Origin of the sequence: Flectobacillus major DSM 103, from assembly GCF_000427405.1 — a bacterium.
In the GTDB taxonomy this organism is placed as follows: Bacteria; Bacteroidota; Bacteroidia; order Cytophagales; family Spirosomataceae; genus Flectobacillus; species Flectobacillus major.
Window position 1 is genome coordinate 528015 of the sequence record NZ_KE386491.1, and the last position, 230686, is coordinate 758700.

Genomic DNA, 230686 nt, shown 5'->3' on the forward strand with positions numbered 1-230686 from the left:
GTGTAGCTATGTTTGCTCATTTTGTGAATAATGGTTTTACGTTATTAATGGCGTATCTTCACCAAATAGGCATTGTCGAAACCGATATTGTTGAAACCGAATCTGTACCTTGGAGCGGGATATTAATTTCGTTTGTATTAAGTTTGTTTTTGTTAAGATGGTTTTATTTGCGTCGAAATACTTGAGTTAATGATAGGATATGAATGATTGGAAAAAAATTTATGAGTCGGATAATCCTTTTAAAACGGATTTGGCCAAGGCTTATTTAGTAGACGAACACCAAATCGAGGCGATAGTAGTAAACAAAAGGGATAGCTCTTATTTGATGGGACTTTGCGAACTTTATGTACCCGCCACAATGGCAACACTGGCCAAGTTTCTGCTCGAAAACGAAGGAGGATTTAAACAATTATGAGGTACACAGGCTCTTTTGCATAGAAATATATGTGAAAGTATTTTGTTAATGTTTAGCGATTTGTGCTTGGTGGTATTGGGTTGTTTTTGCAAACCTCATAATCATAAATAGAACAATAGGTAATTAATAATTATAAACCAGAATGAAGGAAAAATTACAAGGGATGTCTAACCTGCAACAGCGGGTAATTGCGGCGGTGGTAGCTATACCATTTCTATTATTTTGTATTATTTATAGTGATTGGACATTTTATGGCCTCTTTGCACTTATTTCTGTGTTGGCACAATTAGAGTTTTATAAATTGTTGGGGCTAGATGGCAACGAGCCTTTAACCTATTATGGTACATTTTGTGGATTTGTGTTGGTAACAGTTACGTTTTTGATTGAAAAAGGAATTGTTCCTTACGAAGATTATTATGTGTTGTCGCCTTTAATGGCTTTGATATTTTTTATCAAACTTTATAAAGCCGACGACGAAAAACCTTTCAAAAATATTGCTTATACTTTTTTAGGGGTGATTTATGTGGCTTTGCCTTTTGCCTTGATTATTATTTTGGCATTTTTAACACCCGATTATCGTTTTAGCTGGCAACGTCCTTTGGGCTGTTTGTTTTTGTTGTGGGCTAGCGACACAGGGGCGTATTTTGCAGGAACAAAATTTGGGAAAACGAAGCTATTTGAACGAGTTTCTCCAAAAAAATCGTGGGAGGGTAGCGTTGGTGGCTTTTTGGCAGCTATGGGGGTAGCCTCTATTTTAGCTCATTATTTCAACGACCTACAGGATTGGCAGTGGTATATTTGTGGAGCTATTATTGTAGTAGCTGGTACGTATGGCGACTTGGTGGAGTCGTTGTTCAAGAGGAGTATCAAAATAAAAGACTCAGCGTCGACTATTCCTGGGCATGGGGGCTTTCTCGACCGTTTTGATGGCCTTTTGTTGTCTGTACCATTTATTATTACGTTTTTAAAACTTTTTTAAGATAGAATTGTATATATTAGAAAAGTTAAAAACTGTTAAACCTCACATATATTCGAGTGTCCAAATCATTAAAATGTATAAGTTTGCATATTCAATTCGTTGAATCAAAATAATAAATACTTAAAGATGCCGCTAACACTCAGATATTTTGCTTTATTTTTCACCCTTGCAGGTCTGTTTTCTTTTCAATCATTTGGACAAGGGCAGGACAAAAGCGTGATTTTTTCAGGAAGGGTAGTTGCCGAGCGTAACTCTGAGTTCCTTCCGAGTGCTTATGTCTTCAACCCTCATTCGGGAAGAGGTACTTTGACCGATAACTTCGGTAATTTCTCGATATATGTATATCCAGGCGATAGCATCATGTTTTCGTATGTGGGTTACAAAAAGAAATTTTACCTTATTCCTAGAGATGTAGAACAAACTCATCAGGCTTTTGTACGCATGGCCGAAGAGTCGAGGGTATTGGCAGAGGTGAAGGTTTTTCCTTATAATACTGAGGAGGCTTTTAAAAAGGCTTTTCTGGAAATGAAGCTAGATAATGAAGCGGGTAGAAATGCTTTGGCCAAAAACCTAGAGCAGTCCAAACTGAATATATTGTCGTTGCAGGCAGGCTTGAGTGGAGCTGGTAACTTCCGTAATTTCTCAGACCAAATGACCTACAATATGGCCAATAGAGGCTTCTATCAGAGTCCATTGATGGCCTTTACAAATCCTTTTGCATGGGCTCAGTTTATTCAGTCTATCAAAAGAGGAGATTTGAAAAGAGATGATTACAAAAAGGCATTTGAGGACGCTCCGAGCGAAGGCGTAAGCCGACAAAAAATATTGAAAGAAATAAAAAGTGGTGGTAGTAGCCAATAGATACAAGAGGTTGTCAAGAAAATGACAGCCTCTTTTTTTTGACTAGCCATAAAAAATACTAAGTAGTCTATGGGGAGTGATTTTTCAAACGATAAATAAACCAATAAATCAAAGGAATAAAAGAAAGTGAAATAAATAAGCCTAGGCACATACCACCAATAACAGAAAGAGCTAAGGGTTTTTGAAGTTCGGCTCCGAGTCCAGATGAGAATAGTACTGGCAATAACCCCAAAATAGTAGTTAAAAAGGTCATTAACTGTGATTTCAACCTACGTTTTCCCGATAGTTTGATCGCATCAATCAACGACATGCTGTCTTTTGAACGGTTCATGGTATCTATTTTCAGGATAGAATCATTATCCAAAATCCCAATTAGCACTATCATGCCAATAGCCGACATAATATTGATACTATTTCCTGCCAAAAACAATAAAACCATTGCTCCTGTGAGGCCAAAGGCTATGGTTAGCATTACGATTAAGGGCTGTACCAAAGACTCAAATTGAGCCGCAAGAATGAAATATAGTAATGCTATTGCTACCAAAATAATAATTCCCAATTCTTTTACAAAACCTATATTTCGGAAATATCCTCCCGTAAAACTTACACTTAAATGAGGGTTTTTTATAATCGTTTTTTGAATATCGTTTTGGGCTTTTGGTATTTGTGGGCTGGCCAAATAAAAATCAAAAGGGATAAAGTCTCCATTTTTTCCAGAAAAGAAAGACTTGTAATCTTGCTGTTTAGTAACATGGATGAGCTCTTTTAGCGGTAAGATTTGTCCTTTATTGCTGAGTACTGTAGCGTTTTGGAGTAGGGTATCGAACGGCTGAGCAGTACTGCCCAATAAAATGGGAATATACTTCTGTTCGGCTTGTAGATTGCCTAGGTTGTTTTCGTTGAAAATAGTTTTCAATACCTCTACAATTCGCTCGTAGTCAACATTATAATATAATATTTTTTCGCTTAAAATCTGAATATAAATCCTACTTTGTTGGGCTGGTAAAGACGTGGTAAACCCTTGCTGATGTAGCCGATGAGATACTTCTGTTATTGTTTGAATATCAGGTACTTCTGCTTTGTTGTTGCTTACAATACGGGCTTGAAGTGGAGCATCGGAGGTATTGAATAGGGCTTCAAAAACATTTTTTGCTGCCCCAAAAGAGGTAAGTGCATTGGGATATTGGGTTTTTAGAAGGTCTTTTATTTGTTGTTTGGTTTGTTCAAATTCTTGGTTGGTTTTTACCTTAATACTCAACAACGACTCGTTGAAGTTTTGTTGTAATTCTCGATTTAGTAAAAATTGCTGTTGCCCAACAAAGGCACTAATCATCAGATTGTTGTGGGGGTTGGGGGCAAGTTGACTAATAATTTGATTGACTCTACGGTTGTTCTCTTCTATGGTAATAGCCTCGTTCCAATCAATTTTAGCTTCTAATTCTGTTCTACTAATAATGGGCATTCCACGTTTTTCAAGGTTTTTGAAAACAGGAATAGCAATAATTATCAGGAAGATAAAAAATGCCAACATCAGTATCTTTTGCCTAAATACCAAACCTAATAGGCTATCATATACCCGTTCGGATTGACGCATAAGCCATGTGATTTTTTTGGGTACAAAACCTTTCAACCGCTCTTCTTTTAGATAAAACAACCGATACAAAACGGGAATCAGTGTATAAGAACATAATAAGGAAATACCTAGAGATAGTGAAACGGCAATGGCTTGGTCAAAAAATAATGCTCCAGCAATACCACTGATAAAAATGAGAGGTAGAAATACTGCAGAGTTGGTAAGGATAGAAGTAAACAAAGGTATGATTACTTCTTGTGTTCCGTCAATACAGGCTTTGTCGAGCGGATGTCCTTCTTCACGGTATTGTTCAATATTCTCGATAACAATAATGGCAGAATCTATGATTTCTCCGATACCTAATACCAAGCCCGCCAACGAAACGATATTGATAGAAATATGAAATAAGTAAAAACAAAGAAATGTAATAACCAATGAAACAGGAATAACAATACCAATAAGAATAGGTGTTTTGAGGTCGTTCATAAAGAAAAATATCATCACGAATGTACATAAACCCCCAAATAAGATATTGCCAATGAGGTTATTAATCGACAAATCCAGTAATTCTGTTTGGTCTTGGGTAATACTAAATTCTAATTGAGGGTAATCTTCTTTAAAATGGTTTATTTGTGTATTCAGCTCTTTTTTGAGCTTGAGTAGTTGGGTATCAGATTGTTTAATAATAGAAAGGCAGATTGCTCTTTTACCATTGAATGTGTAGAGTCCTCGGAGTTTTTGTTCTTGAATACTAACCTTGGCAAGGTCTTTCAACTGCAAAACCCTTTCACCTTCCTTTTGAATACCTCCAATTTTGAGGTAAATATTTTCTATATCGGTTTGTGTTTTGAGGGTTGAAGCAAAGCGAATATTATATTGATACTGACCATCTTTGACTAATAAATTTCCTAATTCAATATTGTTTTTTTGTAAAGCCTGTGTCAATATTTGTTCGGTAATACCAAGGCTTTGGAGTTTAGGGCGGTCGGGAATAATGATTACTTCGGGCTTTGAAAGCCCTGTCATATCTACCAACGCCACTTCTTTCATTTGTTCAATTCTTCTGCGAAGTACATTCTCACAAAATTCGGAAAGAGGTAGAGCCGAGCCATTTTGTTGCCCTTTTTCTGTAACATTGAGGTTGAAAACAGGAATATCACCAGCACCTGCTTTGATTACTTTGGGCCGTTCTATTTCACGGGGTAATTGCCCCATGATTCCATCTATTTTCTCATTCGTTTCAATATAGGCTAGGTTGATATTAGTACCAAAATCAAAGCGAAGTTTGATAACCGCCAAACCGTCTTGGGTTTCGGCTTCGAGATCTGAAAGATGATTTACTTGTTGTAATTGGTTTCTGAGGGGTTTTATGAGGTTTTTTTGTAGCTCACGTGCAGAAGCATTTGGATAACTTACTTGTACCGTAATTTCAGGAATAGCAATATCTGGCAGTAACGAAACTGGAATTTGATTAAAAGTAACTAACCCCAATGCCATCAATGCAATGGTAGTAATCAGTACAGCTATAGGGCGATGTAATAGGAAACGAACCATTTTTTGAATGAAGTAATGAAAAATGAAAGTAATGAAGTAATGAAAAATGAAAAGAATGAAGGAATGAAATAAGTGACAAAATGGTTTTCTGTTTTTCTTCTACTTCTTCATCTTTTTACCTCTTCTATTTTTTCTTTTCCTTCATTCCTTCCATTTCTTCTTTCTTTTCATTTCTAAGATTTTCTTTAGTTGTTTTCAAAATAGACTGAATAATTCTGATAATTTCTTGGCAATCATTGAGTAGAGAATTGGCTAAAGGTGGTTTAATGTATCCAGTTTCTTCCAAAAGTCGTATCCAGTATTTAGTTTCTTTAGCCTCCTTATAGCTTATTTGGCATTTAGCGATGAAGTCAGCTTTTGATTGGCCACCATCGGCTTCTTCGATATTTGCTCCTATGCTCATACCACTTTTTATTATCTGTCTTGACAAAATAAATTCTTTCTTTTCATTCGTCAAAAACTGTCCTAATTTCATGATCCTAACAGCAAATCGAAAACTCTTTTCAGCAATTACATTTTCCTTCATAAGATTACAATTTTACTACTCATTCTTTCATTCCCTCATTTCTTCACTTCTTCATTCCTTCATCTATAATAACCTTTGCATCATGTCCCAAATTCAAATTACCCTCAATAATCACTTTTTGTCCAGCCTTTAAACCCTCCGAAATAGACACTTCCTGACTATTTTCATGAGCAACTGTTACATAATTCCATTTGGCAAGACCATTTTCATAGACAAAAACCACTTTTTTCCCCGACCGTTCTACTACAGCTTCTTTGGGAATAACGATTTGCGGTGGCAGGTTTTTCTCAATAATCACTTGGGCATTCATACCGTCCAATAAATATTGGTCAGGATTTTGAATTCTAACTTTGATAAAAACCAAACCTTGCTCATTGACGACGGGGTTAATCTCAGCTACCTTACCCATGTAATTCCTTTCAGAATAGGCCAATGGCTTTACATTAGCCATTTGTCCTAAGCTAACAACACTCAATTCAGATTCTAGCACTGATACTTCTACAACCATACCTTCACGGCTGAGAATAGTACAAAAAGGCTCGTTGGTAGGTGAGGGGTTATGGGCTTTGGTTTTGAGATTGGCAATTACGCCAGTATATGGAGCTTTCAGATAGGTATTTTCTAGCTTCAATTGGGCATCTTTTACACTCGTAAGGGCTTTGGTAAAACCACTTTTGGCTTTGATGTTTTCCATAATACGATTAGATACCGATGTAGTATCACGGTCTTTACCACCAAACTCTAATAATAGTTTGTTCAATTCAACCTTTGTGTCCTGTAAATGGTCTTGGGCTTGTTGTAGGGCAATACGTTGTTGTTCGTTGTCCAAAATTGCCAAGATTTGCCCTTCTTTTACAGAAGCACTATTCGTGACCATGATTTTCGCAATAATCCCTGTTGTTTTAAAATTGATTTTTGCCTGAGTAAGAGCCGTCACCTTACCTGTAGCCATTATTTGTAAGGGAAAAGATTTACGTTGGCTTTCTGCCAATTTAACAGTTACAACATTTTCGGTAATAGGAGAAACGCTTGCTTTTGCTTCATCTTCCTTTTGTTGTTGGCTATGGCTGGGTTGGCATGCTGTTAGCGTAAATAGTAGATAAATTATGGGTATTATTTTATTCATAGGAGTAAAGATGGCAAAACTATTGGTTGGAGTAATAGAGATAAATATACAGATATTTTTTTATTGGCATTCTAAAATACCTTGATAAAGTAAAAACCGAATTTTGGCTAGGATATTGGTTTTGAGCTCGTTCAAAGTAATCGTTTGGTTGAATAGATAAATTTCCTGTGCTACATTTTCAAGAATTTCTTGAATCGTTAGTGTATAGCTCTCAATTTGTTGCAAAGTATCAATAATCATAATTGTAAAAGTGTCTGATAATTGCTCTTTTACGGTCATAGATACAGGATACCCAAATAAAACAACTTGAAAATAGGAAGGCTCTTGCCCTAAATTTAAGGTATAATCAATGTCACTATCTTGTCCTGTAAATTCATTAATTTCTGCCCATTTCCATTCACTTTCAATGAAGGTAACGTACTCTCCGAAAGTTACAGAACTCAATAAAATTTCTTTATCCGTTTTTGACAATCTCTCATTGACTTTCAAAGATTGGCGTTTTCTATACTGTACATAATCATCGACACAAGGTAAACCTTGAATAAAGTGGTATTTTTCTAATTCGTATTGGAAAGCATCTCTCAGAATGGTATTCTGAGGATTCTCTGGATATATGTTGATTTGTTCGGTTAAGGACTCAAGAGAATTTTGTAAATTGAGGTTTAGTCCTATTTGTTGACTTATCAAATTGGTTCTATAAAAGAATACCTCTAATGTTTGTGCTTTATTTTCAATAAACATCGAGACTTTTGTTGCCTCCAACTCATTGGAGACATTCACTACTCTTTCGTATAATTCAGGGCTTTCAATGTAGAGCCTTTGAGCCATTTTTTCGCAAATAGTTTGATTTTTCTTGTAATTCATTACATGGATATAATCACAAAAATTAGGTAAATCCCAAAAACGGTCTAATTGGTAGTTGTGTGGGTATCCTATTTGTTGGCTCATTTGATAACAAATCGAGATTTGTGATGTATCTGCTAATTTTTTAAACCAAAATTGTTCCAAAAAAATATTAAAACAAAACGGGTCTAAGTGATTCAAATAGTCTTTGTTTTTTTCTAAAAATAATGTTACATCTAGGTAAAGTCGTTTGAAAAAATCAGTATCAGAACCACCCATAATACCCGCATTAACGGCTGCTATCTTTTCTTGGTTATCTTGTTTGAGATAATTGGGAACTTGAATGCAAGTATTCATTACTTCCTTAACCCCCTGTAAATAATAAGGATGATTGTATTCATAATTTTGAGCAACGAGTTGAGCATTTAAAAACTCCTTATCAAAAGGCTTGAAAAGATAAGCATCACCGTCTATATGTATGAAAGGTTCATCTTGTATAGTATATGAGTACAATTTACGCAATACCCATAATGAAGGCAGTAAAGGGTTAAAGTTTTCTTGAGCCAAAGAAATAGAAGAATAAGGCAACTGTAACTTATCAATCAGAATCTCTTTTCCTAAGTTATTAGTAATCAATTCAATATTGGGATAATATTTTTGAATTGAAACGGCACTTAGTGCCCAACTCATAAAATGGAATTTAGAGGAAAACCAACCTGCATCTAATTTTGTGAGGTTGTTGACCCAGCAGGTTTGTAGTATTTTCATGAGATTATTTTTTAATAAAATTATCAACGTAATTGAAAACACTATCAGCATTTGAAAATGTAACCTCTTTAATATCAACTATTTTATTTTCTCGACATAAATAAATTTTAGGATGTCCAATACCGATTAATTTTTTGTGAACACCAATTCTTATTGAATCAAAAATAAGATTTGGACTTGTTAATATTTTTTTGGTAAAAAAGATATTAAGTTTCTTTTTAGACTCGCCACTTATGATAAAGGACATATTCGGATTTTCGCTATTTTTCTCAATAAATTTTATTGTGAAATCTAAACACGCTCCGCAGCCATCCAATTCTGTTATTAAATATAATTTCTTTTTTAACACAGGGGAATTAGTGTAATGGTAGTTTAAGGATTCCAACCCTGTTTGTATCACTTCAAAGTTATCAGTTTGCACACTACAATTTTCAGTACCACAAAAGAAAATTAATAATATAACATAATTATTAATTTTCTTGAATAGTGAATAGCGTAAAATATGAATGTTCGTCATCTTTTTTATAGTGTTTAATGTAAATACCTTTTTCGGTTACAAACAGATTGCTGGATTGGTAGTTTTCATCGAGCTTGGTTTCCCCTACTTTTTCAAAATTTTCGTTTAGAATAATAACAGAATAGATAAACCATACTTTATCATCATATTCACTTTTTTTGTTTTTGTTTGGTGTTCCTGCAAACCTTAAATACATTTTGCGGTATTTGTCATAGTAGATGCTTGAGTAATGAGGTTGAGATGTTACATAGTTAAACTCGTCGTTTACATCGTGCTGAACAGCCTTACTTTTTTTATACCATGGTATTTCGCCAAAAAAACAACTATTAGCCTGATATGATTTTGTGTTTTTTGTGTTCATATCTACTTCATAAATCGATTCATCTACATTGTATGATATTACACATTTGCCTTTTTCTGTATTATAAGTCTGGCTTAATTCGGTTTGGATGCCAGTCAAAGCATATCCTTCATCGTACGTTTTTAGCCACTTTTCGGGCAATGTTGTCAAAAAATCAGCTTTACCACTTAACATATTCAATACCAAAGACGCATTTGCTTTGTTATAATACCTTCTGAGGGTAGGGTCGTCGAATGGGCTTGCTCCTGCGTAAAGGAAGTTATCTTTAACCATCATCTGATTAGCATCATTTCCATAGCTTATCAAGCCATTACCGAGCCTCTCTTTTCCTGTATCATTGAACAGGTACGAGTACTTTCGTTGTAGTTTTCCATTGGCATTAATAAGAGATACTGAATATTGAAAAGTAGCAAGAACAAAAATAGAATCGGGCGATTTTACAAAAAAGTTGCTCGCGATACCGACACCATTGGGGCCTTCTTTTTCAAGTTTTATTCTTTTTATCAAATCTCCCTTGATAGAATATAGGTCAATAGAGTTGTTTAGTTTATTTAAAGCGTAAATGGATTCTTCTTTTTTGTCGGTGACAAAGTAGAATATTTTACAATCATTAGGAGAACTTAGAGAATCATGTTTAATCACTATAGAATTGTCATGAGCTACTAGAGAGTAGGTATCAATACAGGTTTTTTTTTCATTATTACAGCTACTTTCCCAAAGTAGGATAAGTACAAAAAGTAGATAGTAGGATTTCTTAAACATTTTATATACCGTTAATTTTATAAAAAGCGTGATAATTAGTATAGATATTATTTACATTAAGTTATGATTGAACAAAAAGATAGTTTCTAATTAATTTTCGATTTAAGAAAACTATGATTGAAGTTGAGGATTTAATAGCTGGTCTCAACTATTAAACCCTCAATTTCAATCATAGTTTCCCCAAAATAAGTAATAAGTAAACTACATTCAGTTTATAACAATACTATAGGACTTATTAATTTTTAATTTGTTGAGGGGAACAATATTTTTTGAATATTCGCTAACTACAACTACTTTTTTGTGAGCAATTACTTATAGATGAGGGCGTACATTGATAATTATTCCAACTACCATCTTTATAACATTTAGATAAAATATATCCGCCACCACCACCAGTTGCTTGCACCTCATTAAAAATGCTATCTATACCAACAGTCCCAGCTGTCAATGATGCCATTAATAGAGCCTTTTTGGCAAATTTTTTGTTAATTTTCATTTTCTTAAATAGTTTAAACAATAGAACATCGTTGCTACCCTCCAATACAATTATCTGCGTCCAGTGTATTAAATTCGGCGTTTTTGAATAACGTTTTTCATGATTCAAATTTTTGTATTAAAATCCACAAAATCAAGGCTGTTGATTGGACTTAATTGGACATTATTGGACTTAATAGGACACGATTTAGTCGCCATGATATTTTTGGATTATCAAAGATGCTAATTTGGGTTTTAGTAGTGAACGAGGAGTAATCGCAATGCCTTGAGTTTTGATAAATCGTGTAAGGGTTTTGGTACTAATACCAAGCGATGCAGCAACTTGCTGGCGAGTCATGGGTTTTAATTGTGTAGGAGTTGTCATGTTTAAAAAGGCTAAGAATGGGCAAATTGACAAGGCTAATATTTGAAAATTTAATGCAATTTTGGAAAAAAGAAATAGAGCTTTATCTCCCCAACTACTTTATTTATTGAACTAATAGACAAATCAATCCGCCAGCTAACAGCAGTTTGTTGTCTTAATTATATCAAATATAATTTATTTAATAAATTTTATCAAAAATATGCAAAATAAATCTTATGCTATTCTTATTATTTTTGTTGTTCTCACTATAGTTGGCATTGCACTTATTCCCAAATTATCTATTCAGCTCAATCCTTCTAAAAACTCGGGGAGTCTAACTGTATCTTATTTTTGGGGCAATGTTTCGCCAGAAGTACTTGAACACCAGGTTTCTGCAAAGCTGGAGGGAGCATTTAGTACATTACAAGGAATTAAAAAGTTGAGTTCAGTGTCGGGTTATGGCAATGGATACATTACTATCGAAATGGATAAATCGGCTAATCTTGACCAATTGCGTTTTGAAGTTGCAACACTCATAAGACAACTGTACCCTCAACTCCCCAAAGAGGTAAGCTATCCCGTTATTAGCCTCAATTCGCCCGACCAAGAAATGCAACAAAAACCCTTGATTTCTTTACAGCTTAATGGACAAGCACGTTTGAGTGATTTGAAGGTATATGCCGAAGAGCAGTTGAAACCTCAATTGGCCCAAATCGAAGGAATCTACACTGTAAATGTCTATGGTGGAAATCGTCAAGAATGGGTTTTGATGTATGATAGAAAGCAATTGGAGAGTTTGCAAATAACTGAAAATGAAATTGTTAAGGCTATATCTGTACAATATCAACAAAGTAGCATAGGCTTGGCTCGTGATGTTCAGGGCCAACAAATGAATGTTATATTAAGTCCAAAATCGCAGGATATTTTCACCAAAAAATCAGCCGAAGAAGTTAGGGAAGATTTAGGGAAAATAGCCTTGCCTTTAAGAGAAAAAGGCGATTTGCAGAGAATAATTCACCTTTCAGATATATTGAAAGTAAAGCGTAGCGAACAGCCTATCGAAGAGTTTTATAGAATAAATGGTAGAAATGCCGTTACACTGGTTATACAAGCCGACATAGGGGCCAACCAACTGGCTTTGTCCAAGGCTATTCGATTAAAATTAGCAGAAATTTCAAAAACACTTCCGCCAACCTACCAAACCAATATTGAATATGATGCAACTGAATATATCAAAGAAAACTTAGATAAAATCTGGGTACAGTCGGGCTTGGCTATCTTGATTTTATTGGCTTTTGTGTGGCTTTCTACCCGTAGCTGGCGATATACCATAGTGATTTTATGGAGTTTAGTGATTAATTTGGCTTTATCGTTTATTGTCTTTTATTTCCTCAAAATCGAAATACATCTGTATTCTCTGGCTGCTATTACAACGTCTTTGGGTATTTTGATTGATAATACAATTGTTATGATTGACCATTATCGCCGATACAGAAACCTAAGTGTTTTTATGGCCTTATTGGGTGCTACCTTAACTACTATTGCTGGGTTGACAATTATTTGGTTTTTGCCCGAAGAGGCTAAATTAGACTTGTTAGACTTTGCCATAGTGATGATGGTGGTATTGGGAATATCCTTGGTGATTGCCTTATTTTTTGTTCCAGCATTGATAGAAAGAATAGGTTTTTTTGCTGAAAATCAGCGGATTATGAATGGTGCTAGTCGGCGGAGAATTGTTGGGGGTAGTCGAGTGTATACAAGGGTGGTACTTTTTCTTATGCGTTTTCGCAGAACATCCTTTGTGTTGATATTGCTTGCCTTTGGCTTGCCTGTATTTATGTTGCCCAATAAGATAGACGACTCAAAGCCTTGGGCAAGGTATTATAATGCTAGCTTAGGAAATGAATATTACCAAGAGAATATCCAACCAACGATTAATAAGGTATTGGGAGGGAGTTTGCGGTTGTTTGTGAACTATGTTTACGAAAAATCTTATTATACAAAGAATGAACGTACATGTCTATATGTCAATGCTGGATTGCCCAATCAGGCTACTATCGAACAAATGAATGATTTGTATTTACGAATAGAAAGTTATTTAGGCCAATTTAAGGAAATAGACCGATTTATTACTCGGATTTATAATGGACAGAGTGGAAGTATGGCTATTTATTTTAAACCAGAATATGAAAGTAGTTCGTTTCCTTATGTCCTAAAAAATAAAATGATTGTACTTTCAACCGAAATGAGCGGTATCCATTGGGATATTTATGGCGTAGGGCAAGGGTTTAGTCAGCATTTGGACGAAAATAGTACGCCTACTTTTAATGTAATGATGCACGGGTATAATTATAATGAATTGGAACGCCAAGCCAATATATTGAAGAAGCACTTGGAAATACATCCTAGAATTCAGGAGGTAAATATCAATAGGAATATGGATTTTTGGAATAATAAAAGCCTATACGAATATGTATTAGAAACCGACCCCAAGTATTTAGCCCTGTACGGACGAACCAATGCCGAAGTGTACGATTACTTACAACGTCAAAATGTACGCTCACGCCCAGATATTTATCAATTTATGTATGGCGAATACGAACAGGTTAAAGTTGTGCCAGACGATAGTAAAAACTTTGACGTGTGGTCATTAATGAATCAGTCGGTAAAAATGGATAGTACTACTGTAAAACTGGCTAATTTTGCCAAGTCTACCAAGCAAAAAATCAGTTCTGAAATTCATAAAGAGAATCAGGAATATCTTAGAATGGTAAGTTTTGAGTATTTTGGGAGTCAAAATTTTGGAGATAAATTTTTAGATAAAACCTTAGCTGATTTCAAAACAGTACTTCCGTTGGGTTATACCGCCAAAAAAATAGGCTATGATTGGTACAGCTATGAGGCCAAAAAGCAATATTGGTTGATAGGCTTGGTCATAGTGCTAATTTATATCATTTGTGCCATTATTTTTGAGTCGTTGTTACAGCCTTTGGCATTAATCATGCTAATACCAATTTCGTTTATTGGTGTTTTTCTAACATTTTATTGGTTCGACTTTAACTTTGACCAAGGGGGCTATGCTTCTTTTATCTTACTGAGTGGCAATGTAGTGTGTGCCGCTATTTTTATTATTGCAGAGTTCAATAATTTACGAAAGTTATACCCTTCTACAAAGCCGTTTAAGTTGTATATCAAAGCCTATAATCACAAAATTATTCCTATTTTCCTTACGGTACTTTCAACGGTAGTAGGCTTAATTCCATTTTTGATTTATGGACAAAATGAAGTTTTTTGGTTTGCTCTTGGCATAGGCACAATAGGAGGGTTAATGATGTCATTAATAGGGATTATTTTGTATTTGCCTTTGTTCTTAAAAATAGATAAATAAGTGTTGAGCCTACTTCTAATATTTAGGAGTAAAGCTAGGTTGTTTCAACAACAATTTCGGAAATAGTATTTTTAGGATTCCAAATGTAACCCTGTACTATTCTCCAAACGTATTATTAATAAAACTTCACTTCAATGCGTCGGTTAAGTTTTCGATTTTCTTCCGATGTATTTTCTACAAACGGACGACTCTCTCCGTACCCTTCTGCTTTGATTTTGAGGGGATTAATTCCTTTACTAACAAGGTAATCCATGACCGATTTAGCTCTTTTTTGAGATAATATCAAATTGTCAGAATCCTTTCCTACGTCGTCGGTATGGCCTGATATTTCTAGCATCAATTGCGAATTGGCCTTGAGTAACGTTACCAGTTTATCGAGTTCTAGGGTCGATTCGGGTTTTAACTCCCATTTACCAACCTCAAAGAAAATATTGTTTAGAACCTCCTTGGCATTTTTTTGAATTGGTTCGAGGGCAATATCCAACACCTTGTCGAGGGCAGTGCGATTCATAAAGTCAAAATTAAGACTTTTAAAAAAATAACCATTTCTACTAACAAAAATGGCATATTGCCCTTCAGTATTGAGTACTGTGGTGTATTCGCCGGTTTGGTTGTCGGATGCAAACTTACCTACAATACTTTTTTGATTTAATGAAACTAGTTCAATATCAGCTTGTAGCTTTTGGTTGGTTTTGGCATCATAAACAATACCTTTCAAAAACGTAGATTTTTGGATTTTTTCTTGAAGTGCAGTAGGCAAAGTAAGCTCTACAATTTTGGCTTTTTTGTAACGTTCGCCCAAATCTTGTTCAAGTGAATAATATCCTTTTTGTCCATCGGCGGTAATATACAACGCCACTTGGTCGTCTTGTGTATTGATGGGGTATCCTAGATTTTCGGGTTGTTTCCAGTTATTTCCCTGGCGTTGAGCCATAAACAAGTCGAGGCCACCCATGCCCGTATGTCCTTCCGAAGCAAAAAACAGAGTAGTGCCATTGGCATGAATAAAGGGCGACAGTTCGTCGTCGGGGGTATTAATAACATTACCAAGGTTGGTTGCTTTTTGCCAATTACCTACCGAATCCTGTATGCTAACCCATATATCACGTTTGCCAATACTACCACGTCGGTCTGAAACAAAATAAAGGGTATGGCCATCGGCCGATAACGAAGGTTGCGATTCCCATTCGCTGCTATTGATAGCAGCCCCCATATTGATAGGTTTACCCCAATTATCGCCTTCTTTGTGGCTAATAAATAAGTCGCAACTGCCTAGCCCTCGTCGGCCATCGCATGAGGTAAATACCAAGGTTCGGCCATCGGCCGAGATACTAGCCGTACCTTCGTTTTGGGGTGAATTAATATTTTCAGAAATACTTTTAGGCGACGACCATTGGTTGTTTTTCCACTGAGAAACATAGAGATTTTCGTCGTGGTCGTTGTGGTCTTGTGCTGTAAAAACGAGCGTTTCACGGTCGGCTGTAAGTACAGGAAAATACTGTGAGTCGAAGCGGTTTACTTCGTTGGGTAATACAACAGGATTAAAATTAAGAGGATTTTGAACTGCATGAAGGGCAAACTGCGTATTGTTCAATGCCTTTAGTGCTTTTTGTTTGGCCAATAAATTATTGGCAGGAAGGCGAGCTATTAGCTTTTCGAGGTATACAAGGGCCTTTTCATAATCGCCTTTTCGTTGATACAACGAGCTAATACTTTGTAAGGTATTTACCGACACCGTGGTGGAGTCGTTAGCATTAAAGCTTTTTTCGTAATTGAGCAAAGCATTGCCAAATTGCCTGTTTTGTTCGTACAGGCGACCTAGTTGGTAATAGGCTTCGGCAAAAAGGCGGTCGCGTTCAATAGCCTCTTCAAATTGCCCAAAAGCCTCGTCGATATTGCGTTGTTGTAGGGCTGTAATACCCTTTTCATAAGCATTAATCGCCTTTTTGTTGGTGGTAGAAAGTGTAACCTGTCCAGATACAGTAAAAAAAACAAAGGACAATAAACTTGTTAAAGTACAATTTACTAGGTTTCTAATCAATGTGTTCATAGGACAGGCTCTTGAATATTTTTGGATACGGATTAAGGAATATCCATAAATTTATGAACTTGCAACGAAATTCGCCACTTTGGATTTTGCTTAATATAATCAATAATTTGTGGAAGCATGCTATTCATTTTACTCCATTCGGGTTGTAAATAAAGCATACACGTGGGCGACATTTTTTCTGCGAAGCTTTCGGCCCACTCAAAGTCGCTTTGGTTATAAATAATAACCTTTAATTCATGGGCTTTAGTATAAATATCAGGATTAGGAGCTTTAAATTTTTTGGGAGAAAAACAAATCCAATCCCAATGCCCCGTTACTTGCTCGCATACGCCCGAAGTTTCGATATTGGTTTGAATACCCGCGGCATGCAAGGCATCGGTTAGGGCATCCAAATGGTGCATCAGTGGCTCGCCTCCAGTTACTACGGCTAATTTGCCGGGGTGTTGGGCCGCCTGCTCTACAATTTCCTGAATACTGTATTTGGGATGGGCATTAATATCCCATGATTCTTTTACGTCGCACCAGTGGCAGCCAACGTCGCAGCCCCCAAGGCGAATAAAATAAGCTGATTTTCCCTGATAAAAACCTTCCCCTTGAAGCGTATAAAAAGCCTCCATCACAGGAAGTGAAACACTCGTTGGTATATCTTCTAAATGAGTAGTAAGCATGGTAAATGGTGAATTTTGGTAGTAGTTGTCAAGTAAATAAGCGTTCAAATCGTAAATTAGTTCGCTAGGTTTACTGCTAAAATCATAAGGGATAGCTAGTTGTTATTCTAGTAAATCGCCTAAAATAGCCAAATAAATACCGTATTTATTGGCTTCGATGTCTAAATAATGGTGGTAATTACCTTTCAAGTAATTTTTTACAACAGGAATAATCCTTTTAAGTCGATTGCTCGGAAGCTCGGCTCGTAAGTTATAATGGTTGTATGCCCTAATAAGAGGTGCCAGCTGCTCGGGAGTATAGCTGAAATGAGCATTGATATAATCCAAAATACTTTTATAATAGGCCGATTTTTCCCGAAACGGAGCTGTTTTTTCTGACTGAGGTCTAGTAAGTCTATCTTTCAACGTAATTTTTTTAGGAGGTAACTGTGCTCTTGTTCCTACCTGTTGTAAAGGATGCTGGCGATACCATACCAAATTTTCATTGATAAAATCAATAGAATTAGTAATAGAGGCAACAAGGGCTATCCATGCGTCATGAATAAATTTATTGCTAATATGTGCTGGAAAGGGCAAAACTTGAGAAACAAATACTTTTCTGATAGCCAAGGCACAACCTGTAACCCTATTGCCTTCCAAAAGAATATCGAACGATGCCCCAGCACGCCACTGTTCTTGCTGTTGTTGTCTAAAACGGACTTTTTCCCAAAGGTTATCATTGAGGCTATTGAGGTGTTCATCTACCAATAAAGCATTCGAGAAAAGTACCATTGTTTGGGGATTCTCTTGGAGGTAGTTTGTCATTACTTCGAGCTTGTTGCTGGGCCAAAAATCGTCTTGGTCGCACAAAAAAATCAGGTCGCCTTCACACAAAGTAATTGCTTTTTCAAAATTTTTGATAGTACCTAATGCAGGGCTATTCACATAAACTTTGATTGGAAATGGTGCCTCAAATGCGTTGATAATCTCAAGAGTACTATCGGGCGAGCTATCGTCGCAAATAATGATTTCAGAGGGTTGTAAGCTTTGATTTCGGATACTTTCAAGTTGCTCTTGTATATATTTAGAACCTTTATAGGTGCATAAGGCAATGGAAATGTGTGGAGTATTCATACTACAAAACAAATATGGGAAAAGTGTTTATTAAATGTGGTTCATTGTGGTTCATTGTGGAGAATTTAGGGGAAGCCTTTTCTGTTTGATATATGTAGGAAAAGGCTTCATCGTATTTTGTCTTGTTGAGATACTACTACTATATCTAAAGTGATAGTGACTTCATTATCACAAATTTATATATAACCAAGCATTTTATAACTACAACCTCTTATTTAACTTGATTGATTTCATTGAAAAGTCCAATAAATGTAGCTTTTTGTGATTTTTGAGGGTCTTGAATATTACTTGTATCATAATACTCTTTTATAAACGATTCAGCTCCCGACCAAATTGTTTGCATCATACCAAGATACCGTTCTTTCATTTCGGGGTTGGCGTATTGCCTAAATTTTCGCATATCCTGTGTTTGTAGAATAGCGTTTTGCGGTACTCGCCAAGGACAAGTAATTACACTAAAACCTTTGCTGGCAAAATACACCGCTGTTTGCTCAGGACGTTCGTAGTGCCAGTCGCATATAATAATGTCTTTATAGAGCATATCAATGGCTCTGTGAGTGTTGTTGTAGCTGGCTTCCCATTCGCCAATACCCGTAGTTTTTCCGTCGATAAGCCTGTCGCCCCAAATCCAGAGTTTCCGATTTTTGAGAGCTAAATGATTTCTAATCAAATTTACTTCCCCTGCAAAAAGCTCTGCTTTGTCTCGGCCACTACAGCGAGGGCATTTGCTATCGCCAAGATAAAACACCTCGTCCATACCTGCATGAAAAGCTTTGGCTTGAAAAACATCGCATATTTCATCCACCAAATCCCAAACAATAGCGTGGAGGTCGGGGTGTAAAGGGCAGTAGCTTTTGCAATACAAGCCGTCTGGGTTGGGCCAAACGTATTTTTCGGGCATTTGTACATGAGGTGTTTCATCAAACTGCGGATATACTTTTAGCAAGTTTTCGGTAGTGCTGGCCCATGACTGATGACCGAGTAGATTGATTTGAGGAATTAGTTCGATTTGGTTGTCTTGACAAACGGCTACCAATTTCTTGACTTCTTTTTTGGAAAGAGCTTGAGGGTTGCGTAGCTCGGGGTGGCTCTCAAATTGGTAATTGTAATCAACCCGAAGTATCAGGCGGTTGACATGCCGAGGGGCAAGCTCGGTTTTAATGAATTTGATAAAATTGTCTAATTGACTAGACTGCGGAGCCGCAATACAGAAACCACGTATGGGCAGAAGGCTGTCGGAAGTAGTTTGCGAAAAGATTGCCGAACTATTTTGAAGAAAGAACGCAACCCATAGAATCATTAGTTTTTTCATGATAGAAATTGGGATAAAGTCATCAGTCGATAGAATGACTCTACAAGTTGCTGAATTCTTTTTTGTAATTCAAGAGCTGATTAACAAAAATACGGGTAGATCAGGCTACAATTCAATACTATAATTACACTAAGACAATTTAGGTTTTGGCTTAGCTGTTTTTTTGAAATTGTTTTTTTTCGGCTTATTCGCTGGCGACATAGGCAAATGCTTTTGGGGCAATTTGGTATTTTTGATAGCCGTTATCATCGACGCTTTTTGGATTTCCAACTCTGAAAGCTGATAAGGATGCTTTTCGTCTACAGGAATTTTTAGGTCAATCAGCTTTTGAATATCTCTCAAAAACTCTTGTTCTTCGGCATCACAAAACGAAAATGCAATACCCGCTGCCCCAGCACGGCCAGTTCGTCCAATACGGTGAACGTAGGTTTCTGGAATATTCGGTAAATCGTAGTTGACCACATAAGCGAGATTATCGACATCGATACCCCTCGCTGCAATATCAGTAGCTACCAAAATCCGAGTACTACCATCCTTAAAGTTGTTTAAGGCTCTTTGACGAGCATTCTGTGACTTGTTGCCGTGAATAGCCTCGGTAGTAATTCCCACCTTGCTAAGGTCTTTTACGATACGGTCGGCACCGTGCTTGGTACGAGTAAAAACCAAAGCCGAACGGATATTTGTATCTTTTAAAATATGAATCAAAAGAGCTTTTTTGTCATTTTTGGCAACATAAAAAAGCGATTGATTGATAGTTTGGGCTGTCGAAGAAATAGGCGTTACTTCTACTTTTTCGGGGTTGTCGAGAATTCCCCCCGCCAAATTAAGAATCGAAGGAGGCATCGTAGCCGAGAAAAACAACGATTGCCTTTTGGTAGGTAATTTGGTAATAATTTTCTTGACATCGTTCACAAAACCCATGTCGAGCATACGGTCGGCTTCGTCGAGTACCAATATTTTGACATACTGTAAACTAACATATTGCTGGCTCATCAAATCCAGTAGTCGACCAGGCGTAGCCACCAAAATATCGACACCTCGTTGGAGGGCATCGGTTTGTGATTTTTGAGGAACACCTCCAAAAATCACAAGATGGCGAAGGTGAGTATATTTACCATAAGCGGCCAAGCTTTCATCAATTTGAATTGCTAATTCGCGGGTGGGCGTTAAGATAAGTGCTTTAATAGCATTATTTTTACGCTCTTTCTGAGCATCTTCAGTAAGTATTTGTAAGAGAGGTATTGAAAATGCGGCTGTTTTGCCTGTTCCTGTTTGAGCACATCCCAACAAATCTTTTCTTTGTAGAATAATAGGAATGGCTTGTTCTTGAATGGGGGTAGGTTGTGAATACCCCTCGTTTTTGAGTGCCTTTAAAATTGGCTCAATAATGCTTAATTCGTCAAATATCATTAGTTCATTTTTTGTGAAAAACCCAGACAGGGCTTTCTTCAGGCTACAAAGGTACGATTTAGTTTTAGTATCTTGACTAAATTATTGATACACAGCCCCGATATTCAATGATATATCAATTATTTAACAGAATTGAGCTTGCTAGGGATATAATTTTGTGTATTATTGGCTTTCTTACGATAGCCCCTAAATGCTTTTATAAACCCGTTGATAGATTCTCTAAAAACGATACAAATGCTCATGATTAATAAGGTTGTCTGAAGTAAGATTAGTATAATATCCATTTGTCTGTTTGTGATTTATAATTTATTTGACAAATGATAGGGGCAAAGTGTTGCTTGTTGGGCTAAAAAAAACACTTTATTCGCTATTTTGTGAAGATATGTTGTAAATTAGTGAAATCAACTTCCTAAGTAATCCTCTCAATTATATATGCTTTTCTTCGCTAAAAGTGAAACTACAGCTATGCCCTTTAGAGATTTTTTGAAAGGGATTTCTATATTCAAAATACTTTTGGAATATTAACAATATTTATATATTTTGTATAAGTAACTGTGTGATGAACAACGAAAATTGTTATAAAAACTGATAATATCCGTGATTTTTGTATTTGGCAAGATTTTTGTCAGAGTAGATTTGTAAAACGAAACATAGTGTATATGTTGAAAAAAGTATCTGTTATTTTGCTCCTCTTGCTGCTAGGAGGCTGCAACTTAGAAAATCGCCTTGAATACCCCGATTTGACAATACGTCCTAATTGGGTAGTAAAAGATTTTGAAGCAAGGATTACGTCGGAGTTTGTTAACATTGGAAATGCCTCTATCAATACTTACGGGCATTGTTGGAATACCAAAGGTGAGCCTACAACCCGCGATTCGCTTGTGAGCTATATGGGGCAGCCGCCTCTTGAAGTATATTCTTCTACGATGACAAACCTAATGCCTTCAACAACCTATTATGTGAGGGGATTTGCTAAAATAGGCTTAAAAACCTTCTACTCTAATCAAATTACATTTACTACACTAAAAAAACAATTAGCTGAAATTACAACGGGTACAATTGCCGAAGAAGGTATAGGTACACTCACTATTCAGGGAAATATCAATGCCGCAGGGGCATCGCCTATTATAGAGTATGGGCATTGTTGGGCTTTGAGTACCCCAACGATTGCAAGTCAGCGTACTATTAATACTGGAAATGGAAAATTGGGGAGTTTTTCGAGTTTGATGAAAAACTTAAACACCAATACTAAATATATTATTAGGGCTTATGCCAAAAATACCGAAGGTGTGGCCTATGGCGAAGAAGTAACTTATATTACATCGTGTAAGCTAGCCCCTTCGGTAGTATCGGGCTTAATAGAGAACATTGGTACAAACAATGCTATTGCCAATGGCCTAATCTCTACTTTGGGCTGCTCGGAGGTGACAGAATATGGGCACTGTTGGTCAAAATCGCCTAATCCGACGGTTCAGAATAGCCGAACGATTTTTAAACAAGGCTCGGTAGGCTCGTTTAGTAGTGCTGTTACAGGTTTAGAAACCAAAACAGCCTATTATATTAGGGCATACGCCATTAATAGCCAAGGCATAAGCTACGGCAATCAGGTATCTATTATTACACTTTAATGAGAATTCAAATTAGGCAAATATTCATTATTATCGGAATTATCTTGGTGGGTATGATTCTGGGAATATTTGTAGCCAAAGCTCAAATAGCAGGAGCTGCCACGCTTATTGTTTTGCCATTTGTAATAGCCTATTTGATTGCTATTTTCAAATTTCCTGCATTGGGCTTGTACTCTGTTTTGTTTTGCTGTTTTTTTCTCAATGGGCTAGGGCGGTATGTCAATGCGGGGCCATTGGGTTTGCTGATAGATATTTTTCTGATATTGACATTACTGGCTGAATTTTTTAAAAGCTTTGATAGTGGCCCTTGGCCCGACATGAAACGCAATCCTATTCTGATAGCTATTTATGTGTGGGGAGCGTATTGCTTAATGGAGTTTTTTAACCCCGAAGCCAAAAGTAAAGAAGCTTGGTTTTATGCCATGCGTGCCGTAATTCTGTACCTAGTACTGATTGTGATGCTGGGGATTATTTTGATGCGAACCGAAAAGCACCTCGACCGAGTATTACGAATTTGGACATTGTTTTCGGTAGTAGCTACGTTGTGGGGGGCAAGGCAACTTTTTGTAGGGCTCGACCGCTACGAACAGGCTTGGATGGACTCAGGTAATGCCATTACTCATATCCTTTTTGGCAAATTAAGGGTATTTTCATTCTACTCCGATGCAGGGCAATTTGGGGCTGCTATGGGGCATATAGGTCTTATTTGTATCCTTTTGGCTATTGCCAAATTGCCTACACCCAAACGCATTTTTTATATTGTCTGTGGCTTATTCTGCCTTTGGGGAATGGCCATTTCAGGTACACGAGGAGCATTGTTTGTGGTAATGGCGGGTTTTATGTGCTATTTGGGTATGTCCAAAAACTATAAAATGCTGGTAGTAGGAGGTATGATAGCCGTCTCGTTTTTTGTGATGCTGAAATATACCAAAATTGGGCAAAGCAATTATCAAATTAATAGAATGCGTACTGGGCTAGACCCCAACGATCCTTCGTTGCAGTTGCGCTTAATTAATCAGGCCAAATTAAGAGGATATTTGGCATCAAGACCCATCGGAGGAGGCATTGGATCGGCGGGTTTTTGGGGTATTCGTTTTTCGCCTGGAACATTTTTGGCTGTTACGGCTTTAGATAGTTGGTATGTCAAAATCTGGGCTGAATGTGGGGTTGTTGGGCTTTATGTGCATCTCGGAATGCTACTCACATTCATGATTTACTTTGGACTAAGGCTTTGGTATATTCCGCCTTGCTTGCTCCGCGACAAAATGGTGGCCTTGTATAGTGGTATGTTTGGCATTTTAGTAGCCTGTTATGGCAATCAGCTTTTAGGACAATTACCAACGAATGTTGTGGTTTATTTAAGTATATCATTTTTGTACGTCTTTACTAAAGAAGAATATTATGGAAAAAAAATTGACACTCCTCATTATTGATGATGAACCTAGTACAAGAATTGTTTTAGAACACTTTTTGAAAAAAGATTTTAGTGTAATTGTCAAAAACGATGGGATGGAAGGCTTATCATTGCTAGAAGAAGGTACTGATATTGACTTTATTATTGCCGATTTGAATATGCCTAATCTTAATGGAAAAGAGTTTTTGAAAATCTTGAGAGCCAGTAATTTATTTGGTGATATTCCAATTATTATTCTTTCAGGTACCGACGAAAGTAAAGAAAGAATCGATTGCCTAAATTCTGGGGCAGATGATTTTATGTTAAAACCTTTTAACCCCATGGAGGTACAGGCAAAAATCAGGGCAATATTACGTCGTATTAGTAAATAATACCCCGAAAAATCACCATACCAACTAAAATTATATTTTAAGATGACAAACTATGAATATGCCCCCCCACAAAAAAAAATATTCTTTGTCGAGAATGATACCAATATTGTTGTTAGTTTTCTCAAAAAATTTGGTCAAGAATTACAAGTAAAAGTTATTGATACAAGCGACGAAGCACTAGAGTTACTAAAAACGAGCTATGCTCCTGATGCTGTAATTATTAGCAAATATGCAGGTGGACTAAAGTTTTTAGAGCAGGTTCGAAGCAATGCCTGGACCAAAGCCCTCCCTGTTATTATTACGTCGCAAGAGGTAAGTTCGGGCTTAGTCAAAGAAGTGATTGCCAAAAAAGGGGACGACGTTTTTCCAAGTGATTTTAGTTCGGGTGATTTATTGATACGGCTCGACTATTTCATCAAACGTCGTCACTATGTAGCCATGCAACAAACCAAGTCTAATAGCCTCGACGTAAAAATCCCTTGGTGGAAGCGTACTTTCGATGTGCTTTCGACAGGAGCAGCCATTTTGTTGCTTTCGCCCTTGTTGATCATTGTTGCTATTCTGATAAAACTAGATTCTAAAGGCCCAATTGTTTATAAATCAAAACGGGTAGGGGCAGGCTACAAAATTTTTGACCTCTATAAGTTTAGAACAATGCGTACCGATGCCGACCAATTGATTAAAAACATGGAGTCGCTGAATATGTATGCCAAAGAAAATAAGGCTACTCAAAGTAACAAATCAGGGTATTGCGACGATTGTAAACTAGCTGGTACTGACTGCCAGCAGTCGATGTATCTGGACGGAAAAGTGGTTTGTGAAAAACAATACCTTGCCGAAAAAAATAGTAAGGTAGCTTTTATGAAATTTCAAAATGACCCAAGAATTACACGATTGGGCAAGTTTTTGAGAAATACCAGTATCGATGAACTCCCACAGCTTTTTAATATCTTCGCAGGCGATATTTCATTGGTTGGCAATAGACCCTTGCCTCTTTACGAAGCCGAAAAACTTACTACCGACGACTATATCTATCGTTTTGCTGGCCCGGGTGGCCTAACAGGTCTTTGGCAGGTAACAAAGCGTGGAAAAGGTAAAAAAGATATGACCGAAGAAGAAAGAATTCAATTGGACATTGAGTATGCCAAAAACTTTTCGTTTAAAATGGATTTAATGATAATCCTAAAAACATTTCCAGCATTGTTACAGTCTGAAAATGTTTGATTACTTTACCCATAATGAAAAAATTGATTAATATACGCCGCCTTAAAGCTAGTATTTTGATGCTAGTAGTAGGCCCTAAGTCTGACAAGCCTATCCCAAAATTAGCTCGTAATATACCTTTTTTAATACTGGTAGTAGGGGTATTTGGGCTCAATAATTCACTGGCTCAAAATACGACGGTGGCAGATACCGATTTTAAGTTGCCTCCTTTAGAAGCAATTATTTTGATGGCCGAGGAGCATTCGCCTTTGTTGAAACAGCAAGACGAACAAATCAAAAGGGCTGACCAACAATTGGCTGTTCAGAAAAAACAATGGATGACTGGCCTAAGCCTGAGTGGTAATTATTCGGCTGGTAATCAATCCTTGCTGGTACAGCAGGCCACAGGCGAACTAGAAGCGTTTAGTAATTTCAATAATGGTTATCGTTTGGCTGTTGGAGCGATCTTTTCTATTAATTCGCTACTAACACAAGGAAGTATTACTAAGATTGCCAAGCATGATAAAAAGGCCGCTATCGAAGCCCGAAATATATCGCTCGACGAACTAAAAGCTAATGTTATCGCAAAATATTATGCAGTAATTGCCTCGCAAGAGGTCTTGAAAATTAGTATTGACGTAAAAACTGCTAGCCAAGTCAATAAAAAAATGGCTGAAAAAGAATTTTCAGAAGGACAAATATCGGTTGCCGATATGGCAAAAGTAATTGAGGCTACGGCTGGTGCGGCACTTTCGTATGAAAATGCCAAACAAAACTTTTATATGAATGTCCGTTTGTTGGAAGTGTTGATTGGAAAAAGACTACTATAAGAATATGAGTTTAATTCGCTTTGTTAGGTTGATAATTGAGTTTAAGTGGTTGGTGATTTTATTACCAATGACCTTGGCTATTACGGTGTATCGACTAACTAAAAATGAACTTCGAGAGTACACTGGCAACTCGTTGTTATACACGGGGCTAGCCTCTGGGTATAATATTGAGTCGGGTGGCTCAACCAAAATAGACAACGTAACCGTTAATAATGCTTTCGACAATTTGTTCAATACAATGAAGTCGAAAAGTGCCATGGAAGAAGTGGGTCTACGACTTTTGGCAACGCATGTTATGCTCCAAAAGCCCGATTCGTTAGTAGCTAATTCCTATACTTTTGGCAAACTTCATGAGGTACTTTCCAATGAAGAAATAGCCCAACTGGCAAGCTCATCTTTCGATAGCACCCTCAAAAATATCTATAAAGATATAGAACGCCCTCAAAGCAAAATTGCCAATGTACTAATGGCTGCCGAAAAAGGTATTTATTCGAGTGCTGGTATTTTGGGCAAATTTGGGGTTAATCGCCAAAACAATAGCGATATGGTGGTGATTTCGTATGCTGCCAACGACCCTGCCGTTGTTAAAAATACCCTAGAGATTATTACCCAAGTTGTTATTCAAAAATATAAAGATATTAAGATTAATGAAACGGGTAGTGTTGTAGCTTATTTTGAAGACCAACTTCAGAAAGTGGCTGCTCGCCTGAAAGCTTCGGAAGATAACCTTACCAATTTTTCGAGTAGAAACAGAATTATTAACTATTACGAACAAACCAAAATCGTTGCCGTAAAAGAAGGAGACTTAGAAGAGCGTATACAGGCGTTGATTTCTGAAATAGAGTCGAATAGAGCTGTTTTGAGAGACCTCGACGTAAAATTGGGTATCAAAGAAGACTTGGTCATGAAAAGTAAAAAGTTTTCGGCTATTCGTGATTCTATCAATTTGTATACAACTCGCCTTACACTCATGGAGTTTGAGAGCAAACCTCGTGAGCAAGATATTAAGCATGTAAAAGACCGTTTGGCTGCCTTGGAGGATAAGCTCAAGACAAGTATGCTAGAATACTACGAATTGGCTAATTCTAAGAATGGTATTCCTGCCAAAATGTATTTTAGCGAATGGATAAATGCTATTGTTAGTATCGACAAAAGCCAGGCTCGTTTGCTCATTATGAAAGATGTAAAACGAGAATACGACATCAAATACGATAGATTTGCTCCACTGGGGTCTACTATTAGTAGGTTTGAACGTGAAATTGGCGTTATTGAAAAAGAATATTTGACTATTTTGGGAAGCTTGAATTTGAGTAAAATTAGGGAGCAAAACCTCATGATGTCTACCAATTTGAGGGTAATTGACCCTGCTAAATTTCCGTCTAAGCCTGAGCCGTCTAAGCGTGTTACGCTCATTATTGCGGCATTTATGGCAGGCTTGGTATTGGCATTAGGCTTTATTGTGGCCAAAGAATACTTGGACAATTCCTTGAAAAATCCTACTCGTGCCGAACAAGAAATTGGTGTTCCTTTTGTAGGAGCTTTGCCTCTTGTCGACCCTCAAAAGCATAATATTCTTTTTAATGTAATAGAAACATACACGCTCAACCAGTGTATTTCTCGTATCAAAAAACTGAGTAGCCTACAAGGCCCTACGCCACAGTTGGTAATATTATGCAGTACTCGAAAAGGCGAAGGGAAAAGCTATTTTATTAGTAAACTATGTGCTCGTATCAACGAAGGGGGGTCAAAGGCTGTTTGGTTAAACCCTCACAACTTTGAGGAAGAAGATTTTGCTTTTGCTTATGCTCTCAAAGCGAGTTTTGCTAGTATTACTTCATGGAAAGACCTCGACGTTCATCAAGATTTTGAAGATTGCGAATATATTTTCTTTGAATTACCACCACTTATTAGTCATCCTATTCCTGTGAATTTGGTTCGTAAAGCCGCATTTACATTGCTTCTGGCCGACTCTACAAGGGTATGGGATATTGCCGATAAGTATATGTTCCAAACGTATTTGGAAAGCACCGCCAATCCTGTAGGTATGCTTCTCAATAAGGTAAAACATGATTACTTGGAAGGTATTATAGGCGAAATCCCTAAAGTACGCTCGTGGTTTAGAAGAACCTTCAAAAACCTCCTCGTTAAGCGAAGCGAAAGCCGTAATACCAGCATTAAGCTCAAATACGAAATGCTGAAAAAAGAAGAGGAAAGTGCATGGTTCAATGAAAATGGATTAAGCGATTTTGTCGAAACTAAGGTTGAAACGCCTGTCGTAAGTCGTGCTAGCAACGAAAATACTGGCAAAGGATTAGGATATTATAGGGTTCGACAAAAGCAACGCCTCAAATTAGTCAAAGCTGTAGCTGGTGTAATCAGTGCCGTATTTATAGTGGTGTGTTCGTTATATCTTTTCTGGAAATCAACGCCCGAATCTCAATTTGAGAAGTTTACCGACTTCTTGGTAGGCAATCAGGCCGATTCTTTGGCAAAAATACAAAGCTCAAAACTTGTAGAGCCATTGACTCCAACAGAAATTATATCGCCAGAAAAACTGGATACTATTCCTGCCGAAATTTTGCACGACTCAGTAAAATCGTTGCGACAAAAGGTGGCTCCTGCTCAAACGCCTGCTAGTCCAGCTATTCAGCCAAAGCCTCAACCAAAAGCTACACAGCCCAAAGCTGTGGCTTCTCAAGTGGTTGTTAAGCTTGTAAACACGACTAAACCTGCCGAACCTCAGCAGGCTACAACTTATAGTAGTTTAGAAAATAAAAAATATCGACTCATTGGCGGGATGTTCAAAAGCCGAGATAATGCTAATACACAAGTACAAAAATTGAAAACATTAGGCTATAATGCCGAAATCAGTATTTTGAGCAAGCCGACAGGTATATTTTATAAGGTTGTTGTGGGTAGTTACGATGATAAAAACGAAGCCAATACCAAAGCCCAAGAAATAGAACAGAAGGCAAATCTGAGTGTTGTTGTACTTCAAAAATAAGCTCTGAGATATGGAATTTGATATTGTTTGTGTAGCATTTCCTGCTTGGGAAGGCAATTATGTAAAAAGTACAATCCAACTCATGTCGGAACTGGCCACCAAGCGACGGGTTTTGTATGTCGATTATCAATATACTTGGAAAGATGTATTACAAGCTGTGTTCAAAAACCCGTTTAATATTCCTATAAAACGGATTTTAGGCTTGCAAAAACGTATCAGAACAATCGAGCTTTACAATGGTGCTACCATCTATGTGTTGTCGACACCGCCAGTTGTTCCTATTAATTTTATCAAGAATACGTGGCTGTTCAGTAAAATGCTAAGATTTAATGCCTTGGGGCAACAAAAAAGTATTAAAAAGGCATTGAAAGCATTGCAGTTTAACCGATTCGTCGTGGTAAATGCCTTTAACCCAGCTTATGGATTAGGTCTTTTTGATTTTTTTGTACCACATCGGCAGGTGTATTATTGTTATGACGAAATAGGAGCGAGTGTCTGGGCCAAAGACCACGGAGTAAGGTTAGAAAACCAATATATGACCCAAGTAGATGCTATCGTAGTGTCGTCGGAAGGGCTAAAAAATGCTAAAAAGGTAGTTGGAAAGCCTATTTTTACAGTAAAAAACGGGGTTACTTTTGACTTATTTTATCGGGCATTTGTTCCTGTATCTCAGAAAAAAACACCTAAAATTATTGGGTATATTGGTACGCTCGACCAACGAATAGACTATAGTATTTTTGAAAAATTAGCACAACAATACTCCGAAGCTATTATCATGATTGTTGGGCGGGTTTTGGACGATATGCCCGAAGTAAAAGAAAAAACAGATCCATTGAGGCAATATCCTAATATCCAATTTGAAGGAACAAAGCCTCCTGAGTTATTGATGGAATACCTAAAAATCTTTCATATAGGAATCATTCCATTTCTAAAAACAGAGCAGACAGCAGCGATTTATCCTATGAAAATCAATGAATATTTGGCGGCTGGCCTTGGTGTTGTGGCAACAGATTTTGCTCCACTTACAGAATTTGAGTCGGTAATAGCCATAGCCCACAATACCGAAACATTTGTAGAAAAAGTAGGCTTACTACTAAATACCGATGCCGATACCAACCAACCAGCTCGGATTGCTATGGCAAAATCGAATGATTGGTCGCAAAGAGGAGTACAATTAGATACAATTTTGGATAAAGTTGTATCGACAAACCCAGAATCGTAGCTCAATGGATTTACAACCGCTCGTATCAATTATAGCTGTCAATTATAATCAGCCACAAGTAACACGTGAGTTTCTGGATTCGGTAAAAGACATTACCTATCCCAATTACGAAATCTTTGTGGTAGATAACGGCAGCCCTCAGCAAGGTATTCAGGCATTGATACCTGACTATCCTTGGGTCAAATTTATTATTAGCCCCCAAAACTTGGGTTTTGCAGGAGGCAATAATCTTGCTATTAAAGAGGCCAAAGGTGCGTATATTTTGTTGCTCAACAACGACACCGAAGTACCCGTAGGCTTTTTAGAACCCTTGGTAAATGCCATGCAGCAAAACCCTAAGATAGGAATGGCAAGTCCTAAAATTAAGTACTTTTTTGAGGATAATATGATTCAGTATGCTGGCTCGCCCGAAATCAACGTATTTACAGGTCGTGGTGAAGCTTTTGGCAAAAAACAAAAAGACCTTGGGCAGTTTGACAAAAGTACCCAAACAGCCTATATTCATGGAGCTGCAGTTTTGGTTTCGAGAAAAGTACTTGATAAAACAGGGCTGATGGACGATTCTTATTTTTTGTACTATGAAGAATTGGACTGGTGCAAAAGGTGTCGCAACGATGGCTTTGAGGTGTGGTATATTGCCGAATCGATGGTGTTGCACAAAGAGTCGGTTTCGACAGGCAAGAATAGCCCACTCAAAATGTACTATATGACTCGCAATAGACTAAAGTTTATGAAGCAAAATTTTACACTTTTACAATGGCTTATTAGTTTTAGCTTTTTTGTATTTGTGGCCATACCCAAGAACCTACTTGTTTTTGTGAAGAATAAACAATACGAATTTATCAAGCCATTTTTGAAGGGTTTTTGGTGGAATATTTACCACTAGTACTTGTACCAACTTTTAATTGAACATATACTTTAACACTATATAATGATGGGAATTATATTGAATATCGCTGTAATTGTGCTACTCTTGCTAGGCGTATTTACGATTTATTTGTTAGTTTTTGCCATTGCAGGAAGGCTGAAAAATACTAAAACAACTACCCGAAAGCCCGAAAAAATGCGTCGTTTTGCGGTATTTTTACCTTCTTACAAAGAAGATAAAGTAATTCTGGAATCGGCAAGAACGGCGTTGATTCAGGATTATCCAGCGGCATTATACGATGTTATTGTAATTGCCGACTCGCTCAAGCCCGAAACCGTTGCCAAACTTCGAGAACTTCCCATCAATACTATCGAGGTAACATTTGATGTATCTACCAAGGCTAAAGCCTTGAATTATGCTATTGGTCAGATTGCCAACAATTACGACGTTGCTCTTATCCTAGATGCCGATAACATTATGGCTTCTGATTTTATCACTAAAATAAATGCCACATTCGATCTTGGGTATCAGGTGGTACAAGGGCATCGTACAGCCAAAAATACCAATTCTCCTACAGCTATCTTAGATGCTATTAGCGAAGAAATAAATAATCATATTTTGAGGAAAGGGCATCGTGCCTTAGGGCTTTCATCGGCCTTGATTGGCTCAGGAATGGCCTTTGAGTATCAATTGTTTCGCAATGTGATGCTCGAAATCCATGCTATTGGTGGATTTGATAAAGAATTAGAAATGCGTTTGCTCAAACAGGGCGTAACGTTTGATTATATCGACGATGCCATTGTGTATGACGAAAAAGTACAAAATGCAGAGGTTTTTGAAAAGCAGCGTACTCGCTGGATTGCCGCACAGTTTAAGTATCTCAAGCAGAATTTTGCATCGGGGATTATCTATTTGTTCAAAGGCAATATTGACTATGCCAACAAGGTATTTCAGGCATTGTTGCCGCCACGCATTATTTTGTTGGGTATGCTGATGTTCTTTTCGTTTGTTTCGCTCTTTTCTGGCGACAAAGCCTTTATGCAATTGGCCATAGGACAGCTATTTTTGCTGATATTTACTTTCTATATATCAACGCCCGATTTTTTGAAAAAGCTTATTACATGGAAAGAAATTAGCCTTTTACCTTCGTTATTTTTCCGTTTTATCAGAGCTATCTTAAAAATGGGTGAAGCTAAGAAAAAGTTTTTGCATACCCCTCACGACTCGTAGCATGATGTGATAAACCTTTGGTAATATTAAAAGAGACTACCTATGTGTGTGGATTCATCAGGTAGCCAAGTGAATTTTGAAGAGGCTTATAATTTGCTCAAATGATAGAAAAGTAGGGGCTATTCATACAAAAGGCGTTCGGAAAACTAATTTCGAACGCCTTTTGTATGTTAAATGTCAGAATGACACATCTTTAGTTGCAAAGCATTGCGTCTCTACTCGTGAAAATTATATTCAAAAATAATCACTCATTCACTCAATTTGAGATGACCCATGTTATGGATTTACGAAAAGAGTATTACCCGTCGGCTCTTTTTACTTTTTCCCAAATACCTGAAGTAAGGCCATTTTTGTACCTAAAATACCCTTTGATAGCACACCAATTCATAAATGAAAAATAAAAAGGTACAAATAATAATTTTACCCTAATTTGCCTATCTTCAAGCTGAAAGCCCAACAATGCCATGATATAAAAAATGGTCTGGGCAATTAGCAAAGCTATATAAAAGTAATTGGGTAATAACGTAACCGAGCTGTCCCACGGAAGAACTATCAAAAAATTGAATAAGTAAATAAGAGGTAAACAAAACGGAGCTACAGCCCATCGCATAGCCCGATGCGATACGTACTGAAAAGATAGCCAACCATATTTAAAAACATTAAGAAGCATCTGTAAGCGATTAATAGCCTGAAAACCGCCCGCAGCAATCCTGATTTTGCGTTTCATTTCGTCTTTGATAGAGAAAGAAGGGCGTTCTATAGCATAAGCTTCTGGCTCATAAATTACACGGTATCCGTCGGCCGCAATTCGGAGCGAAATCACAAAGTCATCGAGTAGGGTATCCTTTTCTACTTGCTGAAACAGGGGTGTTCTTACCGCAAAAAGTTCGCCAGCAGCACCTACAACACTGTACAATTCGGTATCTAATTTTTTCAGAAAAGACTCATATTTCCAGTATAAACCTTCGCCAGCACCAGCGGCTGCCTCGCTATCATTTAGCTGAATACGTTTTTCGCCAGCTACAGCTCCTACCTTTTCATCCTTAAAGTGCCTTACAATATTCTTAATAGCTAATTTGTTTAGCGTAGTATTGGCATCGGTAAAAATCACGATAGGCGTTGTAATAGTAGGTACAGCCATATTCATGGCCTCAATTTTGCCTCGGCGTTCGGTGCCGCCAATAAGGTGAACGTTGGGATATTGCTTTTTTATAGATTCTATATATTCGGTAGTTCCATCGGTAGAGCCTTCTGTAACAAAAAGGAATTCTATTTTTTTGGCAGGATAATCAAGACTCAGCGAATTGAAAAGTTTACTTTCTACACACGAAATTTCGTTGTAGGCAGGTACTACCAAGGTTACGCTGGGCAGATACGAGGGGTCGTTCATGATAGGAAAAGTTTTTCCAAGAACTTTTCTGATTTTGACAAGTCCCCATGCTATTATACCATATCCTAGATAGGTATACAATACCAAGAAAATAGAAACACCAAGGAATAGTTCCAGTAAGTTTTTCATATTCAGATGTTTAGTGATGTGCTTTTGTGTGATTAAGTCAATTTTTTTATACAGGAAGGTTATTGTAAAACATATATCAAACACCAAGCCATAAATAGATATTATGGGCAAAAAAAAGTCAGATAAATAATTAGGCAAGTTGTATAATTAAGTAATAGTGCAAAATGAAGTTGAAATTTTAAAAATAATTAATGGTCTGGTAATGAGTTGTTTATTGTAAAAAAAAACACTATTCATGATGCCATATTCCTACTTAGAAGCTGCTTGGTATTTTGGGTATGGGTTAGTCCAAGTAGTAGTGTGTTAGCTATAATTGTAATCGTTTGTTTTAGCCAAGAAATGTTTCTATTTGGGGTAATATAAATTGTATTTCCGTATCAATCAATTCATAAAGCGAGGCTATTTTGGAAGGCTCAGGGGTTAATTTTAGGGTAGTTTCTAGCTCTTGAATAGGGTCATGAAAATCTTGTAGACCAACCATCGTAAACGAGGGTTTGATACGATGTACCAGCTCGCCTGCTTTTTTGTAGTTATTTTGCTGTAGAAGCTCAGCCACACTTCTCCAAGTAGGAATACTGTCGGTAAGAAAAATAGTCATCATCACCGTGATGATTTCTTGGTCGTCGGCATAAACCTCTGAGAGATATTGCTTATTGATTTGACGGTTGAATACAAACATATTGCGATGTGGTCAAGTTTTGAACTAATAATAGCTAGTTAGTATTATTGTCAAATATAGTAAAAAACTTAAAAGCTTAATAGTAAAAACAGTATTTACTTTCATGAATACGTTTATTTATTTTTATGTAAGTGTAGAAAAATAACCAATAAAAGCAATAGGTCTTCCATAAAAGAAAAAGCGGCTCAATACTGAGCCGCTTTGGTAATAATACTGAAAAAACTTATTTTGACTGAGCCTCTACCACAGCAATTGCTACCATGTTGACAATTTCTCGTACCGACGACCCCAACTGTAATACATGGACAGGCTTGCGAAGACCTAACAAAATTGGGCCGATATATTCGATATCGCCTGTTTCTTTAAGCAAGTTGTAAGAAATGTTAGCCGCCGAAAGATTCGGAAAAATCAACACGTTAGCTCCTTCTTCGGCAAGCTTCGAGAATGGATAGTTTTCACGTACCAAATCGGTATCAAAAGCTAAGTGAGCTTGCATTTCACCTTCTACAATCATTTCGGGGTGTTTCTTCTGCAAAATAGCCGTAGCTTCTCGCATTTTTACGGCATCGTCGCCATCGGCAGTACCAAAGTTTGAGTACGTTAGCATAGCAATCCTTGGCTTGAGGTTGAATTGCTCAACGGCTTTGGCTGTCAATTCGGTAATCTCAACAATATCCTCTACACTAGGGTTGAAGTTTACAGTGGTATCCGAGAAGAAAATAGGGCCTTTCTTTGAAAGCAATATATACATACCCGATACTTTCTTTACACCTTCGTCTCTACCAATTACTTGTAATGCTGGCCTAATAGCATCTGGGTAGTTACGTGTCAAACCCGAAATTACGCAGTCGGCATCGCCAGTTTCTACCATCATCGCCGCAAAGTAATTGCGAACTTGCATTTGCTTATGAGCTTCGTATTGGTTGTAGCCACGGCGTTTGCGTTTTTCAAAGAAAATATCTCCGTACTTCTTCAATTGTTCGGCATTTTGTGGGTCACGAGTATCAATGATTTTTACATCGCACAAATCCAAATTGTTTTCACCAATAATACGCTTGATTTTGTTGACATCTCCCAACAAAATTGGCTGACAAATACCTTCATCTCTTGATTGTTGAACAGCCTTTAATACTTTTAGATTTTCGGCATCGGCAAAAACCACTCGTTTAGGAGCTCGCTTGGCACGATTAATAATATATCGCATCAATTGGTTGTCGAGTCCAAGGCGTTTGGCTAGCTCTTGTTCGTAGGCTTCCCAGTTTTCGATAGGCTTTTGGGCAATTCCCGACTCCATAGCCGCACGAGCTACCGCCGGGGCAACCGTTGTAATAAGGCGAGGGTCTACAGGTTTTGGAATAATATAAGTACGGCCAAACGAAAGGTTTTTTTCGTTATAAGCCAAGTTTACAATATCAGGAACAGGCTTTTTGGCTAATTCGGCCAAGGCTTTGGCTGCTGCCATTTTCATGTTTTCGTCAATCTCGGTAGCACGTACGTCTAAGGCACCTCTAAAAATATAAGGGAAACCCAATACGTTATTGACCTGATTCGGGTAGTCTGAACGTCCTGTCGCCATAATAATATCTGGACGAGCCGCTACAGCATCTTCATACGAAATTTCGGGGGTAGGGTTGGCCATTGCAAATACAATGGCATCGCTGGCCATAGACTTAATCATGTCTTGCGAAACAATATTGCCTACCGAAAGCCCCAAAAATACATCTGCATTGTGCATGGCATCGGCCAAAGTAGCAATACCGTCACGGTCGGTAGCAAACGGAGCTACGTATTTGTTGAGGTCGGTACGTTTTTTATGAATAAGGCCATCTTTATCGAACATGAGCATATTTTCAATTTTTGCTCCTAACAAAAGATACAATTTGGCACAAGAAAGTGCGGCTGCACCTGCTCCCGAAATCACAAATTGACATTCGTCGATTTTTTTGTTGACCAATTCCAAGGCATTCAAAAGAGCTGCTCCCGAAATTATGGCCGTTCCGTGTTGGTCGTCGTGCATAATCGGAATATTGAGCTCTTTTCTCAAACGCTCTTCAATCTCAAAACACTCTGGCGATTTAATATCTTCAAGGTTGACACCACCAAAAGTTGGCTCTAATATCTTGACAGTCTTGATTAAATCTTCAGGGTCTTGTGTATTTAGTTCAATATCAAAAACATCAATATCTGCAAATATTTTGAATAGTACCCCTTTTCCTTCCATAACGGGCTTACTAGCTTCGGCACCAATATTGCCCAAGCCCAAAACTGCCGTACCATTTGAAATAACTGCTACCAAGTTGCCTTTGGCAGTGTATTTATACACGTTTTCGACATTGGCGGCAATTTCGAGACAAGGCTCGGCAACGCCTGGAGAATACGCCAACGATAAATCTCTTTGTGAAGCTGTTTCTTTGGTAGGTACTACAGCAATTTTGCCGGGTCTGCCTTTGGAGTGATAATCAAGGGCATCTTGTTTTCTAATTGATATTTGTTTCATGTTAATTGGGTGACTGTCCCACGGGGATTCTATGTTAAAGTTCTGTTCAGGCATGAAGGCACAACGCATAAAATCCTCGCGTCATACGCCGATTATGTTTGTTTTAGATGAATTGAGTAGGGCGAAGTTAGTAGATTGATTCTGAAAAGTCTATAAAAATATCCTAAGTAAGCAAATCTTGATAGGTGCGTATTGAACAGTGGAAATTTTATTTTTTCTAAAAAAATGCAATAAATCGTATAAAACAAGCCCGTAAATCAGTATAAAACTTTGTAAAATGCTTAAATAGCCTAATGAATGATGTTTTTTGACCCAAAAATAAATTTATACAAAAGGGATAAAATTCTGTAAAATATTACCTAAGATTACCCCTTTAAGGCAAAAAAAGCTCTTTGTCAATAACTATACTTATTAGCAAAGCCTTAGGCCTAAGCTTCGTTAAAGGCCCTAAGCATTTTCTGGTGGTCAAATTCTTGTTCATTATTGGCCAAAAATATAGTAGCCACTCCATTGCCAATACAGTTGGTAATAGCCCTAGCTTCTGACATGAACCTATCCACTCCCAAAAGTAAAGCTAGCCCTTCGACAGGTATTACCCTAATAGCCGTGAGGGTCGATGCCAGTACAATAAATCCACTTCCTGTAACGCCTGCAGCTCCTTTCGACGTAACCATCAAAATACCAATAATCGTAAAAATCTGCTCGATAGTAAGATGTATATTAAATACCTGTGCCAAAAATATAGTAGCCATCGACAAATAAATGGTAGTGCCATCGAGGTTGAACGAATAGCCTGCTGGCACAACCAAGCCCACTACCGACTGCGAGCAGCCCATGCGTTCGAGTTTTTGCATAAGCGAGGGCAAAGCTGCCTCCGACGACGACGTTCCTAAAACAATCAATAATTCTTCTTTGATATATTTCAGAAAGCCCCACAGGCTTATTTTGTAATACCTCAAGACTAGCGAAAGTATGCCAAAAATAAATATTGCCATTGTAATATATACAGTTCCCATAAGCTTGGCTAGGGGCAAAAGCGTTTTTAAACCATATTTGGCAATAGTAAAAGCCATGCCTCCGAAAGCTCCGATAGGGGCTAGTTTCATAACAAAATGTAGCCCAGTAAAAATAATCCCCGACGCTTTTTTGAAAAGACTAATAATTTGCTCTTTGCCACTGTACGAATTGAGCAAAGAGCCTAGCACAATTGCTAGTACCAAAATTTGTAAGGTAATATTGTCCAGAAAAAATTTAAGCCAACTAAATTCGGTTGCACCTTTGGTATATTTTGAAATATCGCCACCCTTGATGGCATCGGTAACTACGCCATGACCTGGTTGAATCACATTGGCAACCACAATTCCAATAATAAGTGCAACCGTTGTAATGATTTCAAAGTATAGCAAAGCCTTGCCACCAAGTTTTCCTACCTTTTTCAAGTCGCCCATACTAACAATCCCTAATGTAATAGTTAAAAAGATAATAGGGTTGATAAATTGTTTGACAACACTAATAAAAATACCACTCAAAAACTCACTAAGGGTGTTACCAATACTTACTTCGTTGCCCAGCAACTTGAATTTGATGGCTTCGGGCATAAACTGATATAAGGCCAACGTTGGGGCAAAATGCCCTAATAAAATACCAAGGGTAATAGCTGTTAGTACCCAGAAAGTAAGATTTGTAAATAGTTTTTTCATAAAATAGTGAAACTGAGTGTTTAGGTTTGTGGCAAGAGTAAAGCTTAGTCGTTGTCACCTGTTTTGTAAACTAGAAAAATATATGAGTTATTGGCAACAAAGCTCTTCAAAAATGCGTCTTTATCAGTAAGTAAACCATACAAAATTAAAGAAGGTTGTTTTTTATTATTTGAAAAAGTACTGAAATAAAGCGAAAAACCCAAAGAATAGACACAAAGCGTTTCTGAAAAAAGTGTAAATATTTTAAGAAGGAATAGGTACTATTATAAAAGAATTTGGCGTTTTGGTATTATTCTGCAATTTTTGTAAATATATTTTTGTTTACGATTTAGACCTATTTATTGAAGTGGGCTTTGCTGGATACCTCCACTTTGAGCAATAAGTCAACGACCCAACAAACAGGTCTAGCTATATCGAAATTTAGAATCCAGTCAATTTTTTAAAATTACAATGGCAGAACATATTAAGTGCCTTATTATAGGCTCAGGACCCGCAGGCTATACCGCTGCAATTTACGCTTCACGTGCTGGTTTAGCACCTGTAATGTATCAAGGAAGCCAGCCTGGCGGACAGTTAACAATCACTAATGATGTAGAAAATTTTCCGGGTTATCCAGAAGGAATTCAAGGCCCAGAAATGATGCAAGATTTGGAAAAACAAGCTCGTAGATTTGGTACAGATGTGCGTTATGGCTTGGCTACTTCAGTAGATTTTGCGACTTCACCTAAAAAAGTAACTATCGACGGAGCTACCGAAATTACAGCCGATTCTGTAATTATTGCTACTGGTGCTTCGGCAAAATGGTTGGGCTTGGAGTCTGAGCAAAAATACAATGGCTTGGGCGTATCGGCTTGTGCTGTATGTGATGGTTTCTTTTTCCGTAACCAAGAAGTGGCCATTGTAGGTGGTGGCGATACTGCCGCCGAAGAGGCTACATATTTGGCCAATCTTTGTGCAAAAGTACACATGATTGTTCGTCGCGATGAATTACGTGCATCGTTGATTATGCAAAAAAGGGTAAAAAATAACCCTAAAATCGAAATCCACTGGCTTTCAGAAACAGAAGAGATTTTGGGCGATGGCAATGGTGTAACGGGGGTTAGAATCAAAAATGTGAATACAGGCGAAAGCAAAGAGTTGCCAGTAACAGGTTTCTTTGTAGCGATTGGTCACAAGCCTAATACAGATATATTCAAAGGGTTTTTGGATATGGACGAAGCGGGCTATATTCAAACAGTGAAAGGGTCAACCAATACTAATATTGAAGGTGTGTTTGCTTGTGGCGATGCCCAAGACAATATTTATCGTCAGGCTGTAACCGCCGCAGGTACAGGCTGTATGGCAGCTTTAGATGCCGAACGTTGGTTGGCAGCCAATGAATTACACTAGTTATGATTATAAAGGACAATATATTGAACCAAAATAGATACTTTTGGTTGGGTATGTTGTCCTATATACTTCGGAATAACTATAAATACAATCCAATGAGCATACGAAGTAATTTTCTTACACTACTATTTACGTTTACCGCCTTATTGGCTTTGGCTCAAGAAAAAGGGAGTTTTAAAAATAATCCCAAAATCAAGGTCAAAGACAATACGGGTTTGTACAAGGAAAAAGAAAAAAAGCAGGATGAGTTGTTAGATGAACTGCCTAAGCTTCAATTTAGAAATGAATTTGAAGTTGTAGATAAGCAGGCTACAACATCGGCTGCTGCTGAAAAATTTGAGCCTGTTCGTGCTATCAACCCTTCCGTTAGTAGCTTCGACACTACCTCTGTCGATGAGCGTGAGCCTCTGGTAATAGAGATAGAGGAGGAAATGAAGCCTTCAGGAAGCGATGATTTTGTAACAGTAGCCTCTTATTTCTCTGTGTGGGACACCAACAATATCGACCCTTATGGTATTGATGCCAAAGGGTTTGACGATGTTGTGGATTTGGAGTTGTTCAACAAAGAACAAGGACGCTATTGGGGGGCTCCAACCAACGCACCTAAACTAACATCGCAGTTTGGCCCTCGATGGGGGCGTTTGCATGCTGGGGTAGATATTGATTTGGAAACGGGCGACCCTGTTTACGCAGCTTTTGATGGTATTGTACGTGTTTCGGGTTATGATGGCGGCGGCTATGGTAATTTCTTGGTGGTGCGTCATTACAATGGCTTAGAAACCCTTTATGGCCACCTTTCTCGTAAAGGATACGAATCTGGTATGTATGTAAAAGCAGGTGATGAAATTGGAAAAGGAGGGAATACTGGTAGAAGTACAGGTTCGCATTTGCACTTTGAAACTCGCTACGAGGGTAATCCATTCAATCCTACTTATGTGTTTAATTTTGCAGGTGAGGGTACACAGCCTGTTTCTGAACATTTATTAGTTTCGGCTAGAGTTTTCGATACTTATGGCTTGGCATTGGGTAATGAATATGGCGATGCTGGTAACAAAATTGCTACTCGCCGTACTGCATGGACGGTGGCTCGCTCGGGCGATACCCTGCACTCTATTGCCAATCGTGCAGGTATTTCGGTAGAGCGTCTTGCCAAAATGAACGGAATGAGGTTGTCGTCGAATTTGAGAGTAGGAAGACGTTTGAGAATACATTAAGAAAGGTTGTTTAGGCAAATATCTTGAGCATCCATAAAATAATAGTACATACAATAGGGTTATAGTTATAAGCTATAACCCTTTTTTTATGTTTTTGTGTTGAATGTTATAGCTCAAATTTCCGAGCGTATGAAGAATTTAGTGCTATTTTTAGTAGTTGTATTATCAGTAAAAAGTGTTGCTGCTCAAGAAAGTGGGCGGTACAACAAGAAGACACCTATTCCTAAAAGGACAATTAGTACCCCGCCGCAGTCAAAGAAAAATGATGATTTTTTGCCTCCTTTACGAATCAAGAACGATTTTGAGAATGTTCGGCAAGAAACGCTTCCCGAAACTACTCATGGCCACTTTGAGCCTCGCCGTGAACTAAACCCAACGATTAGTGCATTTGATACTACCTCGGTAGATGAGGGCGAGCTTCGCCCTGTTGAAGTAATAGAGTCGGTTAAAATTAATGGTGCCGACGATGTGGCTATGGTGGCTACGTACTATTCTATTTGGTCGTCAAAAAATATCGACCCTTATGGGATTAATATAAAAAATTTTGAAGGAGTCGTTGATATAGAACTTTATAACGAAAGCCTTGGCTATCGCTGGGCTTCGCCACTGAATGCTCCCAAAATTACATCTAATTTTGGCCCCAGATGGCGGAGGTTACATGCAGGGGTAGATTTGGATCTAGACACTGGCGACCCTGTTCATACAACCTTCGACGGAATTGTGCGAGTTTCGGGGTATGATGGGCGAGGGTATGGCAAATACTTGGTGGTTCGTCATTACAATGGTATCGAAACAGTATATGGTCACCTTTCTGCCAAAAACTACGAATCTGGAAATTTTGTCAAAGCTGGTGATGTTATCGGAAAAGGCGGAAGTACAGGGCATAGTACGGGCTCTCATTTGCATTACGAAACCCGATATGAAGGAAAAGCATTTAACCCAACCTACGTATTTAATTTTGCTGGAAAAGATACCAAGCCTGTTGACCAACATGTACTTATCTCGGCTAGGGTTTTTGATACTTACGGCGAAATTTTGCCCAACGAGTTTAATGAAAACGTAGAAAATGAAGAGGAAATAACTACAACTACATGGGTAACTATTCGGGCAGGGGATACCCTTGGCTCAATTGCCAATTTGGCTAATATTTCGATACAGCAACTTGCAAAAATGAATGGGATTAGTACATCTACTCGACTCAAAGTAGGAAGAAGACTAAGAATTAACTAATTTTGAAAACAAAATTGATTGAGACCATTAGTTTTCTGTAAATACGTAAAGTTAAGGAATGAAATTAGATATTTTGGTAATGGCTGCACATCCCGATGATGCAGAATTAAGCTGTTCAGGAACAATTTGTTCGCATATAGCACAAGGCAAAAAAGTCGGCATTGTAGATTTTACAAGAGGCGAATTAGGAACAAGAGGAACGCCTGAAATTCGGTTGGCGGAGTCGGAAGCGGCTACCAAAATATTGGGTATTCATGCTCGTGAAAACTTGGGCTTTAGAGATGGTTTTTTTGTAAACGACGAAGCTCATTTAATGAAGCTTATTGCGACGATTCGTCGCTATAAACCAGAAATTGTTCTGGCAAATGCTATTTTTGACCGTCATCCCGACCATATCAAGGGTGGAGAGTTGGCCGTAGATGCTTGCTTTAAGGCTGGCCTACGAATGATTGAAACTTTTGAGGAGGATGGCTCGCCTCAGCAAGCTTGGCGACCTAAAAATGTGTACCATTATATTCAAGACCGCTACGTTCAACCTGATTTTATTGTAGATATTACGCCTTATTGGGAGCAAAAAGAAGCTTCTATACGTGCGTTTAGAAGTCAGTTTTATGACCCTAAGTCTACAGAGCCTAATTCATACTTATCGTCGCCTGAGTTTCTGAAATTTATCGAAGCTCGTAATCGAGAAATGGGACATGCTATTGGTGTTACTTTTGGAGAAGGATATACCAGCTATAAGCGAATCGGAGTGACAGATTTACATAGCTTATTATAAATAACATGAGTCATCCTGAATTTAGTGAATTGTGATTCTGAAATTTAATATGAAAACAAAAGTTATCCCGAATATTTAGAACAAACAAGGCGTTCGAAATTAGTTTTTCGAACGCCTTGTTTGTTAAATATCAGGATGACACATCTTTAGCCGCAAAGCTAAATTCAGGACGATTCATATTTTGCTATTAGGGGCAAAACTACTGCAATCCAGCAATTTCTACAATTTCCTCAACACTCTCTTCGTAATTAATACCACCTACCTTGAAGCCAAACAGATTAAAGAAGTCTGTTTTATAACCTTCTAGGTCGCCAATCGCAGGTAATGATTCGGTTGTAGCTTCTTCCCAAAGTACTGCTACTTTTGCCTGAACATCTTCACGCATTTCCCAATCGTCTATTCTTACACGACCCTTATCGTCGGTAGGAATACCTGATGTGCTATAAAGTCTATCTTGGAACAAACGTTGGATTTGCTCAATACAACCTTCGTGAATTCCCTCTTCTTTCATAACTTTATAAAGCAATGAAATATACAAAGGAATTACAGGAATAGCCGAACTAGCCTGAGTAACCAGAGCCTTGTTGACCGAAACATAAGCTTTTCCACCAATATCTGCAAGCTTGTCAGAAATCGTAAAGGCAGTAGCCTCTAAGTGGTCTTTAGCACGCCCGATAGTTCCTTTTCTATATACCGCTTCGGTAAGAGCTGGGCCAATATACGAATAAGCAACAGTAAGAGCATTTGGTGCCAAAAGGTTAGCTTCTTTCAAGCCGTCCATCCACATAACCCAATCTTCGCCACCCATTACTTTTACTGTATTTTCAATATCCTGCTCGGTACAAGGGTCAATTGAAATTTCGGTTACGTTGCCTGTGTGGAAATCAACAGTTTTGTTTTTGAAAGGAGCTCCGATAGGTTTCAAAACCGAGCGGTGAGTAATACCAGTAGTAGGGTCGGTTCTTACTGGCGAAGCCAAGCTATATATTACCAAGTCGATTTGCCCTAGATCTTCTTTGATTAAAGCAAACGTTTTTTCTTTTACTTCGTTAGAAAAGGCATCGCCATTGATACTTTTTGCATACAAACCAGCTTCATGGGCTTGTTTTTCAAAAGCAGCGGTATTATACCAGCCTGGTGAAGCTGTTTTGCCTGGAGCTGCTGGTTTTTCAAAGAAAATACCAATCGTTGAGGCATCAGAACCAAATGCACTGGTAATTCTTGAAGCCAAGCCAAAACCTGTAGACGCACCAATTACCAATACTCTTTTAGGCCCGTCGATTTTGCCTTTAGCTTTGATATAGTTGATTTGATTAATTACATTTTGTTCACAACCTTTTGGATGTGCTGTAAGGCAGATAAATCCGCGCATTCTTGGTTCAATAATCATTACAAATATTGTTTTTGTGATTTATGCAAAGGGGTGAAATATTACAGCGGTAGCAATATTTCAGTATTTTCGTTCGATAAAAGTACAAAAGTTGCGTGTAGCACACAAGTTTTACTAAATTTTCGATAGGATTTACTACGATAAAATAGGTAGGTTTATCAAATAAAACGCTAGCCGATTAGCAATATCAACTAGCGTTAAAGTTTTTCATGAAGTTTTGGTATCGTGAGGAGGAAGAGGCTTTAAATAACTAAATAACCTTTTGAATTCTTTGACGATTCGGTTTTTGACCATGTCAAAAAAGCTTCCATCTTTGTCTAGGGTACGTGTGCCCGTCCATACTCGTATTTTACTGCTTTTTACCTGAACCACCTTCCCAAATTGCATGAGGTCGAAGGTTAAGCGGCCGTCTTCGCCACGTACATGACGCATTACATAGCCAACCTTTAGGGCATCGGCTGTTTTGTAGCCCATGGTCATGCCCAAGGTATTGAGATAGGGCCTTTTTAATTGCCTTAGCTCGGCAATAATATCCTTCATTTTTTCATAAATAGCCAATTTCCAACGAGGTGTTGTTTCATTGGCAATAAACGAATAACGGCCATATACGCAAGCTACGTCGTTGGGGCGTAGTGCTTCAATCATTTTATCAATCCATAGTGGTGGGTAAATACAGTCGGCATCGGCCGAAAGAATATATTTACCTTTGGCTTGTTCTAAGCCCATTTGGCGTGCAGGGCCACAACCTTGGATAGGTTGATTACAGCTTCTAATCAGGAGTTTGTCCAAAACCTCTTGCGTACGGTCGGTCGAATTGTTATTGACTACCAGTATTTCAAAAGGGATTTTGGTAACGGTATCGGCCAATGAGCCAATCGTAGGAAGCATATTTACTTCTTCGTTCCACGCTGCAATGACAATACTTACTTCTGGGTTGTCTGACTGGGTAAGTTTGGCTAATTTTTGATTAATTTGGGCATATACATGCTCAGGGATGTCATCGACCCGCTGGTAAGGATAATCATATTGACTAATCCATGCTGGATTCTTAAAAAAGCTCATGAGTCTTTTTGGTTAGTATAAGAGCAATTTAAGTACAAAATAGGATAAATACAAGTGAAGATTAGGCAGTATTTTGACAGAAAATTGGTGATAAAGGGTTTGGCTTGTTTTAGCTTTTGGGCTTGACAGCAAGCACATAAATCTTGAACTATCTTGTTGGTACTTTATACAACAGACACGGTATCGCTGAGGGAAAAATACATTGTGGTATATCGTGTCTGTTGATAATAGATTTGTATATCAGTGTTTTGGTAGCTGTATGTTAAGGAGATAGACGCTCAATTTTCCACTGATTATTTTCAGTAAGCGTATAAGCTATTCTATCATGAAGGCGAGATGGTCTCCCTTGCCAAAACTCGATGTAATGAGGTACGAGTCGATAACCTCCCCAATGCGGAGGACGAGGTACATCTTTGCCTTCAAATTTGGCCACAATACTTTTTTCTCGTTCCTCAAGTACCTCTCGGTTGTCGATAACCATACTTTGATTTGATACCCATGCCCCAATCTGGCTACCACGAGGCCGCACACTGAAATATTCGTCCGAATCTTGTTCGCTTACTTTTTCGATAAGCCCTTCTATTCTTACCTGACGCTCTAGCTCACCCCAAAAAAAGGTAATACAAGCGTGTGGGTTTTCGGCCAATTCTGTTCCTTTTCTACTTAAATAGTTGGTATAAAAAGTAAATCCTGTGCTATCTAATGATTTTAAAAGTACAATTCTTGAAGAAGGTTTACCTTCGTTAGACACCGTCGAAACGTGCATAGCATTAGGTTCAAGGATTTGACTATCAACAGCTTGTTCAAACCATTTTTGGAACTCTTGAATAGGAGATGGCAGTACGTCGCTAACGTCTAAGCTACCTTTTGTATAATTTTCTCGCAAGGCTGCAAGATCAACTTTATTCATAACGATAATTGTTTAGAAAAGCATTTATAATGTTATAATACCAATTTTAGCGATTTGTTCAGGAAAAATACTCCAAGAATATTTTATGAAACGTTAAGCAAAATTTGGCGTAATACGCTATAATAAAATACAGTAATCAGAAAACCGTCAGTCCTATAACTATTGAATTGGCTGTCAGGTTTTAATCAACTGTATCATTAAATCGTTGAAGAGGCTTTATAAGTTACCTTACGTTGCTAGCCGCAATATTACAGCCTTCTCTACTAAAACACAACCGATACAAGATGATTTTGGGTAGTTATAGAAATGATTTTGCACACCGAAATACAAAAGGCCCGATGTTCTGACTTGAACACCGAGCCTTGATTGTCATTAATTGTGGATAATAATATAAGCAGACATAGTTACACCAGCTATGGGGTATTCCTACTTATAACGCACCTGTTTTGATTTCTTCTACTACCGATGGGTCGAGTAGGGTAGAGGTATCGCCTAAGTTAGCAGTTTCGCCTTCGGCTACTTTTCTCAAAATACGACGCATAATTTTTCCTGAACGAGTTTTGGGTAATCCACTCACAAACTGAATTTTGTCAGGCTTGGCAATTGGCCCAATGATACGGGTAACAGTTGCCAATATATCTTTACGAGTTAGGTCTGCATCGTTGATATGCTTTTCGCAAATAACATACGCATAGATACCTTGGCCTTTGATGTCGTGAGGATACCCAACAACCGCCGATTCAACCACGCCAAGGTGCATATTGATAGCATTTTCTACTTCGGCAGTACCGATACGGTGTCCCGAAACATTGATTACATCATCTACACGCCCCGTGATTCTGTAATAGCCATCTTCGTCTCTTAAACAGCCATCGCCTGTAAAATAAAGATTTTTGTAAGTAGAGAAATAAGTTTGACGACAACGCTCGTGGTCGCCATAGGTAGTTCTGATAATAGAAGGCCAAGGGAATTTGATACATAAGTTACCCGAAACGCCATTTCCTTCGATTTCGTTGCCTTGCTCGTCGACCAACACTGGCTGAACCCCAGGAAGCGGAAGAGTTGCATAAGCTGGTTTGGTTTTGGTAACATTGGCAATAGGCGAAATCAAAATACCACCTGTTTCGGTTTGCCACCAAGTATCTACAATTGGGCATTTACCTTTCCCAATTTTTTCGTTGTACCAGTGCCAAGCTTCTTCGTTGATAGGTTCGCCTACCGAGCCTAAAACTTTCAACGAGCTTAAATCTTTACCTTCTAAATACTGATCGCCATAAGACATCAACGAGCGGATGGCCGTTGGGGCAGTATAAAGAATATCTACTTTATGTTTATCTACAATATCCCAGAAACGACCCGCATCAGGATACGTCGGAACGCCCTCAAACAACAAGGTAGTAGCTCCACAAGCCAATGGGCCATAAACAATATAAGAGTGCCCAGTAATCCAACCAATATCGGCCGTACAGAAATGTACTTGTCCTGGCTCGTACTGAAATACATTGGCAAACGAATAGGCCGAATACACCATATACCCTCCGCAGGTATGTACTACACCTTTGGGCTTGCCTGTCGAGCCTGAAGTATAAAGGATAAACAGCATGTCTTCAGAGTCCATTTCTTCGGCAGGGCAGTCGGCAGACACCAATTTTACTTCATCTTCCCACCAGCAGTCACGGCCTTTGAGCATCGAAACGGGTGTACGAGTACGAGTCGATACAATAACACGTTGTACCGAAGGGCATTGGATAAGGGCATCGTCTACGGTGGCTTTCAACGGAATTTCTTTGTTGCCACGGAAAGCCCCATCAGAAGTTACAACGATATTACATTCGGCATCGTTGATACGGTCGGCAATAGATTGAGCCGAAAATCCTCCAAATACTACAGAGTGGATAGCCCCAATTCTGGCACAAGCCAAAACAGCAATAGCTAGCTCAGGAATCATTGGCATATAAATACAAATGCGGTCACCTTTTTTTGCACCGTTTTTTTTCAAAACATTGGCAAAACGACAAACTTGCTCGTGCAATACCTTATAAGTAATGGTATGAGCGGCTTCGTCGGGGTTGTTAGATTCCCAAATAATAGCAGGTTGGTCACCTTTAGTAGCCAGATGGCGGTCTAGGCAGTTTTCGGTGATGTTCAACTTTCCACCTTTAAACCAATTCACTTTAGGGTCGGTAAAATTCCATTCTAAGGTTTTTCTCCAAGGTTTTCTCCAATAAAAGTTTTGAGCAATTTCGCCCCAAAAACCTTCTGGGTCTTCAACACTGTACTGATATTTCTCCTGATAGTCTTCGAATGATTTAATTTTTAAGTCCATTGCGTGATTATGTTTTTGGCCTGTCGGTTGTTTCTTTTTTCAGCTTGCCTTATTATTATGCTAAAAGGTTCTGTTTACATAGTCAAAATGACAGGAATGTAAAGAAGGTACGAATTGTTAAATTTTATACTGTAAAAATACAAGATGATTCTTTCTGGATTGTTATACTTTGTAGGGTTTTATGCTAATTTAATATATATTTTATTGCTAAAATTCTATATGTTGAAGATAGAATACAAAAAAAAGCGTCGACTTGTACTTTTTGAAGATAAATTAAAGGAAATTGTACTTTTTGTTGAAGTATGTTGCGTTTTGATTTTTCGGATATAAAATCATGATTGAGGGTAAAAAATAAAAGTCAGCATTTCTTATAGAAATACTGACTTTTATTTTGGTACGAAATATATTACTGATTAGTGTCCTCCACCAATTTCTATTTCACTGCTTGATACAACATTGACAAGCCAAATGGCTGCTCCAATAATAGCCGCCGCAATAATGATTCTGAGTATCCAGTTTGGTTTTTTTTCGGTTTCTGTGCTCATAGTGTTATGATAGTTTTGTTTTGAAATAAGTTTTGATATGAATCGGTATGCTTTAAAGTATTAATTACGATTGGGCATACACGGTGAATTTAGTTTTTCACATTGGCAAAAGCCTCACCAATTTTTCGTTCTTCTAATCTTGCAGCAATTTCGGTCAAAATAGCAGGGTCGTCGATTGTAGAAGGTACGCTAAAGTTTTCGCCATCGGCAATTTGTCGTATGATTTTTCTCAAAATCTTCCCTGAACGAGTTTTGGGTAATCTTTTTACCAAAATAGTATTTCTATAAAAAGCTACAGCACCAATTTGCTCACGAATTTGTGCAATGGTTTGTTGCTCTAAAGTAGCTTCGTCGATAGTCTGTCCATCTTTTAGGACAGCAAAGCCGACGGGTCTTTGTCCACGGAGTTCGTCGCCGATACCCACAACAGCACATTCGGCCACGGCAGGGTTCGATGCGATGATCTCTTCCATAGCTCCAGTAGAAAGGCGGTGTCCAGCTACATTGATAACGTCGTCGATACGCCCCATAATAAATACATAGCCATCTTGGTCGATATAGCCTCCGTCGCCAGTAAGGTAATACCCTTCAAAGGTATTTAGGTACGAAGTTTTAAAACGTTCGTCGTCGTTCCAGAGTGTTGGTAAGCAACCTGGGGGCATTGGCAATTTAATACAAACATAACCGTCTTGATTGGGGCCAAGTTCGTCGCCAGCTTCGTTGAGGATTTTTAGTTCAAATCCACAGATAGGCTTAGTAGCAGAGCCAGCTTTCACAGGAAAAGCCTCGATGCCTACCATACCCCATCCTGTTTCGGTTTGCCACCAGTGGTCAAGTACAGGAAGTTGAGATATTTCCTGAAGCCATTCCAAAGTAGGGGGGTCGCAGCGTTCGCCTGCCAAATAAATAGCTTTTAGCGAGCTAATATCGTATTGTTTTAGGAGTGCAGCATGAGGGTCTTCTTTTTTGATAGCCCTAAAAGCTGTTGGGGCTGTAAAAAAACATTTTACTTGGTGTTCTTCTATTACTCGCCAGAAAGTACCTGCATCGGGTGTTTTGATAGGTTTTCCTTCAAATAAAATAGTAGTGCAGCCATAAATAAGAGGAGCGTAAATAATATACGAATGTCCTACTACCCAGCCTACATCGGAGGCTGCCCAGTACACATCGCCAGGCTCAACATTGTAGATATTTCGCATAGAAAAGTGCATCGCAACAGCATGGCCGCCATTGTCACGAACAATCCCTTTGGGCTTGCCTGTAGTACCAGAAGTGTATAATATATACAGTGGGTCGGTGGCATCTACTATTTCGCAAGGAGCTTCTGGCGAGTTTTGTACTAATGTTTCATAGTCGATGTCTCTTGGCTCGATAAGCGAAGCTTGACTTTGTGGTCTTTGGAATATTACACAGTGAGCAGGCTTGTGCTCGGAGGCATCAATGGCATCGTCCAAGAGGGGTTTATAAGCAATAACCTTTTCAAACTCGATACCACACGATGCCGAAATAATAACTTTTGGTTTAGCATCATCGATTCTGACAGCCAATTCGTGTGGAGCAAACCCACCAAATACTACCGAGTGAATAGCACCAAGCCTAGCACAAGCAAGCATGGCCATTGCAGCCTGAGGAATCATTGGCATATAAATCACAACGGTGTCGCCTTTGCCAACGCCTAAGGCTTTGAGGCCCCCAGCTAATTTAGCTACTTCTTTGGTTAATTCACTATAGCTATACTTTTTTACACTTTTGGTAGCAGGGGAGTCATAAATAAGGGCTATTTGGTTGCCACGACCATTTGCTACGTGGTAATCTAAGGCCAAATAGGCCGTGTTCATCTTGCCACCCTTAAACCATCTGTAGAAACCCTTTTCGTCGATAGATAGGGTTTGACATGGTGCTTCGAACCACGAAATGTTAGTAGCCTGTTCTGCCCAAAAAGCCTCGGGGTTATCGATGCTGAATTGGTATTTTTCTGCGTAAGACATTGATTATAAGCTTATAATATTGTTTTGTTATAATATTGAATATAGACTTTGAAGCGTATTTATTATAAAAAAAAACACCTAAATGCTCAACATAAATGTTGGTTTTTGAGCATTTATTTCCTCGTAAGTCTATCTGGAAAATAATGATATTTTTGTATCTACTAAATTAAGACTTACCTATAAAAAACGCTGAAAAAATTAGCTAAACTTAGCTAGTCGCAATCCCTAGAGCCAAAGCGTTCACTTTTGATACCAATGTTCTGGTAGAGAATGGCTTAGGTACGTATAGGTCGGCACCCAAGGCATAACCTTTTTCCATGTCAGATTCCTTATTTTTGGCACTCAAGAATACTATTTTGATATGACTCAGCTTGAGTGTTCCTTTTACAAAATGACACACCTCATAACCATCAACATTGGGCATCATGATGTCTAATAATATAATTGATGGAATTTCACGTTCAATGATGTCAAGAGCTTCCTCTCCATCGCGAGCAATAAATACCTGATATCCTTCTTTTTTCATCAGGAATTCAAGCGACATCAAAATGCCTGGCTCGTCGTCAACTACTAATACTTTTAATTGTTCTTTCATCTTGAAATAGTGCTTGCTTGGTAGCGTGTACCAATAAATTATTCTAAAAAACAGGGAGCATAAAGGTAAATTTTGAGCCGTGTCCTACTTCGCTTTCTACCCAAATTTGTCCTTGATGCAATTCAACTATTTTTTTGGAAATAGCCAACCCTAGGCCACTTCCTTTAGGTTTTTTGATAGTTTGGTCTTCTGCTTGGAAAAATTTATCAAATATTAGTCGCTGAAACTCTTTGGCAATGCCCGCTCCGTTGTCTTGAATACTTGTATAAATAGCTCCTTCTACATAGTGTGTGGCAATTTGAATTTCGCCTCGGTCTGCTTCGCAGTATTTAATGGCATTTGATATTAAATTTACAACAACTTGGATTAATTTATCTCTATCGGCTTCAAATTTTGGTGCAAATCTGTCTGGAATAAATACAATCTTAATGCCTTTTTCCTTGGCTTGCTGATAAAGGGTTTCAATACTGTCTTTGATAATATCTTGAATATCTACTTTCTCTTTGGTAATTTTTGTCGTCCCGACTCATATTTTTCAAGGTCAAGTACCTGATTAATCAAGCGGCTCAGGCGGTCAGATTCTTTTACAACTGTGCCTAAAAAGTGTTCTCTTTCTTCTTGATCCATATCAGGATTATCGTACACAATTTCAGACAAAGCCCTAATAGATGTAAGAGGTGTTCTGATTTCGTGGGCTACCGTCGACAAGAAATCGTCTTTGAGTTTATCGGTTCTTTTCAGTATTTCATTGGCTTCTTTTAGCTCGGAGGTAGCTTTTTCTAGCTCAATGGATTTGCGTCGAAGTTCTTTGTTATTGACCATCAGTTCTTGTGAGGCACGTAAAATATTGATTACTTCATCCATCGAAATGTTTTCCTCTTTAGAAATCGATGCCACCATGATTCTTGCCGAAGCCGTGCCAACTACCCCTGCTAGCAGTTTTTCGGAATAAGTAACCAATTTAGGGTCGGCTTTTTTATTTTCAAGATTGAGGTTGTGTTTTTGGGCAAAAAGCCGAAGCACTCGGTCGGTTCTTTTTTCACCAAAGAAATTTAGTAATAAGGTTCTAATATCATGCAAATAGGCCGTTCCACGCCAAATAGTGGTATTATCGCTAAATTTAGAATGACTGAATATATCGACAAACGTTACAGCCTGATTAAGCTCGATAGAGGTTGCTTTGGTAAGCATCGAAAAAGTAAGATAACATCCTAAATTGAAAAATATACTCCAGAATAGACCATGCGAAATGGTATCCATACCTTCTAAACCAAACAAAGCAAAAGGTTTTAGTGCCGAAAACCCCCATAAACCTTTATCTAAAATCGACTGAGGAAAAATACCCGCTCCAATAAGCGAAGGTAAAACGAGCGTATAAAACCAAATAAATGTACCCAAAACAATACCAATGATAGCCCCTTTTTTGGTGCCTTCTTTCCAATATAGCCCTCCAATAATAGCAGGTGTAAATTGAGCAACAGCCGCAAACGACACCATTCCTATAGATACCAACGAGAAATATTGGGCAATAGCCTTGGCATAGGTATAGGCCAACAACAAAATAATGATAATACTGACACGCCTAATATTGTTGACCAATTGGCTCAAATTGTTGCCATACTTACTAATTACCGATGGAAAAGCCAGCAAAACGGGCATTACCAAGCTATTAGACACCATAATACTAAGGGCTATGGTTTCTACAATAATCATACTGGTGGCAGCCGAAAAACCACCTATATATGTTAGCAGAGCTAGAAACTTTTTATCGAATTTGAGTGGTATTGCCAACAAATAGTTGTCGGGATTGACATTGTTATGAGGAAAAATCAATGCTCCACCAAAAGCAATAGGCAATACAAATATGTTGATAACCAACAAATACAATGGAAAAAGCCACATGGCTTTGTTCAAATGTTTTTCATTGACATTTTCTACAACAGCAACCTGAAACTGACGAGGCAAAAACATAATGGCACTCATCGATAATGCTATATGCCAAAACCAGGTAGAGTATTCGCCCGAGGATTCGGTCATCAACAATTGTTGTTTGATACTTGGAATAGCCGATGCTCTGTTAAAAATATCGCCGAAGCCATTGAATACACCGTAGGTTACAAAAATGCCAACTACCAAAAAAGCCAATGCCTTGATAATAGACTCTGCCGCAATAGCCGCAACCATTCCTTCGTGGCGTTCGGTGGAGTCTATTTTGCGAGTACCAAAAATGATGGTAAAAATGCCGAGGCCAATAGCAATATAAAAAGTAAGGTCGTCCAGAAAAATATGCTGAACCTTGGGATCGCTAGTACCTGTTAGTATTCTAAAACTACTCGAAATAGCTTTTAGTTGAATCGCAATATAAGGTAATGTACCCATGAGGCACACCAAGGTAACAATAATACCAAGGGTTACATTTTTGCCGTATCTCGACGAAATAAAATCAGCTATCGACGTGATTCTGTATACTTTACATATTCTGATAATTTTGCGTACTACTATCCACCACAGGGGCATCATGAGGGTAGGGCCAATATATACCGATAGGTATTCGATACCATGACTTACTGCCCTGCCCACCGACCCGTAGAATGTCCAAGCGGTACAGTAAATCGCCAAAGATAAAGCGTATATGTAGGGGTTGGTAACCAAACTTTTGCCTCTTTCCGAGCGTTTTTCGGCCCAGTAAGCAACCCCAAATAAAAATGCCAGGTACAGCAAGGACGCTAAAACTAAGATTACGCTATTCATCGGGTTGGGAGTTATCTTGGTTTTTATTTACCTCTCTGACATTGATGTATATCACCACAATAAGGATAATCCAAAGAGAAAAAACATAGAAAAAAAGTAAAGGAATACCTGCTACCTGTGTTTCCAGATTGAAGATTGAAATAATCGGGAAATTGAATAATAGCAAAAACAGGCAACTCACAACAATTAATTTTTGCTCTTTTAGGGTTTCTTTCATGTTTTTAGGAAATAGGTATTGGCTTTTGGCTAAATACCTTGGTCATTAAAATTTGGCCTATCGACAGATACACTATGACATCGGCAAAATAATAACAAATAATATTTATTTAATAAAAAATAGGCAATTACTTAGCTAAGTTGGTAGAGTTTTTGTTTTACCGCTATTTTACCCTCATAAACTAAGAATGTATGCCAAGAGCCCGACTGAACTTCATTGACATACATTGCTCAACTTTTCTATCCCTAAAAACTATAATTGTTTTTTACTTCCCCTCTAAAGCTAGAGGTGACTATTTGTCTTCACTGAATTCTCCTTGTAAAGCATATTTACCAAAAATAAGTAGCCCACCCGTAATAATTGGTGTAAGGATAAACATGATGATAATACCAAAAACTAAGTCATCTTGTTTGCCAGAAGCTAGCTTTGGCAACCCTAGTTCTGAAATACCAAACCATGCGGCCGCAACGCCCAAAAGAATCCATACTATACCGAGTATTTTTTTTATTCCGTCCATTGTTGTATGATGTTTTTTAAATGATTAATCAGATGAAAAGCTAGCTGTTTGAACTGAAAATTAGATAGAGGATTCAAACAGCTCAACTCTACTATTCAACGCCTCCCTTTTTTTCTTTGATATAAAGCAAGCCAATTACAAAACATACTGCAGCTAATCAACATTGGGTATTTTAGGCCTTCCAAGTAAGGTTGTGCATATACGGCTGCTTTGCCTGCTTTTTCGGCTACTTCGTTGGCATCTTTGGCTTTTGATACCAAATAGGTAGCAATTGCTGGCATCAATCCTCCAAATACACCGTTACCAATGTGATATGGCAATGACATAGACGTATAGCGAATCTTCACTGGGAACATCTCTACCAAGAAGGCAGCTATTGGGCCATAAGCCATTGTTACAAATATCAACTGAATAAATACCATCCAAATCAATGTCCATTTGTCTCCTTCATTCACTTTTACTGTTTTGGTAACTTCAGCTTTAGGAGCTTCTTTCGATTTGTCGGCCAAGACTGTCAATTTCTTTACTTCTTTGTATTTTGTACCATCCGTAAACTCTTTGGTAATTGTTGTCGTAATCAACGAATCTGTTGTAGAGTTTTCTACCAAAGCACGTTTTACTTCTTCGGTTGTTTTAGCTGTGATCTCTTCTTTGTTTTTGATATTGGTAGTTTGGTAAATCTTCTCGTAGATTGGACGATAACACAACACCCCTAGCAATATCCCTGTAAGCATAATACCCTTGCGACCAATTTTGTCGGACAACCAGCCAAAGAATACAAAGAATGGAGTTCCCAACATCAATGCAATAATCAATAAGGTATTGGCTTGTTGAAAATCTACGTTACAGATTTTTAGGAGGAAAGTTTGGGCATAAAATTGACCTGTGTACCAAATCACCCCTTGTCCCATAGTAGCACCAAACAAAGCAAGCAAAACAAATTTGAAGTTCAATTTATTACCAAACGATTCTTTCAATGGGTTGGTCGATGTCTTTCCTTCAGCTTTTGCTTTGGCAAACAATGGCGACTCGTGCATATTTTTACGAATCAAAACCGATACATACACCATGATAATAGATACCCAAAACGGTACACGCCATCCCCAATCATCAAATTTTTCTTTACCTAAAGTTGATTGAGTAATCAAGATAACCCCCAACGAAATAAACAAACCCGCTGTAGCAGTAATCTGAATCCAAGATGTCCAAAAGCCTTTTTCGTTGGCAGGAGCGTGTTCAGCTACATAAGTGGCAGCACCACCATATTCGCCACCCAAGGCCAAACCTTGCAATAATCGTAGAATTAGCACCAATAATGGAGCAAAAAAGCCGATGGTTTCATAACCCGGAATACAACCGATAGCAAACGTAGCACCGCCCATTAGTACCAACGTAACCATAAATGTGTACTTACGGCCAATTAAGTCGCCCAAACGGCCAAAAAATAAAGCTCCAAACGGACGTACTACAAAGCCTGCGGCAAAAGTAGCCAAAGTGGAAAGGAAAGCGGCTGTAGGGTTTTCTTTTGGAAAAAATTGTGTTGAAATAATGGTAGCCAAGCTACCAAAAATGTAAAAGTCGTACCATTCAATTAGGGTTCCAACCGAAGAAGCTCCGATAATGGATGCAAGGCCGGCTGTTGATTTCTTTTCTGACATAATTGTTAATAGTTAAAAGGATTTGAATTTTGTATAAGGGTTATGGTTATAAATAGATTTGCGTTTGCAAAATAAATTCTCCTCTATGGTCAAGTACATTGCCTCCTACATATACTGGTCTCGACGAATATTGCCCAGTAATTTTTGCATGATGGCCGTCAATAAACCAGTTGATACCAAGATCCCAAGCTGTTCCTGATTCTTTAAGAGCTTTGAAGTTGCTGTTGGTAATAGCTCCAATTACTTGAAAACGGCTTTTGCCTTGTCCTTTTGGCAATAATAAACCTGCCTGAGCATACACGATTTCGCCAGTACCAATCAATGCACGAGCATTGCCTACTCCACTATTCGATAATTGAGCTTTGTCATAATTAGGGTCTACAGTTCCTTCGTTCATAATACCTAGATTGCGAAGGTAGTTAGGCCCAAAATTATAGTTGAAATATCCTGTATAAGCCGTAATTGCCATTCCTTTTTCTTTTTGTCCGATAGGCATATCCAAAAAGGCATCTGCCGCAAACAAGCCTATGTTATGGGCTTCTGGAGTACTTACATTGGTTGCCAATGTTTTAGTACCATCAGGATTGTTATAAAAGCCTACTCCCAAGTTGAACACCTTTTTAGTACCCAAATATGTACCTACTTTAAATGGCAATAGGTTGGATTCTTGTTCTAGGAACTGGTATTCTAAATAACCCGCTGTCGACCATTTGTTACCGATACTTGTGCCAATTACACCTTGGTTGTTGTCTACGGCAGGGCCACCAGCAAGTGGTACAATATTGGTAGAAAATGGTTTGTTCAAGCTTAGGCGATACTCTAATTTACCTGCTTTACCTTTGGCAAAAAAACCCATTTGGCGAGCAAACTGGTCTGAGTTTTCGATGAGTGGCCATGAAAATATAGGCGAGTCCACCATCAAGAAATTAAGAGTTGACCCCATTGTTAGGCGTGATACACCCAACATATAATGTAGCCCCGCACCAAGCGACATCGTAAATTTGTTTACTTTGCCTGTTTTCAAATTTTTGGGTAGAATCACATGGTATTCATTCCAAGCATCGTGGATAAACATCTGTGGTTTTTTACCTGCACCATACCCTCCCGTTCCTGAAGTACCAGTACCTCCGCCATTCACAAATGTTTGGTTATTGATACCCCAGTGGGTCAAAACCATATAGCGAGGTGATATTTGAGCATAAGCCAAAAAACGTGAGCGACGAATACCAATATCGCTGGTGGTAGATTCTGCTTTGCCGTTGACAAGTGTACCAGGGTTGTTTTCGATAGAACGTGCCCAGATTTGGTGCCAAGTGATAAAGCGTATAAACTTTGTACCTTCTGGATTTAGGTTCACTTTAATACCAGAACCGTAGTCGGCCGAACCTTGTGCTAGCGTATTTTGATAACCTAATAGCATTATAGCCAAAGTTGCCAATGAAAGTATAAACTTTTTCATAATCAAAGAATGGTTATTGTGGTTTTGTTTTGTTATGTTTTTTTATCTAAGTATTTGTTTATAAAATGGTTAAGTGGTGTGTGGTATATTTTTAAGTTGGTTTTTTATATAATTTTCAAAATTGGTTTTTTGTAATATTCTGTGCTTTTTTTGCATATTTTATGATACAAACCTCATAAAAAAAACTATACCAACAATATCAGTGGTATAGTTTTGCAATTTTTGTATAGTTTTTGTGGAAAATCTTTTCAATAATAGGATGTAAATTGAAAAACCCCTATCGTTGAATTAATGCTTGAGTCGTTCCCACTTAATAAGCATAAACTTGTCGCCTAATTCGGTGACAATCATGCCTGCCCCCTTCAAATTATCTCTATTGGCATAAAATTCGGCTAATTCTCTGTGATTAAGTATTTTATAGGTGGGGTGATATTCGTTGCCTTTAGGTACTTTTATTTGGTATTTTTTTACCCAATTCATCACCGAAACGTGCGAAACGCCCAATAAACGTTCAATTTCTCGGTAAGTAACTCCTTCTATGTAGAGTTGTAACGCTTTAATTACATAATACTGTGAAATTCCCTTTCCGAGTTTCTCTACAGTAAAGTTGTAATTGCAAGATTTACACTTAAAACGTTGTTTATCCTTGATAACACCGCTTTTCGTAACTAACGAAGAGTCACATTTGGGGCAATTTGGGTTTTTCATAGAAATTTTTGTGATATATTATGGTTAGCAAATATATATCATTTGAGCAACAATATAAAAGTTTTAATAAACTTATTTTTTGTACTAAAAATGATTGAAATAGAATGTCTATTCAAAATATTATTTTGGAAATTTAATAATATCGAAATTTTATTTGTTTTGTACAACAAAAGCTCTACTCTGTTGTACAAAACGAAGAAAATGTATAAAAAATAATGTTTTCTCTGTTAAAAGAGATAAATGTCATTTTCTACCAATTTTTTAATAAAAATTTTGAACATATCTGACACCTTGGCAATCAGTAGGTTTATTGGCTTGATAATGATTTCTTTTCGTTCAAAAAAATCATCTAGTTCAGGGTGTTTAGAGGAGAATTATAGGTATTTGTAATTAAGCAATGAATGATTATTGTGAAGCTATTTGAACGTCATTGTCAAGATTTTAGGATTTTTATGATAAAAAAACACACCTGAAAACCTTTTAATCCAAAACCCTATCATCTAGTGTTTTGTACTGCTATCAATCTACATAAAATAAGTTCAAATAGCTTCTATACCATAATCAATAGTCTATATATAATTTCTTCGATTCCTAATTTTCAAGCGATGCTATTGCCATTTTGATGCGTTCACGGGCTTGTTTTTTTTCTAGTACCAAAGGTGGTTTCATTCGCTCGGCACAGCCTATAGCTCCACAACGTTCGCAGGTTTCATTAACCTTGCGGCGAGGTAGGCTTGGGTCGTTCAGAAACTGAGCCATACTTTTGAGATTGTCGTCGATCGCAAAACCAATCGTAACACTGCTATTTTTATGCTTATTGGGTGGCGAAGGCTTCGCTAGTGACATCACAAAATAGTGATTGTTGGTATCGATATACTCCGATACCTGAGCTTTGCACAATACCTTTTCGGCATCATAACCCTGTTCTTTCTGGAGCTTTTCTAGGTCTTTCAGAATCGTTAAGGATACCCAACGGCGACAATAATGCTCGTTGAGTGCCGTACCATGTGGAGTATGGAGTTTGGCCAAGTGCATTTCCTTGGTTAGGTAAAATAGCTCGTTGTCTACTTCATTATTGAAACGTAAGAAAAATAAGTTATTAATTTTGAAATGACTGGTCATCAGGTTGGAAAGGCGATGATAGAACATTTCGGGAGTAGCATTGAATAGCCTCATAATACTGAGCATCATTTCGCCATCCCATTTGGGGCTTGCAAAGAAATAGGTAAGCCTATCAATCAATACATTTTTATTGATAAGAATAGCTCCCGCAAAATAAGATGCCTTGAAATTGTTGAGAACCTGCTCGAAGGAGTTTACTTCCAATACCGACGATATGTAAGGACGGTTTTTGAGCTGTAAAAATTGGTAGCCAATTTCTCGGCCGAAGGTAAATGCTCTTTGTTCGGGGCTTAAATCGCCATTGATAAGAAGTTTCGACGTTTTGGGATTGTACACCGACCGAATACTCAACAAGTCGGGGTGGCTTTCACGGGTAAACTCTTCTATTTGATAGCCGTAAAAATTCTGTAGGATTTCGGCCAAAAGCGTATCGTTGGGCGATGTAATCGGAGAAATTTCAAACAGTTTTCTAAACTGCTGAGCCGAGTCTTCGATGTCGGGAAAGTAATTATCGTACATTTCTTGATACGACCTCAGTACCGAAAAATAAAACTGTTCGACACGCATATCATAATTGCGGCTGATTTCGATAATAGTACTGATAAAAGCACTGATTTTGGCAGGAGCTTCCGACATCAGTTCGATAAAGTCGGCAGGTTCTACGCCAAAAATCTCTAAAGGAAGTTCGGTAAGGATATTAGAATTGAGTAATTCGGCAATAGGCTCAAGCTGTTTGCTCAGTTTGAGTGATACCAAAGAATCATAATCTATTTCTAGGGCATCTGACAGTGCCATGATTTTTTCGGTCTTGGGATATTTTTTTCCCTTCTCGATTTCGTTGAGATATGATATAGAAAGCCCCGACTTTTCTGCTACTTCACTAAGAGAAAGTTTCTTGTCGAGACGTAACTGTCTGATTTTCAGTCCAAAAATTATTTTGACTTTGTCGCTGTTTGCACTCATAGTGATTATTGTTTTTTCAAAATTACATATAAATTTTTAAAGAAAATAACGAAATATAAAAATTTAGCGAAATTTCGCTTGTTTTTTAAATTTCGCAATTATAAATTTGTTCCATAGTTCAAGGATAAGTTATTTGTTTTATTTGAATTATAAATAATAGTCCGTTAAAGATTTAGCGAAAATTCTCAAAATGATATATGTTAGTAAAACCTAGAATAAAAAAATATAGAAATAAAATTGTATTTTGTTGATTATCAGTGTTTTAAAAATATGGCTATTTCCTAATCGATTATTGTAAGTAGGTGTACAAAATAACAAAAATGGTAGTAGTATTGTATGGTCTTGATTATCAGGTTTTTAATTGCTTATTTGTCAATACACATCATTTCTTATATATCGAATGATACATCTTTACTACCCTTTTGCATAAAAAACATTAAAGCGTATAGGCTCAAGCCGAAAAAATAGCCGAAAGCCACAAGCAGATTTAACAAAACAAAACCACCCGCATAATGAATCAAGTAACCATTCAAGGAGTGGAGGTATTGGGAGAAATATCACCACAGTTTGAGGCTATTTTAAGCCCTGATACTCTTACTTTTGTCCGAGACCTCCATCGGATGTTTAATCGCCAAAGGCTTTTTTTACTACAAAACAGAGTGCTGCGTCAAGCCCAAATTAATGAAGGGCTTATGCCTCAGTTTTTGCCCGATACTACGGTTATCCGCCAGAGCGACTGGTCGGTAGCACCTATTCCTGCCGATTTGCAAGATAGACGTGTAGAAATCACAGGGCCAGTAGACCGACGAATGGTAATCAATGCCCTTAATTCGGGAGCTAAAGTATTTATGGCTGACTTTGAAGATGCCAATACGCCTTCGTGGAGTAATGTAATAGAAGGACAAATCAACCTACGTGATGCCATACGAAAACAAATAGATTTTACGGCAGACAATGGCAAATTCTATGCCTTGAATCCACAAGTAGCTGTGCTGAAGGTACGTCCAAGAGGCTGGCACATGGAAGAAAAACACGTTTTGATAGACGGCGAACCTATTTCTGCTTCTATTTTCGACTTTGGTTTGTACTTTTTCCATAATGCTTGGGAGCTTATTAAAAGAGGTAGTGGGCCATATTTTTATTTACCCAAAATGGAAAGCTTTGAAGAAGCCCGACTCTGGAACGATATTTTTGTGGCAGCCCAAGAAACCCTAGAAGTACCCATAGGAACTATCAAAGTAACCGTTTTGATTGAAACCATTATGGCGGCTTTTGAAATGGACGAAATTTTGTATGCTCTCAAAGACCATATTGCTGCACTCAATGCAGGTCGTTGGGATTATATTTTTAGTTGTATCAAAAAGTTTCATCGTTATCAAGACTGTATTTTGCCCGATAGGTCGCAGGTTACAATGGCTGTACCTTTTATGAGGGCTTATGCCAAGCTACTGGTACAAACTTGTCATAAACGCAAAGCTCATGCTATTGGGGGGATGTCTGCGTTTATACCTAACCGTAAGGATGAAGCCGTGAACAAAATGGCTTTTGAGCGTGTAAATGCCGACAAAGAGCTAGAAGCTACAACGGGTTTTGATGGAACATGGGTAGCACACCCCGACTTGGTAGCTGTAGCATTAGTACCTTTTAATAAAGCTTTGGGAGATGCCCCGCACCAAAAAAACCAATTGCTTGAAAATGAGCATATTGATGCAAAAAATCTGATAGATTTTAGGATACCCAATTCGTCAATAACTGAAGCGGGTATCAGAATGAATATACAAGTAGGTATTTTGTATATCGAATCGTGGTTGCGTGGTATTGGAGCGGCTGCTATTCATAACTTAATGGAAGATGCCGCAACAGCCGAAATATCAAGGGCTCAGGTATGGCAGTGGCTTCGTCATGGTGCTAGTACCAATACTGGCCAACTAATAGATTTGGCGTATTATAAATTCCTTTTGGCCGATGAAATCCAGAAAATCAAGCAGTTAGTAGGAGAAGAACGTTATGGAAAAGGTAAGTTTTTTGATGCTATTGAGCTATTTGATAAACTTGTTACACAAGAAAACTTTGATTATTTCTTAACCACCGATGCCTACGATATTTTGCTTGAACAAGAGCAAGTAGAGCAGGAAAACCAATAAAGTAGATTACCCCAAGCGTATCTTATAACAAAACAAAACTTTTAAAACCATGAAAATTTCACAAGAAGAAAGAATCCAACAGTTGGTAACTGATTGGAGTACAAACCCTCGTTGGGAAGGAATTGAACGCCCTTATAGTGCCGAAGAAGTAGCCCGTTTGGCTGGTTCGTACAAATTGGATTATAGTATTGCCCGTATGGGAGCCGAACGCTTGTGGGACTTGTTGAAAAAAGATAAATGGGTAGCTGGATTGGGTGCATTGACAGGCAACCAAGCAGTACAAGAGGTACAGGCTGGAATGAAAGCCATTTATTTGTCGGGATGGCAAGTAGCAGCCGATGCCAACCTTTCGGGCAATATGTACCCCGACCAAAGTTTGTACCCTGCCGATAGCGTTCCTGCTGTAGTAAAACGTATTAATAATGCTTTGCTTCGTGCCGACCAAATTCAAAATGTAAATGGCGATGGCGATACCCACTGGATGGTGCCTATCGTAGCCGATGCTGAGGCTGGTTTTGGAGGTAATTTGAATGCCTTTGAATTGATGAAATGGATGATTGAGGCAGGTGCTTCGGGTGTACACTTTGAAGACCAATTGTCGTCTGCCAAAAAATGTGGCCACTTAGGCGGAAAAGTATTAGTACCAACCCAAGAAGCTATCAATAAATTAGTAGCAGCACGTTTGGCTGCCGATGTACTAGGTGTACCAACCTTGGTAATTGCTCGTACCGATGCCGAAGCGGCTAATTTGATTACATCGGATATAGATGAAAGAGATTTGAAATTTATCCAAGCCGACAAAGGAAGGACTTCTGAAGGATTTTTTCATGTGAAAAATGGTTTAGAGCAAGGTATCGACCGAGGTATCAGTTATGCTCCTTACTCAGATTTGATTTGGATGGAAACGGGTAATCCTGATATAGGTATGGCACGTGAGTTTGCTCAGGGAATTCATGCCAAATACCCAGGCAAAATGTTGGCTTACAACTGTTCGCCTTCGTTCAACTGGGCTAAGTTTATGGATGTCAACAAAATGGAAACATTCCGTGAGGAGTTAGCAGATTTGGGTTACAAATTCCAGTTTATTACTTTGGCTGGTTTCCACGCATTAAATACTGCAATGTTCGAGTTGTCGAGTGCTTACGTAAAACGTGGTATGGCTGGTTTCTCTGAATTACAACAACGTGAGTTTGCATTACAAGCAGAAGGGTTCAAAGCCGTAAAACACCAAGCTTTTGTAGGAACGGGTTATTTTGATGCTATTCAAAATACAGTAACTGGTGGTTTGGCTTCGACGGGTGCTTTGAAAGGCTCGACAGAAGAAGAGCAATTTCATTAGAAATATTGGGTAAATGAATAATTGTGAGTTTTGGCAAAGTAGCAATAGCAACATTCACAATTCATTTATTACAATTTAATTACTAAATATTTAGGTGAATAGTTTGGTTTGGAAAAAGCCTGTTTATGCTTTTCAAGCAGGCTTTTCTTTTAGCAATAGTCATGTGTTATACCAATATTCATCAGTGTTTAAGCTTTTGTTTAGTAGTACTTTAGGGTAACTTTTCGGATAGCTTATGTATTCTAAAGTAGGAGAGTGGTTTTACTTATTCACCAAAATTAATCAAGGGCAAAGTAGTGCTTTTGCCCTTATAAGATAACTATAAAAAAAAATGTTATGAAACATGATATGCTTGCAGTTGACCTCAGTAAAACTGCCAAACCAACCGTAAATCATCCAGTGTTCAAACAGCATGGCAACACCCTTCTAAACCTTCGTGTGCCAGCGTTGATTGAAGAGGCATTAAATAACAAAGAAGGGGTTTTGACCGATTCGGGGGCTTTTATGTGCGACACAGGGAAATTTACAGGGCGTTCGCCAAAAGACAAGTTTTGTGTGTATGACGACAAAACAGCCGAAACAGTTTGGTGGGGCGATATCAATCACTCGTTTGATGCCGATAAATTTGAAGCATTATACCAAAAAATGATTGCTTTTGTAGCTGACAAAAAATTGTATGCTCGTTATTCGTATGCTTGTGCTTCGCCAAAACATCGTTTGAATGTATTAGTAATCAATACTTTGGCTTGGCATAACTTGTTTTGTAATCATTTGTTTTTGCGTCCAGAGGAAGACGAATTGGATACCTTCGAGCCAGAATGGGTAATCTTGAATGTACCCGAGTTTGAGGCTATTCCAGAGGTAGATGGAACACGCCAAGGCAATTTTACCATCATTGATTTTACCCGAAAAATTATATTGATTGGTGGTACAGGCTATGCTGGCGAAATGAAAAAGGGAATTTTTACAGTTCTGAATTATATTTTACCACAAGAAAAACAAGTATTGTCTATGCACTGCTCGGCCAATATTGGCCAAAAAGGAGATACCGCATTATTCTTCGGGCTGTCGGGTACAGGAAAAACGACTCTATCGGCCGACCCTGAGCGTAAGCTCATCGGCGATGACGAACACGGCTGGTCGGACGATGAAGTATTCAATTTTGAAGGAGGGTGCTATGCCAAAGTAATTAACTTGAGTGCCGAACAAGAACCCGAAATCTTTGGAGCAATTCGCTATGGCTCTATTCTAGAAAATACACGATTTATAGAGGGAACATCTACCGTTGACTATACCAATCAGTCGGTTACCGAAAATACCCGCACAGCTTATCCCATTAGCTATATTCCGAATGTAGCCAAGCCGTCGATAGGAAGTGCCCCTAAAAATATCTTCTTCTTAACAGCCGATGCCTTTGGGGTTTTGCCTCCGATTGCTCGTTTGAATAAAGAACAGGCTATGTTTTATTTTGTGTCGGGTTATACCTCAAAACTGGCAGGTACCGAAATGGGTATCAAAGAACCACAAGCTACTTTTTCGGCTTGTTTTGGGGCAGCTTTTTTGCCTTTACACCCTCTAAAATATGCCGATTTGTTGGGCAAAAAAATCAACGATGGCGAAGTGAATGTATGGCTTATTAATACTGGCTGGACAGGTGGCCCGTATGGTGTTGGTTCTCGAATGAAGCTGAAATATACCCGTGCTATGATTCATGCGGCACTAGATGGCAAGTTTGGCAATATTGCTTTTGAAAACCATGCCGTATTTGGTATCGAAATACCCACTGAATGCCCTAATGTTCCTACCGAGATTTTGAACCCTATCAATACTTGGGAAAGCCCCGAAGCATATACCGATAAAGCAAAATATCTTGAAGGTTTATTTGAAGAGAATTATCATAAATACATGAAGTAATTGAGCAAAATAAAAGGTAATGGCCTGATGAAATAAAGTTTGCCTTAACCTCCGCAAAGGTTTTCCATTGCGGAGGTTTGCAAGGGTATTGGGCTTGGCAAAACAATACAAATATTGGAGTTTAATCAACTTATCTATTTTACGCTGGGTACATCTTTAACTAATATTTATGCTTCATCAAGCTATTGCTATCCGTAACCTATGAAATAAAAGAAGTTTTTTGGGTAAATCGGCCTTTGGTCGGATTACCCAATAGCTTTTTGGTAGATTATGAACCGACTTTCTAGGTATAAATGGTTGAGAAATATTGGATAGCGATTTTATTTCGGAATGATTGGGTTTGTAACTCGTTTTGAAAATAAAGAATGAAGTCATTTCCGAATTCAGTGCCTCTACATCTGGTATAACATCTAAACTTTTGTATACCGCTAACCTACCATCACAGGATGGACTAGGAGAGTTGGTTGAATTATTTGTTATAGGTTTGCAACAAGAAGTAAGCATGTAAGTGTAGTTAAAGACTTGTGTTTTGGTAATTAACTTATAATCAATTGTTTAATAATAGAGTATAATACTATGGTTGATTGTCTTTCCTGCTTATCTAAGTAAGTAAAATAAAAATTCAGCCATAGAATTATATCTTTTTATAACACATCAATTTGCTCAATTACTCAACTAATGTACCAATTATAAATCACCGATAAAGAAGTTTTAAACCAAGAAAGACTATGACTACAGAATCGACTCTTGCTCTCCCAGTTGGCACAACGCTCGACCGTTTCATTATGCGTCAGCAAGAATCATTTGCCTATGCAAAAGGCGAATTGTCGCAATTATTACGAGATATTGCTTTGGCTTCCAAGATTGTTGGACGAGAAATCAATCGGGCTGGGCTTACTGATATTACAGGAGCGTTTGGGCGTGATAATATTCAAGGTGAAAGCCAACAAAAATTAGACGTAATTGCTAATATTCGTTTTAAAAGAGCTTTGATTAATGGAGGAGAAGTATGTGGGATTCTTTCGGAAGAAGAGGACGATATTATTCAAACCAACAATTATAATGGCAAATACGTAGTGGCAATCGACCCACTCGATGGTTCATCGAATATCGACGTGAATGTTTCTATTGGTACAATTTTCTCGATTTATCGTCGTGTAAGCCCCATAGGCACACCTGCTACTTTCGAGGATTTTATGCAAGGAGGACGTAGGCAGGCAGCCGCAGGCTATATTTTGTATGGTTCTTCTACCGTAATGGTATACACAACAGGCAAAGGGGTCAATTGTTTTACTTACGAAAACTCGTTGGGAGAATTCTTTTTTTCTAATGCCAATATTCAGATGCCCGTTACGGGTAAAATATATTCTATTAACGATGCCTATTACGATGAATTTGCCCCTTCAATCAAATCGTTCATTGCCGATATGCGTGTGTCGTCGGGTGCAATGGCTCGTTATATAGGCTCGTTGGTAGGAGATTTTCATAGAAATTTGTTGAAAGGGGGGATTTATCTATATCCACCTACTCAGAAGGCAAAAGAAGGCAAACTACGTTTATTGTATGAATGTTATCCTTTGGCCTTGATACTTGAGCAAGCTGGAGGGCGTGCAATCGATGGCACTCAAAATATCTTAGATATTGTACCTACCAAAGTACATCAGCGTTGTGTGGCGTATTTAGGTTCAAAAAACTTGATTGACGATTTGGAACAACGGGTATTGAATGTATAAGTAGGAGTGTTGGCCTACAAGCGTAGGAGTTGCTACCAAGTAATTATTGTCATAAAAAGCTGGGAGTTATTTTACATTCATTAAAGTTTGGATAAACGTTGAGTTATCCCGAATTTTGGGAAAATTTACAAGAAAGACCTTATTGGCTATTAATCAAAAAAGGTGGTTGAAAAACTAATTTCGACCACCTTTTTTGATTAAAAAAATCGGTATGACTTATGTTTTATTTATAATACCCATGAAAATTTATATTCACAGGTTGGTATTTTAGTTCTTTCTGCAATTTTCAAGAATCGACTTGGCAAGCCCATCACATAATCTTGTGCTTTACAAGCTTCGTCATTGAGCCCTGTCATGGTTGAAATATTCCAGTCTTTCAATAGCGATTCCATAATTGAAATATAATCCTTGGTTGTGTATACCCCAATCCGTTGAGCAGCATCTGAAAAGTGACCAAACACACTCGACTGCTCGCCGTTCATTTCACGCAAAAAGTGGGCAGGCATAACAATTTTTTGTTTCATCATCTGAGCAAAAGCAATCATCATTTCAGAAGGGTCTATTTCAAAAATAGCCGAAATAAAAGCACGGTATGCCTTGGCGTGTCGTAGTTCATCGGCAGCAATTTGTCCACAAATTCTAGAAAGCAATGAACTACCATAATTTTTGGCCAACGAGGCAGTTCTACGGTGAGAAATATTGGTAGCTAATTCTTGAAAAGAGGTATAAACAAAGCTTTTGTAAGGGTCTTGAGCAGTACCAATATCAAAGCCATCTGCAATTAGGTACTGCGTTGATGTTTCAACGGCACGCATATTTACTTTTCCTGAAAGATAAAGAAAGCGGTTGAGTAAGTCGCCATGTCGGTTTTCTTCGGCTGTCCAAGCCTTTACCCATCTTGCCCAGCCATTATTATCTAAGGGTTTTACACCTTCTACACACATCAACCAAGATTCGTAAGTGGGTAAAGCTTCTTCGGTAATGGTATCGCCAATCAAAACAGCCCAATAGTCGTAAGGAAGCTCTTTACAGGCTTTTTGTAGCTCTTTTATTTCATCAAAGAAATTATCGTTACTTGCATCGGGTAAGAAATCGGTAGGTTGCCAGTTGGTATCAATCGGAATAATATAGTCTTCCAAAAATGAGGGCATCCTAGTGGCAAGATGATTCATTACTTCGATACGGGTATGTAGTTTTTGCATTAGAAAAAGATGGTATAATTCATGAGGTAGTTAGGTAATTTAATTTGGAGTTAAGGTTATTTTGACCCAAAAAAAATAAAAAAACGATACCCCTATTGTAACAAAGATAACGAAATAAAACCAATAGCTAAGGATATTTTAATTATTATTAGATTAAAAAAAAATCTCTAAAAAATATCATATTTCTTAGAGATTTATATCGTTTTCTGTAATACAAACGAACTACAACTGTTTTTATTCTTTGAAGCTGTTGAAACTTCTTGAAGGTTAATTCAAAAATTTGTTAGTAGTACACAATGCCCTATGATTGTATGTAAAAACAGGTTTTTCTGTGGTATAAAAGCTTGAACAGTTGCGTTACTAAATACTGTAAGTCACAGAGTTGCCTCTGATGTGTATGATATAACCCTGTGACCTTTCGAGAACTTATCTTAATCTATATATCGCTTGGCAATAGGAGCGTAGCTATCGACACGGCGGTCACGCAAATAAGGCCAAGTGCTGCGATAATATTCGGTTTTGTCCAAATCTATTTCCTGAACATGTACTTCTTCTTGGTCGTGCGAACCTAAATACAGCAATGTACCAAATGGATTACTCACAAAACTACCTCCCCAAAACTGCTGGTCGGCTTCGCGGCCTACCCGATTAACCGACACCACATGAACGCCATTGGCTACTGCATGCGAACGCTGTATAGTTTGCCAAGCATTGTATTGTTCACGGTTGATAGATGCCTCTGTTTCGTTGGTATCCCAGCCTATGGCTGTTGGGTAAAACAAAATCTCTGCACCTTTCAAGGCCGTAATCCTCGAAGCTTCTGGATACCACTGATCCCAGCAAATCAAAACGCCAATTTTGGCAAATTTGGTTTCAAAAACCTTGTATCCCGAATCCTCAGGCGAAGCATCGCCAGGAGTAAAATAAAATTTCTCATAATACCCTGGGTCGTCGGGAATGTGCATTTTACGATATTTGCCCAAATACGAGCCATCGGCATCCAACACAGCCGTTGTATTATGATAAAGCCCTGCTGCTCTTTTTTCAAAAAGGGATGCTATAATTACTACGCCCAATTCTTGGGCAATAGCTGAAAGGGTATCGGTAGAGGGCCCAGGAATAGGCTCGGCTAATTTAAAATTTTCGTGGTCTTCTACATCGCAGAAATATAGAGAAGTAAATAATTCTTGCAAACAAACGATGTTTGCACCTTTTGCAGCGGCTTCACGAATACCAGCTATTGCTTTCTGCATATTAGCCGATACATCGGCCGAACAAGACATTTGAACAAGTCCTATGTTTACTTTTTTCATTTTGAAGATGAGTTGGGGATTATACCACAACTTTTATACGGATTTATTTTAAATTCTGATTCAAGTTGGGGGCGAAATCCCCCGAGCTTTTATCTTGATAATTACCTGATAATCAATGCATGGCTCTAGGAATCAGTGCTTTTGTTTAGCCTATTTACCAAGCTTGGGAGTTGCTCAAAGCTCAGGTCGTTGGTACATTTAAAATGCCCTAAAGGACATTTGTCGTAACCTATTTTAGAACATGGCCGACAATTAAGTGATGTATTTTCAATATTGACAAAGGGTGTTTGGTACGGATACATCCCAAATTCGGGAACAGTATTGCCCCAAATGGCTACGACTTTCTTTTTCAGTGCCGCAGCTACGTGCATCATTCCTGTATCGTGACTAATGACCCATTGGGCTTGTTTGAGTAATGATGCCGACTGGTTCAAGTTACAATTACCACAGGTATTCAAAATACTACGCCCCTCTTTTTCTAGTGCTTCTACGATAGCATTTGCGACTAAAATATCCTCTTTGCCTCCAATCAATACCAATGGCTCATGTACCTGTCGGCACAAGGCTAACATTTGTAAATGAGGCAATTTCTTGGTTGTATGCTGGCCACCAATGGCGTATACCACAAAGCCTTGTTGGAATGCTTGGGGTAGCCAATGGCGAGGTAGTTCGTCTTTTTCAGGAATAAAATAATCCAAACCCCGATTATCATTTTGAATTCCCAACGATGCCACAGTGTTCATATAGCGGTTTACGATATGTACATTGGGCATTAGATTTTTCTTTAGTTTAACATAAATCCACTTTCTAAGATTCAATTTATCAAAACTAAAAGCTTTTACCTGAAGCCGAAATTTGATGATTTGGGTACGAAGATTGTTGTGTAAATCAATGACGTAATCAAATTTCTCTGCTTTCAATTGGGCAATTAAGGTAGATAACGAACCGTCCAATACATGGGTTTTGTCAACGTATGGATTGTTCTGTAAAAGCGATTGAAAGTTTTTTTTCGTAGCAAAATGTACTTCTGCATTAGGAAACTGCAATTTGACACAACGAATAACTGGAGTGGTTAATACGATGTCACCAATCGACGAAAAGCGAAGGATTAAGAATTTGGTCTTGGGCATTTTTGCCATTTTAATTTTTTGGCAAAGATAAAAAAATAATAGGCATCCCTCAACAAAGGGGATGCCTATTAATAAGATTACCTAACCACTAATTGTTATTTGAATGTAATTTTCTCATATCTAAATGAGAACTTCTTGCCTTTGAATATAAAAAGAATATTGTACCGACAAGGGCGTTGTTTTGTCAATCGCTGATATGAGTTTACCAATATGCCGTATCAATTGGACTAAAGCCATGCTTATTTTACTAACGTATATCTAAGCTTACCTCGTTTGGCTTCAAGGCAGTCATTCGAGTTTTTGTCTTTGAGTGTACACGTTATATCGTAGATTTTGAGGGTGTTACCCATAAACTGAAAGGCGAAGTCTTGTCCCTTTTGTAAATCTTTGGTTTTGCCAAGTATAATTTGGTCAAAGCCGTAGCTTCCGCCAAAATAATCATATTGAGGAAAGTAGTAACTATAGCCTGCCAAGCCCGAAACCTTGCCATCGGCCGAAAAGGTAACTTTTTGACCATTGAGTAAGTATGTTCCTTGAAACAAAAGTTCTTCTACAAAACGAGTATTATCACGAGTTTTGAGTTTTAGGAAGGTATCTTTCCCAACTTTGATTTTTTGGTTTGTGGTCAATATACTCAAATTACCAAGTTTATGTACTGGTTCGGTATGCCAAACTTCGTATTGAGTACCCTTTTTTTTGAGGATAATAGATTCGCCTTCATGAAAATTCCAGCCAATCATATTGTTTTGAGTAGCCGAACTTGAGAACGAAATATTGCTCAATCTAGCAAGTTGTTGAGCCTTATAAGGTGATTTACTTTTGCGAATTTCATTGACATAACGCTCATTAATCCATAGCCCAGCAAAGGGGTTACTAGCGTTTTGGGCGTATAATTGATAACAAACAACTATTGTTATCAAGAGTGTTTTTAAGGTTTTTTGTATCATTTTTAAGATTTTTTGAGGTTCTGGCTAAACCAAGTTGTGCAATTATTACAAATATCCACAAGAAAAGGAATAACTTTGTAGAATGAGTTTGGATTTATAGTAAACGGTAAATGAATGCCATGTTGTTCTATACAATCAGCATTCGGCAATCACTGAATATATACCCTCAAGGTATCTTTGCCCGATATGAATATCTACAAGCTTGAAGATTGATTTTGATAACCGAAAAAACAATGGCTGAACAAAAACAAGATACCGCATCTGCATTAAAAGACATTATTTCACATGCCAAAGAATATGGCTTCGTGTTTCCTTCTTCTGAGATTTATGATGGTTTACAAGCCGTATACGATTACGGTCAAAACGGTGTTGAGCTAAAAAATAATCTTAAAACGTTGTGGTGGAAAGCTATGACGATGTTGAACGACAACGTAGTGGGTATTGATGCTTCCATTTTTATGCACCCACTTACTTGGAAAGCCTCGGGTCACGTAGATTCGTTCAACGACCCAATGATTGATAACAAAGATTCAAAAAAACGTTATCGTGCCGACCAACTCCTAGAAGCCAAAGCCGAACAGTATGAGGCTGAGGGTACTCCTGAAAAAGGCAAAGCTTTATTACAAGAAATGGCAAGGTTGTTGGATGCAGGCGAATTGGACGGTGTGCGTCAGTTGATTATTGATGAGGGTATCAAATGCCCTATTTCGGGTACAAGCAACTGGACAGATGTACGCCAATTTAACCTCATGTTTTCTACACAAGTAGGAGCGGTGTCGGAAGATGCGTCGTTGATTTACCTTCGTCCCGAAACAGCACAAGGTATTTTTGTCAACTTCCTGAATGTTCAGAAGTCTGGTCGTATGAAAGTACCTTTTGGTATTGCTCAAATCGGTAAAGCGTTTCGTAACGAGATTGTAGCTCGTAACTTCATTTTCCGTATGCGTGAATTTGAACAAATGGAAATGCAGTTTTTCTGCCGCCCTGGTACCGAAATGCACTGGTATAATACTTGGAAAGAAACTCGTTTGAAATTTCATAAAGCTATTGGTTTGCCAGCAGCAAAATTAAAATACCACGACCACGAAAAATTGGCTCACTATGCCAATGCGGCTGTAGATATTGAATTCCAGTTCCCATTTGGTTTCAAAGAAATGGAGGGTATTCATTCAAGAACAGCTTTCGACTTAACTGCCCACCAAACGCTTTCTAAAAAGAAGCAACAATATTTTGATGCCGATTTAGACGAAAATGGTAAGCCCTACGGAAATTATATTCCTTATGTTGTAGAAACGTCTGTGGGTGCCGACCGCCTGTTTTTAGCGGTACTTTGCAATGCTTACACCAACGAAGTAGTTGGTGAAGGGGAAAATGCCAAAGAAAGAACTTACCTGAAGTTTCACCCAACGGTAGCTCCTATTAAAGCAGCGGTATTGCCATTGGTGAAAAAAGATGGATTGGCCGAAAAAGCACAAGAGATTTTTCATTCATTAAAACGTTCGTTTAATACTACTTACGATGACGGTGGAGCAATCGGAAAACGTTATACTCGCCAAGACTTGATAGGTACACCATTCTGTATTGCTGTAGATTACCAAACAATGGAAGATAACACCGTAACTATTCGTCACCGAGACTCGATGGAACAAGAACGTGTAGCCATTGCCGATTTGCGTGAAAAAATCGGTTATGCTGTTTCGATGGAAAGAGTATTTGAGCAATTATAAGATTAAAATAAGTTAAATAATAACCCAAAAGCCCCTAGAAAAGTATTTCTAGGGGCTTTTGGGTTATTATACTACCGTAAACTAAGTTATAGGGAGTTTTGCACAAAAAAATGGAGGATAGGTTTTTTAACTAACTATTTTTTCTAGTAATTTGTACTTGACAAGTTAGAGTCGTATTATACAACCTATTAAATAAAAATAGCTGTCAAAATTTTAAAAGTACAAGTTGCTATTATTGATATTTTATTGGATGTACGAATTATCATTGGTCCAGATATATCTTAAAATGGAGTATTACTCCCTTTTAAAGAGGAATGTTTGAAGACCCAACAACCTTTCGACTTGTTGTATTCAGTGGTATTTTAACCCTATAGGAAGGAAAAGAGTAAGACTCGGAAGTTAGAAGAGGACAATCTGCTAATCAACAAGGTTATTGTATTTGTGTTTTTTATCGTCTAATAGTTAATATCTAAAATCTACCATGCAATTTTTTAAGAAAGTTACATTCTCGACTCAGCAGGATACCATTGCCGAGCTAAAAGAAGCTTTAAATGAATACGGTGTTGTTCATTTATCCAATTATAACCTCGATTTGTCTCTTCATGAGTTCTATCAAAATCTGTCTGATGAAATAGGGAAAGCCTTCAGTACCGACGAAGACTTGATAACGGGAAAAAGCCTTGAAAACCGTTGGATAGACATTAGTTATGACCCCAATATTCAAGATAGATACCGCACCAGCAACACTCGCCAGCCTTTGCATACCGACGATTCGTATGTCGAGCTGTATGATGAAAAGGCCGTTCAGTTTTTTTATTGCGAATCAAGAGCCGCATTGGGTGGAGCTACCACTTTTTTAGATTTATCTATTTTGATAAAAGCTATGGAAATCGACAAAAAAGACGATTTGCTAGCAAGGCTATTTAGCACAGAGGTGAATTTTGAAAAGGCAGGACGCAAAAAAGTACGTAAAATCTTGGATAAAGATGATACAGGGCTTTTGGTAAACTGGAATTACTACTGTATCGATAAAAATAATACGCCTGAGGCTTTACAATTAGTAGAAGAATTTCATGCGTTTTTAGAAACCAGAATTATCAATTCGGGTTTGGTATTGCCTATACAGTTGGAAAAAGGTGATGCTGTATTTTTTCATGACGATAGGCTCCTCCACGGCCGAAATGCCTATTTTGCTACTCATAAAGGCGAACGTTGTTTGATTAAGGGAAAAATAATCCTTGATAACGAAAAAGTGACTTCATAAGCTTATTCAGAGACGTATATAAGGTGTTGTGCCTGATAATTTTGTACATGTATTGGTACCTTCTTCCTCTCAAAACGAAGAAGGTATTTTTATTTTTCCCAAAAATATGAATCCTTATCATAGATTTACTACAAGACTTACTCACAAATTGGGCATGGGTACATGGCAGTTTGGCGGGCCTAATTTTGTTAATAACAAACCCACAGGTTGGGGGCATTTTGATGAAAATGTGGCTATCAAAACACTCCTTGAGGCTATCGATGCAGGTGTGCAGTTTTTCGATACTGCCGATAGCTATGGAAGGGGGCTTTCTGAAACAATATTGGGCAAAGCTCTTATTCAAAGGGCAGATAATCAGTGTGTTATTTGTACAAAATTTGGTAATAGAGAGATTCAGCCTAATGTATTTATCCAAGATTTTTCGGCCGAATGGCTCAAAGAATGCGTCCATAATAGTTTGAAAAGGCTTAATGTCAGCACAATCGACGTATTGTTATTCCATAGCCCTCCCGATAATTTTGATTGGGTCAACTACGATACCAGTGTTTTAGAACAACTGATTCAAGAAGGTTATATCAAACAGTACGGGGTTAGTTCTAAAAGTGTTTATGGGGCCAAGGCTGTTATGGATGCAGGTTTTGGGTCGGTTGTAGAAGTTATTTATAATGTACTAGACCGCCGTGCCGAAACCGTGCTGTTTGTACATCCTAAGGCTTCACAATACGACATGATAGGTCGTGTACCTTTAGCTTCTGGGTTTTTATCGGATAAATACTTGCAGAATATGCCCACATTTTCAACAGACGACTACCGAAGTTTGCTTCCTCAAAGAGACCTAGACTGGTTTGTTCAGCGTGTTCGGGATTTAGCTTTTTTGTCAGATTTAGAAGGAGGTATTACAGGAGCTGCCTTGAATTACTGTGTCAACCAGCCTCGTATCGCTGTTGTGATTCCGGGAACCAGAGATACTACACAGCTGCATCAGCATTTGGAAGTTTTGAATACATCGCCACTTTCGGCACAAACCGTTCTACAAATTCAAAAATCTGTCCCAGATGTACCCGATTGGTGGAAACCTAAACCCTAAGTGCAGAAATTAAGATAAGATAGTGAACAGTTTTCAATGTTTGGTTGTAAATTTAACCATTATAAAAATAATTCATTATCAAAGAAAAAGAAATATGGTTAGCATCAAGACTGAAGGAGATTACGAGAAAGCCTCAGAAAGAGCCGATGAGATTTATGGAGCAAAACCTGGAACACCCGAATATCAGGAGTTACAGGAACTTCTAAAGGCACTAAAAAAATATGAAGACGATTTTGTGAAAATGCTAAAAGGATTTAACCAATGAAATATATCTATTGGGGTTTAATTTGCTTTTTTTGTTCTTCTATGAGTAGCTTTTCGCAAAAAAGAGCCAGAGACTACGGTCTGAAAATCGGAGTATTGAAAACAGGTACTCATAATGCTATTACTGATGTAAAAGGCGTAAGGGTAGGGCATACTACCGTTGTGTCGGGCGATTCGATTCGTACGGGAGTAACTGCTATATTGCCTTTTGAGGGTAATATTTTTCAAAACAAAGTACCTGCTGCTATTCATATTGGTAATGGCTTTGGCAAATTGATGGGTATTTCACAAGTACAAGAATTAGGTAATATCGAAACACCTATTGTTCTGACCAATACCTTGTCTGTACCCACAGCCGCCGATGCTTTGATTGATTATACCATTGCTCAGAAAGGCAACGAAGCCCTAAGGTCGGTGAACCCTATTGTTGGTGAAACCAACGATGGCTTTTTAAACGACATAGCGGGTCGTCATGTTACCAAAAAACACGTACTCGATGCGTTGAAAAATGCTAAAACGGGTGCAATAGAAGAAGGTAACGTTGGGGCAGGAACAGGTACTGTATGTTTTGGATTCAAAGGTGGAATAGGTACTGCTTCGAGGGTATTGCCCAAGAAATCGGGAGGGTATACCCTTGGTGTATTGGTTCAAACCAATTTTGGAGGTGTTTTACAAATAGATGGTGTGCCTGTTGGTGTAGAACTAAACCAATATTTTCTGAATAATCAACTCAATGACCCCGCCGACGGCTCATGTATGATTATTGTAATTACCGATGCTCCAATTACATCTCGTAACTTAGAACGCTTGGCCAAACGTGCCATGTTGGGTATTGGCAAAACAGGCGGAATCGCCTCGAATGGTAGTGGCGACTACGTAATAGCCCTATCTACAGCCGAATCGCTGAGGGTAGCACACGATACCAAAGAGAAGCTACAGATAAATGAAGAACTCCGAAATGATGAAATGTCTCCGCTATTTTTGGCGGCTATTGAGGCTACCGAAGAAGCTGTAATCAATTCGTTATTTGTAGCAAAGTCTACGAAAGGGAAGCATGGTTCAATAAACGCTCTGCCTATCGAAAAGACCCTTGAGCTATTGAGGAAATACCAAAAAATTAAATAATCTACATAATTGCTTTATAAATTCAGACCCCGTTGGTAATATATCGGCGGGGATTTTTTTCAACCGTATTGTCAAAACAACAATCCGTACCCACCAAATACTATGAAAAAAATCTTTTTTCTACTATTATTGCCCATTGGCTGTTTTAGCCAAATAAAGCCTATCGCTTTCGATAAAAAAGTGCCTGCTGCGGTCAAAGTTCAAGGTAAAGTTGTTGATGCTATCCGATGGCAAGATTCACAAGGCGATAATTTGGTATTCCTGAGTGTAGAACGCAAAACCGTGAAGTCGAAAGATGCTCCTTCTGGAGAGGCCGAAAATGCCCTTTTGCATGCCTACCAGTATCTCAAGCAGGACAATAGCTATCTATTAACTTGGGAACTCAAAGATGCCATTCTAGCGTGTCCGCTCGATGTTACGGCTGATTTTGTGCCAAAGTCGTTGGCTGTTACCGACCTCAATACCAATGGAATAGGCGAAGTGTTGTTTTTGTACAAAACTGCTTGTCGTGCCGATGTGAGTTCGGCGGCTTTAAAATTGTTGCTTTACGAACAGAAAAAAAAATATATGCTACGTGGCGACACCTACCTGAAAAGTATGAATGAAGGGGGAAAATATACCATAGACAAGAGTTTTCAGACAGCCCCGAAAGTTTTTTTGGAATATGCTAAAAAACAATGGAACAAATTCAAAGCAGAAGAGTTTTAGGCAAAACCCTATAAGCTAGTATAGATAAGCTTGAATCTGAGAAATTAATCCTCTAATTTCAAGATAAAAAGCTTCATGAAAAAATTATACTTCATCACATTAATTATATGCACGCTTTGTACTGTGGTAGTGGGTCAAATATCACCCAACGCTTGGATTAGAATCAATCAGTTAGGGTATTTGCCTCAATCTACTAAAGTGGGTGTTTGGGTAAGTAAAAACAACGAAGAAATAAGCAGCTTTTCGCTGGTTGACGTACTTACCCAGAAGGTCGTATTTCAGTCAAATCAGGTACAAAAATTTGGGAAATATGCTTCTTTTCAGTCGGCGGCAAGGCTTAATTTTTCAAAGTTTAATCAGCAAGGCACTTATTATTTGCAAGTAGGTCACACAAAATCACCAGTTTTTAGAATCAATGCCGATGTGTATGAAGGTTCGGCCGATTTTGTGCTGAAATACATGCGTCAACAACGAAGCGGTTATAATCCCTTTCTGAAAGATTCTTGTCATAAAGCCGACGGCTTTATTGTGTATCATCCTAATCCGAAAAAAGACTCTACACACCTTGATGTTTCGGGGGGCTGGCACGACGCTTCCGACTACTTACAATACGTAACTACCTCGGCCAATGCCATCTTTCAAATGATGTTTGCTTATCAGGAAAACCCCGAAGTATATACCGATAAGCACGATGCTTGGGGGAATCTTGGTAAAAATGGTATTCCCGATATATTAGACGAGGCCAAATGGGGGTTAGACTGGTTGGTGAAAATGAACCCTGCCAAGCACGAATTTTATAACCAATTGGCCGACGACCGAGACCACAAAGGAATGCGGCTGCCCAACAAAGATGTAACCCAATATGCTCATAATCAGGGTTTGGCTCGTCCAGTATATTTTATTACAGGAAAACCCCAAGGCTTTAAATACAAAAATCGAACTACAGGGGTATCGTCGACAGTCGGGAAGTTTGCTTCAGCTTTTGCACTTGGGTCTCAGCTATTGCAATCATACTATCCCGATTTTGCCTATCAGCTAAAAGATAAAGCCCTAGATGCGTATCAGTTTGGGAAAGAATTACCAGGTGTTTGTCAGACAGCCCCAGGTGGAGCCCCTTATTTTTATGAAGAAGATAACTGGGTCGACGATATGGAGCTAGCGGCTACACAATTGTCGACGATTGTAGCCCCTTCACAAATTATTGACGAAGCTGCAGCTTTTGGGCGACAAGAACCCACAACGCCTTGGATGGGGGCAGATACCGCAAGACATTATCAATGGTATCCTTTTGTAAACCTTGGTCATTATTTTCTGGCCAAAAATACCAACCAACAAGCTTATTCAACAGAATTTAAACAGTACCTCGAAAGTGGTATTGAGAAGGTTTTTCAAAGAGGAAAAAACAACCCTTTTCTCAATGGCGTTCCTTTTGTTTGGTGTTCAAATAACTACGTGAGTGGCCTAATAACTCAGCTTGTTTTGTACAGAAAGCTTACCAATAGCACCAAATACCTAGAAATGGAAGCCGCCATGCGAGACTGGCTATTGGGTTGCAACCCTTGGGGAACAAGTATGATATGTGGCTTTCCAAGTGCAGGAGTATCGCCACAAGACCCGCACTCGGCTTTTACTCATTTGTATCATTATAAAATAGACGGGGGCTTGGTCGATGGCCCTGTTTATGGTTCTATCTGGAATAAACTGATAGGAATAACCCTATACCAGCCCGACGAGTATGCGGCCTTTCAATCGGATTTGGTGGTATACCATGATGACTACGGCGATTATTCAACCGACGAGCCTACAATGGATGGTACAGCGAGTTTGTCTTTTTTGTTATCAAATTACGAAAAAGAAGGATTATTACAGGCTAAAAATATCGTAGAAAAAGAAGTGGGAGGTATTGTAAGAATGAATCCTAGTGAGAAGAAAATTTACCTTACATTTACAGGACATGAGTTTAACGATGGAGGCGAAATTATTGCTAACATTTTGGCCAAACATCGAATAAAAGCTAACTTCTTCTTTACAGGCGATTTTTACCGAAATCCTGCTTTTAAAAGTACCATTGAGAAATTGGTCGCTCAAAAAAACTACCTAGGTTGTCATTCTGATAAACACTTGTTGTATGCTTCTTGGACAAAACAAGATTCTCTTTTAGTAACCAAAGAGCAATTCATGGATGACCTCCAACAAAATTATAGAGCATTGGCTCAGTTTGGTATCAAACCTCAGCAAGCTCGGTATTTTATGCCTCCTTTTGAATGGTATAATCAGTCTATTGTGGATTGGACACAGCAATTAGGGCTAACACTGGTCAACTATACGGGTGGTACATCTTCAAATGCCGATTATACAACTCCTAATATGGCCAATTATAAGTCGTCTGAACAAATTTTTCGGAATATATTACAATATGAAGTAAGCCAAGATAATGGCTTGAATGGCTTTATTTTATTAAGTCATATAGGCGTTTCACCAGAAAGAACTGATAAATTTTATCATAAATTAGAAGAACTCATTCAGTTCTTAAAAATCAAAGGCTATTCTTTTGCCAAGTTTGAATAGTTGCTTGTCAAAAGCCCTTATGTCACAACTAATGCCCAGCTCATAGTAGTTTGGGCTTTTTTGTTTGATATATTTGCAATTTACTATCCAATTTTAATAAAATATGAAATACTTGAACTATTCCTTGTTCTTATTACTCTTGATAGCCTCACAGGCTATTGTTTTGGGGCAAAACACCCGTCCTGTAGATTTATGGCTAACTCATGCTGACAAATCTCAATTGTTTGAAAAACAGCCAAGCACACTTCAATTTAAGAGTCAGGCTAATATTTTACCTTCTATTTTTGTGGATGAAAGTAAAACTTTTCAATCGATGGATGGGTTTGGATTTACCCTGACAGGTGGAAGTGCCAGTTTGTTGTATAACATGGACAAAGCACAACGTAAAGCTTTACTAAAAGAGCTTTTTGCTAGCGATGGTAACAATATTGGTATTAGTTATTTAAGAGTTAGTATTGGTGCATCCGACCTAAGCGATCACGTATTTACGTACAATGACCTCCCTGCTGGCCAAACCGACCCAAATATAAAACGGTTTGATTTATCGGAAGAAAAGAAAGCGTTTTTGCCGATTTTAAAAGAAATTTTAGCACTAAATCCCTCTATCAAAATTTTAGGTTCGCCATGGACACCTCCTTCATGGATGAAGTCTAATGGCTTGTCGAAAGGAGGGAGTTTACTTCCAGCCTACTATGATGCCTATGCTCAGTATTTGGTAAAATATATTCAAGAGATGCAAAAGGAGGGAGTAAAAATAGATGCCATTACTGTACAAAACGAACCTTTGCACCCAGGAAACAACCCGAGCTTATTGATGCAAGCAAGCGAACAAGCTGATTTTGTCAAAAACAGTTTGGGTAAAGCATTTGCAAAAGCTCATATCAAAACCAAAATTTTGATATACGACCACAATGCCGACCGCCCTGATTATCCTATCGAAATATTGAACGACCCCGAGGCTCGTAAGTATATAAACGGTTCGGCTTTTCACCTGTATGGTGGTGCTGTCGAAAGTATTGCACAAGTACATGAGGCTCATCCCGACAAGCACATTTATTTTACTGAACAGTGGATTGGTGCCCCCGGTAATTTTGCAGGCGATTTGTCGTGGCATACCAAAACCCTGATTATCGGAGCTGTCCGTAATTGGTGTAAAACGGTATTGGAATGGAATTTGGCTGCCGACCCACAGCAAAACCCTCATACCGAAGGCGGATGTACACAATGTTTGGGAGCGGTTACTATTGATAAAAATAGCGTAGTACGCAACCCTGCCTATTATATTTTAGCTCATGCGTCCAAGTTTGTGCGTCCCAATTCCCTGCGTATTGCTTCAAACACAACGATGACGTTACAAAATGTAGCATTCAAAACACCTCAAGGGAAAATCGTCTTAATTGTACACAACGAAGGCAACAAATCTATTGCATTTAACATTGCTTATCAAGGTGAAAAACTAGTGCAAACCTTGCAAGCAGGTGATGTTGCTACTTATGTTTGGTAGTAGCGAAAATGATTAGTAGAGTAAATAAGTAGTTAAGTAATTGATAATCAGTAAAATATTAATATCTGTAGGGAAGTTCTTAGATTTAGATACCCAAATATCAATTTTTATAGAGGAAAATCGTCAAAGAACCCTTCCCGAAATGGCATGGTTGTGCTTAGGGTTTTCACGTTATTTATCTGAATGTCAGTATGTTGATTACTTATTTGCTTTGCGTTATTGCTGATGCTTTCTAGCTATTTAGCTAAGAATTTGTGATGGATGAGCAGTAGTAAAATTATATCAATGAGTAAAGTATGATAATCGCATATTGGATAAGTGATAGATGCATTTTGAGAGGATAAGCGTATAAAAAAAGATTTATCGAACAAAAAGAAGTAATTAAAGGACGAAAATAGGTGATATAATTAGTATAAAATATTTTAATTATAAAGATTTTGTACTAATTTGCATACAGTTACCTTATTTTAAACCGAATTTTATGCTGAAGAAAGTATTATTAACCGTCTTTTTAGTAAGTGCAAGTTCTGCAATTTGGGGACAAAGTAGTCACACCGACACTACCACAGTAAAGCATTCTTATAGTCCGATGGGCTTTGCTAATAATTTATTGAATTTTGCCCAAGACCATTTGCATTTTAGGTATCGTTCGGGTGGAAGTTCCACAAGTGGGTTTGACTGCTCTGGTTTTGTAAGATATTGTTTCCGTAATTTTGGTTTAATGCTACCTCATGGTAGTGCTGCTCAGAGCCTTCTTGGTAATGAAATTAATAAATCAGAAGCCTTGCCTGGCGACCTTATCTTTTTTAAAGGCCATAATGCAAAACATAATCGCATAGGTCATGTTGGTATCGTTACAGAGGTTTCAGATAAGTATATCAAATTTATTCATTCTGCATGGAATGGCGGAGTAAGATATGATTATTTAGAGTCCGACTATTATTCCAAAAGATATATTGGTATTAAAAGAGTAATCGGGCTGTTAGATATGGTGCCTCAACGCAATGGCTTTAAAAAGAGACGATAATAGGTTTTATTGTTTTTAAAAGAGGAAACATCCCGAAAAAGCTTTTTGTAGATTAGAAAAATTACTGTTCAAACACTTTTTAAAATTATACCGCCATGAATCTATTTGTTCATGTAGTAGTAATACTGCTCAATATTTACTCGATAGTAATACTGTTTATAATCATTCAAAAACTTCTTTACCAAAGAAGCGTTTTTTTGCATTTGTTGCTCACTTTTTTACTGGTTCTGTGTTTATTCTCCATCAATACCCCCGCCGATTCTTCAGTCCCCCAATCTACCAATAATGATGTTTTTGGAAAAATTATGACCAGCAATGTCGATGATTTGTGTAATATATTGGTCTTTTTTACTTTAGATAACAGTATAAAAGAGAAACCCAACATCATAATTCAAAGCCGATTGGACGGCCTTATTGCTGGCTTACAATGGAAACAAAGCAGTAGTAGTAGTCAGATTGTTCAAGATACACTTTACTATTCGGTAAAGGGTAGTATAAAGTATTGTATTTTGGGATTTCCGATGTATGATTCCAACAAAGTATTGACTGGAATGATTAAATTTGATGAATTCAAACTCATGAAATCGTCATCAACAGAATGGAATACCAAAAACAACAGGAGTTCGCTCAACAACTTGATCAACAAGATGTACTAAAATCATACCGTTCCTTATTTCATATTCCTATACATGATCAGCACGAGCAAATCTATTTTTGTGGTAATTCGCTAGGCTTACAGCCCAAAAATACCCAAGTGTATATTGCTCAGGAGCTTGAAAAATGGCAGAATCTAGGCGTAGAAGGCTGGTTTACAGGGCAGAACAACTGGATCAACTACCTTCAGCACCTCAAAGGCCCCTTGGCAAGAATTGTGGGGGCTATGCCCACAGAAGTAACTGTCATGAATAATTTGACGGTTAATCTACATTTAATGCTTATCTCTTTTTACCAACCTACTACTCAACGGTTCAAAATATTGGTAGAAGCTGGAGCTTTCCCTTCCGACCAATATGCGTTTGAAACGCACCTCAAAACACGTGGACTTAACCCCGACGAAGCAATTATTGAGCTTATTCCTCGTGAAGGAGAACATACCCTGAGGCACGAAGATATACTTGCCAGTATCGAAACACATCGAGATACCTTGGCTTTGGTGATGCTGGGTGGTATCAATTATTATACAGGACAAGTTTTTGACATGGCTCAAATTACCGAAGCGGCTCATGCCGTAGGGGCAACCGTAGGCTTTGACTTGGCTCATTGTGTAGGAAATATTTGGCTCGAATTACACAATTGGCAAGTTGATTTTGCTGTATGGTGTTCGTACAAATACCTCAACTCGGGTATGGGAGGTGTTTCGGGCGTTTTTGTTCATGAAAAGCATCATCAAGCCAATTTGCCAAGATTAGCAGGCTGGTGGGGATACGACCAAGCTACCCGCTTTAAGATGGAAAAGGGCTTTGTACCAATGCAAGGAGCCGATGGCTGGCAATTGAGTACACCTACGATTTTGGCTATGGCCTGCCACCGTGCTGCCCTCGAAATAACCGACCAAGCAGGAATGAAAGCCCTTCGAGAGAAAAGTGTCTTATTAACAGGGTATTTGCGGTTTATTTTAGAAGAATATAATCAGCAACATCAACAAATTTTACAAATCATTACTCCACAAGAAGAAGCACAGCATGGTTGTCAGTTGTCTATTCTGGTAGAAAAAAATGGAAAACAGCTATTTGAACAACTTACCAATGCCCAAATTATTGGAGATTGGCGTGAACCCAATGTAATTAGGTTGTCGCCTGTTCCGTTGTACAATACTTTTGAGGAGGTCTGGAAAGTAGGGCAGGCTTTAGCCAATCAGTAGGTAGCAGAACCTCATAGCCTCAGTTTTTTGTTGGGGAATTTAGTGGCCAGCTACAAAATTTTCTTAATTAAATATCGATATTTCTGTATTCGATTACCAATTGCTTATTTCTTATGTGTGGTTATGCAAAGCCATTAGGTATGAAATTTTATGTAACACTTAGCAACAAGAAAATAATCTCTAAAATTATGAAAAGATTGTGTTTATTATGGGTCATAAGCTGTTGTTGTGTAAAGCTATGGGCACAAGACCCCTGGACAATCACCACCGATATTATTAACCCCAACAACTATTATGGTGTAACTGTTGCCAATGGAATGATTGGGATTGTGTCTTCGGCCGAGCCTTTCAAAGTGAAAGATGTGGTATTGAATGGAGCTTTTGATACTTATGGCCGAGGAAGGGTTTCTAATATCCTGAAAACGTTTGAGTTTGCCAATATGGATTTAGATATTGACGGACACCGTATTACTCGCTCAGATATTAGTAAGTACCAACAAACGCTAGATATGAAGACGGGTATTTTGACAACCTCATTTGCCTATCAAGACAAAGCTTTGGTCAAGTATTCGATGATGGCTTTACAGCATTTGCCCTATACCATGATGATAGATATGGAAATAACGGCCAATAAAAGTTGTGAAATTACGCCATACAGTGTTATTTCGGCTCCCGACATACTTCGTGAGGTAAAGAATACCTATCATCTTATAGATAGGCCGCACGCTTTGATTCCCTTACTGACATCGGTAGCAAAGTCGCCAACGGGCAAACATACTTTGGCGGCCTCTAATTCTTTTCTTTTTCAAGAACCTAGAGGGCAAGAGCCACGTTTGATTCATGAAGAATGGGACTATGGCTTACATCGATTAAAGTTTTCTAAAAAACTCAACGCTGGCCAAACCTATACTTTTAGTATTGTAGGATCAACTATTTCAACAGAACATACGCCCGATGCTCAGAATGAAGCAGAGCGTCTGACCATTTATGCAGCCCTCGAACAACACGACCGTTTGTTGCAAAAACACAAAAATGCGTGGGCTTCGCTTTGGCAATCAGATATTCGTATCGAAGGCGATACCGACGTTCAAAGAGCTACACATTTAGCTATGTATCACCTATATTCATTTTGTCGTGAAGGGCAGGCATATAGCCTTTCGCCTATGGGGTTATCGGGTTTGGGCTATAATGGACATGTATTTTGGGATACAGAGCTTTGGATGTTTCCCCCAATCTTATTATTGCAGCCCCAAATAGCTAAATCATTGCTCGAATATCGTTTTCAGCGAATGGAGGCCGCTCGTTACAATGCCCAAGCACATGGTTATAAAGGTGTGATGTTTCCTTGGGAATCCGACGATCAAGGCTATGAATCTACACCGGTGTGGGCTTTGACAGGCCCTTTTCAGCACCATATTACCGCCGATGTAGGCTGGGCTTTTTGGAAATATTATGAAGTAACCCACGATAAAGAATGGTTAAAAACCAGAGGGTATCCTATGCTAAAAGAAGTAGCCGATTTTTGGGTAAGTCGTGTTGAAAAAGGAGCAGATAACAAATACCATATTATCAATGTGGTGTGTGCTGACGAATGGGCCGAAAATGTAGATGATAATGCCTATACCAATGGAATGGTAAAAGAAGTATTGGATTTTGCAATAGAAGCCGCCGACGAGCTGCATATCGATGTTGACCCACGCTGGGAGGATGTTATGAAAAATTTAGTTATTCTGAAAAATGCCGAAGGGATTACCCTCGAACACGCCACTTATAAAGGAGAAATGATTAAGCAAGCCGATGTAAATCTGTTGGCGTATCCGATGCACCAAGTGACCGAAAATCAGGCAATCAAAAAAGATTTAGATTATTACGAAGCCAAAATGTCGCCCGATGGCCCAGCAATGTCGTTTGCGATTCTATCTATATTGCATGCTCGTTTGGGTAATATCCCTAAAGCCTATGATTTGCTAGTAAAAAGCTATAAACCCAACGAAGTACCACCTTTTGGGGTGTTGGCCGAAACAGCAGGAGGTACAAACCCCTATTTTGCTACAGGAGCAGGAGGTTTTTTACAAACGATACTCAATGGTTTTGGAGGATTGGATATTGGAGAAGGAGGAATAGAACAAATAAAAGGAATTAAATTACCAGCACACTGGAAATCCCTGACTCTAACTGGTATAGGTTTGCAACGCAAAACCTATCATATTACTAAATAAACAAAAAACATGAGTCGTCCCGCATTTTGGGATAATTTCTAATAAAGACCTCTTGTTAGTATTTATTGGAAAAAAAGTACACAACTCTTAGGCATTTATTGACTATTAATCAAACAAGGCGGTCGAAAAACTAATTTCGACCGCCTTGTTTGAACCCAAAATTTGGGATGACTTATGTTTATTTACTTAGTAATATACCTTTCAAAAAACTCATAGATACGGAGCATTCTATCTATTTTCTGACGGACATTTCCTGTTCTTGAAAGCTCATGAGTACCTCCAGGCATACGAACATATTCTACTTCTTTGCCCATGATTTTCAATGATTTATACATCATTTCGCTTTGGATAACGCCAGTACGAAGGTCGTTCTCACCGTGTTTAATTAATAATGGCGTTTTGATTTTGTCGATATACGAATATGGCGATTCACGTGCCAAAATAGGCTTAATAGCTTCTTCCCAAGGGTATCCACCAAAATAGTTAGGGACTAATCGCCAAGCATTGCCTTCACCCATAAAAGTTGTAAGGTCATAAACACCTCTTTGTGCAAAAGCTGCTTTGAAACGGTGGTCGTGGCCAACAATCCAAGCCGTTAAATAACCTGCATACGAGCCTCCAGTAAGTACCTGACGTGAGGTATCTACCCATTTTTCTTTAGCGGCATCTGTAGCTGCTGCTAAAACATCTTCGGCTGGGCCTGTTCCCCAATCTTGGTAATTGGCAAACTGAAAATCTTTTCCATACCCTCCCGAGCCACGTGGATTGGCATATACAACGCCGTATCCTTGCGAGCAAAAATACTGGAATTCGTGCCACATCGAGCTTTCGCCTGGGCCCCACATGGCTGTTGGGCCACCGTGCATATTAAGTAACAGTGGATATTTTTTACCAGCTTCTAGTTGCGACGGTTTCATTATCCAGTATTCTACTTTCATTCCTTTTGAATTGGTATAAATGCGTTTTTCTGGAAAACTCAATGCTTTGTTTTTGAGCCAATCGTCGTTATGAGCCGATACCTTTACTGGATTTTTTACCAAAAGGTCAGAAACATATAGTTCTGAAGGGTTTTTAACTTCTGTTTTGGCAAAAGCGATTTTATCTTTAGCTATATCAAAAGCCGTAACACCCGAATCAAAATCAGTAAGACGTTCTACTTTTTTCGATTGAAGGTCTACTCTGTATAAAGGTGTTCCTCCGTTGGAAGGAGCTGATAAATACAAGTATTTGGCATCATCCGACCACTCTAAGTTGCCCGACGCACGGTCAAATACAATTTGAGTAATATTGGCCCCGTCGATATTAGCAATATAAAGCTGATTGAAACCCAACCAACTAGGTTGAGATTTGGTAAATGCTATCCATTTGCCATCGGGCGAAGGACTTGGATTAGAGAACTGACTGCCTTTTTCTGCAATAAGTTGCTTGAGTCCTGTACCATCGGCATTGATAGATACAATGGCTGTACTTTGTTCTCGGTCGGGGTGGAGGGTGCTATCTTTGCCCGATACTGCATATATCTTTTTACCATCGGCCGACCAGTTTGCTGCATTATACGACCAAAATCCTCGGGTAATTTGTACGGGTTTAGCTCCTTCTTTGGCTTCTATAACAAATAGTAAGTTAAATCTAATTTCAGGGTCGGTACTAGCTTCGCCTTGAAAGTTGAGACGACTGAATACTTTTGCTTTTTTGTCTGCAACATCTTTCTCTAAATAGGCTCTAATCTCTTCCAGATTACCATCTGGATTGGCTTTTACCTTTTTATCACCTTTTAGAAAGTTGTTATTTTTGAATCCAGCTTTTTCAAATGACCATGAGGGCAAAGATTTGCTAGGATTGAGTAAGGTATCTTTTAGCATTTCGGAAAGAGAAACACCTACTGAAAACAAAATCTTGCTACCATCGGGCGAAAAAGTAGGATTTGAAGCCCCTTGTTTGAGGTCGGTTAATTGAAATGCCTCACCGCCGTCGAGGGGCATCACAAATATCTGTGATTTTCCTTTTACCCCACGAGCAAAAGTAATTTGTTTGCCATCGGGCGACCACGATGCACCGCCAACGCTTTCAGTACCACGGGTGAGTTGTTTGGTACTTTGGAAGTCGGTAAGCCAAAGGTGCGAACGGTAATCGTATTCACCTTTATTGTCTTCGCTAATTTCGTTGGTACGTAAGGCATAAATTGCTTTTTTTCCATCTGGGGCAATACTTACCGCTCCAACTTGTTTGATTTTGGTCATGTCGGTTACCAATACCTTATCTTTACCTGTTTGGGCAAAAATACTATTGGAAAGTACGAGCAATACGACTGATATTTTTTTTATCATGTTAATGAAGTTGTTGGTTAAAAAAAGACGAGAACGTCTTTTGGTGTGGATAATTGAGAGGTAATTCTATTAATAACAAAACTAACAAAAAAGGTTGTTTCTTGGTAGAAACAACCTTTTTTATCGCTATAAGCCCTATTTTCTTCCACCAATGAATCGAAAACAGACCATTTTAATTATCATTTTGTGTTTTGGTATCTACCCTAACTCGGCCATCGGCATCGCGTACTACTTGTAAGTACGAATGTTTTTGGGGAGTATCCTTATTGACTTCTTTGGTTTTTTCAGCAACAGGTTTGGCTTCGGTTGTATAAGCAAGCTCTTTTTGTGAAGCTAGAATAGTTGTTTCCTTTTGGGGAGTAACCGAAACTTTTGAGGGCAGGTCGCTAGTGAATGAGTTGGTATTGTTGGTAGTATTGCCAGAACTCACACGGATTCGACCTTCAGCGTCGGTGTATACATTTAAGTATTCGTGTCGGTTGGAGTTGCTAGGGCTATTGTTTTCTGTAGGAGTAGCAGGCGTATTGCTTGCTAGTGTAGTTTTTTCAGGATTGCCCGAAGCATCTATTTTATAGTTGCCGTTAATATCCTTTATTACCCTAATATACTTATGTTGTTGGCTAGAATCGGCCGAATTGTATATTTTTTGAGGAGCTGTTTCTACTATCAAAGGTTGGTTGGTTTGAATAGGCAAAACCTTTGGGGCTGATGCTACAGTAGGCGTAGCTTGATAAGCAGTATCTAAAATCATTTTGCCATCTTTCATCTCAAACTTGATGGGCAAATGCTGTCGAAACTCACGAGTAAAATCGCCTTTAGCGCCAGGTTCGTACGATGCCAATACGTATGCAGGGTTGTCCATGGCAATCACCTTAATTTGAATATCAGCTTCTCCATTGGCTAGTAGCTCCAAGTCACGAGCTGCCACAAACGATAAATCCAATACACGACTGTAAGCAAAAGGCCCTCTGTCGTTTACTTTTACCACAACGGTTTTGTTGTTAGTAGTATTGGTAACTTCCAAAATAGTATTGAATGGTAGGGTTCGATGTGCCGCTGTGTATTCTTCACGGCTGTAGGGTTCACCACTTGATGTCATTCGACCATGAAATTTGTCAGCATAATAAGAGGCTCGGCCATAATACTTTTCACCAACTTGAGCTTTTGCTTGACAATTACACCACAACACAACGCCAAATAGTAATACATACTTGAATATCCTCATAGAATTACGGTTTAAATATTTGAAAAAAGTAAACGCTTGATGTGCTTTTGCACGAAAGAATAAGCATACTTTAACAGAAACAAAGAAGCACCACTGAATGTGGGATTACGGTATTATATAGTACGTTCCAAGGAAGGAAAACATTTTGCAAAGGTAATAAAAAATTTTATATATCTGACTATCAAAAAATTAGCTTTTGCTTTTTTCTTAATAACAGTATGAAATAGTAGTTTTGAAACATCAATACCAAATTTTATATAAGAAAAAAGGGTACGCTTCAAGCAAGAAGCATACCCTTTTTTATATCATTATTGGCTTGAAAAAGCCAAAATGGAGACTTTCTATCTGTTGGCAATCTCAACATACTCGCGAGGAGTAGCCCCAACATATACTTGACGTGGACGACCGATAGGCTCTTTGTTTGATTTCATTTCTTTCCACTGAGCAATCCAACCTGGCAAACGACCAATCGCAAACATTACTGTAAACATATTGGTAGGAATACCTAAAGCACGGTAAATAATGCCTGAGTAGAAGTCAACGTTTGGATATAACTTGCGTTGAACAAAATACGGGTCGTTAAGAGCTGCTTCTTCTAATTTTTTTGCAATTTCCAAAATAGGGTCGTTTACACCTAATTTAGCCAAAACATCGTCTGCTGCTTTTTTGATGATTTTAGCACGAGGGTCGAAGTTTTTGTAAACACGGTGGCCAAAGCCCATCAAACGGAAGCCAGACGTTTTGTCTTTTGCCATAGCAATAAACTTATCTGTATCGCCACCGTCAGCTTTGATAGCTTCTAGCATTTCAATTACCTCTTGGTTGGCACCACCATGAAGAGGCCCCGAAAGGGCATTGATACCTGCCGAAATAGAAGCATATAAACTTGCATGTGACGAACCCACCAAGCGAACTGTAGAAGTAGAACAGTTTTGCTCGTGGTCGGCATGAAGAATTAAGAGCTTGTTCAATGCCGCAGAAACCACAGGGTCAACAGTATAGTCTTCTACTGGCAAAGCAAACATCATTTGTAAGAAGTTTGAACAATAATCCAGCGAATTTTTAGGATAGTTGATTGGGTGTCCTTGAGATTTTTTGTAAGACCAAGTAGCCATTGAAGGCATTTTTGACAACAAACGGATAATGTTAAGCTCGTCAGAACCAGCTTTATCGCCTGTGTAAAAAGCAGACATTGCACATACCATTGCTGATAAAACGCCCATTGGGTGAGCATTTACAGGGAAGCCTTCAAAAATCTTACGCATATCCTCATTGACGATAGTGTGCATTTTGATTTCTGTCTCAAACGAGGCATATTGCTCTGCAGTAGGCAATTCACCATAAATCAAGAGATAAGCAACTTCCAAGAAAGTAGCTTTTTCAGCTAATTCTTCGATAGAGTACCCTCTGTAACGAAGAATTCCTAATTCGCCATCCAAAAATGTGATGGCACTTTTTGTGGCACCTGTATTCTTGTAACCTGAGTCAATTGTGATATAACCTGTCTCGTCACGGAGCTTGGCAATATCAATTGCTTTTTCATCTTCAGTTCCTGTGATAACAGGCAACTGAATGCGTTTATCACCTAATGATAGTTCTGCAAAATCTGACATAACCTATATATTATTTGGCTTAACCTTTTGAAAATTTGTTTTTATTTTGACGAAGCGAAATTACTGAAAATTGCCTTTAGCAAGGCATTCCTCTAGTGTTTCTTTGGTAAATTTAGATACATATATAAATTGTACAATTTTACTAGACCTAATAATGATTCCCAAAAGAATGTTTATGCAAGATAATCACGAAATTTGAAACCTTCATTACCTTTGTTAAAAGTTGTGAAATAAATAATTTTTGCCATAAAAATTCTACGAATAATTAAATAAAACGCTGCAAAACTCGTATTGTTGAGGCCAGTTATACCTACTTTTTAATTTGATTTATTATAATTTTTGTTTAAAATACCATACTCAAAATTGAATAAAATGCTTATAAACTATCAAAATACCGTAACAGAGCGTTTTTTAAGATACGTTCAGATTGACACCCAGTCGAACCCTGCTTCCGAGACTCAGCCTTCTACCGAAAAACAGAAACATTTAAGCCAATTATTGGTGAAAGAATTGCAAGAAATGGGCATTACCGATGCCCAACTCGACGAATATGGCTATGTATATGCCACGATTCCTGCCAATACTACCAAAAATGTACCAGTATTGTGTTTTTGTGCGCACGTTGATACCTCGCCAGATTGTTCGGGACAAGGCGTAAAACCCATTATTCATACCAATTATCAAGGACAAGATTTGATGCTACCCGACGACACCACTCAGGTGATTCGCTTAAAAGAACATGTTGACTTGGCTGAGCAAATCGGTAATGATATTATAACTGCTAGTGGCACTACTTTGTTGGGTGCCGATAACAAAGCGGGGGTTGCCGAAATTATGGATGCAGCCTATTATTTAATGACGCATCCGAATATACAACGTGGTAAAGTACGAATATTGTTCACGCCCGATGAAGAAATTGGTAGAGGTACTGCCAAGGTCGACCTTGCCAAACTAGGGGCTGATTATGGTTATACCATTGATGGTGAAACACTTGGCTCGCTGGAAGATGAGACTTTTTCGGCCGATGGCGTTATCATAAAAATTACAGGGGTTAGTCAACATCCGGGATTTGCCAAGGGCAAAATGGAAAGTGCTTTGAAAATTGCAGCTCAAATTGTGGCCAATTTGCCCCAAGAAAAACTTTCGCCCGAAACCACCGAAGGGAAAGAAGGCTTTATTCATCCTGTAGGAATATCGGGGGCGGTAGAACAAGCCGAAGTGTCGTTTATTATTCGTGATTTTACTGATAGTGCTTTGCAGGCTCATGAAGCTATTTTGAAAAATATTATGGACGAGGTACTGCTGTCGTATCCCAACTCGAAGGCTACTTTTGAAGTACACGAGCAATACCGCAATATGAAAGTAATACTCGACCAATACCCCTCTGTTATTCAAAATGCCATTGAGGGTATCGAAAGAAGTGGTATCAAGGCCAAACAAATGAGTATTCGTGGAGGTACAGATGGTTCTCGCTTGTCGTTTATGGGTTTGCCTTGCCCTAATATTTTTGCAGGCGAACATGCTTTTCATGGCAAACATGAATGGGTTTCGGTACAAGACATGGAAAAGGCCGTAGAAACGATTGTTAATATTTGTCGTGTTTGGGAAGAAAAAGCCTAATGAAAAACTTGTTAGCCTTTTTTATGTATTACTCCCGTCAGATTTTGGTATTTTTGGGAAATGAAATTTTAGCCTGCTAGCTCTGTAGCTCAGATAGCAGCGGTGATGAGAATCTATAAGTGACTGATTTTATGATAATACGTATATCAATCGGTCATGTAAAAGTGTTGATTGTCAGAAAGTTTTATTCAACACGCATTATTAATTACCTTTCTTTATGAAAAAACTGTTTCTTCTCGACGCAATGGCGTTGATATATCGAGCCCATTTTGCGTTCCAGAAAACGCCTAGAATCACCTCTAAGGGCTTGAATACAAGTGCTGTGTTTGGTTTTACTAATACTTTGCTTGAGATTTTGGCAAAAGAAAAACCAACACACATCGGGGTAGCTTTTGATACGCCTAAGCCAACTTTTCGACATATTCAGTTTGAGGCATATAAGGCTCAGCGACAAGAACAACCCGAAGATATTACTGTGGCTATTCCGTATGTAAAACGCCTTTTAGATGCCATGAATATTCCAAAGCTTATCATGGATGGCTACGAGGCCGACGATGTTATTGGTACTATTGCCAAAAGGGCTGTGCGTGAACACGACGATATAGAGGTGTATATGATGACTCCCGATAAAGATTATGGCCAGTTGGTAGAGGAACGTATCAAAATGTATAAACCTGCCTTTATGGGAAAAGGGGTAGAGGTATTGGGGCCTGCCGAAATTTGTGAACGATGGGGTATCAAAAGTGTTGATCAAGTAATTGATATTCTTGGCCTTATGGGTGATGCTGTCGATAATATCCCTGGTATTCCTGGCATTGGAGAAAAAACCGCTCAGAAACTTATTGAGGAGTATGGCTCGGTCGAAAACTTGATTGCCAATGTTGATAAACTAAAAGGTAAACAAAAGGAAAATGTAATCAACTTTGCTCAGCAAGGGCTTTTGTCTAAAGAGTTGGCTACAATATTGTGTGAAGTACCAATTGATTTCATCGAAGACGATCTGCGTATGTCGGAAGTGAATAAAGATGCTCTTTCGGCATTATTGGACGAACTGGAGTTTAGAACGCTTCGCAAAAGAATGTTAGGTGAAGACACCGAGGCTGTTACGCCAAAAGAAGAAACTTCGCCCAAAGCCGCCAAAGCTCAGGCCAGTGGTCAGATGGACTTGTTTGGTAGCTTGGTACAAGAAAAAACCTTGCCTTTGAGCAGTCCAAGCGTTGAGCTTGCAACCAAAGGCAATATTCATAATACCGTTCATGAATATCACTTAATTAATACGCCCGAACTCAGACAAAACTTAGTGCATTTTCTGAGTATTCAAGATAGCCTTTGTTTTGATACCGAAACCACCAATATCGATGCCGTAGAAGCTGAATTGGTAGGTTTGGCTTTTGCCTATCGTGCTGGCGAAGCATTTTATGTGCCTATTCCCGAAAATAGAGAAGATGCTCAGGCGATTTTGAATGAATTTAAGCCTGTATTTGAAAATGAAAGTATCGAAAAAATAGCTCAAAATATTAAATATGACTTGATGGTTTTGCAGCAATACGGTGTTTCGGTAAAAGGAAAACTCTACGATACTATGCTGGCACATTACCTTATCGAGCCAGACAAACGCCATAATATGGATATTTTGGCAGAAGATTTTTTGAATTATACGCCAGTATCTATTGAAGAACTCATCGGAAAAAAAGGAGCAAAGCAAGGCAATATGCGTGATGTTGACTTTGAAAAAATCAAAGAATATGCTGCCGAAGATGCTGATATTACTCTTCAGTTAAAACAAAAGCTACATCCTATTTTAGCTGAAAGTACAAGTGCCATCAAATTGTTTGAGGAGGTAGAAATGCCCCTTACACAGGTGCTTACCGATATCGAGCTAGAGGGTATTCGTATTGATACCGAGTTTTTGGCAGATATGTCCAAAACCCTTGAAAGCGATATGCGTGTAGTACAAGACCGTGTATTTGAACTGGCTGGAGTTGATTTTAATATTGGTTCGCCCAAACAATTAGGGGAGGTGCTTTTTGAAAAGCTTAAACTAGACCCTAAGGCCAAAAAAACCAAAACAGGGCAATATATGACGGGCGAAGAAATTTTGTCGAAACTCGAAGGTGAACATGAAATTGCTCGTAAGATTTTGGATTTCAGAGAATTACAAAAGCTAAAGTCCACTTATGTTGATGCCCTCCCTTTGCTGATTTCGCCACGAACAGGACGTATTCATACTTCTTTTAATCAGGCCGTGGCTGTAACAGGGCGTTTGTCGAGTACCAATCCCAACTTACAGAATATTCCGATAAGAACCCCTCGTGGGCGTGAAATCAGAAAGGCGTTTATTCCTCGTAATGAAGAGTTTCAGATATTGTCGGCCGATTATTCGCAAATAGAATTGCGTATTATGGCGGCTTTTGCTCAGGACGAATCTATGATAGAGGCTTTTAATCAGGGACGTGACATTCACGCTACTACTGCTGCCAAAGTGTTTAATGTAAGCCTCGACGAAGTAACGCCAGATATGCGTAGAAAAGCCAAAACGGTTAACTTTGGTATTATTTATGGTGTTTCGGCATTTGGATTGTCACAACAAATAGATATTTCTCGTACCGAAGCCAAAGAAATTATAGATAGCTATTGGCGTGAGTTTCCATCTATCAAAAAATACATGGATTCGGCGGTGATCAAAGCTCGTGATATGGGCTATGTCGAAACGGTCTTAGGCAGAAGGCGTTACCTCCGAGATATTAACGCTCAGAATATGGTAGAACGCGGTTTTGCCGAACGGAACGCTATCAATGCTCCTATTCAAGGCTCGGCAGCCGACATGATAAAAGTGGCTATGATAAAGGTGAATAATTTTATCAAAAAAGAAAAACTCAAGTCACGCATGATTTTGACAGTACATGATGAATTGGTTTTTGATGCACATATTTCGGAAATAGACTTGCTCAAAGAAAATGTCAATAACCTTATGATTCATGCTATTGAGTTTCCTGTAAAAATGGAAACTGGTATTGGGCTTGGTGCCAATTGGTTAGAGGCTCACTAATCCGACAATGTCGTAACCTTACAAGTCTTAATTAGGACTTGTAGGATTCAAAAATCAGTATTAACGTACATTAGCAAGCACGAAGATTTGGAAATAACAATGAGTCGATTTTCGAGCTTGTTTAATCATTGATATTTATGTTGAAAAAAGAGGTTGCAGTAGTGATTCCAATGTACAAAGCGGTGCTAAGCAATGGCGAAAGGAGGTCGCTTGAACGCTGTGTCTCAGTATTGAAAAACCACCCTATGATAATCGCAAAACCTGAGCATTTGGATTTGTCGGCTTTGTTGGTACAATATGACAATTTGAGTGTTGAAAATTTCCCGTCTATGTATTTTGCTGATATTCAGGCGTATAACCGACTGATGATGTCGTCAGAATTTTATCAGCGATTTGTAGATTTTGAATATATTTTAATTTATCAGTTAGATGCCTACATTTTTAGCGATCAATTAACAGAATGGTGTCAAAAAGGGTATGATTATATTGGTGCACCCTGGTTGAGAGATTGGGAGTTTACGTCGCCATTAGACGAAATACGGTTTAATATAAAAAAGAAAATAGCGACAGTTTTGGGACTCACCAAAGAAGACGGTATTACGCCCAAAGAGATTATCTTACAAAATAGCGTAGGCAATGGAGGCTTTTCGCTCAGAAAAGTGAGTGCCTTTTTGAAGGTAACCAACCAGTTTAGGGTCAAAATAGATTATTATTTAGCTCAGAATGGGCATCAATTCAACGAAGATGTATTTTTTGGTATAGAAGTAAACCGCTTTGTTAAGCATATCAAAACTCCCGATTATCGTGAAGCCCTTGCTTTTTCGGTTGAATTTTTTCCGCAACGGTCTATTCAAAAATTGGGGAAATTACCCTTCGGGTGTCATGCTTGGGACGTACACGAGCCTGCATTTTGGGAAGAGAAGTTTAATGAAGCAGAGAAAAAATCGCCTAGTTGTTTGTAATAAGTAAAAAAAGTTATTGAGAACATATCCTCTTGGAGGTAAATACCCTTATAGAAGATGTTTTTTATCTGAATTGTTATTCTATTAGCACGTATAAATAAGCTTTCGGTTTATACTCCTAGACGATATTCGTTAAACATGAGTCTTCCCAATATTTTGGGATAATTTACAATAGAGACCTCTTGTTTGTATTTATTGGAAAAAAGTACACAATTGTAAGGCATTTATTGACTATTAATCAAACAAGGCGGTCGAAAAACTAATTTCGACCGCCTTGTTTTTGCTAAAAAATCGGGATGACTAATGTTTGTACTGGTATTAAAGACCGTATTTGTCTAGCAAGTAAATCAACGATGCCATCGAAGCAGCCCCCATTTCTAATTCACGTTGGTTAACGGTTTCAAATTTATCATTAGAGGCATGATGGTATTCAAAGTAACGCTGAGGGTCGGGCTTGAAACCAATCAAAACAGTACCTTGTGGAGCAAGAGGGCCAATATCGACACCGCCTCCGCCTTTTTCAATTTCATGTAAGCCATAAGGAGCTAACAGATTTTTGTATCCTTGGATTTTGGCCAAAACGGCTGGTGAACCACCCTGAATACCAAACCCACGAGGGGTAAAACCTCCGTTGTCCGACTCTAAAGCAAAAATATGTTTTTCATTATTTTGTTTGGCCAACTCTGCATATTTGATACCTCCTCGGTTGCCATTCTCTTCGTTCATAAACAATACTACACGGATAGTTCTTTTAGGCTTAATACCTAGTTCTTTAAACAACCGCAAAACCTCCATGGATTGTACAATACCTGTACCGTCGTCGTGTGCACCTTGAGCTACATCCCACGAATCGAGGTGGCCACCCACTACGATAATTTCATCAGGTTTTTCAGAGCCTTTTAATTCAGCTACCACGTTGTGAGAAGGGGCATCGTCGAGGGTCTCACAGTTTTGTTTGAAAAAGAATTTAGTAGTAGGGTTTTCTTGTAAGGTTTTGCTCAATAATTCTGCGGCATTAGTACTGATAGCTCCAGCAGGAATCAAAGGTACACCTGTGGCATATTGCATAGACCCCGTGTGTGGGTAATCGTTGAGGGTATTGCTCAATGAACGGATAATACAACCAACAGCACCTACTTTACTGGCTTCGTTAGCGCCGCTTCGGCGTTGGTCGCCAGCTTGGCCATAAGCTTCAAAAGTACTGATTTTGGTAGGGTCCATTGGGCGGTTGAAGAAGATAATCTTTCCTTCACATTTTTCTTTGCCCAAGGCTCGTAATTCTTGGAAGTTTTTCACCTCAATTACTTCTGCCAAAATCCCTTTTTTGGGGGTAGCTATCGAGCCACCTAATGCTAGCAAAGGCACATTGATTTTTTGTTTACCATTCAAAATATACGCTTCTTCTTTTGCTCCACGTTCCCAGTGAGGTACCATTACATCTTGAAGAAATACTTTGTCTGCACCTTCTTGTTCTAAAACGCTTTTGCCCCATTGTACAGCTTTGGCGGCATTGGCCGAGCCAGCCAAACGCCCACCAATATTGGTTGTTAGGTCGCGAAGCCAAGGGTATGATTTTCCATGAGAAAGAGTGGCATCAAAAAACTTTTTGATAGTAACCGAATCAGCATTTTGTGCTTGTGTCTGTGCAAGAGAGGCTGTTAGTAATAATGTTGTGATGAAGGAATACTGTTTTTTCATGAATAAAGGTTTGTTTGATAATTGATGAGTATAAATACAGGGCAAAATGCCAAAATACTACTTAAAAGCGTATCATGGTTGTACTAATTCTGCCATTGTATAAGATTTCAGACCTAATTTAGCACTTTCTGCTAATATTTGTTCTAATCTTTTTATGTCAAAACCATAATCGGTGCCTAGGCGGTTGCTAGCTGATAGGGGGCGGTGGCCAAATAGCATCAGGGCTGTGTTGGTTTTTTGGGCTTTGACCAACGCCCATCGAAGCTCCTGCCAAGTTAGCTGATTACTCTCGTCGATTAATAGAGCCTCAACTCGTTTTTGTCCCTTAAAATCGTAATAAATTTCGTTTATCTGTTCAATATTTCGGTGGTAACTAAAACCGTAAAGCTTACGTTCTTTGAGCGAAACATCTCGTAATAATACAAAATGCTTGAGTAGAGCAAGGTCTATCCACCAAAATTGAGAACCGCCTGGGTGGGCAAAGGTAATAGGTGAAAAGCCTTGCTTTTTCATAGTAGCTAATGCTGGAAAAATTTCAACTTGCATATACTCGGCCAGTGAGTTTTGCCAAACAAATGGTAGTGAACGAATATGCTGAGCCCCATGACAGCCTATTTCATGGCCATCTTTTTCTAAAATCTTGAGAAGCATTATTTCTCTAGGACTAAGGCTGTCGGGCTGAGTAATATAAAAGGTAGCTTTGGTATGGTATTGCAACAACAAAGGCCGTAATTGAAACCATTCTTCAATAAATCTATCATCAAACGACAAGGCTATGCCTGCTTGCTGGGCTGTATGTGAGGTATTGTTTGTCGTACATTGCGACAGTGTTAGGATAACCCAAACTATAATAATATGTGTTTTCATGGGGCAACAAACTTCATATTTTTGAGCAAAATAATGATTCAAAATCTGATAGTTAGAACAAAATACTTGAGTATAATTAGCTTGCTATTTTGTAAAAAATGATTGAATATCTATAAAATAGGCTGCTGTATAGGACATTGCCTTTTATTATATGATACTTTTTTTTATGAATTTTACAAAAGAAAATACCATACGTTCTATAGTCTGTAAATTAAACTCGCCACTCTGCATACAAAATTCAGCACTCCTTCATTTACCTGTCTGACTACCCCTTTGGCTTGGCCAAATGAATTATTGAATGGTAGTTTGGGCGTTTTAATATTCTCGTAATTTTGTAGTGGGAACTTCATAAAACTTATAAAACATGTTCAAACGACCTGAAATTTTTCAGCAATTTACTAATTTAGTGGTTGCTGAAAGTACCCGTCATGGGGGATTTAGTGAAAAACCCTATACCTCTCTGAACTTAGGGTTGTATAGTGGAGATAGTAAAGAAACCGTCTTGAAAAATCGTCGTCAATTCTATCAAGCATTAGGTATTGGCGAGCGGCGTGTTGCCCATTCGTACCAAACACACAGCGATGAAATAGTGGTGGTAACACGTGGTAAGGCATATCAAGGTTATGATGCCTTGATTACAGCTCGAAAAGGGGTTTTTATTAGTGTAACCGTGGCCGATTGCACACCCATTTTGATTTTTGACCCTGTTCAGCAAGCTGTAGGGGCAGTACATGCAGGATGGCGAGGTACGGTAAAACAAATCGTTGCAAAAACGATTCAAAAAATGCAATCGGAATTTAAGACTAATCCTGCAGATTGTTTTGCTTATGTGGGTACTTGTATCGACGAGTGTTCTTTTGAGGTAGGATTAGAAGTAGCCGATGAGTTTATGCCTGAGTTTAAAAGATTTGATGCCGAAAAGCAAAAATTCTTTATAGATTTAAAAAAAGCCAACTTTGTACAATTATTAAACTGTGGTTTGCCCGAAAACCAAATTGAAATTTCGGAGTTTTCAACGATATTACACAATGAAGATTATTTCTCTTTCAGAAAAGAGAGAGGCAAAACAGGAAGATTTGCGGCATTGATAGGAATGAAATTAGAAGAGTAAGCAGAAGGCTGGTTTCGACTAGCCTTTTTTGTTTTTAGGGGTTTTCCAAAATAAAAATAACAAAAGAGTTTATTGACTTATTTTGAGAAGGTTTTCTTGGTAATGTTCAATGAAATATGAGTATTTAAAGAACTTGTATTTGAATAGTTATATTTTTGGTTTATTTGAAACCTATTGATATATCTTTGCGTCATAGTAATGTAAAAAAGATACCATACTGTTTTTGTGAGTGCCAATGATTGTATAATAGTTTGATTGTCAAATTATTACTATTTGGGTATCTTTTATAAGCAATCATTTTTGTTGATATAGGCACTCTTCACTTAAATACCATTATTATGAAATACAATTTGTTGTTGGCCGACTTAATTGTGAAGGAATCACAAGCAAGCTCAAACTCGGATGCTTCTAAAAATGAAGTATCGTCTTCAAATCTCAAAAGTAAAAAGACTAGGTTCAAATCATTCATTGAGTTTATGATGGTAAACCAGCCGACTTATTTAGACTTACGTTAATCAGCGGTAATTAAATGGCTATGAAAAAAAGGTGTTCACAAGTTGAACAGTTATTAAAAAGACTTGAGAAAGGAAACTAAACGTCCCATTCTCAAGTCTTTCGTTATTTGGTAGTATTATTGATATTAGTTTCCTCCGTTTTTCACACGGCTTTTTTCTTCATCCAATCCAGTCGAGCGTCCTCTGGCAGCAGCCACTTTCGAGTTACCAAATCTATAACTGAATGTTAAACGTACCTGACGGCTGTCCCAAGTATTAGCGGCTTTAATATCAACAGAACCATACTGAGTAGAAGCTGTAGCTTTGTTGGTAAAGAAAATATCTTGTACGTTTAATTTTAGGGTAGCCTTTTTGTCTAAAAGCGTTTTTTGAATACCAAAGTTAACAGCTCCTTGTGGGCTTATTCTAAAAATACTCCACAAACCGCCCGAACTATACCAACCTCCAAACTCAATTTTGTAATTGTTTGGTAGAGAAAATGTGTTGTTAGAATTGAAATAATAGTTGGTTGCTTCTGGCAATATATTGGCATTTTGAATTTGACCAGTGATTTTGGCATAGCTCAAATTAAATTCATTCACACTCATCCACCATTTGGTTATAGGAATAGGAGCCGAAAGGGTAATTCCTAAGTTATCTTGTGTTGCCAAGTTGTCCATCGTTTGGAAGGTTGTACGGGTTTCGTTATTTTGTTTCAACAATTCCGACATTACATCTACAGTATGGCTATAGTTGATAGTGGTAGAAAGAATTCCTTTGAACGAGTGGGTCAATTCAAATGAATTGGTTAACTGTGGTCTTAGATACGGATTACCTACTTCGTAAGTATACGGGTCCAAGAAGAATACAAACGGGTTTAGTTGGTCATAGCCAGGGCGGTCAATTCTACGGCTATAGGTTATGCCAAATGTGTTGTTTTTGTTGGCTTCGTATTGTACAAATGCACTTGGGAACAATTTGAAATAATCTCTTTTAAAAGTAGAGTCTTTGGCCGAAGCATATCCTGCCGACTTTCCATCTGCAATAGTCCATTCTCCACGTAACCCTAACTGAAAGCTAAACTTCTTGATTTTGGTTTGGTAGTTTAGGTATCCTGCATTGATATTTTCACGATATACAAAGTTGTTGCTGTTTTTGGCAAGAAGACTTAGCTCTTTAGAATCTTCTTTTTGCTCAAAAAATTTCAAGTCATTGTCTGTTATTACATAGCTAGCTTTGAGTCCCATTCCCCATTTAGTATTTTTTGAAACAGGCAAAGTGTAATCTAATCTAAATGAATATTGATTAATACCCGACAATGATTTGTTGGTTAGGAGCGAATCCGAGCGAAACTTGTTGCCTAATGTTGCTCCTGAAAAATATTGAGTTATATAGTTATTGTCGGTTCTGTCATTGTAATAGGCATAGTCCAAGTCGAGGGTAAGTTCACGTCCTGTCGAATCGAATGTATGTTTGAGGTTAAAATTGGTTGAAATATTCTTCCAAGGGTTGCTCGCTCTATTAGATGTTGGGATAGTTTGAACCACCTGATTATTAATCATTTTGGTAGTGGTAGTTACGGCCGAATCGGCTCCCCATCGGCCAATAGAGCCATTAATCAACACTCCAATAGTAGTTTTGTCATTGATAAAATAATCAGCACCAGCCTTTAGCGAATGATTATAACTTTTACTAACGCGCAAGCTTTGGGCACGGTATATTTCACCTTGTTCTTTGAAATTACGTAGAATATCGTTGGTATTTTCTTGTCTTCTTTCGTTCCAGTTATAATTACCAAAAAGGTTAATTTTGCCATTGCGGTAATTAAGGTTTAGGCCAGCGTTTTCTCTTAGGTGTTTGCCATGCCCAACCCCAACGTTTGCCGAGCCATTTAGCCCCATATTAACATTTTTCTTCATTTTGATATTGATAATACCCGCAGTACCAGCGGCATCGTATTTTGAAGAAGGATTGGTCATAATTTCGATTTGAGACAACTGTTCTGCCGACATATTGCGGAGGAAGTTGCTTAAATCTTGGCCTGTTAAGTACGAAATTTTACCGTCAATCATCACTTTTACACCCTGTTTGCCTTTCAAGGTAATGTTTCCGTCTTTATCAACCATTACATTGGGTGAGCGTTCGAGTACTTCCAATGCCGTAGAACCCGACGCAACGATGCTGTTTTCGACATTTACTACCGTTTTGTCTACTTGGCGTTCAATAAAAGGCTTTTGGGCAGTTACTACTACTTCATTGAGTTGTTTGGTTTCTTCAAACACCTGAATATTTTTTAGATTTATTTGAAGATTGGTTTCGCTGATGGCGATCTTAGGTGAATAGTATTTTTTGTATCCCAATTGGCTAATACTTACAATGTATTCGCCTTTGTTTACATTCTCAAATTCAAATATCCCATTGAGGTCGCCCAATGCTCCTTTTACCAAAGTGCTATCTTTGGCTTTCAGCAGGGTGGCCGTCGGAAACTCAACAATTTTATTGTTATTATCGGTAACTTGACCTGAAATTTTACCTTTTACTTGTGCCAAACTCTCGTAGCCGAATCCACAAGTTGCCAATGTGATGATAAGTAATAATCGTTTCATGATTTTTAAATTTAGCCATTATAAGTATGTTCCAAATAGGAGAGGTGCCATCTTAGAATGTTGATAGTTATGATGCTTGATTGTTAATTCAAAATTAGGGCGATACACACTACCTTGCAATGCAAACTACCTGATCGGCTTCCCTAAATGATGAATGGTAATAAACTGCCATAAAAATTATTGGGAGTGTTGCTTGCGAAGGATAGGTTTTGGTGATAAGATGCAAGAAGTAAATAAAACGTTGCAGGAAGATTTTAAAAAAATAAAAAAAGTCAATCTGTTATTATTAACAGATTGACTTTTGAATTGATAATTCAATTGATTTTTTAGACAAACAGTTGATTGATAGATTTTTATGTAAGTCTAAAATAGATTACTTCTAATACTTAACTATTCAAATTTAGGTATTTTCAAGCTTTATTGTTTGAGGTATTTAGTTGCAAAACTCTACAGACTTACCTATTGATATAAATCTGCAATAATTTTGAGGCCATTAAGAGTTAATGATTTGTCAACCTCGTCAAATTCGGCACGTAATGGCGTAAGAATCGACGACAAACCGCCCGTAGCAAGTACCTTACATTCTTGTCCAACTTCTAATTTGATTTGATGAATCATTTCACGAACCATACCAACGTATCCCCACAACACCCCCGCCTGAATAGCATGTACTGTATTTTTGCCAATAGCCGAATCTGGCATTTTTAGGGGAACTTCAGGAAGTTGAGCTGTATTCGAGAACAGTGATTTTACGGCTGTTTTGAGGCCAGGAGCAATGGATACTCCCAAAATCTTGCCCTCGCCCGACACAACGGTGTAAGTCAAGGCTGTGCCAAAATCTACAACCAGACATGTTTGTCGATAAGTATAATAAGCATAAGTAGCATTACATACTAGGTCTGTGCCTATTTCGTAAGGGCTCAAAATTTCCATATTGAGGATACTGTACATCTCTGGCCCTACCAAAATGGGTTGAATACCAAACATTTCGTTGACCATATCTTTGATTACCACCCTTAAATCAGGAACAACACAGCTAATGATAGCCTGTGAAATATCGCTAATTTTGAGCGAGTTTTCTAAAAATAATAGCCTTAGCTGAGCCTCATAGTCTTGCGAACGCACAGAAAATGAGGAATTAATACGAAATTGATGAATCCATTGTTGGTTATCAAAAACGCCAAATACAATATCAGTATTGCCGATGTCAATGGCTAGTAGCATAAAATAAAAACGATACACCAATATCGTTGGATAACTGTTCGGAATAAATCTTTAATGACTAAAAGCCAATGCGTCTTCTGCGGCTACGTGTTTTTACGTTGTTGACATAGTCGTGCATTTCGGCAAGTTCTTTTTCAAAACCACCCGACAATATCGGGAAGCGTAACCAGCTTCGAGGGTCGAGGTTGCGGTCATCGACATGAAAGCTAGGGGCATATCTTTCACGTTTCCATTGGTTTCTACTCCAAAGCCTAAAGAAACGCTCGATACTCTGTACCAGTTTATCTTTGCTATAAATATTATCAAACTCTAACTCCATCAAAATTAAGCAATCTTTTGGTGATTTTTTATCTCTAAAAGCAGCTGTTTCAATTGCATTGAGGAGGTCGTAAGGCATTAAGTCTTCTTCATCGACTTGTTTGGAAGCCAAAGGACGAAGTTCTGCCGTTGGCTGAAGGTTGTTCATAGCATGAAGTCCAGCTACTTTCAATTGTCCGTCAAGCCCTGTATTTTCGAGCCATCTGAGCCAATGTCTCAAAAAGTGTTTATCAATACCAGCAATAGGCGAAATTGAGCCAGCGGTGTCGCCATCCATGGTAGCGTAGCCAACGGCTGCTTCCGAGCGGTTGGAGGTAGCCAAAAGGAGTGCATTATTGATATTGGCCAATAGCCAAGCACTAGGGGCACGTACCCTTGCCTGAATATTTTGTAATGCGAGGTCGTCGGTTTCCCAAGCCAATTGACGGCCGATAGCCTCTTGGATAAGCCCTTTATAGGTTTCTACAAGTCCATTGATATTAATATCGTAATACGTAGTATTAAGCGATTCGGCCAAAGAGCTTGCCGAATAACGGGTATCATCCGAGCTATTTTCAGTTCCTTGATAAATATTTGTAATCAAGGCTTTTGATAATTCAGCAACCGAAGTACAATCCTGAATTTTTTTGATATGACTTAATTTCTGTTTGAAACCATCTATGCCTAGTTCGGCTACCCCCAATTCTATAGCCAAAAAACAAAGTGCTGTAATAGCCGATGAGTCGGCACCTCCAGAAAGCGAAATTACCCAGCCCGAAGATTTAGATTTGCGTAGGTAGTCAAACAAAGCTAGGGCAATAGCACGAGCCATTTCTTCCTCTTTCTGAAAACCCTTAGCTTCCCAATGTTCGAGGGCATAAATATTGCGAACAGGCTTGATAGCAGGGAAGTCGAAAAGGAATGAAACTTTTTTATTGGAGCTACTAAATGTTAGTCTATTTTGGGTTTGTTCTAGCCGTAACTTTTCAATATCAATTACTGCAGGAGTAAGGTAGAAATCTTTATAACTAAAACGTGTTCCCGAAACCAACATTTCGCCAGCTTGAGCAATCATAGCATCGCCATCGAAAATAGCACGGCCAGCCTCGTTGCCCAACAAATTAGCATAAATATAGGCTACGCCAAAAGCACGAGAACCATCTTGTACGAGGCGTTCTCGGGTTTGGGTTTTGAAGAAAGCAAAATGTGAAGCAGTAGGATTAAGGATAATATCGACCCCCTGAAGATATAACGCTCGGCCTGGGCGGTTGGCTATCCATGCATCTTCGCAGATTTCAAAGCCAATTTTGATACCATCAGCTTCAAAAACTAAATCACCGACAGGATAGCTAAATTCTCCGATAGCCAATTCTGTGCGTTCGTTTTCGGGCCATGGCTGAAACCAACGCGTTTCATAATGAATACCATTGTTGGCAAGTGTTTTTTTACAGGCAAATCCCCTAATTTGTTTATTGGCGATTAGGCAGGCCGCATTATATACTCGGTTGTTGATTCTAATTGGCAAGCCTACTGCTACCATGATACCAGCGGTATGGTCTACGATATCTTCGAGCATATCAATAGCCGTTTCGCAAGTACCATTGGCATAAAACATATCTTCGCAGCCATAGCCAGTAATACATAGTTCGGGAAGGCACAGTATGCTGATGTCTTGATTCTTGGCTTCTTCAATACAACCAATAATATTTTGTTTATTGCTTTCCCAAGCCAAGGGAGTTTGATTAACAACCCCAGCCGCAACTTTGATTAAATTCATATATGAGTGAGTAATTCGGCAAAATTAAGATGTTAAAGTCGTTCTAGAAACTTATGGCAGAACAGAGTTGTAAAGGTACAGAGGCATAAAGCCTCCAAAAGCTTTGGCCCTATATTTTTAATTTTTTTTATCAAAATCTACTCGTTCGCCTGGTAATAGATATTTAAACTTTTTCTTACCAGTCTTTTTATCTTTTTTACCATTAAATTTCTTGTTGCCTCCTAGTTTTTTCCAAGGCCAATGTTTTTTGGTGTAAGTCCACGAAAAAGCAGCTCTTGGGCGAAATGACCCGCCCTCATGTCGGTGCTCGGTGTTGACTCTACAGGTTTTTTCGGGGCATCGACGAGCCCAAATACATCCACTTAAAGTTTGAAAGACTATTAACATACTTAGGGAGGTAATAATGTACTTCAATTTCATGCTATTGAGCTATTTTATTGGCAAAAATAATAATATACCAATCATAGAACGATAAATCGAAGAGAATAATACATACTAAAGGGGCATAATAACAAAGAAGTAGGCATTCAGATGAATACCTACTTCTATTTTTGTAAGGATTATGATATTAGTTTTTAAAAAATAAACAAGTAAGGATATAATATATAATGTTGTGTAAGTTACTGTCTTGAATAACGGCTAACCACTAAATCACCAAGGTCGATGATTAGGCCGTCTGGGCTTAAAATTTGACCATTTGAAAAATGGCTATGTTTGTTGTCACGGTATTGAGGTACTGGCGTATTTTTAAAGAAATAGCCTTTACCATTGATGGCATATACATTTTGCTCTAAGTCTTCAAACAAAAAGCTAAAGTGCTCTTTAATTAGGCTGCTATCGCTTTTTCCGTTTTTATTGAAGTTAGATTCATTCAATACCAAGCCTTCAGGTTCGGCCAAAATAAAGGTATTTCCTCCAATATTGGCTTGTGCTGTAAATTCATTGATAAATGTAATATCACTAGCACCCATTGTATCTTCATAAAACGACAAAGATTTTCTAAGATTTTCTACTACCAATTGTACGTTTTCTATCTTGCAGTATTCGTCGTTACCTTCGGTTTTCTGAACCAACAAAATTAATTGGTTATTGAAAGGCGATGTAATCGCTACCTCTACATTGGGTGATTGAGGGAGCATAGTTTTGCTCATTTTTATAGGAAAACCTGCCGCTTTCAAATCTTTAATCGTTCTTTTCAAGTTGGGTGTACTAATAGTAGTCCAAATCATACCATAATTAGACACACATGACTCCCATTTGTCTACGCTTTTGCTAAAGTTGCATACTTCCGATGGTTCGGGTGTTTCTTTCTTGAAAACTCTAATTACAGGGCTTCCAGGACAAAGCTCAAACTCTAGGATTGACGTATTGTTTGCGTCGGTAGTCAATTGGGTAGCACCCAAAATTGTTTGGAAAAAGGTTGTAGCTCTTTGTTTTTCGAGGGTATGCCCCAAGGCAAAACTGATATGGTCAAGCTTAACGGCTCTGTTTTGAGCAACTAAACGGTTATTGAACGTAGAATAAGCAAATACGATTAAAGTAACAACAATGCTTTTTGCTCCTAGCATGCCAGCATTTTTTTTAAGTAAAGTAAGGGACTGATTCATAAAAGTTTCAAGGATTAATTAATGTGATAGTATATAATTATATCCATTCTATACTAGCAAAATCTATACGTGACCAAGTATTAGCAAAGAATATTTAGTGTTAATAACCCTACTTATCGGCAGTATAATACAATATCAATATGCTTATGACATATATACGACAACCGTCTGAAAAATGATTAACTTTTCAAAAAATAAGTTTCGGGATTTAAGGTTTTCTCTTCAAGAAATAGTACACAGGCTTTATTTTTGTAAAGCACATGTATATTTCAATAGATTTTCATCGCTTTTACTAAATAATGATATTACTTGATTAATAGTGGTTTTTCTACTGTAACTAAATAACGTCTTTATCAATTAGTGGCTAATAAATACATTTAGTTTGTAACGGCGAATTGAGAAAAACACTAAGCGTATAAATTTTGTGAGTACTTAGGAACTGACATAAACAAATATAGTAGCAATAATTGAACTATGCAAGAAGTTTTTGTAAGTTTTTTTGCCTTTTTTTATGAAGGGAGGTGAAAATTTATGATTTGTGAAGAATATTTGGTTGTAAAAAATATGGCCTTGATTCTCGATAAAATGGATAATCTTATTTTTGTTATATTTTCATTATTGTATCATCTTGATTATCAGGTTGTTGTGTGTATTGTAGCTCTGCTCAGTTTAAAAAAGCCATATTTGGGATAAGTGATGCAGTTTTTTGATGAAAGCGGAAAGAGTAATTTTAATTTTTTTGAAAAGAAAGTGCCTTCTGATAAATCTAAATTTATTTAGATTTTGAAGGACTATAATTCATTAAAAATTAGTTAATTTTGGTTACTACCATTTAACATTTGAATTTTGTTGTTTTTATTTAGAAATACGCTTTTGATACCTTTTGTATTGCTATATTGCAAGGCGTTGTTTATATAAGTAAAGTTGCCTACCTCATAAAAAACTCTAACATTAGGTCTAGTATTGTAGTACTGCCCATTACTGTATTAGGATTAGCTGACTACTGAAGCTTGCAGTTGTTGTTTTGGGCTGTATCAACTGTTTAGTGAACTACGAATTTATATGAACCAAGTAAGGTATTTGCTTATTTGTATTATGTTGATGAGGGGGCTTTTGCTTGTGGCACAAATTGCTAACCCTTCATTTATACATTTTGGTACGAGCCAAGGTCTTTCGCAAAGTCAAGTTAGTGCTATGCTCAAAGACCGACAAGGCTTTATGTGGTTTGCAACGCAGGAAGGGCTCAATAAGTTTGATGGATATGAGTTTACTGTTTATAAGCATTATCCAAATGATAAACAGGGTATTGTCGATAATTATATATACGATATATTAGAGGACGAAAACCATGACTTATGGGTAGCTACTAGCCGTGGGTTAGATAAATTTGACCGCAAAAAGGATGTATTTATTCATTACCTTACTCAATACAATAGCCTCAAAATTCGTGATTTGTTTAGAGATAGTAAAAATAGGCTATGGCTTGGTACAGCCGAGGGCTTGATGCTATTTGACAAAAACTCAGGAAGAGCCAAACGTTATCAGCATCAAGCAGATAATCCTAATAGCCTAAGCGAAAATTTTATTTATCGCCTTGCTGAAGATACTCATGGAAATATTTGGATTGGTACGAAAAATGGGCTAAATATTTTTTCGCCCGAAAAGCAGACTTTCAAACATTACTTCCATACCAAAAATCAACCTAATTCTTTATCGATTAATTGGGTTACTTCTATTTTTCAAGATTCTAAAAAAAGAATGTGGGTAGCCACCCGAGGTGGAGGGCTGAATCTGTACCATCCCGAAACTGATAATTTTACGGTATTTAAGCACAATGCTAACGACATCCACTCTATTTCGCATAATGACTTGTTATCGTTGGCCGAAGACCAACATGGCTATATCTGGGTAGGTACTGAAAATGGAGGTATTAGTGTATTGAATATGCAAACCCAAAAATTTGTTCGCTACCTCTTTGACCCCAACGAACCTACGAGTTTAAGTAATAACTCGGTATATAGCCTTTATCAAGACGATATAGGCAATATGTGGGTGGGTACGTGGTCGGGAGGAGCTAACTTTTTACCCAAATTTGGCCCTAAGTTTAAACATTACAAAAACGTTTTAGGCTCGAATAGCCTCAACAACAACTTTGTTCTTGCTATTACTGGCGACGAAAACGATAACCTTTGGATTGGTACAGATGGTGGAGGCCTGAATTACTTTGACAGAGCATCAAAAAGATTTAGCTATATACAACATAATCCCCAAAATAGTAACAGCCTCAAGAGTAATTTTGTGATGTCAGTAACGCTTATCAAGCCCAATGTACTTGGGCTGGGGTATCATAGAGGAGGATTTGGCTTGTATGATATTACACAGAAACGATTTATTAATTACATGCCTCGTGGGGCAGATACCAATAGCGTTGCATCGAGTAGTATCAATAATGTAATAGCTGATAGCAATGGCAATGTTTGGCTGGCAGGTTGGAATGGAGGACTAGACTTTTTTGATACACAAAACCAATACTTTATCAATTACCAACACGATGCCAAGAACCCTAGTTCACTGCCCAACAATAATATTAACGTTGTTTTTGAAGACCAAGACCATGATATTTGGGTTGGTACCGAAAACGGTTTGGGTTGCTTTAACCGTGCTACCCAAAAATTTACCCAATATAGCCATAATCCCAAAAACAAGGAAAGTATTTCGAGCAACTTTATAACTTACTTGCTCGATGCGGCTTCGGGATTTGTATGGATAGGTACTACTGGAGGCTTAAATTTATTCAATAAAAAAACGGGAAAATTTACGGTTTATACCGAAACCAATGGGCTTGCCAATAATTCAATCAAAGGAATATTGAAAGACCGACATGGTAATTTATGGATAAGCTCTAATCAGGGTATTACAAAATTTAATACAAAAGCCAATATTATTCGTAACTATTCTATCTCTGATGGCTTGCAGGGAAACGAGTTTAAGGCTAGAGCTTGTTTTGCTACCAAAGATGGCGAATTGTTTTTTGGAGGTTCTAATGGTTTTAATAGCTTTAATCCTGATGCTATGCAGGATAACACCTTTGTGCCGCCTGTTTATATTACCAGCTTATCTATTTTTAATCAACCTATTATTACAGGACGAGACAATGCCTCATTCCCCACACACATTAGCGAAACCAAGCGTATTGTACTTAACTATAGCCAATCCGTTTTTACCCTCGAATTTGCAGCACTGAATTTTACCCTTTCCGAGAAAAATAAGTATGCCTATATGTTAGAGGGTTTTGATAAAGGATGGAATCATGTTGGAAGGAAAAGAAGTGCTACCTATACCAATCTCAATCCTGGGCGGTATGTTTTTAGGGTAAAAGCCTCTAATAACGACGATATTTGGAATGCAGAGGGAACAACCCTAGAAATTGTTATCTTACCACCGTTCTGGTTGACATGGTGGTTTAAATTCACTGTTTTAGCCTTGTTATTTGGCCTTGTATGGCTTTTCTACCGAATTAGGCTACGGAGTATCGAAAAACAAAAAGATTTGCTTGAAAAGGAAGTAGCCGAAAGAACAGCTCAATTATTGCAGGCTACCCAAGAAGAACATAAGGCTCGACTAGATGCCGAACGTGCCAATAGTGCCAAAAGTGTATTTTTGGCAACAATGAGCCATGAAATAAGAACGCCTATGAATGGCGTAATTGGTATGACGGCCTTGTTGAACGAAACGGAATTGACAGAAGAACAGAACTTTTATACGCGCACTATCAAACAATGTGGCGAAGACCTCCTGACTGTCATTAACGATATTCTTGATTTCTCGAAAATAGAGTCGGGGAATATGGAGCTAGAAGAAAGGTGTTTTGACCTAAGAGGCTGTATTGAAGAAATGCTAGATGTATTTGCTACAAAAGCCGCAGAGTCGTCTCTCGACCTGATGTATGAAATTGCCTATAATGTACCTTCACAAATTATTGGCGACGAACAGCGATTGCGTCAGGTATTACTTAATTTGGTAGGAAATGCTATTAAATTCACGCCTAAGGGTGAAATATTGGTAAAAGTAAGCCTTGCCAAGCAAATTGGCGATGATATCGAATTATCCTTTGAGGTAATAGATACAGGTATCGGAATTCCAAGTGATAAAATGGAACGCCTATTTAAGGCTTTCTCGCAAGTAGACTCCTCTATGACACGCAAATACGGAGGTACGGGTTTGGGCTTGGTGATTAGTGAAAAGCTTGTAAAACTCATGAAAGGTACTATGAGCGTTCAAAGTGAAGTAGACCGAGGAAGTACCTTTTCTTTCACGATACAGTCGCAAATTAGCAAAGAGCCTATTCAAACCTACCGCTTGATGAATGTAGCTACTTTCGACCACAAGGTAGTGCTAGTGATAGACGATAATCTGACCAACAGGAATATTTTAAAGGCTCAGTTAGAGCAATGGGGAATTAAGGTTGTATTGGCAAGTATGGCCGCAGAAGCTCTTGATATTTTGGGTAAAGCCAATCAGCATTTTGATTTGATTATTACCGATATGCAAATGCCCGAAATGGATGGCTTACACTTGGCATTGACTATCGACCAAATGAACTTGAATGTACCTATAGTACTATTAAGTTCAGTAACCGATGATGCCCATAAGCAGTATCCCAATCTTTTTGCGTCAGTATTGACAAAACCCGTAAAACAGCACCTGCTGAATAAAACCTTATTGACGATTTTGAAAAAAGTAGAAAAACGAGGGGATATATCGGGTACAAAAAATATTAGTAAATTAGCAAGTGATTTTGCAGAAAGGCATCCATTGACGATTCTGATTGCCGAAGATAATATCATGAACCAGCGATTGGTTTTGAAGATTATGGAAAAGTTAGGGTACAAAGTAGATTTGGTCGAGAATGGTAAAGAAGCTGTTGAGGCTGCCAAAAACAAAAAGTACGATATAATCTTGATGGATGTACAGATGCCCGAAATGGACGGATACGAAGCAAGCTTAAAGATTCGGAACGAACTGGAATATCAGCCTATTATTATTGCAATGACCGCCAATTCTATCGACGATTGCCAAGATGACTATGAGAATGCTAAGATGAATGATTATTTGAGTAAACCTTTTAGTTTAGACTTGATAGTGTCATTATTGGAGAAGTGGTTTCTAAAACGCTCAGTTTAAGAAACTGAAAATTACAAAAAAACCTAACTCTTTTGGAGTTAGGTTTTGAGCCTTCTATCGGGATCGAACCAATGACCTACTGATTACAAGTCAGTTGCTCTACCAGCTGAGCTAAGAAGGCTTTTTTCAACGTTGGCGATTCGTTTATCGTTTAACGTGGTGCAAAATTAGTCGGTTGAAATGTATTATGCAAGCATTTAATCAAAGAAATTTTAAACTTTTTTGTAAGTTTTTCGTATGTTTTTGATAATCAAAGGATTTGTGGATACGTTATATTTTGTATTTTTTGTAAAAAAATATGGCAACCTTGAGGGGCTGCCATATAAAATATCAGTTTTGCCAATCAAAATTGATTATCTATCCGCTTCACGAATTACTTTCAATTGATGCTTGAAATGAGCTAATTCTTGTTCTGCTTTTTTGATTTTGGCCTCTACATCGAGTCTTAATTTATCAGCATTTTTAGATTTTGCGAAAAATTCAAGGTTATTTTTGTAAAGAGCAATATCGTTTTCGACTTGCTGAATTTTGCGACGAATATCGTTTTCTTTGCGTCCTAAATCTTTTGGTGAAAAATCACCTCTTGATTTTAGAATATCAACCTCAGTTTGTAGAGCCAATTGTTCTCTTTCTTTACCCGAAAGCTTACCCATAGCACTTACATACTTGTTGATAGCTGTAATATAGCGTTTGCCAATAGCCTGCATATCTTTTTTAGGTACAAACCCGATACCTGCCCAAAGAGCTTTGAATTCAGCCAATTTAGCAGTTTCAGCACCCTCGACAGCTTCAGCTTCTATTTGCTCGCAAAGGGCTACCTTTTTGGCAAGGTTGGCTTCAAATTCTTTCTCGATATTTTGGTTTTTGGCACGTTTAGCATCAAAGAAACCATCACAAGCTTTTTTGAAACGCTCATAGATAGCATCTTTATCTTTTTCAGGAACATGACCAATTTCACGGAAAGCCTTTTGTAATTGAATTACTTCGTTGGTGGCATCTTGCGAATCCTCGCCAGAGCTGAGAAGTGTTTCAACTTGCTCGATAATAGCCAATTTAGCTTTAAGATTTTCTTCGCGTTTTCCTTCTAATTGACGGAAGAATTCACCTTTATTTTTGAAGAATAATTTGATATTTCCCCAAAATTTATCGCTTAATTCTTTACCTTTTTCTTTTGGCATGAAGCCCTTTACATTGTTCCATTGGTCTTGTAAAGCCAACAATGCTTTGGTACGTTCGTTCCATTCTGCAATTGATTCTGTCGAGAAAGAAGCAAATGTTTCAACCAATTCAGCAATTGAAGCTTTTAGGGCGAAAACTTGCTCAGATTCAGCTTTTTGTGTTTCTAGCTGCTCACGACGTTTTCCGTAGATAATATCCAAAGCATCTTTAACACGTTGCCAGATTAATTCATTTTCTTCTTTTGGAGCAGGGCCAATATGCTTATATTCTTCAAAAGCAGCTACAGCTTCGTCAAGGATTTTTCCTGTAACGATTTCGGTTTTAGCGGCTTCTGCAATTTTTTCAATTTTAGAGCATAATTCTATTTTTTGTTGGAGATTGCGCTTGCGGTCGAGTTCCAACAATTCAAAATAGATACTTCTGTTGCTGTAAAAACGGTCAACTAAAGCATGATATGTTTGCCAAAGCGTGTTATTGTGTGGCGAGTTGATATTTCCTGCAGCTTTCCATTCGTCTTGAATTTTTTTGAATTCGCTAAAGCCTGCCTTGATATGCATAGGGTCAGAGTTATCTTCTCCTTCAACAATAGCTCTAAGTCGGTTGAGCAACTCGGTTTTAAGACTAAAGTTTTTATCTCTTTCTTTTTCAATACTATTAAAGTATTTCGAGCGTTCTTCTTTTAGTGCTTTAAAAAGTTTGTCAAATTGTTCAACTAACTCATCAAATTTAAACTCAAAACCTTCTTCAGAACCCTCATTGGCTTCTTTGAATTTGGTCAATGCCTGAGAGCGTTCCGCCGATTTGATTTGCTCGAAAAGAGGTCGAACTTCTTTTAAAACGTCTTCAGATTTGCGGAATGAACCTACTGAAGGTTGTTCTTTGACATCGGCTAAGAGTTTGGTCAATAACTCAACGAAGTCTTTTTTCTGGAAAGTAGAATAATCAACTGTTTGAGCTTCAGTTGTGTCAGCATCAGTGGTATCGGCCAATTCTAACACTTGGGCAGATGTCGCTTCAATTTCCTCCTGAGGATTGCCACCCTGTTGCTCCGTAATTTCGTTTGCTTCTTCGTTAATCATGCGTTTCTTGGTACAGTTTTTTATCCTATAAGTAGTTGGTTGGATAAGGGGTATTGCTACTGATAGTCTAGTTACTGTGTGCTGTTTTTCAGTTTATAAACACTTAATTTTCAGATTTGTTAGGAGGGTAGCTAGCTTGCCTTTATAAAATAATGATAGGTTTAACCAAAAAAGCTACATGGTCTTTTGCAAATCTTACTTGCAGACATTACAATTTCAATACAAAAATAGAAAAAATAGTTACAGTATAAACGGATGTTTTTTTTTTCGACACCAAATACACCGATATTTTGTATTTTTCATACAAACTTATCAATTATTTATCACAATATCAGCTTGGACGGCTCATTATCCTTAGCTCTTTTGGATAGTAATTATTGATTCGATTAGATAAAACTTTTGCCCAGCCAAGTTGATGCCCTTCAAATGTAACAGCACACCAACCTTTTGTGGCGGTTTCGGGCATAAAATCGTCTCGCCTCAAATAACTGATGGCTTGATCGATCTGCAATGAAAGGGTTGGAATATGTTTGGGCAATAAGGTAGACAAGGCTAATTCATGTTCTGGAATTAAATCTTTGCCTCCAATTTTTCCTAACAGAATTCCGGCTTTTCGGATATATAAATTAGACTGGAGTATTTTTAAATCTTGCTCGTGGCTAGGGTTAAATAAGAAAAAGGAATCGTTTTTGTCGAACCAGCTGTAGTTGTCTAAGTTTTTTACCCATTGTTCAAAGATACTTTTTTCCATCCTGAAGCTTTTGGTACGTTGTGGTTTGACTCTTGGCCTTGCTACTGGCTGGTAATCGGCAGTAGTTTTTTGAAACGCTGAAATAAAGAAGCCTTCTCCTTTTACTTGGTCTGGAAAAAAGCGAAAACCATAAGCTCCGTATTTGTCAGATTCTGTACCAACAACGCCCCACTTCTGAAGTGACTGCTCATCGCCTTTACCCAAATTAATAGATTTGGCTTCTAGCTTATCGACTACCCAATCAAGTATATCTTCGTTTTCTGATTTGGAATAAGAACAAGTAGAATATAATAATATGCCTCCTTCTTTGAGTGAGTCCCAAGCGTCGGCCAAAATACGTTGCTGGCGTTGATAGCAAAGTGTTACGTTGTCGAGCGACCACTCTTCAACAGCCTCAGGGTCACGACGAAACAAGCCCGAACCCGAACAAGGAGCATCCACAACCATAACATCGAAATAACCGCCTAGTCTAGCAAATTCTTTGGGGTCGTTGTTGGTAACATACGTATTGATTTGTCCCCATTTGCTAAGGTTATCTACCAATATATTGGCACGACTTCTGATTACCTCGTTGCTTACCAGCAAAGAGCCATCGGTAATCAAACTGGCAATAAGCGTGCTTTTTCCGCCAGGGGCAGCACATAGATCCAAAATACGAAGGTCATTTTCTAAATCGACGGTTTTTCTTAAAGCAAATTCCAGAAACATCGAACTGGCCTCTTGTACATAATAAGTGCCTGCATGAAATAGAGGGTCGAATGTAAAAATTGGGCGTTCTACCAAATAATGCCCATACCTCGACCACTGTACAGGATCAGCAATTTGTAACGACGGAGGTAAAGTAGCTATTTTAGAGGGATTAATTCTGATGGACGTAGGGGAATCTGCCAAAAGGTGTGTTTTTACAAAGGAATCGTGCTGGAATCCTTTTACCTGACTCAGCGAGTCTAACAATGCTTGTGGAAGGGGCATTTGGTTGTTTTAACTTTTGAAATGAAAAATGATATTTAAGAGAGGCCAATGAATAGCAACCCTTATTAAATACAAAGTGCCAAATTTACGATGAAATTTGGCACTTTGTATTTAATAAGGATAGATTCTCCTTATTTAGATTTTTCCGTTTTGATAGTCGATACAATCCAATTCCCTACTTTTCTACCTTGTACCAAACCTAGGTCAAGGGCTGGGCGGAAGTGAATGCCACCATACAGGCGGCTAATCGAAGCTTCTTCGGCGGCATCGTGGTACGATTTGAATTTTCGTACGGGTAAGCCATATTGCATTTCGGACGAGTCAGCAAAAGCTACATTGTCGCCGAGTACATGTGATAATGCCGTTGAGGCTGCTCCCGAAATTACCGAGTGACCAGAAGTATACTCTGGAAATGGAGGCGTTTGCAGTACTGGTTGCCAATCTTTATTGATATTTTCGTTGATAACCGTTTCTGGTCTAACCTTGATAGAGCGATATTTTTCATCCCAACAAGAAATAAAGCCATCAAAAACAGCCATAGAAGTCATTAAATAGGCTTCGGCAGTTTTGAAAATATCGGCATTGAGCTGACGAGACGTTTGGGTAACAATAGCCATCCAGTGTCCACCTGGCGATACTTTTTTGGTAGCAAACATAGCATGTCCTGTAATATTCATTTTAAAAGGATTACAGTCCCAAAAGTTGGCAATAGCACGTTGTTCTTCTGTTAGGTTATTGATAGTATTATAAACATCCATTACCATATTATAATAAGGCGAGCCTTTTGTCATATTGTATTCGTAAGGAGTAGGAGGCATAAACTGTGACGATGAGTCTAAGGCAACAGGTCGGATTTTTGACCAATAAGGTTCAGCTGCATCGATATACGCAGGGGGTGTAGGTACCCATGTGCCTTTCTTTTGAGTAACGGTATATCTAAAACCTCGTGTTTGTTTGTAATTATCTTTTTTGGAGTAGTTCATTACCGAAGCGGCAATCGAATCGCCAAAAGCAACAGAACGCTCATATACGTCGTCGGGAATACCTGTGGCTTTAAAATCGGCCCAAAGTTTTTTCTCGAAGTCTTCGTACAATTCTTGGGCAAAAGTAAGGTTTTTGCCAATTGTTAAGTAGGCTTTTACTGCTGCCAATGGATAGCAATATACTTGGCCAGAGTCGGGTTTTGCCATTTTTTCAAGGCCATTGAATTGCCCAACCATTGATTGATAATGGGGGTTGCCTGCTGCTAATGCCTCATAAGCCGCTAGCGAAGAATACATATAAATACGGCTAGATACAGGCGGGGCAAATATGTCGTGTATGATTGATTCGGTTAATTGTGCTTGGGTACGACGTAAAAATTCAGGGTTAGATGCCTCTTTTTGCCAATTATCATTGCTTTTTTTACAACTAAATGATACCGAAAGAATGATTAAAAAGATAAATATTTTTCTCATTGTGTGAGGGTTATTGTGTAAAGTTGTTGGTATTCAGATGGTTAAACATTGTGGGTTGTGCCGTAAATTATCTTGGTGTTGATAAAAAAGGTTATTTGTTGTGTTACAAGTATAATATACGACTGCTCAAAGTTAATAAATAATCATTTCTAAATCCCGAAACTTTTATCAGTTATTAAGTTAATTCTTATACATTTTAGGGATTTTTTTGAAATAAAAGAAGCATGATACCTCTGTTATTCTTATTTATTAGGTATTATCCTCAAGCTTTTGTCAACATTTTAAGCAGTTTTGGGTTTAATCGTTTATAAAGTAATATCAAGTTATACCCCTTGATTAATACCGAATACTATTGATAATAATAAACTGATTTATTTTGAAAAATAAAGTTGTAATTATTGGAGCTGGCATGGCTGGTATTGCTGCTGCAAGGCTATTGACCCAACAAGGATACGATGTTTGTGTTCTGGAAAAAAGTAGAGGAGTAGGAGGACGAATGTCGACTCGAAGACTAGGTGCTACCAAAGCCGACCATGGGGCTCAGTATTTTTCGGTAAAATCGTTGGCTTTTCAAAAAGTGATGGACGAGTTAGTCGCCAAGGGTATTGCCACCACATGGCAAGTGGCTCAGCGAAAGTATCCGAGGTATATTGGTAGCCAAGGTATGAATACCATTCCTAAAGCTATGGCAGAAGGAATCACGATTTTTTATGAGGAAAAGGCTGTGAAAATTACTTTTAACGAAGTACAAACCGAGTCGGGGGGACATTATCAGTACGATTATTTGGTGCTTACTATTCCTGTGCCTCAGGCTTTACAGTTATTGAGCGATAGTCAAATTTCTATTGATACTCACGATAATATCACTTTACAGGATATTCAATACGACCCATGTTTTGCTGTATTGGTTACCTTAAAGCAACCTATAGCGTCGCTAAAAGGAGGGCTTATTCAAGAAAACCAGCCTGTTGCTTGGGTTGTGGATAATGCCGAAAAAGGTATTACTACTACTTCAACGCTTACCTTGCACGCATCGGATTGGTATAGTAAACAAAATTTGGAAAGAGCTGTAGATGAAGTAGGGCTGGAGTTGATTGGGTCAATAAGTAGCCTAATAAAACCTGAGTATATCCAGCATATCCAAACGCACCGTTGGCGATATAGCTTGGTGAGCCAAAGAAGTAGTTTGTCGTATTTGTGGCTGACGGGTTATCCTATTATTATTGGGGGCGATGGCTTCGGCGTGGGTAATGTAGAAGGGGCTTTTCTTTCGGGCGAGGCTATTGCACAAGCTATTAATTCGTAGCATATTTTAGGCAATACTAGCATCAGAAATTCTATAAGCAGGTGTATTGTTTGGCCTGCTTATAGAATAGCATAATTGAGAAGACACCCTTACAGTAATTCAGCAACTTTTCTACCCGACATCATGGCAGCATTCAACGATGGATACGTAGTATAATCGCCACATTGATAAAGTGTTTCAGTAATTTTGAAGGAAGTGCCTAAGGTACTACTTGCACCAAATGTATTTAGAGCATGAGGAATTTTATAACTTTTAATAAACTTCCAGAGGCTTGTTTCTTTTCCAAACCACGATTCCAGTTCTTTTTTAATTAGTACAGATAACTCTTCGCCTGAAGCAGCAATAGGCCCCTGAGTAGATACCGAAATAAGCGATTTGCCAACAGGTGCGTACCCTGGAGCGATGTCGCTTGGTACGCAAAGGTTATGCACCAAGCCCTTTCTATTGGTATTGAGGGCAAGCATTTTGTGAGCTAAAGGCGACGACTGAGCTTCAAAATAGGTACAAGTTGTACTGTTGTAGTGCGTTGGAGGTGTATTACCTAGTAATTTTGCTGCATTGAAGCCATCTGTAGCCACAATAATCTTGTCGGCTACGAGTACCTCTCCATTTGCTAAGTAGGCTTTATTCTGTTCAATTTTCAGAACCTTGGTATTGAGTCGAATTTGGTTGGGACTGAGCTGGCTAGCCAATTGTTTAGGAATCTCCTGTATGCCCTTAGCTGGTATAACAGCCTCACCCTCATAAAATTTCCCGAAAATATAGCGGAAAAAAGACGAGGAGGTCGCAAGGTCGTTTTCCAAGAAAACACCACCAAAAAAAGGCATAAAAAACTGTTGGATAAACGATTCAGAAAAACCATAGTTTCTTAGAAAATCAATAGTCGAAATACCTTGATATGTTAGTATTTCATCACTCAGATTTTGAGTATCTATTACCAAGCGTAATATCCTGAGCTTGTCGGTCAACGAACCAATTTTGCTAAACAACGACTGAAATAGGGTACTTGGTTGTTGAAAAGGATTTGAGAGTATTTCAAAGCTTTGGGGTTGATTATCAACTTTGATTAAAGCTCCTGACTGAAATGCCTTCAAGTCTAGCGAATCGTAGTTGAGTAAGTGCTGAGCTTCGGGATAAGCCGTGAGCAGTATCTGAAAGCCCCTATCTAGTAAAAATCCATTTTCTGAGTCGGTTCTAACACGCCCTCCAATAGCATCAGAAGCCTCTACAATAAGGGCATTAATACCTCTTTCTTTTAGTTTTTTTGCACAAGTTAAACCTGCAATTCCAGCACCAATAATCAGTATCATTATAAGAAGAATTTAATCGTTGAAACTACCTCGAAGTACGAAATTATAGATTTTGTTTAACAAATCTTCAACAAAACCTATAAAAGAGTTTTTCATTCCTTTGAAGTTTGTAATTTAACTGTATGACAAAATGAAGGAAAATTGTATTATTTTTATATATTAAAAATTGGCACAAAAAAAGATAAAAAAACAAGATGTTAATTTTATGTAAAATATAAAAAAAGTCAAGATATAAGGTTTTGTGTTTAAGTATTTGATAATTAGATTATTATGTATTTTTATTTTGCCCTGTATTAATACTTTTATGAAAATAGCTAGCTGATTTGAAAAAAGGGTAATACATTTTTTAGATATTTTTTGTTATTTTGCATTGAAGAAAAAGATTTCAAAAATTGAACAAAACCATTTTTTTTATTGTATACTAGGTTGGAAGAGTATTGTTGTTGAAAGTCTAGTTTTAAGAAAAATGCCTTTTTTCAATTCTTTCATTTCTTCTTTTTTTGCTAAATCAAGTGCAGAAAAATATTAGATTAGTTCAATAATAGAATGCACACTTTTAGTATCATTTATCGAGTAATGTCCCAAATTTATCAAACCTCATAATCATTATGAACTACCAAATTCACGAAGGCAACGGATACAAATATATAGATGAAGGCAAAGGTGAAATACTTTTGTTGCTTCACGGTCTTTTTGGTGCATTAAGCAACTGGGAAGGAGTTATTGAGGGTTTTAAAAGTCATTATCGTGTGATTATTCCGATGATGCCGATTTATACAATGCCTATTACCAAAGCTGGATGTGAAGGCTTGAATGAGTATATCGAAGGTTTTGTGGCTTGGAAAGGCTTAGAAAACCTGACTTTATTGGGCAATTCTTTGGGAGGGCATGTAGGGTTGATTTTTACCCTAAAAAACCCTTCAAAGGTAAAAAGGTTAGTATTGACAGGTAGCTCAGGGCTTTTTGAGAATGGTATGGGTGGGTCGTATCCAAAAAGAGGAAGTTATGAGTATATCAAAGAAAGAGTAGAATATACTTTTTATGACCCAAAAACAGCCTCAAAAGATTTGATCGACGAAGTTTTTGAGATAACCAACAGTGCTCAGAAAGTAATTCGTATTATTTCTATCGCAAAATCGGCTCAAAGAAACAATATGGCCAAAGATGTTGTTAGAATAAAAGTACCTACTCTGTTGGTATGGGGCTTGAACGATACAATTACCCCCCCACAAGTTGGTCATGAGTTTAACCGTTTGATAGAAGGTTCTGAATTGCATTTTATTGACAAATGCTGTCATGCACCAATGATGGAACGACCAGAGCAATTTAACAAGATATTGAATAATTGGCTTGAAAAAACACCAATAGGCGTACCCGAAATGGCATATTAGCAAGCATAATATTTGTAAATATCAATTGGAAGTTGCTATTAAATCACTAATTTTAGAGTAATAGCAGGCAATAATCTTTACAAAACCTAGTTCTGCTATTATAAACAACTTACCACGTCGAAAACAATGCTTGCAAAAGATGTAATAAATCATGTTTTACCCGTCCTCAAATCTGCTGATACAGTTGGGGATGCCTTGGGTTGGATGGATGAATATAGAGTTGGGCAGTTGGCCATTGTCGAAAATGCTGAATATCGAGGGCTAATAAGTCAAGATATACTGCTGGAAGCCGATGAAGAATTGCCGTTATTAGCATTACAGCCCGGGTATCAAGAAGTATTTGTGCTAGCCGAACAACATTTGTACGAGGTACTTAGTGTAGCTCAAAAGCACGAGTTGGAGGTCATTGTAGTACTAGATGAAGAAAGAAAATATAGTGGTACGATTGTAGTAACCGAACTCCTGAATATCCTAACCAAAAAGCTGGGTTCGCAAGAATTAGGGGCTATTATCGAAATTGCTCTTGAAAACCGCAGCTACTCATTGTCCGAAATTAGCCGATTGATAGAAGCCAATGATACCAAAATTATCAGTAGCTACTATACCACAGGCGATGAAAGTTCTAATTTTAAGGATATTCTTACGCTCAAGCTCAACCGCCGAGACATTACGCCAGTGGTGGCAACCCTCGAACGTTTTGAATACCAGATTATCGGTGCATATTCGTTTGAATCTATCGAAACACCCGACAAAGAGCGGTTTGATTTATTGATGAAATACTTAGATTTATAAGATATACCTTTTCAAAAAACCCATAGGAACTAACGTTCTTATGGGTTTTTTGCGGTTTTGAACCAAAATGGCCTATCAAAATTTGCCTTTTCCATTAGTTATATTTTCTTTTGTTTTAAGGTTGGACTAAAAGCGTTGTTATAAAGCGTTTTGAAAAGCCCTTTATCAAATCCTCTTGAAGTGCGATAAATACAAGTACATTTTTAATTTTAGAAAATCAGTAAAATGAAAATAGCCATTCATGGGCGAAATTTCAATGAAGCCATCCGGCCTTTCGTACAGGACATGTTCGATAGTTTGGCTATACGAGGAGCTGAATTGCAAATATCACAGTCATACCACCAATTTTTGTTAGATGCAGGTATCCGCTATACTGCCAGTTCGTTTTATTCTACGCAAAGTGATTTACAAAATGCCGACTTGGTTTTGAGTTTGGGAGGCGACGGTACACTGCTCGATGCCGTTACTTTTGTAGGAGCACGTGAAATCCCTATTTTGGGTATCAATACAGGTAGATTGGGCTTTTTGGCAACTATATCGCCCGACAAAATCCAGGAAAGCTTAGCGGAAATATTTAATAATAATTATAGTATCGACAAAAGAACCTTGGTGAGTATCGATACAACACTCAATGGCGAATCGCTCGATATATTTGATGGACTCAATTTTGGCTTAAACGAATTGGGTATCATGAAAACAGATACCTCTTCGATGATTGTTGTGAAGGCTTATCTCAATGGCGAATATTTGAATGCTTATTGGGCCGATGGCCTAATTATTGCAACAGCCACAGGGTCGACGGGCTACAACCTGAGCGTAGGAGGCCCCTTGGTAATGCCAACATCCGATATTTTTGTGATAGCCCCAATGAGTCCACACAACCTTAATGTAAGGCCATTGGTAGTCACAACTGATTCTATTCTGGAATTTGAGGTTGAAAGTAGGAGTGCCAATTACTTGGTGTCGTTGGATGCCCGCTCGAAAGTTGTAGATGGAAATGTGAAAATTAGGATGGAAAGAGGCAAGTTTAAAGCCAATTTAATTAAGCTATCCAATACCAATTTTTTGAATACCTTAAGAAGTAAATTAAATTGGGGGCTCGATATCCGAAATTAATGGAAAGACCATAACAAAACATAGGAATTAACGTTTATTAACAAATATTACTAAGAATATACTGTCAAAAAATATAGAGAAGAACTTTAGCCATACTTATGAAAAAGAAAGTTGTTTTGTTAGTTGTTATAGCTTTACTTACCTCCATTGCACAGGAAAGTTTAGGACAATTTAGTTTTTCTAACCTTTTTGGAGGAAAGAATCAAACCCGCAAACGTAAAACGTTTGAACCTTATTCATCTGTAAGTTTAGGAATTGGTACTTCAAGTTATTACGGCGAGCTTTCTCCTTATAATAGATTTATTCAGTCGACTATTAATGGTATGCGTTGGAATGCGGCCTTTAATTTCACTCGCCAGCTTTCGCCTCAGTTTGGATTAAGATTTGGCCTTACTTGGGCTAGAATTTCGGGCGATGATAATTATATGGATGGGGTGTCGGGTTATGAAGCAAATTTTATGCGAAACCTCCATTTTCGAAATGACATCAAAGAACTTTCGATCGTAGGGCAATACGATTTTGTGCCTACCCTCAAAGGTTCTCCAAGAAGAGCATCGATTGCACCCTATATTTTTGGGGGAATTGCCGTATTTGCCCACGACCCAGTGGCCAAGCCCGAAACCCCACTGTATCCAGACGAATGGGTACGTTTGCAACCATTACATACCGAAGGACAAGGTTTGCCAGGTTATACGGCTCAGCCTTATTCACTTATCAGTGTAGCTGTTCCTTTGGGTATAGGGGTTCGTTATAAATTAAATCATAATTTTGATATTGGCTTAGAACTGGGGTATCGCTTCTCATTTACCGATTACCTCGACGATGTTGGGGGCAACTATGCTGCTACAGCCGACCTTGCCGCTCAAAGCCCATTATCGGCAGCTATGGGTAACCGAACCCTCGAACGCATTGCCGCACGTACTGGAAAAGACCGTACTGCAGGTGTAATTCAATATTTAACCAATATTGGTATTTACGACCCCAACAACCCTGTTGACCCATTTACCAGTTCTTTTATAGTGCCAGGGTTTGATGGCAACGGCGATAATAAGCGTGGAAGCTCAAAATATAAAGATTCTTATATGCTAACAACCGTAAAATTGATTTACTATATTCCAGCAAAAATAAAATGTCCTCCATTGCGTTAATGGATTTAGAGTAGCAAAGCAAAAAGGCAAGAATAGTTGAGAGTTATGTTTAAAACGATTGTTTTGGCCTTATTACCAAACAGATTCTTACCTAATATGTGTAGCGAAAATCAATATAGCTAAAATATTGCCTCAATGAAGTCAGGATATTAGCCTGACTTTTTTGTTCATGCTCAATAAACTATCCACGGTGTTTTATTATGATTAAAAGTAAGAAAGTACAAATTGCTTTATGGATTTTGTTAGGTAGTATTCAATGTACTTTAGCCCAAAAAATTGAAATAGGTGGGGGGCTAGGAGCAATGAACTATAAAGGCGATATTTCGCCCGATTTACATCCTAGCTTTGCTAAGCTAGGAGGGCATATTCTATTTAGATACAACCTCAAAAACGATGTGTCTTTTAGAGCAAGTGCTTTGATTGGTTCTATTTATGGTGACGACAAAGAGGTTAGCGACCCTTTTAATCAGTTGAGAGGCAAGACTTTTCAAACCACTATCAACGAATTGAGCCTAGTAACAGAGTATAACTTTCTGAATTACAAATATAATCGTTATCATAAAGATTGGTCTCCTTATGTTTTTGGAGGAATAGGCTTTATGAAGTTTTCGCCTCGTGACAACCCCGTTTCAGACTATAAACAAAATCAAATTGTATTACCTTTTGGTGTTGGGATTAAATACAATGTAAGGGGCCCTTGGGATATAAACCTAGAGTTTGGGACTCGAAAAACTTTTACGGATTACCTCGATAATCTAGGAGGCGACGATCCAGATCTTCCTAAAAATCTTCAAAATGACTATTCAAAAAATGACATGTATTATTATACAAGTATTTCGATAACATATAAGTTTATTAAAATATACTGTCCAAAATAATACTTGATATAGGAATTGTTACAGCGATTCCTATATCAAGACTATTGCTGTACAACCGCCAACAATCTTTAGATTTTCTTAACTAAATTAAAAGCTACTCATTGCCAATTCATTTCAAATAAGAGTCCTATTCGAGGGCTCACTTCCATAGTATTCTCTAATAAGGCATACTGCTATTTTGAATAGGGTACATAATTCGCTAAATTTGCAATATTGTTAGGAAATAAGCCATTTTTGATGATTTTTGATTCGCTTTTTCTGATTTTGTCAGAAGATTTGTATCAAGGTCTGGTTCAAAAAACTTGTATCAAAAGCAGAAATGTCGCCTAAAAAGCCAGAAAGCATCATTCAGTTTGTTAAAAAGTGTTAAATCAGTGAAAGAACAATTAGACCGAAACAATCTACCAAAACACATAGCCGTTATCATGGACGGAAACGGACGTTGGGCCAAGCAAAAAGGCTTTACGGATAGAATTTTTGGCCATCGTAATGCACTCAAAGCAGTTAAGGAGGTAATTGAGGGTAGTGGCGAAATAGGAGTGCAATATTTGACACTTTATGCTTTTTCAACCGAAAATTGGAACAGACCTAAAGCTGAAGTAGATGCTTTGATGATGCTTTTGGTAAAAACCATCAAAGATGAGTTGCCTACTATGCACAAAAACAATGTAAGGCTCGACACTATTGGCGATATTCATAATTTGCCCGAATATTCTCAAAAAGAATTATTATCGGCTATTGATGATACCAAAAATAACACAGGCTTAACGGTGATTTTGGCATTAAGTTATAGCGGCAAATGGGATATTGTGAATGCTACCAAAAAAATAGCTGAACAAGTAAAAGCTGGAACATTGGCTATCGAAGATATCAACGAAAGCCTTTTTGAAATATCACTAGACACTAAGGGTATTCCTAATCCAGATTTGATGATTAGAACAGGAGGCGACCACCGTATCAGTAATTTTATGTTGTGGCAATTGGCTTATGCCGAATTATATATCTTTGAAAATCTCTTCTGGCCAGACTTCCGCCGTGAACATCTGTTTGAAGCCATCAAAGATTATCAGGTTCGTGAAAGAAGATTTGGCAGAACCTCTGAACAAGTAAAAATGATGTAGTATATAAATATTGTTTGTAAAAGTGCCACAGAATAGTTAGCGGCGGATAGACAAACTATCCCTAAAATGACTAACATAAACTATAAAATGAAGAAATATACCTTTCTATTTTGCTTATCCATTCTCTCGTTTTTATCACAGGCTCAGTTGAGGTTTGGGGGCTTAGGTCGAACCCAAGCTGCGGCATCAACGCCCGAGTTGAATTATGCAACTCCTCAAGAGTATGAAATTGCAGAAATTACAGTGTCTGGTTCAAAATTCTATGATGGCAATTCAATGATAACTTTATCTGGATTGCGTGTAGGCGACAAAATCAAAGTCCCAGGCGACGCTATTTCATCTGCTATCAAAAAATTGATGGACCAAGGTATCTTAGAAGAAGTCGAAGTGTCGGCAACTAAGATGGAAGGCGACAAGATTTGGCTTAATATTAGTTTGAAAGAACGCCCTCGCTTATTTAAGCTCGAATATAGCGGTATTCGTAAAGGCGAGCAAGAAACGCTTTCCGATAAAATCAAAACCTATAAAGGCAAGATTATTACGGCTACCGTAAAAAAGAATATTGAGCTAGCTATTAAAAAGCATTATCAAGAAAAAGGCTTTTTGAACGTTGGTATCAAAATAGCAGAACGTACCGACTCTACTCGTGGTAACAATGCCACAATGAAGGTATTTATCAAAAAAGGCGATAAAGTAAAAATCTCTAAGATTGTTTTTGGTGGTGTTTCTGAAATGAAATTGAGTACGCTTCGTCGCAAATTGAAAGGTACAAAGGAGAAAAAATTCTGGAGAATTTTTACACCATCTAAATATGTACCAAAGAAGTTTGAAGAAGATAAAGCTAAATTACTAGAATATTATAACAAAAAAGGATACCGTGATGCCCAGATTTTGTCTGATTCCGTTATCAAGGATGGCGAAAGTATGGTGAAAATTATCTTCAAAATAGAAGAAGGTAAACAGTATCACTACCGCAATATTTACTGGGAAGGTAACTATATCTATTCAGATTCGGTGCTTACCGAGTTGTTAGGTGTCAAAAAAGGAGATATCTATAATACAGAAGACCTCGAAAAACGCCTGAACGGTAAACCTCAAGAAGACGTTAGTTCGGCTTATATGGACAATGGATATTTGTTTTACCAATGCGAGCCAGTTGAAACTGCCGTAGTTGGCGATTCAATCGATATCACCTTCCGTATTACAGAAGGTAAGCAGGCGACAATCAACAAGGTAATTGTAAATGGTAATACCAAAACCTCTGACCACGTAGTAATGCGTGAGATTAGAACATTGCCAGGACAAAAATTTAGTAAATCGGCTATTATTCGTACCGTTCGTGAATTATCGACTATTGGGTACTTTAACCCCGAAAAAATTACGCCAAACCCTATTCCGAAGGCCGATGGTACTGTAGATATTGAATACAACGTAGAAGAAAAACCTTCAGACCAAATTGAATTATCTGGTGGTTGGGGTGGTTATATTGGTTTTGTAGGTACATTGGGGGTAACCTTTAACAACTTCTCGGCCAAAAATATTGGAAATCTTTCATCATGGAAACCTCTTCCTTCTGGAGATGGCCAAAAACTATCGGTAAGATTCCAAGCCAATGGTGTTGCTTATCAAAACTATTCGTTATCATTTACCGAGCCTTGGCTTGGTGGTAAAAAACCTAACTCATTCTCTGTAACATTGAGTCGTAATATTTCGTACCCATACAAAATTCAGCAATACAACTATTTGTCAAATCCTTATGGTAGTTCGGCGTATGGCTACGGCTACGGCTACGGCTACGGTTATGGTTTAGGAACAACAACCTCAAATCTTACAACGGCCCAGCAAGATAGTGCCACTAATGCTCAGAACAACGCTCACTTTAATAGTACTTCGTTGTCATTTAGCTTAGGAAAACGCTTGAAATGGCCAGATGATTATTTCTCATTGAGCAACTCATTGTCATTCTCATTGATTGATATTGCAGGTTTAGGACAAAGCTATTATGGTTACCCTCCAGGCAAATCGGTATCTATTGCTTTTGTAACCAACTTGTCAAGAAATAGTATCGACAACCCAACATTCCCTCGTTATGGGTCTAGTTTCTCATTAACGGCATCATTGACACCACCATATTCATTACTCGGTGGCAAAATAGACGGCGGTTTGATTGAGTATCATAAGTGGATGTTTGATGCAAGCTGGTTTACAGCTATCACCAGCAAATTGGTATTCCACATGCGTACTCACATGGGTTTCTTGGGTAGTTATAATCCAAACAAGCCTATTTCAGTATTTGAGCGTTTTGATGTTGGGGGGTCGGGCATGGTTACGGGTTATACCATTGCTAGCCGCGATATTATCGGTTTGCGTGGTTATAAAGACCGTGTGTTAGGTTCGCAAGGTACAGTACCTAATGGTGGAGTTGCCTACAACAAGTTTGTAATGGAGTTGCGTTACCCTGTTTCGCTCAACCCATCTGCAACAATTTTCTTGTTGACATTTGCCGAAGGCGGAAACAACTTTGCTAACTACCAAGAATATAACCCATTCAAATTATACAAATCGGCAGGTTTTGGTGCTAGAATCTTTATGCCAGCCTTTGGTATGATTGGTATCGACTATGGTTGGGCATTTGACAAAATCAATGGCCAGACAGATTTCGGTCGTCAAGCATTTACCTTCTCGATTGGCCAGCAGATTCGATAAAAACTACTAGAGTAAAGGGTAATAAAAATTGGATAATAGGCTATATTAGACGTTTTTATTACCCTTTATTTTGATATTTGTTCAATAACTTTGTTAAGCATTTGTTAATCTATCAGATTTGAGATTGCACGATTCAATAATGTAGAAAAAACATCGTTATAAATACAATATCTATAAACTAAATAACCCCTATCACCGTGAATAAGCAGATTTTTTTACTAATTTTGGTATTCGTTACTTCATCTTTGGGTATATACGGACAAAAATTTGGTTATATTGATTCTGAATATATTACCTCTAAAATGCCAGAATATCAAAAAGCCCAAGAGGATATAGAGAAATTAACAACCAAGTGGGTGAAAGAAATTTCTGATAAAAATAATGAAGTAACTAAGTTGGAAAAAGCTTTTCGTGCCGAAGAAGTTTTGTTGACCGAAGAAATGAAACAACAACGCTTGAAGGCTATTGCAGATAAGGAAAAAGAAGCACGTGAATTACAAAATAAAGTTTTTGGTATAAATGGTGAGCTTTTTAAAAAGAAACAAGATATAATGCGTCCTATCTTGGATGAAGTGGCTAAAGCAATTGAAAAAATAGCTCGTCAGAAAAGACTCGACTTTATATTTGATAAATCCTCGGATGGTTTAGCCATGCTTTATACAAATCCTACACATGATTATACAGATTATATTATGGAAGAGCTGGGTATTTCGGTGGAGCAATTGAAAGAGAAAGAAAAAGAAGAACAAAATGCTAGTAAGGACGACACCAATAATCCTGCTAAAACCAAATCAAACAAAAAGAATAATTAACAAATCCAAATGACTAAAATGAAACACAAATTTTTGATTGCCTTGTTTGCTATTGTTGCATTGGCAACGTCTAACGTAAATGCTCAACAAAAAATCGGTTATATTAGCTTAGACTATATCTTGAACCAATTGCCTGAAGCAAAACAAGTTGAAACTGAATTGAAAACTACTCAAACTCAATACGAAAACTTGTTGCAAGGTAAAGTAAAAGATTTCCAAACTAAATTGGCTGATTACGAGAAAAACTTATCTGGTATGGCTGATGTGATCAGAACTGATAAGGAAAAAGAATTACAAAACTTGCAAGCTCAAATCGAAGAGTTCCGTCAAAGTTCAGCTACTTCTTTGCAGAAAAAACAAGCTCAATTGTTACAACCTTTGTTGAAGAAAATTGAAGACAATATGCACGCTGTAGCAAAAGAAAATGCTTATGCTTTTGTTTTCAATTACGATGCAGGACAGGGTACAACGCCTATCGTATTGCATGCTCCAGACGATGCTAACATTTCTGATTTAGTATTGAAGAAAATGGGTGTTACGCCTAAGCCAGTAACTGCAGCTCCTGCTCCAGCTCCTGCAACGGCTCCAAAAAAATAATTACCGTAAAACATCTCCCCAAAGCCCCTCGAAGTCATTTCAAGGGGCTTTGGCATGTATAAGTATTTTTTGTACAAAATTATGAGGCTATTTTTTTCAATACTCTTACTTATCTAGGGTTTTTATTTTTTCCTGCAAAAGCTTTGTCCACACAGTATAAGCCGATGCTTTGAGATGAACCCCATCGGTAGAATAATCTTTGGGTAATAGCATATTATCTTTGAGGGCCTCATTGATAGGACAGTATGCAAAATTGTATTGATGTACTAGCTGCTCAAGTTGCCTATTCAGCAATTCTATATCCTTGTTTAGCTGTTTGTCGAAAGTGGTAAAAATACATGAGTTCAGAATAATGGTTACACCATGCTGTTGAGCACTCTGTAGTATTACCTCGTAGTTTTGAACAATTCGGTGTACAGGAACGCCAGAAAACAAATCATTGATACCTCCATTCAAAACACATATTTGCGTTTGCGGAGGCCATCCTCCACGCTCTATATTCCACCTGATTTGCTGTGTAATAGCTCCACCAAAAGCATGATTGCTAATATCTGTTCGGCCAAGCCATATAGCCCAGTTTTCTTGAGCAAGTAACGAGTCGCCCAAAAACAATATTTTGCTAGCATGATTAGGCCAGAGTTTTTCCATGATTTTATCGCAATACTTCATTCCAATAAATATAGCTCCTACAAGCAATATGCCGTTGAGTACTAAAGAAACAAGAAGCATTTTTGACCTATTCATAAGTTAAGTGTTACCCTAAAGTTTTGGAATTAACATAGGCACTTCCTTTTGGTATTTTCGATAAGCAGCCCCGTATTCTTCTACCAACTTTTTTTCTTCAAAATAAACTCCTATACGAACATATAACGTAATCGCAAGTACCATCACAAGGTTGCTTATAGTACCTTGTACGCCAAAACAACCCCAAACAACCACTAATATACCTAAATAAATAGGGTGACGAACAACAGCCATAAGGCCATCGGTTTGGAGTGACGTACTGGTGGTAGGTTCAAGTCCTAAAAACTGTTTGGTATTATATTGTCTGATAGCTACTACTACCAAATAAATACCAGAACCTATCATTAACCCACCCAGAATATAGTTTATCGAACTAGGGGGTAAGACAAACTCGGAAGGTGTGGTAATCTGGATATACAGAATAGGAATAAGAAGAATGGTGGCCAGAATATTATAAAGAAGCCTATAAGAACCGAAAAATCTTCCTAAACTAGCTTTAAGAAGATTTTTAGCTGCATTAGAAGCCAGAACACTATGGATAAGCCCATAACTAAGCCAAGATAAGCCAATGATGATTTCTGATTGCATAAGTATCGCTTTCAAGCTATTATTGGTTCGTTTCGATTGTATCTATTTTGTCTTCGTTGGTAGTATCTATATCAGATACTTGAGGAGTATTGTTGGTATCTGTAGGTGCTGTGACAGGAGTATCCAATGTAGCAAAAAATGTATTTTGCCAAACTAAAATAGCTACAACACCACAAAAAATAGAAGCATCGGCAAAATTGAAAATGGGAGTAGAATACCAACTGCCACCCCAAATAGGAACCCATTCAGGAATCCAACCTTGATAAGGGTCGAAAAAGAACATATCAATTACTTGGCCATGAAACCAAGGTGTTGGCGAATTTAGAGGAGCATTGTTTAAGAAAACACCATAAAAAGTACTGTCGATAACATTACCGATAGCACCCCCCAAAATAGCGGCGATACTCCAAAGTAAGCCCTCATGAGCCTTTTTACTAGCTAGTTTGGTCAAGTAATAGCCAATGCCAAACATGGCAAATATTCTGAATAAACTCAGTACAATTTTACCGTATCCTTTCGGAATAAAATCGAGTGTAATACCAAATGCCATGCCTCTATTAAGTACATAGTGTAGCTTGAACCACTCGCCCAACAACGGCACCTCATTGCCTTCATACTTCATGAAATAGTGTACAGCCAACTTGATTATCTGGTCGATTACGATGAGTAATAAGGTTAACCCGAAATATTTGTAAGGAGAACGAAACATTTTGTATTTAAAATTTTTGACAAAAAACAACCTCAATCATAAATGAGAAGCTTTTTTGTTTTGGATAAAACGGATAGTAAACTTTTTCTGAAACCTACTTTACTTTGGTTATAAAGACATCATTTCGCTTATCAATGATAACGCCATAATATCAATAGAATCACAAAGGTACAAAATAAAAACGCCACGTTGACAAAACTCATCAGTGGCGTTTCAAATATTTTAGATGATTAGTGTATAAATTTTGTCATCTATCTATGATTATTTTGCTCGTTTTCTTCTTACCATTTCACGTTTAATGAGCGTAAACTCACGACTTGCCTGACCTGCAACCGAAGTGTTTTCGGCAGCACGGCGGAACAAATATGGCATTACAGCTTCAACAGGGCCATACGGAACATACTTGGCTACATTATAGCCAGCATTGGCCAAATTGTAAGAAATGTTGTCGGACATACCCAATAACTGAGCAAAATAGAAATGCTTATCGGTAGGAGAGATTTCGTATTGTTGCATCAAATCTGCGAGATACTTGCAGCTGTACTCGTTGTGTGTACCAACACAAATCGAAATAGCTTGTCGGTTGGCAACTGCAAATTCAAGAGCTAAGTTAAAATCTCTATCTGTATTTTGCTTGTTTTCGTGTACAGGTTCACAATAATTACCTTCATGGGCTCTTTGGCGTTCTTTTTCCATGTAGGCACCACGAACCAATTTTACCCCAAGCAAATACCCCTTTTCCTGAGCCTCTTGAGTAGCCTCTTTCAGGTTGTCGAACATATCTTTTCGGTACATCTGAAAAGTATTGTAAACGATACAATCATCATGGTTAAACTTATCCATCATGTCGTAGGTGAGTGCATCAATAGTATCCTGAATCCAAGACTCCTCGGCATCTACAAAGATTCTAACTTTTAAAGAAGCTGCCAATTGGCATAATTCATACATTCTTTGGTGAACACGTTCAAAAGCCAAAGATTCATCTTGAGTAAGTGGGAGTTCACTTTGTACTTTTTCCAGTAAATCGGCACTTCCAATACCTGTTACTTTGAATACAGCAAATGGAATCGCCGTATTGTTGTGTGCTTTTTCTATGGTTTTGGCAATTTCCTCTCTAGTTTTATCAAAACTACTTTCATTGTCTTCACCCTCCACGGAATAGTCCAAAATTGTGCCTATATGGGCTTTGTCCAAATTTTCTATGGCTTTATTGCATTCAAGCAATGTTTCACCTCCACAAAACTGTTCGAATACCGTAGATTTTATCAGCTTTTTAATAGGAAAATGAAGAAAAATGAAGAGTTTGATAAAAAAAGTTCCTAACTTTACAAGCCAATTCTGATTCATGCTTGCGAAGATTAAATACATCTTCCTTAATTGTAAGTTAGACTTGTTGGAAAATGCGATAGAAGTGTCCTCAAATGTTATTTTATTGGCCTTCATAATCGGTTGTGTGATTGGCATTTTAGTCATGTTCAAAGACGAAAAATCGACTAATAAAGTGAATTGTGGTAGTTATTTTTCAATAACCAACCTGTTCTCTGAAAAAATAGCTAAAGGCTATTATTGATGTGTTAAATGTTTTGAAATTATTTAAAACGTGCAAATATAGTATATTAGAATAATACAAAAATACATTTGGGGTAGGATTTTTTTTTATTTGTACTTTTTGCCTCCAAAACTGAAAATAAAGTAATAAAATTAAAATTTATTTATCAAGTTTTGAGTTGAAAAATTACACCTAAACATATTACCCCTTTGATAGTTAAGGATTTTAATAAATTTTTTTACTTGAATTAATACTGTTTGCCAATGAACGCAAATTTAGACGTAGTGCCGATGCAGGAATGGATTAATACTGACGGCAAGCCCTTAATTATTGCAGGTCCTTGTTCTGCTGAAACTGAAGAACAAGTGCTTGAAACCGCTAACCGAATCAAAGCTGAAGGTTTTGCACACATCATGCGTGCAGGTGTTTGGAAGCCTCGTACTCGTCCGGGTAGTTTTGAAGGTATGGGTGAAGCTGCTTTGCCATGGCTTGTTGAGGCTAAAAAGCAAACAGGTTTGCCTTTGGCCGTTGAGGTAGCTACTCCAGAACATATCGAGTTATCTTTAAAATATGGTGTTGATGTATTGTGGATTGGTGCAAGAACAACTGTAAACCCTTTCAATGTACAAGAAATTGCCGATGCTTTGAAAGGTGTTGACGTTCCTGTATTGGTGAAAAATCCCGTTAACCCAGATTTAGCCCTTTGGGTAGGTGCTTTTGAACGCTTGCAAGGTGCTGGTATCAAAAAATTAGGTGCTATTCACCGTGGTTTCTCAAATGCTCAAGAAACTAAATACCGCAACTCGCCAATGTGGCAGATTGCCGTAGAAATGAAACGTTTGTTCCCTCAATTACCAATGATTGGTGACCCGTCGCACATGGCTGGTAAACGCTCGTTGTTGATGGAGCTTTCTCAACGTATCCTCGACCTAAATTACGATGGTATGATTATTGAAACGCACCGCGACCCAGATAAAGCTTGGTCTGATGCTTCTCAACAATTAACACCTGAGGCTTTGGGCGAAATGTTGCGTGAACTAGAAGTTCGTAAAGCTAATTATGGCGTTGAATTTGCTGATGAGTTGACGGCTCTACGTGCTAAAATCGACAATATCGACCGTGAATTGATGGAGGTTTTGGCGGCTCGTATGGCAGTTGTTGAAAAACTAGGCGAATACAAACGTGATAACAATGTAGCTGTATTGCAACTTGACCGTTGGAAACAATTACACGCTGACCGTGCTAAACAAGCTTCTGGCCTAGGTTTATATGCCGAATTCGTAGAAGAATTGTTCAAGCTTGTTCACTTGGAATCTATCAGAAAACAAACTGAAGTAATGAACTCTTCATTGGCTTAGTTTCAACTGATTGTATGAAATATACAAGGCGATTGTCTGAAAAGGCAATCGCCTTATTTTTTGTTGAATATAGCTGAAATTTCTTGTAACTTGTTGGACATAAATAACGGCAAGTATGAACAAATTGATATTAGCTTTTGTATTACTGTGTTTTGCCTTAACAAGTAGCTTGGGGCAAACCAAGGATGATTCTAATGGTGTATTTTGGAAGCCTGTTGTAGAAATGGATAATAAGTTATATCCGTCGTATGTTTGGGCCAATTCTACTCGTAATTATTTGAAGGATACAAATACTCCCATTGACAAAAAAACATATTTTGGCGATAGCGAAGGTCAGTTTGGTATTGATATCACTTATTTACGTTTAGGTCCTGCCAATGTAAAAGTTGTGATAGAGTGCCCTCAAATCATGGAAACAAGTTCGTACTCGGTTCATCTCAATGGCAAAAGTTCACAATATGAGATTTTTCCTGAAATAGCCTACCGCTGGGATGTCCTCTCCAATGTTACTCAGCCTTTCCCTGTCAATGTAAGTTTTTCGGTGTATGTCAATGATGTATTGAAGGCTAAAGAAATACGGGTAGTTACCGTAAGAAGTATCAATGATTGTCCGTTTGCGTTTGTTCATCGTACAGGTGTGGTGCATGATATGAACTTTATGTATGCGGCATATATCAACGAGAACCATCCTGTTATTACCAATGAGCTATTGCCAGAGCTTATGCGAACCAAAATTGTCAATAGTATTACGGGCTATCAAACCAATAATGCCAAAGACGTAATAAAGCAGTTGTTTGGGGTATGGCATATTTTACGTCAACGTGGTGTAAAGTACAGTAGTTTAACTTCTTCAAACAATGCTCCTACGAAATTTCCACTCACATTACATCAGTTTGTTCGTATGCCTTCCGAGGCTTTGCGTACCCAACAAGCCAATTGTGTTGATGGCACAGTACTATTTGCCTCTATTTTGTACAGAATGAGTATCCACCCGTTGATTGTAACCACGCCAAGTCACTGTTGGTTAGGGTTTTATACATCTAGCAACCACCAGTCTATGATGTTTTTGGAAACTACTATGATGGGTAGTAATTATGCCCCAGAACAGCTTGAAGCTGTCAAGCAATTGGATATCTATGATGCCTATTTAGACCAAGCTTTTGGCGACTCTTACCGTACCTTTTTAATGGCCATTCAAGTAGGTTTTCAAAATTATAGTAAGGATAAAGATAAGTTTTTGACGAATCTAAAAGACACACTTTTTCCTGAAAATATGCCAATTGACAAACTACAGTATCAGATATTTGAAGTAGAAAAATACCGTCAAGAAGGCCTATTACCCATCAAATCGTATTAGGCAAAACTTATTAGCTCACCATTCCTTAAAGTGCTAACAACTATCCCGTGGCTGTGACCATTCGTAATTTAGAACTAATGATATACTACTAATTTTTTAGTAATAGTATCGCCATTTTCCTGATTGAGTTTTACAAAATACAGACCAGCATTGAGTTCTTGTACCGAGATAGTTATTTCGTCGGTCTGACTAACGGTTTGACTCAAATGCACAGAACCATCTAAGCCAATAACAGACAAACCAGTGATGTTGGTATCGGTAAAATTATCTTTTTTAATTTTTACGGTTACATTCGTACTACTCGGATTGGGGTAAAGCTCTATGCTTATTAAGTCTTGAAATAGGTTATTGCTGACCGCAGATTGAGTAATTGAGATATTTTCTAATTGTAACGATGCTCCAAAGGTAGAGGCTACTAATCGGGCGGTAACGGCATTTTTGGGAGCTTTTATAGCTGAAAAGCTATGAGCTTGAAGTGTTGAAGACGGTGTTATAGGAGTGATTTTTTTGGTAAGTAATTGTCCTGAATTATCATAAAATTCATATCCTACAGCGGCTTCATTAGAAGTAGATTGAGCCTGTAAGTTAATGTGGTATATTTGTCCAGCTTCAATTTTTATATCTTGCCATACATGATAATAATTCTGGAAACCATTAGGATTCAGCGATATAGTATTGCTATTGCCAGTTACCAATGCTTTTAAAGATTTCATAGGAGAGCATTTCCATGATGCCAATGATATAAGGTTGTCGAGATGCTGGCTCGATACCTTTTGTGAGAATAATACAATTCCACAAAATAATATAAGCAAGAAAAGCTGTTTTGGTACGATTTTTGAACATGTTTCTAGTGAAAAATCATTCAAAAACTCGGCTTTAGGCAAAAACACAAATATGCCCAAAGTACAGCTTTGAGGAACAAAGCGAACGGCTACGTTTTTCATAAGTTAGGAGCAAAGTTTGATAATCAAAATAGCAATCCGTTTTTGTGTTCCCTTCAAAGCACACAAAAACACTGAGCATATACTACAGGAATAGAATTGTGCAGAATTCAACCAGTAACAAATGCTCAAAAAGGTAATTTTGTAGCCAATAAAAAGAGTGGATGCTCAATGTGCAGATTGAACCTCAACCCTTTTTATTGGCTTTTTACTTGTTTTTTTTGTAAATAAAAAAGGAGACTTCTACGTTTATGTTGCAGATAAAAATAGTGGTTTCACCTAGTCATTACAGATAAGCTCAGAATAATATATTTTCGTGCAGAAAAATATACGTCTGATATTTAAACAAAGATAAAAAATAGCATAAGTAATTCAAATATTCTTCATTATTTCTCCCAATAAAAAATAAGCTGATTAGTATTTAGGTTTAGCTCTTTGGTATTGTATGGGCCAATTAATGTTTTCTTGTAATTGTTGTGCCGCTTGAAGTGGAAAATAAGGGTTGCGCAATAACTCACGTGCCATAAAGATAAGGTCGGCTTGTTGGTTGCTGAGTATTGCTTCGGCTTGTTGTGCTGTGGTAATCATACCTACTGCTCCCGTTAGCAAATTTGTATGTTTTTTGATGGCTTCTGCAAAAGGAACTTGGTAGTTAGGCCCTACTGAAATAGCCGTTGCTGGTGCCAATCCACCCGAAGAACAATCTACCAAATCGACGTTTTCGAGTGCTAATAACTGTGCCAGTTGTACTGAATCTTCAAGTTTCCAGCCATTTTCTAACCAATCACTAGCAGAAATTCTGACAAAAAGAGGGTAGTTGATAGGCATATTTTTTCGGACTTCTCGTAATACTCTAATCAATAATCGTACTCTGTTGTCAAAGCTACCGCCATATTCATCGGTTCGCTGATTAACAATAGGTGACAAAAAGCCGTTAAGCAAATAACCATGTGCGGCATGAACTTCGATAATTTGAAAGCCTGCTTCGATAGCCCTGCGGGTGGTGTTGCCAAAATCAATAATAATTTGCTCAATGTCGTCGAGGCTTGCTTGTTGAGCCGACACACCAGTATCTAGTAGATACGGACTTGCTGCAATGGGTAGCCAGCCACCTTGTTGTGTGGCCAGGTGTTTGCCTCCGTTCCAAGGCTCGGCAGAACCAGCTTTGTGTCCAGCATGAGCTAGCTGAATAGCAGGTATAGCTCCTCGTTGAGCGATAAAATCGGTAATACGTTGAAGAGGAGCTATCTGAGCGTCGTGCCAAAGCCCCAAGTCGCTTGGGGTGATTCGCCCCTCGGGTGTAACTGCAACCGCTTCGGTAAAAACGATCCCTGCTCCGCCTACGGCTCGGGTAGCTAAGTGGCTAAAGTGCCAATCATTGGCGAGGCCATTGATGGCCGAGTACTGACACATAGGAGATACAACAATCCTATTTTTAGTAGTTATGTCTCTTATTTGAAGAGGAGAAAATAAATGTGACATGGTAGTTGATGAGGGTTTTGTAGTATTTCAAAGAATAACGGGAGGCTTTCAAGAAAAGTTTAAACTCCAAAAATTTAGGATAAGGATAAAATTTTGAAAAATCAATAATCAACATTCTAATACTATTTTAAGGATTTTTATAACAATACAACTGAATTGTATAACGTTCTAAAAAAAAGAAAAAATATGTGATTCTATTTACTTGTAAACCAATAATTTAGCAAAAGTTTTGTGTATTGCTTTAGCATAAAAGAAGAAAAATTAAAGAGTTTTCACGAATTTTGTCTTTCAAATAAAAACACAATAAAATCAGGGTAAACATGGTTAGAATCTAAAAAAAGGTTTTGTAAATTTATCCGACCTTAATAAAAGCATTGCTTTTGTACATTTAACATCAATTTTTATTATGAAAAAGTTAGTTTTATTTATCGCGTTACTACCCTTAGTATCGTCTTGTGTAAGCAAGAAAAAATTTGCTGAAGCTCAGGCTAAAATTGTTGACCTCGAAAAGAGCAGAGACGAAGCTCTTGCAAAATTGAGATCAGACGTAGCTGACTGTGAAAAAAGATTTGCTGACTTACGTGCCGATTTACAAAATAAAGATGGCGAGTTGTCTTTGAAATCTAAGCAATTAAAAGACTTGCAAGACCAAGTAGATTACTTGAAAAGAACAAACACTAACTTGTTAGACCGTTTGTCTGACTTATCGGTAGTAAGTAAGTCTGGTGCTGAGAGTATCAAGAAATCATTGGAGGCTTTGAACGACCAAAGCAAATATATCCAAAACTTGAACTCGTCTATCCAACGCAAAGACTCTATCAACTTGGCTTTAGTAATGAGCTTGAAGCGTTCATTGGCTGACGTTAACGATGATGATGTAACTGTAGAAGTGAAAAAAGGTGTAGTTTACATCTCTATCTCGGACAAAATGTTGTTCCGTTCTGGTTCATCTGATATCAACGCAAAAGCTGAAGCTGTGTTAGAGAAAGTAGCTAAAGTGGTAAATGACCACAAAGAGCTAGATATCTTAGTAGAAGGTCATACTGACAGTGTACCTATCGCTACTGATTGTGTGAAAGATAACTGGGATTTGAGTGCTAAGCGTGCAACTTCTGTAGTTCGTTTGCTTCAAACTAAATTCAGTGTAGCTCCTGAGCGTATGACTGCTGGTGGTCGTTCTGAGTTTTCTCCTAAAGAATCAAACGACAACGCTGCTGGTCGCAAGTTGAACCGTAGAACTGAAATCATCGTAACTCCTAAATTGGATCAATTCTTCCAATTGCTTACAAATGGCAAATAATTAGGTTTGACGAATATAAAAAAAGCGTTTAGGATGTCCTAAACGCTTTTTTTGTGCTTTTACAAGCTTTGATTATAACAAAGCTGCACCAAATACGCCTGCACTATCGCCCAATACTGGTTTTACGATAGGAGTAGTGATTTTTTTGTCGTTAAAAATATATTTCTTAATTCTTTCGTAGCCTTCTGTATAAAGCAAATCAATATTGCCAACGCCGCCGCCAATAACAATAAGGTTGGGGTCGATAACATTGGTAAGCGTGGAGATGGCTCGGCCGTAATATTCTAAAAGACGTTCGATAGTAGCGGTAGCCAACTCATCGATACCAGCCAAATGGCGGTCGAGTATCTCTTTTAGTTTTAAGGTATTGCCCGAATGTTCAGCATAATATTTTTCGAGGGCTGGCCCAGCAATAACTTTTTCTACACATCCGGCCTTGCCACAGTAGCAAGGTTCACCATTTTCTTCAAGGATATTATGCCCCCATTCACCACCAATACCGTGTTGTCCACCAATTACTTTACCATGAACTACTAGGCCACCGCCAACACCAGTGCCCATAATTACCCCAAATACGACTTCGGCATCAGGGTAGTGTTTGCCAGCTCCCATCAATGCCTCAGCAAGGGCAAAGCAGTTGGCATCGTTGGCCAGTTTTACAGGAACTTGCAAAATAGCTTCCAAATCTTGGTGCATTGGTTTTCCATTCATACAAACTGTATTACAGTTTTTCATGGTTTGGGTAGCTGGGTCAAGGACTCCCGGGGTTGCAAATCCAAGTTTGGTAGGTTGTTCGCCAAGCTCTTCACTTACTATGTCAACTAATTTTTTGATTTGTGATAAAATGTGTTCGTAGCCTTTATCTGCTTCGGTAGGGAGTCTTCTGCGTGTAATTACGGCCAAATGGTTGTTGCTATCGAGCACTGCACATTCGATTTTGGTTCCTCCCAAATCAATACCCCAAAGTTTCATTCGTTATATTTTGTTTAGTTGTAATCTTAATTATATGGTATTATCTTCTATTGTCGTCGTTGTCCATCATACTCAAATAGCTCATATAGCGAGTTTCGGCAATAGTACCTTCTGCTACGGCTTCTAGCACGGCACATTTGGGTTCGTTGAGATGTTTACAATTATGGAATTTGCATTGGCCTAACAATGCTCGCATTTCGGGGAAAAAATGGGATAATTCTTCTTTCTCAATATCAATCAATCCTAATTCTTTGATACCTGGAGTATCTATAATGAATGAATTCTCTGCAATTTCAAACATAGTTGCAAATGTAGTGGTATGCACGCCTTTGTTGGCAAAATTAGATATTTCCGAAGTGCGGAGGTCTAGGCTTGGAGCAATTTTGTTGACCAACGAAGATTTTCCAACGCCCGAATGCCCCGAAATCAAAGAGATTTTGTCTGTTAATAAGTCTTTGAATGCACCAATACCAATATTATCAACGACCGACGTAAAAATACAAGGATAGCCTATTGATTCATACAAAGCTGCCAAGTCGGCTAGTTGGTCTTTTTCATCTTCCGAAAGCAAATCTATTTTATTAAAAACAATGGTAGTGGGTATTCTGAACGACTCGGCACTTACCAAAAAACGGTCGATAAATCCAAGTGATGTTCTTGGATAATTGAGGGTTACGATAATAACGGCTTGGTCAAGATTAGCAGCCAGAATATGCCCTTGTGCTGTTTTATGGACAGATTTTCGGATAATATAGTTTTCACGTTGTTCTATTTCATAAATAATACCGGTGTTTTCAACGGTATCTTCTATATCAAACTTTACACGGTCGCCTACAGCCAAAGGATTGGATGTTTGTAAGCCCTTTATCTTAAATTTCCCTTTTAATCGGCATTGCCAAACGTGCTTATTTTCTGCCAAAACCTCATACCAAGAGCCTGTTGAACGAATGATTAAACCTTTATTCATAATGATTGGGGTGATTGAGTAGGCGGGTTGATACCCAATGTTTTTATGTAGTTGATGACTTGCTGTGTACTTCCTAAATTTTGCTCTACAAATGCGATAATTCTTTTTGATTTATCTTCTCTGAGCTTGTCTTGCTGGAATAGTGGCATAAAATACTTCTCAAAATCATTTGTGTTGTCGATGGCCATTGCTCCTTCAATGGCTATCAAATCAAGAGCTTCTTGAAATTTGGTATAAACCTTATTTCCAAAGAAAATAGGTAGCCCAAAAGTAGCTGCTTCGAGGGTATTATGCAGTCCTTTGCCATACGCTCCACCAATCCATGCAAATTCGGCGTATTGGTACAAGGATGACAACATTCCGATATTATCAATAATCAAGACCTGAGCTTGGCTAGGGTCTTTGCCATTGAGTGCCTCAGAGTACAGCACACTCGAATGCTGTAATTGTTGTTGCCATTTGGCAATTTCATCTCGATGTATTTCGTGTGGGGCAATAATAACCTTTAGGTCATGCCCAAAGCGATTGATAAATGGATACAATACCGTAAAGTCTTGATGCCAGCACGAGCCTATAATTAGGATTTTTTGTCCTGCTTTAAATTTTTCGGCTATCGGAATATCTTTTTTAGCATCTGCAATTTGCTTTACTCTATCAAAACGGGTATCGCCTCCTATACTAATTTGTGTAACTCCAATGCTTCTTAATAACGATTCTGAAAGGGTATTTTGAACAAAGATATGACTAAAAAAATGTAAAATATCACGATTGAACTGACCATAACTTTTGAAGAAAATCTGATTTGGACGAAATATAGCCGAGAAAGATACCGCCGGAATGCCCTTTTGGTGTAAGGTATGCAAATAATTATACCAAAATTCGTATTTGACAAAAAAGGCTATTTTGGGGTTTACCAATTGTACAAATCTATTTGCATTAGCAGGGGTGTCGGACGGTAAGTAAAAAATAAAATCAGCTTCTGCATAATTTTTACGCACTTCGTATCCTGAAGGAGAAAAGAAGGTAAGGAAAATCTTGAAGTTGGGATATTCTTTTTTGAAAGCCTCAATAACAGGGCGACCTTGTTCAAATTCGCCCAAACTGGCACAGTGAAACCACGCCACAGCAAGTGGTGTTGGCTGCTCGGATTGTGCTTTGTGAAGTGCCGATTCTATATGCTCAAAGATATTCTGGCGGCCGTCTATCCAGTTTTTTGCCTTCTTATTAAAGGGGCTTACCAAGCCAATTACCCATTGATACAAGTAAATAGAAAGGTTATATAATACTTTTGCCAAGTGTTTAATGGAATTGTACGTTTAATTTTGAATCAAATTTAGCAGGATTTCGTTTCTGAATAAAGCAAACTTGCATACAATCATCATAAACATTAGCATAAAGTAAAGAAATGAACTGGAATCAATTGACAGACCAAGCCCAATTAACAGAAATCAGAGAAGAATCGTATAACCAACCCGTATTAATATTTAAGCATAGTACTCGTTGTTCTATTTCATCGACAGCGTTGAATCGATTAGAGAGAAATTGGAAGCAAGAAGAGGTAGGAAGTTTGAAACCTTATTATTTGGATTTGATAGCCAATAGACCTATTTCAAACGAGGTTGCGGAAAAGTTTGGTGTCGAACATCAATCTCCTCAAATATTAGTGATTCAAAATGGCGATTGCGTATATTCGGCTACACATTTTGAAATCAGCTTTGCCGATATTGCTGCTTCAGTATAATATAGTAGGCACAAAGTGTTGAGTTGTTGGCAAATATTAACCTAACAACTCAACACTTTGTGCCTTTGGGTTATATTATAAATGACCCCAAGCGATGTTATAATCAGATTGCTACTTTCGAGTACCCCGTAAGTGTAAATATTACTTACTAATCAGTAGCTTCATGGGCTATGATAGCCACTCAATACTTACTACTTGTTCTACATCAGGGTGCAAGCTAAGTGCCACTGGGCAGGTATGAGCAGTTCGGTCTAATTTCTGAATTTGTTCAGGACTCAAAACAACATTAGCTTTCATTTTTAGGAATATTTCCAAACGAGCTACACGACGAGGAGGCGTTGAACTCATAATTTTGGTTACTTCTACTTCCGACCCCGCCAACTCGATACCATCTCGTTGTGCTACAATAGCCATAGTTGTAAGCATACAAGTACCTGTAGCAGTAGCCAACAAATCGGTAGGAGAGAAGGCTTCTCCTTTTCCCATGTTGTCGGTTGGGGCATCCGTAATTAATTGGTTTCCAGACTGCAAGTGTGTTGATTCTGTGCGAAGGTCACCTAAGTAGGTTGTTTTTACTGTTGGCATTTTACGATTTTTAGGTTTAATGATAGTAGTATAAAATTGTTTTTAGCGAAAATAATACAGGAATAAAAATAATTTTCTACTTAATTCGTATTGCTATTAGGTTTAGCTATTTCTCATGACAAAAGCCTGATTTATTATTCAGAGAATAACATAAACCCTCTATGTCGAAATAAATCCTTTTTCTAAAAGCTATTTAAAATTACGGAAATCATTTTGGATTCCGTATTTTTATGAAAAATTGTAGGTCTATCGTGAAAAAAAATACTCAACTACTCGCATTTTTATTACTCGCTTTGTTGTCGACATTTTCGGGTACAGCACAGCGTAAAAACACTCCTGCCAAATCTTCTTCATCGACAGCTTCTAACAAAGTAAAGTCTGAGATAGACGAAGAAAACTATAACTCTGTATTTTCATTTGGTGTTACCACCAATACCAATTCTGGCTTGTTGGGAGGTATTATGCTTCGCAAAGAAATATTAATAGACAATAATGCTGCTAGAAGACAGTTTCATTATTTTAATTTAGAAGTAGTGAATGTTGATAGTTACCGTGAAAGCACCTTGCACGCAGGCGGGAATGGCTCGGGGTATGCCTATGGCAAAAAGAACTACTTATTTGCTATGCGTCCTCAGTACGGTCGCGAAATCAACCTTTTTCGTAAATCCTCTGACGGTGGTATCAATGTAAATGGTATTGTAGCGGCAGGGCCAACGCTAGGTTTTTTGAAGCCTTATTATGTAGATGTATACTATGGAAGAGGGGTTTTGCTAAGCGAAGCCTACGACCCCGACAAGCATACTATCAATAATATTGCTGGGAGTGGAGGTTTTTTTAAGGGTTTTGGTAATTTACAGTTTACCCCAGGAATCAATATCAAGGCGGGCTTAAACTTTGAGCTAGATGCTTTCCGTCAAAGTAATATTAGCTTGGAAGTAGGCTTCTTAGCCGATATTTATAGCAAGAAAGTCGAAATAATGGCTCTTTCTGAAAATCGTAGCGTATTTACTTCTGGATATTTGACTATTTTCTTCGGAGGGAAAAAGTAAGTTCGTATTTTTGCACATTGTTGAATCAAAAATAGGGTATTGTGTGTTTAGTAATATAAAGATTCATTGATATACCCGTATATAGTAATGATAGAACTTCCAGTAGTAGCACCCAAAGTTGATGCTCAACCAGCTACCAAGCATAACAAAAAACCCGATTGGTTAAGAGTAAAACTACCAATTGGTAAAGAATACGCCAAGGTTCGTAGTATTGTTGACGAATACAAGCTACACACCATCTGCCAGTCGGGCAATTGCCCCAATATGGGCGAATGCTGGGGAGCAGGTACAGCTACATTCATGATTCTTGGCAATGTATGTACTCGTTCTTGTACTTTCTGTGCTGTAGCCACAGGCCGTCCAAACGAATACGATGCCGACGAACCAAGAAGGGTAGCCGAGGCGATTAAGTTGATGGGCGTAAAACATGCCGTGATTACTTCTGTAAACCGTGATGAACTAAAAGACAAAGGTGCTGAAATTTGGTATCAGACAGTTGTTCAAGTAAAAGAGGTTTCGCCAACTACAACTATCGAAACCCTCATTCCAGACACAAAAAGCAACTGGGATGCCCTATATCGAATGATTGAAGGTGGACAAGAGGTTGTTTCTCATAACATGGAAACGGTAGAACGCCTTTATAGAAATGTACGCCCTCAGGCCAAATATGCTCGCAGTTTAGAGCAAACTAAGCGTACTAAAGAGTTTGGTAAACGTACCAAATCGGGTATTATGCTAGGCTTAGGCGAAACCAAAGAAGAGGTATTCAAAGCTATGGACGATTTGGTAGAAAATGGCTTGGATGTACTTACACTAGGACAATACCTACAGCCAACCAAGATGCACCATGAAGTAATAGAGTGGATTCACCCCGAAACTTTTGCGATGTACAAAGAGGAAGGTTTGAGAAGAGGGTTGCAGTATGTAGAGTCTGGTGCATTGGTACGATCAAGTTATCATGCAGAAAAACATATCTAACTTAATTTGGTAAGGTATAAACAATACAGTTGAATTGAAAGCGAGGCTATCCCCAAAGGTAGCCTCGCTTTGTGTTTAATATAGTGTCAAATCTATAATCGTATCAATATCTGCTTTAACATTATTTAACATATTAATTGCAACATTTTGAAGAAAAACAACTCTTTCAATTGAATAATACTATTTTATTAACTAAATTTATAGTTAATAAGTAAGCCCCCTAAATTAAAAGTATTAAGCGTGTATTATAACTATTTGATTACCAGGATTTTATTTCAATCCATTAATTCATCAGCTTGTATTTTCTAAACTTTTAAACATGATATCAATGAAAAGGATTCTACTATTCTTTTACCTAGTACTATGTATGTTCGTGGCCCAAAGCCAAACACCGCAATCCTCCCGCATTGTTGTAAAAGGAGCACTCATCGATACATCAGGAACACCACTACCATCGGCAACGGTAATGTTGCTATTACCCAAAGATTCTTCGTTAGTCAATTTTGGTCGCTCCAACGACAAAGGTTTTTTTGAATTCAAGAATGTAAAACGCCAGCGATATATCCTCAAGGTATCGTATGTAAGTTATATCCCATTACAAAAAGACGTAATCCCTACCGACGAAGCTGTGCTAGACATGGGAAGCCTTGCTTTAAAGCCAATTACCAAAGAACTCTTTGAGGTAGTGGTAAAAACAGCCAAAGCTCCATTAAGCATTAAAGGTGACACCATCGAATACAATGCCGCTTCATTTAAAGTACCCCCAGGCTCGACTGTCGAGGACTTATTGCGTAAATTACCTGGTATGCAAATAGAGCAAGACGGAAGTATTAGGGCTCAAGGAATGGAAGTGAAAAAAGTAACAGTTGATGGTAAAAGCTTTTTTGGAAGCGACCCCAAGCAGGCTACTAAAAATATCTCTGCCGATGCTATCCAAAAAGTACAGGTATTTAATGATAAAACCGAAGCCGCTAAAATGACAGGTGTAGATGATGGTAAAAAAGAAAAAACCATTAATCTAGAATTAAAAGAAAGTCATAAAAAAGGAGGTTTTGGAAAAGTTACCGCAGGAATAGGTACAGACGACCGTCGTGAGATAAAAGGTAATTATAATAAGTTTGATAGCAAAAACCAATTTTCTGTTGTTGGTAATGCCAATAATACCAATCAGTCGGGCTTGTCGTGGGACGATTATCAGGATTTTAGAGGAAGTCAGGCATTTTCTTGGGGCGATGAAGCCGATTTTGGTTTTGGGGGCAATGGTTTCCGTTTTATCACTTTCGACGACGGTGACGAATCGTTGGGGATTCCGATAGGAGGTAGTCGTGATGGTTTTTCTAAAAACTATTCTGGTGGTGCCAATTATAATTATGATACCAAAAAGACCAAGTTTAGTTCTAACTACTACTTTAACCAAACCGAAAGAACGATAGATAAGATTTCGTCGAGCCAACGATTTTTTCAAGAAAAATCCCTCAATTCTGCCGATACTACCAATCAGGTCAATTTCAATGCTAACCATAGAATGAGCCTTCGTTTTGAGAAAACCCTCGACACCCTCAATACCCTCGTTTTGATTGGAAATGGTAAGTATTCAAGAGGAAATGCTTCTCAGTTTAGCAATATCTTGCAACAATTATTGGTACAAAATAGTATTATCCCTCGTCAAACCAATATTAATAATAGCAATATTTTTGATTCATATACATTTCAAGGTACGGGTATTTTCAGACATAAGTTTGCTAAAAAAGGACGTAGTTTTTCTGCTAGTGCAGGTTATAGTCTCTTAAAATCCGATGGCAATGCCAACCAGCGTTCTATCAATAAGCTTTATAATGCCACAACTCTGAACGATTCTATTGTAGCTATCGACCAAATCAATGATAACCTTTCAAATAAAAAACAAGTTAAATCAAGCTTGTTTTTTGTAGAACCTTTATCGAAAATATTCTATTGGGAATCGTTCTATAATTTTAGCATTCAAAACAATAGCGTAAACCGTGATTTATTGGACAGACAAGATACTGGCCCCGTTAGAAACGATAGCTTGAGCCGTTATTATACCAACGATTTGATGTATAATCGTTTGGGTTCAAGCATTCGCTATTCAAATAAGGGAATGAATATTACGGTTGGTCTTGCAGCTCAGCAATTTAATTTAAAAGGAGATTTCCGTAGAAGCGAAAACTCGGCTAACCTTGCCAATATCAACCTCAACTATTTTACATGGATCCCGAAAATAGGTATTAACTGGGATTTGAAAAACAACCGTTATTTGTTTATTGATTATGACAAAAATACCCGTGAGCCTTCTGTACGTGACTTACAGCCTATTGTAGATAACAGCAATCCATTGTACTTGAGGGTCGGTAATCCTGATTTGTTGCCAAGTATTCAGCATACTATTTCGGCGGGTTACAATATGTTTAACCCAGCTAGTTTTACCAACTTATATGCCAACCTTTCGTATAACTACAATATAAACCAAGTGGTTTATAACCAGACAATTGGCGACAATGGTGTTATTTTGACAAAACCTACCAATTTGTCGGGTGGTACAACTTATAACGGATACGTTGGCTTTGGTGTTCCGCTCAAGAAAACCGTGAGTACTCTTAATATCAATGCCAACTTTAATTTGGCTCAAAACCCAATTTATATCAATTCGGTATTGAATAAAACTAATACCAATTCGGGAAGTATTGGCATGAGATTATCGTTTACGCCTAGCGATAAGTTCACTTTTTATGGAAATGCCTCTTTAGGCTTGACCAAAACAAGTTATGAACTACCGACTGCTCCAAACCAAACCATTTATAATAACCAATATGGTGGCGAGATGAACTTTAATTTTGGCAAAGAATTCTATTTTGCTTCTAATCTTAACTATCGTGTATATAAAAATGAAACACGAGGATTTACGCAGGATTTGCCTATTTTGAATTTAGCACTGTATAAGTTTTTGGGTAAATCTAAAAGATCTGAAATTCGCTTAACAGCCTACGATGTATTTAAGAAAAACCTAGGCGTAAACCAAAGTGCTTTCCAAAACTTTGTTACTATCGACCAAACCCGTACACTTTCTCGTTATTTTATGCTGAGCTACACCTACAATATGCGTGGATTAAGCTCGCAAATGAGAAAGAAAAATATGTTCTAGTAAGTTAATAAACAAATGGGTGAGTTGGTAGTTAACGCATTTATATACAAATAGTTAATAGTTAGCTTACTCATTGAAACACGGTCGTAAACAGTTTGTCATTATTTAATATCAAGACTACTTAAATTATATGAAGAAATTACTAATTATATTATACTTGTGCTGTACACAGCTTGCTTTTGGTCAAGAAGTAAAAGACGAAGGCATTGTTACCTATACTCGACAAACCTTTTGGGCTAAAATAGCCTCAGGAATGAAATACCTCAGTGCCGAAGAAAAAGATCGTATCAAACTAACATGGGGTACCAGTGACGACGGTTGGAAACAAAAAATGATGCTTTATTTTAAACCAACAGAAAGCCTCTTTACGTATGGCGAAGACAACGAAGAAGATGGCGGTTATTCTTGGCGAAAAGAAGAATACCTTATTCATCGTAACTTTGAAACTGAAAGAAAGTTAGAGGTTATCGAAATGTTGGGTAAAACGTACATTGTCAACGACTCGCTACACGTACCTAACTGGAAAATCATGAACCAAATAAAGGATATCAATGGCTATATTTGTATGAAAGCCATTACCGAAGATACTGTCAAACATCAAAAAATTGTAGCTTGGTTTGCCCAAGATATACCTATACAAGCTGGCCCAGAACGCTATTTTGGACTACCAGGCCTTATCATGGAATTGGATATTAATGATGGTAATGTGATTTTGTTAGCAGACAAAATAGAATTTAAAAAACTTACAAAGGAAACTACTCTGAAAAAGCCCAAAGGTAAGGTTATTACCGACCGAGAATACGATAAAATCTTGTCGGATTATATCAAAGAAACCATCAAAGCTTATCGAAATCCATTCTGGGGTATTCGTTATTAGCCTATAACCTTAGACAATATTTACAAAATATTCTTGTTATTTCGCAAACCCTATCGGTATTGATAGGGTTTTCTTCTTATTATTTGATACATACTAAAAAAAGGTAACTATTATGAAACACTCAACCGTTGATGAAGCGTCCCAAACCTATGATTTTATCATTGTAGGAGGTGGGTTGGCAGGTTTGTCGACAGCCTATTATTTGAATCAAAGTAAATTTAAAACAGCCAAAATCTTAATAATTGACCAAGATACCAAACAAACCAACGACAAAACGTGGAGTTTCTGGGAAAATGGACAAGGCGATTTCGACCATCTTGTTCATCAGCAATGGAAAGGTATTTGGTTTCATGGAAGCAATCAGTTCTCAGCTTTTTTACCAATTGATTCCTATCGTTATAAAATGATTCGTAGCGTTGACTTCTACGACTATATGCACCAACAACTATCCGTCAATCCTAATATTGTATTCTTACATACTGTGGTTGAGCAAGTTACGGGCAAAGAGCCTATTGGAGGTATCGTAAAAACACAGCAAGGTACATTTATAGCTCAAAAAATGGTATTTGATAGTACATTCCGCTTGCCTTATACCAATTGGCATTACAGCCAGATGTTACAGCACTTTAAGGGCTGGGTTATAGAAACTAACGAAGAGGTATTTGATATAGAAAAACCTACTATGTTTGATTTTAGAATAGACCAGCACAACGAATGTCGTTTTGTATATGTTTTACCTCAATCTACCCGAAAAGCATTAGTAGAGTTTACGATTTTCTCAGATAATTTACTGGAAGATACTATTTATGAGCAACATTTGAAGGCCTATATTCAGGAGTTTTTAAAGATTGAAAAATATCAAATTCATGAGGTTGAAAATGGTATTATTCCGATGTCGGACGAACCTCACGTACAAATCCCATTTCCGTATGTAATACGCATAGGTACATCGGGGGGCTATGTCAAAGCCTCGACAGGTTATAGTTTCAGCCGAACCCAACGCAAGCTAAAACAGTTAGTTGCCGAATTAGAACAAGTAAATGGCGATTTTGATACTTTTGACTATCAAAAAGAAAGTTGGTTTTTTCCTGAATATGCAGCCACATGGAAAGACTACCTAGACAGTGTATTGCTAGACGTAATGCTCAAAAAACGCCATAGTGCCAAAGATATATTTACCCGATTATTTAGTAAAAACAAACCATCACAAATATTAAAATTCTTAGATGAAGACACCCGCCTAGAAGATGACATCGCTATAATGAGAACCGTTCCAATAATTCCTTTTATTATTTCGGCTGTAGCAGTTTTTTTTAGGAAATTATGGTATTATTTAAGATAATTTATCTATAATCTACTTGACATTAAAGCCAAATTGTCATTTAGAAATATTAGTTGTAGCTTTGTGAAACAATTCCTGAGAAATTTCAAAATTAAATTTTTTTTTAGAAATGGCATATCTTTTCACCTCTGAGTCAGTTTCTGAAGGACACCCAGATAAAGTTGCTGACCAAATATCAGACGCCCTTATTGACAATTTTATGGCGTTTGACCCTTCTTCTAAAGTAGCTTGCGAAACATTAGTTACAACAGGTCAGGTTGTTTTGGCAGGTGAAGTAAAAACAAATACTTACTTAGATGTACAAAGTATTGCACGTGAGGTTATCCGTAAAATAGGGTACACTAAGTCAGAATATATGTTTGAAGCAAATTCTTGTGGAATTCTTTCGGCTATTCACGACCAATCTGCAGATATTAACCAAGGCGTTGAACGTACCAATCCTGAAGATCAAGGTGCTGGTGACCAAGGCATGATGTTTGGTTATGCAACCAAAGAAACCGAAAACTATATGCCATTGGCATTGGATTTGGCTCACAAAATCTTGCAAGAGCTTTCTTATATTCGCAACAACGAGCCAGAATTGATTGGTTATTTGCGTCCAGATGCAAAGTCTCAGGTTACTATTGAATATTCTGACAACAATGTTCCTCAAAGAATCGACACCATTGTTGTTTCTACTCAGCACGATGACTTTGCTGAAGATGAAGTGATGTTGGCTAAAATCAAGAGCGATTTAGTAAACATTGTGATTCCAAGAGTAAAAGCTAAATTAAGCGAAGAATTGCAAGCTTTGTTTAGCGATGCTATTACGTACCATATCAACCCAACTGGTAAATTTGTAATTGGTGGTCCACACGGAGATACAGGTTTGACTGGCCGTAAAATTATCGTAGATACTTACGGTGGCAAGGGCGCTCATGGTGGTGGTGCATTCTCTGGAAAAGACCCTTCTAAAGTAGACCGTTCGGCGGCTTATGCTACTCGTCACGTTGCCAAAAACTTGGTAGCTGCTGGCTTATGCGATGAGGTTTTGGTTCAAGTTTCTTATGCTATTGGTGTTGCTAAGCCTTGTGGCGTATATGTCAATACTTATGGTACTGCTAAAGTTGATTTAACCGACGGCGAAATTGCTCGTAAAGTAGAAGAAATTTTTGATATGCGTCCGTATTTCATTGAGCAAAGATTGAAATTAAGAAATCCAATTTACTCAGAAACAGCCGCTTATGGCCACATGGGACGTAAAAACGAGGTAGTTACAAAAACATTCAAATCGCCAGATGGCAGCGTAATCGAGAAAGAAGTAGAATTATTTACTTGGGAAAAACTAGATTATGTAGATGCAGTAAAGGCTAAATTTGATTTGGCATAATATCGTTTTTGATTTTTATTAGAAAAGGGAGGCTTCATAAGGTGCCTCCTTTTTTATTGTTACGAGCCATACACCTACATAGAGCATAAAAAAACGCCCATATTAGAATATAATATAGGCGTTTTGTACTTTACTTATCATTGAAATAAACACTAACTCTCTGTAGTCATAGATAAGTCCAAAATTACTTGGCGACTTCCTACGGATTTTTCTTTTATTTTTTCTTTAAATCGTTTGAGTTGAATTTTTAGAGCTTCGATGGCGATATCCATAGCCTCTTCAAAAGTTGTTGCCATCTCCCTTACAAATAATGTAGCTCCGGGTAAGCTAATTTTCACTTCTAACGTTTTGCCTTTTACCTTCGTGCTTTCCCCTTTGTCGAGTTTAAGGAAAACTTCCCCTCCTGTGATTCGGTCGTAAAACGTATCCAATTTATTTAATTTTGATTGGATAAACTCCAGCAGCTTTCTGTCTGCGTCGAAGTGAATTGAATGCACCTGTAATTTCATACGCACTCGTTGTTTAAGGTTAAAAGATAATTTTACTCCCAGCTAAACCCACCAATGAGTTTGATTGAACAGATTTACCTGCATGCTCCTTCGAGTGTAGCTGAGTACGGAAGATAAAACTGTTGCCCAAGTTTGGAGCCTGAAACTAGCGTATACATGCTTTTATGGATAAGCTAACTTCTGCCCAGCTCCAAACTAAATTTAGTTATAAAAGCCCTATCATTTAGACAGGGCTTTAGAACGTTTCGGGCGATTTCCTTAATTAAACTTAGCGATTATTTTTGGTATATCCAAGCCCCATTGGAAGATTCTTTGAATAATCAAAGCCGAAATATGGTTATATACGCCAATAGCCCTATAAGTGTTAGAATTATCCAAATTGTGTTAAATAGACATTAAATTTTGTTAAAAATACTTATTCTGAGCTATCTTCAAGGGGTTTTTGCCATTCTATTCTGAGTACTTTTGCTCGTAAATTGATGGTTTCAAAGAACTTGAGCCAATACAATTGTTGGTTTGAAAGGCTATCAGTTGGCGACTTTACCTCGATAAACTGATACTCGGCATCGTCCCATATCAAAAGGTCGGGGAATCCCCTTACGTGTTCTCGTAAATTCTTGGCCATTTCTAACATAACGGCACTGATTTGTTCGGGCGAAAGCTTTTCAAGCAAGGTGAGTACCAATGGAAATAGCCCACCATACCAGTCTACCAATGGGTTGGTAATGCCAAATTTTTCAAAAAAAGTTGTATGAAAATACGCATTACAGAGGTCAGAATCTTCCAGTACCTTTAGGCGTTCTTCCATCTTGGTTTTTCTTTTTTCAAAGAATGTAGGCTTAAATAAATCGGAAGGTGAACGCTGTAAAGGGTGATGAATAGCCATACTTTCGGTATCGAAAATAATATCCCAGAATAGCAAACCAAACAAACTTCGCCAAAGGTGATTTTCGGTAAAAGCTGCCTTTTTGTGGAGTTGCTCATAATAATGTATTACACCAAACTCTACCTGACGTTGCCATGATTTATCTAGCCTAATGCTATCGGCACTATGGAGCTGCTGAGTAACAGCCTTTTTGACTTTTTTCTTCTGAGCCATAGCTTCTAGGCGGTTGAGGAAGTCAAGGGCAAAAAACTGTTCATCGGCATTATAAGGTTCGGCCAGCATCAGCTCACAAAGAGCTATGGCCTCTTCCAAGCTTTTTTGTTTCTGTAATATACGCACTTGTCGCTCACGGGAAGGGGGCTCTTGTGTAAGCCTAAATACAGACAATGCCATGTCTAGTTCTTTGGCTTTTTCAAAAAAGGTAGCTACTTTTAGTGCAAACCGATAATACGTAGGAAGGGCTATTTCGGATAGATTTTTGAAATGGATCTCTGTCCAAGACATAAACCAATTGTATATATCTAACACTTCTACTTTTTGTTCTTGCATTAGGTAAAAATCCTCTCTGGCTAGGCTGACCTTGAGTTTATCTTCGGCTTCGGTACGGCTTTGGAAATGAGGAACAAGATTCTCAATATCAAATTGCTCGTAAGTTTGAAAGCCCAAATCCCGAACTACAAACTCAGACATATCGCCGTATCTTGAACCAAAAAATAGGAATTTTAACATCTGAACTTCCTCTTCAAAGGCTACTTTGATAACTAAAGGATAGTCTGCTTCGAGTTGATTGGGGTTGAGCCATGCCAGCATATCGCCAAACGGCACCGATTCTAGTAGCCAGTCGAGCAGTTCTTCTTTTTTGAGGGCATTTTTACCTTTGGTGTCCAGATTGAGAAGTTTGGCCAATGTAATCAGTTCGGCTTTATTATAAATCTCTAACACTCCACCGCTCAATGGAGCGTGTTGTTCGTTGAGCGACTCCAAAAAGCCTTTTTCGACGAGACTTCTCAACACATTGGGGATATTGCCTATTTCGGCATATTTGAGTTTGTCTGTCTTAAAAAAAGAGCCTCTTCTATTAGAAAACCTAATATAAAGGCATTGTTCATCTTCGGTGAGGTGCTGAAATTGTGCCAAAAAAGCTTCTTCCTGCCCATTCAATATATGAGCATATTTTTTTTGGACAAAGTCAATCAAATACTGGAAATATGTTAGGTAATATTTGGGGGGCAGCTCCCTTTTTTCTAATTGCATGATTTTATAGCTCCTTTAAAGTCGTTACAAAGGTAGGGGAGGTTTGAAACAATAACGAATCAAAAGCCCTCTTAAATACATAGTAATGGGTAGATTTGGCAAGACCATTGAAGGTATTACTAAAAATGATTTTTATTTTATTATTCTTTTAAAAAATAGTAAATAACATATAATGATTGATAAAAAATACTCAAATGATTGTGTTTTTTCGTGAATTATTCTTGAAAAATGTATATTTGTTACGAAGATTTTAGAAATGAATAGCGGAAGCATTTTAGGTAATAATAATTTTATGAAATAGTTATTTTGCATAATATTATTTTGAAAGAACCGTGTGTTTCGTAATTTTTTTCTTGTTTATCCATAAATCTCCCAATAAATAAACAACTATTAACAAAAGAAGAAAAATGAAGACTGTCAATTCCTACAATTTTGCAGGCAAGCGTGCATTAATTCGTGTTGACTTTAACGTTCCATTAAACGAGCGTTTTGAAATCACTGACGACACTCGTATTAAGGCTACTATTCCTACTATTACCAAAATTCTTAATGACGGTGGCTCGGTTATTTTGATGTCACACTTAGGAAGACCAAAGGACGGTCCTACCGAAAAATATTCGTTAAAACACTTAGTTAACCCGCTTTCTGTAGTATTTGGTCGCAAAGTAAAATTTGCCGACGATTGTATCGGACAGTCGGCTTATGACCAAGCTGCAAGCTTACAACCAGGCGAAATCTTGTTGTTAGAAAACCTTCGTTTTTATAAAGAAGAGGAAAAAGGAAATGTAGAATTTGCTGAAAAGTTGTCGAAATTAGGCGATGTTTGGGTAAATGATGCTTTTGGTACAGCTCACCGTGCTCATGCTTCAACAGCCGTAATTGGCCAGTTTTTTGAAGACCGTATCTGTGGTTATGTGATGTCTGCCGAAATTGAAAATGCCAAGAAAATTTTGGAAAGCGCAGAACGTCCTTTCACCGCTATTATGGGTGGTTCTAAAATTTCTGATAAAATCTTGATTATCGAACGTTTATTGGATAAGGTAGACAACCTCATTATTGGTGGTGGTATGACTTACACATTCTCGTTGGCAGAAGGTGGCAAAATTGGTAAGTCAATCAGCGAGCCAGATAAAGTAGATTTGGCTAAGTCGTTGTTGGAAAAGGCAGCGGTTAAAGGTGTAAATATTTATATGCCATTAGACAATATGTGTGCCGATAAATTTAGCAACGATGCCGAGCGCCAAATTGTTAACCGTGGCGAGATTCCTGATGGCTGGGAAGGATTAGATATTGGCCCAAAAACAGTTGAATTATTTAGCGAAGTAATTGCTAGCTCAAAAACTGTACTGTGGAATGGCCCAATGGGAGTATTTGAGTTCCCTAATTTTGCTATCGGTACAAATGCTATTGCCGATGCAGTAGTAAAAGCAACTGAAGAAAACGGTGCATTTTCGTTGATTGGTGGTGGTGATTCGGCCTCGGCTGTCAACAACGCTGGTTATGGCGAGCGAGTATCGTATGTGTCGACAGGTGGAGGTGCTTTATTAGAGTATATGGAAGGCAAAATATTACCAGGTGTAGCTGCTTTAGAATAAGAAGCTTATGGTTTTCTAATGAAATTTTAAAAGAAGTGAGGCAATTTTTGCCTCATTTTTTTTGTTCCTATTCTAAGGATTGAAACCATTATACCATGAAATTTCAGACAGAGCCCATTGTCACCAACGCACAATATTTACTGAACGATAGTCGTCAGCTATCTTCTCCGAGTAATTCTATTTTTTTTGCTATTAAAGGATTGCACCATGATGGACATCAATACCTCGACGACCTTTATCGAAAAGGAGTTCGTGAGTTTGTTGTAGAAAAAGCAGGCTGTACAAGTATTGTCATGCGTGAGCTCAACCGTATGGTTGATGCAAAAGTTTGGCAAGTTAATAGTAGCATAGCGGCTATGCAAGATATTGCCCGTGAACACCGCAATCAGTTTAATTTACCTGTGATTGGTGTAACTGGCAGCAACGGCAAAACCGTTGTAAAAGAATGGCTTTCGCAGTTGCTAGGCAATCGTTTTCAGGTTATCAAAAGCCCCAAAAGTTATAATTCGCAAATAGGTGTGCCTTTGTCGGTTTGGCAAATTGGCAAAAATCACTCTATGGCTATTTTTGAAGCGGGTATTTCTCGGCCCAACGAAATGGCCAATTTAGCAAAAATCATTCAGCCTAGTATAGGGATTTTTACCAATATTGGTACAGCTCATAACGAGTTTTTTGGCGATACCACCCAAAAAATCCGTGAAAAAATAAAGCTATTTGACCAAGCCCAAACGCTTATCTATTGTGCCGACTATGTCGATATTGATGAGGTTGTTAAGAAAGAATTTATCTATACCAATCCCAACTGCAAAATACTATCGTGGTCACGTGTGTTGGCTTCTGGGATTAGGGTAGATTGGGTTGTGGGGCAGCAAAATACCAAAGTTTCACTAATATTGGACGACTGCGATACAGAGGATGAAGATTTGCCATTTCAAGGTGGAAGGGGTATGAACCTAGATATTCCTTTTACTGATGAGGCTTCTATCGAAAACGTCATTCATTGTATCGTTACCCTAATTCATTTGGGATATAATGAGTTAGAGATTCAGGCTCGCCTACAGATTTTAAGGCCTGTATCTATGCGTTTAGAAATCAAGCAGGGGATTCATGGAAACTATTTGATTGACGATACCTATAACAACGATATTGCAGGCCTAACCATTGCCCTGAATTTTTTGACACAACAAAAACAGCGAGAGCGTAAAGTGCTTATTTTGAGCGATTTGTTAGAAACAGGTATTATCGAACGAGATTTATATAATCAAATAGCCTATTTGGTTCACGATAAAAATATTGATATGTTTATTGGGATAGGGGAGGTTTTGACCAAAAATTGTAGCGTATTTACGATACCATCGAAAAATGGCGTACGTCAGGGTGAACTACATTTTTTTAGGACTACCCAAGACTTTTTGGAAAGCAAACTAACCGATACCATTCGTGAGAGTGTGGTACTGGTAAAAGGGGCACGTAAGTTTGGGTTTGAAAGCATTGTCAATAGGTTGGTACAAAAAACACACGGCACTGTTTTGGAAATAAACCTTGATGCAATTACCAATAACCTGAATGTCTATCGCGATAAGATTGGTCAACAAACCAAAATTATGGTAATGGTCAAGGCTTTTGCTTATGGTTCGGGAAGTACAGAAGTAGCCAATCTGTTGCAGTTTCATGGGGTCGACTATCTAACGGTGGCATACGCCGATGAAGGCGTTTCGCTTCGTCAGAATGGCGTGTACTTGCCTATTATGGTTATGAACCCTTCACCTAGTGATTTCGAGCAGATTGTACATTATAACCTTGAGCCTGAGATTTATAGCCCTCGAATCCTACAAGAGTTTTCAGATTTTATTGATGAACGAAAACTTACTGCCAAAATCCATATCAAGCTCGATACGGGTATGCATAGGTTGGGCTTTGAACAAGAAGAAATACCAACCTTGTTACAGGTACTCACCAATAACCCCAATCTTTGGGTTTCTACCATATTTAGTCATTTGGTGGGTGCCGATGAGTCACAATTTGATGATTTTACGCATTTGCAAGTAGAACGATATACTACAATGGCCAATCAGATTTCAGAAGCTATTGGCTATTCACCATCTCGACATATTGCTAATTCGGCAGGAATTGCCCGTTTTTCGGAAGCTCGCCTCGATATGGTAAGGCTTGGTATAGGCCTGTACGGCGTGGCTGCTACTCCAGAAGACCAAACACAGTTACAAATGGTAGGAACACTCAAAACGGTTATTTCTCAAATAAAAACGATTAATCCCGACGAAACAGTCGGTTATGGACGTAGAGGCGTTTTGACACGTAAAACACGTACTGCCACTATTGCTATTGGTTATGCCGATGGCTTTGACCGACGGTTTGGGCGTGGAGTTGGCGAGGTTTTAGTACATGGTATTCGTTGTAAAGTGCTTGGAAGTGTTTGTATGGATATGACCATGATTGATATTACCGATGTCCCAAATGTACAAGAAGGCGACGAAGTGATATTGTTTGGTAAAGACCTTACTATTATGGAATTGGCCGAAAAAATTGGAACAATTCCGTATGAAATTTTGACGAGTGTGAGTGAACGAGTAAAGCGAGTTTTTTATCAGATTTGATGCCTTGAACTGTCAAAATCTGTAAAAAAGTATATCAACTAAAACGGTGACAGTTAAAAACTATCACCGTTTTTTAATAACCCTTCAGAACATTATTCTTACTATCCAATTATTAATACTAATTATTCTCTAAAGATATAAAAATGGTTAATTCTTTACAAGACAAATATATAAATAAGTTTTCATATCCTTGCAATAAAGTTTGCATTTATTTGCATTTTATTTCGCAATAAAAATCAAAATACTGGGAAATATTTGCAATGTTTTTAGGAAGTTGGCAAGAATAAATTGTAAATTTGCTTAGTTTAATATAGGTTTAGCTGATTTTATGCAAATATATGCAAGTAAAGTTTCTAAAAATATGCTTAAAGAAGAACGTCAACAATTAATCCTTGAAAAGTTAGGAACTGATAAAAAAGTAACTTTAGTAGAATTGGGACAGATTCTCAATGTTTCCTACGATAGTGTGCGGAGGGATGTTATTGAATTGGAAGACCGAGGGCTTCTGAAAAAAGTGCACGGCGGTGCTATTGCCAATTCGTATTTGTCGATGAAAGCAAGCCGAGGCTTGGGTATCGCCAATAATGAGTTTAATATAATTACCAAGAAAGCCCAAAAACTCATAGAAAATCATTCTATTGTTTTGATGGATGGTGGTACTACTAATTTTTATATTGCCGAGCAATTGCCTAAGAATCTGGAGATTACAGTGGTTACCAATAACCCTCATTTGGCTACAGCCTTGGCCGAGCATCCAAAAGTCGAAGTGATTTTATTAGGAGGGTCTTTTTATAAAAGATACCAAATTACACTTGGTAATAAAACCATGCAAGATTTGGAACACATCAATGCCGATTTGTATTTTATGGGTATCAATAGCGTACATCCGCAAAAAGGCTTAGCAATACGACAATTTGAAGAATCATTGTTGAAGCAAAAAATGATGACTGTAGCTAAGAAAACGGTATCGTGTGTAATCGAAGAAAAACTGAATCGGGTAGAAAACTATAAGGTTTGTGATATTGATGATTTAGATTATTTGATAACAAGCTTGAACCCTAGTGAAAAAGCTTTGCAAAATTTTAGAGGAAAACATGTAGAAATTCTGTAAAATGCAAAGTTTGCATGAAATTGCATAAAAAAAGGTACGATTTTGTCGTACCTTTTTTTATTAATCGGCTATTTTTTTATTTTAAAGCTAATGCTACTTGCGAATGAGCAGTAAGTACTGCACTTGCAACAAGCAACAACACCCCTAAGATGAAAAATAAACCAGGTTTTGTTCCAGGAATATTGCTTGTACCTAATGTAGATTCATAAGGATTTTCTGGATTGAATCTAACTTCAACTTTTTCGCCAACTTGACTGATTCTTGGCATTCCAGTTTCAGACTCAATTTTGAATGTTCTACCATTCACTGTAAAAGACACTACTGGGAAGTAAATCGGTGATTGTCCCATTTTGTCGCTACGTTCATATCTTTTACTAATTTCTACGATTTCTCCTAAGGTAATTTGTGAATGCTGAACCCATGACTGGCGTTTTTTCACAAGTACTATTCCTAAAATAATTAATGCTAAAGATATTGCCATGAACGCTATCATAACTACTGGTGGTACACCTGTAAATGGTTGGGTTGGACGACCAGATATTAATAAAATCGAAGCTAACACGCTTTCCATACTCTTCTTGATTTTTTAGTGATTTCAATAAATTTATCGATATATACTTACTTAACGATAAATAATACTCAAATATCGCACTAAACTATCAGAAAATCAAGTAGTTATCTGTTTGTGGATGTTTTGTTATGGATGCTTATAAAAGGCTTTAAAGTTGAAAAATAATTTTTTGTTTTTATAAGTAATTATTTTTAAAGCTACTTTTTAATAAAAAACAATTTTCACGATAAATATCCTTAAAAAATAAACCTCAAAATACTAAAAAAATATTTTTGTTATTTTGTAATTATTTTTTGTATTTTTTCAAGTGATATTTGGATGTTTTTAAATAAAAGTTGCTGTTTTTTTGCTAAAATTATCTTGTAATGGTTAAAAATTAAAGGTGATTTTGGAGAAAATAGCTAAAATATGGAACTGATACATCCAAAATAAACCTAGTTTTGAGAAAAACAAAAAAAAGGTTTTTCTCTGTTTTATTCTTTATAAGTATGCTAATACACTATAGCCAGCCTTTTTTTCTGAAGCCAATCAGCATACCAATCACCAAGGCAATCATAACGCCCCACACTACTGGATACCCGTACCGCCAATGTAATTCGGGCATATCGTCGAAGTTCATGCCATAAATACCAGCTACAAAAGTCAAAGGCATAAAAATGACCGAAATAACCGTAAGTACTTTCATAATATTATTCATTTTGTTGCTTACTTGCGACAAATAGAGATCCATTAACGAGGCAATGAGTTCTCGGTAGGATTCTATATTTTCGAGTACTTGAGAGGTATGGTCGTGTACATCTCGGAGGTACAAGGCCGTATTGGCCGAAATAGCATCAATGTCTTCTCGGAGTAAGCCCGAAATCATTTCACGCAGTGGAAAAATTACTTTTTTCATTAACATAACTTCCCTTTTGATACTGTATAGCTCTCGCATCGACTTCGATTGGGCATCGCTGATAATATCTTCTTCTAGTTTTTCGATATTTTCAGAAAAGCAGTCTAGCACTTCAAAATAGTGGTCAACCACAAGGTCGATTAAGCAATACAAAAGGTAATCAGCCCCGTTTTTACGAGTTTTGCCAGCCGAGGCAATAATGCGGCTAATTACAGGATTGAACACATCTTTGTTGCGTTCTTCCTGAAAAGAAATAACACAGTTGTTGAGGAGTATTAAGCTGAGGTGTTCTACTTCTATTTCGCGAGTAAAGGGGTTGTATTCTGTCATTTTGAAGGTAAAAAACAGTTGTCCTTCATCGTAATATTCAAACTTGGGTTTTTGTTGGGTATTCATGATGTCCTCCAAAATGAGTGGGTGGAGGTGAAATATTTCGCCTATGGCAGCCACAACGGCAGGCTCGTGAATCCCGTCGATATTGAACCAATGTCGTTTGTTGGGGTCGAGTGTGATTTGGTTAATTTGGCTAAAATGTGGTATTGGGGTGATTTTATAGGAATCGGCATTGTATTCAATACGGGTGATTTTAGTAGCAAATTCAACATCTGGACCAATATAAGTTAATGTACCAGGTGAAGTACCTAAGTTGGAATGAATGTATTTTTTTTTCTTTGTCATTTTATTTGTGGGGGCACCAAGGGTGCAAAATAGAAATTGTGCTAACTTATGATAGCTAGTGATATACAACGATGTATCTTTTCGGATATTTGTCAAATATATAGAATAATACTAAAACAAAACCATAAGATGCAACACGTTGAACACATAGGAATTGCCGTGAAGAGTTTGGCGGATTCTAACGCCTTATTCACCAAGTTATTGGGCGTAACACCTTACAAACAAGAAGGGGTAGAGGCGGAGGGGGTACTAACTTCTTTTTTTCAGACAGGACAGACCAAAATTGAGCTATTAGAAGCTACCAACCCCGAGAGTCCTATCGCAAAATTTATAGAAAAAAAAGGAGAAGGTATTCATCATATTGCCTTTGAAGTGGCCAATATTATTGAGGAAATGGCTCGCCTGAAGGCTGAAGGCTTTATTTTGTTGAATGAAACCCCTAAGCAAGGAGCTGATAATAAACTTATTTGTTTTTTGCATCCAAAATCAACCAATTCGGTATTGATAGAGCTTTGCCAGAGTATCGTGCAGTAGCAGAAACAAAATAGTCGCAAGTAATTTCAACTTGCGACTATTTTGGTAATATATTGATTAATAGCGTTTTACTTTTAGATCTTGTAAGCCTCCTTCAAAATTTATTTGGATTTTCTTGCTGGCTTTCTCATAATCGGGTGTTTCCCAATAATCTCCATTTTTAGAGAATCCTTGGAAATTTTTACTGTTCAAGCCCCCTTTTACCTTAATTCGGCAACCCGAATTATTAGGAATATCAAATTCAATCGACGTTAGCCCCGACTCTACATCTACATCGATATTGTCGCTTAGGTCGCCTAATTTAATATCGGTTTCGGTGACACCTGTTTTAATCGAAAGCTTATTGATTTTGTAAGGACTTAGGTCGAAATCAGCTTTTCCTGCACCAAATTCAAATTTCATGTCCCATGCTACATTAGGATTGAGCTTTATGTCAACTTTATTGTGGCGGTCGCTATCAAAATTGATATTATTTTTTTTGCCTTTTAACGAAAACTTAACCGTCGGGTTATCGCCTTCACCTGTTTTTTTCAAAGAAATATTACCAAAATCGAGGTCGGCATCGGCTTCTATTAGTTCGTTGCTAGTGCCATTGATACCAAACTCGGCAGCACCACCAGCAAATTCAAAAGAGGCATTCTTGATAGCAGGATTCATTGATTCAATCATGCGTTGTTTTCCGCCAGCGTTATTGCCCTCATACGAAGAATCGGTATCGTCGTTATCGCTGTCGTCGCCAAGGTCGATATGAATATCGCCATCGTTATCACGGTCAAAAATCCCAGTAGATTCTATTCTTTCTTGACAACTACGTACAATAGTTAAAGGTATAAAAACCGCCAACATAATAATTGAGATAACAGTGGCCGAGCGGCTGCTTTTACCAACAAAAGCCATGAGTCCAAGATAGATTAACAATAATGGCCACATACGAGCTATATCGTGCCAATTGATGTGAAACCAGTTATATTCTTTTCCTAGAAAAATAATACCTAGAAAAATCAGAAGCCCACCAGTAAAAATATTTTTTGAGTTCATGGCTTAAATAGTTTAGTTTTTAATAAACTTGGGTTATTTCCAAGGAGTGTTTTGGCAATTAGAAATCAGAATTGTTGTTGTTATTGTTGGGTAGTTTGTCTTTAAAAATGATATAGCCACCTACCGCAATCAATACTAAAGGCCATAATTTGTCAAAATCAAAGCTAGGAATCCATTCATCTAAAAAGAATATTAATCCTAATCCAATTAAAACTGCTCCCCAAACTTTGCTTGAATCTTTTTTCATGGTCGTATTATTAAAGTTAAATTGATTTGTATCGGTTGTATTGGCGGTATCCCATTCGTTTTTGGCAGGTAGGGCTATCCACAAAATAATGTACATCCAGAAAAATATGCCATGCGACATGATTGTTCCGAAGAAAAATATTAATTGAAGAATTGATGTTTCGATGCCAAATCTTTCAGAAAGTCCTGCACATACACCTCCCAAGGTTGCTTTTGAAGGTATGCGATATAGCTTTTCGTTCATGGTAATAGAGTTTAAATATTGGATGAATGTTTGATGCAATTTGTATTGAAAACGTTACAGACAATAGCAAAAATGAATATACGGGTTTTTTAAAATTCTTGTATATCTGTTTGTTTGATGTTTGAAAGTTAGGTTTCCTCCGAGTATTCCCAAGCTAAAATTTAATGGACGGTATTATTTATTGATTGAAAGGAATTTTTGAGGGGTTTATCAAAAAATAGCAGAGATGTGTATCGAATTTATAAAGTTTGTTTTGGTGTCTGGTACTACATTTTATCACTACTAACCATTTCATTAACGAATGCCTATCTTTTCTTAAACTAGTTCAATGGAAATTCTATAGGCTATTTATAAATTTGTGGTACTATATTAGTTTGGCCATAAATATATCCTGATAATGAACTATCGTTGTTTAAAATGCTGTTCAATAATTCAGAATCAACAAATATCAAAATAAGATGACAGGTACTTTCGAAGAATTAATTGCCTCACCCACTCCAGTAATAATAGACTTTACTGCATCTTGGTGTGTTCCTTGTAAAAAAATTACGCCTATTTTAGGTCAGTTAGTTGATGAACTGGATGAAGAAATCTCTATTATTAAAATTGATGTTGATAAAAATCCAATTTTAAGAAAGAAATATAATATTACGGCTGTACCAACTTTGATTGCTTTTAAAAATGGTAAACAAAAATGGAGACATACTGGTATGATTACTTTAGCAAAAGCCAAACTGGCAATTAGAGGAATTTTGTAATGATGCTATCATGTATCATCCCTAATATTTAGAACAAACAAGGCGGTCGAAAAACTAATTTCGACCGCCTTGTTTGATTAATAGTCAATGAATACCTAATATTTGTGTGCTTTTTTCCCAATAGGGTACTATTTGGGTCGCATCCTATTGGGAAAAAAAAGCACGATAGACTACCTCGTAAATCCCAATAAATACAAACAAGCGGTCTTTATTTGAAATTATCCCAAAATGCGGGATGACTCATGTTTTCTTTTATTGCTCTTTTATTGCTAAAACCTTAGCTTCTAAGGCTTCTTTTTCCTTTAATACCTCGTCCCAGAGCGAATCTCCACATTCTTCGTTGACAAAAGGAACATAAGTGTTTTCTCCCCAAGATACTTCCTGATATTCTGATGATGTATTTTCCATGATGTTTGATTGTTTAATTTGAAGTTTATCTTCAATGAGTTGATATTTATATTGTTACTGCGTCTATTTTGCTCAAGCTCTGATAATTACTGGCGACTATTTATTTAAGCCTTAAAACAGAATGGTCTGTCTGTTTTGTGTACTAAATTATTTGATTCCTTTTCTAGTCAAAAAAGCTTTTATTAAGCCCGCAGCTTCGGCATGATGCTCTTCTAGTACAAAATGACCACCATTTAATAAGCTAATTTGTGCGTCTGGAATATCTTTTTTGAACGCCTTAGCCCCAGCGGCTACAAAAAGTTGGTCATTTTTGCCTGAAATAACCAAAGTGGCAGGTTGATACTTTCTGAAATATGCTTGCCAATCATTATACAAAGGAATATTAGTTCCATAGTTTCTAAATAAAGCCAATTGTATTTCGTCATTACCAGTTCTGTTCAGATAATACTGGTCAATAGTGTAGCTTGCAGGACTTATTTTGCTAGTATTTTCAGCACCGTTGGTATATTGCCATTTAGTGGCTTCTAAAGTCAAAAAGAATCTTGCCTCTTTTTCGGTTTCAGGATTGGGGTTTTGCAAATAGGCAACCAAAGGTTTAAGTACTTCGCCTAAGCCTTCGTTATAAGCATTGGCATTTTGTACAATTAAAGCTTGGATTAACTCTGGGCGACGTGTTGCAATTCTAAAACCAATAGGCCCGCCATAGTCTTGAACATACAAACTAAACTTTTTAAGTTCTAGAATATCAATAAATAGATTAATCGTATTGGCTAAATTATCGAAAGTATATAGATATTCTTTGGGAGTAGGAGCACCACTTTCTCCAAAACCTGGATAGTCGGGAGCAATTAGGTGATAGTCGTTTGATAAATCATTAATTAAATCTCGGAACATGTGCGAAGACGAAGGAAATCCATGTAGCAATAATAGCGTTGGTTTGTTGGTATTGCCAGCTTCCCGATAAAAAATTTCTAATTCGCCTACTTTAACTTTCTTGTAGCTAATAGTATGATAGCTCATTCTTTTAGAAGAATGTTTTTCCTTTTTTGAAGGAATATTGCCTGAGAAGGAGGTCATCGCACTACCTAGTAGCATGATTGCAATAATAAGTCTTGTTTTCATTTAATTATAATTTATACAGACCGTTCTGTCTATTATGGATAAAAAGATTATAATAATTTTTCAGCAATTTTTCGAGCAGTTTTTACTGGCCAACTACCCTGATAAACCTTACTTGAAACCAGTGCAGCATCAAAAAGTACATAAAGTTCATCGGCTAATTCTTCTTTGTGTTCATCGTTCAGAATCCTTGCAAATAGACTTCTTATAGCGTTTTTTTGAGCCTTAATCAATTCAGTAACCTTGGTATTTTCTTGTGGTAGCTCAGCACTAATATTGAGAAAATTACAACCATTAAAAGAGGTACTTTCAGTCATTTCAATTAAAAAATCAAATATGCCTAAAACTTTATCTTTTGGATTGGCAAATTGACTGACTACCAATTCCAACTGCTGTTTGGTAACTCTACTTGTTACATTCAAATATTCAATCAACAAATCTTCTTTTGAAGGAAAATATTGGTACAAACTTGCCTTCGCAACTTCTGCTTCTTTGATTACTTGATTGATTCCCGTACTATTATAGCCTTGCTTATAAAATAAACGGGATGCGGTGTCTACAATTCTGCTTTTAACGTCCATATCTTTTTTTTGATAGACAAATATAAATACAATTTTTCATACAGACAAGTCTGTATGTATTTTTTTTGAAATTATTTTTAAAACATCAAATAGCTCTCTCATTTATAATTAAAAGTACTGATATATAGAAGCTGTTGAAACTTTTGTAAAATTGCTTGCGTAAGCAATGAATTTTAGCACAGCGAGTATATAAATTCTTGAACTTTTTGTCTTGAAACAAAAAGTAAGAAGAAGAATTAATCAATAAAATCTGTTTTTGAAAAGTTTCAACAGCTTCATATTCAACAATAATATTTTAGATTTTACTGCAACCTTTTTCTTCGAACCTGCATCTTAGCTACATATTACAGCTTCTAGGATTTAAGTTTTTCCTTTAATGGTAAGTTTTAAACCATTTATCCTTTGGGGAAACCTACTAGGTAGTTTGTATTGCAAGGTAGTATGTATAATAATATTTTTGAAATAAGAATCATCTAACAAGTTTAGCCCACAAATCTAAACCCCAAACATTTATCTATTATGAAAACATTCATTTACACTATTCTTATCATATTTAGTTTAGCAAATAATAAGGCACAAGCTCAAGGGAGAATCACAGGGCAAATTACAGATGATAAAAGTAAAATTGTAGAATTTGCTACGATTACCTTGTTACAGGCAAAAGATTCAAGCTTAGTAAAAGGAGCTTTGGCTGATGTAAATGGTACTTTTGAATTTGAAAAAATAAAATACGGGACTTATGTTATTAGTATTTCGCAGTTGGGGTACAAAAAATTGTATACACCATCGTTTATTCTTTCATCTGAAAATCAGCATATCAAACTGAACAAACTTGTTTTAGCAGAAGAATCAAAAGAACTTGCCGAAGTACAGGTTACCGCAAAAAAACCTTTTATTGAACAACAAATTGATAAAACCGTAGTAAATGTCGAGAACTCAATTGTGTCGGCTGGAAGTACAGCTATAGAGGTTTTAGAAAAATCGCCAGGTGTAACAGTTGACAAAGATGGTAACATTTCGTTGAAAGGAAAGCAAAATGTAATGGTAATGTTGGACGGCAAACCAACGTATATGTCGGCTAGTGATTTGGCAAATATGCTTCGTAATATGCAAGCTACTCAATTGGATAAAATCGAAATTATGACGAATCCACCAGCCAAATACGATGCCGCTGGAAATGCGGGTGTCATTAATATCCGTTTGAAGAAGAATCAAAATATAGGATTGAATGGTTCGGCCAATATTGGTGCTGGTTATGGTTTTTATAAATCTTTACCTAAAGAAAGTGGTGGATTGAACCTGAATTATAGAAATGAAAAAATAAATGTTTTTGGAAATTTTTCAGCCAATGACCGTCAAAGTTTTCAAATTCAGACCATTAATCGCAAGTTCTTTGAAAATGGTAAGGTAATTTCAGGTTTCGACCAAGTAAGTAACAACGAACGAAGAAATAATTCTTTTACTTACAAAGTTGGTGCAGATTATTTTCTTGATAAAAAGAATACAATTGGGTTTTTGTTTAATGGCATGAATGGAAATTGGAACGAAGATACCAATAACGAAATGTTGATTAAAAATGCGGCTGCTCAATTAGATACAACTTCCAATACTTTAGGAACAATTAGAAACGGATGGGGGAATTATTCGACCAACTTGAATTTTAAACACATAATTGATTCTACTGGTAGAGAAATTACAGCAGATTTGGATTATGCCCGTTACGATGCAGATAATTCGATGAAATATCGTACTTCAAAATTCGATAATCAACATATTTTAAGAGCAACTCGTAATGAAGATGGCAAATCAGAAGCTAAAATTAATATTTATTCTTTTAAAGTAGACTTGGTGTATCCAATCAATAAAACATCCAAATTTGAAGCAGGGCTGAAATCAAGTTATGTTACGTCCAACAACGATATGCGCTTTGATTTCTTGATTGGCGACTTAAATACACCAGTACTTGATCCAACTCGGACTCGTGATTTTATTTATAAAGAAAATATCAATGCTGGCTATGTAAACTACTCAAAGGAGTTTAAAAAAGTAAGTATGCAATTAGGTTTGCGAATCGAAAATACCAACGGACAAGGTACTTTGTTGGGTAAAGAATTGCTAAATAGACATTATACCAATTTGTTTCCAAGTATATTCTTTCGTCAAAAACTCTCGAAAGACCATCAATTGGGGTACTCGTTTAGTCGTAGAATCGACAGACCAAGCTATGAAGATTTGAATCCATTTTTGTTCTTCCTCGACCCGTATACTTATTCAAAAGGAAATGAGTTGTTACAACCACAATACACCAACGCATTGGAAGTATCGCATACCTTCAAAGATGCTATTACTACTACCGTAAATTTTAGCCGTACCAATGGCGTAATGACGGATATTTTGGAACAAAACAATGCTTTGAAAACAACTAACCAAACAAAAATCAATATAGGTTATGTTGAAAATATAGGAATAGCATTCTCTGTACCAGTTCCAATTACAAAATGGTGGTTTAGTAATACTTATTTCAATTTGTACAATAATCACTATGTGGGCGATATTCCTAAAACAATTATTGCCTCGGACGGTACAGCGTCGACCATTTATCAACCTTTGGATGCACGTGCGACAAGTTTTCAGGCCAACATGACGCACCAATTTACATTGCCTAGAAAATTTACGTTAGAATTGAGCGGCTGGTATATGTCGCCATTTGTAGAAGGGCAGCTATCTGGTCGTCCGATGGGGGCAGTATCATTTGGTATTCAAAAGAAATTAATGAACGACAAAGCAACTGTGAAATTGAATGTAAACGATGTTTTCTGGTCTAACCGATTCAATGGCTCATTTATTTTTAATGACATCGACGTTCAAATACTTAACAAATGGGAAAGCCGTGTATTACGCTTAAACTTCTCATATCGTTTTGGTAATAGTAAAGTGGCTGCCGCACGCCAGCGTAAAACAGGCTTAGAAGATGAAAAAGGCCGTGTAAAAAATGGTGGTAACTAGAAAAATCAAAGAAACTGTCTAAAAATAGAACAAATCCCTCTGGTTGGCTATATGATATAGGCAACTGAGGGATTTGGCATTTTGTTGAAATGATATTTACTCGTGGAGCTTAAACCATCTTTACGACTATCGTCAATAAACCCAAAGGCTATGGCAACAATATTCATGTCGAAACATTTTGCCTATATACACCAAAGCCTGATACTGTTGGGGTATCAGGCTTTGGTATTGTTGTTGTGGTCTAGTATTTAGGAATTTTTTGTTTGGCTTCTTCAACTTTCTTTTGTTGAATACTTACATCTTCCATAGCTTTGATTTGGTCTTTTTTGTTTTGTTCCACTTCAGAGAGTAGCTTTTCTAGTTCAGACGCATTTTCTTCGATTTTTTTCAAAAGTTTTTCTTTTTCTTTCTTATTATCTTCGATGGCTCTTACTAGCTTATCTCCCGTTTTAACAATCTTTTTTTGTTTGTCCGAAACGGCTTCCATGCTTTTTTCTTGTACTCTTACATTCTCTTGAAGCGAAATTTGTTCTACAAAATTATTGAGTAATTGCTCGGCTGCAGCGTATTTGGGGTGTCCTCCATTGATATATACTTCGTCGCCAAATCCAAATGAAACAAAGATTTTTGTTCTGTTTTTTTCGCTAAAGATTCTGCTTGTAAGGAGTATTGGGCTATCGCTGATACTGAGGATATTAGCTCCTGTAATACGATAAACCCCGCTTCTACCTGTTTCTACACGGCCATATTTGGCTATTTCTAATGCCCATGCTTCTTTAACATATTTTTCGTCGATAGGTACAGTGGTGTACAATCCTTCTTTGTTGGCTTTTTCAATTTCTAGCGTACCCGAAAAGACCTGAGCTTTGCTTGCTTGAATACTGATGAATAAGCAAACGATTAAAAGTAATTTTTTCATAAAAATCTAATTTTGTGTTGATTACAAGTTACAAAACTATCTTGGCAAAACCATTCAGTAAGGTAGATTCTAGGGTGATAATTTAGTTATTGGACATTATTGATTGATCGAAGTCACTTTTTGGCATACAATTATTACTTTTTGGTTGTGGTTGTCGGTAGTCGCAAACCAATATATATTGCCTCCTTCTTGTACTTTTATTTTTTCTCGAATTTGCTTTACGGTTAAGGGGAAATTACGAGTCGTAATATTGGCTTTATTGTTAGGCATAAAGGGCTTTAATGCTTTTTTGTCGAGCTTGCAAACAGCTATTACTTCAAAAGAACGCCCAATAAAATTGGGGTTGAGGGTATCGGAAGTATAGAGGTGGCTGTGCGGAGCGATTTTTTTGACACCAAATAATTGGGTAATAAGCTTAAATACACCGCCTTTTAAAAGTGCTACATTGGGTTCATATAAATAGCGAAGTACTTTACTCAGCGGAGGCGTTGCTCGATTTTCTTCTTCTTTGAAAAAGCTTATTTGCTGAGGAGGTAGATTTTTTTGTAAAGCTACACACGTGATTTGAGGAGCTTGAGATATGGTATTACCCAGATGAAATAAAATTTCTTTGACTTCATTTTCTACCGAAATTACCCAAACTTGTACCGTTTCGGGGAGCTCCCGCAGGGCTAAGTCTATATCGAGCATGGGCGAGGCCTTGAGTAATATGTGAGCTGTATGCTGAAACAGCAAATCTTTTATAGCTAAAATATTGGGTTCGCAGTCTTGTAGTCGAACCACTTTGTTGCCTATATCATCGCGGCGGTGTGGGTCGAGGTATATCCATGATAATTGGGGTATTTCTGCCGAGCGATTAGTAAGCCAATAAACAGAATCGCCTGCAATAAAATGGACGTTTTGAATACCTAGTTCTGCAAAATTATGTTGGGTAACTTGCTGTAAATCTTGGTTTTGTTCGATATGATAAACTATCTCAAATTTGGGTGACAAATACGCCGTGTCTACACCCATGCCACCAGTAAGGTCGGCAAGGCTGCTGCCTTGTATTAAACTGGCTTTGAACTGTGCGGTATGTTGCGACGAACCTTGTTCAACAGATAAAGCCTGAGGAAAAATAATATTTTCGTTATCGTACCAATCGGGGAGCTTTACTTTTGCTTTTTGGCGAGCCTGTATTTGGGCTACCAATGCAGGAACAGGAAGATTGGGAAAGCGATGAGCTTGTAGTAAAAGCTTAGTTATGTCATCGTTGGCGTGTGTCTTGATAAAGTTTTTAGCCTCGTCCGAAAGAGTAAGTAAATCCATGTTGCAAAGCTAGTATTTTATCGAGCAATAGACAAGAACAAGAGGATAGAGGGCTATCAAAAACCATAGCGGGGTTGCTCCCGCTATGGGTATCAATAATGAGGTAAATAAGCAAACGACGCTTATTGTATGCTAATTAAGCTCGCTCAAACCAGCCATATAAGCCAAATTGGCAATAGCTTTTTCGTATTTGCCTCGTAGCGACTCTACTTTGATTTTCATGTCAATGAACTTGCTTTCACGGGCATTGATTAGGAAAAGGGTACTTTCGCCTATTTCAAATTTGCGTTGCTCTGCCTTTAGCAAAAGCTCTTGGTTTTGAGTTGCCTGTTGCTGTAGGGTTAGTTGTCGTTCTAAATTTTTCACTTCATTATAAGAAGCATAAACGTCGTTGACAATTTCGCGCTTGGCCAAATTGAGTTCAAAACCCGTTGATATTTGCTTAATTCTAACTTGCTGAAGTTTTCCACGTTCTTTTCGCAAGAAAATCGGTAAAACAAATTCAACCCCCATTTTATGATTGTCGAAAGAAATAGGCGTATCGTTGTACGACGAATTAAGGCTTTTGGTAATAAAATTAAAATTAAAATTAAGCTGAGGCTTGAGGAGTTCCTTGCGGAGTTTTTCTTCCAAACCTAATTGCTTTATTTTAACATCTAATTTTACAATTTCAGGGTGTTGTACTTTGGCCTGAGTAATTAAATGTTGCAAAGTAATTTCATCAAACTTTCTGAACAATACCTTGGGCGGTAGTGCATTTTCGGGTAATTCTAAGGGTGTTTCGTTGCTGTCCCAAAGAAAGTTAGATAAAGCCAGTCGGGTATTTTGCCATTCTACATTGGCTTGCTCTAAGGCGATTTGTCGGTCTTGCAAAGTAATTTTTGCTTCTACCGAATCTATGCCTGCTTGTTCACCAATACGGGCTCTTTCTTGGGTAGCAATATACCGTTGGTTGGCCAGCTCGTAGCCTTCTCTAAGGAAGGTGAGTTGTTGAAAACTAAACCACCATTCCCAGTAAGCCTTTGAAGCCGACAAAATGGTTTTGTTGACCAGTTTGAGTTTCTCAGCTTCGGCCATAGTTTTGGCAAGTTGTGCTTGCTTGAGGGTGGTACGTCGGGCATCAATAATCATCCCTTGGCCAATTGGTACGGTAATTCCAGCCACCAAAAGTTCGGGTGATTCTTCGGGCAAGAGTTTCTTGCCCGACTTGTTTTCGTAGCCCAACTTGATGTCTGTACCTGTCCATACAGGTATTTTCAGGGCATTTTCCCAGCGGTTATAATAATCAGTACCACTAAGAGCCTTACGGTCGAAGTTGGAACTAATTTTGGGGTCAAATTGTCCTTTGGCCTGCATAATTTCGGTATCAGCATCACGCGGGTACAATTCGGCCTGTTTCACCGTAGGGTGATTTTTTAGCACAAGGTTTTTGAAGTCTTCAAAACTAAATTCTGCTTGAGCATAAAGATGATGGGTATTGACAAGAACACCTATTATGTTTATGAAAACAAAAAGAGATAGCTTACTGAATACGTTCAAACCTTTGTGAATATGCAAGGTTGGTTTCATTATTTTTTCTCTTCTTTTTTCTCTGGTTTCTTTTCTTCGGGTTCACTTTTCAAGTTGGCAGGGAAAGCATTAAGCTGTCGCCATAGTTCGTACCAAACAGGTACGTTGTCGAGCATTACCCATCCTGCTACACCCGAGCCCATTCTAAGTTGTTTTGGCCAAGGGTCGTCCCCTTTTTTGGGTACAACCAACATTCTGTAGTCGCCACTTTTGCTATTAATTCGGTCGATTACCTTTACTGTTCCGCCAAAAGTACCTACAGAAGTAGAAGGCCACCCCGAAAACACCAATGCAGGCCATCCCTCAAATTGCAAACGAACTTCTCGGCCTTCCTGAATCAATGGCACATCCATAGCTTTTACATACAGCTCAACGGCCATGTCGGGCAAGTAAGGTTGAAGCGTACAAATAGATTCACCTTCTTTGATGGTTTCGCCAATACCTGCTTTGAGAGCCTTTACTACGTATCCATCTTGTGGGGCTCGAACAACGTATTGTCCAAGTCGAAAATTCACATTGGATATTTTGTTTTGTAGTTGTGAAAGTTCGTATTCGCCTGCTGCCAACGAAGACATCGCCGAGCTTTTATCTGATTCAGCTTTCGAGATTTTTTCGGCATAGTCGGCATTTACCGAGTTGAGTTCAATACGGGCATTAATTAATTCCTGACGAGAAACCAGTAATTTGTTTTGTACCGAAACCAGTTTTGCTTTGGTTTCCTGTAATTTCATTTTTCTAGATTCTAGCTCGCTCAACGAAACAATACCACCATTTTTGTATTGGTCTTCACCACGGTCGTAGCGAATCTGAGCGATATTGGCCTGTACTTGTTCTGCAATAATATCGGTACTATCCGAAATTACCTTTGCCTGATTTTGCTTGACCTTGTTTTGAGCTTTTTGGTAGCTATAAACTTGGTTTTGACGCAAGGCTACTATTTGATTTTCGAGGGCTTTGATTTTTACATGATAGCTTTCTAGTGCAGCCTTTTTGGCTGTAAGCTGTTCTTGTAAACGAAAAGCAAGGTTTTTGTCGAAATAATCATCCTTGATTTCGGAAATAATCAATAGCGTATCGCCTTTTTCTACAAAATCACCTTCTCTGGCAAGCCATTGTTCGATTCGTCCTGCAATAATATTCTGGATATTTTGGGGGCGGTCGGCAGGTGTTAATGCCGATATTTCGCCTTTACCATTAATATTTTGTTGCCAAGGCAAAAATAGGATGGCCAAAAGGACAAGTCCAATACCTGTAAGCCACCTTTTGAGGATTACCGCCGAGCGTGGCGTATGCAGCGTATTGAGCGAATGAAGCTCAAATTGTGCATGGACTTTGTCATGAACTTTTTGTTTTGATATATTTAACATAGAATTTCTTCTGATTAAAAGCGTTGTATTTTGTGTCTAGCTGTTGGATGACAAGATTCAAAAATCTAATCAATTAAATCCTGAAAATGAGTGTTTTTGATAAGTTCTTCAAAAGTACCATCTAGGGCTATCTCACCTTCGTTCATGACCAAAACTCGGTCGCAAGCAGCCATTACAACGGGGTCGTTGGAAATTGTCAACAATGTCCAAGGATTTGACTTATCGGTCAAAAACGAAATACATTTAAGTCGCTCGGCTTTGTGGAGTTCACGATAAATATCGGTAATCATCAATAGTTTTGGCTTTTCGACGGCACAGCGTGCTACCGACACCTTGGCGATAAAGCTTTCTGAAAAACGTTTTCCTCCTGCTATCATTTGGGTATTGAGCCCTTCGGGTAGTTCTGCTATTACCTCTTGCATATTAAGGCTATTGAGTGCCCATTGGAGGTCGTCGAAGGTGATGTTTTTTCGACCCATAATGATGTTGTCGAGCAACGACCCATCAAAAATCAAATCTAACGACAGGTTACGTTCAATAGCATCACGTACGGCATTGAGGTTGAGGTCTCGGATAGAAATGCCATTGTACGAAATAGAGCCTTCGTATTCAGTAAAAATAGCTGAAAGGATTTTGAGTAAAGTTTCTTTTCCTGAGCCATTCGTTCCTGTAATACAGATACTTTCGTTAGGGCTAATGTCTAGGTTAAGTTTTTTAAGTACATATTTACTACCATCGGGATAGCGATAGCTAAGGTCACGAACCTTGAGCGAAAGCCCCTCTGAATGAGCATTGAAATCGTAATTCAAGCCATTTTGGCGTTCTAATGGCAAGTCAGTAACATGACCCATTTTCTCTACCGCAGTGAGTAAATCAAATACGGTTTCGATACTTCCTATGAGTTTTTCTACCGAATTAACCACCAAGACAATGATGATTTCGGAGGCTACAAACTGACCCAAAGAAATTTGGCGGTCGATTACCAACATAGTACCCAAAATCAATAAAAGACCTGTGATAAAGGCTTTGAAAAAGACAGCATTTCCAAATAGAATCAATAATACATTAAAGTGCTTTTTGCGGTATTTGAGGTAGTTGTTTACCAAATAGTCCATTTTTTGCATGGGCAAATTGGTAGACCCCGCCGACTTGAACGCATAAAGTGTACGTGCGATGTCTTCGAGCCACTGAGCTACTTTGTATTTGTATTTGGATTCTATGAGGCTGGTTTCCAAGCCTTTAGGTGCGTTGTAGTAGACCACCAACGTAACAATAAGAATGGTGATAGCACCAAATGCAATGAAGTAGGGGTGGTACAACGAAAGAAGAATAATACCGAAAAGAATCTGAATAATGGCTGCAGTGATGTCAATTAAGACCTTGGGAAGAGCTTTTTGAACATTGAGAATATCAAAAAAGCGATTCATTAATTCGGGAGCGTACACACCAAGAATAGATTCTGATTTGACCCTTGGGATACGGTAGGTAAATTCAAAGGCAGCTTTGGCAAAAACACGCCGTTGTAGGATTTCAACTAAAGTTTGCTGATAAATTTGGAGAATCCCTGAGAAGATAATTCCCAAAATAACAACACCTACTAAGACATAAACTGAGCTAAAAAATAAGCCCCCAGAAATAAGACCAATAATGGCTTGGATACCCAATGGAAGTGTTAAACTGATAATACCCACTACAATGGCATAAATATAAATAGTGGTAATATCTTTTTTCTCTTTCCTGAGCATATTCAGTAGCCTTTGCACAGGCGACTGATTCTCAACGATGTTTTCTTCTCCGATATTTTCCAGTGGAAAAACAGTTAAAAAGCGAACTTTGCCGTTGAGGGTACTATTGGGATTGTTAAAGATTTTTTGCGGGCTAAACTGGGTGTCAGTCGCAATTTCTTTTGATCCATCTGGCGTTATCTTCCAAAAAAAAGGCTTATCATCCTTGAGTGTTCGGGCTGCAATAATAGGCGTGATGCCTGCAGCCGTTTCCTCAAAGAAGAGGATAGGATGAGCATTTTCTTCGATTAACACATGGAACTCTTGTGCGTTTGCGTAGTTTTCTACGACTAAAAACTGTTGTTTTCGGGCCTCTTGGATAAGGTCATTCACAAACTCAAACGTATTACTTTGGTCATACGTCTTAGTAGCAGTTAGTGGTGCTTGGTAAGTGAAATTGTTAAATTCAGTGCCGTAAAACTCGGTCAGTTTCTTAACAATAAGGCTTAACTGAGTGCTTTGCATGGTATGTGATTTATGGTTTATTGTTGTAACAACGATTTTTTAGGCTTTGTTCGTGTGTTGTTTGGAAAAAATCCAAATAAAGTGCTAAGTGGTGGATGCATAGGAGGAATGGTTTTTGGATTTAAAAGAAATTATATGCTTTTTCGTTTACTATATTGATATAAGCTAAGTGTATAAAATAAAGCCTTGTATGCTGAATGCCACAAGCCTCTTATACTGCCCCTTACGGAGTGTTTTTTGCAATACTAGACATTATTATTTAATTTAGTGAAAAAACACAAAAATATCATTAAATCTTTTAGATTTATTCATGGAGCTTTGTTACTTATTTTTGGGCGGTTTTTAACAATATAATGATATTTTGGTTATTATCAAGAAATAGTTTGAAGCTTAACTTGCTGAAAAGCAAACTATTTGTTTTATTTTTTCGTTAATTTTGTCCAGAAACAAAACTCAATTTAAAATTGAAGCAGAGTTATCTTTGCGAATTATTATGTTTAAAATTACAACCAAGCCACTCATTGTTATATTATCTATATGCTGCCATGTTTTTGCTATAAAAGCCTCTCATATTGATACAACTGCTTCGTTACAAATTATTGAAAAGGCCATCCTATTAGCTCCCGAACACGATAAAGCTACAGCCAATTATTCGGCTGAGGTGATTATTCAAAACCAAGGAACGTGGAATCGCATACCCAGTATTTGGCGTGGCTTCTTGAAAAAAGAGGGTGTCGAAGATAGCCTTGTGTATCAATCTGAGTCGTATGCTAATTTTCAGGTAGATAATAATAATAGTTATCTATTTGAATATAAGGCTGTTCGAAATAATTATCATGCCGAGCCTCGTGCCGACAAATATGTCAATCCTAATTTTTATAAGGCCATTGTAGGACCCGATGCAATTTCGCCCCTTTCTGAAAAGGCTCTGTATTTTTATACTTTTGAGTACCTAGGTACAGGTATTTCGGGCAAAACGCCTGTGTATCGATTTAAGGTTACTCCTAAACATCATAACGACGAAAAGGTATTTTCGGGAATTATTGCCATTTCAACCCAAGGGTACTGGCTCGCCGAGGTTGATTTGGCTGTAAGGCATTATGCTATTCAATACCAAATCCATGTCAATTATGAATCGGTAGATGGGGTGTATTTGCCTACAAATTACAAAATTGATGTGAGTGGAAAGTTGATGGGATTTGTGGGGAAATACCATTATTTGGCCAAAGTATGGAATTATAAGCTAGGCCTGAATACGCCTATTGTACGCCCTCAGGAAAATGAATTTAGAGAAGTCTATAATATTCAAGAACGTAATTTTGAGGTACAACAATTTAAGCAGGTAATGGGTACACTGGCTACCAATCTCCAAAATATATGGAGCGATGCCAATATTGCATCGGGTCTGAAAAGATACGATAAAGTGGTATTAACAACTGAAGCCAAAAGCCGCTCGGAAGCATGGTGGGGCGAGCTAAAAACTAATAACGAGTATCAGATGTTTGAACCTAATTTGCCTATTTCAGCTATCGAGAAATCGTCTTTGCCTGCGCAACCCGACGAATATGCCACATACCGACAAGCTAATTTGAAGTTTGGGGTAGGTAGTATTCTTTTTAGCCGTTCATATTTTTGGGGAAATAACGAACGGGGCTTTTATCCTCACGAAATTTATTACAAATCACCTGTATTGGATTTTAACTTCAATACTGTAGAAGGTTTTGTACAAAATACAGGGGCTTTATACCGTTTTAGAAAAGCTCGTTATGACTGGTTTGAAATAGACCCTACATGGCGTTATTCGTACAACCTCAATAAATCGTCGGGTACATTGAAGTTGCGTTGGAAAACCCAACAAGATGATTTCAGTGTAACAGCAGGAAAGTTTGTGTCTCAGTACAATGTTGATACGCCTATTGCATTCGACCTCAACTCACTTTCTACGCTTCTTTTGAAAAAGAACTACGTAAAAATCTACGAAAAAGAGTTTATCAACTTTAGTTTACAAGAACGTATTTCTAATGCTTGGGCTATTCGCTCGTCGATAGAGTGGGCTAGGAGGTATCCGCTCGAAAACTCTACAAATTATTATTGGATAAACTTCCAGAATAACGATTATTTGCCAAATGCTCCTGATAACAAAGAAATAGGAGCAACGCAGTTTAAAACTAACGATGCCTTTTTGGTAAGTTTTCAGGTAAATTACCGCCCAACGCTTAAAAAGCAGTATCGCAATTCTATCAGAATGGTTGATTTGTCGTCGTCGCCATTAATTATTTTCAAATACCGTGGAGGTTTGAGTAATATTCTGAAAACCGATATGGATTTTCATACTGTCGAGCTTGGAATAACGCACAATTTCCCATTATCTATCAATACCAACTTTAACTACATTGCTCAAGTAGGAACATTCTTTGATTCTGAGTCGATGACCTTTGCCGATTTTAAACATTTCAACGGAAATAATAATATGATTTCGATTGGTGATGTACTTACTACACACCGCTTGGTAGGTTTTTACGACAACTATGTTTGGGGGGCTAGTAAAAAGTTTATCGACCCATTTTTGTATTCAACCAATGGTACTTATGTCGATATTATGACTATGTTTGGGTTCAGAAAGTTCTTGATTTCTCGATTGAATATCGCCCGAAAATTAGCTCTGAGAGAAGAGATTTTTGCCAATTATTTGTACACTGCCAACAAACACTTCAACTATGCTGAATTTGGTTATGGTATAGACGGCATTGCCCGAATCTTTAGGCTAGAGTTTGGGTATCGTCTCGAAAATGGTGTTTTTACCAAAGACGGCCCCGTTTCGTCAAAGCTAACCCCGATTATTCGTATATCGCTCAATTCAAGAGTGCGTGGAGGAGTAACACCTGAGTGGTAATATTAAGCATACTTTGAGCAAGTTTATTAATTCATTCATCGAAAAAACTTGAACAATATCATCCTATTTTCTATTTTTATATTATAATGAATACAATTCGTTGTACATTTTTAATATAGATTATCAAATAGTTAAACATATAGCACAATGGCAAAGTATAATTTGACAGTTAATGGTAAAAAATATAGTGTAGATGCCGATGCCGATACACCGCTTTTATGGGTAATTCGTGATTATGTAGGCTTGAAGGGTACCAAGTTTGGCTGTGGAATGGCTTTGTGTGGAGCTTGTACTGTACACCTCGACGGCCAGCCTATTCGTTCTTGCTCAACGCCAGTGTCGACAGTAAAAGCAACTAACAAAATCACAACTATTGAAGGTATTTCGGCCAATACCGACCACGCCGTTCAACAAGCTTGGATTGAAGCTCAAGTTCCTCAATGTGGCTATTGCCAGTCAGGGCAAATTATGTCGGCGGTAGCATTATTAAAAACCAACGCCAATCCATCCGACGAAGATATTGACGTTGCTATGTCGGGCAATATTTGCCGTTGTGGTACATACCCACGCATCCGCAAGGCGATTCACCGTGCTGCTGATTTGATGAAAGAAGGAGGAAACTCTACTGGTAAATAGGTACTATTCTGTGGATTTTTCTTCTAAACAACATTCAAACTATGTCAAATGTATCAGTGTCTTCTAATCGAAGAGATTTCTTGAAAATATCAGGTAAAACCACAGCCTTATTGGCTATTGGTTTTAGCCTTCCTTGGCATAATAGCGAAGCCGCTGTTATGACCAAAATAGACTCTAATGCCTTGGCTCTTGGGCTTGAACTAAATCCTTATATCTCTATTTCGGACGAAGGGGTAATTACATTATTCAATGCTCGTCCCGACATGGGGCAGGGTACTTATCAATCTTTGCCATTATTATTGGCCGAAGAATTGGAGGTAGATTTATCGCAGGTTACTATTCGCAATACCGATGGGCAAGGCAAATATGGGTCGCAATTGTCGGGTGGTTCGTCTTCTATCAGAACACGTTGGCAACCTATGCGTAAAGCAGGAGCAGCTGTAAAAGAAATGCTCATAAAAGCTGCCAGCACCAAGTGGAACGTACCCCTAAGCGAATGCTATGCCGAAAAAGCTAAAGTATTTCATAAGCCTTCGGGCAAATCGTTTACTTATGGCGAGTTGGTAGAAGAGGCTTCTAAATTAGAAGTTCCTAAAGAGCCAAAACTCAAAGACCCTAAAGATTTTAAATTATTAGGTAAGTCTGTTCCTCGTCCAGAAATACCATCTAAAGTAAATGGAACGGCTATTTTTGGCATAGATGCCCAATTACCAGGCATGTTATATGCCAGTATCGAGCGTTCGCCTACTATTCTGGGCAAAGTCCTTAGCTTTGATAGCACTGAGTCGCTCAAGGTAAAGGGTGTAAAACAGGTGATCAAAACTGAACGTAAAATGCCTCATCGTGCCGTAGAAGCCGTTGCGGTTGTAGCCGATACCTATTGGGCGGCTCTCAAAGGTAGAAAAGCCCTCAAAGTAAAGTGGGATGCACAGGGAGCCGATAAGACTTCGACAGATGGGTATTTTGAGAACCTCCGCACTTTGGCCAAAACCGAAGGAGTAGATTATCCAGAAAAACGAGGTGATGTTAGAAATGCCTTTGCCAAAGCAAGTCAAAAATTGGAGGCATCTTATGAAACCCCATTTTTGGCTCATGCCCCACTCGAACCCGAAAATGCCACTGTATGGGTACAGGGCGACAAAGTAGAAATTTGGGCACCTATTCAAGGCCCCGATGGCCTGATTCCGCAAGTGGCGGCTTACCTAAATATTAAGCCAGAAAATGTAAAAGTCAATGTGCCTTTTATGGGTGGTGCATTTGGCCGTAAGGCATACTATGATTATGTAATGGAAGCGTTGCATATTTCAAAACAAGTAAAAGCCCCTGTAAAGGTAATTTGGACACGTGAAGACGATATGACACAAGGGCCGTTCCGCCCTGCTATGTTAGATAGGCTAGAAGGTGCTTTAGACGAAAAAGGGTCTTTGATTGCACATCATCACCAAATTGTAGGAGCATCTATTCAGCACCAAGTATTTGGTAGTCCTCTCAAAAACAAGGCAGATGATTGGGCTAGTGAAACTGCTAATTTTGAAGATAGTCCGTACGATATAGATAATCGTAAATTGTCGTTCAACTTGGCCGAAACCGATATTCCTATTGTTTGGTGGCGTTCGGTTTATTCATCTACTACAGCATTTGGACAGGAGAGTTTTATGGACGAATTGGCTCATGCAGCCAAAATTGACCCATTAGCTTTTCGATTAGAAATGCTGGCCGATGCTCCTAGATTTTCGAGGGTGTTACAAACCTTGGCTAAAAAAGCTCATTATCATCAGCCACTTCCTGCCAATCAGGCAGTAGGTATTGCGGTAGCTCGTTCTTTTGGTACTATTGTGGCTCATGCTATTACGGTGTCTAAGCAAGGAAAAGGTGTGAAAATCGAAAAAGTGGTATCGGTAGTAGATTGCGGAATGACGGTAAACCCCGACAACGTATTGGCTCAGACAGAAGGAAATATTGTTATGGGGCTTACGGCGGCTATCAAAAATGGTATTACGCTCAAAAATGGTGTCACCGAGCAAACCAATTTCCACGAATACAATGTATTGCGTATCAATGAAATGCCACAAACCGAAATCCATATTATCGAGAGTACCGAAGCCCCAGGGGGTGTTGGCGAACCAGGCTTGCCTCCAATAGCACCTGCTTTGTGTAATGCCATATTTAACCTAACTGGTAAAAGGCTGAGAACATTGCCAATTGATATTGATAATATTGGCTAATTGAATCAAGATATAGCCAACCAATACACGAATGTATTCACCTTGAACCCTGTAAGATTGATGTTTTCTTACAGGGTTTTTTGTTCCTATACAAATATGCTTTTATAACCCCATATTTGTAATGTATATAACAGATATACAAAGAAACTTCACTCTTTTGGGGATGAAGCCCAATCCAGATATTCCAAAACATAGATAGACATTAATATGAAAGAGCCATTGAATAGAAGAAATTTTCTCCAAATCAGCAGTTTGTCGGGTGTAGGCTTGTTGTTGGGTTGGTCTAGGGCAGCTTCTGCCAATACCTTACACAATATTTCGGTAAGCAAAAACCTTGAAATAACGCCATTTATTCAGATTGAACCTACAGGTAAAATAACGCTATTTGCTCATAAACCCGATATGGGGCAAGGTACTTATCAGGCTATCCCTGTAATTTTGGCCGAAGAGTTAGGCGTTTCGCTCGAACAAGTCCATATTGTTTTTTCAAAAGGAGAAAAAAAATTTGGAGACCAAACTTCAGGAGGAAGCAATTCGGTAAAAGGCTCGTACGACCAGTTGCGTATAGCAGGAGCTGCTGCCAGAGAAATGCTGATTGCCGTAGCAAGTAAGCGTTGGGGTGTAAATAGCTCGGAATGTATAACCGCAGAAGGGAAAGTATGGCACAAATCTACCAATCGTGTATTGGCATTTGGCGAACTAGCCACCGAAGCGTCGGCTCTGGAAGTACCTGCCTCTCCTCAACTCAAAAACCCTGCTAATTTCGAGTATATTGGCAAACCATTGGCTCGGCCAGATATTCCGTCGAAAGTAAATGGTAAAGCTGTTTTTGGTATGGATGTTACTTTGCAAGGAATGTTGTATGCAAGTATTGAACGATGTCCTGTTTTTGGTGGAAAAGTAAAAGCATTTGATGGCTCGGCAGCCATGAAAATAAAAGGAGTGAAAGCCGTATTAAAAACCGACCGAAAATTAGAAAATAATGTAGTAGAGGGTTCGGGTGTAGCCGTTGTTGCCGATTCGTATTGGGCGGCCCTAAAAGCTAGGAAAGCCTTAGTAATAGAATGGGATTATGCCGGAAATGACAAGGTGAGTTCTGATTCTATTACGGCTAACTTTCAAAACCTAGCACAACAAGAAGGAGTAATTGACAAAGCTTGGGGCGATTTTGATAAAACGTACCAAGGGGCTATCACCACTTTGGATGCTACCTACGAAACCCCTTTTCTGGCTCATTCGCCTATGGAACCCCAAAATGCCTTGGCATATATACAAGGCAATAAATGTGAAGTATGGATTTCGTCACAAGGCCCCGATTTGGTACGAGACTCTTTGGCTCAGTATATGAAACTGAATCCCGAAGATATAACTGTCAATATTCAATTTTCGGGTGGAGGTTTTGGTCGACGGCTTTTTCCTGATGTAGCCTGCGAAGCAGCTATGTTATCGAAAAGTATGAGTGCTCCTGTCAAAGTAATATGGACACGTGAAGATGATACCTCCAAAGGCCCTTTTCGTCCTTCAACATATAGCCAATTGAAAGCGGCTTTGAGTGCCGATGGAAGAGCTACGGCTTTTCAGCACAAAGTGGTATCGCCCTCTATTATGGATTATCTGTATCAAAGTCATGATAAAGCCAAGGCTGCAGGCGAAATGACCGAAGGTATTAGCGATATGTCCTATAATATTCCTCATGTAAAAAATACCTATGTTTTTGCCCAAAATACTATTCCATTAGGCTGGTGGCGTGCTGTTACTTCTACCACTACAGCCTTTTCACACGAAAGCTTTATTGACGAAATGGCTCACAAAGCAGGTAAAGACCCTATTGATTTTCGCTTGAATCAGTTAACCAACAAGGGGCATGTCTTTACTATTTTGAATACACTAAAAGAAAAATCTGACTGGAATAAGCCACTACCCAAAGGCTGGGGGCGTGGTGTGGCCGTCTGGGAGTTTTTTGCAGGTGTATGCGGGCAGGTAGTTGAGGTATCTCGTCAAGAAAAAGGTGTCAAAATAGAAAAAGTAACGGCTGTAATTCACTGTGGTACAGTAATTAATCCTAGTAATGTAAAAGCACAAGTAGAAGGAGCTATTATTATGGCACTCACGGCTGCAACCAAAGATGCTATTATTTTTGATAAGGGCATGGCTACCAATAGCAATTTTCACGATTACCGTATGGCTCGAATCAATGAAGTACCGCCTGTTATTGATATTCATATTTTGGTAGATGGCACTAAACCCAATGGTGTTGGCGAACCAGGACTACCGCCATTTGCCCCTGCACTTTGCAATGCTATTTATCAGGCCACAGGCAAGCGTATCCGTAAACTACCCTTTGATATAGACAATGTCGTCTAGGCAATAGCTGATAAAATAGTGTTATCGTTAAAAAAACTATCTCAATTTTACTAACTGGCAAATTTTTGCCAGTTAGTAAAATTGAGATAGGAGACTTTAGTGTATTTTTAATATAATCCTAAAAATCTTGCATTCAAGAAATAGGTGTCTGCCTGTTTTAACTACTCTTTATAATTATTTGATAACTTAACATGAGCGTAAGCACTCTTTTTGAATAGTAAAAACTATGATTAAACCTTCTATTGAAGTTAGACAAACAAGATAATGTTGTAACTTTACGGTTAGCCTAATAAACAAATGGTAATTCCTGCCGTTTGTAAGGAATATTGATGTAACCATATAAATAGTAAAATTTTAAATAATGAAATATATCATTTTAACCGTTACTTTTTTACTAAGTAGTATATTGTTGTTAGATGCCAAACCAAGAAAACGTAAGCACAAAGCAAGAGCTAGACACAGAACTGCAGTGGTTGCCAAAAATGTAAAAACGATTTGGGTAGCCGACCATCAGGTCGATTGTCAGGGTGTGGGGCCTATGAAGTGTTTCTTGATTAAATATGCCGAAGAGGAAGAATGGCAAAATTATTATGGTACAATAGATAGGTTTAAGTTTGTAGAAGGCTTTGAATATAAAATTCAAGTAAAAGAAACCCCCATCAAAAACCCTCCTGCCGATGCCCCAGATGTAAAATGGACTTTGGCCAGGGTTTTGTCTAAAAAAGAAGCTGAAATTCCGAGATTACCCTTGGCTTCTCAATGGATTTTGGAAAGCTATTATGATGGCAATGCTTGGGTGTCGGCTGGTAGTAAATCGGCCTATATTACGATTGCTCGTGACTTAAAAAGTTTTACGGGTACAGGTGGCTGTAACAGACTGCGAGGCAACTTGGACGTAAACGCTAATAATGTAAAATTTGGACAAATAATAAGCACAAAAATGGCCTGCGATAAGCTACAAGCCGAAACCAAGTTTATAAACGTACTTGAAAGTGCAACAAGTTTTGAGATAAAAGGGGCTGAACTTTTCTTGTATAAAGACGGCCAGCCTATTGTTTCATTAGAAAGCTATCGATAGTTGTTTTTGAAATTAATCAACAAAAAGGTCGCAAATCTGAGAATAGTTTGCGACCTTTTTTTTAATTATTTTTCAAGAAAAAGGCATTAAAAAAATAAAAATGATTTCTGGTCGACACAGCCCAGTATTCCCAGTTATGTCCTCCGGGGCGTTCTGTATATTCATGAGGATATTTTAAATCTACAAGTTTTTGGTGCAAAGCACGATTGACACCAAGAAAGAAATCATCAACCCCACAATCTAGCAATATAGTAAGTCCTTTGGGGAAAGTTTGATTAATAACAGCATGTTTTTCCCAAACCTCTCGGTTTTCTTCTAATTTGCCCAAACGGCCTTTAATATTCCAGTTGTTAGGAAATGGCACAATATCGACCCCGCCACTCATACTGGCTACAGCCCCAAAAATATCGGGATGACGAGTTGCCAAAAACATAGCTCCATGACCACCCATACTCAAGCCAGTAATAGCACGATGCCCAATATCGGCTTTAGTACGGTATTTTTGGTCAATTTGTGGTACTAATTCTTTAGACACATAGGTTTCGTATTGGTATTTTGGCTCAATAGGGCTATCAAAATACCAGCTATCGTATCCACCGTCTACACAAACAGCTATGACTTTATATTGGTCAACCAACTGCTTGAAATCTGGAGAATCCTTTACCCAATTTTTGTGATTACCACTCCAGCCATGTAAAAAATAAATAACAGGAAAACGAGTAGATTCGGCCTGCTGATACCCCTCGGGCAATACTACTACCACTGGACTGTATTTTTGCATGGCATTGCTATAAACCTGAATGGTATCAACTTTGGCTGCTAATACACACGATGCACAAAGCAAATGGAAAAGCAATAGAATTGTTTTTTTCATATTATGATAATAGAGTTTAAATTGTATTGAAAGGCAATTTAATAGATAATCTTGCCAAAATTAGGCTGTTTGCCTTAAAATGTACCAATAGAGGAACGACTGAGTGATTGAGAGAGTTTGTGAATTAGTAAATGAAGGGTAGTATGGTATCAATCATTGAGGGGGATTTAATGCGACTTTTATGGAGTTATTTAATGTACAAGATAGATTTTTAATGAAATAACCCACAACTCACTCATTAACTCACAATTCTTTCGATAGATTAAGTAATATATTGCCATAGAGGTATGCTTTTTCTATAAAAACATACAGACTTTACAAGTTAATATGCTTATTTAGTTTATATTTAAAAATTACAACTAAAACTCTGATTAATTATGGAAAGACGTTCCGCAATAAGGAACTTAACTTTGGCCGTAGGAGGGCTAATTGCTATGCCCTCATGGGCAAAAGGCTGGACCCCCGAAGGTATTGTTGATGCCCCAACTTCTGTACAAACTACTGCTGCTCAGGAATTACTCGCTGCCATTACAGAAGCTATTATCCCCGAAACCAGTACACCTGGTGCCAAGTCACTGAAAGTACATCTTTTTGTAGAACGTATGATAAAAGACTGCTATGGCGAGGAGGCTCAAGGTATTTTTAAAAATGGATTGACACTTACCGATACCATTAGTCAAAAACTTCATCAGAAAAACTTTGTAGAGAGTAATACCGCCGAACAGCTAGCTGTACTAAATGCTATGAAAGCGGCTCAGGATACTACTGCAAAACAATTTGTTGGTTTAGTTAAAAATCTTACTATTCGGGGGTATATGAACTCGGAATATGTTATGGTTAATTTATTGAATTTTAATATGGCTCCAGGTTTTTATCATGGATGCGTACCTCTCAAGTAAATTGTTCCCTTCAATCCAATTTTCTCTAATTATGTCGTTTTTAACTATTGATTCTATAAAAGAAAGAACTTTCGATGCTATCGTAATTGGTTCGGGAATAAGTGGTGGCTGGGCAGCCAAAGAACTAAGCGAGAAGGGTTTGAAAACCCTAGTGTTGGAGCGTGGGCGTGACGTAAAACACGTAACCGACTACCCCACAACGATGATGAACCCTTGGGAATTTGAACATTTGGGGCAAATTCCTAAGGCTATTAAAGATGCCAACCCTATTGTAAGTCGTTGTTATGCCTTTAATGAAGATGCCGCCCATTTTTTTGTAAAAGATGCCGAACATCCTTATATACAAGACAAACCTTTTGATTGGATTCGTGGATACCAAGTAGGTGGGAAGTCGCTAATGTGGGCCAGAGGAACACAACGCTGGTCGCAGTTTGATTTTGATGGCCCTGCTCGTGACGGCTTTGCCGTAGAATGGCCTATTAGCTATGCTGAATTGGCACCATGGTATAGTCATGTCGAGAAGTTTGCGGGTATTTCTGGAAATAAAGACGGCTTACCACAGTTGCCTGATGGCGAATTTTTGCCTCCTCACGAACAAAGTTGTGTTGAGAAGCATTTTAGCCAACAAATGGCCAAGCATTATAACAACAAGCGACCTATTATTATTGGTCGATGTGCTCATTTGACCAAGCCTCAGCCTATTCATTTGAAACAAGGGCGAGGACAATGCCAAAACCGTTCGCTATGCCAGCGGGGCTGCCCTTACGGAGGGTATTTTAGTAGTAATTCGTCTACTATTCCATGGGCACTTAATACGGGCAATATGACCCTCAAGCCCGATTCTGTAGTCCATTCTATTATATTTGATGAAAAGAAAAATAAGGCTACAGGTGTACGAGTAATAGATGCTCATACCAAGCAAATGACCGAATATTATGCCCGTATTATATTTGTGAATGCGGCCACTATGAATACCAATTTGATATTGCTCAATTCAAAGTCAAATCGTTTTCAGAATGGCTTGGGCAACGATAATGGGTTGTTGGGCAAATATATTGCTTTTCATAATTTTAGAACAACCATTTCGGCCGAATACGAAGGCTTCCAAGATAGTATTACAGAAGGAATTAGACCCAACGGAAGCTATATTCCTAGGTTTAGGAATGTTGAAAAACAAGAAACGGATTTCTTGCGTGGTTATGCGGCAGGTTTTGGTGCAAGCAGAAGCTTAGATAACGATACTTCGGGTTTTGGTGAGGAACTAAAAAATAATTTGACCCAAAAGAAATATGGTAATTGGCGGGTAAGCTCGCACATGATGGGTGAGACTATTCCGAAGGAAAGTAATGTTGTAACCCTCGACAATACCCTCAAAGACCCTTGGGGTATTCCTCAGTTGCGGGTGTCGGTAGCCTACGACGATAACGATGAAAAAATGATAAAGGATTTTCATGAACAAATGACCGAAATGTTGACTATTGCAGGGTTTGTCAATATTCAAACACATGATAAACCCGACAAAGCTCCAGGCCTAGATATTCATGAAATGGGAGGTGTTAGAATGGGTAAAGACCCTAAAACATCGCTTTTGAACAAATGGAACCAATTGCATAATTGTAAAAATGTCTTTGTAACGGATGGGGCTTGTATGACTTCTGTTTCTACGCAAAATCCATCGCTAACTTTTATGGCAATAACTGCCCGAGCAGCCAACCATGCTGTGGCAGAGATGAAAAAAGGAAATTTGTAAAATACCAATAACCTACCAAATACTTATAGCTGTTACCAATACGACAATGATAAACAAACGGCACCCTTCGATTGATTTTACACGTGGGCTAGTCATGATTATTATGGCTCTGGATCATGTGCGTGACTTAATGCACGTAGGTTCGCTAACAGAAGACCCCACTAATTTGGCTACAACCACACCTTTACTATTTATGACAAGGTGGATTACTCATTTGTGTGCTCCAACGTTTGTGTTTTTGTCGGGGGTATCGGCGTATTTGTCGTTTAATAAGCACCACAATATAAAGGAAAGCCAGCGGTTTTTGATTACTCGTGGTTTGTGGTTAATCTTCCTAGATTTTACGGTGATTAGCTTGGGTATTTGGTTTGATATTAAGTTTAGAATAATACTATTTCAAGTAATTGCTTGTATTGGGTTAGGTTTTATTCTGCTTGCTTTTTTGCTTCGAGTATCGCCCAAAATACAGGCAATTATAGCTGTTGTCATTGTGTTTGGGCATAATGCTTTAGCATTGATACCACCTTTTGAAAATATCAGCTTGAAAGTATTATGGGCTGTTTTTGTGAGTCCCAATATATTTCCTGTTAGTAATAGCTTCACAATGGCCTTTTTGTACCCAGTATTACCTTGGTTTGGTATTATGCTAGCAGGGTTTGTTGTAGGGCGTTTGTACGATTTGGACGATGTAGCTCGCAGAAAAAACCTTACCCAAATCGGCCTTGCCTTTTTCTCTGTGTTTGTATTGTTACGATTCCTCAATATCTATGGAGACCCAGTGCCTTGGTCTGCCCAAAAAAATATAGGGTATACTATTTTATCATTTATCAATACCACCAAATATGCTCCATCGCTACTATTTACCCTCATGACCCTAAGTGTTACGATGGCCATGCTTCGGTTGTCGGATGGTGTCCATAGCCAATGGATTAGCCGTGTCAGTATATACGGCAAAGTACCTCTTTTTTACTATATAATACACTGGTATCTTGTGCATACTGCCATGTTGATTATGGTGTTTTTGCAGGGTTATTCGTGGGAAAGCCTTCAATTTGGAGCTTTTAAATTTGGTCGTCCCGAACAAGGTTCTGGGGTTTCACTGCCTTCTATTTACCTGATTTGGGCGTGTGTGGTATTGGTATTATACCCATTATGTTTGCGATATAGTCATTATAAAGCGGCCAATTCCGACAAAAAATGGCTAAGATATTTCTAGTACTTTATTCTAAAACCCCTTCTATTGAACATGAAAAAACTATTCACATTATTGATGTTTGCTATTGGGCTGCCTGTATCTGTTATGGCACAAGGTAGCAAAGTATTTGAAAATGTATCGGTAAAAAGTAAAATCCTCAATGCCGACAGGAAGTTTGCTATTTATTTGCCTGCCGACTACGAAACCTCCCAAAGGAGTTACCCTGTATTATATTTATTGCACGGAGCAGGCGACGACCAAACGGGCTGGGTGCAGTTTGGCGAAGTACAGCATATTGCCGACCAAGCCATTGCCGAAGGTAAGGCTACGCCCATGATAATTGTGATGCCCGATGCCAATACTGGTAGAAGAGGCTATGCCAACGACCCCAAAGGAGAATGGCGTTATGAAGATTTTTTCTTCCAAGAATTGATGCCTTTTGTCGAAAAAACATACCGTATCAAAGCCGAAAAACGCTTTAGAGCTGTGTCGGGCTTGTCGATGGGTGGCGAAGGTACATTTACTTATGCCTTGCATCATCCCGAGCTATTCTCGTCTGCTTGTCCACTAAGTGCTGCTACTGGCCCCATGACCTTAGAGGACGAGGAGGCTCGTTTAAAACGCTTTAATATTACTGCTACCGACGAGGAGAAAAAAGCTCATTTTGCCAAATACAGCATACTAGAATTGATTAAGAATATACCCGACGACCAAAAGAAGGCCGTAAGATGGTATATTGATTGTGGCGACGATGATTTTCTTTACGAAGGCAATTCGTTGGTACATATTGCCATGCGAAAAAAAGAAATTCCTCACGAGTTTAGGATTCATGATGGAGGACACACTTGGACTTATTGGCGAACTGCTTTGCCAAAAGTTTTAAGCTTCGTTTCAGAGGCATTTCATCAATATTAATACACAAAAAGGGCTATGATTCAAACAATATCGTAGCCCTTTTTGTAGGTTAAAGTATAAACACTTGAGCTAAAAATCTGATAAGGAGTTGTGTGTTTTATTAAATTTGAGGATATATCATAAACTTGCCCAAAATCATGCAGACATCAACAACAGCACTAAATCGCCGTCATTTCCTGAAAGTTTCAGGACTTTCTGGAGCAGCATTTATCATTGGTTTGTCAGGCACTTCGGCCGAGGCTTCTCAGCCAGAAATTCAGAATTTAAGTCGGCTAGAAGCTTCTTTTGAGTTAACGCCTTTTGTAGTAATCGAAAAATCTGGAAAAATTACTATCATGAATTCTAAACCCGAAATAGGGCAAGGTACATGGCAGTCGATTCCGATGATTATTGCCGAAGAATTAGAGGTTGGCTTAGACCAATATACCATTCAACAAACCAATGGCGACAAAAAATTTGGAGGGCAAACCGCAGGAGGAAGTGCGTCGGTAAGAACCAGTTTTGCTATGCTTCGCAAAACTGGAGCAACGGCTCGTGAAATGCTTATTAAAGCAGCCGCTCAGACATGGTCTGTACCCGAAACCGAATGTTATGCCGAACGTGCCGTAGTGTATCATCGTGCTTCTGGCAAAAAAATAGGCTATGGCGAATTGGTAGAAGTTGCTGCAAAACTAGATGTACCCAAAGACCCCAAACTAAAAGATAATAAAGATTTTAAGCTGATAGGTAAAGATACCCAACGCCAAGATATTCCTTTGAAAGTAGCAGGAAAAGCTACTTTTGGGATAGACGTTGAAGTGGCAGGAATGGTATATGCGTCGGTAGAAAGGTGTCCTGTTTTTGGGGGAAAAATCAAGAAAATAGACGATACCAAAACCCTAAAAGTAAAAGGTGTACAAAAGGTTGTGAGAGCCGAGCGAGTTTTAGGAAAAAATAGATACGAGGTGGTAGCCGTTATTGCCGACACTTATTGGGCTGCCCTCAAAGGAAGAAAAGCTCTGTCGGTAGAATGGGATTATCAGGGCTTTGACCAGTTTAATAGCAAAGATTTTGAAAAACAGTTGCGTGATTTGGCCAAAACCGACGGTGTGGTCGACCATAATCAAGGAGACTTTGATAAAGCTTTTGCCGATGCGGCTGTCAAAATAGAGTCTTTTTACGAAACACCAATGGTTTCGCATTCGCCTATGGAGCCTATGAATTGCTTGGCTAGCTGGACAGATGGAGATAAACTCGAAATATGGGCTTCGTCACAAGGCCCTGATTTACTCCGTAATCGGGTAGCTGAAGGCTTGAATATCCCAGCTGAGAATATTAAAGTAAATATCCAATTTAATGGTGGAGGTTTTGGGCGACGCTTGTACCAAGATTTTGCTACCGAAGCTGCCAGTATTGCCAAGGAGGCTGCTAAACCTGTAAAAGTAATTTGGACTCGTGAAGATGATACCCAACAAGGGCCTTTTCGACCAATGACTTTTTCGGCTTTGAAAGCAGGGTTTTCGGCCGATGGCAAAGCTCTTGCTTTTCAGCATAAAGTAATTTCACCGTCTATTAGTGCTACTCAAAACAAAACCTACGACAAAACAAAATCGGATGGTTCAATGACCGAGGGTATTAGTGAACAACAATACGAAATTCCGCATATCAAAAACTTCTATGTACATGTCGAAACGCATATTCCACTGGCCGCTTGGCGAGCAGTAACCAGTACAACGTTGTCCTTTTCGCATGAATGCTTTATTGATGAAATGGCCTATCAAGTCAAAAAAGACCCTTTTACATTCAGGCAGGAGATGCTTACTAAAGAAACTGATACCCGAAGAGTTTTGAATAAGCTCAGAGAAGTATCGCACTGGGACAAACCTTTGCCAAAAGGATGGGGTAGGGGTGTGGCTCAGTGGGAGTTTTTTGCTGGATTGGCGGCACAGGTGGTTGAGGTATCTAAGACTGCTTCAGGAGGCATTAAAATAGAAAAAGTATATGCCGTAATAGACTTAGGCACAGTTGTAAATCCCGATAATACAAAAGCACAAGTAGAAGGAGCTATCACAATGGCCATTGGGGCAGCTACCAAAGATGCTATTACTTTTGAAAAAGGACAAGTGCAACAATCTAACTTTCATGATAATAGAATGGTCAGAATCAATGAAATGCCTGTCATTGAGGTACATATATTAGCCGAAGGTGGTGCCAAAATCAAAGGCGTGGGCGAGCCAGGTTTGCCACCGTTAGCTCCTGCATTGGCTAATGCCATTTTTGCTGCTACAGGCAAGAGAATCCGAAAAATGCCATTCGATTTAGATAAAATATCGTAACTACAATATTTTTTGCTCTTGCATATTAATGATCAAAATAGAAGGAACAACATCGTTAGGCACAAAGAAAAAGTTCTTTTTGTGGTTTATTGGCAAATGGTAGTATCCATAACACAAAATCTTGCTGATACTTTGTGCCTATGTTCCTAAAAAAAGAAGGTATGATACCAAAAATAGCGTTTATTATTCTAGCAGCGGGTAGTTCTAGCCGATTGGGACAGCCTAAGCAGTTAGTTTCTTTCGAAGGTTGTACCTTGATAGAACGAGTTTTTAAGATTTCTGTCAGTATTTCGCCTAATGTTCAAATTGTATTAGGGGCTAATGCCGATTTGATAAAAAAACGCTTTGAGACATACATTACTCAGCCAATATTTATAGAAAACCCTTATTGGCAACAAGGTATGGGTACGTCTATCAGAACAGGAGTCAATAACCTGAACGATACCCCCGATGCTGTATTAATACTACTATCTGACCAGCCTGCGGTTTCAATGGAGCTTCTACAAGAAATGATACAACATTTTCAGATAAGTGGCAAAGGCATTGTGGCGTGTCGGTATGCGGGGCAATTGGGTGTACCTATGCTGTTCGACAAAAAATATTTGTCCCTACTGGCTAGTTTACAAGGCGACAAGGGGGCAAAGGCATTTCTACATCAATTTCCCGACGATATTCAGGTAATAGATTTTGAGGCAGGAAGTTGGGATATTGATACCCCCGACGATTTAGCGAGCCTTTCTAACAAAAAAAATGCTGAGAAATAACTCCCAGCATTCTACGGCATATTGGTATATGCAGTATATTTCGATGGCGGTCGAAATTCACGATAAGAACACTTACAATTAAACTTGCGATTGGTTCGATACAAAATTGAGCTAAAATAATCTGAAAATAAATAGCCAATTTGGCTATTTTATGTCTAAAAAAAGCTATCTTTAGTAGAGTTCACATATTTTTGAAACATTCTCTGTGTTTTTTTGAGCAAAAGTAGTTGATTCCCCAAAATAATTTTTGTATTATCTTACATTGATATTCACTCATCCTAGAGGCTCCACTAATAATAAAATAAAAATTGTATACCTAAATCCCAAGATAAATACTACCTGGTTTTTCGATGAGATACCCAAACAATGAACTGCTGAAAACACAAGTTGGCTATAAGTTAGGTTATATACCTGATTTGTCAGAACAGCTATCGGATGAAACATTGGTTAAATATTATGATATACTAGCATTACTTGCTGGGCATAAAGTACCTCTAAATGCAGTATATGGTTTGGTAGATATGAGTACGTGCTCTTTTAAATATATACAACATACCGCAATAGAGGAGATTATGCTGGGGGTTCAGTCGGGTGAGTTTACCAAAAGTAAATTGTCGGAATGGGACTATTTTCAAGGAAAACCCAATAACTCAAGCTATTGGGGGTCGTCATTTCAAATGTTAATAGATATTATTCATCAAAAAAAAGAAGACAAAAGGCGTTCATTTGTTGCGTATGCTTACAGTACCAACTACCTAGACGAAATGAGCAACAAGCCTATTTTATCACAAATAAGTGGCTTGGAGTTCGACTCAAGAGGATATCCCTTACTTTGTTTTTTCAAAAGTCAAGATATTAGTTACCTTACCAAAAACAGTAAGCATTGTGGTATTAGGGTAGAGTTTGATGGAGGCGACGATGTGGTGATTTGTTGTCTACCCGACCCACAAATCAAAAAACAAGATATTTTTACAGAACGAGAATTGTCGGTGTTGAAACTATTATGCCAAGGGGCCGAATCAAAACAAATTGCCGAGACCTTGTTTATTAGTTCTAATACCGTAGATAATCACCGCAAAAATATGATTCGCAAATTAGATGCCCGCGATACAACGGCGTTGGTACAACTAAGCAAAATGTTAGGTGTATTACGTTAAGCTATACTACTTAAAGCACAAACGCTTAGCCTCTCCTGTTTAACAAGTCGGTTTTCTTTGTAAGAGGCCGACTTTTGGTTTTTATCAATTATACAAATTTTATAAAATACACTTAAAAACTCTATACCTTTGCGTCAAAGGGGTGATGTCTGATAAGGGTAGTGATTTCAACCAATATTTACGGGCTAATAAATAATGGAGTTGCTTTGCAATTAACATTTGATAATCAGTAATTCATAAGATATTTTTGTTTTCCTTTAAGTGTCTAAACAAGTCATCTAATTTTTATGAATCATATATTACTACCATAATTTGGTATAATCATTGTATAGAAAAGTTAATATGCCTAATGAATAAAAGCCGAAGAATACATCATTCTTCGGCTTTTGCATTGAGAATATTGTATTGTCGGGGATATATACTCCTACAATTTTGTTCATTAAAATAGTACTTATTTAATAGGTGTATGAATACCAATAAAGAAACTGTATTTTGGAAATATCATCTGATATGGTGGAGTATTTCTATGGCGTATGCTAGTTTTCCTCCTCATTATTTGCCCAAAGGAGACTGGTTTACGATTCTTTGTTTTGAGCTATTATTCTTTTCAAGCATGGTTATAGCAACGTATCTGTATAGGCTAGGGTATCGAAAATTCAACCCGAGCGAAGACAGTTTTGTGAATAGAATTTTGAGTTGCCTTGTAGGGTCTTTGTTGGTGGGAGGCATATTCTATATACTGCATTATCCAGACTTTATTTTTCATTTCAAAACCCTATCGGTTGGTATGAGTGCCGAAGAAAGTCTGGGTTATTATTTCGACTGCGTATGGTTTACTTTGCCTTGGTTTACGGGTTATCACTTATACCGTTATCAAGAAATAACAGCTTATCGGAAAAAACAGTTTGAAGACATAGAACGAGCCTATCATTTGTCCGAGCTTGAAAACCTACGGAAACAATTGAATCCCCATTTCTTATTTAATTCCTTGAACGACATCAGGTCGTTGATGCTTTCTGATGTAATGGGGGCAAGAGACGCTATGCTGAAGCTGTCGGAGTTGCTCAGAAACTCGATAAAACTTGGCGAATTGTCGCAGGTAACCTTATCGCAAGAATTAGAATTAATAGATGATTATTTGTACATTGAGAAACTTCGTTTTGAAAATAGACTGATTGTATCGAAAAGTATTCCCGAATCGACCCTATCGTATAAAATTCCGCCGATTAGTTTACAATTGTTGGTCGAAAATGCTATTAAGCATGGAATTGGCAAATATAGAAAAGGTGGAGAAATCAAAATTGTAGTAACTCAGCACGAAGGCCGACTTATTTTGCAGGTATTAAATACAGGTAAGCTCAACGAAGGAATTACCTCCAATTCGGGAATAGGGCTGAAAAACCTCGAAAAACGCTTGTCTATTTACTATGGTACACAAGCAAGCTTGTCGATGAACGGAGATGACGAATGGGTAGTAGCAACAATTCAGTTACCGATTTCGGTATAAAAAAAGAAAGCTGTAAGATACGAATCTTACAGCTTTGCCATATTGCTTCTTGCTATTATTTGATCACTAACCTATTAGATAAGTTTTCAATACAAAGATAATTTTTTTTTGTTCGCAAGTATTACGAATGTTTGCTAATGAGCAAAATTGGTATGTAAACTGCTGATTTTAGTTTGTAAAAAGCATTTGATTAAATCAAGAATCGAGATTATAAAAGTAGAAGTTATGCGATATTTTTTAGAATGTTCTTATTTAGGAACAAATTACTGTGGGTGGCAAGTACAGCATAATGCTTTGTCGGTGCAAGAAGAGATTGAAAAGGGGTTATCTACCTTATTAAAAACTAAAATAGGTATTTCGGGAAGTAGCCGTACCGATGCAGGTGTTCATGCTTATAGGCAAATTGCCCATTTTGATAGAGAAACGCCTATTTCAGATACCCATCAATTGGTATATAGATTGAATAAAATTCTTCCACAAGATATTGTGGTCAAGCAAATTTATCAGGTACCCAGTGATTATCATTGTCGGTTTGAGGCCATTTCTCGCAAGTATGAATACCGAATTATCCGCAAAAAATCACCTTTCTATCAGCATATTGCCTATCAATTTGAGATGGATTTAGATATTGAAAAAATGAATCAGGCAGCACAGGTACTATTTAACCATATCGATTTTGAATGTTTTAGTAAACTACACACCGACGTAAAAACCTTTAATTGTACTATTTTGGAAGCAGAATGGAAGCAAGAAAAAGATGATTTATGGGTATTTCATATCAAAGCCAATCGTTTTTTGAGGGGTATGGTACGTGCAATCGTAGGGACATTGCTGGAAGTTGGCTTAGGAAAATTAAGTGTAGAGGGATTTGAGGAGGTTATTTTACAAAAAAATCGCCAAAAAGCAGGACGCTCTGTTCCTGCCCAAGGTTTGTTTTTGATGGAGGTAAATTATCCTAATTAAATAGAATTGTTTGTGTGGTCTATAAGCAGGCAAATCTATTTGCCTGCTTATAGAAGAGCTGTACGAAGAATGGTACTTTATTAAGAATACAGCCTTCTTATCTAAATACCAAAATCTGTAATACCCTAGATTTTTGACTATTTTCTCAATATTTGAATAAATACTTCCTCCAATTTAGATGCCATCCTAATCTTGATGTCAAAGGCATCGGTATTGAGTCCTTTTGCATTGAACTTTGAAATCCAAATTTCTTTAAATCCAAGTTTCTGAGCTTCGGCAATACGCTGTTCGATACGGTTGACAGCCCTAACTTCACCACCAAGACCCACTTCAGCAGCAAAGCATATTGAATTAGGCAAACTGATGTCTTCATAAGAAGAAACAATAGAAGTACAAACTGCCAAATCAATGGCAGGGTCTTCTACCTTGAGGCCGCCTGCAATATTCAAAAACACATCCTGATTACCCAATCTAAAGCCGCCTCTTTTTTCTAAAACTGCCAAAAGCATATTGAGCCTTTTGGCATCAAAACCTGTCGAACTACGTTGGGGTGTTCCATAGGTAGCAATCGAAACCAACGATTGAATTTCTATAAGCAAAGGGCGGTTTCCCTCTAGCATAGCCCCGATAGTAATACCCGAAAAGTCTTCGTCACGCTGAGAAATCAAAATCTCGGATGGGTTGGTAACTTCACGAAGTCCCGATTCTAACATTTCATAAATGCCTAATTCAGAGGTGCTTCCAAATCGGTTCTTGGTAGTTCTCAGAATTCTGTAAGCCAAATGCCTGTCGCCCTCAAACTGTAAAACGGTATCTACCATGTGTTCCAATACCTTGGGGCCTGCCAATGCTCCATCTTTGGTAATATGGCCAATCATGAATACAGGCGTACCCGATTCTTTGGCATATTTCATCAGTTCGGTAGCACATTCTTTTACCTGCGAAATACTACCAGCACCAGCCTCAATAAAAGATGACTGCAAAGTTTGAATAGAGTCGATAATAAGAATATCGGGTTCAAATTGTTCAATTTGCTTAAAGATATTTTGAGTAGAGGTTTCGGTTAGGATGTAACAGTTGTCGCTTTTATGAGTTAGACGTTCGGCACGCATCTTAATTTGCTGCTCTGATTCCTCGCCCGAAACATACAAAACTCGGTAATTGCTTAGTGTAAGGGCAATTTGTAGCATCAATGTAGATTTCCCGATACCGGGCTCGCCCCCAATAAGTACCAACGACCCCAGCACAATACCGCCTCCGAGTACTCGATTCAATTCGTTGTCTTTGGTCAGAATACGGGGTTGTTCTTCAAAGTTTATTTCTTGAATAGCTCGTGGTTTTGCTGCTATTTTGAGCGATGTACTTGGTTTCCAAGACCCTTTGGTAGGCTCTTCTTTCTGAAGAAGCTCTTCAACAAATGTGTTCCATTCTCCGCACGAAGGGCATCGCCCCAACCATTTCGGGGCTTGATGTCCGCAGTTCTGACAGAAGAAAGAGGTTTTGGTTTTTGCCATTTTTTTTTATAATATTTTGATATTTAGGTAATTAAGTATAATAGTTTTGTTGGATAGAATAAGATTTTGGGTAATATTAGCTACCGTTTACGAAATTATGCCAAAAAAACGACTAAATCTTGTATCACATAAAGTTATTATCACGTTATCTTGCCATCAATTGAATTACAATATCGTTGAAATACGATTTTATCGTCTGTATCTTTAAATTTACACATTCAAAACTTTTGTAAATATGAAAAAATCACTTTGTATCTTATCCGCAATGTTATTGATTTTGTCGTTTAGCTCAAAAGCTCAGGTTTTTACTCTAGGTATCAAAGGTGGGGTAAACTTGGCTCAGTTGAAGCTTGGTAACGAATTAACGTCTAGCTCTATTGGGTCAAATTTCCAACAAAGCTTAGACACTAAAACGGGCTATGTAGCTGGTATATATGCCAGAATAGGGAACAAGTTGTTTATTCAGCCCGAAGTATTGGTTTCTGCCAAAGGCGGTACGTTAAATATTTTGAAAGGCGGGAGTACTGCCAATAAAGAAACGGTTGATGTAGAATACACCAATATTGATGTTCCTTTGTTGGTAGGCTATAAATTTGGCATATTACGTTTGAATGCTGGCCCCATGGCCTCATTTAATGTACAAAGTGGAGCAAGCCTCAATGATGCAATTAAGGGCTATACTACCAATGGCGTAGGCGATGCTTTTAAAAATGCAGCTTACGGCTACCAAGTGGGTGGTGGCCTCGACCTCGGAGCGTTGTCATTGGATGTACGTTATGAAGGAAGTTTGTCAGAAGTAACAGCTATCGACCTATCGAATAAGGTAAACTTTAGTCAAAAATCTAATTTATGGCAATTAACCCTTGGCTTGAAGATTTTGTAGATAACAAAACACCCTCCCGAAATTTTCAGGAGGGTGTATGTTATTCACCTAACCACTAAAATAGTTTTTTTATAAAAGATGACCTATTGGGTCATTTAATTACGTTTTCTAATAAATTCCGCTACTTGTCGTTCAAAGTACTGTTTTCTTCTCCTCGATATCTCCACTTTTTGTCCTGTTTTCATCGTTACAAAATAAAGACCTTTGGTCTGATAGCTCATGACGTAATTCATATTAATAAAATAAGACTTATGAATTCTTGCAAAATTATTGGCAAGAAAAGTGTCTGAAAATTCTTTTAATGTTTTGGAAATCAAGATTTTTTTTCCGTTGACAAAGTGAACAAAGGTATAATTGCTTACACCTTCGAGGATTATAATATCAGATAAGCTAATGGCTGTTTTGTTTCTATCTGTATAAATTTTGGCCTGTTCACAACCTTGGTAAGAATTAATCACAGGCATGTAATTTTGAGAAGATGGGTTCATATTATTAAGGTTAAACAGATTTGTTGCGTAAATTTTATGTTACAAAGTAAAGCATACAAAATCCCATATTTTAGCGTATATATACCGAATCGTAAAAAACAGGTATTTTTACGGGGTAATATTATTTGGCTTGTAGAGGCCGCTTCGAGGTGTTTTTTATGTAGAAAAGATGAGCCATTCCAAATTTTAGGCAATATTAAAAAGAGAAACTCCCATTGGAAAAAACGCACACAAATGTTAGGTATTGATTGGCTATTAATCAAACAAGTCGGTCGAAAAACTAATTTCGACCGACTTGTTTGAACTAAAAATTCGGGATGACTTATGTTTATTATTTAACCAAAATTCGTCTGAGTAATTGAATCGGAGGCATACCGTTGTCGGTGATGTCGTCATGAAATTTTTGTAGAGAAAATTGACTTCCTTGTTTCTTTTTTAGTTCGTCTCTCAAAGCCAAAATCTGTAATTTTCCTAACGAATAGGATAAATACCCTGGGTCGTAAGTACCACGTAGAGCCTCTTCGTACGCAGGTTTTTCTTCATAATAACAATTTTCCATCAAAAACTTTGTACCATCTTGTACACTCCAGCCCGCAGTATGTTCTTTGATAGAAACCACCAATCGACAAAGTCGTAATAACGATTCCGACAACTGAGCCATTTTGTATTTGGCTTGTGTAATTTTGTCGCCTTGTCGGTAGCCTTCTTCTAGCATCATTTGTTCGGTATAATGTGCCCAACCTTCTACAAAAGCATAGCTACTAAATAGCTTGAGGGGTACACTTACTTTAGAATGATTGAGGTGCAAAAACTGCACATAATGCCCTGGATACGCCTCATGAATCGAAATGATTTCGGTAGAATACTTATTAAATAATGTTAGCCATTCTTCTTGCTGTTTGGGTGTCCATGATTTTGAGGGTGGTGTTACATAATAATACGCCTCCGAAGCTTCGGGTTTTTCAAATGGGCCAGGGGTATCCATAGCGGCGGTAGCTCCAACCATAAAAGCAGGAGTAGTAACTACTTTGGCTCTAATTTCGGAAGGAAGCGAAATGATATGTTTATCAATCAAAAATTGACGAATATCTTCACATTTATTTTTGGTAAAAGCTATCAGCGAATCGGCTGTAGGGTGTTCTTTCTGAATACTTTTAAACACTTCGAGCGTTGATTTTCGAGGGTCTATAATTTTGGCAGCTTTAGCAAATTCAACTTGTTCTTCTTTTAATTTAGCTAATCCAATGGCCAAAATAGCTTCAGGTGTAGTGTCGAGCATCTCGTTGTATTGTAGCATTTTGATATAGTTGGCTCTCCCAATCGCAAAACTACCTTTGGCATTGGGTAAGGTAGTAGTTTTGAGAAAATCAGAAAAATCACGTAAAGCTTTTGTTGCTATTTGGGTAGAAACCTTCAGCGAATCCTGCAAGCCCTTTTGGTATACTTTTTCAAAAGCTTTTGGTACGTCTTTTTCCATGTAATCGGCATTGCTTTTGAAGGCATCAATGGCTAGCAATACTTCTTCTTTAAAGTTAACATTACTAAGGTTTTGCTTGGCGATTGCCAACAAAGCAGGTATTTGTTGTTGTACTTTAATAATAGCTTTTAGGCGTTGGTTGGCAGGGGCATAATCTCTTTTAACATAGCTAGTTATATCTACAGCCGACAAATAGCTAAGAGGGCGTTCGGTAGCTTTTAGTTCTTCTAGTTCAAACAAAGATTTTTTGATTTGGCTTTGCAAAACATAATAGTCGATAAGGTTATTTTCAGAAAGCTTAGTAGTATCTATCTTGCCAAATTTATCGGCATAATCTTTTAATTGTCCAATTTGTTTTGTAACCGATCCTTTGCTAAAGTCGGGTAGTTGGGCATCATACTCATGATAGCCAAGTGCTATGGCATCTTGAGGAGACCAGTGGAGGTAATCTGTAATAAATTGCTCGGAGAGCTGCTTGAAGGTATCATCTTGGCGATTGAAAAAACTACAAGAACTTACCATAAAAATGACAGTCAGGGGCTTGATTAAATTGACAAAGTGTTTCATAAAATGGAGGAATTTAAGGAATCAATTTCTGCAAAATACTGATTTTTAGCCTTCAAAATAGAGAAAAATAGAAAAAATCATAAAAGAAAGGCTTAGTCTGCAAGAAGTTGGTTTGAAGACCCGTGAATTCTGACTAATTTTGCAAACTTTAATAATTCGTATCAGTTTACCATTCAAAGAATCATTAGCGAAGGTAACCTTATAAACAAATTACAATGCTTTCAGAACAAGAAATCCTCCGTCGCCAGAAACGCGAAGAGTTGATGAAATTGGGGATAGACCCATACCCAGCCGAAATGTTTGACGTAAATGTAACGGCCTCAGATATTCATAAGAATTACGAAAACAATAAGATTGATTATAAGAATGTCTCGATTGCGGGTCGTCTTATGAGTTTTAGAATTATGGGTAGTGCTTCATTTGCTGAATTGCAAGATGCTACAGGCCGTATTCAACTCTATTTTCGCCGTGATGATTTGTGCCCTACCGAAGATAAAACGCTTTATAACACGGTGTTCAAAAAACTATTGGATATTGGTGATATTATAGGGATAAATGGGTATGTATTTACCACACAAACAGGCGAGATTTCAATTCATGTTACTGAATTTAAAATTTTAAATAAAGCTCTTCGTCCTTTACCAATTGTAAAAAGAGATGAAGCTGGTAATATTTATGACGGCTTAACCGACCCCGAAATCCGTTATCGCCAGCGTTATGTGGATTTGATTGTAAACCCAGACATCAAAGATATTTTTATCAAACGTTCACGAATCATAACAACCATGCGTAGTTTATTTGATTCAAAAGGATGGCTAGAGGTAGAAACCCCAATTTTGCAATCAATTCATGGTGGAGCTTCGGCTCGTCCTTTCAAAACGCACCATAATACATTGGATATGCCTTTGTATATGCGTATTGCCAACGAGTTGTACCTAAAACGCCTTATTGTAGGTGGTTTTGATGGTGTTTATGAGTTTGGGAAAATGTTCCGCAACGAAGGAATGGACCGTACTCATAACCCAGAATTTACGTCTTTGGAGTTTTATGTAGCTTACAAAGATTACAACTGGATGATGAATATTACCGAAGAGATTTTTGAGAAAGTTGCTCTTGCTACCAACGGGCAGACCAAGGTAAAAGTAGGAGAGAACGAAATCGAGTTTGCTGGACCTTTCGAGCGTTTGTCAATTACTGGAGCAATCGAGAAATATACAGGTGTAAATGTTGAAGGCATGGACGAAGCAACCTTGCGTGAGTACTGTACTTCGTGGGGAATTGAAGTAGATAAGTCTATGGGTACTGGAAAATTGATTGATGAGATTTTTGGTGAAAAAGTAGAAGCCAATCTTATCCAGCCAACCTTTATTATTGACTATCCAGTCGAAATGTCACCATTGACTAAAAAGCACCGTAGCAAACCGGGTTTGGTAGAGCGTTTTGAGCTGTTTGTGAATGGAAAAGAAATTGCCAATGCCTATTCCGAGCTAAATGACCCAATTGACCAACGTGAGCGTTTTGAAGAGCAATTGCGTTTGGCCGAGCGTGGCGATGAAGAAGCAATGGCTATGGACGAAGATTTCTTGCGTGCTTTGGAATATGGTATGCCGCCAACCGCAGGTATTGGTATTGGTATCGACCGTCTAACAATGCTGATGACTAACCAAACAACGATTCAGGAGGTATTGTTTTTCCCTCAGATGCGTCCAGAAAAACGAGTAGAGGTATCTACAGAAGCCGAATATGAAGCTATTGGAGTACCAACCGAATGGATTCCTGTATTACAAAAAATGGGCTTTATGACTATCGCAGCCTTGAAAGAAGCCAATCCCAACAAAGTATTTAATGATTTGGGAGGAATGCGTAAAAAACTAAAACTAGATATTCAAATTCCTAGCAAGGATACAGTACTACAATGGTTTGAATAACCCAATAATAGTTTGATTTAGAAAAGCTTGCCTACCAAGGTAAGCTTTTTTTGTGAGGGTATATAAAACAAAAACCCTTAACGACAAGCATCAAGGGTTTTTGACATGTTCAATGAGAAAATAGAGTCATTGAGAAATAGAATCCTATATAGAAAAATAAATTCTGAAATTCAAATTTTATAGTTCTGTTATCCGAATTCTTCAATCCGAATAAACTAGACTTTTCTAACATTAACAGCATTCAAGCCACGTTTTCCTTCAGTTACTTCGAAAGAAACACTGTCATTTTCACGAATCACTGAGCTAATTAATCCTGTTACGTGAACAAAGATTTCTTCATTTGACTCGTCATCAACGATAAAGCCAAAGCCTTTTGATTCGTTGAAAAATTTTACTTTACCAGTTTGCATAAAAAAAGAATAAAAATGTATAAAAAATAAAAAGTACTCTACGTAAAAATAACATGTAAACAAATAAAAAATCCCAGCCCAAGTGGACTGGGATATCTTAAGACTATATATAGCTTGAATGTTTATGTCTTGATTTTCTGCAGTTGTTTTGTCTGAAAACTAACGACAAATGACCAACGACAATGAATGCAAACTATCTGATTTTCTTCACATTAACGGCATTTAAGCCTCTCTTTCCTTCAATAGTCTCGAAAGAAACTTTGTCATCTTGACGAATTTGGACACCGCCCAATCCAGTTACGTGAACAAAAATTTCCTGTGCAGTTTCATCGTCTACGATAAAACCAAATCCTTTACTTTCGTTAAAGAATTTAACTGTACCTGTTTGCATGATTTAAAAAATAAAAATTAATAAATAAAACTTCTCGTGTAAGCCCAAAGCTCACGTTATTAAATAGCTCCAAAAATTTTTGATTAAGATTTGTAAGTACTTGATAATCAAAGAGAGGCAACACTGAAGAAGATTGACGGACTCTTGAAAACTGGTAACTTTAACTCGGTAATCGTAACATTAAGAACTATTATTTATCAAATGTAGGTATAATTTTATAGAATCCTACTTTTTTAAGCCTTTTTTTTTGAAAATGAGTAAAAATACCTTGCCTTTAGGGCGGAATTATTATATTTTTTACTGGTATTTTTATTTTAAAGGCTAAAAACTTATAGCTTTTGCTTAAAAAAAAGATAGTTTTTTAGGAAAGTTTTTTCTTAACTTATTCATTTACAAAGTTTTTGACTGATTTGTTTTGATAGATACAATTTAGAAGCTAATAATTCTTAGTATCTTTGTTCAAGATACTGTTTTTTTTATTAAAATACAGGCTAGATTATTGATTTAGACAGGCAAGAATTATATCCTTTTAAACAATGCTAAAATTTAAGTATTTCGTTGAACAGCACGTTTTTGGCGTGTGTACTCGCATAGGGGAAAAATTTGGTATTTCAATCGGAAGTATTCGTTTGTACTTTATTTATACGTCTTTTCTTACTATGGGGTCGCCAATCATTATTTATTTGGTGTTGGCTTTTTGGATGAACATTCGCAAGTATTTACGCCAAAGAAATAACCCAAGTGTTTGGGAATTTTAATATTCCCAAACTATTACAAATCCTTATAATATTTAATACCCTTAGCAAAGTGTAACCAAACAATGTTATGGGGGTAAATATGATTAATGTGGGCTTTATGAATTATAGTTTTGCGTTTTTGATGCCATCGCTTCCATTGGGCATAAAAATTAAAATGAGCTCGCACCACTGCCCAACAGTCTTGCCAGCTGTCAAAAAACAAAAATTTGGCCCCTGCAACACCATCTAATACAAGCCGAGTCAATACTTGGAGAAACAGGTTGTTGTTCGAGCTATTTTTGTAAAGCATAGCCAAGCCATTCCTAAAATTCAAAAAAGTTTTGTGAGGATTTGATTTATGTAATGTGCCACCACCAACATGATACACCTCTGACTGTCCACAGTAATATATTTGGTAGCCTGCATGTTGCATTCTCCAACACAAATCTATTTCTTCCATGTGGGCAAAAAAATCGCCATCAAAACCTCCCAATTGCTTATATACATCGGCTCGTACAAACATACATGCACCTGTAGCCCAAAATACTGGAACGGTGTCGTTGTATTGTCCTTTATCTTCTTCTAGTACATTGAAAATCCTTCCTCGACAAAAAGGATACCCCAGTTTATCAATAAAACCACCAGCAGCCCCTGCATACTCAAAATAGGACTTATTATAAAAATCTTTGATTTTAGGTTGACAAGCTGCAATAGTTGGATCGGAGTCCATTAGTTCAACTATTGGTTGAATCCAGTTGGGGGTTACCTCTACGTCTGAGTTGAGCAGTACAAAGTAGGTAGCATCATCAATTTGGGCTAGGGCTTCGTTGTAGCCTTGGGCAAAGCCATGATTGATAGCTAACTGGATAAGTTGAACATCAGGAAATTGTTCTTTCAAAATTTGTACCGAATTGTCTGTAGATGCGTTGTCAGCTACATAAATGGCCGCATTAGAAGCATTTTTGATAACCGAAGGTAAAAATTGAGTAAGGAATTTGGCACCGTTATAGTTAAGAATGACAATAGCAACTTTTTTCATTAAGTGGTAAATTAATTATACAGTATGAGTTATCAAAATCATTACGATTAGAAGTTTTATGAGGTCGAGATAGTAGAATAATACAACAAAAGTAAGTAGTTTTTTTTTAGTTCATAAAATGAATATAGAATCATTTATTTTTTGGTAAGTCAAGCGAATACTTTTGGTGACTTAAATAGCCTTCCAAAATCCTAGTTTGCGATGTTGGTCGGTTTTCTGAAAGTACTGTTATTTGTCTTGAATACACTTATAAGTATATATTTGCAAAATGGCTTGAGCTATTTAAGCTAATTTCTGAGAAATAATACCTCTTTGTGCTTAAATTCATATCTAAAAGCAATGCAAAATCTTTAATTTTCAGAAAATACACTTAATTTACTATTCTAAAAAAACAGAAAATATCCTCTGTTTTAATTTTGAGGAAAGCTAAAATATTCAATACATCAACTAGTAACCTTTTCTAAAAGTCTTTTTTAGCTGTTGCTACCCAAACACTAAAACATCAAACTAAATGTCAAAAAATTCTATTTTTCGTAAAAAAACAATCAGCAATGTGCTAAGCCAGAGCGAAGAGGGGCATTCCTCAGGGCTTATGAAGGTATTGGGGGTAAGAGACCTCACTTCATTTGGGATTGCAGCAATTATTGGGGCGGGTATTTTTAGTACAATCGGCCGAGCAAGTTTTGAGGGTGGGCCTGCGGTTTCGTTACTCTTTATTTTTGTTTCGATAGCCTGTGTATTTACAGCCCTGTGTTATGCTCAGTTTGCTTCTATGGTGCCTGTTTCGGGCAGTGCTTATACGTATGCTTATGTGTCTTTTGGCGAAATATTTGCTTGGATTATCGGTTGGGCCTTGATTCTTGAATATGCCGTTTCCAACATGGTGGTTGCTATATCGTGGTCTGAATATTTTGTAGGAATGCTACATGGTTTTGGTATTAATTTCCCTGATTACTTGACTATTGACTACGGAACAGCACATAGTGCCTATCTCGAAACCCAAACTGCAACGAAGGCTTTGCCTGATGCCACAGTACTGGCTGCAAAAGCCTTTAGCAATGCCCCTGATTTGGGAGGTATCAAGTTGTTGATAGATTTACCTGCGGGTCTTATTACTATTTTGGTTACATCGTTGGTGTATATTGGTATCAAAGAATCGCGTGCTGCTAGTAATATGCTTGTGGTATTGAAGTTATTGGTAATTCTTTTGGTGATTTGTATGGGAGCTTTTTATGTAAAACCCGAAAACTGGTCTCCTTTTGCTCCGAATGGTGCACAAGGTGTACTAGGTGGAGTTGCTTCAGTATTTTTTGCCTTTATTGGTTTTGACTCGATTTCGACAACAGCTGAAGAGTGCAAAAACCCACAACGAGACCTGCCAAGAGCCATGATTTATTGTTTGGTGATATGTGCAGTTTTGTATGTTTGTATTACCTTGGTATTGACGGGTATGGTTAATTATTCCGAACTAAAAGTTGATGACCCATTGGCGTATGTATTTCAAAAAATCGGATTTGATTTTATTGCGGGAGTAATTTCTGTTTCGGCTGTAGTGGCTATTACAAGTGCTTTGTTGGTGTATCAGATGGGGCAACCTCGTATCTGGATGTCGATGAGCCGCGATGGGTTATTATGGAAAAAATTCTCGGTAATACACCCCAAATTCAAAACGCCAGGTTTTGCTACCATTATTACAGGCTTGGTTGTCGCTATTCCTTCTTTGTTTTTGGATATGGGCTTTTTTGTGGACTTAACAAGTGTAGGAACTTTCTTTGCATTTATCTTGGTATGTGGTGGGATTCTGTATTTAGATTATCAAGGGTTATCGAAAGATGCCAAGTTTAAAGTGCCTTATCTTAATGGAAAGTATATTGTAGGTGGATTGTTGGCAGTTGGTATTACTTATGCTATTTATAATGAGTTGTTTATGAGCCAAATAGCTGAAAAGCCATTACTGGTAGTGTTTTGGTTGGTATGGGCTGGATTGGCTGTGATGGCATTCAAACATAATTTTTCGATTTTGCCTGTATTGGGTATTTTAACCAATTTGTATCTGATGACAGAATTGGGCGTTACTAACTGGTCGATTTTTGTGATTTGGTTGATTATCGGTCTGATAATTTACTTTGCATACGGTTATAAGCATAGTAAACTGTCGAAATAAACCATTGAATGCTATCAATAAAGGGTGTAAATTTCGGCTATGTAGCGAAGTTTACACCCTTCTTTAGTTGTGATTTAGTGAATGAGTGGTTTGTGAATTGTTAATTTAGGATTTACGAGGCTTTCAGAATTGTTTTACCTTAATGCTGAAAACCTAATAAATCCTACAATCCTGATAGTGATCAGGGTTTTATTAAGCTAATAATGGGGCAAATTCTATAGTAATTGTACAACGCAAGTCTGATATTATGAGCTATAAGGATAGATACCTAGTTCTTTAGCTTCAGAGCTTTGCATTTATAATCGTACACTCATACTTAGTCATTACTTCTACGTCCTGAAAGCATATTGAGGTAATAGAGCAACTGAGCCAACATACCTAATGCTGCAACAACGTAAGTTAAGGCTGCCCATTTGAGGGCATCTTTAGCCATATCATGTTCACGAGGTGTAACAATATTGCGTTGTTCCATCCATTTTAAGGCACGGTTACTAGCATCAAACTCTACGGGTAGTGTTACAAAACTAAAAAGTGTAGCTATTGCAAATAATGCTACTCCTACCGTTAATAGTAATTTGTTACCTGTCGAATACATCACCATTACCCCAATCATTAAAAGCATGGGCGTAAAATTATTGGCGATGCTAAGGGCAGGTACCATAGAGCTTCTAAATTGTAACATCGAATACGCCGTAGCGTGTTGTACCGCATGGCCACACTCATGGGCTGCTACAGCTGCAGCCGAGGCACTTCGGCCATAATACACATCAGGACTAAGATTGACGGTTTTGTCGGCAGGGTTGTAGTGGTCGGTAAGCTGACCCTCAACCGACAACACACGAACATCGAAGATGCCATTATCACGCAACATTTTTTCTGCTACTTCTCGTCCTGAAAGACCATTAGCAAGGCCAATTTGTGAGTATTCTCTGAATTTACTTTTTAGTTGCCAACTCACAAACATGCCGATTCCTGCAAAAAGCAAAGAAATTAACCAAATTCCTGTCATAGTTTTGTTTGTTAAAATGGTAAAAGGAAAAGCTATCTATTCGTTTTAGTTGATAGTGAATAGCTATAATTGTTTGATTTTTTGAATCAAAGCGGTAGTTGAATACCCTTGTACTAAAGGAATCGTTTTTACGACTCCTCCTCTTGATAACACAAAATCTGAGCCAACGATAGTTTCTATGCTATAATCATCACCTTTGACCAAAATGTCAGGTTTTATTTGTTCTATCAACTGCAAAGGTGTCGGTTCGTCGAACAAAATGACAGCATCTATAAAAGCGAAGGCTGCCATCATTCTAGCACGTGCATACTCATTAACTACAGGGCGAGTAGGTCCTTTTAGCCTGTTTACCGAAGCATCGGTATTGAGGCCAAGTACTAATTTTTGGCCTAATTGTTGGGCTTTTTCTAAGTAATCAATATGTCCCAAATGAACAATGTCAAAGCAACCATTGGTAAACACAATTTTTTGCCCAAGAGCCTGCCATTGTTCTACTTGCTCAACAGCTTGGGGCAATGTAAAAATTTTTGATTCAGTCATCATATCAAGATTAATTACAATTATTGAATCGCTTTGGGCTGATTCGGTTTTAAAAATAGGGTAATAACAAAACTTAAAGCTCCTAAGAATAATAGTGCAATCATTTGAGAGCCATGTATAAAGGTAGCTAAAATAATACCTTTATGTTGTTCTAATCCATATAATACTAACGCATTTCCTACCAAAAAATGATATGGCCCTATACCGCCTTGTGTAGGGGCAGCCATACCAAAACTCCCCATCGTGAGTACTGTAAGGCCCGCTAGCATACTCAAGTGCGAGGTTTCGGGAATAGCAAAAAACAAGACATAAGCTGAAAAGTAATACATCACCCAAATCAATAAGGTATAGAAAATAAATAAGCCTGGTTTTTGCATTTTACTGATACTTAACACACCATCTATTAACCCATTGATTAAGCTAATTACTTTGCCCAAAATTGGGTGCTTGGCCAATTGTTCTTGGTATTTTCTAAAAAAATAAATGCCAAGAATACCCCCAATAGCAACCACTACCAACAGACCAATAATTAAAGTAATTTTAGATGAAAACTGCTGTAAAAAGAAATCTTTGAGTTTACTAAATTCAAGAGCCAAGTTTAATACCAAAATCAAGAGTAATACTACTACATCAAAGATTCGTTCGGTAACAACTGTACCAAAAGATTTTTCAAAAGGAATATCATCTGTTTTTTGTAAAGTTCCACAACGGGTTACTTCGCCCATACGAGGAATAATGTAGTTGGCAAAGTATCCCATCAATACCGCCAAGGTTGTTTTGAAAGTCGAAGGTTTGAACCCTAGTGGTTCCATTAGCAATTTCCAGCGTGCTGCCCGTGCAATATGAGCCACCAAGCCCATAAGTGCCGAACAGATAATCCACCAATAATTGGCATTGGCAAATTGAGTAAGCATTTCGGAAAGATTGATGTCTTTAAACACAAACCACATTAGGCAAGCTGCCAATGTTAATGAAATTACATACTTAATAACATTTTTCATAGATTTGATTAGGATAATGCCTTTGGCAGGCAAGGCCACGTGTGTAGCAAATATAATTGAATTCAGAGAAAAATAAATGGACAATGAAACCAGTCCATTGTCCAAATTTTTGTAGCCAAAATCTACTCAATTAACTTACCAGTTTGTTGTTATGGTCTGGAAAAACCAGTTTTGGCTGATGCGTTTTGGCTTCATCTGGTGTCATTATTGCGTAAGCAATAATAATAGCAATATCACCAACCTGAGCTCTACGAGCTGCAGCACCATTGAGGCAAACCGTACCCGACCCTCTTTCTCCTTTAATGACGTATGTTTCAAATCGCTCGCCATTGTTATTATTGACAATTTGAACTTTTTCATTTTCAATGAGTCCAGCAGCGTCCATGAGGTCTTCGTCGATGGTTACACTACCTACATAATTTAACTCCGCTTGTGTAATTTTAACACGGTGGAGTTTTGATTTCATGACATGAATAAGCATGACTTCCTGTTTGAATGTTTGAATAATTACGCTTTTGAACAAATCTTGCTTGTTCAATACTACCAATCCTAAAAGGGAATTGCAACGAAAAACTTTTGCAAAGATACGCCAATAGTTCTCACATACACAATTGAGGATATTCAAGTTTGCCTAGCTATGCGTAATAATGAGATTGTCTATTAGTCGAGTTTTTCCTAAAAATGCAGCTATACATAATGCCGTTTTAGTAGGCAAAGCCCTCTGGCTCAAAACGCCAGAAAGGGGTTGTAAAGTTTCAAAATCAGCAATTTCAAAATATTCGAGCTCGATACCTGCTATAACATCAAGCTGATTAGCAAGATTTTCTTTTACCGTAGCTATGTCGATATTGTCCAAAAGTTGTGTTTTGGCTTGTTGTAGGCAGGCATAAAGCGTAGGAGCGAGGGCTCTTTGTTCTGGACTAAGGTTTCGATTGCGTGACGACATCGCCAAGCCGTCGTTTTCTCGTTGAGTTGGGCAGATTACTAGTTCCAAATCAAAATTCAAATCTTGTACCAAGCAGTTAATAATAGCACATTGTTGAAGGTCTTTTTGTCCAAAATAAGCCTTGTTAGGTTGTACAATATGGAAAAGCTTTGATACCACAATGCCAACGCCATTGAAGTGTCCAGGCCTGAACTGCCCTTCCATGACACGTTCCAAATCACCAAAGTCAAACTTGAGTGAAGTAGGTTTAGGATACATTTCTTCGGCCGAAGGAGCAAATACAATATCGCAGCCTACAGCTTCGAGCATAGCACTGTCGGCATCGAGGGTACGAGGGTACACCGCAAGGTCATGAGCATTGTTGAATTGTGTAGGATTAACAAAAATACTACAAACGGCAAGGTCATTATTGTGCTTGGCAGTATTGATTAATGAGATATGCCCTTGGTGTAAAGCACCCATAGTTGGTACAAAACCTATCGTAAGCCCTTTTTTTCGTTGTTCATCGAGGTATTGCTGAAGAGCAACAATGCTATGAAATATCAACATGGTGGTTATGTTTTAATTAGCTTCTCTATATTGATAGAGTAATCACCCTAAGCGAGTGAAGAAATAAGCCAGATAAAATGAAAATTTCCCCAAAACTACACGCTTAGTTTACATTCTTCGCAAAATGATTGTGGAATTTCCGTATTTTTTTTATATTTTTGCATAATTTTTTGGAAATCCCTGCTTGTTTTTGGTTTGAGTTAATCGTTCGGATTATTGATTAAGCTAAGTAAGGATTTATAATATACATTTATAAAGCCATGAACTTAGCCTGTAGAATTTTCTTCCGATTAACACTTTTTAACAACTACTAAGCTCCTAACTACGACAACAATGTCTAAATTGCGTATCCTTTACGTTGCCAGCGAAGTTGACCCATTTCTTTCTACAACTCAAGTTGCTGATTTTGTTAGAAAATTACCAGCAGCCATGCAGGAAAAAGGTATGGAAATCAGAATCTTAGTGCCAAGATTCGGGTTGATTAATGAACGTAAAAACCGTCTTCACGAGGTTGTAAGATTATCAGGCTTCACCGTTCCAGTAGGTGATGATGATAAGCCTGTGACTATTAAGGTAGCAAGTTTGCCTGCCGCAAAGTTGCAAGTATATTTTATTGACAACGAAGATTACTTTCAAAGAAAGACTGTTTTTACAGACAAAGAAGACAACTTTTATTCGGATAATGACGAGCGAGCAATATTCTTTTGCAAAGGCTCGTTAGAAACCGTAAAGAAATTAGGGTGGTCGCCCGATATAGTGCATTGCAATGATTGGATGACGGCTCTTGTACCGTTGTATTTAAAAACAACTTATAAGAACGACCCCATGTTCAAAGATGCTAAAGTCGTATTTTCGGTATACAATAGTGCTTTTTCTCACAAATTTGACGTAGATGGTTTGTACGAAAAAGTAAAATTAATGGATATTGAAGATAATATGTTGGATAGTTTACAAACTGCCGACTATGCTGGCTTTATCAAAATTGGTGCAGAATATGCAGATATTGTGATTACCTCAGAAGAAGAAGTTACGGAGAAATTTAACGCAATTTTTGATGAATTACCAGACAAAAAAATCGAGTTTGTTCCTGAAGAAAATATCGACAGCTACTACAACCTTTACACAGATTTGGCAAGTGCGTAACCTTTGGGTTGTGTTGTTAAGTACCTTGTTTTTTGCGTGTGACGACCCTGAGGAAATCGGGTCAGAAATTTTTGGCCAAGATATTGGGGTGCTATTTACCGATACACTCGCGGTTAATTCGTCAACTATTCAGTTAGATTCTTTGCAATCTTCGGGTACTTCATTGGTATTTGTAGGTAATACTAACCACCCAGAAATGGGCGATATAAGTGCAAAAGCCTTTTTTCAGGTTTCTAATGCTGATACCCTCAAAATAGATACATTGGGTACAAAAGCCTACAAGACTTCGATTATTGAAACGGCCGATTCATTGTCGTTGCATTTGCATTGTCGTTTTGTCTCTGGCGATACCAACAAGGCTCAGACTTATAAGGTGTACCGAGTAAAAAGTACTGCTACGCCAAGCGTAAGTACTGTTTATAATGTCAATAGCGAATTGCCTGCTTATGATGCTACACCTATCGGAACATTAACGATGAGTAGTTTGCATCCTATTCGTGACCCTTATGCAAGTGCAGATACAGGTAAATATGCTATCGTAAAAATACCAATTTCAAAAAGTGTAGCCAACGAAATATTTGCTTTAAGAAACAAAGAAAGTGCTTCGGCTATCGTTTATGATAAGTTTAAGGACATTATCAAAGGTTTGGTTGTTGTAAGCGAAAGTGCCAATAATGCGGCTATACTAGGCTTTTCAACGTATAATAGTGAGCTAAAGTTGTTTTATCACTATACTTATACTTATCCTAAAAGCGGTGTCGATACCACAGTAACTACCAGCAAAGCTTTGTCTTTTTATCTTGCTAATGGTACAACTGCTACTGGCGAACAGAATGCAAGGTTTACCAAAGTAACTACCAGACGTGCAGGTGCTTTGTCTAAATTGGTGAATGCTGCCGATATTTTGCCTGCTAACGAAGCTAACTATAAAGTTTTTGTAGATAATGGTACAGGCTTGGCTATGAAAGTACGTTTTCCAAGTTTGTTGAAGCTGAAAAACAATAAGGATGTTGCTATCAATAAAGCCGAACTGGTATTTGAACCTGATGCTACCGTTCCTGGATTTGTACGTACCAAAGAGCTTATTGCGATCGAGGATAATGGTGCCAATAGACCCATTCGCAAAAGCAATATATTCTCATTCTTGAATAGCGAAACTCAGATTTGTACTTATGCTGCCAAAACCAATACTTTTACTTTTAATGTAACGAGTGCCGTTCAGAATATTATTTCAGGAAGAAATCCTAATAATGGCTGGATCGTAACACCAACCTGGATTGGATTGGCTTCGAGCTCTGCAACAGCCAGAACCGTACTGTCAAGTTCGAGACTTATTTCAGCAGAGCATTCAAGTGCTATTTTTGATAGCCGAAAAATAAAATTGAAAGTATATTATACTTATGTTTCTAAATAACATATCGTGTGAGTTGCCTTAGTTGGCTGTTCCTTTCTTAGAAGCATAACTTTCATAAAGATAAAATAAAGCGGAGAATTCATATTTTGGATTCTCCGCTTTATTTTTGCAGTAATATATTGCCGTTTATTTTTCGGTAAATATGCTAAGGTTTGAGCAATTTGATTATTTTTACAAAATAAAATAAGACTAATCCTTATTGATAAGCAATAATCAAAACAGAAACTCAGAATACTATGTGTGGAATTGTAGCCTATGTTGGGCATCGCGAAGCTGCTCCTTTAATCATAAAAGGATTGAAACGTTTGGAATACCGTGGTTATGATAGTGCAGGCATTGCCCTACTTAATGGTGCTTTGAATGTTTATAAGAAAAAAGGAAAGGTAAAAGACTTAGAAGAAACCATCGCTTCCGAAAACTTGAGTAGTACAATTGGGATTGGGCATACCCGATGGGCTACACATGGCGAACCTAATGATAGAAATGCTCACCCTCATTATTCGGCAAGTGGTAATTTGGCTATTATTCACAATGGAATTATTGAAAATTATAGCTCAATTAAGAAAAACTTGATGAAAAAAGGGCATGTATTCCACTCAGATACCGACTCGGAGGTTTTCATCCATTTTATTGAGGATATTCAGGTAAATACAGGTTGCTTGCTGGAAGAGGCAGTGCGTTTGGCTATGAAAGAGGTAGTGGGGGCTTATGCTATCGCTATCATGGATGTTACCGCTCCTAACCAATTAATTGCTGCTCGTAAAGGCTCTCCATTGGTGATTGGTGTAGGCGAAGGCGAATTTTTCTTTGCTTCTGATGCTACTCCCATCATTGAATATACCCATGAAATGATTTATCTCAACGACTACGAAATTGCTGTAGTAAGAGATGGAGAGCTAACCGTAAAAAATATTGATAACGATTTACAATCTCCTTATATTCAAACAGTTGAGTTGGAGTTGGAGGCTATCGAAAAAGGTGGTTTTGACCACTTTATGCTCAAAGAAATTTTTGAACAACCTCGCTCAGTTGCTGATTGTTTGCGTGGGCGTGTAAATGCCGATAGCGGGCATTTAGTATTGGGAGGTTTGAGAGAATATATCGACAAACTAGCCAAGGCAAAACGCATTGTTATTGTGGCTTGTGGTACTTCTTGGCACGCTGGCTTGGTAGCCGAATATATTTTTGAGGAGCTGGCACGTATTAATGTTGAGGTAGAATATGCTTCGGAGTTTAGATACCGCAATCCTATCATTAAAGAAGGTGACTTTGTGATTGCAATTTCGCAATCTGGCGAAACGGCCGATACTTTAGCGGCTATTGAGCTGGCCAAATCAAAGGGTGCAACAATTATTGGGGTTTGTAATGTGGTAGGTTCGTCGATTCCACGTGCTACTCATGCAGGAGCGTATACTCATGCTGGCCCCGAAATTGGGGTGGCATCTACCAAAGCTTTTACGGCTCAAGTAGTAGTGTTAACACAAATGGCTATTTCGGTAGCTCGCAAAAAAGGAACTTTACACGAAGATACTTTCCGACGACTATTGTTTGAGCTAGAACGTATTCCATCGAAAATAGAAAAAGTATTACAGAACGATGAGAAAATAAAAGGCATTGCTGAGAAATTTAAAGATGCTCGCAATTTTATTTATTTAGGTCGTGGCTACAACTTTCCTGTTGCCTTGGAAGGTGCATTGAAGCTAAAAGAGATTTCTTATATTCATGCCGAAGGATACCCTGCCGCAGAAATGAAGCATGGCCCTATTGCCTTGATCGATGCCGAAATGCCAGTGGTATTTATTGCTACCAAAGATAGTTCTTACGAAAAAGTAGTATCTAATATTCAGGAAGTGAAAGCAAGAAAAGGACAGGTAATCGCTATTGTAACAGAAGGTGATAAGCTTATTCCAACTATGGCCGATTATGTTATAGAAATCCCAGCAATGCACGAGGCTTTGATTCCGTTGGTTTCGGTAATTCCGTTGCAGTTGCTTTCGTATCATATTGCTGTTTTACGAGGTTGTAATGTCGATCAACCCCGTAATCTAGCAAAATCTGTAACAGTAGAATAAAGTATAAATCTTGTTTAAGATACTGATAATCGGTGGTTAGGTGGTATTGGAATGTTGTTTTTTTAATGAAAATGCTCTTGACAATACCATTCGCTGTTGAAAAATAGTATAATAAATGAAACATGAGTCATCCCGAATTGTAGGTAATATTAAAAGAGAACACCTATTGGTGTTTGTGGTGATTCATAAGGTTGTCAAGTGAACAGGCTTATAATTTGCTCAAATGATAGAAATTTAGTGGATATTCATGAAAAGGCGTTCGAAATTAGTTTTTCAAACGCCTTTTTTCATGTTCAATATCAGCACGACACATCTTTCGGTGCAAATCATATTCAAAAATAATCACACACTCGCTTAATTACCATTCACTAAATTTGGGATTTCGTGGGTAATTATATTATGGTGTTGTACGAATTGTAACACTTTTTTGGGCAGAAGCTAAGCCATTTTCTGTTACAATCTCAGCAAAATATAATACACTCGCTCCTTTGGTATCTGAGGCTTTCACAGGAATTGTCACAACATAATTGCGAAGAGCTGCATCGTATTTGGCATTGCTAGCGGGTACAGTAGTTAGCAAGGTTTGTGTACCTGTGCTAGTAGCCGCTGTATATACCTTAAACTCCTTAACGGGTGTTTCGGTGGTATATTCTATGGTATAGTTGACCGAGCTACCTGCCGCAACGGTTACGCTTGTAATGGCACTACCTGTTGTGGTTAAGCGGGTAGTACCCACCCACACTACGGCAATTTGGGCTACCTTTCCTTTTGAGGTAATAATATCCTCGATAATTGAATCTTCTTTATAGCAAGAGCTCATAGCCAATACAAGTAGCATCATGAAGCCCGATAATATTGATTTTGTTTTCATATTTTTAAGAAAGTAAAAACGTGTTAAAATTATTTACTAAACATCCACATAGGTTCGTTGAACAGCTTGGTATTAAGTTTTGCATTGGCCGAATTGCGTGATGTTTCTGATGCAGGATATATCATCCGTTGGATTCTTAGCCCTTGTAAGTCAACATTGAGGTTGGCAGGAGCAGGAATAATTGCATATTGATAGCGACGGATGTCCGTCCATATATCGCCAATCAAAAACATTGCTTTGAGTTTTTCGGCCAGAATATGCGACATTGTTAGCTCGGTTGCTCCGATTTGAATAGAAGTATTGGTGAAGTATTTGCTAATATCGCTATCGCTTACACCTATTTTTTTCATGTTTGAGCGAATCATCTCTATATACGCATTGTACCCTTCTGTAGTAGTACCTTTGCTAGTGATTGTGCCGCCATTGATAATAAAACGAGCTTCGGCTTCGATGGCTTTGGCTTCGGCATAAGTCACAAATTGCAAAGGCGAGTTAAGTCCTGAATGCCATGAATCTTTGGTGAGGTCAACGCTTGAGCCTCCACCTGTACCTGGACTAACACCACTATAGGTTATTTGGTTGCGGCGTAAGGTTGCAATTTTACCCAAGCGAGGATCAATAACACCATTACTTTTGCCATTCATAAGGTCGATGAGGGTAGCACTATGAGTAATCGACAAGTTGCCTGTTGTATTGGCGAGTGCCACTCTGCTATACCAAGGGCCAAGGTTCTTGCTATTATAAGTCAACTGAAAATCGTCGTCGTTACTTTTAAAACCATTCTGTAGAGCAAGCAAGGCATTTTGGGCAGCCTGTGTTGGATTTTTGACAGATAGGTGCATTGCAAATCTAGCTTTTAAGGTATAAGCCAACTTTGTCCATTTAGTAAGGTCGCCATTATAAACAATGTCGTCGGTACTTGGTTTTGTGCCTGTATTTTTCTGAAGCTCGACAATGGCCTCATCCAATAGTTTTTGGATATTGGTATAAACGCTTTGCTGAGAATCGTAGGTTGGGGCAAAGTTTTTCTGGTCAGCTTGTGAAAAAGGAATGTTTTCCCAGTTGGTTGTGGCTATTCCGAGGTTGTAGGCTAATAATACTTTGGCAACACCTACATAAGCAGGAGCAGCTTCGGTTTGGGCTTTCGTAATAACGAGGTTGAGCTGAGGCAAAACATTCAGATAGAAGTTGGTCCATCCTGTGCTGTTTTCTGTTTCTTCTTGAGAGTCGAGCCCCCCCGGAGCTGTATTACTACCTATTTGCTGCGAGTACTGACAGGTAATATAAGCTTGGTTATAGCTGGCTTCGGATGTATAGAATTCGGCAGTTGGCAATAATTCTTGTATGGTAACATCGCCTTTTAGGGTAGGGTTGGTGTTGACATCCAAAAAATCTTTGCAACTTGTAAAACCCACTGCTACGGCAGCAAAGAGTCCTAGACAATATTTTTTATATATACTTTTCATTGTTTTTCTGATTTAATATACCGCTATTCATTCCTATAAATTGAGAGTAACCCCTACTTGAAAACTACGGGTAGAAGGGTTGTTTCTACCGACAAACCCAATCAAGTTGGTGCCAGAGCCAAAAGCAAGGGCTTCGGGGTCATAACCACGGAATGGTGTGTTCAAGAATAAGTTTGTACCAGTAAAGTTGAATCTAACACCACCTTTGAATACCGTGTTGGCTATAAGCTTTTTGGGTAAAGCATAATTGACACTCACACTTCTGAGGCGAAACCACGAACCGTCTTGGATAACTAATCTTGACCAGTTGTAGAACTGAGTAGCAGAGCGGTAATAGTTATCGTCGAGGTACACTACTTTTGTATTAGGCAGGTATGAAAGGGTTCCATCTGCATTCTTTTGTTCAACAACGCCATTGAATACGACTTGTTCGTAGCGAGTTTCGGTAAGTTTTGTAACGCCATTTCTTACTGAGTTTACTTCGGCAAGGTCTACGACATCGCCACCTTGTCGCCATTCTAGCAAAAATGAAACGCCTAATCCTTTATAAGTAAATGAATTATTGAGACCTGCTGTCCATTTTGGTAAAGCATTGCCAATTTGTGTTGCGGTTGTACTTACACGCGGAAACCCATTTGCCTGAACAATAACCTGGCCGTCGGGTGCACGCAAATAATCATAACCCCATAAGTCGCCAAGTTTACTGCCTTGTTTGATTTTGAGAGCAGACGTACCGTTGTCATAATAAACAATTTCTTGTAGGTAATCGGGCATTTCTATTACTTTACCTTCCATTTTAGACCAGTTGAGCGACATGTCCCATGTAAAGCTTGGGGTTTGAATAGGCTTACCACTCACCAATAATTCAACACCTTGGTTGCGGATAAGACCAATATTGGTATAATAACGAGAGTACCCCGAGGCATTGGTAACTGGAGCATTTACGATTTGGTCTTTGCTATCCATGGTAAAGTAGGTAGCATCAATCATCAAACGGTTTTTCAAGAAACGCAGTTCTGTACCTATTTCAATAGAAGTTGTTCTTTCTGGTTTTAGGTTAGGGTCGGCTGTTGTACTTTGTCGGATATACCCCGGAACGGTGTTGTTGAAAGGGAAATTGTCAACAATATTATAATAAGCACCTGTTACGTAAGGGTCTGTTCCTTTACCCACTTGTGCCCACGATGCCCGTAGTTTACCATAAGAGAGCCAGTCATTTTTAGGTAGCGATTCGGTAAATACATAACCAACGTTTACCGAAGGGTAAAAGAATGAATTATTGGCCGTTGGAAGTGTCGATACCATATCGTTTCGACCAGTAAGGTTGACGTACAATAAATCTTTATAATTCAATTTTGCATCGGCAAAAAAGCTGACAATTCGGTAATGATTGGGCGAATATGGACGAGTTTGCTGGTTTCGGTAGCTTGTTTCGTTGGCACTATATGGGGCAATCCAACCTTCGCCACGTACATAATAGCTGTCTGGGCGTTCGCTATCAACGATTGAATTACCGACCATCAATGAGCCATTTAGTGTAGATGAGAAGTCTTTTTTGGCTGTTACATAAAAATTGGAGTTTACTTCACGATAATTTAAGTTGTCACGTACAAAAAAGCCCTTTACTTGTAAGCCAACATCGAAAGTACTATCTACTTGACGTGTGCGGGTTTCGTGGTAAGTATCGTAAGTAACTTGGTATTTTGCCGAAAGCCATTTATTAAATTCATAATTAAAGGTCAAATCGCTGATATAACGATCGACATTGTCGATACGAGGGCTTTTTTCTACCAAATACCTTGGGTTATCTACTACACCAAGTGTAATATTCTTCTGAGTACCGTTTGGATTGATATAGTCGTTTACATCATACGAATTGGGCCAATACGAAAGCGAACTAAAAATAGACTTGTCGCCAGAAGGAGGGCGGTTTCCTCCCGAATTAATATAGTTGAGCGAAGCCGAAGCCGTTAATTTTTGACTAAGCTTGTATGTACCTGCAAGTTTGATAGAAGTACGGCCAAAATCGGTAGTAGGTACAATTCCTTTTTGATAAGAACGGCCCAATGAGAAATAGATATTGCCTTTTTCAGAACCTTTGGTAATGGTTAGGTTATTGTTGTTTCTGAAACCCGTTGTATAAAAATCTTTAAGATTATCATAAATTTTGTCGGTAGTATTACCAATAATAGAAGGGCCAAAAGAACGGAATATACTTCTGGTAGCTACATCTTTTTCATCAATAAATTCACCAAAACGACCTTGTATAAAACGGTTTTGATAGGCAGGTGTTTTGTTGACGTTGTCAAAACCTACCGAAGACGAAACCGTAATATTCATTTTGCCTGCTTTTCCTCGTTTGGTGGTAATAATAATTGCACCGTTCGAGGCACGCAAACCATATAGAGCCGTGGCCGCAGGGCCTTTAAGAACCGATATAGACTCTACGTCGTCGGGGTTGATGTCGGCAGCACGGTTGGTATTAGCAAACTGCTCTGAGGCACTTGGCGAGTTTGAACCCGCACTAGGCAATGGGTTACCAGAGTTGGTTGAGTTACTAATAATGATACCATCGACTACAAATAAGGGTTGGTTGTCTGAACCACTACTT

The 230686-nt window shown here is 38.0% G+C and carries 175 protein-coding genes, 1 tRNA gene and 1 pseudogene (2 of these 177 only partly in view); 87 read left to right on the forward strand and 90 right to left on the reverse strand.

Going from position 1 to position 230686, the window contains the following annotated elements; genetic code table 11:
- The 4 genes from FLEMA_RS0104065 to FLEMA_RS0104080 form a co-directional block, all read left to right on the forward strand.
- A protein-coding gene (locus FLEMA_RS0104065; protein WP_026994362.1) for a CPBP family intramembrane glutamic endopeptidase crosses the window boundary here: on the forward strand, positions 1-185 show its final stretch. It extends 736 nt beyond the left edge of the window; the window shows 185 of its 921 coding nt (coding positions 737-921); its start codon lies off the left edge, out of view; it ends in the stop codon at positions 183-185.
- Positions 186-199: 14 nt separating this feature from the next.
- Positions 200-415, forward strand: a complete 216-nt coding sequence (locus FLEMA_RS0104070) for a hypothetical protein (RefSeq protein WP_026994363.1) — start codon at positions 200-202, stop codon at positions 413-415.
- A 142-nt stretch (positions 416-557) separates the two neighbouring features.
- Positions 558-1394, forward strand: a complete 837-nt coding sequence (locus FLEMA_RS0104075) for a phosphatidate cytidylyltransferase (protein ID WP_026994364.1) — start codon at positions 558-560, stop codon at positions 1392-1394.
- A 126-nt stretch (positions 1395-1520) separates the two neighbouring features.
- Positions 1521-2255 carry a carboxypeptidase-like regulatory domain-containing protein gene (locus tag FLEMA_RS0104080; RefSeq protein ID WP_026994365.1) on the forward strand — a complete coding sequence of 245 codons (735 nt, stop codon included), beginning with the start codon at positions 1521-1523 and terminating at the stop codon, positions 2253-2255.
- A gap of 67 nt (positions 2256-2322) precedes the next feature.
- On the opposite strand, the gene FLEMA_RS0104085 is transcribed toward FLEMA_RS0104080, so the two are convergent.
- From FLEMA_RS0104085 to FLEMA_RS76895, 8 genes are all read right to left on the reverse strand, one after another.
- Entirely contained in the window at positions 2323-5382 is a 3060-nt protein-coding gene (locus FLEMA_RS0104085; protein ID WP_026994366.1) for an efflux RND transporter permease subunit, read from the reverse strand.
- Between the two features lie 124 nt (positions 5383-5506).
- Positions 5507-5908: a four helix bundle protein gene (locus FLEMA_RS67435; protein WP_044170768.1), complete on the reverse strand. Its 402-nt coding sequence runs from the start codon at positions 5906-5908 to the stop codon at positions 5507-5509.
- Positions 5909-5951: 43 nt separating this feature from the next.
- Complete coding sequence (locus tag FLEMA_RS0104095; protein WP_026994367.1) at positions 5952-7034, reverse strand: efflux RND transporter periplasmic adaptor subunit; 1083 nt, start codon at positions 7032-7034, stop codon at positions 5952-5954.
- 60 nt (positions 7035-7094) lie between these two features.
- Positions 7095-8645: a DUF6734 family protein gene (locus tag FLEMA_RS0104100; RefSeq protein WP_026994368.1), complete on the reverse strand. Its 1551-nt coding sequence runs from the start codon at positions 8643-8645 to the stop codon at positions 7095-7097.
- A 4-nt stretch (positions 8646-8649) separates the two neighbouring features.
- Positions 8650-9162, reverse strand: coding sequence for a hypothetical protein (locus FLEMA_RS0104105; protein ID WP_026994369.1), 513 nt, complete (start codon positions 9160-9162; stop codon positions 8650-8652).
- Positions 9116-10285, reverse strand: a complete 1170-nt coding sequence (locus tag FLEMA_RS0104110) for a DUF4221 family protein (RefSeq protein WP_026994370.1) — start codon at positions 10283-10285, stop codon at positions 9116-9118. The genes FLEMA_RS0104105 and FLEMA_RS0104110 overlap by 47 nt, the downstream gene beginning before the upstream one ends.
- A gap of 280 nt (positions 10286-10565) precedes the next feature.
- Positions 10566-10781, reverse strand: coding sequence for a hypothetical protein (locus FLEMA_RS0104115; protein WP_144080038.1), 216 nt, complete (start codon positions 10779-10781; stop codon positions 10566-10568).
- 186 nt (positions 10782-10967) lie between these two features.
- Positions 10968-11144 (reverse strand): hypothetical protein, encoded by a 177-nt coding sequence (locus FLEMA_RS76895; protein ID WP_159102650.1) that lies wholly within the window; start codon positions 11142-11144, stop codon positions 10968-10970.
- 199 nt (positions 11145-11343) lie between these two features.
- On the opposite strand from FLEMA_RS76895, the gene FLEMA_RS0104125 reads away from it, so the two are divergent.
- A complete protein-coding gene (locus FLEMA_RS0104125) occupies positions 11344-14511 on the forward strand; it encodes an efflux RND transporter permease subunit (protein ID WP_052353941.1) in 3168 nt (1055 codons plus the stop codon).
- A gap of 115 nt (positions 14512-14626) precedes the next feature.
- Here the strand turns inward: FLEMA_RS0104125 and FLEMA_RS0104130 are convergent, their stop codons facing one another.
- From FLEMA_RS0104130 to FLEMA_RS67440, 5 genes are all read right to left on the reverse strand, one after another.
- Positions 14627-16561 carry an OmpA family protein gene (locus FLEMA_RS0104130; protein ID WP_052353942.1) on the reverse strand — a complete coding sequence of 645 codons (1935 nt, stop codon included), beginning with the start codon at positions 16559-16561 and terminating at the stop codon, positions 14627-14629.
- A gap of 32 nt (positions 16562-16593) precedes the next feature.
- Entirely contained in the window at positions 16594-17229 is a 636-nt protein-coding gene (locus FLEMA_RS0104135) for a 7-carboxy-7-deazaguanine synthase QueE (RefSeq protein ID WP_044170772.1), read from the reverse strand.
- Between the two features lie 102 nt (positions 17230-17331).
- Entirely contained in the window at positions 17332-18342 is a 1011-nt protein-coding gene (locus FLEMA_RS0104140; RefSeq protein ID WP_026994375.1) for a glycosyltransferase family 2 protein, read from the reverse strand.
- 211 nt (positions 18343-18553) lie between these two features.
- Positions 18554-19654: a family 20 glycosylhydrolase gene (locus FLEMA_RS0104145; protein ID WP_044170775.1), complete on the reverse strand. Its 1101-nt coding sequence runs from the start codon at positions 19652-19654 to the stop codon at positions 18554-18556.
- Between the two features lie 129 nt (positions 19655-19783).
- Positions 19784-21064 carry a DEAD/DEAH box helicase gene (locus tag FLEMA_RS67440; protein ID WP_081681254.1) on the reverse strand — a complete coding sequence of 427 codons (1281 nt, stop codon included), beginning with the start codon at positions 21062-21064 and terminating at the stop codon, positions 19784-19786.
- Between the two features lie 659 nt (positions 21065-21723).
- On the opposite strand from FLEMA_RS67440, the gene FLEMA_RS0104155 reads away from it, so the two are divergent.
- Genes FLEMA_RS0104155 through FLEMA_RS0104195 form a run of 9 tightly spaced genes read left to right on the forward strand, consistent with a single transcriptional unit; the run spans position 21724 to position 32834 of the window.
- Positions 21724-22692 carry a hypothetical protein gene (locus FLEMA_RS0104155; protein ID WP_026994377.1) on the forward strand — a complete coding sequence of 323 codons (969 nt, stop codon included), beginning with the start codon at positions 21724-21726 and terminating at the stop codon, positions 22690-22692.
- Positions 22692-24125 (forward strand): hypothetical protein, encoded by a 1434-nt coding sequence (locus FLEMA_RS67445; RefSeq protein WP_044170777.1) that lies wholly within the window; start codon positions 22692-22694, stop codon positions 24123-24125. Before FLEMA_RS0104155 ends, FLEMA_RS67445 begins: the two co-directional genes overlap by 1 nt.
- Positions 24094-24477 (forward strand): response regulator transcription factor, encoded by a 384-nt coding sequence (locus FLEMA_RS0104165; RefSeq protein WP_026994378.1) that lies wholly within the window; start codon positions 24094-24096, stop codon positions 24475-24477. Before FLEMA_RS67445 ends, FLEMA_RS0104165 begins: the two co-directional genes overlap by 32 nt.
- A 42-nt stretch (positions 24478-24519) precedes the next feature.
- Entirely contained in the window at positions 24520-25701 is a 1182-nt protein-coding gene (locus FLEMA_RS0104170) for a sugar transferase (protein ID WP_026994379.1), read from the forward strand.
- A 14-nt stretch (positions 25702-25715) separates the two neighbouring features.
- The gene (locus FLEMA_RS0104175) at positions 25716-26510 is read left to right on the forward strand and encodes a TolC family protein (RefSeq protein WP_026994380.1); all 795 of its coding nucleotides are present in this window, start codon (positions 25716-25718) and stop codon (positions 26508-26510) included.
- Between the two features lie 4 nt (positions 26511-26514).
- The gene (locus tag FLEMA_RS0104180; RefSeq protein ID WP_026994381.1) at positions 26515-29514 is read left to right on the forward strand and encodes an SPOR domain-containing protein; all 3000 of its coding nucleotides are present in this window, start codon (positions 26515-26517) and stop codon (positions 29512-29514) included.
- A gap of 10 nt (positions 29515-29524) precedes the next feature.
- Complete coding sequence (locus tag FLEMA_RS0104185) at positions 29525-30736, forward strand: glycosyltransferase (RefSeq protein WP_026994382.1); 1212 nt, start codon at positions 29525-29527, stop codon at positions 30734-30736.
- A 4-nt stretch (positions 30737-30740) separates the two neighbouring features.
- Positions 30741-31622: a glycosyltransferase family 2 protein gene (locus tag FLEMA_RS0104190; RefSeq protein ID WP_026994383.1), complete on the forward strand. Its 882-nt coding sequence runs from the start codon at positions 30741-30743 to the stop codon at positions 31620-31622.
- A gap of 45 nt (positions 31623-31667) precedes the next feature.
- Positions 31668-32834, forward strand: a complete 1167-nt coding sequence (locus FLEMA_RS0104195; protein ID WP_229359344.1) for a glycosyltransferase family 2 protein — start codon at positions 31668-31670, stop codon at positions 32832-32834.
- Between the two features lie 298 nt (positions 32835-33132).
- Here the strand turns inward: FLEMA_RS0104195 and FLEMA_RS0104200 are convergent, their stop codons facing one another.
- From FLEMA_RS0104200 to FLEMA_RS0104215, 4 genes are all read right to left on the reverse strand, one after another.
- Complete coding sequence (locus FLEMA_RS0104200; RefSeq protein WP_044170782.1) at positions 33133-34353, reverse strand: glycosyltransferase family 2 protein; 1221 nt, start codon at positions 34351-34353, stop codon at positions 33133-33135.
- A gap of 328 nt (positions 34354-34681) precedes the next feature.
- Positions 34682-35032 carry an Hpt domain-containing protein gene (locus FLEMA_RS0104205; RefSeq protein WP_026994386.1) on the reverse strand — a complete coding sequence of 117 codons (351 nt, stop codon included), beginning with the start codon at positions 35030-35032 and terminating at the stop codon, positions 34682-34684.
- 223 nt (positions 35033-35255) lie between these two features.
- Complete coding sequence (locus tag FLEMA_RS0104210) at positions 35256-37529, reverse strand: NADP-dependent malic enzyme (RefSeq protein ID WP_026994387.1); 2274 nt, start codon at positions 37527-37529, stop codon at positions 35256-35258.
- Between the two features lie 428 nt (positions 37530-37957).
- Positions 37958-39229, reverse strand: coding sequence for a cation:dicarboxylate symporter family transporter (locus tag FLEMA_RS0104215; RefSeq protein ID WP_026994388.1), 1272 nt, complete (start codon positions 39227-39229; stop codon positions 37958-37960).
- A gap of 450 nt (positions 39230-39679) precedes the next feature.
- On the opposite strand from FLEMA_RS0104215, the gene trxB reads away from it, so the two are divergent.
- The 4 genes from trxB to bshB1 all read left to right on the forward strand — a co-directional run bounded on the left by trxB (position 39680) and on the right by bshB1 (position 43840).
- Entirely contained in the window at positions 39680-40618 is a 939-nt protein-coding gene (gene trxB / locus FLEMA_RS0104225) for a thioredoxin-disulfide reductase (protein ID WP_044170784.1), read from the forward strand.
- A 95-nt stretch (positions 40619-40713) separates the two neighbouring features.
- Positions 40714-41832 (forward strand): M23 family metallopeptidase, encoded by a 1119-nt coding sequence (locus tag FLEMA_RS0104230; RefSeq protein WP_044174301.1) that lies wholly within the window; start codon positions 40714-40716, stop codon positions 41830-41832.
- Positions 41833-41961: 129 nt separating this feature from the next.
- Complete coding sequence (locus FLEMA_RS0104235; protein WP_026994391.1) at positions 41962-43062, forward strand: peptidoglycan DD-metalloendopeptidase family protein; 1101 nt, start codon at positions 41962-41964, stop codon at positions 43060-43062.
- A gap of 58 nt (positions 43063-43120) precedes the next feature.
- Positions 43121-43840 (forward strand): bacillithiol biosynthesis deacetylase BshB1, encoded by a 720-nt coding sequence (bshB1, locus tag FLEMA_RS0104240; protein ID WP_026994392.1) that lies wholly within the window; start codon positions 43121-43123, stop codon positions 43838-43840.
- A gap of 199 nt (positions 43841-44039) precedes the next feature.
- Here bshB1 and fabV read toward each other — a convergent pair whose 3' ends face one another.
- From fabV to FLEMA_RS0104315, 15 genes and pseudogenes are all read right to left on the reverse strand, one after another.
- The gene (gene fabV / locus FLEMA_RS0104245) at positions 44040-45230 is read right to left on the reverse strand and encodes an enoyl-ACP reductase FabV (protein ID WP_026994393.1); all 1191 of its coding nucleotides are present in this window, start codon (positions 45228-45230) and stop codon (positions 44040-44042) included.
- A 207-nt stretch (positions 45231-45437) separates the two neighbouring features.
- A complete protein-coding gene (locus FLEMA_RS0104250; RefSeq protein ID WP_026994394.1) occupies positions 45438-46292 on the reverse strand; it encodes a glycosyltransferase family 2 protein in 855 nt (284 codons plus the stop codon).
- 262 nt (positions 46293-46554) lie between these two features.
- Entirely contained in the window at positions 46555-47202 is a 648-nt protein-coding gene (gene pdxH, locus FLEMA_RS0104255; RefSeq protein WP_026994395.1) for a pyridoxamine 5'-phosphate oxidase, read from the reverse strand.
- Between the two features lie 430 nt (positions 47203-47632).
- On the reverse strand, positions 47633-49528 hold the full coding sequence (gene acs, locus FLEMA_RS0104260) for an acetate--CoA ligase (protein WP_026994396.1): 1896 nt from the start codon (positions 49526-49528) through the stop codon (positions 47633-47635).
- Between the two features lie 413 nt (positions 49529-49941).
- Positions 49942-50073, reverse strand: coding sequence for a hypothetical protein (locus tag FLEMA_RS77270; RefSeq protein ID WP_262486508.1), 132 nt, complete (start codon positions 50071-50073; stop codon positions 49942-49944).
- Positions 50074-50162: 89 nt separating this feature from the next.
- A complete protein-coding gene (locus FLEMA_RS0104270) occupies positions 50163-52061 on the reverse strand; it encodes a propionyl-CoA synthetase (protein WP_026994397.1) in 1899 nt (632 codons plus the stop codon).
- 208 nt (positions 52062-52269) lie between these two features.
- Positions 52270-52656 (reverse strand): response regulator transcription factor, encoded by a 387-nt coding sequence (locus FLEMA_RS0104275; protein WP_026994398.1) that lies wholly within the window; start codon positions 52654-52656, stop codon positions 52270-52272.
- A gap of 43 nt (positions 52657-52699) precedes the next feature.
- On the reverse strand, positions 52700-53167 hold the full coding sequence (locus FLEMA_RS77320; RefSeq protein ID WP_310587239.1) for a sensor histidine kinase: 468 nt from the start codon (positions 53165-53167) through the stop codon (positions 52700-52702).
- Positions 53149-55407: a histidine kinase dimerization/phospho-acceptor domain-containing protein gene (locus FLEMA_RS67450; RefSeq protein WP_310587201.1), complete on the reverse strand. Its 2259-nt coding sequence runs from the start codon at positions 55405-55407 to the stop codon at positions 53149-53151. The genes FLEMA_RS77320 and FLEMA_RS67450 overlap by 19 nt, the downstream gene beginning before the upstream one ends.
- Positions 55400-55624: a hypothetical protein gene (locus FLEMA_RS67455; protein WP_044170787.1), complete on the reverse strand. Its 225-nt coding sequence runs from the start codon at positions 55622-55624 to the stop codon at positions 55400-55402. The genes FLEMA_RS67450 and FLEMA_RS67455 overlap by 8 nt, the downstream gene beginning before the upstream one ends.
- Before the next feature lie 292 nt (positions 55625-55916).
- Positions 55917-56141 carry a DUF6814 family protein gene (locus FLEMA_RS0104290; RefSeq protein WP_026994399.1) on the reverse strand — a complete coding sequence of 75 codons (225 nt, stop codon included), beginning with the start codon at positions 56139-56141 and terminating at the stop codon, positions 55917-55919.
- 91 nt (positions 56142-56232) lie between these two features.
- A pseudogene (locus FLEMA_RS67460) lies at positions 56233-57799 on the reverse strand (MFS transporter).
- Positions 57800-57845: 46 nt separating this feature from the next.
- The gene (locus FLEMA_RS0104300; protein ID WP_026994400.1) at positions 57846-59258 is read right to left on the reverse strand and encodes a hypothetical protein; all 1413 of its coding nucleotides are present in this window, start codon (positions 59256-59258) and stop codon (positions 57846-57848) included.
- 288 nt (positions 59259-59546) lie between these two features.
- On the reverse strand, positions 59547-59966 hold the full coding sequence (locus FLEMA_RS0104310; protein WP_026994401.1) for an IS1/IS1595 family N-terminal zinc-binding domain-containing protein: 420 nt from the start codon (positions 59964-59966) through the stop codon (positions 59547-59549).
- A 591-nt stretch (positions 59967-60557) separates the two neighbouring features.
- Positions 60558-62051 (reverse strand): helix-turn-helix domain-containing protein, encoded by a 1494-nt coding sequence (locus FLEMA_RS0104315; RefSeq protein ID WP_026994402.1) that lies wholly within the window; start codon positions 62049-62051, stop codon positions 60558-60560.
- A 512-nt stretch (positions 62052-62563) separates the two neighbouring features.
- On the opposite strand from FLEMA_RS0104315, the gene aceB reads away from it, so the two are divergent.
- From aceB to fbp, 4 genes are all read left to right on the forward strand, one after another.
- Positions 62564-64195, forward strand: coding sequence for a malate synthase A (aceB, locus tag FLEMA_RS67465; protein WP_044170789.1), 1632 nt, complete (start codon positions 62564-62566; stop codon positions 64193-64195).
- 49 nt (positions 64196-64244) lie between these two features.
- The gene (gene aceA / locus FLEMA_RS0104325; protein WP_044170791.1) at positions 64245-65534 is read left to right on the forward strand and encodes an isocitrate lyase; all 1290 of its coding nucleotides are present in this window, start codon (positions 64245-64247) and stop codon (positions 65532-65534) included.
- A gap of 336 nt (positions 65535-65870) precedes the next feature.
- A complete protein-coding gene (gene pckA, locus FLEMA_RS67470; RefSeq protein WP_229359346.1) occupies positions 65871-67448 on the forward strand; it encodes a phosphoenolpyruvate carboxykinase (ATP) in 1578 nt (525 codons plus the stop codon).
- A gap of 728 nt (positions 67449-68176) precedes the next feature.
- Positions 68177-69181 (forward strand): class 1 fructose-bisphosphatase, encoded by a 1005-nt coding sequence (gene fbp / locus FLEMA_RS0104335; RefSeq protein ID WP_026994404.1) that lies wholly within the window; start codon positions 68177-68179, stop codon positions 69179-69181.
- Positions 69182-69408: 227 nt separating this feature from the next.
- Here fbp and FLEMA_RS0104340 read toward each other — a convergent pair whose 3' ends face one another.
- From FLEMA_RS0104340 to FLEMA_RS0104355, 4 genes are all read right to left on the reverse strand, one after another.
- Positions 69409-70383 carry an acyl-ACP desaturase gene (locus FLEMA_RS0104340; protein WP_026994405.1) on the reverse strand — a complete coding sequence of 325 codons (975 nt, stop codon included), beginning with the start codon at positions 70381-70383 and terminating at the stop codon, positions 69409-69411.
- Between the two features lie 431 nt (positions 70384-70814).
- A complete protein-coding gene (locus FLEMA_RS0104345; protein WP_026994406.1) occupies positions 70815-71696 on the reverse strand; it encodes a carbon-nitrogen hydrolase in 882 nt (293 codons plus the stop codon).
- A gap of 125 nt (positions 71697-71821) precedes the next feature.
- Entirely contained in the window at positions 71822-72826 is a 1005-nt protein-coding gene (locus FLEMA_RS0104350) for a glycosyltransferase family 9 protein (RefSeq protein WP_026994407.1), read from the reverse strand.
- A 239-nt stretch (positions 72827-73065) separates the two neighbouring features.
- Complete coding sequence (locus tag FLEMA_RS0104355; RefSeq protein ID WP_026994408.1) at positions 73066-73773, reverse strand: hypothetical protein; 708 nt, start codon at positions 73771-73773, stop codon at positions 73066-73068.
- A gap of 233 nt (positions 73774-74006) precedes the next feature.
- Here FLEMA_RS0104355 and FLEMA_RS0104360 point away from each other — a divergent pair, with 233 nt between their 5' ends.
- The 12 genes from FLEMA_RS0104360 (at position 74007) to FLEMA_RS0104415 (ending at position 89127) form a co-directional block, all read left to right on the forward strand.
- Positions 74007-75500: a glycine--tRNA ligase gene (locus FLEMA_RS0104360; RefSeq protein WP_026994409.1), complete on the forward strand. Its 1494-nt coding sequence runs from the start codon at positions 74007-74009 to the stop codon at positions 75498-75500.
- Between the two features lie 481 nt (positions 75501-75981).
- Positions 75982-76764: a TauD/TfdA family dioxygenase gene (locus FLEMA_RS0104365; protein ID WP_026994410.1), complete on the forward strand. Its 783-nt coding sequence runs from the start codon at positions 75982-75984 to the stop codon at positions 76762-76764.
- A gap of 106 nt (positions 76765-76870) precedes the next feature.
- Positions 76871-77851: an aldo/keto reductase gene (locus tag FLEMA_RS0104370; RefSeq protein WP_026994411.1), complete on the forward strand. Its 981-nt coding sequence runs from the start codon at positions 76871-76873 to the stop codon at positions 77849-77851.
- 94 nt (positions 77852-77945) lie between these two features.
- On the forward strand, positions 77946-78116 hold the full coding sequence (locus FLEMA_RS77050; protein ID WP_169719928.1) for a hypothetical protein: 171 nt from the start codon (positions 77946-77948) through the stop codon (positions 78114-78116).
- Positions 78113-79240 carry a DmpA family aminopeptidase gene (locus tag FLEMA_RS0104380; protein ID WP_026994413.1) on the forward strand — a complete coding sequence of 376 codons (1128 nt, stop codon included), beginning with the start codon at positions 78113-78115 and terminating at the stop codon, positions 79238-79240. The genes FLEMA_RS77050 and FLEMA_RS0104380 overlap by 4 nt, the downstream gene beginning before the upstream one ends.
- Positions 79241-79342: 102 nt before the next feature.
- Positions 79343-79948: a M949_RS01915 family surface polysaccharide biosynthesis protein gene (locus FLEMA_RS75880; protein WP_026994414.1), complete on the forward strand. Its 606-nt coding sequence runs from the start codon at positions 79343-79345 to the stop codon at positions 79946-79948.
- A gap of 75 nt (positions 79949-80023) precedes the next feature.
- Positions 80024-82516: a bifunctional glycoside hydrolase family 9 protein/polysaccharide deacetylase gene (locus tag FLEMA_RS0104390; RefSeq protein WP_026994415.1), complete on the forward strand. Its 2493-nt coding sequence runs from the start codon at positions 80024-80026 to the stop codon at positions 82514-82516.
- A 103-nt stretch (positions 82517-82619) separates the two neighbouring features.
- Positions 82620-84020, forward strand: a complete 1401-nt coding sequence (locus tag FLEMA_RS0104395) for a glycoside hydrolase family 30 protein (protein ID WP_026994416.1) — start codon at positions 82620-82622, stop codon at positions 84018-84020.
- Positions 84021-84501: 481 nt separating this feature from the next.
- Positions 84502-85047 (forward strand): C40 family peptidase, encoded by a 546-nt coding sequence (locus FLEMA_RS67480; RefSeq protein WP_044170793.1) that lies wholly within the window; start codon positions 84502-84504, stop codon positions 85045-85047.
- Between the two features lie 95 nt (positions 85048-85142).
- Positions 85143-85703: a hypothetical protein gene (locus tag FLEMA_RS0104405; RefSeq protein WP_026994417.1), complete on the forward strand. Its 561-nt coding sequence runs from the start codon at positions 85143-85145 to the stop codon at positions 85701-85703.
- Entirely contained in the window at positions 85646-86908 is a 1263-nt protein-coding gene (gene kynU / locus FLEMA_RS0104410) for a kynureninase (protein WP_026994418.1), read from the forward strand. The genes FLEMA_RS0104405 and kynU overlap by 58 nt, the downstream gene beginning before the upstream one ends.
- A 188-nt stretch (positions 86909-87096) precedes the next feature.
- On the forward strand, positions 87097-89127 hold the full coding sequence (locus FLEMA_RS0104415; RefSeq protein ID WP_026994419.1) for a kojibiose hydrolase: 2031 nt from the start codon (positions 87097-87099) through the stop codon (positions 89125-89127).
- A 182-nt stretch (positions 89128-89309) separates the two neighbouring features.
- Here FLEMA_RS0104415 and FLEMA_RS0104420 read toward each other — a convergent pair whose 3' ends face one another.
- The 3 genes from FLEMA_RS0104420 to FLEMA_RS0104430 form a co-directional block, all read right to left on the reverse strand.
- Positions 89310-91454 (reverse strand): S9 family peptidase, encoded by a 2145-nt coding sequence (locus FLEMA_RS0104420; RefSeq protein ID WP_026994420.1) that lies wholly within the window; start codon positions 91452-91454, stop codon positions 89310-89312.
- Between the two features lie 172 nt (positions 91455-91626).
- A complete protein-coding gene (locus FLEMA_RS75885) occupies positions 91627-92679 on the reverse strand; it encodes a septal ring lytic transglycosylase RlpA family protein (RefSeq protein WP_052353945.1) in 1053 nt (350 codons plus the stop codon).
- A gap of 341 nt (positions 92680-93020) precedes the next feature.
- Positions 93021-94292 (reverse strand): citrate synthase, encoded by a 1272-nt coding sequence (locus tag FLEMA_RS0104430; RefSeq protein ID WP_026994421.1) that lies wholly within the window; start codon positions 94290-94292, stop codon positions 93021-93023.
- Between the two features lie 372 nt (positions 94293-94664).
- On the opposite strand from FLEMA_RS0104430, the gene pepT reads away from it, so the two are divergent.
- The 3 genes from pepT to FLEMA_RS67490 all read left to right on the forward strand — a co-directional run bounded on the left by pepT (position 94665) and on the right by FLEMA_RS67490 (position 99923).
- Positions 94665-95912 (forward strand): peptidase T, encoded by a 1248-nt coding sequence (pepT, locus tag FLEMA_RS0104435; RefSeq protein ID WP_026994422.1) that lies wholly within the window; start codon positions 94665-94667, stop codon positions 95910-95912.
- Positions 95913-96129: 217 nt separating this feature from the next.
- The gene (gene polA, locus FLEMA_RS0104440; protein ID WP_026994423.1) at positions 96130-98961 is read left to right on the forward strand and encodes a DNA polymerase I; all 2832 of its coding nucleotides are present in this window, start codon (positions 96130-96132) and stop codon (positions 98959-98961) included.
- A 137-nt stretch (positions 98962-99098) separates the two neighbouring features.
- Positions 99099-99923 carry a DUF5672 family protein gene (locus FLEMA_RS67490; RefSeq protein WP_044170795.1) on the forward strand — a complete coding sequence of 275 codons (825 nt, stop codon included), beginning with the start codon at positions 99099-99101 and terminating at the stop codon, positions 99921-99923.
- Between the two features lie 318 nt (positions 99924-100241).
- Here FLEMA_RS67490 and FLEMA_RS0104450 read toward each other — a convergent pair whose 3' ends face one another.
- Both FLEMA_RS0104450 and FLEMA_RS67495 read right to left on the reverse strand, forming a co-directional pair.
- A complete protein-coding gene (locus FLEMA_RS0104450) occupies positions 100242-101621 on the reverse strand; it encodes a M20/M25/M40 family metallo-hydrolase (protein ID WP_026994424.1) in 1380 nt (459 codons plus the stop codon).
- Between the two features lie 72 nt (positions 101622-101693).
- The gene (locus FLEMA_RS67495; RefSeq protein ID WP_052353946.1) at positions 101694-102488 is read right to left on the reverse strand and encodes a polysaccharide deacetylase family protein; all 795 of its coding nucleotides are present in this window, start codon (positions 102486-102488) and stop codon (positions 101694-101696) included.
- Between the two features lie 364 nt (positions 102489-102852).
- Here FLEMA_RS67495 and pgeF point away from each other — a divergent pair, with 364 nt between their 5' ends.
- Together pgeF and FLEMA_RS76900 are read left to right on the forward strand one after the other, a co-directional pair.
- Positions 102853-103599 (forward strand): peptidoglycan editing factor PgeF, encoded by a 747-nt coding sequence (gene pgeF / locus FLEMA_RS0104460; RefSeq protein WP_026994425.1) that lies wholly within the window; start codon positions 102853-102855, stop codon positions 103597-103599.
- A gap of 338 nt (positions 103600-103937) precedes the next feature.
- On the forward strand, positions 103938-104114 hold the full coding sequence (locus FLEMA_RS76900; protein ID WP_159102651.1) for a hypothetical protein: 177 nt from the start codon (positions 103938-103940) through the stop codon (positions 104112-104114).
- Positions 104115-104239: 125 nt separating this feature from the next.
- Here the strand turns inward: FLEMA_RS76900 and FLEMA_RS0104470 are convergent, their stop codons facing one another.
- The 5 genes from FLEMA_RS0104470 to FLEMA_RS0104495 form a co-directional block, all read right to left on the reverse strand.
- Positions 104240-106699, reverse strand: a complete 2460-nt coding sequence (locus FLEMA_RS0104470) for an outer membrane beta-barrel family protein (protein ID WP_026994426.1) — start codon at positions 106697-106699, stop codon at positions 104240-104242.
- 459 nt (positions 106700-107158) lie between these two features.
- Positions 107159-107923 carry a type III pantothenate kinase gene (locus FLEMA_RS0104480; RefSeq protein ID WP_026994427.1) on the reverse strand — a complete coding sequence of 255 codons (765 nt, stop codon included), beginning with the start codon at positions 107921-107923 and terminating at the stop codon, positions 107159-107161.
- A gap of 58 nt (positions 107924-107981) precedes the next feature.
- Positions 107982-109997: an NAD(+) synthase gene (gene nadE / locus FLEMA_RS0104485; protein WP_026994428.1), complete on the reverse strand. Its 2016-nt coding sequence runs from the start codon at positions 109995-109997 to the stop codon at positions 107982-107984.
- 117 nt (positions 109998-110114) lie between these two features.
- Positions 110115-110384 carry a hypothetical protein gene (locus FLEMA_RS0104490; protein WP_144080039.1) on the reverse strand — a complete coding sequence of 90 codons (270 nt, stop codon included), beginning with the start codon at positions 110382-110384 and terminating at the stop codon, positions 110115-110117.
- Positions 110385-110617: 233 nt separating this feature from the next.
- Entirely contained in the window at positions 110618-111604 is a 987-nt protein-coding gene (locus tag FLEMA_RS0104495) for a VOC family protein (RefSeq protein WP_026994430.1), read from the reverse strand.
- A gap of 1062 nt (positions 111605-112666) precedes the next feature.
- On the opposite strand from FLEMA_RS0104495, the gene FLEMA_RS67500 reads away from it, so the two are divergent.
- Positions 112667-116788: a hybrid sensor histidine kinase/response regulator gene (locus FLEMA_RS67500; protein WP_044170797.1), complete on the forward strand. Its 4122-nt coding sequence runs from the start codon at positions 112667-112669 to the stop codon at positions 116786-116788.
- Between the two features lie 48 nt (positions 116789-116836).
- Here FLEMA_RS67500 and FLEMA_RS0104510 read toward each other — a convergent pair.
- From FLEMA_RS0104510 to FLEMA_RS0104525, 4 genes are all read right to left on the reverse strand, one after another.
- A tRNA-Thr gene (locus FLEMA_RS0104510) sits at positions 116837-116909 on the reverse strand.
- A 232-nt stretch (positions 116910-117141) separates the two neighbouring features.
- Positions 117142-119046, reverse strand: coding sequence for a DUF349 domain-containing protein (locus FLEMA_RS0104515; protein ID WP_044170799.1), 1905 nt, complete (start codon positions 119044-119046; stop codon positions 117142-117144).
- Positions 119047-119377: 331 nt separating this feature from the next.
- A complete protein-coding gene (locus FLEMA_RS0104520) occupies positions 119378-120769 on the reverse strand; it encodes a methyltransferase RsmF C-terminal domain-like protein (protein WP_026994432.1) in 1392 nt (463 codons plus the stop codon).
- 131 nt (positions 120770-120900) lie between these two features.
- A complete protein-coding gene (locus tag FLEMA_RS0104525; RefSeq protein ID WP_026994433.1) occupies positions 120901-122226 on the reverse strand; it encodes a vanadium-dependent haloperoxidase in 1326 nt (441 codons plus the stop codon).
- A gap of 376 nt (positions 122227-122602) precedes the next feature.
- Between FLEMA_RS0104525 and FLEMA_RS0104530 the strand changes: the two genes are divergently transcribed.
- Positions 122603-123532, forward strand: coding sequence for an NAD(P)/FAD-dependent oxidoreductase (locus tag FLEMA_RS0104530; protein WP_052353947.1), 930 nt, complete (start codon positions 122603-122605; stop codon positions 123530-123532).
- An 89-nt stretch (positions 123533-123621) separates the two neighbouring features.
- On the opposite strand, the gene FLEMA_RS0104535 is transcribed toward FLEMA_RS0104530, so the two are convergent.
- The gene (locus tag FLEMA_RS0104535; RefSeq protein ID WP_026994435.1) at positions 123622-124842 is read right to left on the reverse strand and encodes an NAD(P)/FAD-dependent oxidoreductase; all 1221 of its coding nucleotides are present in this window, start codon (positions 124840-124842) and stop codon (positions 123622-123624) included.
- A 608-nt stretch (positions 124843-125450) separates the two neighbouring features.
- Here FLEMA_RS0104535 and FLEMA_RS0104540 point away from each other — a divergent pair.
- The 9 genes from FLEMA_RS0104540 to FLEMA_RS0104585 all read left to right on the forward strand — a co-directional run bounded on the left by FLEMA_RS0104540 (position 125451) and on the right by FLEMA_RS0104585 (position 135403).
- Complete coding sequence (locus tag FLEMA_RS0104540) at positions 125451-126233, forward strand: alpha/beta fold hydrolase (protein WP_026994436.1); 783 nt, start codon at positions 125451-125453, stop codon at positions 126231-126233.
- A gap of 126 nt (positions 126234-126359) precedes the next feature.
- Positions 126360-127025: a CBS domain-containing protein gene (locus FLEMA_RS0104545; RefSeq protein WP_026994437.1), complete on the forward strand. Its 666-nt coding sequence runs from the start codon at positions 126360-126362 to the stop codon at positions 127023-127025.
- Between the two features lie 225 nt (positions 127026-127250).
- A complete protein-coding gene (locus tag FLEMA_RS0104550; protein ID WP_026994438.1) occupies positions 127251-128141 on the forward strand; it encodes an NAD kinase in 891 nt (296 codons plus the stop codon).
- Positions 128142-128239: 98 nt separating this feature from the next.
- Positions 128240-129289 (forward strand): DUF6089 family protein, encoded by a 1050-nt coding sequence (locus FLEMA_RS0104555; RefSeq protein WP_052353948.1) that lies wholly within the window; start codon positions 128240-128242, stop codon positions 129287-129289.
- Positions 129290-129489: 200 nt separating this feature from the next.
- Entirely contained in the window at positions 129490-130167 is a 678-nt protein-coding gene (gene porG, locus FLEMA_RS0104560; protein WP_026994440.1) for a type IX secretion system protein PorG, read from the forward strand.
- A 374-nt stretch (positions 130168-130541) separates the two neighbouring features.
- Entirely contained in the window at positions 130542-131288 is a 747-nt protein-coding gene (uppS, locus tag FLEMA_RS0104570; protein WP_026994441.1) for an undecaprenyl pyrophosphate synthase, read from the forward strand.
- 66 nt (positions 131289-131354) lie between these two features.
- Positions 131355-133994, forward strand: coding sequence for an outer membrane protein assembly factor BamA (gene bamA, locus FLEMA_RS0104575; RefSeq protein WP_052353949.1), 2640 nt, complete (start codon positions 131355-131357; stop codon positions 133992-133994).
- 302 nt (positions 133995-134296) lie between these two features.
- Entirely contained in the window at positions 134297-134806 is a 510-nt protein-coding gene (locus FLEMA_RS67505) for an OmpH/Skp family outer membrane protein (RefSeq protein WP_229359348.1), read from the forward strand.
- 18 nt (positions 134807-134824) lie between these two features.
- Complete coding sequence (locus tag FLEMA_RS0104585) at positions 134825-135403, forward strand: OmpH/Skp family outer membrane protein (RefSeq protein ID WP_044170801.1); 579 nt, start codon at positions 134825-134827, stop codon at positions 135401-135403.
- Between the two features lie 105 nt (positions 135404-135508).
- Here FLEMA_RS0104585 and FLEMA_RS0104590 read toward each other — a convergent pair whose 3' ends face one another.
- The 4 genes from FLEMA_RS0104590 to FLEMA_RS0104605 form a co-directional block, all read right to left on the reverse strand.
- The gene (locus tag FLEMA_RS0104590) at positions 135509-136051 is read right to left on the reverse strand and encodes an SGNH/GDSL hydrolase family protein (RefSeq protein WP_159102652.1); all 543 of its coding nucleotides are present in this window, start codon (positions 136049-136051) and stop codon (positions 135509-135511) included.
- Positions 136052-136162: 111 nt separating this feature from the next.
- Positions 136163-136735: a methyltransferase family protein gene (locus tag FLEMA_RS0104595; protein ID WP_026994445.1), complete on the reverse strand. Its 573-nt coding sequence runs from the start codon at positions 136733-136735 to the stop codon at positions 136163-136165.
- Between the two features lie 19 nt (positions 136736-136754).
- Positions 136755-137444: a lipoprotein signal peptidase gene (locus tag FLEMA_RS67510; protein WP_052353950.1), complete on the reverse strand. Its 690-nt coding sequence runs from the start codon at positions 137442-137444 to the stop codon at positions 136755-136757.
- Between the two features lie 261 nt (positions 137445-137705).
- The gene (locus FLEMA_RS0104605) at positions 137706-138908 is read right to left on the reverse strand and encodes a proline dehydrogenase family protein (protein ID WP_044174320.1); all 1203 of its coding nucleotides are present in this window, start codon (positions 138906-138908) and stop codon (positions 137706-137708) included.
- Positions 138909-139256: 348 nt separating this feature from the next.
- On the opposite strand from FLEMA_RS0104605, the gene FLEMA_RS0104610 reads away from it, so the two are divergent.
- On the forward strand, positions 139257-140351 hold the full coding sequence (locus FLEMA_RS0104610; RefSeq protein ID WP_026994447.1) for a chorismate mutase: 1095 nt from the start codon (positions 139257-139259) through the stop codon (positions 140349-140351).
- Positions 140352-140466: 115 nt separating this feature from the next.
- Entirely contained in the window at positions 140467-141708 is a 1242-nt protein-coding gene (locus FLEMA_RS0104615; protein WP_026994448.1) for a hypothetical protein, read from the forward strand.
- Positions 141709-141782: 74 nt separating this feature from the next.
- Here FLEMA_RS0104615 and FLEMA_RS0104620 read toward each other — a convergent pair whose 3' ends face one another.
- The gene (locus FLEMA_RS0104620) at positions 141783-142652 is read right to left on the reverse strand and encodes a T9SS type A sorting domain-containing protein (protein ID WP_026994449.1); all 870 of its coding nucleotides are present in this window, start codon (positions 142650-142652) and stop codon (positions 141783-141785) included.
- 411 nt (positions 142653-143063) lie between these two features.
- Positions 143064-144131, reverse strand: coding sequence for an NADH:flavin oxidoreductase/NADH oxidase (locus FLEMA_RS0104625; RefSeq protein WP_026994450.1), 1068 nt, complete (start codon positions 144129-144131; stop codon positions 143064-143066).
- A gap of 406 nt (positions 144132-144537) precedes the next feature.
- On the opposite strand from FLEMA_RS0104625, the gene FLEMA_RS0104635 reads away from it, so the two are divergent.
- Positions 144538-145431, forward strand: a complete 894-nt coding sequence (locus FLEMA_RS0104635) for an OmpA family protein (protein ID WP_026994451.1) — start codon at positions 144538-144540, stop codon at positions 145429-145431.
- A gap of 72 nt (positions 145432-145503) precedes the next feature.
- Here the strand turns inward: FLEMA_RS0104635 and FLEMA_RS0104640 are convergent, their stop codons facing one another.
- From FLEMA_RS0104640 to FLEMA_RS0104650, 3 genes are read right to left on the reverse strand one after another with little or no spacing between them, the layout of a single operon-like run.
- Entirely contained in the window at positions 145504-146403 is a 900-nt protein-coding gene (locus FLEMA_RS0104640; RefSeq protein ID WP_026994452.1) for an ROK family protein, read from the reverse strand.
- A gap of 40 nt (positions 146404-146443) precedes the next feature.
- Positions 146444-147370 carry a ribosome small subunit-dependent GTPase A gene (rsgA, locus tag FLEMA_RS0104645; RefSeq protein ID WP_026994453.1) on the reverse strand — a complete coding sequence of 309 codons (927 nt, stop codon included), beginning with the start codon at positions 147368-147370 and terminating at the stop codon, positions 146444-146446.
- Complete coding sequence (locus FLEMA_RS0104650) at positions 147367-148665, reverse strand: 3-deoxy-D-manno-octulosonic acid transferase (protein ID WP_026994454.1); 1299 nt, start codon at positions 148663-148665, stop codon at positions 147367-147369. The genes rsgA and FLEMA_RS0104650 overlap by 4 nt, the downstream gene beginning before the upstream one ends.
- A 110-nt stretch (positions 148666-148775) precedes the next feature.
- Between FLEMA_RS0104650 and ytxJ the strand changes: the two genes are divergently transcribed.
- Positions 148776-149111 (forward strand): bacillithiol system redox-active protein YtxJ, encoded by a 336-nt coding sequence (gene ytxJ / locus FLEMA_RS0104655; RefSeq protein ID WP_026994455.1) that lies wholly within the window; start codon positions 148776-148778, stop codon positions 149109-149111.
- A gap of 168 nt (positions 149112-149279) precedes the next feature.
- Here the strand turns inward: ytxJ and FLEMA_RS0104660 are convergent, their stop codons facing one another.
- The gene (locus FLEMA_RS0104660) at positions 149280-149696 is read right to left on the reverse strand and encodes an OsmC family protein (RefSeq protein ID WP_026994456.1); all 417 of its coding nucleotides are present in this window, start codon (positions 149694-149696) and stop codon (positions 149280-149282) included.
- Positions 149697-149947: 251 nt separating this feature from the next.
- On the opposite strand from FLEMA_RS0104660, the gene FLEMA_RS0104665 reads away from it, so the two are divergent.
- From FLEMA_RS0104665 to metK, 6 genes are all read left to right on the forward strand, one after another.
- A complete protein-coding gene (locus FLEMA_RS0104665) occupies positions 149948-150745 on the forward strand; it encodes a hypothetical protein (RefSeq protein WP_144080041.1) in 798 nt (265 codons plus the stop codon).
- Between the two features lie 87 nt (positions 150746-150832).
- Positions 150833-151723 (forward strand): lipoyl synthase, encoded by an 891-nt coding sequence (lipA, locus tag FLEMA_RS0104670; protein ID WP_026994458.1) that lies wholly within the window; start codon positions 150833-150835, stop codon positions 151721-151723.
- Positions 151724-152090: 367 nt separating this feature from the next.
- A complete protein-coding gene (locus FLEMA_RS0104675) occupies positions 152091-154883 on the forward strand; it encodes an outer membrane beta-barrel protein (protein WP_229359350.1) in 2793 nt (930 codons plus the stop codon).
- 130 nt (positions 154884-155013) lie between these two features.
- Entirely contained in the window at positions 155014-155760 is a 747-nt protein-coding gene (locus FLEMA_RS0104680) for a GLPGLI family protein (RefSeq protein WP_026994460.1), read from the forward strand.
- 112 nt (positions 155761-155872) lie between these two features.
- Complete coding sequence (locus FLEMA_RS0104685; protein ID WP_044170808.1) at positions 155873-157102, forward strand: lycopene cyclase family protein; 1230 nt, start codon at positions 155873-155875, stop codon at positions 157100-157102.
- A gap of 109 nt (positions 157103-157211) precedes the next feature.
- The gene (metK, locus tag FLEMA_RS0104690; RefSeq protein WP_026994462.1) at positions 157212-158471 is read left to right on the forward strand and encodes a methionine adenosyltransferase; all 1260 of its coding nucleotides are present in this window, start codon (positions 157212-157214) and stop codon (positions 158469-158471) included.
- A gap of 152 nt (positions 158472-158623) precedes the next feature.
- On the opposite strand, the gene hpf is transcribed toward metK, so the two are convergent.
- Positions 158624-158980: a ribosome hibernation-promoting factor, HPF/YfiA family gene (gene hpf / locus FLEMA_RS67515; protein ID WP_044170810.1), complete on the reverse strand. Its 357-nt coding sequence runs from the start codon at positions 158978-158980 to the stop codon at positions 158624-158626.
- A 415-nt stretch (positions 158981-159395) separates the two neighbouring features.
- A complete protein-coding gene (locus FLEMA_RS0104700) occupies positions 159396-161120 on the reverse strand; it encodes a VRR-NUC domain-containing protein (protein WP_052353951.1) in 1725 nt (574 codons plus the stop codon).
- A gap of 407 nt (positions 161121-161527) precedes the next feature.
- Between FLEMA_RS0104700 and FLEMA_RS0104710 the strand changes: the two genes are divergently transcribed.
- The 3 genes from FLEMA_RS0104710 to FLEMA_RS0104720 all read left to right on the forward strand — a co-directional run bounded on the left by FLEMA_RS0104710 (position 161528) and on the right by FLEMA_RS0104720 (position 166441).
- Positions 161528-162715: a phosphoglycerate kinase gene (locus FLEMA_RS0104710; RefSeq protein WP_026994464.1), complete on the forward strand. Its 1188-nt coding sequence runs from the start codon at positions 161528-161530 to the stop codon at positions 162713-162715.
- A gap of 95 nt (positions 162716-162810) precedes the next feature.
- Complete coding sequence (locus FLEMA_RS0104715; protein WP_026994465.1) at positions 162811-165330, forward strand: bifunctional UDP-N-acetylmuramoyl-tripeptide:D-alanyl-D-alanine ligase/alanine racemase; 2520 nt, start codon at positions 162811-162813, stop codon at positions 165328-165330.
- Between the two features lie 361 nt (positions 165331-165691).
- Positions 165692-166441 (forward strand): DeoR/GlpR family DNA-binding transcription regulator, encoded by a 750-nt coding sequence (locus FLEMA_RS0104720; RefSeq protein WP_026994466.1) that lies wholly within the window; start codon positions 165692-165694, stop codon positions 166439-166441.
- Positions 166442-166517: 76 nt separating this feature from the next.
- On the opposite strand, the gene FLEMA_RS0104725 is transcribed toward FLEMA_RS0104720, so the two are convergent.
- Positions 166518-167012, reverse strand: coding sequence for a DUF3592 domain-containing protein (locus FLEMA_RS0104725; RefSeq protein ID WP_026994467.1), 495 nt, complete (start codon positions 167010-167012; stop codon positions 166518-166520).
- A gap of 499 nt (positions 167013-167511) precedes the next feature.
- Entirely contained in the window at positions 167512-168585 is a 1074-nt protein-coding gene (corA, locus tag FLEMA_RS0104730; RefSeq protein WP_026994468.1) for a magnesium/cobalt transporter CorA, read from the reverse strand.
- A 129-nt stretch (positions 168586-168714) separates the two neighbouring features.
- On the opposite strand from corA, the gene mce reads away from it, so the two are divergent.
- The gene (gene mce / locus FLEMA_RS0104735) at positions 168715-169119 is read left to right on the forward strand and encodes a methylmalonyl-CoA epimerase (RefSeq protein WP_026994469.1); all 405 of its coding nucleotides are present in this window, start codon (positions 168715-168717) and stop codon (positions 169117-169119) included.
- Positions 169120-169176: 57 nt separating this feature from the next.
- Here mce and FLEMA_RS75890 read toward each other — a convergent pair whose 3' ends face one another.
- Both FLEMA_RS75890 and FLEMA_RS0104745 read right to left on the reverse strand, forming a co-directional pair.
- Positions 169177-170157: a toast rack family protein gene (locus FLEMA_RS75890; protein WP_052353953.1), complete on the reverse strand. Its 981-nt coding sequence runs from the start codon at positions 170155-170157 to the stop codon at positions 169177-169179.
- A gap of 58 nt (positions 170158-170215) precedes the next feature.
- Complete coding sequence (locus FLEMA_RS0104745) at positions 170216-170647, reverse strand: PspC domain-containing protein (RefSeq protein WP_026994470.1); 432 nt, start codon at positions 170645-170647, stop codon at positions 170216-170218.
- Between the two features lie 458 nt (positions 170648-171105).
- Here FLEMA_RS0104745 and FLEMA_RS0104755 point away from each other — a divergent pair, with 458 nt between their 5' ends.
- Positions 171106-171405 (forward strand): thioredoxin family protein, encoded by a 300-nt coding sequence (locus FLEMA_RS0104755; protein WP_026994471.1) that lies wholly within the window; start codon positions 171106-171108, stop codon positions 171403-171405.
- A 252-nt stretch (positions 171406-171657) separates the two neighbouring features.
- Here the strand turns inward: FLEMA_RS0104755 and FLEMA_RS76905 are convergent, their stop codons facing one another.
- The 3 genes from FLEMA_RS76905 to FLEMA_RS0104770 all read right to left on the reverse strand — a co-directional run bounded on the left by FLEMA_RS76905 (position 171658) and on the right by FLEMA_RS0104770 (position 173513).
- On the reverse strand, positions 171658-171813 hold the full coding sequence (locus FLEMA_RS76905) for a hypothetical protein (protein ID WP_159102653.1): 156 nt from the start codon (positions 171811-171813) through the stop codon (positions 171658-171660).
- 147 nt (positions 171814-171960) lie between these two features.
- Positions 171961-172935, reverse strand: a complete 975-nt coding sequence (locus FLEMA_RS0104765) for an alpha/beta fold hydrolase (RefSeq protein ID WP_144080042.1) — start codon at positions 172933-172935, stop codon at positions 171961-171963.
- A 47-nt stretch (positions 172936-172982) separates the two neighbouring features.
- On the reverse strand, positions 172983-173513 hold the full coding sequence (locus tag FLEMA_RS0104770; RefSeq protein ID WP_026994473.1) for a TetR/AcrR family transcriptional regulator: 531 nt from the start codon (positions 173511-173513) through the stop codon (positions 172983-172985).
- Positions 173514-174032: 519 nt separating this feature from the next.
- On the opposite strand from FLEMA_RS0104770, the gene FLEMA_RS0104775 reads away from it, so the two are divergent.
- The gene (locus FLEMA_RS0104775; protein ID WP_026994474.1) at positions 174033-176519 is read left to right on the forward strand and encodes a TonB-dependent receptor; all 2487 of its coding nucleotides are present in this window, start codon (positions 174033-174035) and stop codon (positions 176517-176519) included.
- A 241-nt stretch (positions 176520-176760) separates the two neighbouring features.
- On the opposite strand, the gene FLEMA_RS0104790 is transcribed toward FLEMA_RS0104775, so the two are convergent.
- From FLEMA_RS0104790 to FLEMA_RS0104810, 5 genes are all read right to left on the reverse strand, one after another.
- A complete protein-coding gene (locus tag FLEMA_RS0104790; RefSeq protein ID WP_026994475.1) occupies positions 176761-177438 on the reverse strand; it encodes a hypothetical protein in 678 nt (225 codons plus the stop codon).
- Between the two features lie 96 nt (positions 177439-177534).
- Positions 177535-178746: a class I SAM-dependent methyltransferase gene (locus FLEMA_RS0104795; protein ID WP_026994476.1), complete on the reverse strand. Its 1212-nt coding sequence runs from the start codon at positions 178744-178746 to the stop codon at positions 177535-177537.
- Positions 178747-178878: 132 nt separating this feature from the next.
- Positions 178879-180315, reverse strand: a complete 1437-nt coding sequence (locus tag FLEMA_RS67525) for a TolC family protein (RefSeq protein ID WP_052353954.1) — start codon at positions 180313-180315, stop codon at positions 178879-178881.
- On the reverse strand, positions 180315-181682 hold the full coding sequence (locus tag FLEMA_RS0104805) for an HlyD family secretion protein (RefSeq protein ID WP_026994477.1): 1368 nt from the start codon (positions 181680-181682) through the stop codon (positions 180315-180317). The genes FLEMA_RS67525 and FLEMA_RS0104805 overlap by 1 nt, the downstream gene beginning before the upstream one ends.
- 65 nt (positions 181683-181747) lie before the next feature.
- Positions 181748-183931, reverse strand: coding sequence for a peptidase domain-containing ABC transporter (locus FLEMA_RS0104810; protein ID WP_052353955.1), 2184 nt, complete (start codon positions 183929-183931; stop codon positions 181748-181750).
- Positions 183932-184424: 493 nt separating this feature from the next.
- On the opposite strand from FLEMA_RS0104810, the gene FLEMA_RS0104815 reads away from it, so the two are divergent.
- The 5 genes from FLEMA_RS0104815 (at position 184425) to FLEMA_RS75895 (ending at position 193127) form a co-directional block, all read left to right on the forward strand.
- The gene (locus FLEMA_RS0104815) at positions 184425-186824 is read left to right on the forward strand and encodes a DUF5686 family protein (RefSeq protein ID WP_026994479.1); all 2400 of its coding nucleotides are present in this window, start codon (positions 184425-184427) and stop codon (positions 186822-186824) included.
- A 147-nt stretch (positions 186825-186971) separates the two neighbouring features.
- A complete protein-coding gene (locus FLEMA_RS0104820) occupies positions 186972-187460 on the forward strand; it encodes a (2Fe-2S)-binding protein (protein ID WP_026994480.1) in 489 nt (162 codons plus the stop codon).
- Between the two features lie 41 nt (positions 187461-187501).
- Complete coding sequence (locus FLEMA_RS0104825; protein ID WP_026994481.1) at positions 187502-189685, forward strand: xanthine dehydrogenase family protein molybdopterin-binding subunit; 2184 nt, start codon at positions 187502-187504, stop codon at positions 189683-189685.
- Positions 189686-189892: 207 nt separating this feature from the next.
- Positions 189893-192049 carry a xanthine dehydrogenase family protein molybdopterin-binding subunit gene (locus FLEMA_RS0104830; RefSeq protein WP_026994482.1) on the forward strand — a complete coding sequence of 719 codons (2157 nt, stop codon included), beginning with the start codon at positions 189893-189895 and terminating at the stop codon, positions 192047-192049.
- A gap of 361 nt (positions 192050-192410) precedes the next feature.
- Positions 192411-193127 carry a DUF4377 domain-containing protein gene (locus tag FLEMA_RS75895; protein WP_052353956.1) on the forward strand — a complete coding sequence of 239 codons (717 nt, stop codon included), beginning with the start codon at positions 192411-192413 and terminating at the stop codon, positions 193125-193127.
- Positions 193128-193188: 61 nt separating this feature from the next.
- Here the strand turns inward: FLEMA_RS75895 and FLEMA_RS0104840 are convergent, their stop codons facing one another.
- Positions 193189-194001 carry an alpha/beta hydrolase gene (locus FLEMA_RS0104840; protein WP_026994483.1) on the reverse strand — a complete coding sequence of 271 codons (813 nt, stop codon included), beginning with the start codon at positions 193999-194001 and terminating at the stop codon, positions 193189-193191.
- Positions 194002-194378: 377 nt separating this feature from the next.
- On the opposite strand from FLEMA_RS0104840, the gene FLEMA_RS0104845 reads away from it, so the two are divergent.
- The 9 genes from FLEMA_RS0104845 (at position 194379) to truA (ending at position 205466) form a co-directional block, all read left to right on the forward strand.
- The gene (locus FLEMA_RS0104845) at positions 194379-194900 is read left to right on the forward strand and encodes a gluconate 2-dehydrogenase subunit 3 family protein (RefSeq protein ID WP_026994484.1); all 522 of its coding nucleotides are present in this window, start codon (positions 194379-194381) and stop codon (positions 194898-194900) included.
- Positions 194901-194931: 31 nt separating this feature from the next.
- On the forward strand, positions 194932-196650 hold the full coding sequence (locus FLEMA_RS0104850) for an FAD-dependent oxidoreductase (protein ID WP_026994485.1): 1719 nt from the start codon (positions 194932-194934) through the stop codon (positions 196648-196650).
- Between the two features lie 46 nt (positions 196651-196696).
- Positions 196697-197866 (forward strand): acetyltransferase domain-containing protein, encoded by a 1170-nt coding sequence (locus tag FLEMA_RS0104855; protein ID WP_044170814.1) that lies wholly within the window; start codon positions 196697-196699, stop codon positions 197864-197866.
- 30 nt (positions 197867-197896) lie between these two features.
- A complete protein-coding gene (locus FLEMA_RS0104860) occupies positions 197897-198760 on the forward strand; it encodes an alpha/beta hydrolase (RefSeq protein ID WP_026994487.1) in 864 nt (287 codons plus the stop codon).
- Positions 198761-198897: 137 nt separating this feature from the next.
- The gene (locus tag FLEMA_RS0104865; protein ID WP_026994488.1) at positions 198898-201075 is read left to right on the forward strand and encodes a xanthine dehydrogenase family protein molybdopterin-binding subunit; all 2178 of its coding nucleotides are present in this window, start codon (positions 198898-198900) and stop codon (positions 201073-201075) included.
- A 161-nt stretch (positions 201076-201236) separates the two neighbouring features.
- The gene (locus FLEMA_RS67535; protein ID WP_044174334.1) at positions 201237-201839 is read left to right on the forward strand and encodes a nucleotidyltransferase family protein; all 603 of its coding nucleotides are present in this window, start codon (positions 201237-201239) and stop codon (positions 201837-201839) included.
- Positions 201840-202189: 350 nt separating this feature from the next.
- Positions 202190-202996, forward strand: coding sequence for a response regulator transcription factor (locus FLEMA_RS75900; protein ID WP_026994489.1), 807 nt, complete (start codon positions 202190-202192; stop codon positions 202994-202996).
- Positions 202997-203462: 466 nt separating this feature from the next.
- The gene (locus FLEMA_RS75905) at positions 203463-204503 is read left to right on the forward strand and encodes a sensor histidine kinase (RefSeq protein WP_052353957.1); all 1041 of its coding nucleotides are present in this window, start codon (positions 203463-203465) and stop codon (positions 204501-204503) included.
- 225 nt (positions 204504-204728) lie between these two features.
- On the forward strand, positions 204729-205466 hold the full coding sequence (truA, locus tag FLEMA_RS0104885; protein ID WP_026994490.1) for a tRNA pseudouridine(38-40) synthase TruA: 738 nt from the start codon (positions 204729-204731) through the stop codon (positions 205464-205466).
- Positions 205467-205603: 137 nt separating this feature from the next.
- Here the strand turns inward: truA and radA are convergent, their stop codons facing one another.
- Positions 205604-206980 (reverse strand): DNA repair protein RadA, encoded by a 1377-nt coding sequence (radA, locus tag FLEMA_RS0104890; RefSeq protein ID WP_026994491.1) that lies wholly within the window; start codon positions 206978-206980, stop codon positions 205604-205606.
- 235 nt (positions 206981-207215) lie between these two features.
- On the opposite strand from radA, the gene FLEMA_RS0104895 reads away from it, so the two are divergent.
- Positions 207216-207863, forward strand: a complete 648-nt coding sequence (locus tag FLEMA_RS0104895) for a porin family protein (protein WP_026994492.1) — start codon at positions 207216-207218, stop codon at positions 207861-207863.
- 95 nt (positions 207864-207958) lie between these two features.
- Here FLEMA_RS0104895 and FLEMA_RS67550 read toward each other — a convergent pair whose 3' ends face one another.
- Together FLEMA_RS67550 and FLEMA_RS67555 are read right to left on the reverse strand one after the other, a co-directional pair.
- Positions 207959-208351 (reverse strand): LytR/AlgR family response regulator transcription factor, encoded by a 393-nt coding sequence (locus FLEMA_RS67550; protein ID WP_052353959.1) that lies wholly within the window; start codon positions 208349-208351, stop codon positions 207959-207961.
- Between the two features lie 331 nt (positions 208352-208682).
- Positions 208683-210395: a DUF885 domain-containing protein gene (locus FLEMA_RS67555; protein WP_052353960.1), complete on the reverse strand. Its 1713-nt coding sequence runs from the start codon at positions 210393-210395 to the stop codon at positions 208683-208685.
- Between the two features lie 215 nt (positions 210396-210610).
- Between FLEMA_RS67555 and lysS the strand changes: the two genes are divergently transcribed.
- A complete protein-coding gene (gene lysS, locus FLEMA_RS0104915; protein WP_081681258.1) occupies positions 210611-212323 on the forward strand; it encodes a lysine--tRNA ligase in 1713 nt (570 codons plus the stop codon).
- 215 nt (positions 212324-212538) lie between these two features.
- Here the strand turns inward: lysS and FLEMA_RS0104920 are convergent, their stop codons facing one another.
- Together FLEMA_RS0104920 and FLEMA_RS0104925 are read right to left on the reverse strand one after the other, a co-directional pair.
- Positions 212539-212733 carry a cold-shock protein gene (locus FLEMA_RS0104920; RefSeq protein WP_026994495.1) on the reverse strand — a complete coding sequence of 65 codons (195 nt, stop codon included), beginning with the start codon at positions 212731-212733 and terminating at the stop codon, positions 212539-212541.
- A 193-nt stretch (positions 212734-212926) separates the two neighbouring features.
- Positions 212927-213124 (reverse strand): cold-shock protein, encoded by a 198-nt coding sequence (locus FLEMA_RS0104925; RefSeq protein WP_026994496.1) that lies wholly within the window; start codon positions 213122-213124, stop codon positions 212927-212929.
- Between the two features lie 536 nt (positions 213125-213660).
- Between FLEMA_RS0104925 and FLEMA_RS0104930 the strand changes: the two genes are divergently transcribed.
- Complete coding sequence (locus FLEMA_RS0104930; RefSeq protein WP_026994497.1) at positions 213661-213882, forward strand: PspC domain-containing protein; 222 nt, start codon at positions 213661-213663, stop codon at positions 213880-213882.
- Positions 213883-213895: 13 nt separating this feature from the next.
- On the opposite strand, the gene FLEMA_RS0104935 is transcribed toward FLEMA_RS0104930, so the two are convergent.
- Positions 213896-214900 carry a glycosyltransferase family 2 protein gene (locus tag FLEMA_RS0104935; protein ID WP_026994498.1) on the reverse strand — a complete coding sequence of 335 codons (1005 nt, stop codon included), beginning with the start codon at positions 214898-214900 and terminating at the stop codon, positions 213896-213898.
- Between the two features lie 511 nt (positions 214901-215411).
- Here FLEMA_RS0104935 and FLEMA_RS0104940 point away from each other — a divergent pair.
- Positions 215412-217064, forward strand: a complete 1653-nt coding sequence (locus FLEMA_RS0104940; protein ID WP_026994499.1) for an APC family permease — start codon at positions 215412-215414, stop codon at positions 217062-217064.
- Between the two features lie 316 nt (positions 217065-217380).
- Here the strand turns inward: FLEMA_RS0104940 and FLEMA_RS0104945 are convergent, their stop codons facing one another.
- From FLEMA_RS0104945 to panC, 5 genes are all read right to left on the reverse strand, one after another.
- Complete coding sequence (locus FLEMA_RS0104945; protein ID WP_026994500.1) at positions 217381-218073, reverse strand: zinc metallopeptidase; 693 nt, start codon at positions 218071-218073, stop codon at positions 217381-217383.
- A 63-nt stretch (positions 218074-218136) separates the two neighbouring features.
- Positions 218137-218613, reverse strand: a complete 477-nt coding sequence (gene rfaE2 / locus FLEMA_RS0104950; protein WP_081681259.1) for a D-glycero-beta-D-manno-heptose 1-phosphate adenylyltransferase — start codon at positions 218611-218613, stop codon at positions 218137-218139.
- 20 nt (positions 218614-218633) lie between these two features.
- Positions 218634-219614 carry a lysylphosphatidylglycerol synthase transmembrane domain-containing protein gene (locus tag FLEMA_RS0104955; protein WP_026994502.1) on the reverse strand — a complete coding sequence of 327 codons (981 nt, stop codon included), beginning with the start codon at positions 219612-219614 and terminating at the stop codon, positions 218634-218636.
- A gap of 130 nt (positions 219615-219744) precedes the next feature.
- Positions 219745-220095, reverse strand: coding sequence for an aspartate 1-decarboxylase (gene panD / locus FLEMA_RS0104960; RefSeq protein ID WP_026994503.1), 351 nt, complete (start codon positions 220093-220095; stop codon positions 219745-219747).
- Positions 220096-220245: 150 nt separating this feature from the next.
- Positions 220246-221109, reverse strand: coding sequence for a pantoate--beta-alanine ligase (gene panC / locus FLEMA_RS0104965; RefSeq protein ID WP_026994504.1), 864 nt, complete (start codon positions 221107-221109; stop codon positions 220246-220248).
- Between the two features lie 333 nt (positions 221110-221442).
- Here panC and FLEMA_RS0104970 point away from each other — a divergent pair, with 333 nt between their 5' ends.
- From FLEMA_RS0104970 to glmS, 3 genes are all read left to right on the forward strand, one after another.
- Positions 221443-222252: a glycogen/starch synthase gene (locus tag FLEMA_RS0104970; RefSeq protein ID WP_026994505.1), complete on the forward strand. Its 810-nt coding sequence runs from the start codon at positions 221443-221445 to the stop codon at positions 222250-222252.
- Positions 222164-223666 carry a DUF4270 family protein gene (locus tag FLEMA_RS0104975; RefSeq protein WP_081681260.1) on the forward strand — a complete coding sequence of 501 codons (1503 nt, stop codon included), beginning with the start codon at positions 222164-222166 and terminating at the stop codon, positions 223664-223666. Before FLEMA_RS0104970 ends, FLEMA_RS0104975 begins: the two co-directional genes overlap by 89 nt.
- A gap of 236 nt (positions 223667-223902) precedes the next feature.
- Positions 223903-225738 (forward strand): glutamine--fructose-6-phosphate transaminase (isomerizing), encoded by a 1836-nt coding sequence (glmS, locus tag FLEMA_RS0104980; RefSeq protein ID WP_026994507.1) that lies wholly within the window; start codon positions 223903-223905, stop codon positions 225736-225738.
- A 397-nt stretch (positions 225739-226135) separates the two neighbouring features.
- On the opposite strand, the gene FLEMA_RS0104985 is transcribed toward glmS, so the two are convergent.
- The 3 genes in view from FLEMA_RS0104985 to FLEMA_RS0104995 are tightly spaced (at most 33 nt apart) and all read right to left on the reverse strand, a layout consistent with a single transcriptional unit that may run on beyond the window.
- Entirely contained in the window at positions 226136-226609 is a 474-nt protein-coding gene (locus FLEMA_RS0104985; RefSeq protein ID WP_044170818.1) for a hypothetical protein, read from the reverse strand.
- 29 nt (positions 226610-226638) lie between these two features.
- Positions 226639-228075 carry a SusD/RagB family nutrient-binding outer membrane lipoprotein gene (locus FLEMA_RS67560; RefSeq protein ID WP_044170820.1) on the reverse strand — a complete coding sequence of 479 codons (1437 nt, stop codon included), beginning with the start codon at positions 228073-228075 and terminating at the stop codon, positions 226639-226641.
- Between the two features lie 33 nt (positions 228076-228108).
- Positions 228109-230686 carry the 3' portion of a SusC/RagA family TonB-linked outer membrane protein gene (locus FLEMA_RS0104995; protein WP_144080043.1) on the reverse strand. 536 nt of this gene lie beyond the right edge of the window, so 2578 of the gene's 3114 nt are visible here — the last part of the coding sequence; the start codon falls outside the window, past its right edge — the gene reads right to left on this strand; it ends in the stop codon at positions 228109-228111.

What these genes read in the sequence shown, in the direction of transcription:
- FLEMA_RS0104070 (WP_026994363.1), top strand. Translation starts at nt 200, where the DNA reads ATGAATGATTGGAAAAAAATTTATGAGTCGGATAATCCTTTTAAAACG.
- FLEMA_RS0104075 (WP_026994364.1), top strand. Translation starts at nt 558, where the DNA reads ATGAAGGAAAAATTACAAGGGATGTCTAACCTGCAACAGCGGGTAATT.
- FLEMA_RS0104080 (WP_026994365.1), top strand. Translation starts at nt 1,521, where the DNA reads ATGCCGCTAACACTCAGATATTTTGCTTTATTTTTCACCCTTGCAGGT.
- FLEMA_RS0104085 (WP_026994366.1), bottom strand. Translation starts at nt 5,382, where the DNA reads ATGGTTCGTTTCCTATTACATCGCCCTATAGCTGTACTGATTACTACC.
- FLEMA_RS67435 (WP_044170768.1), bottom strand. Translation starts at nt 5,908, where the DNA reads ATGAAGGAAAATGTAATTGCTGAAAAGAGTTTTCGATTTGCTGTTAGG.
- FLEMA_RS0104095 (WP_026994367.1), bottom strand. Translation starts at nt 7,034, where the DNA reads ATGAATAAAATAATACCCATAATTTATCTACTATTTACGCTAACAGCA.
- FLEMA_RS0104100 (WP_026994368.1), bottom strand. Translation starts at nt 8,645, where the DNA reads ATGAAAATACTACAAACCTGCTGGGTCAACAACCTCACAAAATTAGAT.
- FLEMA_RS0104105 (WP_026994369.1), bottom strand. Translation starts at nt 9,162, where the DNA reads ATGACGAACATTCATATTTTACGCTATTCACTATTCAAGAAAATTAAT.
- FLEMA_RS0104110 (WP_026994370.1), bottom strand. Translation starts at nt 10,285, where the DNA reads ATGTTTAAGAAATCCTACTATCTACTTTTTGTACTTATCCTACTTTGG.
- FLEMA_RS0104115 (WP_144080038.1), bottom strand. Translation starts at nt 10,781, where the DNA reads ATGAAAATTAACAAAAAATTTGCCAAAAAGGCTCTATTAATGGCATCA.
- FLEMA_RS76895 (WP_159102650.1), bottom strand. Translation starts at nt 11,144, where the DNA reads ATGACAACTCCTACACAATTAAAACCCATGACTCGCCAGCAAGTTGCT.
- FLEMA_RS0104125 (WP_052353941.1), top strand. Translation starts at nt 11,344, where the DNA reads ATGCAAAATAAATCTTATGCTATTCTTATTATTTTTGTTGTTCTCACT.
- FLEMA_RS0104130 (WP_052353942.1), bottom strand. Translation starts at nt 16,561, where the DNA reads ATGAACACATTGATTAGAAACCTAGTAAATTGTACTTTAACAAGTTTA.
- FLEMA_RS0104135 (WP_044170772.1), bottom strand. Translation starts at nt 17,229, where the DNA reads ATGCTTACTACTCATTTAGAAGATATACCAACGAGTGTTTCACTTCCT.
- FLEMA_RS0104140 (WP_026994375.1), bottom strand. Translation starts at nt 18,342, where the DNA reads ATGAATACTCCACACATTTCCATTGCCTTATGCACCTATAAAGGTTCT.
- FLEMA_RS0104145 (WP_044170775.1), bottom strand. Translation starts at nt 19,654, where the DNA reads ATGAAAAAACTAATGATTCTATGGGTTGCGTTCTTTCTTCAAAATAGT.
- FLEMA_RS67440 (WP_081681254.1), bottom strand. Translation starts at nt 21,064, where the DNA reads ATGATATTTGACGAATTAAGCATTATTGAGCCAATTTTAAAGGCACTC.
- FLEMA_RS0104155 (WP_026994377.1), top strand. Translation starts at nt 21,724, where the DNA reads ATGTTGAAAAAAGTATCTGTTATTTTGCTCCTCTTGCTGCTAGGAGGC.
- FLEMA_RS67445 (WP_044170777.1), top strand. Translation starts at nt 22,692, where the DNA reads ATGAGAATTCAAATTAGGCAAATATTCATTATTATCGGAATTATCTTG.
- FLEMA_RS0104165 (WP_026994378.1), top strand. Translation starts at nt 24,094, where the DNA reads ATGGAAAAAAAATTGACACTCCTCATTATTGATGATGAACCTAGTACA.
- FLEMA_RS0104170 (WP_026994379.1), top strand. Translation starts at nt 24,520, where the DNA reads ATGACAAACTATGAATATGCCCCCCCACAAAAAAAAATATTCTTTGTC.
- FLEMA_RS0104175 (WP_026994380.1), top strand. Translation starts at nt 25,716, where the DNA reads ATGAAAAAATTGATTAATATACGCCGCCTTAAAGCTAGTATTTTGATG.
- FLEMA_RS0104180 (WP_026994381.1), top strand. Translation starts at nt 26,515, where the DNA reads ATGAGTTTAATTCGCTTTGTTAGGTTGATAATTGAGTTTAAGTGGTTG.
- FLEMA_RS0104185 (WP_026994382.1), top strand. Translation starts at nt 29,525, where the DNA reads ATGGAATTTGATATTGTTTGTGTAGCATTTCCTGCTTGGGAAGGCAAT.
- FLEMA_RS0104190 (WP_026994383.1), top strand. Translation starts at nt 30,741, where the DNA reads ATGGATTTACAACCGCTCGTATCAATTATAGCTGTCAATTATAATCAG.
- FLEMA_RS0104195 (WP_229359344.1), top strand. Translation starts at nt 31,668, where the DNA reads ATGATGGGAATTATATTGAATATCGCTGTAATTGTGCTACTCTTGCTA.
- FLEMA_RS0104200 (WP_044170782.1), bottom strand. Translation starts at nt 34,353, where the DNA reads ATGAAAAACTTACTGGAACTATTCCTTGGTGTTTCTATTTTCTTGGTA.
- FLEMA_RS0104205 (WP_026994386.1), bottom strand. Translation starts at nt 35,032, where the DNA reads ATGTTTGTATTCAACCGTCAAATCAATAAGCAATATCTCTCAGAGGTT.
- FLEMA_RS0104210 (WP_026994387.1), bottom strand. Translation starts at nt 37,529, where the DNA reads ATGAAACAAATATCAATTAGAAAACAAGATGCCCTTGATTATCACTCC.
- FLEMA_RS0104215 (WP_026994388.1), bottom strand. Translation starts at nt 39,229, where the DNA reads ATGAAAAAACTATTTACAAATCTTACTTTCTGGGTACTAACAGCTATT.
- trxB (WP_044170784.1), top strand. Translation starts at nt 39,680, where the DNA reads ATGGCAGAACATATTAAGTGCCTTATTATAGGCTCAGGACCCGCAGGC.
- FLEMA_RS0104230 (WP_044174301.1), top strand. Translation starts at nt 40,714, where the DNA reads ATGAGCATACGAAGTAATTTTCTTACACTACTATTTACGTTTACCGCC.
- FLEMA_RS0104235 (WP_026994391.1), top strand. Translation starts at nt 41,962, where the DNA reads ATGAAGAATTTAGTGCTATTTTTAGTAGTTGTATTATCAGTAAAAAGT.
- bshB1 (WP_026994392.1), top strand. Translation starts at nt 43,121, where the DNA reads ATGAAATTAGATATTTTGGTAATGGCTGCACATCCCGATGATGCAGAA.
- fabV (WP_026994393.1), bottom strand. Translation starts at nt 45,230, where the DNA reads ATGATTATTGAACCAAGAATGCGCGGATTTATCTGCCTTACAGCACAT.
- FLEMA_RS0104250 (WP_026994394.1), bottom strand. Translation starts at nt 46,292, where the DNA reads ATGAGCTTTTTTAAGAATCCAGCATGGATTAGTCAATATGATTATCCT.
- pdxH (WP_026994395.1), bottom strand. Translation starts at nt 47,202, where the DNA reads ATGAATAAAGTTGATCTTGCAGCCTTGCGAGAAAATTATACAAAAGGT.
- acs (WP_026994396.1), bottom strand. Translation starts at nt 49,528, where the DNA reads ATGGACTTAAAAATTAAATCATTCGAAGACTATCAGGAGAAATATCAG.
- FLEMA_RS77270 (WP_262486508.1), bottom strand. Translation starts at nt 50,073, where the DNA reads ATGAGCACAGAAACCGAAAAAAAACCAAACTGGATACTCAGAATCATT.
- FLEMA_RS0104270 (WP_026994397.1), bottom strand. Translation starts at nt 52,061, where the DNA reads ATGTCTTACGCAGAAAAATACCAATTCAGCATCGATAACCCCGAGGCT.
- FLEMA_RS0104275 (WP_026994398.1), bottom strand. Translation starts at nt 52,656, where the DNA reads ATGAAAGAACAATTAAAAGTATTAGTAGTTGACGACGAGCCAGGCATT.
- FLEMA_RS67450 (WP_310587201.1), bottom strand. Translation starts at nt 55,407, where the DNA reads ATGAATAGCGTAATCTTAGTTTTAGCGTCCTTGCTGTACCTGGCATTT.
- FLEMA_RS67455 (WP_044170787.1), bottom strand. Translation starts at nt 55,624, where the DNA reads ATGAAAGAAACCCTAAAAGAGCAAAAATTAATTGTTGTGAGTTGCCTG.
- FLEMA_RS0104290 (WP_026994399.1), bottom strand. Translation starts at nt 56,141, where the DNA reads ATGGACGGAATAAAAAAAATACTCGGTATAGTATGGATTCTTTTGGGC.
- FLEMA_RS0104300 (WP_026994400.1), bottom strand. Translation starts at nt 59,258, where the DNA reads ATGAAAAAGTTTATACTTTCATTGGCAACTTTGGCTATAATGCTATTA.
- FLEMA_RS0104310 (WP_026994401.1), bottom strand. Translation starts at nt 59,966, where the DNA reads ATGAAAAACCCAAATTGCCCCAAATGTGACTCTTCGTTAGTTACGAAA.
- FLEMA_RS0104315 (WP_026994402.1), bottom strand. Translation starts at nt 62,051, where the DNA reads ATGAGTGCAAACAGCGACAAAGTCAAAATAATTTTTGGACTGAAAATC.
- aceB (WP_044170789.1), top strand. Translation starts at nt 62,564, where the DNA reads ATGAATCAAGTAACCATTCAAGGAGTGGAGGTATTGGGAGAAATATCA.
- aceA (WP_044170791.1), top strand. Translation starts at nt 64,245, where the DNA reads ATGAAAATTTCACAAGAAGAAAGAATCCAACAGTTGGTAACTGATTGG.
- pckA (WP_229359346.1), top strand. Translation starts at nt 65,871, where the DNA reads ATGAAACATGATATGCTTGCAGTTGACCTCAGTAAAACTGCCAAACCA.
- fbp (WP_026994404.1), top strand. Translation starts at nt 68,177, where the DNA reads ATGACTACAGAATCGACTCTTGCTCTCCCAGTTGGCACAACGCTCGAC.
- FLEMA_RS0104340 (WP_026994405.1), bottom strand. Translation starts at nt 70,383, where the DNA reads ATGCAAAAACTACATACCCGTATCGAAGTAATGAATCATCTTGCCACT.
- FLEMA_RS0104345 (WP_026994406.1), bottom strand. Translation starts at nt 71,696, where the DNA reads ATGAAAAAAGTAAACATAGGACTTGTTCAAATGTCTTGTTCGGCCGAT.
- FLEMA_RS0104350 (WP_026994407.1), bottom strand. Translation starts at nt 72,826, where the DNA reads ATGCCCAAGACCAAATTCTTAATCCTTCGCTTTTCGTCGATTGGTGAC.
- FLEMA_RS0104355 (WP_026994408.1), bottom strand. Translation starts at nt 73,773, where the DNA reads ATGATACAAAAAACCTTAAAAACACTCTTGATAACAATAGTTGTTTGT.
- FLEMA_RS0104360 (WP_026994409.1), top strand. Translation starts at nt 74,007, where the DNA reads ATGGCTGAACAAAAACAAGATACCGCATCTGCATTAAAAGACATTATT.
- FLEMA_RS0104365 (WP_026994410.1), top strand. Translation starts at nt 75,982, where the DNA reads ATGCAATTTTTTAAGAAAGTTACATTCTCGACTCAGCAGGATACCATT.
- FLEMA_RS0104370 (WP_026994411.1), top strand. Translation starts at nt 76,871, where the DNA reads ATGAATCCTTATCATAGATTTACTACAAGACTTACTCACAAATTGGGC.
- FLEMA_RS77050 (WP_169719928.1), top strand. Translation starts at nt 77,946, where the DNA reads ATGGTTAGCATCAAGACTGAAGGAGATTACGAGAAAGCCTCAGAAAGA.
- FLEMA_RS0104380 (WP_026994413.1), top strand. Translation starts at nt 78,113, where the DNA reads ATGAAATATATCTATTGGGGTTTAATTTGCTTTTTTTGTTCTTCTATG.
- FLEMA_RS75880 (WP_026994414.1), top strand. Translation starts at nt 79,343, where the DNA reads ATGAAAAAAATCTTTTTTCTACTATTATTGCCCATTGGCTGTTTTAGC.
- FLEMA_RS0104390 (WP_026994415.1), top strand. Translation starts at nt 80,024, where the DNA reads ATGAAAAAATTATACTTCATCACATTAATTATATGCACGCTTTGTACT.
- FLEMA_RS0104395 (WP_026994416.1), top strand. Translation starts at nt 82,620, where the DNA reads ATGAAATACTTGAACTATTCCTTGTTCTTATTACTCTTGATAGCCTCA.
- FLEMA_RS67480 (WP_044170793.1), top strand. Translation starts at nt 84,502, where the DNA reads ATGCTGAAGAAAGTATTATTAACCGTCTTTTTAGTAAGTGCAAGTTCT.
- FLEMA_RS0104405 (WP_026994417.1), top strand. Translation starts at nt 85,143, where the DNA reads ATGAATCTATTTGTTCATGTAGTAGTAATACTGCTCAATATTTACTCG.
- kynU (WP_026994418.1), top strand. Translation starts at nt 85,646, where the DNA reads ATGGAATACCAAAAACAACAGGAGTTCGCTCAACAACTTGATCAACAA.
- FLEMA_RS0104415 (WP_026994419.1), top strand. Translation starts at nt 87,097, where the DNA reads ATGAAAAGATTGTGTTTATTATGGGTCATAAGCTGTTGTTGTGTAAAG.
- FLEMA_RS0104420 (WP_026994420.1), bottom strand. Translation starts at nt 91,454, where the DNA reads ATGATAAAAAAAATATCAGTCGTATTGCTCGTACTTTCCAATAGTATT.
- FLEMA_RS75885 (WP_052353945.1), bottom strand. Translation starts at nt 92,679, where the DNA reads ATGAGGATATTCAAGTATGTATTACTATTTGGCGTTGTGTTGTGGTGT.
- FLEMA_RS0104430 (WP_026994421.1), bottom strand. Translation starts at nt 94,292, where the DNA reads ATGTCAGATTTTGCAGAACTATCATTAGGTGATAAACGCATTCAGTTG.
- pepT (WP_026994422.1), top strand. Translation starts at nt 94,665, where the DNA reads ATGCTTATAAACTATCAAAATACCGTAACAGAGCGTTTTTTAAGATAC.
- polA (WP_026994423.1), top strand. Translation starts at nt 96,130, where the DNA reads ATGAAAAAACTGTTTCTTCTCGACGCAATGGCGTTGATATATCGAGCC.
- FLEMA_RS67490 (WP_044170795.1), top strand. Translation starts at nt 99,099, where the DNA reads ATGTTGAAAAAAGAGGTTGCAGTAGTGATTCCAATGTACAAAGCGGTG.
- FLEMA_RS0104450 (WP_026994424.1), bottom strand. Translation starts at nt 101,621, where the DNA reads ATGAAAAAACAGTATTCCTTCATCACAACATTATTACTAACAGCCTCT.
- FLEMA_RS67495 (WP_052353946.1), bottom strand. Translation starts at nt 102,488, where the DNA reads ATGAAAACACATATTATTATAGTTTGGGTTATCCTAACACTGTCGCAA.
- pgeF (WP_026994425.1), top strand. Translation starts at nt 102,853, where the DNA reads ATGTTCAAACGACCTGAAATTTTTCAGCAATTTACTAATTTAGTGGTT.
- FLEMA_RS76900 (WP_159102651.1), top strand. Translation starts at nt 103,938, where the DNA reads ATGAAATACAATTTGTTGTTGGCCGACTTAATTGTGAAGGAATCACAA.
- FLEMA_RS0104470 (WP_026994426.1), bottom strand. Translation starts at nt 106,699, where the DNA reads ATGAAACGATTATTACTTATCATCACATTGGCAACTTGTGGATTCGGC.
- FLEMA_RS0104480 (WP_026994427.1), bottom strand. Translation starts at nt 107,923, where the DNA reads ATGCTACTAGCCATTGACATCGGCAATACTGATATTGTATTTGGCGTT.
- nadE (WP_026994428.1), bottom strand. Translation starts at nt 109,997, where the DNA reads ATGAATTTAATCAAAGTTGCGGCTGGGGTTGTTAATCAAACTCCCTTG.
- FLEMA_RS0104490 (WP_144080039.1), bottom strand. Translation starts at nt 110,384, where the DNA reads ATGTTAATAGTCTTTCAAACTTTAAGTGGATGTATTTGGGCTCGTCGA.
- FLEMA_RS0104495 (WP_026994430.1), bottom strand. Translation starts at nt 111,604, where the DNA reads ATGAATCAGTCCCTTACTTTACTTAAAAAAAATGCTGGCATGCTAGGA.
- FLEMA_RS67500 (WP_044170797.1), top strand. Translation starts at nt 112,667, where the DNA reads ATGAACCAAGTAAGGTATTTGCTTATTTGTATTATGTTGATGAGGGGG.
- FLEMA_RS0104515 (WP_044170799.1), bottom strand. Translation starts at nt 119,046, where the DNA reads ATGATTAACGAAGAAGCAAACGAAATTACGGAGCAACAGGGTGGCAAT.
- FLEMA_RS0104520 (WP_026994432.1), bottom strand. Translation starts at nt 120,769, where the DNA reads ATGCCCCTTCCACAAGCATTGTTAGACTCGCTGAGTCAGGTAAAAGGA.
- FLEMA_RS0104525 (WP_026994433.1), bottom strand. Translation starts at nt 122,226, where the DNA reads ATGAGAAAAATATTTATCTTTTTAATCATTCTTTCGGTATCATTTAGT.
- FLEMA_RS0104535 (WP_026994435.1), bottom strand. Translation starts at nt 124,842, where the DNA reads ATGATACTGATTATTGGTGCTGGAATTGCAGGTTTAACTTGTGCAAAA.
- FLEMA_RS0104540 (WP_026994436.1), top strand. Translation starts at nt 125,451, where the DNA reads ATGAACTACCAAATTCACGAAGGCAACGGATACAAATATATAGATGAA.
- FLEMA_RS0104545 (WP_026994437.1), top strand. Translation starts at nt 126,360, where the DNA reads ATGCTTGCAAAAGATGTAATAAATCATGTTTTACCCGTCCTCAAATCT.
- FLEMA_RS0104550 (WP_026994438.1), top strand. Translation starts at nt 127,251, where the DNA reads ATGAAAATAGCCATTCATGGGCGAAATTTCAATGAAGCCATCCGGCCT.
- FLEMA_RS0104555 (WP_052353948.1), top strand. Translation starts at nt 128,240, where the DNA reads ATGAAAAAGAAAGTTGTTTTGTTAGTTGTTATAGCTTTACTTACCTCC.
- porG (WP_026994440.1), top strand. Translation starts at nt 129,490, where the DNA reads ATGATTAAAAGTAAGAAAGTACAAATTGCTTTATGGATTTTGTTAGGT.
- bamA (WP_052353949.1), top strand. Translation starts at nt 131,355, where the DNA reads ATGACTAACATAAACTATAAAATGAAGAAATATACCTTTCTATTTTGC.
- FLEMA_RS67505 (WP_229359348.1), top strand. Translation starts at nt 134,297, where the DNA reads ATGCCAGAATATCAAAAAGCCCAAGAGGATATAGAGAAATTAACAACC.
- FLEMA_RS0104585 (WP_044170801.1), top strand. Translation starts at nt 134,825, where the DNA reads ATGAAACACAAATTTTTGATTGCCTTGTTTGCTATTGTTGCATTGGCA.
- FLEMA_RS0104590 (WP_159102652.1), bottom strand. Translation starts at nt 136,051, where the DNA reads ATGGAAAAACTCTGGCCTAATCATGCTAGCAAAATATTGTTTTTGGGC.
- FLEMA_RS0104595 (WP_026994445.1), bottom strand. Translation starts at nt 136,735, where the DNA reads ATGCAATCAGAAATCATCATTGGCTTATCTTGGCTTAGTTATGGGCTT.
- FLEMA_RS67510 (WP_052353950.1), bottom strand. Translation starts at nt 137,444, where the DNA reads ATGTTTCGTTCTCCTTACAAATATTTCGGGTTAACCTTATTACTCATC.
- FLEMA_RS0104605 (WP_044174320.1), bottom strand. Translation starts at nt 138,908, where the DNA reads ATGCCAATCACACAACCGATTATGAAGGCCAATAAAATAACATTTGAG.
- FLEMA_RS0104610 (WP_026994447.1), top strand. Translation starts at nt 139,257, where the DNA reads ATGAACGCAAATTTAGACGTAGTGCCGATGCAGGAATGGATTAATACT.
- FLEMA_RS0104615 (WP_026994448.1), top strand. Translation starts at nt 140,467, where the DNA reads ATGAACAAATTGATATTAGCTTTTGTATTACTGTGTTTTGCCTTAACA.
- FLEMA_RS0104620 (WP_026994449.1), bottom strand. Translation starts at nt 142,652, where the DNA reads ATGAAAAACGTAGCCGTTCGCTTTGTTCCTCAAAGCTGTACTTTGGGC.
- FLEMA_RS0104625 (WP_026994450.1), bottom strand. Translation starts at nt 144,131, where the DNA reads ATGTCACATTTATTTTCTCCTCTTCAAATAAGAGACATAACTACTAAA.
- FLEMA_RS0104635 (WP_026994451.1), top strand. Translation starts at nt 144,538, where the DNA reads ATGAAAAAGTTAGTTTTATTTATCGCGTTACTACCCTTAGTATCGTCT.
- FLEMA_RS0104640 (WP_026994452.1), bottom strand. Translation starts at nt 146,403, where the DNA reads ATGAAACTTTGGGGTATTGATTTGGGAGGAACCAAAATCGAATGTGCA.
- rsgA (WP_026994453.1), bottom strand. Translation starts at nt 147,370, where the DNA reads ATGAATAAAGGTTTAATCATTCGTTCAACAGGCTCTTGGTATGAGGTT.
- ytxJ (WP_026994455.1), top strand. Translation starts at nt 148,776, where the DNA reads ATGAACTGGAATCAATTGACAGACCAAGCCCAATTAACAGAAATCAGA.
- FLEMA_RS0104660 (WP_026994456.1), bottom strand. Translation starts at nt 149,696, where the DNA reads ATGCCAACAGTAAAAACAACCTACTTAGGTGACCTTCGCACAGAATCA.
- lipA (WP_026994458.1), top strand. Translation starts at nt 150,833, where the DNA reads ATGATAGAACTTCCAGTAGTAGCACCCAAAGTTGATGCTCAACCAGCT.
- FLEMA_RS0104675 (WP_229359350.1), top strand. Translation starts at nt 152,091, where the DNA reads ATGTTCGTGGCCCAAAGCCAAACACCGCAATCCTCCCGCATTGTTGTA.
- FLEMA_RS0104680 (WP_026994460.1), top strand. Translation starts at nt 155,014, where the DNA reads ATGAAGAAATTACTAATTATATTATACTTGTGCTGTACACAGCTTGCT.
- FLEMA_RS0104685 (WP_044170808.1), top strand. Translation starts at nt 155,873, where the DNA reads ATGAAACACTCAACCGTTGATGAAGCGTCCCAAACCTATGATTTTATC.
- metK (WP_026994462.1), top strand. Translation starts at nt 157,212, where the DNA reads ATGGCATATCTTTTCACCTCTGAGTCAGTTTCTGAAGGACACCCAGAT.
- hpf (WP_044170810.1), bottom strand. Translation starts at nt 158,980, where the DNA reads ATGAAATTACAGGTGCATTCAATTCACTTCGACGCAGACAGAAAGCTG.
- FLEMA_RS0104700 (WP_052353951.1), bottom strand. Translation starts at nt 161,120, where the DNA reads ATGCAATTAGAAAAAAGGGAGCTGCCCCCCAAATATTACCTAACATAT.
- FLEMA_RS0104710 (WP_026994464.1), top strand. Translation starts at nt 161,528, where the DNA reads ATGAAGACTGTCAATTCCTACAATTTTGCAGGCAAGCGTGCATTAATT.
- FLEMA_RS0104715 (WP_026994465.1), top strand. Translation starts at nt 162,811, where the DNA reads ATGAAATTTCAGACAGAGCCCATTGTCACCAACGCACAATATTTACTG.
- FLEMA_RS0104720 (WP_026994466.1), top strand. Translation starts at nt 165,692, where the DNA reads ATGCTTAAAGAAGAACGTCAACAATTAATCCTTGAAAAGTTAGGAACT.
- FLEMA_RS0104725 (WP_026994467.1), bottom strand. Translation starts at nt 167,012, where the DNA reads ATGGAAAGCGTGTTAGCTTCGATTTTATTAATATCTGGTCGTCCAACC.
- corA (WP_026994468.1), bottom strand. Translation starts at nt 168,585, where the DNA reads ATGACAAAGAAAAAAAAATACATTCATTCCAACTTAGGTACTTCACCT.
- mce (WP_026994469.1), top strand. Translation starts at nt 168,715, where the DNA reads ATGCAACACGTTGAACACATAGGAATTGCCGTGAAGAGTTTGGCGGAT.
- FLEMA_RS75890 (WP_052353953.1), bottom strand. Translation starts at nt 170,157, where the DNA reads ATGAACTCAAAAAATATTTTTACTGGTGGGCTTCTGATTTTTCTAGGT.
- FLEMA_RS0104745 (WP_026994470.1), bottom strand. Translation starts at nt 170,647, where the DNA reads ATGAACGAAAAGCTATATCGCATACCTTCAAAAGCAACCTTGGGAGGT.
- FLEMA_RS0104755 (WP_026994471.1), top strand. Translation starts at nt 171,106, where the DNA reads ATGACAGGTACTTTCGAAGAATTAATTGCCTCACCCACTCCAGTAATA.
- FLEMA_RS76905 (WP_159102653.1), bottom strand. Translation starts at nt 171,813, where the DNA reads ATGGAAAATACATCATCAGAATATCAGGAAGTATCTTGGGGAGAAAAC.
- FLEMA_RS0104765 (WP_144080042.1), bottom strand. Translation starts at nt 172,935, where the DNA reads ATGAAAACAAGACTTATTATTGCAATCATGCTACTAGGTAGTGCGATG.
- FLEMA_RS0104770 (WP_026994473.1), bottom strand. Translation starts at nt 173,513, where the DNA reads ATGGACGTTAAAAGCAGAATTGTAGACACCGCATCCCGTTTATTTTAT.
- FLEMA_RS0104775 (WP_026994474.1), top strand. Translation starts at nt 174,033, where the DNA reads ATGAAAACATTCATTTACACTATTCTTATCATATTTAGTTTAGCAAAT.
- FLEMA_RS0104790 (WP_026994475.1), bottom strand. Translation starts at nt 177,438, where the DNA reads ATGAAAAAATTACTTTTAATCGTTTGCTTATTCATCAGTATTCAAGCA.
- FLEMA_RS0104795 (WP_026994476.1), bottom strand. Translation starts at nt 178,746, where the DNA reads ATGGATTTACTTACTCTTTCGGACGAGGCTAAAAACTTTATCAAGACA.
- FLEMA_RS67525 (WP_052353954.1), bottom strand. Translation starts at nt 180,315, where the DNA reads ATGAAACCAACCTTGCATATTCACAAAGGTTTGAACGTATTCAGTAAG.
- FLEMA_RS0104805 (WP_026994477.1), bottom strand. Translation starts at nt 181,682, where the DNA reads ATGTTAAATATATCAAAACAAAAAGTTCATGACAAAGTCCATGCACAA.
- FLEMA_RS0104810 (WP_052353955.1), bottom strand. Translation starts at nt 183,931, where the DNA reads ATGCAAAGCACTCAGTTAAGCCTTATTGTTAAGAAACTGACCGAGTTT.
- FLEMA_RS0104815 (WP_026994479.1), top strand. Translation starts at nt 184,425, where the DNA reads ATGTTTAAAATTACAACCAAGCCACTCATTGTTATATTATCTATATGC.
- FLEMA_RS0104820 (WP_026994480.1), top strand. Translation starts at nt 186,972, where the DNA reads ATGGCAAAGTATAATTTGACAGTTAATGGTAAAAAATATAGTGTAGAT.
- FLEMA_RS0104825 (WP_026994481.1), top strand. Translation starts at nt 187,502, where the DNA reads ATGTCAAATGTATCAGTGTCTTCTAATCGAAGAGATTTCTTGAAAATA.
- FLEMA_RS0104830 (WP_026994482.1), top strand. Translation starts at nt 189,893, where the DNA reads ATGAAAGAGCCATTGAATAGAAGAAATTTTCTCCAAATCAGCAGTTTG.
- FLEMA_RS75895 (WP_052353956.1), top strand. Translation starts at nt 192,411, where the DNA reads ATGAAATATATCATTTTAACCGTTACTTTTTTACTAAGTAGTATATTG.
- FLEMA_RS0104840 (WP_026994483.1), bottom strand. Translation starts at nt 194,001, where the DNA reads ATGAAAAAAACAATTCTATTGCTTTTCCATTTGCTTTGTGCATCGTGT.
- FLEMA_RS0104845 (WP_026994484.1), top strand. Translation starts at nt 194,379, where the DNA reads ATGGAAAGACGTTCCGCAATAAGGAACTTAACTTTGGCCGTAGGAGGG.
- FLEMA_RS0104850 (WP_026994485.1), top strand. Translation starts at nt 194,932, where the DNA reads ATGTCGTTTTTAACTATTGATTCTATAAAAGAAAGAACTTTCGATGCT.
- FLEMA_RS0104855 (WP_044170814.1), top strand. Translation starts at nt 196,697, where the DNA reads ATGATAAACAAACGGCACCCTTCGATTGATTTTACACGTGGGCTAGTC.
- FLEMA_RS0104860 (WP_026994487.1), top strand. Translation starts at nt 197,897, where the DNA reads ATGAAAAAACTATTCACATTATTGATGTTTGCTATTGGGCTGCCTGTA.
- FLEMA_RS0104865 (WP_026994488.1), top strand. Translation starts at nt 198,898, where the DNA reads ATGCAGACATCAACAACAGCACTAAATCGCCGTCATTTCCTGAAAGTT.
- FLEMA_RS67535 (WP_044174334.1), top strand. Translation starts at nt 201,237, where the DNA reads ATGATACCAAAAATAGCGTTTATTATTCTAGCAGCGGGTAGTTCTAGC.
- FLEMA_RS75900 (WP_026994489.1), top strand. Translation starts at nt 202,190, where the DNA reads ATGAGATACCCAAACAATGAACTGCTGAAAACACAAGTTGGCTATAAG.
- FLEMA_RS75905 (WP_052353957.1), top strand. Translation starts at nt 203,463, where the DNA reads ATGAATACCAATAAAGAAACTGTATTTTGGAAATATCATCTGATATGG.
- truA (WP_026994490.1), top strand. Translation starts at nt 204,729, where the DNA reads ATGCGATATTTTTTAGAATGTTCTTATTTAGGAACAAATTACTGTGGG.
- radA (WP_026994491.1), bottom strand. Translation starts at nt 206,980, where the DNA reads ATGGCAAAAACCAAAACCTCTTTCTTCTGTCAGAACTGCGGACATCAA.
- FLEMA_RS0104895 (WP_026994492.1), top strand. Translation starts at nt 207,216, where the DNA reads ATGAAAAAATCACTTTGTATCTTATCCGCAATGTTATTGATTTTGTCG.
- FLEMA_RS67550 (WP_052353959.1), bottom strand. Translation starts at nt 208,351, where the DNA reads ATGAACCCATCTTCTCAAAATTACATGCCTGTGATTAATTCTTACCAA.
- FLEMA_RS67555 (WP_052353960.1), bottom strand. Translation starts at nt 210,395, where the DNA reads ATGAAACACTTTGTCAATTTAATCAAGCCCCTGACTGTCATTTTTATG.
- lysS (WP_081681258.1), top strand. Translation starts at nt 210,611, where the DNA reads ATGCTTTCAGAACAAGAAATCCTCCGTCGCCAGAAACGCGAAGAGTTG.
- FLEMA_RS0104920 (WP_026994495.1), bottom strand. Translation starts at nt 212,733, where the DNA reads ATGCAAACTGGTAAAGTAAAATTTTTCAACGAATCAAAAGGCTTTGGC.
- FLEMA_RS0104925 (WP_026994496.1), bottom strand. Translation starts at nt 213,124, where the DNA reads ATGCAAACAGGTACAGTTAAATTCTTTAACGAAAGTAAAGGATTTGGT.
- FLEMA_RS0104930 (WP_026994497.1), top strand. Translation starts at nt 213,661, where the DNA reads ATGCTAAAATTTAAGTATTTCGTTGAACAGCACGTTTTTGGCGTGTGT.
- FLEMA_RS0104935 (WP_026994498.1), bottom strand. Translation starts at nt 214,900, where the DNA reads ATGAAAAAAGTTGCTATTGTCATTCTTAACTATAACGGTGCCAAATTC.
- FLEMA_RS0104940 (WP_026994499.1), top strand. Translation starts at nt 215,412, where the DNA reads ATGTCAAAAAATTCTATTTTTCGTAAAAAAACAATCAGCAATGTGCTA.
- FLEMA_RS0104945 (WP_026994500.1), bottom strand. Translation starts at nt 218,073, where the DNA reads ATGACAGGAATTTGGTTAATTTCTTTGCTTTTTGCAGGAATCGGCATG.
- rfaE2 (WP_081681259.1), bottom strand. Translation starts at nt 218,613, where the DNA reads ATGACTGAATCAAAAATTTTTACATTGCCCCAAGCTGTTGAGCAAGTA.
- FLEMA_RS0104955 (WP_026994502.1), bottom strand. Translation starts at nt 219,614, where the DNA reads ATGAAAAATGTTATTAAGTATGTAATTTCATTAACATTGGCAGCTTGC.
- panD (WP_026994503.1), bottom strand. Translation starts at nt 220,095, where the DNA reads ATGCTTATTCATGTCATGAAATCAAAACTCCACCGTGTTAAAATTACA.
- panC (WP_026994504.1), bottom strand. Translation starts at nt 221,109, where the DNA reads ATGTTGATATTTCATAGCATTGTTGCTCTTCAGCAATACCTCGATGAA.
- FLEMA_RS0104970 (WP_026994505.1), top strand. Translation starts at nt 221,443, where the DNA reads ATGTCTAAATTGCGTATCCTTTACGTTGCCAGCGAAGTTGACCCATTT.
- FLEMA_RS0104975 (WP_081681260.1), top strand. Translation starts at nt 222,164, where the DNA reads ATGAATTACCAGACAAAAAAATCGAGTTTGTTCCTGAAGAAAATATCG.
- glmS (WP_026994507.1), top strand. Translation starts at nt 223,903, where the DNA reads ATGTGTGGAATTGTAGCCTATGTTGGGCATCGCGAAGCTGCTCCTTTA.
- FLEMA_RS0104985 (WP_044170818.1), bottom strand. Translation starts at nt 226,609, where the DNA reads ATGAAAACAAAATCAATATTATCGGGCTTCATGATGCTACTTGTATTG.
- FLEMA_RS67560 (WP_044170820.1), bottom strand. Translation starts at nt 228,075, where the DNA reads ATGAAAAGTATATATAAAAAATATTGTCTAGGACTCTTTGCTGCCGTA.